This is a genomic window from Stutzerimonas sp. CXK-1 (genome assembly GCF_057738225.1).
In genome coordinates, this window is the sequence record NZ_CM173217.1 from 1 (window position 1) to 222,221 (window position 222,221).

Below are 222,221 nucleotides of genomic sequence, written 5' to 3' on the forward strand. Positions count from 1 at the left end.
GTGTCGGTAGAACTATGGCAGCAATGTGTCGAGCTTTTGCGCGATGAGCTGCCTGCTCAGCAGTTCAATACCTGGATACGTCCGCTGCAGGTCGAAGCTCAGGGCGACGAGTTGCGCGTCTATGCGCCCAATCGTTTCGTGCTCGACTGGGTTAACGAGAAGTATCTGACGCGGCTGCTCGAGCTGCTTGGCGAGCGCGCCACCGGCATCGTTCCACAGCTTTCCCTTCTGATTGGCAGCAAGCGCACTTCGTCCTCGGCGCTGCCTTCGGCGTCCGCTGCGCGGGCGCAACAGACGGTGGCGACGGCCAGCGAGCCCAGCCAGCCAGTGCGCGTGCAGGCCGAACAGGTAAAAGTCAGCCAGGCGCCCGCAGTCGAGCCGGCTCCGGTCGCGACGGAGCGAACGGTTCAAGTCGAAGGCGGGTTGAAACACACCAGTTATCTCAATCGGACCTTTACCTTCGAGAATTTCGTAGAAGGCAAATCCAACCAGCTCGCGCGCGCCGCAGCCTGGCAGGTCGCCGACAACCCGAAGCATGGCTACAACCCACTCTTCCTTTATGGTGGCGTCGGTCTCGGCAAGACGCACCTGATGCATGCCGTAGGCAACCATCTGCTGAAGAAGAATCCCAACGCGAAGGTGGTCTATCTACATTCGGAGCGTTTCGTCGCGGATATGGTCAAGGCGTTGCAGCTCAATGCGATCAACGAGTTCAAGCGTTTCTATCGGTCGGTTGACGCATTGTTGATCGACGATATCCAGTTCTTTGCCAAGAAGGAACGCTCCCAGGAAGAGTTCTTCCATACCTTCAATGCCCTGCTAGAAGGTGGCCAGCAGGTGATTCTCACCAGCGACCGCTATCCAAAGGAAATCGACGGTCTGGAGGAACGTCTGAAGTCTCGCTTCGGCTGGGGACTGACCGTAGCCGTCGAACCGCCGGAGCTGGAGACACGAGTTGCGATCCTGATGAAGAAAGCCGACCAGGCAAAGGTCGAGCTGCCACACGATGCGGCCTTCTTCATTGCGCAGCGGATACGCTCGAACGTGCGCGAACTCGAGGGCGCTTTGAAACGGGTCATCGCGCATGCGCATTTCATGGGCCGTGACATCACTATCGAACTGATCCGCGAGTCGCTCAAGGATCTACTGGCGTTGCAGGACAAGCTGGTCAGCGTCGACAATATCCAGCGCACGGTGGCCGAGTACTACAAGATCAAGATTTCCGATTTGCTGTCCAAGCGTCGTTCGCGTTCGGTTGCCCGTCCGCGGCAGGTGGCCATGGCCATGGCCAAGGAACTGACCAATCACAGCCTGCCAGAGATCGGCGACGCGTTCGGTGGGCGGGATCACACCACCGTTTTGCATGCCTGTCGTAAAATCGCCGAACTTCGGGAAATAGATGCCGATATTCGGGAAGATTACAAGAATTTGCTGCGTACATTGACCACCTGACATCACCAGGCAAGGGATCAGACCTCATGCATTTCACCATTTCGCGCGAAGCCCTGTTGAAACCTCTGCAGCTGGTCGCTGGCGTCGTCGAACGCCGTCAGACGCTGCCGGTGCTTTCCAATGTCCTGCTGGTGGTCGAGGGACAGCAACTGTCGCTTACCGGGACAGACCTGGAAGTCGAACTGGTCGGACGCGTCGCGCTCGAAGATGCAGCCGAGCCAGGGGATATTACGGTTCCGGCCCGCAAACTCATGGATATCTGCAAGAGCCTGCCTGCTGACGCACTGATCGACGTACGCCTGGACGAACAAAAGGCACTGATCAAGTCGGGGCGCAGCCGTTTCACCCTTTCCACCCTGCCGGCGTCGGATTTCCCCACCGTCGAAGAAGGCCCCGGGTCGCTGAATTTCAGCGTGGAGCAGGGCAAGTTGCGCCGGCTGATCGAGCGCAGTGGTTTCGCCATGGCTCAGCAGGATGTGCGCTATTACCTCAACGGCATGCTGATCGAGGTGTCGAATGGCATGCTTCGCGCGGTTGCCACCGATGGTCATCGCCTGGCGATGTGTTCCATGCAAGCGGGTATCGAGCAGGCCGATCGCCACCAGGTGATCGTGCCGCGCAAGGGCATTCTGGAGTTGGCGCGTTTGCTGACCGATCAGGATGCGCAGGTCAACGTGGTGCTCGGTCAGCACCATATCCGTGCCACCACTGGCGAGTTCACCTTTACCTCCAAGCTTGTCGACGGCAAGTTTCCAGATTACGAGCGCGTGCTGCCGCGCGGTGGCGACAAGCTGGTGATTGGTGAACGGCAGACCCTGCGCGAGGCGTTCAGCCGCACGGCCATCCTCTCCAACGAAAAGTACCGCGGCATTCGCCTGCAACTCGAGAGTGGCCTGCTGAAGATTCAGGCGAATAACCCGGAGCAGGAAGAGGCTGAAGAGGAAGTGGTGGTCGATTACTCCGGCGCGGCACTCGAGATCGGCTTCAACGTCAGCTACTTGCTGGATGTGCTCGGGGTGATGACCGCCGACCAGGTCCGGATGACGCTGTCGGATTCCAACAGCAGTGCGCTGGTGCAAGAGGCAGACAACGATGACTCGGCTTATGTCGTCATGCCCATGCGTCTGTAACTGCTTCGCTGAATGTCGCTAAGTCGTATTGCCGTCACCGGTGTGCGCAATCTGCAACCGGTGACGCTGTTTCCCTCCCCTCGCATCAACCTTCTCTTCGGCGAAAACGGCAGCGGCAAGACCAGCCTCCTCGAGGCGGTGCACTTGCTCGGCCTGGGTCGATCCTTTCGTAGCCAGAAGCTGGCGCCGGTCATTACGCATGAATCCGACAGCTGCACCGTTTTCGGCGAGATTCGCCGCGGCGATGGTGGCGTACGGTCGGTCGGTGTGTCCCGTGAGCGCTCGGGTGGCGAGGCGAGAATCCGCATTGACGGCGAAAACGTCCGCAGCGCCGCGGAGCTGGCCGCTGAGTTGCCGCTCCAGCTGATCAATCCTGATAGTTTCCGGCTTCTGGAGGGTGCCCCCAAGCTGCGGCGCCAGTTTCTCGACTGGGGCGTGTTCCACGTGGAACCTCGCTTCATCAAAGCCTGGCAGCGGCTACAGCAGGCGCTCCGGCAACGAAACTCCTGGCTGCGGCATGGTACACTTGACGGTGCTTTGCGCGCCGCGTGGGACCACGAGTTGGTCGCGGCCAGCGAAGAGATTGACGAGTATCGCCGCAGTTATATTCAAGCGCTGAAACCGGTTTTCGAAGAGGTCTTGGCCCAGCTGATTCGCTTGGACTCCCTCCAGTTGAGCTACTACCGGGGGTGGGACAAGGACAGGTCGCTTGCCCAGGTTCTCGACGGCTCGTTCGAACGCGATCGGCTACTGGGGCATACGCAGTCGGGCCCGCAAAGAGCTGACTTGCGTATTCGTATCGCCGGGCATAACGCGGTTGAGGTCCTTTCGCGCGGTCAGCAGAAGCTGGTGGTCGCTGCCTTGCGCATAGCGCAGGGACGGCTTCTCGATGAGGCCAAGCGAAGTCAGTGCGTCTATCTGGTGGACGACCTGCCTTCGGAGCTCGACGAGCATCATCGGCGAGCGCTATGCCAGTTGCTCGAGCAACTGGAATGTCAGGTTTTCATTACCTGCGTCGATTCAACGGTATTGCAAGCAGTCTGGCGTGAGCAGACGCCAGTCTCAATGTTTCACGTGGAACATGGGGAGATTGCCCCAGCCACGGACCCCTCGGGAGTGAAGGCATGAGCGAAAACCACGCGTACGATTCGTCCAGCATCAAGGTGCTCAAGGGACTGGATGCCGTGCGTAAGCGTCCTGGCATGTATATCGGCGACACCGATGACGGTACTGGTCTGCACCACATGGTCTTCGAGGTGGTCGACAATTCGATCGACGAAGCGCTGGCGGGGTATTGCAGCGAGATCTCCATCACCATTCATGCAGACGAATCGATCACGGTGCGCGACAACGGCCGCGGAATTCCGGTGGATATCCACAAGGAAGAAGGCGTTTCCGCTGCCGAAGTGATCATGACTGTGCTGCATGCCGGCGGCAAATTCGATGACAACTCCTACAAGGTTTCCGGAGGCTTGCACGGCGTAGGCGTCTCGGTAGTCAATGCCCTTTCCGAGGAGCTGATCCTGACCATCCGTCGTGAAGGCAAGGTTTGGGAACAGATCTATCGTCATGGCGTACCCCAGGCTCCGCTGACAGCCATGGGCGAGACCGAGGGCACCGGTACCGAGATCCATTTCAAGCCCTCGGCGGAAACCTTCAAGAATATTCATTTCAGCTGGGACATTCTTGCCAAGCGGCTGCGCGAGCTGTCTTTCCTCAATTCCGGGGTCGGCATCCTGCTGCGTGATGAGCGTACGGCCAAGGAAGAGCTGTTCAAGTACGAAGGTGGCCTCAGCGCGTTCGTCTCCTACCTGAACACCAACAAGTCGGCGATCAACCAGGTCTTCCACTTCAACGTCCAGCGTGAAGAGGATGGGGTCGGCGTCGAAATCGCGCTGCAGTGGAATGACAGCTTCAACGAGAACATCCTCTGCTTCACCAACAATATTCCGCAGCGCGACGGTGGTACCCACCTGGCGGGGTTCCGCTCGGCGCTGACCCGCAACCTGAACAACTACATCGAGCAGGAGGGCCTGGCCAAGAAGCACAAGGTCGCTACCACCGGTGACGATGCGCGTGAGGGCCTGACGGCGATCATTTCGGTGAAGGTGCCGGATCCCAAGTTCAGTTCGCAGACAAAGGACAAGCTGGTATCCAGTGAAGTCAAAACCGCCGTCGAGCAGGAAATGGGCAAGCATTTCGCCGATTTCCTGCTGGAGCATCCGAACGAAGCGAAGGCCGTGGTCGGCAAGATGATCGACGCCGCGCGTGCTCGTGAAGCCGCTCGAAAGGCGCGCGAGATGACGCGTCGCAAGGGGGCGCTGGATATCGCCGGCCTGCCGGGCAAGCTGGCCGACTGCCAGGAAAAGGACCCTGCCCTTTCCGAACTTTACATCGTGGAGGGCGATTCGGCGGGTGGCTCGGCCAAGCAGGGCCGCAACCGCAAGACGCAGGCGATCCTTCCGCTCAAGGGCAAGATTCTCAACGTCGAGAAGGCACGCTTCGACAAGATGCTCTCCTCCGCCGAGGTCGGCACGCTGATCACCGCGCTGGGCTGCGGCATCGGGCGTGAAGAGTACAACATCGACAAGCTGCGTTATCACAACATCATCATCATGACCGACGCCGACGTCGACGGCTCTCACATCCGTACACTGTTGCTGACGTTCTTCTTCCGTCAGCTGCCCGAGCTGATCGAGCGTGGCTACATTTATATCGCCCAACCGCCGCTGTACAAGGTCAAGCGTGGCAAGCACGAGCAATACATCAAGGACGACGAGGCGATGGAGGAATACCTCACCCAGTCGGCCCTGGAAGATGCGAGCGTGCACGTCAACGAGGATGCGCCGGGCCTCTCTGGCGAAGCGCTGGAGCGCCTGGTGCAGGAATACCGCAACGTGATGAAGACGCTCAAGCGTCTCTCCCGGATCTACCCGCAGGAGCTGACCGAGCACTTCATCTATCTGCCGCGTGTCACGGCAGAACAACTCGCCGACCAGGGGGCAATGCAGCGCTGGCTGGAAGGCTATGCCTTGAAACTCAAGGACATCGAGCGATCCGGGCTGACCTACCAAGCGCGCCTGCACGAGGACAAGGAACGCCACCTGTGGCTGCCTGAGGTCGAGATCACCTCGCACGGCCTGTCGAGCTTCGTCACCTTCAATCGGGACTTCTTTGCGAGTAATGACTACCGCTCGATGACTACGCTTGGAGAAAAGCTCAACAGCCTCCTGGAGGATGGAGCCTATGTTCAGCGTGGCGAGCGCAAGAAGCCCGTTGCGTCGTTCAAGGAGGCGCTCGACTGGCTGATGAACGAAGGCACCCGCCGTCATAGCGTTCAGCGCTACAAGGGACTCGGCGAGATGAATCCGGATCAGCTCTGGGAAACCACGATGGACCCGGCAGTGCGCCGCATGCTGAAGGTGACCATCGAGGACGCGATTGCGGCAGACCAGATCTTCAATACGCTGATGGGAGACGCGGTCGAGCCACGTCGCGACTTCATCGAGTCCAATGCGCTGGCGGTCTCGAATCTGGACTTCTGATCCGTCCGTGACGCGCTGCTCAGCGGTCTAAAGACACCCTGCCATGGCAGGGTGTCTTTGTTTATAGGTCCGCTCAATCGAGGCGAATGCCTCAATCAATTTCCGCTGAGCCTGGGCGGCGGGTAATTTGATCCCCAACGATTACAGGCCGCTCGGCCAGGCACATCTGACAGGGGAAACCGCATGCTCGATAGCAATCTCAAGACCCAACTGAAGGCCTACCTGGAAAAGGTCACCCAGCCGTTCGAGATCGTCGCTTCGCTGGACGACAGCGCCAAGTCCGAGGAAATGCTCGCGCTGCTGAACGACATCAACGGCCTGAGCGACAAGATCAGCCTGAACACCGCCGGCAACGATGCGCGCCGGCCATCGTTTGCCCTGGTGCGCCACGATCGCGAGATCGACCTGCGTTTCGCCGGCCTGCCCATGGGCCATGAGTTCACCTCGCTGGTGCTCGCGCTGCTGCAGGTTGGCGGCCACCCGTCGAAGCTGGCACCAGAGCTGATCGAGCAGATCCAGGCGCTCGAGGGCGAATACCGCTTCGAGACCTACTTCTCGCTGTCCTGCCAGAACTGCCCGGACGTGGTCCAGGCGCTGAACCTGATGGCGGTGCTCAACCCCAACATCCACCACGTGGCCATCGACGGCGCGCTGTTCCAGGACGAGGTCGAAGCGCGGCAGATCATGTCGGTGCCGAGCCTCTACCTCAACGGCGAACCCTTCGGCCAGGGCCGCATGGGCGTCGAGGAGATCCTCGCCAAGCTCGACACCGGCGCCGGTGCGCGTGATGCCGAGAAGCTCAAGGCCAAGAGTGCCTTCGACGTGCTCGTCATCGGTGGTGGCCCGGCCGGCGCTGCGGCGGCGATCTACGCCGCGCGCAAGGGCATCCGCACCGGCGTCGCCGCCGAGCGCTTCGGCGGCCAGGTGCTGGACACCATGGCCATCGAGAACTTCATCTCGGTGAAGGAAACCGAAGGCCCGAAACTGGCCCGCGCGCTCGAAGAACACGTGCGCGAGTACGAGGTCGACGTGATGAACCTGCAGCGTGCCAGCCAGTTGGTCCCGGCGGGCGACGACGGCCTGCACACCGTGCGGTTCGACAACGGCGGCGAGCTCAAGGCCAAGACCCTGATCCTCGCCACCGGGGCGCGCTGGCGCGAGATGAACGTGCCCGGCGAGCAGGAATACCGTGGCCGCGGCGTCGCCTACTGCCCGCACTGCGATGGCCCGCTGTTCAAGGGCAAGCGCGTGGCGGTGATCGGCGGCGGCAACTCTGGCGTCGAGGCGGCGATCGACCTGGCTGGCATCGTCGCCCACGTCACCCTGCTGGAGTTCGGCGAGAGCCTGCGGGCCGACGCGGTGCTGCAGCGCAAGCTGCAGAGCCTGCCGAACGTGACCATCCTGACCATGGCGCAGACCACCGAGGTCAAGGGCGACGGGCAGAAGGTCACCGGGCTGGTCTACAAGGACCGCCACAGCGACGAGGTCCACGACCTCGAGCTCGAAGGCATCTTCGTGCAGATCGGCCTGCTGCCCAACAGCGACTGGCTCAAGGGCACGGTCAACCTGTCGCGCTTCGGCGAGATCGAGGTCGACGCCAAGGGCCAGACCAACATCCCCGGCGTGTTCGCCGCCGGTGACGTGACCACGGTGCCCTACAAGCAGATCGTCATCGCCCTCGGCGAAGGCGCCAAGGCCTCGCTGTCGGCCTTCGACCACCTGATCCGCAGCAGTGCCCCGGTGATCTGAGGCGCGAAAGCGGCATGAAAAAGGGAGCGGACCGCAAGGCTGCTCCCTTTTTTGCCTGACCAGCTGACGCGCCGATGGCTCAGCTGACGCTGCTGTGTACCACGCAGCGGTTACGGCCCTCATGCTTGGCTTGGTACAGCGCCTCGTCGGCCCGCTTGAGCAGCCGCTCGTAGTCGGGATGGCCGTCATGCACGGCCATGCCAATACTCACGGTTACCTGCAGTTCACCCCCCTTCTGCAGGCGTAGCGTTTCGCTGGCGATGCGCTTGCGCAGCTTCTCGGCGATCTGCAGCGCCTTGCTGGCATCGATATCCACCAGCACCATGAGGAACTCTTCACCGCCGAGACGGAATGCGTAGTCGCCGCCACGCGAGTTGCTCGCCAGCAGTGTGGCGACCTGCTGCAGGACCTGGTCGCCGCCATCGTGCCCATAGCGGTCGTTGACCTGCTTGAAGTGGTCGACGTCGATCACCAGCACACCGAAGGTGCTGCCGGACTGGCGGCTGTAGAGCACCTCCTTCGACAGCACGACCGGCAGAAACTTGCGGTTGAGCAGACGGGTGAGCACGTCTCGCCCGGCCTCCAGATCGTTGGCCTGCTCGAACAGGCTGTCGAGCAGGAACTTGATCGCGCGGGTCTGTTCGCGGACCTGGTGCAACAGGCCGAGATCACCGCGCTCGGCACTCGGCGGCGCTTCGCAGAGTTCGCCGAGCGTCCGGTCGATGCTGTCGATGTAGCCGAGGATGCTGGCGCTTTCCGGTGACCCCTGGAAGGCATGCGATGCCTTGTGGCGGAACCACAGGCCGAATTCGGAGCTGGCCAGCTGCGGCAGGCCGGTCGCGGTATTGCCGATCGCGAAGTCGAACATCAGCTGGTTTTCCCAGTCCAGCAGCGCGGCGCGCTGGCGCTCTTTTTCCGCGCCGATGTTCTGCGACACGGAGAACAGCCGGTACGCCTCCTCCGCGCGGGAATTGCGATCGTGCGACTGGGAAAAGGCAAAGCACATGATCTCGATTGCCAGATCGATGATGTCATCGCCCAGACGGGCCGCCTGGCGTCGCAGCGGCTCGTCGAGGCCCTGCTCTTCCAGCAGCTCGCGCAGGCGGTGCTTGAGCGCGCGTGCACCGCGCAGCACCAGGCTGACCGGAATCTCGATACGTGCATGGATCTCGCCAACCTTGCGCTGTTGCTCGATCACTTCGATGAAGCGGGGCTCGTCCGGCGCGCGGAACACGTTGCAGACCCAGCGCTGCATCGAGGCGCTCAGCCGCGTCTTGACCTGGTCATGGCTGAGAAACATGGCCGATTGCGGGTCGGCGAGCATCTGCGCATAGAAGTAGCGCGCCAGCTCGGCGCTCTCCTGCTCGGCCAGCTGGCGGAGCGCATCGGCAGCAGCAGGCGCATAGGCAGCGGTCAGCCGCTGCCACTCGCCGGCCAGTTCTTCATTGGTGATATGCATTGCAGGGCCTTGGGAGACGGCGCGCGGCGGTCAGTGATGAAAGCGGGGACGAGCCTCTAGCTCGGTTACCTGGGCGTTGATCCAGTCTTCGGCGCGCTGGTTGAGTTCGGCGATCGCGCGTGGGCCCTCGCCCTCGGCGTGCATCGCCGGGCCGATGACGACCTCGATGGTGCCTGGGTGCTTGTGCCAGCCGCTGCGAGGCCAGAAAACGCCGGCATTATGCGCGATGGGCAGTACTGGCAGGCCGGCATTGACTGCCAGGGCGGTGCCTCCGCGCGAAAACTTCCCAGGTTGCCCGACCGGGACGCGGGTGCCCTCAGGAAAGATCAGCACCCAGATGCCCTGCTCCAACCGCTCCTGGCCTTGCTTGGCCACCTGGCGCAGAGCGGCCTTGGGGTTGTCGCGATCGATGGCGATGGGCTTGAGCAGCATCATCGCCCAACCAAAGAACGGCACGCGCAGCAGCTCGCGCTTGAGGACCTGGGTCAAGGGTTCGAAGTAGGCCGAGAGAAAGAAGGTCTCCCAGGTGCTTTGATGCTTTGCCAGGATCACGCAAGGGCGTTGCGGGACGTGCTCCGCGCCGCGCACCTCATAGCGGATGTCGAGGAGCGTGCGCGCGAGCCAGACGGCGCAGCGACACCAGGTGCGTACCACGAAACGATAGCGCCCACGGAACGACATCAGCGGCGCACACACCACGCTGATCAGGCACCAGACGAAGGCGCTCAATGCCAGCAGCGTGTAGAACAGGACGATGCGAAAGGGATACAGGGCGCTCATCGAGAGGTTCCGAGCAGATGGTCGACGACGGCGGCCAGGTCATCGAAGACCTGGGTGCCCGGCGGCAGCGAGCCTTGCAGCGTACGCAGGCCCTTTCCGGTCCGGACCAGATAGGGCGTACCGCCCAGCACCAGGCCGGCATGCAGGTCGCGGTGGCTGTCGCCGACCACCGGCACGCCGACCAGGTCAGTCAGGCCGTAATGTTCGGCGATGCGCCGAAACAACCCCGGCAGCGGCTTACGGCAATCGCAGCCATCGTCGGGGCCGTGCGGGCAATGCACGATGAGATCGATGCGTCCGCCCGCCTCCATCGCCAGCTGCTGCATCTTCAGGTGCATGTCGCCCAGCGTGCTGAGATCGAACTTGCCCCGGGCGACGCCCGACTGGTTGGTGGCCACTGCCACCGTCCAGCCGGCCTTGCACAGGCGGGCGATCGCCTCCAGCGAGCCCGGAATCGGCACCCACTCGTCCGGGGACTTCACGTAATCGTCGGAGTCTTCGTTGATGACTCCGTCGCGATCCAGGACGATCAGCTTCATCGGCTTAGCCAAGTGCGGAAATATCGGCGACACCAAGGAACAGTCCTCTCAGCCGGGCCAGCAGGGCATAACGATTGGCGCGCACCGAGGCATCCTCGGCATTCACCAGCACCGCCTCGAAGAAGGCATCCACCGGGCCGCGCAGGTGCGCCAGGCGCTCCAGCGCCTCGCGGTACTGGCGTGCTGCGGCCAGCGGCTGGACCGCCTGCTCGGCCTGCTGCAGCGCCGAATACAGCGAGAACTCGGTGGCATTGTCGAACCAGCGTGGCTCGACCGCGTCGGGCAGCTTCGCCTCGAACTTGCCGAGCAGGTTCGAGACCCGCTTGTTCGCCGCGGCCAGCGCCTCGGCTTCCGGCAATGTGCGGAAGGCCTGAACGGCCTGTACGCGCTGGTCGAAGTCCAGGGCCGAACCCGGTTGTACGGCACGTACCGAGAGGTAGGTGGCGACGTCGACGCCTTCATCCTCGTAACGCGCCCGCAGACGGTCGAAGATGAACTCCAGCACCTGGTCGGCGAGCCCGGCGCTCTTCACCTGCGTACCGAACTGGCCGATGGCGAAATTCACCGCCTCGACCAGGTTCAGGTCCAGACGCTTCTCGATGAGGATGCGCAGCACGCCGAGGGCGGCACGACGCAGGGCGTAGGGGTCCTTGGAGCCGGTCGGCAGCATGCCGATGCCGAAGATGCCGACCAGGGTGTCGAGCTTGTCCGCCACGGCCACGGCCGCACCAGTGAGTGTGCTCGGCAGCTCGCCGCCGGCACCGCGTGGCATGTATTGCTCGTTCAGCGCCAGGGCGACGTCTTCCGGCTCGCCCTCGTTGAGCGCGTAGTAGTAGCCGGCGATGCCTTGCATTTCGGGGAATTCGCCGACCATCTCGGTCGCCAGATCAGCCTTGCTCAGCAGGCCGGCGCGCATGGCGCGCGCCTTGTCGCCACCCGTGCGTTCGGCAATCAGCCCGGCCAGGCGCGAGACGCGCTCGGCCTTGTCATACACGCTGCCGAGCTGGGCCTGGAACACCACATTCTTCAGGCGTTCGTTGAAGCGTTCCAGTGGCTGCTTCTTGTCCTGCTTGAAGAAGAACTCGGCGTCGGTCAGGCGCGGACGCACGACCTTCTCGTTGCCGGATACGATCTGTGCCGGGTCCTTGGATTCGATGTTGGCCACGGTGATGAAGCGCGGTAGCAACTTGCCGTTGGCATCCAGCAGGCAGAAGTACTTCTGGTTGTCCTGCATGGTCGAGATCAGCGCTTCCTGCGGCACTTCGAGGAAGCGTTCCTCGAACGAGCAGACCAGCGGCACCGGCCACTCGACCAGCGCGGTCACTTCATCGAGCAGCGCCGGCGGCACGATGGCCGTGCCGTTCTGCTCGCCAGCCAGCTGCTCGACGCGCTTGGCGATCAGCTCGCGGCGCTCGGCGAAGTCGGCGATCACATGGGCGCCACGCAGGTCTTCCAGGTAGCTGGACGGCTTGGAAATGTGCACCTGGCCTGGGCTATGGAAGCGGTGGCCGCGCGATTCGCGACCGGCGCGCTGGGCAAGGATCTCACAATCGATCACCTGCTCACCGAACAGCATCACCAACCACTGGGTCGGGCGGACGAACTCTTCCTTGCGTGCAGCCCAGCGCATGCGCTTGGGGATCGGCAGATCGTTCAGCGAGGCCTCGACGATGCCTGGCAGCAACTGGGCGGCCGGCTGGCCCTCGATGGTGCGGCTGAACTTGAGTTTCGGCCCGCTGCGATCGATCTCGGCCAGGTCCACGCCACACTTGCGGGCGAAACCCAGGGCGGCCTGGGTCGGCTCGCCATCGGCGTCGAAGGCGGCCTGCAGCGGCGGGCCGTCGAGGTTGATGCTGCGATCGGGCTGCTGAGTCGCCAGTTGCTCGACCAGCACCGCCAGGCGGCGCGGCGCGGCGTAGGCCTGGGCCTTGGCAAAGCTCAGGCCGGCGTCCTTCAGGCCCTTCTCGATACCGGCGCAGAAGGCTTCGGCCAGCTTGGCTAGTGCCTTCGGTGGCAGTTCTTCGGTACCCAGTTCGACGAGGAAATCCAGTGCACTCATTCTGCAGCCTCCAGCTTGGCCAGCACTTCGTCACGCAGTTCGGGGGTGGCCATGGGGAAGCCGAGTTTGGCCCGGGCCAGCAGGTAGCTCTGGGCGATCGAACGCGCCAGGCTGCGCACGCGCAGGATGTACTGCTGGCGCGCGGTGACCGAAATGGCGCGACGGGCATCGAGCAGGTTGAAGGTGTGCGAGGCCTTGACCACCATCTCGTAGGCCGGCAGCGGCAGCTCGGCGGCCATCAGCCGGTTGGCTTCGCTCTCGTAGAAGTCGAAGAGTTCGAACAGCTTCGGCACGTTGGCGTGCTCGAAGTTGTAGGTCGACTGCTCCACCTCGTTCTGGTGGAACACGTCGCCATAGGTCACGGTGCCGAACGGGCCGTCGGCCCAGATCAGGTCGTACACCGAGTCGACGCCTTGCAGGTACATGGCCAGGCGCTCGAGACCGTAGGTGATCTCGCCGGTGACCGGGTAGCACTCGACGCCGCCGACCTGCTGGAAGTAGGTGAACTGGGTGACTTCCATGCCGTTGAGCCACACCTCCCAGCCCAGACCCCAGGCGCCGAGGGTCGGCGATTCCCAGTTGTCCTCGACGAAACGTACGTCGTGTACCGCGGTGTCGACGCCGATGCGGCGCAGCGACTCGAGGTACAGGTCCTGGATGTTCTCCGGGTTGGGCTTCAACACCACCTGGAACTGGTAGTAGTGCTGCAGGCGGTTGGGGTTCTCGCCGTAGCGGCCGTCGGCCGGGCGGCGCGAAGGCTGGACGTAGGCGGCGTTCCAGGTCTCGGGACCGATGGCGCGCAGGAAGGTGGCGGTATGGAACGTACCGGCGCCCATTTCCATGTCATAGGGCTGCAGGACCACGCAACCCTGCTCGGCCCAGTAGCTTTGCAGGGCGAGGATCAGGTCTTGGAAGGTGCGCACGGCTGGCGTAGTCTGGCTCAAAATTTCACCTGTGCTGGGCTTCGACAGAAAGCCTCGAAGTATACCCGCGGCCTCCCCTTGGTTGCGATTGTTTCGGCCCCGGCCCGGCAGCCGTTTTTCCGATGCGAGGAACCCAGCATGCCCCGATGCGCCTGGTGCGGCGACGACCCGCTGTATGTGCGTTATCACGACGAGGAATGGGGCGTGCCGACGCGCGACCCGCAGCTGCTTTTCGAATTTCTCCTGCTCGAGGCCTTCCAGGCGGGGCTCTCGTGGATCACCGTGCTGCGCAAGCGTGAACGCTATCGGCAGGTACTGTTCGGCTTCGATGCCGAGCGGCTGGCGATCATGAGCGACGGCGAGATCGACGAGCGGATGCAGGACCCCGGCATCATCCGCAACCGCCGCAAGCTCGAGGCAGCGCGCGGTAATGCGCGTGCCTGGCTGGCTCTGGAAGACCCGGCGGGCTTCGTCTGGTCGTTTGTCGATGGTCGGCCGAAGGTCAACCGCTTCGAGCGCCTGGATCAGGTCCCGGCCGTGACCGACGAGGCGCAAGCCATGAGTCGGGCGCTCAAGCGCGCCGGTTTCAGCTTTGTCGGGCCGACCATCTGTTATGCCTACATGCAGGCCTGTGGCATGGTCCTCGATCATCTGGTCGACTGCGAGCGGCACGCCCAGTTGGCTGGCGAATATGCCGGCTGAAGGCGCTACGGGTAAACTGGCGCGTTTTCGAGGCTGGAGTTCGGCGTGGAAAAATTCAAAGGTGCTCTGGTGGTCGGCGTGCTGCGCCTGGTGGCAATGCTGCCCTGGCCGCTGGTGCAAGGGTTGGGGGCTGTGATCGGCTGGCTGATGTGGAAACTGCCCAACCGCTCGCGTGAGGTGGCGCGCACCAACCTCGCCAAGTGTTTTCCCGAGCATGACGCCGCGGCCATCGACCGCCTGCTCGGCAAGAGCCTCAACGGCATTGGCAAGACCTTTACCGAGAGTGCCTGCGCCTGGATCTGGCCGGCCGAAAAAACCCTGGGTCTGATCAAGCAGGTCGAGGGCCTGGAGGTGCTCGAGCGCGCCCTGGCCTCGGGCAAGGGCGTGGTCGGCATCACCAGCCATCTGGGCAACTGGGAGGTGCTGAACCACTTCTATTGCGCGCAGTGCAAGCCGATCATCTTCTACCGCCCGCCGAAGCTCAAAGCGGTCGACGATCTGCTGCAGCAGCAGCGCGTGCAGCTGGGCAATCGAGTCGCACCGTCGACCAAGGAAGGCATCCTCAGCGTGATCAAGGAAGTCCGCCGCGGCGGTGCGGTGGGCATTCCCGCCGACCCGGAGCCCAGCGAAGGCAGCGGCCTGTTCGTACCGTTCTTCGCGATCCAGGCACTGACCAGCAAGTTCGTCCCCGGCATGCTCGCCGGAGGCAAGGCCGAGGGCGTTTTCCTGCATGCCTTGCGCCTGGAGGACGGCTCGGGCTACAAGGTGGTTCTCGAGGCCGCGCCGGCCGAGATGTACAGCACCGACCCGGCGGTCGGGGTCGCTGCCATGAGCGCGATGATCGAGAAATACGTGCGCGCCTATCCGGCCCAGTACATGTGGACGATGAAACGCTTCAAGAAGCGTCCGCCGGGTGAGAAGCGCTGGTACTGAACCAAAGGCCATCGACAAGGACGTTCAGCATGCACAACCTGCGAAAGCATCCGCGTACCCCGCTCAAGTGCCGGATCCGTGTCCGCCATGAATCTTTCGGTGAGCTGATCGGCCACACCCGCGACCTGTCCGATGGGGGCGTCTACATTCGTCATCCGGATCTGGCTGCGCTCGAGCCAGGCGCGATTCTCATCGGGCAGGTACAGGATCTGCCGGTGCCGGCGCCTGAGTTGGAGATGGTCGTCACTCGGGTGGACGCCGAAGGCGCCGGGCTGCGTTTCGTCGAGGGCTGAGCCCCGTTCAGTCGGGCGTCAGGCGCCCGAGGCGCTTGAGGAACACCGCCATTTCCCGTTCGGCCTGCTTGTCGCCCTGCTCCGCCGCGGCTGCGATGCCCTGCTCCCAGGCATGGCGCGCGCCGGCGCTGTCACCGGCGGCCTGCATGGCCTTGCCCAGCAGTTTCCAGGCCGCCGAGTAGCGCGGGTTCATTTCCACGCAGCGGCGCAGATGCTCGACGGCCTTGGCTGGTTGCTCGGCGTCCAGATAGCCCTTGCCCAGGCCGAAGCGCAGCATGGGATTGTCGATGCCTTGGGCGAGCATTTTTTCCAACGATTCGAGCATGGCGCACCTGCGATTCGACCCCGGGGCCTTTACTGTAGTGAAAAGCGCCCGATCGGCAAGCACTCATGCGCGAGGCGCATGTACGCGTTCAGTGCGCCTCGTTGACCGCACTGAGAAATTCCCGGGTGCGCTCCTCCTGCGGATCGTTGAACAGGGCTTCTGGCGTGCCCTGTTCGTGGATGCGGCCCTGGTGGAAGAAGCACACCCTGTCGGCGAATTCGCGAGCGAAGCCCATCTGGTGGGTGACCATCAGCATGGTCAGATTGTGCGCTTCGCCGAGCCGCCGGATCACATTGAGCACTTCGCCGCAGAGCTCCGGGTCGAGGGCCGAGGTGACTTCGTCGAACAGCATCACCTGGGGACGCATCGCCAGTGCGCGGGCGATCGCCACACGCTGCTGCTGGCCGCCGGAGAGCTGCGACGGAAAGTGTTCCAGCTTGTCCTCCAGGCCGACCATGGCCAGCAACTCCACGGCGCGTTCACGAGCCTCGGCCTTCGACAGGCCGAGGACCTGAACCGGCGCCTCCATGACGTTGTGCAGTGCATCCATGTGCGGAAACAGGTTGAAGCTCTGGAACACCATGCCCACCTTGCCGCGCATGCGCCGCAGGTATCGACTGTTGGCGCGAACCAGCTCGCCGTTCGCGCCGGGCATGTGCGTCAGCGGCTCGCCATCGACTTCGATCACGCCGTCATCGATGTCCTCGAGCGTCATCAATACGCGTAGCAGGGTTGATTTGCCCGAACCGCTGGGACCGATGATGGCGACCTTCTCGCCCGCGGCGACTTCCAGATCAAGGTGGTCGAGCACGGTCAGCCCACCGTAGCGCTTGGTGACGCCGGCGAAGCGCACCATGGGTTGCGCCGCAGTATCGGCCGGTGCTTGTGGGGTGTCGTTCATCAGGCGAGCTCCATGCGTTTTTCCAGGCGGCGTACGAACCAGGCCAGACCCAGGCTGAGGATGAGAAAGAACACGCCGACCAGCGTGATCGGCTCCAGGTAGCGGAAGCTCTCCGAGCCGATGTTCTTGGCCCGCTGCATGATTTCCACCACCGTGATGGCCGACAGCACCGGTGTGTCCTTGAGGATCGAGATCAGGTAGTTGCCCAGCGCCGGCAGGACCGGGCGCAGCGCCTGCGGCAGGATGACGTCGCGATAGGCGGTCCACGGCGAGAGGTTGAGCGCCGTCACCGCTTCCCATTGCGCCCGCGGCACGGCATCGAGGCCGGCGCGGTATACCTCGGCGGTGTAGCAGGCATAGTGCAGCGCGATGCCGAGGATGCCGGCCTGCAGCGCCGACAGGTGCAGCCCGTAGTTCGGCAGTACGTAAAAGAGGAAGTACACCTGGATCAGCAGTGGTGTGCTGCGGATGAATTCGATCAGCCCGGTGACCGGCCAGGCCAGCCAGCGCTGCCGGCTGCGGCGGCCGAGCGCAAGGAACAGGCCAAGCACCACGGCGATGGCGAAGCCGCCGAGGGCGATGCCCAGCGTCGCGAGCGAGGCGTCGAGCAGGCGCGGCAGGATCCGCCAGGCAAAGCTCCAGTCGAAGAAGTTCATGCCAGGCCCCCGCGTGTCTGCCCGCGTGCCAGGCGCCGATACAGCAGGCGCATGCAGGCGTTGATCAGCTGTGCCAGAACGAAATAGATCACCAGCGCCAGGCCGAAGATTTCCAGGGTCATCAGCGTCGCCTGGTCGAGCTGGCGGGCGCGGAAGGCCAGATCGGACAGAGTGATCAGCGACACCAGGGAAGTGTTTTTCAGCAGCTCGATGAGCAGGTTGGTGCCCGGCGGAATCGCGGCCAGCAGCGCCTGCGGCAGGATGATCCGCCGAAAGCGCGTCGCCGGGGTCATGTTCAGCGCATGGCAGGCCTCGTGCTGCCCGGGGTTGACCGAACGGATTGCCCCACGCAGCACCTCGGCTCCGTACGCGCCGATGTTCAGGCCGAGGCCGACCACCGCGACGGTGAAGGCGCTCATCTCGATCTCGAAAGGCGGCATGGGCAGAACGAAGTACAGCCAGAACAGCTGCACGAGCAGGGACGAGCCGCGAAACACCTCGATATAGGCGATGGCCAGCCAGCGTAGCGGAGCAATGGGTGACAGGCGGCCAAAGGCGCCGATCAGCGCGCAGAAAATGGCCAGCAGCGAGCCCCAGAAGGTGACCTTTACGGTCACCCAGGCGCCCTGCAGGAGTAGCGGAAGCAAGTCGATCATGGCCGGTATCCGGTAGAGGCATCAGACGCACGACGCCCTTGGCCAGCGCACCTCGGCGTCGAGCGCCGCGGCGTCTGGCAAGGGCGTGATGAAGCGAGAGATCGGGAGGGCGGGACACTGGCCCCGCCTACCGTTACTGGGCGCAGAGTTCCTCGGCCGTCTTGTCCGGCAGGTTGGACCGGTCGAAGCCGAAGGGCTTGACGGTCGCCAGGTGCTCTTCGCTGCCCAGCCACTGCTTGAGTTCGGCATTGACGGCATCGCGCAGCGCCTTGTCCTTCGGCCGGAACGCCAGCGCGCCGTAGCCGGCCCGGGCCGGGTCATCCTTGAAGTCGTCGATGGCTTCAACCTGGTCGCCGGCCTTGTCGGCCAGGCCACGCATGGTCAGCTGCGTACCGATTGCCGCATCGGCGCGGCCGGTCCGCACGGCCTGCAACTGCGAGGTGGTGTCGGGTACCTGGAGGATCTGCGCGTCCTTGATGCCGGCCTCGCGCGCATAGCCCAGGTTCACCGTGCCCGACATGATGGCGATCTTGACGTCGGGGTTGTTGGCGATGTCTTCGTAGCTGTGCAGGTTCTTCGGGTTGCCTTCGGCCACCAGCAGGGTGTCGAGCAGACGATAGTGCGGGTCGGTGAAGATCACCTGCTTGCAACGTTCGGGTGTGATGTACATGCCGGCGGCGATCAGATCGAAGCGGCCGGCGCGCAGGCCCGGAATCAGCGAGCCCCATTCGGTCAGGACCGGCTTGATGGTTTCCACGCCCATGCGTTCGAAGATGTGCCGGACGATCTCCGGTGATTCACCGGTGACCTTGCCGTCCAGTGCGGTGTAGGCGAACGGGGTTTCATTGGCGTAACCGATGCGGACGGAACTGTCCTGCTTGATGTCTTCCAGGGTATCGGCCTGTGTCTGGCTGCCGACCAGGATGCCCGCCAGTGCGGTGCAACCGATCAGTAACCGGCGGGTGTTTGACGGGATGATGCTGATCCTCATGGGAAGTTCTCCTGTTCCTTGTGAGACCCGCGAACGGATCGTTTTTCGTAGGAGGCGCTGTCTTCGTCGGGCTTAGAAAAGACCTCACTGGGTCAGTAAAGGTGCCTTTTCAGGCACCGTCGATAGCTTTCGATAATCGCAAGAAGGCGGTGCTGGTTTGCGACGATCCGCCTGGAGGGTACAAAAAAGCGCTCCTGATGTGAAATCAGGAGGCCAATTGAGACGAATGGATTCGAATCAGCCAGATCGTTGAAGCGGCATCGAAGGCCAGTAATCGCCGGCGTCGATTGAAGGAATTAAACCTGGCCCATCAGCCGCATGCTATGGCAGCCAGCCGGGCGCCCGGCCCGCGGGGAGAACCCGGGCCGAGCAGCGCAGCGGTCGATCAGAAGAATGTAAGGCCGGCCTGGAACAGCCGTTCGACGTCGCGGATGTGGCGCTTGTCGGTGAGGAAGAGGATCACGTGGTCGCCGGACTCGATGAGGGTGTCATCGTGGGCGATCAGTACCTGCTCGTCGCGAATCACGGCGCCGATGGTGGTGCCCGGCGGCAGCGCGATCTTGCCGATGCGCCGGCCGACCACCTTGCTCGAACGCGCATCGCCGTGGGCCACCACCTCGATGGCCTCGGCGGCGCCGCGGCGCAGCGAGTGCGCGCTGACGATATCGCCGCGGCGGACGTGGGTCAGCAAGGTGCCGATGGTAGCCAGCTGCGGGCTGATCGCGATATCGATCTCGCCGCCCTGGATCAGGTCGACGTAGGCGGTGTTGTTGATGATGCACATCACCTTGCGCGCGCCCAGCCGCTTGGCCAGCAGCGACGACATGATGTTGGCTTCGTCGTCGTTGGTCAGCGCCAGGAACACGTCCGCTTCGTTGACGTTCTCTTCTTCGAGCAGGTCGCGATCCGACGCACTGCCCTGCAGGATGATGGTGCTGTCCAGAGTTTCCGAGAGGTAGCGGCAGCGCGCCGGATTCATCTCGATGATCTTCACCTGGTAGCGGCTCTCGATGGCCTCGGCCAGCCGCTCGCCGATGTGCCCGCCACCGGCGATGACGATGCGTTTGTAATTCTCGTCGAGCCGGCGCATCTCGCTCATCACGGCACGGATGTGCCCGCGCGCGGCAATGAAGAACACCTCGTCGTCGGCTTCGATGACGGTGTCGCCCTGCGGCAGGATCGGGTGGTTGCGTCGGAAGATGGCAGCCACCCGGGTGTCGACGTTGGGCATGTGGTGGCGCAGCTGGCGCAGCTCCTGGCCGACCAGCGGGCCGCCGTAATAGGCGCGCACCGCGACCAGCTGGGCCTTGCCTTCGGCGAAATCGATCACCTGCAGGGAGCCGGGATGCTCGATCAGGCGCTTGATGTAGTTGGTCACCACCTGCTCGGGGCTGATCAGCACGTCGACCGGGATGGATTCGTTCTGGAACAGCCCGGAATGCACGAGATAGGCCGATTCGCGCACGCGGGCGATCTTGGTCGGCGTGTGAAACAGGCTGTAGGCCACCTGGCAGGCGACCATGTTGGTTTCGTCGCTGTTGGTCACTGCCACCAGCATGTCGGCGTCGTCGGCGCCGGCCTGGCGCAGCACCGTGGGGAACGAGCCACGGCCCTGGATGGTGCGGATGTCCAGGCGGTCGCCCAGATCGCGCAGGCGGTCGCCGTCGGTATCGACCACGGTGATGTCGTTGGCTTCGCTGGCCAGGTGTTCGGCCAGGGTGCCGCCGACCTGCCCGGCACCGAGAATGATGATCTTCAAGACAGGACTCCCGAAACGGCTTGTTCGCCCGCCCCTGACTGCGGCCGGGCGCTGCGCGGCTGCGCGGCGATCTTGATCAGTTTGGCGTAGTAGAACCCATCGTGCCCGTCGGGCTGCGGCAGCAGCTGGCGGCCATGCGGCTGCGGTACGCCGAAGCCGGGCGGCAGGTCCAGCTCGCGGGCGCCGGGGGTGCGGGCAAGGAAATCGGCGATTACCTCGCGGTTTTCCTGCGGCATCACCGAGCAGGTGGCATACAGCAGCACGCCGCCAACGTCGAGCGTGGGCCAGAGCGCATCAAGCATCTCGCCCTGCAGGCGGGCCAGCGCGGGGATGTCTTCGGCCTTGCGTGTCAGCTTGATGTCCGGATGCCGACGAATCACGCCGGTCGCCGAACAGGGCGCGTCGAGCAGAATGCGCTGGAACGGCTGGCCGTCCCACCAGGCCGCCGTATCGCGCGCGTCGGCGGCCACCAGCTGGGCCTCGAGACGCAGACGCTGCAGGTTTTCGGCGACCCGCGCCAGGCGTCGGGGCTCGAGGTCCAGCGCGGTGAGTGCGGCCAGGCCCGGTTCGCGCTCGAGCAGGTGGCAGGTCTTGCCGCCCGGCGCGCAGCAGGCATCGAGCACGCGCTGGCCCGGAGCGAGGTCGAGCAGTCGTGCGGCCAGCTGCGCCGCTTCGTCCTGCACGCTGACGCGGCCTTCGGCGAAGCCGGGCAAGCGTTGCACGTCGAGAGCGCCCGCCAGGCGAACCCCGTCTTCGCTGAACGGGCAGGCAAAGGCTTCGATGCCAGCGGCCTGCAGCTCGGCAAGATAGCCGTCGCGGTCGGTCTGCCGACGGTTGACCCGCAGGGTCATCGGCGGGTGGGCATTGTTGGCCGCGCAGATGGCTTCCCACTGCTCGGGCCAGTTCGCCTTCAGGCTTTTCTGCAACCAGCGCGGATGCGCCAGGCGGATCACCGGGTCGCGCTCAAGCTCGCCGAGCAGCGTTTGCCCTTCACGCTGGGCACGGCGCAGCACGGCATTGAGCAGGCCCTTGGCCCAGGGCTTCTTCAACTTGTCGACGCAGCCTACCGTTTCGCCGATCGCCGCGTGCGGCGGGATGCGGGTGTGTAGCAGCTGGTAGAGGCCCACCAGCAACAGCGCCTCGACGTCGCGGTCGGCGACCTTGAACGGCTTCTGCAACAGCCGTTCGGCCAGGCCAGCCAGGCGCGGCTGCCAGCGTGCGGTGCCAAAGGCGAGCTCCTGGGTCAGGCCGCGATCGCGTGCATCGACCTTGTCGAGCACCTCCGGCAGGCTGCTGCCCAGCGAGGCCTTGCCGTTTAACACCGCAGCCAGTGCGCGAGCCGCTGCCAGGCGCGGATTCACTGGCCGAGCACCTGGCCGGGCGCGAACTGCTCGCGGCGGCTGTTGTACAGATCGGCAAAGTCCAGCGGCTTGCCACCGGGCAGTTGCAGGCGAGTCAGCTGCAGCGCGCCCGTGCCACAGGCAACGGTCAGGCCGTCCTTGCCAACCGCGAGGATACGGCCGGGCTCGCCCTGCCCCGGGACCAGCCGCGTGGCATGCACTTTCAACACGTCACCGGCCAGGCTGCTGTGGCAGATCGGCCAGGGATTGAACGCCCGGACCAGCCGCTCCAGCTCTGCGGCCGGGCGCTGCCAGTCGAGGCGCGCTTCGTCCTTGCTCAGCTTGTGTGCGTAGGTCGCGTGCGTATCGTCCTGCCGCTCGCCCGGCAGGGCGCCGGCCTGCAGCCGTGCGACCGCCTCGACGACGGCTTGCGCGCCGAGTGCGGCAAGTCGGTCGTGCAGGCTGCCCCCGGTATCGCTCGGGCCGATCGGCGTGCTGACCTTCAGCAGCATCGGGCCGGTGTCTAGCCCGGCCTCCATCTGCATCACGGTGACCCCGCTCTCGCTGTCGCCGGCCTCGATCGCGCGCTGGATCGGCGCCGCACCGCGCCAGCGCGGCAGCAGCGAGGCGTGGCTGTTGATGCAGCCCAACCGTGGCGTATCGAGCACGGCCTGCGGCAGGATCAGGCCATAGGCGACGACCACCATCAGATCCGGCTGCAGTGCAGCCAGTGCGTGCTGGGCCTCGGCATCGCGCAGGGTCGCTGGTTGCATCACGGGGAGGCCATGCTGCAGGGCCAACTGTTTGACGGGGCTGGGCATCAGCTTCTGGCCGCGCCCAGCCGGACGGTCCGGCTGGGTGTAGACGGCCACCACCTGATAACCGGCCTGCAGCAAGGCTTCGAGATGCTGGGCGGCGAATTCGGGAGTGCCGGCAAAGACGATACGCATGGGAAACTCGCTAAGAAAAAGGCTTGCCGGAGCAAGCCTTTCGGGGTTCGAGAATCAAGCCTGCTGACGGTGCAGCTTTTCCAGCTTTTTCTTGATCCGGTCGCGCTTGAGATTGGACAGGTAATCGACGAACAGCTTGCCGTTGAGATGATCGCATTCGTGCTGAATGCACACCGCCAGCAGCCCTTCGGCGATCAGCTCGTACGGCTGGCCGTCGCGATCGAGCGCCTTGACCTTGACCTTCTGCGGACGGTCGACGTTCTCGTAGAAGCCCGGCACCGAAAGGCAACCTTCCTGGTACTGGTCCATCTGGTCGGTCAGTGATTCGAACTCGGGGTTGATGAAGACCCGCGGCTCGCTTCTGTCCTCGGACAGGTCCATCACCACCACGCGCTTGTGCACATTGACCTGCGTCGCCGCCAGGCCGATGCCGGGGGCGTCGTACATGGTCTCGAACATGTCGTCGACCAGCTGGCGGATGGCGTCATCCACCACGTCCACCGGCTTGGCGATGGTACGCAGGCGCGGATCGGGAAACTCAAGGATGTTCAGAATGGCCATATGCGTTTGTGATGCACTTATGGAATAAAGTCAAAAGCCGCTGATAAGATGCCCGGCAGCTTTGAAACCGGCTACGCGCCGCGTTCTGCAAGGGTTTGCGGCGCTGGGGCGCCTCAGGCGAAGGCACATCATAAAGGGATTCACCATATGAGGAAATCACTACTCGCCCTGCTGCTGGTGGCCGCCAGCGGGTTCGCCCAGGCCGACGTCCAGCTCAAGGAAGGCTACCCGGAGCGTTACACGGTAGTGAAGGGCGATACCCTCTGGGACATCTCGGCGCGCTACCTGCGCGAGCCCTGGAAGTGGCCGGAGCTGTGGCACGCCAACCCGCAGATCGAAAATCCGCACCTGATCTATCCGGGCGACAGCCTGAGCCTGGTGTATATCGATGGCCAGCCGAAGCTGATGCTCAACCGCGGAGCCAGCCGCGGCACGATCAAACTGTCGCCGACCGTGCGTACCACGCCGATGGCCGAGGCGATCCCGACGATACCGCTGGAGCAGATCAACAGCTTTCTGCTGAGCAACCGCATCATCGACTCGCAGGCGCAGTTCGAGGCCGCGCCCTATATCGTCGCCGGCAATGCCGAGCGAGTGATCAGCGGCGCCGGCGATCGCATCTACGGCCGGGGCGATTTTTCCGCGAATATCCCGGTGTACGGGATTTTCCGTCAGGGCAAGCAATACACCGATCCGAAGACCGGCGAGTTCCTCGGCATCAATGCCGACGACGTCGGCACCGTCGAGGTCGTTCAGGTCGAGGGTGACATCGCCACGCTGCAGCTGACCCGTACCACGCAGGAAGCGCGCATCGGCGATCGGCTGTTCGCCAGCGAGGAGCGCGCGGTCAATTCGACCTTCATGCCCAGCGCGCCGAGCAGCGACATCGACGGCCTGATCATCGACGTCCCGCGCGGCGTGACGCAGATCGGCCAGCTGGATGTCGTAACGCTGAACAAGGGCATGCGCGACGGCCTCAAGGAAGGCAACGTGCTGGCCGTGTACAAGACCGGTGAGACGGTACGCGATCGGGTGACCGGCGAAAACGTCAAGGTGCCGGACGAGCGTGCCGGGCTGCTCATGGTGTTCCGTACCTACGACAAGCTCAGCTATGGCCTGGTACTGCAGGCCACCCGCTCACTGGCCGTGAACGACAAGCTGCGCAATCCCTGATCGATCCCCGAGCCCCGCTGATGCGGGGCTCGTACTTTAAAGGCCGGCAGGATGCCGGCCGAGGACAAGGACCGTCCCCCATGCCTCTCGTTTCCCCTGCCGAACTCGAGGCGCGTTTGCGCCTGCACCTGTTGCCCGATCTGGGCCCGCGACGATTGCGGCGCCTGCTCAGTGCCTTTCCCGATGCCTGTTCGGCGCTCAGCGCGCCGGCGGGTGCCTGGCGTGCCCTGGGTCTGCCGGCCAGTTGCGCCGAGCCCCGGCGCAGCGCCGAGATCCGCGAACGCGCCCGCGCTGCCCTCGCCTGGCTGGAGCAGCCGCAGCAGCAGCTGGTCGCCTGGGACGACCCCTGCTACCCCGCCCTGCTCGCCGAGCTGGCGGATGCGCCACCGCTGCTGTTCGTCGCCGGCGACCCGGGCCTGCTGGAAAGTCCGCAGCTGGCGATGGTCGGCAGCCGCCGGGCGTCGCGCCATGGTCTGGACAACGCCGCTGCCTTCGCCCGCAGCCTGGCCGGCGCGGGCTTCACCGTCACCAGCGGTCTTGCGCTGGGCATCGATGGAGCGGCCCATCAGGGCGCGCTCGATGTCGGCGGGCGAACGATCGCAGTGCTTGGCACCGGCCTGCAGCGACTCTATCCACAGCGACATGCGCGCCTGGCCGAAGCCATCGTGGCCGGCGGCGGCGCCCTGGTATCGGAGCTGCCACTCGACTGCGCACCGCAGGCAAGCAATTTCCCGCGTCGCAATCGGATCATCAGCGGCCTGTCGCTCGGCGTGCTGGTTGTCGAGGCCAGCCCCTCCAGCGGTTCGCTGATCACTGCGCGCTTGGCTGCCGAGCAGGGGCGCGAGGTCTATGCGATCCCCGGTTCGATCCACCACCCCGGTGCGCGTGGTTGCCATCAGCTGATCCGTGACGGCGCAACGCTGGTCGAAAGCGTGCAGGACGTCCTGCATGGACTACGCGGCTGGCAGCAGGTCACTGCACCGTCGGTTACCGATGGCGGCGCCGGCAGCAGTCATCCGCTGCTGCAGCAGTTGCTCGCCGGGGCGATGACCAGCGAGGAACTGGCGATAGCGCTGGGCCTGCCGCTGGGTGAGGTGCTGGCTCAACTGACGGAGCTGGAAATCGACGACCGCGTCGTCAGCGAGAATGGCCTCTGGTCGGCACGGCGGTGCTGAAGCTGCAGGCAGCACGGGGCTTGGCTAAACTGCTGCGATTTTTTTGCGAGCGGGGGCGGCAATGGTGGGCGATTGGCGGTTGCAGCAGGTGGCACACGTGGTCCGGCAGGGAGGCGTGATCGCCTATCCGACCGAAGCGGTGTGGGGGGTGGGCTGCGACCCATGGGACAGCGAGGCGGTCTACCACCTGCTGGATCTCAAGCAGCGCCCGGTGGAGAAAGGCCTGATCCTCGTCGCCGACTGCATGGAGCGCTTCGATTTCCTGCTGCAGGACCTGCCCGACGATTGGCTGCGACGTTTGGCCAACAGCTGGCCGGGGCCCAATACCTGGCTGGTGCCGCACCAGGACCGCTTGCCGCCGTGGATCACCGGCCGCCACGACAGCGTGGCGCTGCGGGTGACCGATCACCCGCTGGTGGCACGGCTGTGCGCGCTGACCGGGCCGCTGGTATCGACCTCGGCAAACCCGGCCGGCCGGCCCGCGGCCCGCAGCGCCTTGCGTGTGCGCCAGTACTTCGGCGACCGGCTGGACTACGTCTTTTGCGGCCCGCTCGGCGGCCGGCGCAACCCCAGCCTGATCCGCGATCTGCGCACCGGCACGGTGGTACGCCCCGGCTAGCGGTGCCCGTTCAAGGCAGCAGAATGGTCGAGCCGACCGTTGCCCGGCCGGCCAGTTGCCGTTGTGCTTCGGCGGCCTCGGCAAGCGGGTAGCGCTGGCCGATCTCGACGTGCAGGCGGCCGCTGGCAATCATCTCGAACAGCTCGTCGGCCATGGCCTGCAGGCGCTCGGGGGTGTCGGCGTAACCGGCCAGCGTCGGACGAGTGACATACAGCGACCCCTTCTGCGCGAGGATGCCAAGGTTGACGCCGCTGACCGCCCCCGACGCGTTGCCGAAGCTCACCAGCAACCCGCGCGGGGCGACGCAATCCAGCGAAATGTCCCAGGTGTCCTTGCCTACCGAGTCATAGACCACCGGGCACTTCTCGCCGTCGGTCAGTTCGAGCACGCGTTGCACCACGTCTTCCCGGCTGCGGTCGATGGTCGCCCAGGCCCCCAGTGACTTGGCCCGTTCGGCCTTTTCCGCGGAACCGACCACGCCGATCAGCCTGGCCCCCAGCGCCTTGGCCCATTGGCAGGCGATCGAGCCTACGCCGCCAGCGGCGGCATGGAACAGCAGCGTCTCGCCGGGCTGTACCACATGGGTCTGGCGCAACAGGTACTGGGTGGTCAGCCCCTTGAGCATCACTGCGGCGGCTTGCTCGAAGCTGATAGCGTCGGGTAGCCGGACCAGATGGCGGGCCGGCAGGCAATGATGCTCGCCGTAGGCGCCCAGCGGCCCGGTGGCATAGGCGACGCGGTCGCCGACGCGCAGGTGCTCGACGCCCGCGCCGACCGCTTCGATCACGCCGGCGCCCTCGGTGCCCAGCCCCGACGGCAAGGCGGGCGGGGCATAGAGCCCGGTGCGGAAATAGGTGTCGATGAAGTTCAGGCCAACGGCGTGGTTGCGGACCAGCACTTCGCCGGCGCCTGGCACGGCCGGGCTGGCCTCGACCAGCTGCAGGACTTCCGGCCCGCCATGCTGGCTGAATTGGATGCGCTTGCTCATATCGACTCCGACAGGTGGGTAAGCGGCTATCGAACCCGCCCCGGCCTGCTTTCGTCAATCGCCCGGATGCTATGCTTGCCGACCCGATTCGCTCCCGCACTGCCCTGCCTGGCCGTGCGGCCCAGGCATGGTGCTCTACCCGTGAACGAACAGATCGAAGCCGTCAAAGCCTATCTGCTGGACCTGCAGGACCGCATCTGCGCTGCGCTGGAAACCGAAGACGGCAGTGCCCGTTTCGCCGAGGACGCCTGGACACGCCCGGCCGGTGGCGGTGGGCGCACGCGGGTGATCGAGAACGGTGCGCTCATCGAGAAAGGCGGCGTCAACTTCTCTCACGTGTTTGGCGCCGGGCTGCCGCCTTCGGCCAGTGCGCACCGGCCGGAACTCGCCGGGCGCGGCTTTCAGGCGCTCGGTGTGTCGCTGGTGATCCATCCGGAAAATCCCTACGTGCCGACCTCGCACGCCAATGTGCGTTTCTTCATTGCGGAAAAGGATGGCGAAGCGCCCGTCTGGTGGTTCGGCGGTGGCTTCGATCTGACCCCTTACTACGGCAACGAAGAGGACTGCGTGCACTGGCATCGCGTCGCCCATGACGCCTGCGCGCCCTTCGGCGGCGACGTCTATCCGCGCTTCAAGCAATGGTGCGACCGCTACTTCTACCTCAAGCACCGTGCCGAGCCACGCGGCATCGGCGGCCTGTTCTTCGACGATCTGAACGAATGGGATTTCGACACCAGCTTCGCCTTCATGCGTGCCGTCGGCGACGCCTATCTGGAGGCCTACCTGCCGATCCTCCAGCGGCGCAAGCACCTGCCCTATGGTGAGCGCGAGCGCGAGTTCCAGCAGCTGCGCCGCGGCCGCTACGTCGAGTACAACCTGGTCTATGACCGCGGCACCCTGTTCGGCCTGCAATCGGGCGGGCGCACCGAATCCATCCTCATGTCGCTGCCGCCGGTGGTGCGCTGGGGCTACGACAAGCACCCCGAGCCGGGCACGCCCGAGGCGCGCTTGACCGAATACTTCCTTCAGGAGCGCGACTGGCTGCAGGAGCGGTAACGCCGGCGGGCTTGAATCGGGTGCAATCAAGAATGATTCTTGAGCTCGCTCAATTCTTTTTCATGTCGATGCTCAATACCATGCGCCCCATCGCCAACTGCGATGTGCCCGACTGCCGATGAAGCACCACCGATTCCCCGCCTGGCTGGCCAGTCTGGCCCTGCTGCTGCACCTGCTGAGCATGTCGCTCGCCGGTGCGTGGCCGGCCGACAGCGGCCGCCTGCTCGAGCACGGTGATCGCACGTCACTGGCACAAGGCGAGGCGCATCCAGGGCACGCGGCGCACGCCGCAGCGGGTAGCCACGAACAGCCGCACGCCGGCCACGGCGGAATGCCGCCCTGTTGCTGCACCGGTGCCATGGGCCTCGCCGCCCTGCCTGTGGCCTCGCCCCCCGTCCTGCCGGCTGCAGGGCGCACTTATGCGCGGGCCGAACGGCACAGTGCCTGGCCGTCGCCCCGCGAACGCTGGCCGGCGCTCAACCCGCGCGCCTCGCCGCTCGCCTGACGCCTGCCGGCGTCTTCCCTGCCTGCACACCCGAACGCCCACGCCGCCAGTCGATGGCGTGTGCGCCTGCCGACGGCTGCCTGCCGCGGCCTGCCTGTTGCACAAGGAAACTGCGAGATGTTCGACCACCCTGCGCCGCGCGCCGCGCTGCCCTGCCTGCTTGCCTGCGCCCTGCTCGGCGCCTACTCAACCTCGGCCTCGGCCGATACTGCCCTGTCGCTGGGCAGCAGTACCGTCATCGCCAACCCGTCCAGCGGCAGCCTGCCGACCAGCAGCGTGATCAGCTCGGTCGACCTGCTGGGCAGCGACATCCTCGAGCAGCAGCCGGTGCTCTACAGCTGGGAGCTGTTCCGCCGCGCGCCGGGGGTGATGCTCACCGAATTCGGCCAGGGCACCACCTCCGGCAAGCTGTCCTTTCGTGGCTTCAACGGCGAGGGCGAGGTCAACGCGGTCAAGCTGCTGATCGACGGCATTCCGAGCAACAGCAACGACGGCAACATGCCCTACCTGGACATGCTGTTCCCGCTGGAAATCGACGGCATCGAGGTGGTGCGCGGCACCAACGACCCGCGCTATGGCCTGTACAACATCGCCGGCAACGTCACTGTGCATTCGCGCACCGGCGGCGATTACGGCAAGGCGCGGCTGCGCTACGGCAGCTACGACACCCAGGAGCTGCAGGTGGCCAAGGGCATCGAGGGCAGCAACTGGACGCAGAACTACTTCATCGGCCAGCAGAAGAGCGGCGGCTATCGCGATCACGCCGATGCCGAGCGCACCAGCCTGTCCGGCAAGTGGTTCTACCAGCCGGACTCCGGCACCTGGCGCCTGGGCCTGATCGCCCGCCACTACGAGGCCGACGCCAACGAGCCGGGTTACCTGTCACGCGAGGATGCGCGCCACTCGCCGCACGAGTCCTACGCGCTGTCGTCCAGTGACATGGGCGAGCGGCGCATGAACCAGCTCAGCCTGCATCTGGACAGCCAGCTGGCCGCCGATCTGTCGTGGGCCACCAAGGTCTGGCTCAACACTCTGGACGACGATCGCTGGGTGCGCTTTTCCTTGGCCGCACCGCAACAGCGGCGCTTCACCGAAGAGAAGCACTACGGCGCACGCACTTCGCTGACCTACCGCCCGGACGTGTCCTGGCTATACGACCTGGCCCTCGAAGGTGGGCTCGACACCGAGCAGCAGCGCAACCGCAGCGAGCGCTACACCACCGTCGAGCGCCAGGTCGTGACCCAGACCCGCGACCAGCGCTTCGACTACGACAGCTACGGCGCCTACCTGCAGGCGGTGATCCAGCCGGTCGAGTCGCTGAAGATCATCCCGGCGTTTCGCGTCGATCGTATCGAGGGCGACTTCACCGACGAGCTGAGTGGCAGCGATTACGCCATCAACGACTACGGCAGCATCGAGCAGCCGAAGATCAGCCTGATCTACATCCCCGTCGAGCAGCTGAGCCTGTATGGCAACTGGGGGCGGACCTTCCAGATCGGCACCGGCGCAGCCGCCTACAAGGTGCCGCCATGCACCGCGGACTTGTCGCCGTCGATCAACGATGGCTGGGAGACCGGTATCAAGTTCAACCCCGTACCCTGGCTCGACGGCCGTATCGCCTATTGGGAGCAGGTGGCGTCCGACGAGGTCCGGCGCCGGCTCAACGATCCCAGTGGCGAGTCGGAAAACCTCGGCCAGACCCGTCGCTGGGGTTATGACGCCCAGCTCAATCTCTACCCCACTGCCGAGCTCAGCCTGTGGCTGGCGCATTCCTGGCAGTTCTCCGAGATCGAGAAAGCCGACCCGAGCCTGCCGGCCAGCCAGGGCCAGCAGATCGACCACGTGCCGCAGCGGCTGTACTCGGCCGGCAGCACCTACCAGGCGACGCCGGACCTGCAGCTCAGCGCCTGGCTCAACGGCCAGACCGATTACTACCTCGAGCGCGAGAACACCCAGGGCCGATACGGCGGCTACGTGCTGCTCAACCTGGGCGCCAGCTACCAGCTGACCGAGCAGCTGGCCGTCGACCTGCAGCTGAAGAATCTCACCGACCGCTACTACGAGTACGTCTGGTACGACGGTGCCGAGACCTTGCATGCGCCGGGTGATGGCCGCTCGCTGTATGCCGCCGTGACCCTGGACTTCTGACCGGCATGAAGCGCTATCTGTATCTCGCACACCGCTGGCTCGGCATCGCCCTGGGGCTATTCGTCCTGGCCTGGGTCGTCAGCGGCGTGGTGATGCTCTTCGTCGGCTATCCCAAGCTGACGCCGGCCGAGCACCTTTCACGCCTGCAGCCGCTAAGCGCCGATTGCTGCATCGCGCCGGATGCGGCGCTTGCCGCCAGTGGCGATCCGCGCACCCCGCTCAGCCTGCGCCTGACCGGTGCCGGTGGCTCGCCGCGCTACCTGCTGGACTACGGCGACGGGCCGCTGCTGGCGGTCGATGCACGCAGCGGCAAGCGTATCCCGCACATCGGCGCTGCCGAGGCCCTGGCCAGCGCGCGGCAGTTCGCCGGTGCCCAGGTGCGCTTGCTCGACCGCGTCGAGGAGGATGCCTGGACGCGCAATCATGCCCTGGCCCGCGAACGACCGCTGTATCGCTTGCAGGCCGACGATGGCGAAGGGCGTCTGCTCTATGTGTCCAGCCACACCGGGCTGGTGGTGCGCGACGCCACTGCCCATGAGCGGTCCTGGAACCTGCTTGGCGCCTGGCTGCACTGGCTCTACCCATTGCGTGAAGTCATGCCGAAGGCGCTCTGGTCGGTGGCATTGGTCTACGGTGCGTTGCTCGCCGCGGTGCTGGCGCTGCTGGGCATGCTGATCGGCCTGCTGCGCTGGCGCTTCACCGGGCGCTACCGCAACGGCTCGCACTCGCCCTACCCGGCCGGCGCCAGCCGCGTGCACCACGTCGGTGGCCTGCTGTGCGGCGTGGCGCTGCTGGTCTGGCTGGTCAGCGGCATGCTGTCGATGGAGCCCTGGGGACTGTTCGAGAAACGTTCGACCATCGACGCCGCCGCACTCAGAAGCGCTCCGCTGAACGCTGAGGCGGTTAAGACGGACCTTGTCGCCACGCTGGCCCGGTTGCGCGAGGCCGGTATCGCGCCGGTGGAACTGCAGTGGCAGGTGTTCGGCGATCAGCCCTACCTGCTCGGCATCGATGCCAGGGGCGAAACGCGCATCCTGCGCGCCAGCGGTTCCGCGCCGGCACAGCTGCGCCTGGAACGCGCGGTGCTGGAGCGCCAGGTCCGCCAGGCCTGGCCGGAGCAGCGGCTGCACTTCGATTGGCTGGAGCAGGAAGACTTCCACTACTACGCCCGCAACGAACCAAGCCTCTACAGCCATCTACCGCGACGGCTGCCGATGCTGCGGGTGAGTTTCGACGATCCGGCGTCGACCTGGCTGCATCTCGATCCCTACAGCGGCACCGTCATCGAACAGTTGGATCAACGCCGGCGTGCCGTTCGCTGGGTGTTCAAGCTGCTGCACAGCTGGGACTGGCTGCCCTTGCTGCAACGGCCGCTGCTGCGCGACGGCCTGCTGCTGGCCTTCAGTGCGGGTGCGCTGGTGATCAGCCTGAGCGGCGTGTTGCTGGGCTGGCGACGGTTAAGGCGCCGTCGCCAGCGGCTCGGCCGGTCAGGCGCGGCGGCCTGCCGGCGTGCGGCCGATGCCTGACGGTTGCACGACGCTGGCAGCCGCTGGCAAAAAACTGCAAGCTTCCGGCTTTTGCCTTCCAGCTGAGGACTCCCATGGACCGCTACGGTGTATTCGGCAACCCGATCGGCCACAGCAAGTCGCCGCAGATCCACCGTCTGTTCGCCGAGCAGACCGGCCAGGCGTTGACCTACGAGGCGGTGCTCGCGCCGTTGGACGGCTTCGCCGAAGCGGCCCGGGCGTTCTTCGTCGAAGGCCGCGGCGCCAATGTCACGGTGCCGTTCAAGGAGCAGGCCTGGCGCCTGGCCGACGATCTGACCGAGCGGGCTCGTTGCGCCGGCGCAGTGAATACCCTGAAGAAACTCGATGATGGTCGCCTGTTGGGCGACAACACCGACGGCATCGGCCTGGTCAACGACCTGACCGCCAATGCCGGCGTCGAACTCGAGGGCCGGCGCATCCTCCTGCTGGGTGCGGGCGGTGCGGTGCGCGGCGTGCTGGAGCCATTGCTGGCACAGCGCCCGGCGGCATTGGTGATCGCCAACCGCACGCCGGCGCGGGCACAGGTGCTGGCCACCGAGTTTGCCGCGCGCGGCCCGGTGTCGGCGGTGGCGTTCGCCGACTTGCAGGGGCCCTTCGATGTCATCGTCAACGGCACCTCGGCGAGCCTGGGTGGCGAGCTGCCGCCGCTGGCCGACGAGCTGGTCGAGGCGGGCCGGACGTTTTGCTACGACATGATGTACGGCGCCGAACCGACGCCCTTCTGCCGCTGGGCCAGCCGGCTCGGCGCGCGTTGCCGCGACGGCCTGGGCATGCTCGTCGAGCAGGCGGCTGCCGCCTTTTTCCTGTGGCGCGGCGTGCGGCCCGACACCGCGGCCGTGCAAGCCGAACTGCGGCGACAGCTGCAGGCGTCCTGAAGCGGTTCGCCTCAGAGACGGAAGTGGATGCGCTCGCGCAGATGACGCGGCTGCTCAAGTTCGTCGACGATGCCCGCGGCCAGCCGGCGCAGCGATTCATGTTGCGGCTCGCCGCTGGCGCGAGCCAGGTCTTCGATGCTCAGCCCCGGTTCGCTGTGCTCGGCATCGATCAGCGTCCAGCGCAGCGGCGTGGCGGTCAGCTGCTGCAAGCCGCGCTGCACCGACGGGTCCTGCTCGATCCGCGGGAAGTCGGCGACCAGCAGCAGCCGGTCGACGTTCACCCTTGGCAAGCCACTCAGCAAGGCGGCCAGCGCCTGCTCGAAGCCCTGCGGCGAGGCCGGGCTGCTCGGCAGCCGGTCGGCATTGAACAGGCAGAGCACCGCATCCATGCCGGCCACGCTCTCGCTCACGCTGATCGGGTCGTACAGATCCGCCGGCTTGGTGCGCAAGCCCGGGCGTGCGGTCAGCGAGTTAAGATCATCGAGCAGGGCAACCGCCTCGTGCTGTCGGCTGAGCAGCTCGACCAACAGGGCGCTGCCCAGGCTGCAATGCGCGCCATAGAGCGCGAACTTCAGGCGCGGCGTTTCGGCGTTGCGCATGGCTCAGCGCCGCGTGACCAGGTAACCGATCAGCGCGAAGGCGCCGGCCGCGAGCGCCGCAGTCGCCAACGGATGCTGGCGGGCGCATTCCTTGGCCATGCGCCCGGCGTCGTGGCTGCGGCGGGAGAGCTCGGCACAATGTTCGTCCCAGTGCGCGTCCTGCCAGAGCGCTTCGGCACGCGAGCGCAGGCTGCCGAGGCCGTGGCGCGATTCACGCGCGGCGTCGTGCTTGAGTTTGTCCAGGGCGCGGACCAGGTTGTCGATCTCGTGCTGGATGTCTTCGCGGGTGGTCGGTGTATGGCTGAAGCGGGACATGGCGGGTACCTCCCCTGATAAACCTGTCTGTTGGACTGCTGCGGTCGTTGAAGGTGCAATCGCGGTGCTGCGACCACGGGCCGCCGTTGCGCCAGACGGTCGTTCGCTTCGGCAGGCCTCTTCTACACTCTAGTAGGCCGGCGGCGCGTCGCCGACGCCGTGAGCGTTTTGCCGCGTGTGAGCGACGCCAAGTCGGACGGGCTTTTCCGTATACTGCGGCGCCGCGCTTCAGGCGCCGCCCCACTCCCCTCTCTCTTGCCCAAATCGGTGAATGCAGTGAAGTTTCGCCACACAATGTTCGGCCTGTTGCTGGCCTGCAGCAGCATGGTGCTGGCCCCCGCCAGCTTCGCGGCGCCCAAGGCCGCGGCCACCCAGGAACTGGCTTCGGGCAGCGCACTGCTGGTCGACCTGAAGACGAACGAAGTGCTCTATTCGAGCAACCCCGGCCTGGTCGTGCCGATTGCCTCGGTGACCAAGCTGATGACCGCCATGGTGGTGCTCGACGCCAAGCTGCCGCTCGACGAAGTGTTGCCGATCACCATCCGCGAAGTACCGGAGATGCGCGGCGTGTTCTCGCGCGTGCGCATCGGCAGCGAGGTCAGCCGGCGCGAGATGCTGCTGATGACGCTGATGTCCTCGGAGAACCGCGCCGCGGCCAGCCTGGCGCACCACTACCCCGGTGGCTACAGCGCCTTCATCCAGGCAATGAACGCCAAGGCGCGTGCGCTGGGCATGCGCGACACCCGCTACGTCGAGCCGACCGGCCTGTCGGAGCAGAACGTGTCGAGCGCCAACGACCTGGTCAAGCTGCTGCGCGCGAGCCAGAACTACCCGTTGCTGAGCCAGTTCAGCTCGACCCGCGAGAAGACCGTGGCCTTCCGCAAGCCCAGCTACACCCTGGGCTTTCGCAACACCAATGCCCTGGTGCGCAAGCCCAACTGGGACATCCAACTGACCAAGACCGGCTTCACCAACGCCGCCGGCCATTGTCTGGTGATGCGCACCCGCATGAACGGCCGGCCGGTGGCCTTCGTGGTGCTCGATGCGTTCGGCAAGTACACCCACATGGCCGATGCCAATCGCCTGAAGAAGTGGATCGAGACCGGCACCATCACCCCCGTGCCAGCCGCGGCACTGGCCTACAAGCAGCAGAAGATGGCGCAGCGCCAGGGCCTGTTGCAGGCGGCGCAGTAAGCGTTACATCGGCAGTGCTCGCCGCCGTGTGGCCGCGAGCACTGCCAACGCTTGACGAGTGGGGATAGGCTTGATGGCGAAGCGGGCAGCCTGTGCGGCTGCCCTCGGTCGTCCGGCTCGCCGGTGTTCCTGCCGGCGCCAGCGCTACCGGCCGGTCAGGCGAGTGCTGCTCAGATGCCGCCGAGCCGTTGCACGGTAAGGAAGAACACCAGCAGCACACTGTTGATCGCCCAGGCGGCGGTCAGCAGCCGGGCCATGTCGCCGTAGAGCCTGTTGCGCACGTTATCGGCGCACAGCCAGATCTCCCCGATGATCCACGCCGTGTAGCCGAGGATCAGGCCGAACATCATCAGGTTGGTACTCAGCGAAGCGCCGTTGAAGTAACCGAACAGGGCCATGCCCCAGAGCACCTGGCTGGGGATCACCCCGTAGAGCCAGAACACCACGCCCAGCGGGCGCTTGATCATCATGAAAGCCAGCGGAGAAGACGATTTCATGGCTGCGATCCTCCTTGGGAAAGCCGGGCGCCGCGACTGCGAGCGGCTGTTGCAGCGGGCCGGCGGCCCGGTGCGCTTGCCTTCAATCTAGTCCTCGCCAGGGTGCGGCGCAATGTCGCGCCGGACGAACGTGTGCAAATGTTTCAGCCGCACGAGCCGAGTCCGCACGCGCCGCGCCCGGCGAACCCGCCTGGATCAGCCGGCCAGCACCGAGTCCACCAGCGCCTTGGCCTCGGCCTGGATGCGCGCAAGATGCGCCTCGCCCTCGAAGCTCTCGGCGTAGATCTTGTAGACGTCCTCGGTGCCGGACGGCCGCGCGGCGAACCAGCCGTTCGCCGTTTCCACCTTCAGCCCGCCAATGGCCGCGCCGTTACCCGGTGCCTCGGTGAGGATGCGCGTGATCGGCTGGCCGGCCAGCTCCTTGGCACTGACCTGCGATGCGGAGAGCTTGCCCAGGCGTGCCTTTTGCTCGCGATTGGCCGCGGCGTCGATGCGCTGGTACACCGGCGCGCCGAAGCGGTCGGTCAGCGCCTGGTAGCGTTCGCTCGGGTCCTTGCCGGTGACTGCGGAGATCTCCGCCGCCAGCAGGCCGAGGATCAGCCCGTCCTTGTCGGTGGACCAGGCGCCGCCCCTCTTGTCGAGGAACGAAGCGCCGGCCGACTCCTCACCGCCGAAGCCCAAGCTGCCATCCATCAGGCCGTCGACGAACCACTTGAAGCCCACCGGTACCTCCACCAGACGGCGGTCGATGCCGGCGGCAACACGGTCGATCATCGACGAAGACACCAGCGTCTTGCCGATGCCGGCCTCGGCGCTCCAGCCCGGGCGATGGGTGAACAGGTATTCGATGGCCACCGCCAGGTAGTGGTTGGGGTTCATCAGCCCGCCGGAGCGGGTGACGATGCCGTGACGGTCGTGGTCGGTGTCGCAGGCGAAGGCCACGTCGAAGCGGTCCTTGTTCTCGATCAGCCCGGCCATGGCGTGCGGCGAGCTGCAGTCCATGCGGATCTTGCCGTCCCAGTCCAGGCGCATGAAGCGGAAGGTCGGGTCGACCACCGTGGACAGTACCTCCAGCGGAAGGCCGAAGCGCTCGGCGATGCGCGGCCAGTAATGCACACCGGCGCCGCCCAGCGGGTCGACGGCGAACTTCAGGCCCGAGCCGCGGATGGCGTCGAGGTCGATCACCCGCTCGAGCCCGCCGACATAGGCGTCGATGAAATCGAAGCGCTGGGTGGTGGCCGCCTTGAGCGCCTGACGGTAATCCATGCGCTTGACGTCATCGAGACCGGCGACCAGCAGCGCATTGGCGCGCTCCTGAATCCACTTGGTCACGCCGGTGTCGGCCGGGCCGCCATTGGTGGGGTTGTACTTGAAGCCGCCATCGCCCGGCGGGTTGTGCGACGGCGTGATGACGATGCCGTCGGCCAGCCCGCTCGTGCGGCCGCGGTTGTAGCTGAGGATCGCGTTGGAGATCGCGGGGGTCGGCGTGTAGCCCGGCTCGCCGTTGGTTTCCGGGCAACCGGCGTCGATGCGCGTGTCGATGCCGTTGGCCGCCAGCACTTCCAGCGCCGAGACGAACGCCGGCTCGGACAGCGCATGGGTGTCCATGCCCATGAACAGCGGGCCGTCGATGCCTTCCTGGCGGCGGTAATCGCAGATCGCCTGGGTGGTGGCGAGGATGTGCCACTCGTTGAAGCTGCCCTTGAGCGAGGACCCGCGGTGCCCGGAGGTGCCGAACGACACCTGCTGCGCCGGGTCGGCCGGGTCCGGCCGGTCGCTGTAGTAGCGCGCCACCAGGCGCGGCAGGTGGGTCAGGCTGTGCGGGTCGGGCAGGCGTCCGGCGTTGGGGGCGAGGCTCATGGGGCGGTCCTTTCTCGAAGTGACGATGCGCCGGCCCTCCGGGCCGGTTGCGGTGCGAATGAAACGCCAGTCGGCGTCGTTTATCCAGAGCTAAGACCGCGGCGATCGTCGCGGTTCCCCAGCCGCCCTGCCCAGCGCGGTGGGCAGCCTGTGCCTACGCCCGTCGTGTGGCCGGAACCTGGCCCGCCGCCCCCTGCTCTGCTGCTTGAGCACCCCGCTCATGCCAACCGGAGAGCAGCCATGAACGTTGAACAACGCATCCGCCAGCGCGCCTACGAAATCTGGGAGTCCGAAGGCCGCCCCGAGGGCCAGGAAGCCGACCACTGGCAACGCGCCCGCGACGAGATCGAGCCCTTCTACAAGGAAGGCAACGCCGAGGCCGGCAGCATCGAAAGCAGCGTCGCCATTCCCATGCCGCGTTCGGGCGATGGCGAGCGATAGCTAGCGCGCCGGGCCGCCCAGGCGTTCGCCGAGGTAGTCGAGAAAGCAGGTGATGCGCGAGGCCAGCGCGGTGTTGCGGTAGTACACCGCGTTGATCGGCTGGCGCACGTCGACGCGCTGCGCGGCGAGCACCTCCACCAGGTCGCCGCGCGCGCGATCACCGCCGGTCATGAAATCCGACAGGCAGGCCAGCCCTTCGCCGGCCAGCGCCAGCGCGCGCACGGTATCGCCGCTGGAGGCCCGTAGCGACGGGGTGATCCGCCAGCTTTCGCCCTGTGCGTGCCGCAGTGGCCAGTCGTTGAGGCTGTCCGGCTCGGTGAAGCCGATCAGGCTGTGCGCGGCGAGCGCCTCGGCCTGCTGCGGCGTGCCATGCCGGGCCAGGTAGGCCGGGCTGGCCAGCACACGGCGCAGGGTGTGGCACAGCGGCCGCGCATGCAGGCTGGAATCCGGCAGCGGGCCGAGGCGAATGGCCAGGTCGGTGCGGCGCTCCAGCAGGTCGATGATGCGGTCGTCGCTGTACAGCTCCAGCTCGATCTGTGGATAGCGCGCACGGAAATCGCCGATCAGCGGCACGATCACGTGCAGCATGAAGGGCGCGGCGGTATTGACCCGCAACCGCCCGGCCGGCGCCTGGCGCCGCAGCGCCATCTGCTCCTCGGCCTGCTCGACGCTGGCGAGGATACGGCGCGCCTGGGCGAGAAACACCTCGCCCTCCTCGGTCAGCTCCAGGCGCCGCGTGGTGCGCCGCAGCAGGGTCACCGCGAGCTTGTCTTCCAGGCGGCTCAAGGCGCGGCTGATACCGGATGCGGTCTGTTGCAATTGCTCGGCCGCGGCGCTGAACGAGCCGCTGTCGACCACGCTGACAAAGGCCTGCATTTCCTCGAGGCTGGTCTTCATTGTTGAGCCCCAGTCAAAAGTGTTTGGCGGATTGGCCGGTTTTTCCGCAGGAGTGTGGCTTCGATACTGCGCGCCTTCAACAGACCCGGAGCCAATCATGCCCCTTGCCCTGCTTGCGCTGACGCTCAGCGCGTTCGCCATCGGCACCACGGAATTCGTCATCGTCGGCCTGCTACCCACCATCGCCAGCGACCTCGGCGTCGCCCTGCCCTCGGCCGGCCTGCTGGTCAGCCTCTATGCGCTCGGCGTGGCGGTCGGCGCGCCGCTGCTCACCGCGCTGACCGGCCGCCTGCCGCGCAAGGCGCTACTGCTCGGCCTGATGCTGCTGTTCACCGCCGGCAACCTCTTGGCCTGGCAGGCACCAGGCTACGAATCGCTGGTGCTGGCGCGCATCGTGACCGGCCTCGCCCATGGCGTGTTCTTCTCCATCGGCTCGACCATCGCCACCAACCTGGTACCGAAGGAAAAGGCCGCCAGCGCCATCGCCACCATGTTCACCGGCCTCACCGTGGCCCTGGTCACCGGCGTGCCGCTGGGCACCTTCATCGGCCAGCACTTCGGCTGGCGCGAGACCTTTCTGGCGGTGTCCGCCCTCGGTGTGCTGGCCTTTGTCGGCAGCCTGCTGTTCGTGCCGCGCGGCATTCGGCACAGCCCGCCGGCATCGCTGTTGACCCAGCTTGGCGTGCTCCGCCAGCCGCGCCTGCTGCTGGTGTACGCGATGACCGCCCTCGGCTACGGCGGCAGCTTCACTGCCTTTACCTTTCTCGCCCCGATCCTGCAGGACCTCAGCGGCTTCAGCGCCAACGCGGTGAGCCTGGTGTTGCTGGTCTATGGCGTATCGGTGGCGGCCGGCAACATCTGGGGCGGCAAACTGGCCGACCGCCGCGGGCCGATCGGCGCGCTGAAGCTGATCTTCGCCCTGCTCGCCGCCGTTCTGCTGGTGCTGACCTTCACTGCCGGCAACCCCTGGCTGGCCCTGGCGACCGTACTGCTCTGGGGCGCCGTCGCCTTCGGCAACGTGCCGGGGCTGCAGCTCTACGTCGTGCGGCAGGCCGAGCGCTACAGCCCGCAGGCGGTGGATGTCGCCTCGGGCCTGAACATCGCCGCGTTCAACCTCGGCATTGCCGGCGGCGCCTGGCTGGGCGGGCATATCGTCGCCGGGCTCGGCCTGATCCACACCGCCTGGATCGGTGCGCTGGTGGTGCTGCTGGCACTCGCATTGACCGCCTGGGCCGGTCGCCTCGACCGGCATGGCCCTGCCGAAGCGGCGCCGGACGGCGCCTGGGCCGGCTGATCGGCCACCTTTTCGCCAAGCAGATGACAGGCGAGTAGCGCATCGGCGGCCTACTCGCCCGCGCCCGGCACCTTCACCCCGGCCAGCGCGGAGCGCCCGCCACCGGCGGCCGCGGAGATGACGCTGAAACTGCCATCGGTCTCCAGCACTACGGCCTCGATGCCCTCCAGCGACGCCGAGCCGCTGGCGCGCACCGCCGCACGTACCTCCGCCTCGGCCACCCGCGCCTTGCGCAACGCCTCGCCGAGAAAGCGGCCCCGGTAGAACAGCAGCGCCGGCTCGCCGGTGACCAGCTTGCGCACCCAGGCCACCCGCACGCTGGACCAGGTCACCGCGTACTGCAACGCGATCAGCAACGCCAGCGCCAGCACGCCCTGCGCCAGCGACACCTCGCGGCTCAGCAGAATGGTCGCAAAGGTCGACCCCAGCGCCACGGTGACGACCAGATCGAAGGCATTCATCTTCGACAACGTCCGCCGCCCCGAAACGCGCAACAACAGCACCAGGCTGACATAGGCCAGCACGCCCACTACCAGCGTGCGGATCAGCGTCGTTGCGTTACTGAAAAACATGCCTTCCACAACTGCCTCCCGAACCTGACCCCTGCAGGGGTGGACCGGATTGGCCGGCGTAAATTGCAGAAAACGTAGGCGGCGGGCGGGAGGCCGCGAGCAGAACGGGGATTAATCCATCGCCTGCTTTACCCGTATGGACGCAGTGGCTAATGTGCCATCACGCTAACTCTGCCAGTGTTCTAACTCAAAAACTATATAGGGGTGAATCTTTGGGTAATTCCAAAATTATAGGAGGGGCTGGTGAACATTATGTCGCTTATGCTCTATCCTGCTTCGGTTATATTCCTGCATTGGTTCGTGAAGGCTCTCCGACTATCGATCTGTTAGTTTCTAATTTGATCGGAAGTAGAACTTTAGCTATACAAGTTAAAACGACTGCATATGCAAAACGCACCCGCGGTCGGGGAAATAATAAGAAACCATACGAGCTACAGTTTCCTCTGGGACATGGATCAATAGAAAAGGCAGTTCCTGAGCTAATATTTTGTTTCGTTGATTTGAATACTCTAGACCCAGAGACGAAGCCGGATGTCTATGTGATACCTGCTTCGGTGTTTATAAAGCACTACGAAGGGAAGGACATAAAGCAGCACAAGTGGCTGCGGTTGCATTGGCCCATTGAGCGAATGGAAAAATTTAAAAACAATTGGGAACCTATCCATGAAGGACTTAAAACAGGCAGAAATGAAACGTCCCAAGACGCTTAGCCGCTCTCTGCACGTTAAGCCGGATCAAGTTTCGCGGCCGAAATAATGTATTTAGCCGTTAGGAGGCATCATGAATGCAAAAGAATTTGCGCAGGCGGCCCATCCGCACAGTTGGTTGCTGGTTGCAGACAATCTCTATGAGCAGTCGATTGTGCTTCATGAGCGGCTCAATTGCGGAGCGACGACCCAGCTAGATCGTAACCAATCGATCATTGGTGCATGGCCAAACAGTAGTCGTTCTACGTTTCTTCTCGCAGGTTTCGCTCTAGAAAACGCGGTCAAGGCCTTTTTAGTTTATGAGCACCCTCAATGGGTTTCTAACGGTGTGCTGGCTCGTCCACTTCGCTCTCACGCTCTTGTCGCCTTGGCACAAAAATCCTCTCTAATTCCTTGGCCGAAACGTGGTGCTACCGTCCTGTCCCGGTTCGAGCAGGGCTTAGAGTCATGGGCCCGATACCCTTGCGCGATTGAAGGCGCCGGAACCGAAGTTGAGCAGAACCTATCGCCCGTCTTATGGACAAATTACTTAGCGCTCATGCATGCCTATGGAAAGGGCCTGATGGCCTTACTGCAACGAGGCTGGGACGGGCCACATGGGGTTAACGGGTATTTTGAGTTCCAAGGTACTTACTTAGGGGCACAGCCTAAAGAGTCGTTGTGCAGCGGTTCGGCGAGCGAAAAGAGCAAAAAAAGGACAGATTTACTTATTTCGTAGACTTGTGCAGGTTGTCTGTCTCCTATTTTCTTAAGTAAGAGTTAAAAACATGAGTGTGTTTGAGAGTTTCAGATTGTTAAAGGTGGATATGATAGAAAATGGCTGGGTTATAGAGGCCTTCCCTTTCAATTACAAAAGCTGCGATTACATTGTGTTGGCCAAGTTATATGAGTGTGGAGAGAAAAAGCCGAAATACGCTCTGATGAAAGTGGAGATATTGAAAAGTGAAGATATTAATGCGCGGCTGTTTTCCCCTGTAAACGCAAATGGGTTCCTTATCGAAGCTAAATTCTTAAGAGAGTTCTTCAATATAGAGTATGGGGAAAACCTTGGAGATCTATTGAGTCAGTTTAATGAGTTTTTCGCCAAATTTATACCAACTCAAGTAGATTTAGTTAAATCGCCCCAGATTAAGGACGCAATGGTTATATCTCTATCTAAGAGTGATAGTCAAGATCCTAATAAACGCTACTGTTATGGTGTTAGAAGAAATCCAGAAGGGGAAAAAAGAACTCCATTTAACGACAATAAAACTAGATTGCTAAGGCCTGCTTTATACTCGGAGTTCAGAAGTGATCAGTCGATAAGCTTTTGCTATTCAACCGATATTAATGACCAAAAATCTGATGCAGTGATAATTTCAAATTTTTCTAACAAATAAAATTGGGTAGCTTAAAAACGCTCAGCGAAAGGGGACATATTTTATTTTCGTGGCTAGCTTCAAAAGATTCTTGGCTTTTTCGACATATATTTTCCATTTGTTACCGCTAGGTAAGAACCCATGCAACTAACAACCCTCCTCGTCCCAACCTACACCCAAATGCTCAAAACCCTCTCCGGCTGGCTGAAGAAGGCGCAGGCCCAGCTGCCGGAAGCGGAGGCGCAGGCGTTGTTATCCGCGCGGCTGGCGCCGGATATGTTTCCGCTGTCGACCCAGGTGCGCTTTGCCTGTGTGCAGGCGCGTGAAGCCGTGTGCCGACTGAGAGGCGAGGCGTTCCAGGCCGCGATCAACGAGCTGCTGGACGAGGGGCGGCAGGCGGGGGAGCGGCCGGGCACGCTGGCCGATGCTTATGCCCGGATCGATGAGACGGTGGCGTTGCTCGACGATCTTGCCGCCGATGCGCTGGATGTGAATGCGGGCAAGCCGATCGCCCACGAGCTGGCCAACGGGATGATTTTCGACCTGACCGCGGAGCAATACGCGCGTGACTGGACGCTGGCGCAGTTCTATTTCCACGTGATGACGGCTTATTCGATCTTGCGTAACCAGGGGATCGAGCTGGGCAAGGCCGACTACGTGGCGCACATGCTGCCCTATCTGCGCCCGGAAACGATTCCAAAGGGTTGACCAGCCGCGCCCTCAACCAGGGCGCCGATGGCGTCCCGAAACGGCCCCTCTATTCAGGCGGGCCGGCCCGCAGGAGAGCCCCGCACGAGTGCCCGTCACCTCGTACCCGCCGCGCCGAACGCCTCCCCCTCACCCCGGTCGGACTCTAGACAGCCACCGGAGATACCTGCATGAGCACTTCCAGCAATGTGTTACTGGCCGCCCTGGCCATTGGCGCGGTGACGGGTATGCGCAGCCTGCTGGCGCCGACCCTGGTCAGCCGGGCGTTGAGCGAGCGCGACGATCTGCACGGGGCGGGCGAGGCGGCGCGGCTGCTGACGTCCGACGCGGCGCAGACAGTGTTGCCGGTATTGGCGGCCGGCGAGCTGGCCGGTGACAAGCTGCCCTTCGCGCCGGATCGCACCATCGCGCCGTCGCTGCTGTTTCGCGCGCTGTCCGCCGGGGTAAGTGCCGCTGCGCTGGCCGGCGTGCGGCGTGAGCCGGCGCTGTTGCCGGCCTTGCTGGGGGCCGCAGCGGCGCTGGTGTCGTCGCGGGTCGGGCTGCGTTTGCGCAAGCCCCATCAGCCCCGGCCTGTGGCAAATGCCGCGCTTGGCATGGTCGAGGATGGGCTGGCGTTCGGCCTCGGCCGGGCAGCGTTGCGCCAGGGCTTGCAGCGGCCCGGGCGGTAGGCGAAAAGGCCCCGCGCCGGGCCACCAGAAGCAAAGGCCGAGTGGTGGAAAAGGCTGCGCCGTTTTCCACCCTACGGCTGGGCCTGCTTAGCTGGGCCGCTGGATCACGCAGACGCGGTCACTGCACAGCCCGGACTCACGCGTCGCCACGCCGGGCGCGACCTCGGTGGGGTTGGCACCGTGGCCGGTGGTGCCGGCGCCGGTCGGCGAGGTGGTGGCGGTGGTGGGCGGGTAGTCGGTGCCGGCGCGCTTGCCGGCGCTGCCGATGCCGTGGCTGCCGCTGACGGCATCGCCCTGGCGTGACGTGTGGCTGCCTGCGCCGAGCGGTTCGTGCTCGCCGTGACGGCTACCGGCCATGGCGCCAGCGGCCGCGGTGTGGCGGCCGCTGAAGTGCTTGTCCAGATGGCTGTCGCCGCCCGTCGCACCGGCATAGGGGCTGCTCGGGCCGGGGTAACCGTCGGCGACGCGGGCGCTGCCGCGTTCGTTGATGTCGATGGCGCCGTTGTATTCCAAGGCGTCACGCGCCTTGGCCAGCTGGTCGTCGTCGACCACATCCACCGCGATCACCAGCGCGCCGCGGCGCACTGCCTCGGGGTAGGCGGTCGCGTAGCGCCGGTGTTCCTCGTGCGGTTCGTGGCCGAACAGCGATTTGAAGAAATGCGCGACCTTGGATTCATGCTCGTGGCGGTCAGGCGTGGCGTCGTTCGTGGAGTAGGGCGCGTCGTAGGCGTGAATCTCGGCGCTCTCGGCGCCCACCGCATGGATCTGCTCGCGCGGGATGCCGCGCGACATCAGGTCGCCACGGGTGCGATTGGCATCGGTCAGCGTGGCGAACGCTGCTACCAGTGTGTGTTTCATGGCTCACCTCACGTTGTGCTGAACAACCGGGTCCTGAGCGCTGGTCGCGGCGTGGCGCCTGGCGAAGCGGGCCTCGCGGGCTTGGCAGCGCTCATATCAGGTTGGTTAAGCGGTGGCGGTGAGAGTTCAGCAGGCGGGATCGGCGGTCGGCATGCAGGGCGGGCGAGGGCGACGCGCCGAGCGGCGGAACGGCTGGGTTCCGCCGCTGCTGGCCGCTCAGTCGAGATCGGCGGCGCTGTGGCGCTCGGGCGCCTGCTCGGATTCGTCGCCCCAGCTGCGGTTGACCTTGCGCCCGCGGATGACCGCCGGGCGCTCGGCGATCTCCCTCGCCCAGCGCTGCACGTGCCGGTACTCCTGCACCGAGAGGAATTCGCCGGCGCCGTACAGCTCACCCAGCGCCAGCACGCCGTACCAGGGCCAGATCGCCATGTCGGCGATGCTGTAGTCGTCACCGGCGACGTAGCGGTGCTCGGCCAGCTGGCGGTCGAGCACGTCGAGCTGGCGCTTGGCTTCCATCGCGTAGCGGTTGATCGGGTATTCGTATTTCTCCGGCGCATAGGCGTAGAAGTGGCCGAAGCCGCCGCCGAGAAAGGGCGCCGAGCCCATCTGCCAGAACAGCCAATTCAGCGTCTCGGTGCGTGCGCGCAGTTCCCTGGGCAGGAAGGCGCCGAACTTCTCCGCGAGATACAGCAGGATCGAGCCCGACTCGAACACCCGCAGCGGCCCGCCTTCGGCGCTGTGATCGACCAGCGCGGGGATCTTGGAGTTCGGGTTGACCTCGACGAAGCCGCTGCCGAACTGGTCGCCATCGCCGATGCGGATCGGCCAGGCGTCGTACTCCGCGCCGGCATGGCCGCTGGCGAGCAGTTCCTCGAGCATGATGTTGACCTTCACGCCGTTGGGCGTGGCCAGCGAATAGAGCTGCAGCGGGTGCTTGCCCACCGGCAGCGCCTTCTCCTCGCGCGCGCCGGCGGTGGGCGCATTGATACTGGCGAACTTGCCGCCGGAGGGGGCGTCGTGGGTCCAGACCTTGGGCGGTACGTAGGCGGTATCGGGCATGTCGATCTCCTCGAGCGGGAACGGGGGGTGCAGGGCATGCTACGCGCTCGGCGGGCGCGCTCGAAATCGAGCCGGTCGATATTGGTCATCGATGGCTGAGGGTTGGTTCTGCGTGGTAGTTCTTTGAGATGCACCAGAAGATCTTTTTTCCCGATCGGTAAAAATTCGGTGCACCGGCCAGCGGCAGGGAGTATTTTCCCTATTGGGAAAAAATCGGAACTGAGCTGTTTCCGAAGGACAAATTGTACGGAACGGGAAAATGGCTGAACCGACCGCATTTGTTTCGATGGCCGAGCTGGGCAAGCTGATCCAGCGCACTCGCAAGGGTCAGGGGCTGCGTCTGGTGGACGCTGCCGGCCTGTGTGGCGTGAGCGTGCGCTTTCTGAGCGAGCTGGAAAATGGCCGCGAGAGCTGTTCGTTCGGACGGGTGCTGAACGTGTGCCATACGCTGGGCATCGAGCTGCTGGCGGCTAGACGTGACGGGGGCGACCTGTGAGCGGACGGCTCGGCGTCTACCGGGGTGATTGCCGTATCGGTGAGCTTTGGCTGGGTGACGAATACGTCGTTCAGCAGTGCCGCCGCTACCGCAAGTTGTAGTGGCTAGGGTCCTGCCCTCGGGAATGTGCCTCGCAGCCTGCGATGTATCGATCAGCGGTACTGCCAACAAGCGCTGCCGACCATCCGGCATGGAGCGCTCGCGTTAGACTCCTTCCTACTGTCCCTTCGACGCGGGGCCAACCCTGATACAGGACGTCACGATGCTTCTCGGCAAACGCGATCAGACCCGTATGGAGCGGCAACTTTCCAGCTGCCTGACCCAGGCCTGCGAAGCGGGCAAGGCGGAAATCGTCGGCTTCAGCTGGCTCACTCATGAGGTCGATTACGCGCGCTTCCCCGAGAGCCTGCAGGTCACCTGGGTATTCGCCGCGGAGGCGCAGCGGGCGCTGGCGATTGGTACAGGGCAGGGCGCACGCATGCAGGCGCTGACCCGAGCGGCGCTCGCTGAGGCGGGTATCGACATGGATGCCCTGATCGCACCGGTGCGTTTCGACAGCGAGGAAGCCTGCAAGCGCAACGATGGCGGTGACTGGCAGCGTCGCCTGGCCCGCAACGCCACGACACGGCACTGACCGTGGGCAAGGACGTCGAGAATCCGTGCATTTCCGTCTGCAAGCTCACGGACGAGGTGTGTACCAGCTGTGGTCGCACCAAGGACGAGATCCGCAAATGGAAACGCATGAAGCGTCCAGACAAGAAGGCCACGGTAGAGCGCGCGGCGCAGCGGTTGAAAGCCCTGAAAAAGAAGAAAAAGAAGTGATGGCTGAGCGATGGGACGCCTCCGCTGCCGGTGGCGACGTGGTGATAGCCGCGCATCTGCAGCGCAGGCGCTGATCCCGCGTCGTGCGCCTGAGGTTGCAGAGGTGACGCAATCAATCCACCACGAACAGCTTTGCCCCCACTTGGGTAGATGAACGATGCGGCTCGGCGCCGTCGGCGACCTGGTAGCTCATGCCCGGCGTAAGGATGAAGCGGCGCCCATCAGGAAGCTCGGTGTGCAGTTCGCCTTCCAGGCACAGCAGGATATGGCCCTTGCTGCACCAGTGGTCGGCCAGATAACCCGGGGTGTACTCGACCGTGCGCACGCGGATGGGGCCGAACTGGCGGGTGCGCCAGTAAGCGCTGCCGGTTTCGCCGGGGTGTACGCTGGGTTCGATGGTGGCCCAGTCAGTAGTGCCGAAGGGGAGGTCGTTGATGTCCATGTCTGATGCCTGTAGGCAATGAGTGAGTGGTCTTGCAGAAACGCAGTGGTGATAGATGCGGCGCCGTGGTGGCTTGAAGCCCACCGGATAGGCCATTCCTGAGGCAACGAACGCCCGGTACACGAATGAAAAAGCCGCTGCCCTCTCACGGGGGGCAGCGGCTTTTCGGTTACGGCGCTAAAGCCTCAGCCACGGGCGCCGTGCACGCCAGCGCTGATCTCGCGGCACAGGCCAAGCACGCCTTCTACCGCAGCCTCCGGGCTCTTGGCTCCGGCGATCTGGTCGATCAGTGCCGAGCCCACCACCACGCCTTCGGTGAGCCGGGCGATAGCCGCGGCCTGTTCCGGCGTGCGGATGCCGAAGCCTACGCACACCGGCAGATCGGTGTGGCGCTTCAGGCGTGCCACGGCTTCCTCGACGTGTTCCAGGGTGGCGGAACCTGCACCGGTCACGCCGGCCACCGAGACGTAGTAGACGAAGCCGGAGCTGCCGTTGAGCACGGTGGGCAGGCGCTGGTCGTCGGTGGTCGGGGTGGTCAGGCGGATGAAGTCGATGCCGGCGGCCTGGGCCGGGTCACAGAGCTCGTCGTTATGCTCCGGCGGCAGGTCGACGACGATCAGGCCATCGACTCCGGCCTCTTTCGCATCGCTGACGAAGCGCTCCACGCCATAGGCGAAGATCGGGTTGTAGTAGCCCATCAGCACCAGCGGCGTGGTCTGGTTGGTCTCGCGGAAGTCGCGGACCATCTGCAGCGTCTTCGGCAGGTTCTGCTTGCCGGCCAGGGCGCGGATGTTGGCCAGCTGGATCGCCGGGCCGTCGGCCATCGGGTCGGTGAACGGCATGCCCAGCTCGATGACATCGGCGCCGGCGTCCGGCAGGCCCTTGAGGATCGCCAGCGAGGTGGCGTAGTCCGGGTCGCCGGCGGTGACAAAGGTCACCAGCGCGGCGCGGTTCTGTTCGTTCAGCTCGGCAAAGCGGCTCTGCAGGCGGCTCATGCGTGCGTCTCCTGTTCGCTCATGTGGTGCATCACGGTCTGCATGTCCTTGTCGCCGCGGCCGGAGAGGTTGACCACCATCAGGTGTTCCCTGGGAAGCCTGGCCGCACGCTTGAAGGCCTCGGCCAGGGCGTGGGCCGATTCCAGCGCCGGGATGATGCCTTCCAGGCGGCAGCAGTCGTGAAAGGCCTGCAGCGCCTCATGGTCGGTGCAGGGCACGTATTCGACGCGCTTGATCTCGTGCAACCAGGCGTGCTCGGGGCCGACGCCCGGGTAGTCGAGGCCGGCGGAAATCGAATGCGCGTCGGTGATCTGGCCGTCGGCGTCCTGCAAGAGGAAGGTGCGGTTGCCGTGCAGCACGCCCGGGGCGCCGCCGGCCATGCTCGCGGCGTGCTTGCCGGTGTCGATGCCGTGGCCGGCCGCTTCGACGCCGACGATCTGCACGCTCTCGTCATCGAGGAAGGGGTGGAACAGGCCGATGGCGTTGGAGCCGCCGCCGATGCAGGCGACCAGCGAGTCGGGCAGGCGGCCTTCCTTCTGCATGATCTGCTCGCGCACTTCGTTGCCGATCACCGACTGGAAGTCGCGCACCATGGCCGGGTAGGGGTGTGGGCCGGCGGCGGTGCCGATCAGGTAGAAGGTGTTGTCGACGTTGGTCACCCAGTCGCGCAGCGCCTCGTTCATGGCGTCCTTGAGGGTGCCGGTGCCGGCGGTGACCGGGATCACCGTGGCGCCGAGCAGGCGCATGCGGAAGACGTTGGCCTGCTGGCGATCGATGTCGGTGGTGCCCATGTAGACCACGCACTGCATGCCGAAGCGTGCCGCCACGGTGGCGGTGGCCACGCCGTGCATGCCGGCGCCGGTCTCGGCGATGATGCGCTGCTTGCCCATGCGCTTGGCCAGCAGGATCTGGCCGATGCAGTTGTTGATCTTGTGCGCGCCGGTGTGGTTCAGGTCTTCGCGCTTCAAGTAGATCTTCGCGCCGCCGAAGTGCTCGGAGAGGCGCTCGGCGTAGTACAGCGGGCTGGCGCGGCCGATGTAGTCGCGCTGGAAGTAGGCCAGCTCCTCGAGAAAGGCCGGATCGTTCTTGGCCTTCTCGTATTCGGCGGCCAGCTCGTTGATCAGCGGCATCAGGGTTTCGGCGACGAACTGGCCGCCGAAGCGGCCGAACAGCCCGCGGTTGTCCGGGCCGGTGCGGTATGAGGTCATGCGAGGCTCCTTGGAGGGTGCCGACACGCAGTCGGGGTGAGCGTAGGGTGGATAACGGCGCAGCCTTGTCCACGCGATCGATACGCCAGCGGGGAAAGTCGCTTCGCGAGTTTTCCACCCTACGGCAATCATTGGGGGCGAGCTTACGGCTGCCGGCGCCCGGATAAAAGCGATAAGATCGCGCGGACCTGTCAGGAAAACTCACAGTTATGAGCCGCGATCTTCCACCGCTCAACGCCCTGCGTGCCTTCGAGGCAGCTGCCCGCCTGGGCAGTTTCAGCGAAGCGGCACGTGAGCTGCACGTCACCCACGGGGCGATCAGCCGCCAGCTGAAGCAGCTCGAGGAGGCCCTCGGTCTGGCTCTGTTCGTCAAGGAAGGGCGCGGCGTAAAACTCACCGATGCCGGCCAACGTCTGGGCGAGGCCGCCAGCGAGGCCTTCGAGCGGCTGCGCAGCGCCTGCGCCGAGCTGCAACGGCACACGGCCGAGGCGCCGTTCGTGCTCGGTTGCCCCGGCAGCCTCCTGGCGCGCTGGTTCATCCCGCGGCTGGACCGCCTCAACCGCGACCTGCCGGAGCTGCGCCTGCAGCTGTCGGCCAGCGAGGGCGAGCTGGACCCGCGCAAGCCGGGGCTGGATGCGACGCTGTGGTATGCCGAGCCGCCGTGGCCGGCGGACATGCAGGTGTTCGAGCTGGCGGCCGAGCGCATTGGTCCGGTGCTCAGCCCGCATCACCCGCGTTGTGCCGAGCTGCGTGGCGCTCCAGCGGCGGCGCTGCTCGACGAGGCGCTGCTGCACACCGCCTCGCGCCCGCAGGCCTGGCCGACCTGGGCGGCCGGGCAGGGGCTGGCCGCTGGCGAGTTGCGCTACGGGCAGGGTTTCGAGCACCTGTACTTTCTGCTCGAGGCGGCGCTGGCCGGGCTCGGTATTGCCATCGCGCCGCAGCAGCTGGTCGCCGATGACCTCGCCGCCGGGCGCCTGCTGGCGCCCTGGGGTTTCGTCGAGACACGGGCGCAGCTGGCGTTGTGGGTGCCGCGACGCCGGCTCGACCGGCGTGCCGAACGCCTGGCCGAGTGGCTGGCCGGGGCACTGGCCTGATGGCGCGCCGTCAGGGCGCCAGGGCGCCGTTGCGCTCCAGCCGGTAGCTGCTGATTGCCTCGTAGACGGCCTTGCGCAAGCGGTTGATCCCGCCGATCGGGCGATGCTCGGGCAGCGCGTGCCACGGGTTGAAGGCCAGGTTGTCGCAGGCGAGGTTCTGCTCGGGGCTGTCGAAGTCCTGTGCCGGCAAGCGAATGTCGGCCACGGTCTCGAAAGGTGCGATCGCCTCGTCCCACTCGATGCTGGTGTCTTCGATCGGCATGTAGTGCTGCGGATTCTGGCGTTGCACCTGCAGGACGAAGCAGGCCGGCGCCCGGTCGAGCGAGAGCTGCTGGTAGAGCGCACTGCGCAGGAAGTTCGGCAGGTCGCGGTTCTGCTCCGGCAGCCGATAGTCGGGGCAACGCTCGGGCGTCGGGATCACCCGGTACTTGATGTTGTGCGGGCCGAGCTTGTACGGCGCGACCGAGCTGTAGGTGGTCGCGACCGGGCTCTGCGGCGCCGGCGCCAGCGTCTGCAGGGCGATCAGCAGGTGGCGCAGCTCCCATTGGCGCGGGTCCCAGCCGGGAAAGAAGGCCAGCACCTTCTGGCCCCGCGCCTGTGCGGCGAAGTTGCTGCGGTACTCGGCGACATCGCGGACAAAGAACACCGGATGGTTGAACATCACGAAGTCCTGCTCGCGGGCGTGGCGCGGGTTGCCGGTGAGCTTTTGCCCCGGTACGTCGAGCAGCTTGATCGCCATCCCGCGGGCGTCGCGGATGCGGTCGAACTGCGGATAGGCGTTGCCGTTGGACAGCCGCACCCAGGCCTGCCAGGTCTTGCCCGGCTCGCTGAACACACCCTGGCGCAGCGCCGGTTGCAGATCGGCGCGTACGCTGACCTCGGCACGCACGCAGCCGTGCGCCTTGGCATGCGCATCGCGCAGGACGCGGGTGTTGTCGCGGTGCTGTTCGACCACGGCGATGGCGTCCTCGATGATCGCCTGGGTATCGGCCGCTTCAGTCGGCGCGATGACCTCTTCGCTGGAGACGGGGCCACGATGGGTGAGGTGAAAGTGCAGGGCGGCAATGGCCCAGCCGGCCAGGCCGAGCACCGTCAGGGCGAGAAGCAGGCGCCCGAGCAGCCTGCCGAGCCAGAGCCAGAATCGCTTCAACATGGGAGCTTCCTCGTGCAGGGGGTCATGGGCAGGCCGGGCCGGGGTTGTAGGGCTGTGGCGGGATATCGGTCAGCCGCGCTTCGAAGGCCGGGTCGCCGAGCACCTTGAGGTACTCGACCAGCGCCCAGCGTTCGTGCGGCGCCAGGGCGCGGCCGATCACGCCGTTGCCGCGGCAACCGGCGCGGAACTCGTGGCCGCGGTTGCCGTTGCCGGTGATCGCGGTATCCAGCAGGAAGCCGCCGGCAAAGCGCTCGGTACGAATACCCACATGGCGCGGGTCGTATTCACGGCTGCCGACCCAGAACTGCTTCTGCCGTTCGGCGACCGGCGAGAGCAGCTGGAACAGGTTCGGCACCGAGCCGTTGTGCAGGAACGGCGGCGTCGCCCAGATGCCGTCCAGCGGGCGTGCCTTGTAGCCGCGCAGCTCCTGCACCCCGATCGGCAGGCCGAAGCCGTCGTATCTGGCGCGCTCCGGCGCTGCGATGCCCGCCTCGCGGTAGGCGCGTTCCTCGACGTAGGCAGTGATGTAGGCCAGGCCCTTGGCGCTGGACAGGCTGGCGAGATCGAGCGGGCCGGATGACGCGCCATACAGCTGCACATCCAGGCGATCCAGCTCATCCTGGGTCCAGCCCAGGCGGGTCAGGTCGAAGCGGTGGTCGGCAATATTGTCGGCTGTGGTCGGATCGGTACCGACGAAGGAGGTGGGGACCACCTTCATGCGCCACTCGGGGTCGCGTTCGGCAGCGAAACGCTTGTCGACCGGCTTGGGCCGGGCGTCGTGGCAATGCGCGCAGTTTTCCTTGTACAGCGCGCGGCCGAGGCTGGCCTGCTCCAGGTCGACCGGGCCGAGCACCGCCTCCGGCCAGCGCGGCGGCGCCAGCTGCATCAGCGTGGTTTCCAGCCGGTGCAGGTCGCGCACCCGCACCCCGGAGGCATAGCGCTCGGCCTCGGCGATCGGCGCGCCGTTGGCCTGCAGCAGCTGCAGCGGCGCGCCCACCCCCAGCGCCTCGCCGATGTTGCGTGCCATCGGCTGCATGGCCGAGCCGTTCCACTGCACCCAGTCGAACTTCCAGATATCCCACAGGTGCGGGTAGCTCACCGGCGCGTTGGCCACGCGGTAATTCGCCGGATCGATGGCATCGCCGAACACGCCGTTGGCGATGCGACCGAACGCATCGGTACGGCCAAAGCCTTCTTCGGTGGGGTAGAGCCCGCGGTGCCAGTCGTTGTAGGCGGTGCCGAGCAGGCGATCGAGCACCTGCTTGAAGTCGCGGCGCAGCAAGTCGCGCTCCTGCTCGTAGCGCTCGCCGAGCACCTCGCGGGCGAAGCGGCGGAACTTGAACGGGTTGTAGTAGGTGAAGGCCATGCTCATGCCCAGCGCCTGGCCGAACGAGCCGCCGCGCAGGGTGGGTACGGTCGAGGCCAGCGAATGCATGGCGGCACCGCCGTCGATGCGCAGCGCCTGGCCTTCGTAGCGCAGCTCGCCGGTGTGGCAGGCCGCGCAGGTCACGTCGAGGTAGCTGCGCCCGCCGTCGTCCTCGTGGCGGGCGAAACCGACCGGCAGGTTGCCGGGGTTCGCCGCACTTGGCGCCTGCGCCGGGTCGACCAGAAAGCCGAAGCGGGCCAGGTATTCGGGGGCGGCGAAGCGATCGCTGCTGAACGGCAGCTCCAGCGCAGTGAACCAGTCGTACTGCAGGCCTTTCACCTGGGTGCCCTGCGGCGTGTAGTAGTAGCGCTGGCGGTCCGCGTCGCTCCACTGCTCGAGATAGTGCAGGGCTTGCGGCGGCTGATACTGCGGCAGGTTGGGATAGGCGATGAAGTAGAGCCCGACGCCGACCGCAAGCACGGCCAGCGACAGCAGCCCGAGCAGGGCACGTCGCAGCAATCGCATCTGTACATCCTTGTAGCGCTATGGCGGGTGCGGCTTTATCGCAGGCTCGGCGGATAATGGCAAACGGCCAGGGGCTGAGCGTGTCGGCGTGTTCTGTCTCCGGAGATCGGTTCCGGCAGTAATAGGGCGGGGTCGCGCGGGGGATTCGGAGCGGAGGGGCCGGTGGGCGGTGCGCTCCGTGCACCAGGCCGGGGTGCTCGCGTACGAGCGTGGCGGGGGCTTAGCTGGCCAGCGCGGCGGGCGTGGTCTTCGGCGCCGCTGCCGGTTCGGCATAACCCTGCGGGTTGCGGCTCTGCCAGCGCCAGGCGTCGGCGAGCATGGTCATCAGGTCGCGCTCGGCACGCCAGCCGAGCTCCACGGCGGCCTTGGTCGGGTCCGACCAGCACTGGGCGATGTCGCCGGCGCGGCGTGGCTTGATGACGTGCGGCAGCGGGCGACCGATGACCTCTTCGAGCGCACCGATCATCTCTTTCACCGAGTAACCCTTGCCGGTGCCGAGGTTCCACACCGAGACGCCATTGACCTGCTCGAGCCGTTGCAGCGCCTTGAGGTGGCCCTGCACCAGGTCGACCACGTGAATGTAGTCGCGGATGCCGGTGCCGTCCGGGGTCGGGTAGTCATCGCCGTAGACGCTCAGTTCGCGGCGCCGGCCGATGGCCACCTGCAGCATGTAGGGCAGGAGGTTGTTCGGCGTGCCGTTGGGGTCCTCGCCGATCAGCCCGGATTCATGGGCGCCGATCGGGTTGAAATAGCGCAGCAGGCCGATCGACCAGCGCGGGTCGGAATTGGCCAGGCCGCGTAACACGTTCTCGGCCATCAGCTTGGACTGGCCATAGGGGTTGGTCGGCTGGCCGGTCGGGCAGTGCTCGGTGATCGGCATCACCGCGCTCTCGCCGTAGACGGTCGCCGAAGAGCTGAATACCAGGCGGAAGATGCCGGCCTCGGCCATCGCCTGGCACAGCGCGATGCTGCCGCTGACGTTCGTCTCGTAGTAGCGCAGCGGTTCGCGCACGCTTTCGCCGACGGCCTTGAGCCCGGCGAAATGCATCACCGCGGTCACCGGATAGGCGGCGAACAGCGCGTTGAGCAGCGGCCGATTGCGCACGTCGCCCTTGACGAACTGCAGCTTGCGCCCGGCGAGCTGCTCGACCCGGTCCAGCGCCCGGCGCGAGCTGTTGCACAGGTTGTCGAGCACCAGCACCTCGTGGCCTGCCTGGAGCAGCTCCAGGCATGCATGAGAGCCGATGTAACCCGCTCCTCCCGTCACCAGAATCATCTGTCTACCTCCACATGGAAAATTCTGCGGTCACACCCGCGAGCCTGCGGCTGCCGGCTGGCGTCGCATCGAGGTCCGTAATTGGGGTCGGCGGTGCGGAACAGGACGCCAAAAGCGAGCTGCGTGCGAGGTTCCGACGCCGGGCATAACCAGGTGATCTCGCTGATAGGGACGAAGAAGTTGCAGCCAAGTTCCGGCGCCGCTGCGCTGTCCCGACGGTGGGTTCGGTCGGATGGCTGGTCGGGAACCCAATCGATTGGCCGCCGTCAATAGCCCGCGGGCAGCTGCCGACGAAACGTTCGAACCGGACGGCGCGCCCGCCCTTTCAAGGCCCGGAGCGGAGTTCCCGGGCGTTGTTCAGGCATCGTGCGGGCAGGATCGCCACGAGCACTGCCCTATCGAACGAGGTGTTAGATGAGTTGGGCCGGCCCCTTCCAGTACGACATCGGCAAATCCCGCAACGCCCAGCACACGCCGGCCGAAGTGGTCTTCGACGAGCAGGTGCCGACGCTGCTGTGCCTGTCGCACCTGCGCTGGAGCTTCGTCTACCAGCGCCCGCAACATCTGATGTCGCGTTTCGCCCGCGATTTCAACGTGCTGTTCTGCGAGGAACCGATTGCCACCGAGGACGACCAGCCGTGGCTGGAAGTCCGCCCCGAAGAGAACGGCGTGCAGGTGCTGATCCCGCGGCTGCCGCACGGCTGCGCCGGCGAGGCAGCCGACCGCGTGCAGCGCGAGCTGCTCGACGGCTACCTGGCCAAGCTTGGCGTCGACGACCTGCTGCTGTGGTACTACACGCCGATGAGCCTGGCGTTTTCCGACCACCTCGAGCCGCGCGTGACCATCTACGACTGCATGGACGAGCTCTCGGCCTTTCGCGGTGCGCCGCCTGAGCTGATCGAGCGCGAACGCGAGCTGCTCAAGCGCGCCGACCTGGTGTTCACCGGCGGCTACAGCATCTGGGAAGCCAAGCGCGAGTTGCATGACGACGCGCATCCCTTCCCCAGCAGCGTCGATGTCGAGCACTTCGCCGCCGCGCGGCGGCCGCAGCACGACCCGGACGACCAGGCCGAGATTCCGCGCCCGCGCCTGGGCTTCTACGGCGTGATCGACGAGCGCCTGGACCTAGAACTGGTGGAGCAGGTCGCGCGGCTCAAGCCCGACTGGCAGCTGGTGCTGATCGGCCCGGTGGTGAAGATCGACCCGGCCGAGCTGCCGCGGCGCGACAACATCCACTACCTGGGCGGCAAGACCTACGACGAGCTGCCGCAGTACCTCTCCGGCTGGGACGTGGCGATCATGCCGTTCGCGCTGAACGAGTCGACGCGTTTCATCAGCCCGACCAAGACGCCCGAATACCTGGCCGGCGGCCGCCCGGTGGTATCGACGCCGATCACCGACGTGGTGCGCACCTACGGCGACACCGGCATCGTGCGCATCGCCGACGGCGCCGAGGCCTTCATTGCCGCCTGCGAGGCGGCGCTGAAGGATGCCGAGGACCGCGACCGCCTGCTGGCCCGCGCCGACGAGATCCTCGGCGACATGTCCTGGGACCACACCTGGAGCCTGATGAAGGAGAAGATCCAATGCGTGATATGAACCCGCAAGACAGCAATCCCGAACGTCTCGGCGGGGGCTCCGGTGATGTGCCGGGCGTACGCCAGCGTGGTTTCGACTACCTCATCGTCGGCGCCGGTTTCGCCGGCAGCGTGCTCGCCGAGCGCCTGGCCGCCGGGCTCAACAAGCGCGTGCTGGTGGTCGACCGGCGCCCGCACATCGGCGGCAACGCCTATGACCATCACGACGAATCCGGCGTGCTGATCCACCGCTACGGCCCGCACATCTTCCACACCAATTCGCAGCGCATCGTCGACTACCTGTCGCGCTTCACCGAGTGGCGCCCCTACGAGCACCGCGTGCTGGCGCAGGTGGACGGCCAGCAGGTGCCGATTCCGATCAACCGCACCACGCTGAACAAGCTCTACGGCCTGAACCTGGAAACCGACGAGCAGGCCGCCGAGTACCTGGCCAGCCGCGCCGAGCCGGTGGCCGACATCCAGACCAGCGAAGACGTGGTGATCAACGGCATCGGCCGCGAGCTGTACGAGAAGTTCTTCCGCGGCTACACGCGCAAGCAGTGGGCGCTGGACCCCTCGCAGCTGGACAAGTCGGTGACCTCGCGGGTGCCGACGCGCACCAACACCGACGACCGCTACTTCACCGACAGCTTCCAGCAGATGCCCAGGCACGGCTACACGAAGATGTTCGAGAAGATGCTCGCCCACCCGAACATCAAGGTCATGCTCAACACCGATTACCGGGAGATTCGCGACGAGGTCGAGTACGACCACCTGGTGTACTGCGGGCCGATCGACGAGTACTTCGACTACCGCTTCGGCAAGCTGCCGTACCGCTCGCTGCGCTTCGAGCACAAGCAGCTCGAGCAGGAGCAGTTCCAGCCGGTCGGCACGGTCAACTACCCGAGCGAGGACGTACCCTACACGCGCATCAGCGAGTACAAGCACCTCACCGGGCAGGTCCACCCGAAGACCAGCGTCACCTACGAATACCCCTCCGCCGAGGGCGACCCCTACTACCCGATCCCGCGCCCGGAAAACGCCGAGCTGTACAAGCGCTACCAGCAGCTCGCCGAGCAGACGCCGGGCGTGACCTTCATCGGTCGCCTGGGTACCTACAAGTACTACAACATGGATCAGGTGGTCGGCCAGGCGCTGGCGGCGTACAAACGCATCGAGGAAGCCGAGCGTGGCCAGGCCACCGGCGAGCGCGACGCGCCTGCGCGCAGCCTCGCCGAACAGGCCGGCTGAGCCCGGCGCGAGGGCTGCCGCACAAGCGGCAGCGTTGAATTGAAAGGCAGGCAGCCGCAATCGCAGCGGAAGGCGCGGTGCGGTTCGCCGTGCCTGTTAGCAGAGGTTCGCGATGTATCGACCGACCCTGTTCGATAGCTTCTTTCTCGGCGGCTTCGAGTGCTCCACGCACCGCCGCCACGACGGCCGCCGGCTCGACCTGCTGGCCGCCACCGGCCATGATCGGCTGGTTGCCGAGGACTACCGCGCCTTGCAGCGCCACGGCATCCGCAGTGCCCGCGACGGCCTGCGCTGGCACCTGATCGAGCGTCAGCCGGGCCGCTACGACTGGTCCAGCTTCCTGCCGATGCTCGAGGCCGCGCGCGACAGCGGCACCCAGGTGATCTGGGACCTGTGCCACTACGGCTGGCCCGACGACATCGACATCTGGCGCCCTGAGTTCGTCGAGCGTTTCGCCCGCTTTGCCGGCGAGGTGGCGCGGCTGGTGCGCGAGCACAGCGACGCGGTGCCGTTCTACTCGCCGGTCAACGAGATCTCCTTCTGGGCCTGGGCCGGTGGCGACCATGAGCGCTTCAACCCGCTGGGCCAGGGCCGTGGCGCCGAACTCAAGCACCAGCTGATCCGTGCCAGTATCGCGGCCATCGAGGCGATCCGCGCGGTCGAGCCGCGGGCGCGCTTCGTCCAGGTCGACCCGGCGATCCACATTAGTGCGCAGGTGCTGCGCCCGGCCGCCCAGCGCGAGGCGGAAAACGCCCGTCAGGCGCAGTTCGAAGCCTGGGACATGCTCTGCGGCAAGGCCTGGCCGGGCCTGGGTGGCAAGCCGGAGTACCTCGATATCGTCGGGGTGAACTACTACTCGGACAACCAGTGGTACCTGGGTGGCGACACCATCGTTCGCGGCCACCCGGACTACCGCCCGTTCCGCGGCATCCTCAAGGAGATCCACCGCCGTTACGGGCGGCCGATCCTGGTTGCCGAAACCGGCGCCGAAGGCGACCTGCGCGGCGACTGGCTGCGCTACGTCAGCGAGCAGGTCGGCCTGGCGCTGCAGCAGGGCGTGGCGGTGGAGGGCATCTGCCTGTACCCGGTGCTCGACTACCCCGGCTGGGACGACGACCGCCACTGCCCGACCGGCCTGTTCGGCTTCCCCGACGCCCGTGGCGAGCGCCCCGAGCATGCCGGCCTGGCCGACGAGCTGCGCCTGCAACAGACCCGCTTCGCCTCGGTCCAAGCGCATCATGAGCCCGCTGTGACACCCGCATGAACAAGCCCGTTGCGGTCCCGCCTGCCCCCACGGTCCTGCCCAGCCGGCCGCTGGCCTTTCTCTGGCATTACATCTGCCAGCGGCCCTGGCATTTCGGCGGGCTGGCAACGCTGGTGATCAGCGCGGCGATCTGCGCGGTGGCGGTGCAGTACGGCATGAAGCTCTTGGTCGATGCCATGGCCGAGGGCAGCGACCAGCGCGCCACGGCAGACGTCTGGTCGCCGCTGTGGCTGTTCCTCGGCCTGATCGTGGTGGAAAACGTGTTCTGGCGCCTCGGCGGCTGGCTCGGCTGCCGCACCGTGGTGGCCAGCTGCGTGGACATCCGCGTCGACCTGTTCCGCTACCTCACCGGCCACCCGATGCGCTACTTCAACGAGCATTTCGCCGGCTCGCTGGGCAACCGCATCTCCGCCGTCGGCCAGGCGGCGGGCACCATCTATGGCGGCCTGGCGTGGAAGATCGTGCCGCCGATCGTCGACTTCATCGGCGCGGTGGTGGTGCTGCTCACCGTCGACTGGCGCATGGCTGCGGCGCTGGTGGTGTTCGTCATCGTGGTGGCGCTGCTGATCACCGGCTTCGGCATCCGCGGGCGCAGCAAGCACCAGCGCTTCGCCGCGCAGGCGGCGCGGGTCGGCGGCGAGCTGGTCGATGCGGTGTCCAACGTCTGGACCATCAAGGCCTTTTCCGCCCGCGACCGCGAGGCCGAGCGCCTGGCCCAGGAGATCGGCAGCGAGGCGCGCGCCCAGCGACGCAGCTGGATGTACCTGGAAAAGGCCCGCGTACTGCACGACATCTGCCTGTCGCTGATGGCCGGCGGCATGCTGGTATGGGCGATCCGCAGCTGGCTGGGCGGCAGCGTCAGCGCCGGCGACGTGGTGCTGGTCAGCGCGCTGACCTTTCGCATCCTGCATGGCTCGCGCGACCTGGCGCTGGCGCTGGTCGACACCACCCAGCAGGTCGGTGCGATCGCCGACACCCTGCGCATCATCAACCAGCCGCACGGCCTGGCAGACCCTGAGCCGAGGCTGACCCTCGAGGCCGGCGACATCGACTTCGAGCATGTGCGCTTCGGCTACCCGGAGCGGCCAGCGATCTTCGAGGACTTCAACCTGCACATCCCGGCCGGGCAGGCGGTGGGCATCGTCGGCGCCTCGGGCGCGGGCAAGTCGACCCTGCTCGCCCTGCTGCAGCGGCTGGACGACGTGCATGGCGGGCAGATCCTCATCGACGGCCAGGACGTGCGCCATGTCAGCCAGGACAGCCTGCGCGAGAAGATCGCCGTGGTGCCGCAGGAGACCGCGCTGTTCAACCGCAGCATCCTCGAGAACATCCGCTACGGCCGCCCCGCGGCGAGCGACGAGGAAGTCTACGAGGCGGCCCGGCATGCCTTCTGCGACGGCTTCATCCGCGAGTTGCCCGAGGGCTATCGCACGCTCGTCGGCGAGCGCGGAGTGATGCTTTCCGGCGGCCAGCGCCAGCGCCTGGGGATCGCCCGTGCCTTCCTCAAGGATGCGCCGATCCTGATTCTCGACGAAGCCACCTCGGCACTCGACACGCAGTCCGAGGCGGAGATCCAGGACGCCCTGAACCAGCTCATCCAGGGCCGCACGGTGGTCGCCGTGGCGCACCGGCTGTCGACCCTGGCGGGGTTCGACCGCATCGTCGTGCTGCGCGAGGGGCACATCGTCGAGGACGGCCCGCCGCACGAGCTGCGCCGCCGCGGTGGCGAGTTCGAGGCGCTCTGGCGCATGCAGGCCGAAGGCTTCAGCCGCGAGCCCGGCGCGGTCACGTGAAGCGCGCCGCGGTGGACTCCAGCAGCATCCGCTCGCTGGGCTACGCTGAAGACGAGCAGGCACTGGAAGTCGAGTTCCACAACGGCAGCCTGTACCGCTACGAGCGGGTTCCGCCCGAAGCGGTGCAGGCCCTGCTGGCGGCCGACTCGCTGGGCCGGCATTTCAACCAGGTGTTCAAGCCCTGTCAGTTTCCCTACCGGCGCCTGCGCTGAGGCCGTTGCGCCTGGCGCTTTGAACTAAGCCGGCACTGCCAGCCTCAGAAAGCAGACAGGACGAATCTTCGAGCGGAGGCTCGCCAGACCAGAAGGGGTTATCTATGTCGGATCATCACACTTATAAGAAGATCGAGATCGTCGGCTCCTCGCGCACCAGCGTCGACGATGCCATTCAGAATGCCGTCGCCGAAGCGAGCAAGACGCTGGAAAACGTCGAGTGGTTCGAGGTCGGCGAAATCCGCGGCCATGTCGAGAACGGCAAGGTCGCGCATTTCCAGGTCACCATGAAGGTCGGCTTCCGCCTGCGCGACAGCTGATCCCCCGACGGCTGGGGCGCGCCCGCGCCCTGGCGTCGCCCCGCCGCAGACTCCGCTGGCCTTTCCCGGCCGCGCCAATCGACATCCCCGCCCCGCTGACACGCGCGCCGCTCTGCGCTGCGGCTCGGCTGGGGTTTTCCGTCGTGCATTTGCGCCATCGAGGCCGACCGGCGGCGGGTGCCTGGGCATTAATACAGTTGCGAATCATTATTGCTAAATATAGCATTTTGCAATTGCGCCCAATCGCACCCGTCTTCCGGTCCTCCACAGGTCTTCTTCGATGCGCCGATATCCGAACAAACCCGGTCACTTCTACGCCCTGCTGCCCCTCTGCCTCGCCATTGGCAGCACGGCTTACGCTGAAACCCCGACGGACCGGGATGCCGCTGCCGACCCCAAGGCGCAGGCCGAGCAACCGCTGGCGCTGCCGGCAACCGAGATCGTCGCCAGCGCCGATGCCTCGGCCGACGGCCTGACCCAGCCCTACGCAGGTGAGCAGGTTGCCCGTGGCGGCCGGGTCGGCATCCTCGGCAACCGCGACTACATGGAAACGCCGTTCACCTCGACGTCCTACACCTCGCAGCTGATCCAGGACCAGCAGGCGCGCAGCGTGTCCGACGTGCTGCAGAACGATCCTTCGGTGCGCGTCGCCCGCGGCTTCGGCAACTTCCAGGAGCTGTACGTGGTCCGCGGCTTCCCGCTGTTCTCCGACGACATTTCCTACAACGGCCTCTATGGCCTGCTGCCACGCCAGTATGTGGCCGCCGAATTCATCGAGCGCGTGGAAGTGTTCCGCGGCGCCAACACCTTCCTCAACGGCGCGGCGCCGGGCGGCAGCGGCATTGGCGGGGCGATCAACATCCTGCCCAAGCGCGCGCCGAACGAGCCGCTGACGCGTCTGACCCTCGGCGCCGAGAGCGGCGGCCAGGCGATGACCCATGCCGATATCGCCCGCCGCTTCGGCGAAGAGCAACGCTTCGGCGTACGCCTGAACGCGGCCAAGCGCGCCGGCGAGACCACGGTCGAAGACGAGGATCGCACCCTCGACATGTTCGCCCTCGGCCTCGACTACCAGGGCGACAACCTCCGCCTCTCGGGCGACATCGGCCACCAGTACCACTTCATCGACCAGCCGCGGCCGAGCGTGACCCCCAGCGGCGGCCTTCCCAGCGCGCCGGATGCCGACGACAACTTTGCCCAGCCCTGGACCTACTCGAAGGAGAAACAGACCTTTGGCACCTTCCGCGCCGAATACGATTTCTCCGACGCCGTGACCGGCTGGCTCGCAGCCGGCGTGCGCGAAGGCGAGGAGAAGAACCGCTTGGCCAATCCCAACGTTGACGGCTCGGGTGCGACCACGGCCTATCGCTTCGACAACGTGCGCGAGGAAGAGATATTCACCAGCGAAGTGGGCCTGCGCGGCCTTTTGAAGACCGGCCCGGTGTCGCACCAGTGGGTCGTTTCGGCAGCGATGTTCAGCGCTGAAGATCGTAATGCCTGGGCTGCAAGCGATTGGAATAACCCGTTCACCGGTGACTTGAACTCGCCTACCAACACGGCCATGCCACCAGTAGATCTCGTCGATCCAATCAAAACAGCTGGATCAATGTCGAACCCGAAGGTCACGGCTCGCACCAACACTCAGAGCCTGGCTATCGCCGATACCCTGGGCTTCATGGATGACCGCCTGCTGATCACCCTCGGTGCGCGCCGCCAGGGCATCGAGAGCAAAGGTTACGATTACGACACAGGCGAGCGAGCCTCCGCCTACAACCGCTATGAGACCACCCCGGTCGCTGGCGTGGTTTACCAGCTGAGCGACGAGCTTTCGGTCTATGCCAACTACATCGAAGGCTTGGTCAAGGGTGATATCGCACCCTCCACAATCTGGATTGATAACGCCAACCGAAGCGTCAGCAATGGCGGCCAAGCACTCGCTCCCTATGTCTCCAAGCAGGCCGAAGTCGGGCTCAAATATGACGGCGGCAATGTAGGCGGCAGCCTCGCTGTGTTCCAGACGAAACGCCCCTTTTCCACCTTTGAGTACGATGTCGCCAGCAATGCCCTTGAAGGCACCTACGCGGAGAATGGCGAGCAACGCAACCGCGGCATCGAACTGTCGATGTTCGGTGAACCGCTATACGGCGTACGCCTGCTCGGCGGCCTGACCCTGCTCGACGCAGAAATGACCAGCACCCGCCGTGGGCTTAACGACGGCAATCGCGTGATAGGGGTACCACGTACCCAGGCCAACCTTGGCACCGAATGGGATGTGCCAAATCTACAGAACCTGACACTGACGGCCCGAGCGCTCTATACCGGCAAGCAGTACGCCGATGCGGCTAACGAGCTGGAAGTCCCCTCCTGGACTCGTTTTGACCTCGGTGCCCGTTACCGCATGGTCGTTGACGATCGCGATGTCACACTGCGTGCCAACCTTGAGAACGTCACCGGCCGCGACTATTGGGCCTCAGCCGGTGGCTACCCCGACAACGGCTACCTGGTCCTCGGCGCCCCGCGTACGCTCACGGTCAGCGCCACGGTCGACTTCTGATGCAGGCAGTCACCCTGCGGCGCTGGGGCTGGGTCCACAAGTGGTCCAGCCTCGTCTCTACGCTGTTCATCCTGTTGCTGTGTCTGACCGGCCTGCCGCTGATCTTCTCCCACGAGATCGAGCACCTCACCGGCAGCGAGATCGAAGCGCCGGCGATGCCCGAGGGCACGCCGCGCGCTGCGCTCGACCGGGTCGCCGCCGAAGCGGTGAAGGCCTATCCGGGGCTGGTGCCGCTGTACCTGTTCGCCGAGGAAGACGCGCCGGACGTCTGGTACGTCAAGCTCGACACGCGGGTCGACACCGATGAAAGCGCCTCGACGCTGATCCTTTCCGACGCGCGCACGGCCGAGGTGCTCGGCGCGCCGAACTTCGACGAAGGCTTCATGAGCGTGATGTACCGCCTGCACGTGGACCTCTACGCGGGGCTCGCCGGCAAGCTGTTTCTCGGTTTCATGGGCCTGCTGCTGATGGTGGCGATCGTCTCCGGCGTGGTGCTCTACGCGCCCTTCATGCGCAAGCTGCGCTTTGCCGAGGTGCGCCGCGAGCGTGCGCCGCGCACGCGCTGGCTGGACCTGCACAACCTGCTCGGCATCGTCACCCTGGTCTGGGCGCTGGCGGTGGGCTTCACCGGGGTGATCAACACCTGGGCGGAGCTGATCTTCCAGGCCTGGCAGGCCGAGCAGGTCGCCGCACTGCAAGCCGGTGAGACACGCGTGCTGCTCGCGGCGGACGCCAGCGAGGCGCTGGCCGCCGATGGCTCGCTGCAGATCGCGGTCGAGCGTGCGCTGGCCGCCGCACCCGGTATGGCGATCTCGATGATCGCCTATCCCGGCACGCTGCGCGCCACGCCGGAGCATGTCGCGGTGATCCTGCGCGGCGACACGCCGCTGACCTCGCGCCTGACCCAGGCGCTGCTGGTCGACCCGGCCAGTGGCGAGGTGCTCGAAGCGGGCCCCCGGCCCTGGTACGTCACCGCGCTGCAACTGTCCGAGCCGCTGCATTTCGGCGATTACGCCGGCCTGCCGCTGAAGGTCCTCTGGGCGCTGCTGGACATCCTCACCCTCGTCGTCCTGGGCAGCGGGCTGTACCTGTGGCTCAAGCGCGGTGCGACGGCGGAGGTGCGGGCATGATGCGCATCTGGCTTTGGCCGGTGGCGATTGCCCTGGCCTCGGCGCTCGGGCTGATCGCCGGACTGGTGTCCGAAGGCGCCGGCGACTGGCTGAGCTGGCTGGCCCTCGGCCTGCCGACGGCGCTCGGCCTGCAGGGCCTGTGGCGCGGCCGCGGCCAGCGCTCCGCGTCGCTCAGTCGGCCAGTGCCTCGGCGAGCTGGTCGAGGCTGAACGGCTTGGGCAGCGAGCGTGCCGGCAGTCGCGTCTCGATGCGGCCTTCGCCGGAGACGAAGATCAGCCGCAGCCAGGGCTGAACCTGCAGGGCCTGCACGGCGAAATCGAGGCCCGAGCGCCCGGGCAGGTTGACGTCCAGCAGGAGTAGGTCGAAGCGCTGCTCGCCCAGGGCCAGCTCGGCCTGCTCGGCATCGGCATAACCCCGGACCCGATAGCCCAGTTCCTCGACCATCTCGCCGGTCAGCGCGAGCAGTGCCGGTTGATCCTCGACCACCATCACCAGCGGCGCTTCGCCCGGCCGGGCCTCGGTTTCGCGCGTGGCCAGCAGCTGGCGGACCTTGCGCGCCAGGTCCTCCTGGCGATACGGCTTGCTCAGCAGCTCCACGCCGGCGTCCAGGCGCCCGCCATGCACGATGGCGTTGCGCGTGTAGCCACTGGTGAAGAGCACCGCGATGCCGGGCTGCAGCAGGCGCGCCTGGCGGGCCAGCTCCGGGCTGCTGACCGGCCCCGGCATCACCACGTCGGTGAACAGCAGGTCGATCGCCAGGCCGCTGCCGAGAATGCCCAGGGCCGCCTGCGCATCGTTGGCCCTGAGCACCTGATAGCCCAGCCCCTCGAGCAGTTCGACCACCGTGGCCTGCACCGGCAGGTCGTCCTCGACCACCAGGATGGTCTCGCTGCCGCCGACGACCGGGCCGGCGGCCGGTTGCACGGCGAGCACTTCCGGCTGCTCGGTGCGCGGCAGGTAGAGCTTGACCGTGGTGCCGCTGCCCGGCTCGCTGTACAGGCGGATGTGCCCGCCGCTCTGCTTGGCGAAACCGTAGGCCATGCTCAGCCCCAGCCCAGTGCCGCGCCCTTCCGGCTTGGTGGTGAAGAAGGGCTCGAAGGCCTGCTCGACGACTTCGGCGGGCATGCCGACGCCAGTGTCGGACACCGCCAGCAGCACGTACTGGCCGGGCGTCACGTCGCTCTGGGTGCTGGCATAGAGTTCGTCGAGCATGGCATTGCCGAGCTCCAGGGTCAGCCGGCCGCCTTCGGGCATGGCGTCACGGGCGTTGATCGCCAGGTTCAGCACCACCTGCTCGAGCTGGTGGGCGTCGACCATGGTGGTCCAGAGCCCGCCGGCCACCACCGTCTCGATCTCGATGCGCTCGCCGAGCGCCTGGCGCAGCAACTCGTCGAGCTCGCGCAGCAGACGCGCCAGGTTGGTCGGTTGCGGGCGCAGCGGCTGGCGGCGGGCGAAGGCGAGCAGCTGCCGGGCGAGCTTGGCCCCGCGCTCGACCGCCGAGCTGGCGGCGTCGACCCGCTTGGCCGCCGGGCGGTTGTCCTGCAGCAGCGGCTGCAGCAGTTGCAGGTTGCCGGCGATCACCTGCAGCACGTTGTTGAAGTCGTGCGCCACGCCGCCGGTGAGCTTGCCGATCGCCTCGAGCTTCTGCGACTGGTACAGCGCCTGGCGGCTGACCTCCAGCTCGCGGGTGCGCTCCTCGACCAGCTCCAACAGGTGCTCGCGCGAGCGCTGGAGTTCTTCCTGCGCCAGCACCTGGGCGGTGACGTCATGGCCCTGACAGAAGATGCCGCTGACCTGGTCGTCCTCGGTCAGCACCGGCTGGAAGACGAAATCGACGAAGCGGCGCTCGGCCTTGCCGCCGCCCTCGGGGCGCACGCGCACCGCGAGATTGCGCCCGACATAGGGCCGGCCGGTGACGTAGACCTGCTGCAGGAGGTCGGCGACGGCGCGGCTTTCGAGCTGCGGAAAGGCCTTGAAGGCCGGGCTGCCGATCACCTCGCGCGTGCCGACCAGCTCATGGAACGCGCGATTGGCGATCTGCAGGACGTGTTCGGGGCCCTGGGTGATGGCGATGAAGCCCGGCGCCTGATCGAACAGGCGCTGCAGGTGCCGGCGCTCCTCGGTCAGTACCCGGCCCTGGCGTTCGCTGGCGCGCCGCTCGGCGACCAGCGCGGAGACGTCGCGCAGGCTCAACGCCGCGCCGACCACGTCGCCCTGCGGTGCGGTGACGGCCGCGACCACGGCTTCCAGCGTGCGGCCAGTGGCCGGGTCGTTGAACTGCAGGGTGCGCGTCGTGCCGCTCTGCAGCGTGCTGGCCAGCGCACCACCGAGCGCCGGCGTCCAGAACGGCAGGCTGGCTGCGTTGCGCCCGAGCGTCTGCACGCGGGTCTGGCCGAACAGCTCGACGGCGCCGGCGCTCCAGTAGAGCACCGCGTGCTGGCTGTCGAGGCCGACGATGGCATCGCGCGCGGCGTCGATGAAATGGTGCAGATACAGGTCGGCCTCGGCCGGCGAGCGCTTGCCGGCTGCCTGCGCGGCGTCCATGTGGGCGTTGGCGCGCGCCAGGGTGGTACGCAGGCGGGCACGGCGGCGCACGTCCGCCAGGGTCTGGTCGAGCACCCGGGGCAGCTGAGCGCTCTCGACGATCGACCAGTGCGGCCCGAGCAGTGGCGCCGGGCCGAGCTCGCGGCGCAGCGTACTCGCCTCGGCATCGGTGCTGAGGAACAGCAGCTGGCTGCGTTTCCAGCGCATGCGCAGCTGCCGGGCCAGGCTGACCGGGCGCAGCAGGCCCGGCGCCAGCATGACCAGCGCCGGCTCCGGCGCGTCGCCTGGCAGCTCACCGGCCGGGTCGAGCAGGCGCAGCTGGCAGTGGCGCTCGGCGGCCAGCGCGGCGACCCGCTGGTGCAGTGCGAGGTCGCCGTCGTCGAGCAGCGCCAGGCAATCGAGCTGCAGCTCGGGGTTCATAGCAGCGGCAGGCCGAGCAGACTGCGCCCGGTCCAGAGCTTGAGCAGGTCGGTGGTCGGCGTCATCACGTGCGCCGCACGCGCGTCGCGCAGCAGACGCGCCACGCGGCTGTTCGCCCGGTAGGCGGCGCCACCGCACAGGGTCATCGCTTCGTTGGTCAGGCGCACGGCGGTCTCCGCTGCGTCGGCTTTCGCCGCGAGAATGAAGGGCAGCGCCTCGGGATGAGCGCCGTCGCCGCGCCGTGCCGCCTCGCGCACCAGCGCCCGGCTCTTGACCAGCGCCGTCCAGAGTTCGCCGTAGCGTACCTGCAGCGCCTCCACGTCGAGCAACGCCTCGCCGGAATGGCTGTAGCGCCGCTGGCGCAGGTGCAGCTCGGCTTCGTCCAGCGCGGCCTGTGCGACGCCCAGGTAGGTGCCGGCCATGGCGATGAGAAAGAACGGTGCGACCACCTCGAACACGTACCAGACCTGATCGCCCGGCTCGCCGAGCAGGTTCTGCGCCGGCACCCGGACCTGTTCCAGGCGCAGCGGCCGCGAGGAGTTGCCGCGCATGCCGAAGCCGTCCCAGGCATCCAGCCAGTGCATGCCGGGGCTGTCGCGGTCGACCATCAGGCAGCTGAAGTCGCCGGCCTCGCCGCCGGCGGCGACGGTGGAAACCACGTAGGAATCGGCGTGGCCGCCACTGGTGACGAACTGCTTGGTGCCGTCGACGACAAAGCTGTCCGCCTCGGCGCGCAGGCGCGTTTCCGGCAGGTAGAAGTGCGCACCGGTGCCCTGTTCGGACAGCGCCAGCGTCGTGATATGGCGCCCGGCGGCGATGTCGCGCAGGTAGTGCTCGCGCTGATGCTCGGTGGCCTTGGCGGCGATCACCGCGGTGGCCACGCAATGCATGCCGAAGCACAGCGCCGAGGACGGGCAGGCGCGGCCGATCGTTTCGGTGATCACGCACAGGCCGAGCAGGCCCTGGCCCAGCCCGCCGAGTTCGCCGGGCACCTGCAGGCCGAGCAGTCCGGCCTCGGCCAGCGCCTGCATGGCATGCGCCGGCCAGCGGCACTCGGCGTCGACCTCGGCGGCCCGCGGTGCGATCCGGCTTTCGGCCAGGCTGGTGGCGATTTTCTGCAGCTCGGCAAGCTGCACGGGAAGCAAATGATCCATGGTCTCGGTAATTCCTGGGGGCAGCGCCGGCGTCCACCCGGCTGAACATAGACATGACTCCGCCAGGGGCGGTTCTACGGCAGCGCGATACCGACTCGACGGAGCATCGAGCCATGACGGCGGTCATAGTCGCATGACTTCGACCCAGCCGCACAAGCAGCCCCCGCGGTTTCTCCGGCGTGCCCGTGCGGGCCTTGCGCTGGCGCTCGGCCTGCTGCTGGCGGCGCCAGTACAGGCAGCGAGCGGCGACATGCATCTTCTGATCGGCAGCTACACCCACGACAGCTCCAGCCCCGGTGTGCTGCGCCTGCGCTTCGACCCGGCCAGCGGGCAGATCGCCGAGCGGCCGCTGCAGACGCTGGCCAGCGACAATCCCTCCTGGCTGCTGCTCGACCGGCGCCGCGGACGGCTCTACGCGACAAACGAGAACGCCCCCGGGCACGCCGACCCGGTGGGCCGGGTCAGCGCCTGGCGGCTCGACGACGAGGGCCGCTTCCAGCCGCTCGGCCGCACGCCGAGCCTGGGTGACGAGCCGACCCATGCCAGCCTGAGCCCGGACGGGCGCTACCTGTTCGTCAGCAACTACGGCTCGCGCGCCAACCCGGGCGGCCAGCTGGCGGTCATGCCGCTGGGCGAAGCGGGCGAACCGCTGCCGGTGACCCAGCTCGCCAGGCACCAGCCCAGCGGTGCGCTCCCACGCCAACAGGGCGCACATGTGCACCAGGCGCTGTTCGCCCCGGACGGCAAGCGGCTGTGGGTCAGCGACCTGGGCGCCGACCAGCTGGTCGCCTACCGCTACGACCCGGCCCAGCGCGAGCGGCCGCTCAGCCTGGACGAGGCGGCCAGCCTGACGCTGCCGCCCGGCAGCGGCCCGCGTCACCTGGCCTTCTCGGCCGACGGCCGGCGCGCCTGGCTGACCCTCGAGCTCAGTGCGCAGGTGGCGCAGCTGGCTGTGCATGACGGCCGCCTGCAGCTGCGCGAGCTGATCGACCTCGCCGAGCCGGGCGCCGCCAACCGGCACTCGCCGGGCGCGATACGGCCTTCGAGCGATGGGCGCTTTCTCTATGTCACCGATCGCGGCGAGGCCAACCGCATCCTGGTCTATGCGATTGCCGCCGACGGCCGGCTGCAGCTGCTGCAAAAGCGCGACAGCGAAGGGCGCGAGCCGCGCGAACTGGCGATCGCCCCGGACGGCCGCTTCCTGCTGGTGGCCAATCAGTTCGGCGACAGCCTGGTGGTGTTCCGCCGCGATCCGGCCAGCGGCCTGCTCGGCGAGACCGTGCAACGGCTTCGGCTGGCGCGGCCCTCGGCGATCGAGTTCTTCGCACCGTAGCGGCAAACCGGCCCGCGCGTACCGTAACGCCTGCGCTCAGGACAGCAGGCTGACGACCGTGAAGCGGCTCAGCGTGGCCTGGGCGGCGACGGTCTGAGTGACGGCGGCGTAGCTCGACGGGCTGCGCTGCATCAGGTTGAACACCGAGCGCGAGAAGTCCAGCGCCCACTGTTTCTCGTCGCGGTCGGCCTGGCGGGCGAGAAATTCACGGATCTCCTTCTGCCGCTGGCCGAGCTGGTCGCGCAGGCTGGCGATACGGTCGAGGGCGGCGACCACCTTGTCCAGCACCTGGCGCAGCTCGTTGAACGAATCGAGTGCGGGCGCGGCCGGCAGCTCCAGCAGTTGCTCCTGATGGCTGTCGACGCGCTGGAAACGCTCGCCGGCGAACAGCTTGCCCTCGCCACGCACCGCCAGCTCGCCCTTGAGCGCGTCCCACAGGCTCTCGCGCGCGGAGAAACGCAGCTGGCCGTCGTCGTCGAGCTCGGCACGGATACCTGCCTGGCCGAGGCTGGCGTTGAAGCGGCGCAGGATCTGCTCGTCGCTCATGGCCTCGTCGAGCACCACCGCGACCGGCTCGGCCAGCTGCCGGCCGGCGCGAAAGACCAGCGTCTCGGCACCCGACTCGCGGATCGCCTCCGGCGAACTCAGGCCGGCAAGGGTGAAGCGGCTGCGCACCGGCTCGTTCAGGCGCAGGCGGAAGTCGGCGTCCAGCGCCTCGGCCGAGCGTTCGCGGCGTTGCCCCAGCAGCGTACCGACCGCTTCCAGTTGCTCGCCGATGGCCTCGGCACCGCTGCCGGGGCTGGCTGCGCCAAGTTCGCGGCCGAGGCTCAGCTTCAGTTGCGAGAGCCGGCCATGCAGGTCGGCCAGGTAGTTCTCGGCCGATTGCATCGACGACAGCTGCTGGTTGAGCTGCAGGCTGAAGCTGGTGCTCTTGCGCGCGCGTGCCTCGGCCGTGGCGGTGTCCAGCTCGCGGCGCTGCGGCTGGCGGGCACGGCGCTCGGTGGCAAGCGGCTGGCGCCGCTCCTGCGGGTCGATCGCGCCGATGGCGGGTAACTGCTTGTCGATCTTCATGGCGGCCTCCGGTCAGAGCAGGCCGAACAGCGACAGGCCGTTGATCTTCAGGTAGGTCTTCTGGGTGGCCTGCAGCGACAGCTGGTAGTTGTTCAGGTCGATGCTGGCGCCGGCGTAGTCGAGCGTCGACAGCTCGCCTTCGATCTTCTGGTTCACCAGCGAGACGTCTTCGTTGCTGCCGATCAGCAGGGTAAGGGTGTTCTGCCGGCCACCGAGGTCGGTCACCGCGCCGAGCAATTCGCCGTGGGTCAGGTCTAGGGCGTCCATGGTGGCGCTGATCTGGCTGCGCACCGCCGGGTCGCCGGCATCGAGCGCCGGGTCTTCGAGCATCGCGACCAGCTCATGCAGGCGGTTGAGCATGTCGACCCCGCCGCCAAAGATCTCGGCAGCGGTGACGTTCTCTTCGACCAGCACGCCGTTGGCCACTGCGGCCTGCCGATGCCCGGCGTTGCCGCTGAGCTGGTAGCTGTCGCTGGCGGCGTCGAAGGTCACCGCCGGGCGGTCGCTGAGGGTGCCGGCGAACAGGTAGCGGCCTTCCTCGTCGCGCACGTTGGCGAAGCTGAGAATGGTGCCTTCGAGCGTCTTCAGCTCGTTGGCGATGGCCGCCAGGTCTTCGCTGGTATTGCTGCCGTTGGCGGCCCAGAGCAGCAGGTCGCGTACGCTGAGCATCGAGTCGGAGGCGGCCTTGAGGTTGCTCTCCTGCTTGGACAGGTTGCCGGAGACGTTGGCGATGTTGGTGCGGTACTGCGTCAGGGTCGCTTCCTCGCGCTCGATGCGCAGCACGCGCACGGCGGAGATGGGGTCGTCGGAGGGCCGCAGCATGCGCTTGCCGGTGGCCATCTGCTGCATCAGCTTGCCGAGCTTCTCGGAGCTGATGTTCAGCGAGCCGTGCATCGTCGCGGTGATCTGGGCGTTGGAGATACGCATCGTCGGGAATCCTTCGGCTGGCTCAGAACATCGCCAGCACGGCGTTGAACAGTTCGTTGGAGGTGCCGATGACCTTCATGTTGGCCTGGTAGGCCTGCTGGTAGGCCATCAGGTTGACGGCTTCCTCGTCGAGGTTCACCGCACTGACGCTGTCGCGCTGCGCCTGGGCCTGTTCGGCGACCACCGTGGTGGCGGCCAGGTCGGCCTGGTTCTGGCGGCTGGCGCTGGCAACGCGGCCGACCAGCCCGGCGTAGGCGTCGTTGAGCGGCACCAGCTCGCCGGCCACGTTGATCTTCGCCGCCTTGGTCTCGAGCAGGGCGAGCAGCACCTGGTTGTCGCCGACCACCGGCACCGGCTGGCCGTTGGCATCCAGGCCCGGCGCCTGCGCGGAAAAGGCCAGCTCGCGGGTCGACAGGTCGTTGACGGTGAGCAGCGCGCTGGTGCTGCTGGCGTCGTAGCTGAACAGCGGCTGGCCGGGGTTGCCGTCCAGGTCGTAGCCGGTGGCCAGGGTGTCATTGACCAGTTGGGCCAGGGCGCCGGCCATGTCGTGCAGGTCGGCCTGGGCCGGGCGCAGCGCACCGTATTCCATGTCATAGAGACCGCCGAGCGAGCCGCCGAGGCCCTCCTGTACCAAGGGGAAGCTGGTCTTGGCGAAGACCAGGCTGAGCTGTTGCTCGCCGGCCAGGTTCTCGCCGACCTTCAGCGTGCCGGCGGTGCTGCCGGCGACCAGCGGCTGGCCGTTGGCCAGGGCCACGGTCAGGCTGCCGTCGGCAGCGCTCTGCACGCGGATGCCGACGAACTGGCTGAGATCCTTGACCAGGTTGTCGCGGTAGTCGTGCAGGGTCGCGGTGTCGCGGCCGGAGGATTCCATCTCGAGGATCTGCTGGTTCAGGTCGGCGATGTTGCGCGCCAGGCCGTTGATCTCCTCGACCATCGACACGCGCTGGCCTTCGAGGGCCTCGAGCTGGATGCCGATGTTGCCATTCAGGCCGTTGAAGCGTTGCGCCAGCTGCTTGGCCTCGCCGAGGATCTGCTGGCGCAGGGCGATCGACTCGGGCGTCGAGCTGGCCTCGCTGAGCGCGGCGTAGAAGTTGTCCAGGCCGACGCTGATGCTCGAGCCTTCGCTGTCGACCAGCCCTTCGAGGGCGCCGAGGTATTGCTGCGTGGTGCCGTAGTACTGCTTTTCGGTGGTCGCGCGCCACAGCTGCTGGTTCTGGAAGTCGCTGGCCAGCCGGCGGATGCTGGTCACCTGCACGCCGCCACCGATGCCGGTGGGCGTCTGCCCGCCGAGTGCGTGCTGCTCGGGCGCCAGGCGGCTGAAGCCCGGCGTGTTGACGTTGGCGATGTTCTGCCCGGTCGCGGTGAGGGCGATCTGCGAGGCGCGTACGCCGCTGTAGCCAATCTGACTCAGGATGCTCACGACTGGGGTTCCTTCGATTCGATGCGGATCGGTTGCGCGAAGGCCACCGACAGGTGGCCGCCGACGGCACGTTGCCTATGCAAGGCGACCGGCGCGCCGGCGCGCTTAAGCGTCTCGCCGCCCTGCTGCGCCTGGCTGGCCGGCAGGGCCTGCAGGTCGCGCAGGATGTTGCGCGTGTAGTTGCGCGTCTCGGCATAGGGGATGCGCTCGACCCAGGCGGCGGTGCCGATCGCACCGTTGCGCGGGTCGCCGATCTGCACCAGCCACTCGTCGACCTTGCCGGGGCCGGCGTTGTAGGCGGCCAGGGCCAGCGCCTGGTGGCCGTCGTAGCGCGCCAGCATCTTCTCCAGGTAGGCCGAGCCGAGGCGCTTGTTGTACGCGGCGTCCTCGGTCAGGCGTGCCTCGCTGAACGGCAGGCCGAGCTCGCCGGCCATGTCGCGCGCGGTGTCGGGCATCAGCTGCATCAGGCCGCAGGCGCCCTTGGCCGAGACTGCGGCGAGGTTGCCGCTCGATTCGTGGCGGATGACGCTGTCGACCAGCGTCTGGAAGCCGGCCTTGCCGCTGGCCCAGGCCTCGTCGAGCGCCTCGAGGCCGCGCTGCCAGGTGCCGCGCAGGGCGTGCAGGCCGCCGCCGGCGCTCGGCAGGCCGGCCAGCGCCGCGTTCGGGAGCGCTGTCGGCTGAGTCGTGCCGGCCTCGCCGGAGAGCTGCGCGACGAGCAGGTCGCTGATGCCGGTCTGGCGCTTGGTGGCCAGCGAGTCGGCCAGCGCCTCGTCATACAGGTCGCGCATGGTGTCCAGCTCGCGGCTGCGCAGCGGGTTGCCGGCGGCCAGTACGTCGCCGGCCTTGCGCATCTGCTTGAGGATCTGCTGCAGGAACATGGCCTCGAACTGTTCGCAGACCGCCTCGAGCTGCTGGCGCCGCGCCGCGCTCGGGCCTTCGTTGCGCCCGCGCAGGCTGGCCAGGTGCTGGGGTAGGGAAACGATGCTCATGCTGCAGGAACCTATTCAAATCTGCTGCGCTTCGGGCCCGCTTCGTTGAAAGCAGGCTGGGGCGCCAGCCCGGTCAAAATGCTCATTTACAAACGTAAACTGCGCTTGTTCGCCTGTTTTCGCCTCGCCGGCCTCCAGCGCGCGAGACGTGAACAGGCGCTTGACTACATCACGATCAGTTCGGCATTCAGCGCGCCGGCGCGCTCGAGCGACTGCAGGATGCTCATCACGTCATCGGGCGTCGCGCCGAGGCTGTTGATGGTGTTGATGATGCTTTCCAGGCTGGCGCCCTCGGGCCACTCGAACATCGCCTTGCGGTCCTGCTCGACGGCCACGTCGGACTGCGGCACCACCGCGGTCTGGCCGCCGGAGAAGGCATTCGGCTGGCTGACCTGCGGCCGCTCGCTGATGGTCACGGTGAGGCTGCCGTGGGCCACCGCCGCCGCCTTCACGCGTACCCCTTCGCCGACCACCACCGTGCCGGTGCGGCTGTTGAACACCACCTTCGGCCGCTCGCGGCCCTGTTCCACGTCCAGCCGTTCGAGCATGGCCATGAAGCTCATGCGCTGGTTGCTCGAGACCGGTGCGCGCAGGCTGATCTTGGTGGCGTTCAGCGCCGTGGCGGTGCCCTTGCCGAAGCGCTCGTCGACGGCATCGACGATATGGCTGACGGTCTGGAAGCTCGGGTCGCGCAGGTTCAGCACGACGTCCGGGCGTGCCGCGAAGTCGGTGGGGATCGCCCGCTCGACGGTCGCGCCGTTGGGGATCAGCCCGCTGTTGGAGGTATTGATGGCGACCTTCGAGCCGCTGGCGCCCTCGGCGTTGACGCCGCCGACCACCAGCGCGCCCTGGGCCAGCGCGTAGACCTCGCCGTCGACGCCCTGCAGCGGCGTCATCAGCAGCTGGCCGCCGCGCAGGCTCTTGGCATCGCCGAGCGAGGACACGGTGACGTCGACCGTCTGCCCGGGGCCATAGGACGGCGGCACCGTGGCGGTGATGGTCACCGCGGCGACGTTCTTCAGCTTGGGATCGACGTTGGCCGGCAGGTTGATGCCGAACTGCTTGATCATGTTCGCCACCGAGTGGCTGGTGAACTTCACCTGGTTCTTGTCGCCGGTGCCGTCCAGGCCCACGACCAGGCCGTAGCCGATCAGCTGGTTGCCGCGCACGCCCTCGATGTCCACCAGGTCCATCAGCGGTACGGCTGCGGCCGACAGGTGCCAGAGCAGGGCTAGGGCGGCGAGGGTTGCCTTCAGATGCATGGGCGGACCTCAGAGGGGAAACAGCGGATGGCTGAAGAAGCGCGTCAGCCAGCCGGCGGTGTTGCTGTCGTTGAGCACGCCGCGCCCGGCGTAGGAGATCCGCGCGTCGGCGATGTTCTGCGACGACACCTGGTTGAAGCGATTGATGTCGTCCATGCGCACCAGGCCGGTCAGGCGGATGTATTCGTCGCCCTGGTTCAGGCGCAGCTTCTTCTCGCCCTTGACCAGCAGCGTGCCGTTGGGCAGCACGCGGTGCACGGTGACCGCGATCGAGCCGCGCAGGGTGTTCTGCTGCGAACTCTTGGCCGAGCCGCTGAACTCGCGCTCGCCGGAGGCCGAGGTCTCGACGTCCGGGTAGCGCTTGCCGAGCACGGTGGGCACGCCGATGCCGATGCTCGATTCCTTGCCGAAGCTGGTGCCGGCGCTCTTGCTCGACTGGGTCGACTCGTCGAGCACGATGGTGAGGATGTCGCCGACCCGGAGCGCGCGCTTGTCCTGCAGCAGCGAGCCGGCGTGGCCGGCACGGAACAGCCCGCCGCTGGTGGTCGGCGGCAGGCTGTAATCCAGCTCCAGGGGTTCGTACTCGCTGGAATCCTCGTCGGGGCGCAGCTCGTCGAAGCTGGCGCAGCCGCCGAGCAGCAAGGCGGCGAGCAGCAGGGCGATCGGCTTCATCGGCATCACACGGTCTGGTTGAGGAACTGCTGCATGCCGCTGGCGGCATCCATGACCTTGGCGTTGGCCTCGTAGGCGCGCTGGATGGCGATCATGTTCACCATCGCCTCGACCACCTGCACGTTGGAGCCTTCGAGCACGCCCTGCTTGAGCTGGCCGAGGCCTTCCTCGCCGGCCACGCCCTCGACCGGCTCGCCGCTGGCGACGCTCTCGCGGTAGAGGTTGCCGCCGAGCGCTTCCAGGCCGCCGGGGTTGGTGAAGTTGACCAGGGTGATCTGGCCGAGCTCCGAGGGCAGGGTGTCGCCCGGCAGGATCGCGGTGACGATGCCGTCGGCGCCGACGGTAAAGCCGGTGCTGCCCTCGGGCACTTCGATCGCCGGAGTCAGCGGCAGGCCCTGGGCGTTGACCATCATGCCCTCGGCGTTGAGCTGGAACTGGCCGTTCTCGGTATAGAGGATGTCGCCGTTGGGCGCCTCGACCTGGAAGAAGCCGCGGCCGACGATCGCCAGATCCATCGGCTGGCCGGTGGTCTGCATGCTGCCTTCGGTGAACACCTTCTGCGTGCCGGCCAGGCGCACGCCGCTGCCGAGCTGGATGCCCGAGGGCACGGTGTTGATCTCGTCGGCCTGGGCGCCGGGCTGTTTCTCGATGGTATAGAACAGGTCCTCGAAGACCGCGCGGTCGCTCTTGAAACCGTTGGTGTTGACGTTGGCCAGGTTGTTGGCGACGGTCGACATGGCCTTGTCCTGGGCGGCCAGGCCGGTCTTGCTGACCCAAAGTGCGGAATTCATGCGTTATCTCCCGATCAGCTGCCGCGGATCATCCGGTTGCCCGCCTCGGAGAGGTCCTCGGCGGCTTTCATCATCTTCACCTGGGTTTCGAACAGGCGGTTCAGGCTCATGGTCGAGGCCAGCTCGTCGATCGCCGAGACGTTGCTTGACTCGAGAAAGCCGCTGGCCAGGCGCACCTCCTCGCTCGGCGCGGCCGGCTGGCCGTCGCGCGTGACCAGCAGGCCCGCCTGGTTCTTCGTGAGGTTCGCCGCCGGCACGTCGACCAGGCGGATGCGGTCGACCTCGGCCATCACCCAGTCGCCCGGGGCCATGATCGACACGGTGCCGTCGTTGCCGATCTCCAGCTTGTCGTGCTCGGGCAGCACGATCGGGCCGCCCTCGCCGAGCACCGCACGACCGTTGAGCGTCAGCCGCCCCTCGGCGTCGATCTGCAGGCTGCCCTGGCGGGTATAGGCCTCGCCGGCGCCGTCCTCGACGACGATCAGGCCGCTGCCCTTGACGGCGAAGTCCAGCTCGCGGCCGGTGGCCACCAGCGCGCCGCCGGCCAGGCTGACGCCGTTGTTCTCGACCACGGCCATGTGCCGGCTGTCATAGCCGTAGCCCTCGACCGCGACGGCTTCGGCGCGCTCGAGGTCGGCGCGAAAGCCGGGGGTGTTGACGTTGGCCAGGTTATTGGCACGCACCTGCAGCGCCATCATGGTGCGGCTGGCGGCGGTCATTGCGGTATAGCCCAGACGGTCCATGCGCTAGCCTCAGATCGCGGCGAACAGGGCCTGGGTCAGTTCCTTGTTCGTGGAAATGACCTGGGTGTTCGCCTGGTAATTGCGCTGGCCTTCCATCAGCCCGACGAGCTGCTGGGTGAGGTCGACGTTGGAGCTCTCCAGCGCGCCGGAGGCCAGGGTGCCGAACTGGCCGACGCCCGGTGCGCCGAGCAGCGCGGCGCCGGAGGCGGCCGTCTCGCTCCAGGCGGTGCCGCTGATGTTCTTCAGCCCCTCGGCGTTGACGAAGCTGGCTAGCACCACCTGGCCCTGGAGCATGCGCTCGCCGTTGGAGTAGTTGGCGTAGACGCGGCCGTCCTTTTCCACGCTCATGCCGGTCTGCTCGCCGGCGGCGTAGCCGGTGGCACGGTTGCTCGTCACGCTGAAGGCCGAGCCGTACTGGCTGCTGCCGGTGTAGTCCAGGGCGATGGCCAGCGGGGCGACGCCGCCTGTGAGCGTGGCGTTGAGGGTGATCGGCGCCAGCGGGCCGGCCAGGTTGCCGGCGGCGTCGAAGCTCAGCGCCTGCGGCCCGCCGGCGAGGGCGGCGCCGTCGATGTAATAGTGCGCATCCCAGCTGTTGTCGGCGGTCTTGACGAAGTACTGGGTCAGGGTGTGTTCCTTGCCCTGGGAGTCGAACAGCTTGGTGGTGTAGGTCGAGTTGTAGCTGTCGGCGACCTGCGGGTCGAAGGCGACGGCCGGCACCTCGGCGTCGGCGTCGAGGTTGGCGACAAAGCTCAGGGCATCGCTGGCGCGCGCCGGAATGCCGCCCGAGCGCAGCTGCAGGTCGCCGACGGTGCCGGTCTGCAGCACGCCGTTGGCGTCGGCCGGGTAGCCCTGCAGGCGCCCGCCGAGGCTGTTGGTGATGAAGCTGTCCTTGTCGGTGCCGAAGATGCCGGCGCGGGTGTAGGCGACGTCGCCATTGCCGGCGCGGGTGACGAAGAAGCCGCCGCCGGAGATCGCCAGGTCGAGGGTGCGGTTGGTGGTGGTCAGGGCGCCGCCCTGGCTGATGCTCTGGGTGTGCCCGGTGACTTCCACGCCCATCGCCTGGCTTTCGGCATAGAGGCTGCCGAAGTCGGTGCGCGAGGACTTGAAGCCGACGGTGCCGGCGTTGGCGATGTTGTTGCCGATGGTGCTGAGTTGGTCGTTGACGGCGGACAGGCCGGTCAGGGCGATATTGAAGCTCATGGGCTGCTCTCGATGCTGTCTTTGGGGTTCGCGGGCGTGGACGCGGCTCAGCCGCCGAGCAGCCCGGCGTCAGCCTGGGCGAACTCGAGAATGTTGTAGAAGGGCACCTGGCCGACGCCCTGCACCTGCAGGACCGGGCCTTCGGCGCTGACCCGCACGTTGTCGACGCGGCCGTTGATCTCGGCCTGCGGGTACTCGCCGGCGTTGGTTTCCAGGCTGATCGCATACCGTCCGGCCGGCAGGCCCAGGCGCTGCGGATCGAGGCTGAAGGGCACCCGCCCGGCGCCGTGCGCGCCGAGCTCGACGGCGGTCTTGTTGCCGTTCGAGTCGGTCAGGATCAGGGTGCTGCGGCCGGCCGGGTGTTCGAGCTGGAACTGGCCCTCGATCGGCTGGCCGTCGAGCTCCAGCGCCTCGGCGGCGACGCTGACCTGCTGGCCGACCAGGCCGGCGGCGGTGAGCGTCTGCAGGTTGTCGAGCAGCACCAGGTTGTTCTGCGTCAGCGCGGTCATGTTCTCCATGCTCTTGACCTGCGCCATCGCCGAGTACTGGTTGAGAAACTCGGTGCTGTCGACCGGCTTGGTCGGATCCTGGTTCTTGATCTGCGCGACCATCAGGCTGATGAAGTTGTTTTCCATCGTCGCCGCTTCGCCGACGTTCACCGCGCGCTTGATCGCGTCGAGCGAATTGCCTTCGAGGCTGCTGTCGAGCACCGAATTGACCGAACTCATCAGGCTTCTCCCAGGCGCAGCAGGCTCTGCTGCATGCTTTTCACGCGGTTGAGCACCTCGACGCCGGTCTCGAAGCTGCGCGTGGCCGACATCATGTCGGTCATCTCTTCGATCTCGTTGATGTCGGGGTAGTAGACGTAACCCTCGGCATCGGCCAGCGGGTTGCCCGGCTCGTAGCGGCGCTTGGGCTCGGCACCCGAGGCGACCACGTCGAGCACCTGCACGTGGGCACCGCCGAGGCCGACGCCCCGGGTCAGCGAGTCGTTCTCGTAGACCGCGGCGAACATCGGCTTGCGCGCCTGGTAGACGTCGGCCGGGTCGGCGGCCGCCGAGTCGGTGTTGGCCAGGTTGCTGGCCACGGTGTTCAGGCGCACGGTCTGCGCGTTCATCGCCGAGCCGGCGATGCGATAGATGGAGTCGAACGACATCAGCGGCCCTCGATGGCCTGCTTCAGGCCACGGAATTTCATGGTCAGGAAGGTCAGGCTGGTCTGGAAATCCATGGCGTTGCGCGAGAACTGCGCCTGTTCCACCGCCAGCTCGACGGTGTTGCCATCCTGCGAGGCCTGGGACGGCACGCGGTAGAGTGCGCGCGGATCGCTGCCGGCGAGCGTCAAGCGCGACTCGCTGCGCTCCAGGCGGCGCATCTCCTGGGCGAAGTCGATATCGCGCGCCTGGAAGCCGGGCGTGTCCTCGTTGGCCAGATTCGCCGCGAGGATCTCGCTGCGCTGCATGCGCAGCTCGAGGGCGCGTTCGTGAACGCCCAGGGCATCGTCAATCCGAATACTCATCTGCTACCTCGTACGAACGGGCAGGCCGTTGGCCCGCATTTTGTTGCGGACTCGATTGCAGAAAGCGTGCCGGCTTGTCTGTAACGCTCAACTCATTGAAATAGAAGGTATTTATGCTGTTGCTGGTCGATCGGGTCGTCACCTCGCTTCCGCCTTGCACAGGGCGGATCAGAGCAGGCGGAAGGATCGTTTCCGCCCTCGTGCTGCTCGGGCTGTGCTTCGCGTCGGCGGATGAAGCGTCTGCCGCGCCGGTGGCCGCACAGCAGATCGAACAGGCGGTGGGTGCGTTCTTCGCAGAGGGGCTCGGGCGCGAGGCCGCGCGGCGTGGCTGGCGCGGCATGCGCATTACCCGCGACACCGAACTGCCTGCCGCGGCCTCGCGGCTGCCGGCCTGTGCCGCGGTCCTGCAGGTGCGTGCGGTGGGCGCGGCCGCCTCGTTACTCGAGCGCCAGCGCCTGCGCCTGCGCTGCCCGGGCGAGGGCGGCTGGGTGCTGGAACTCGACAGCCAGGCGAACGTCTCGCTGCCGGCGGCGCATGCGGCCGGGCTGATCGAGCGTGGCCAGACCCTCGCAGCCGCGGACCTGAGCTTTGAGCGCATCAACGTCGCCAAGGCGCAGCGTGGCTACTACAACCAGCCCGCCGAGGTCATCGGCCAGGCCGCCAAGCGGCGCCTGCGCGCCGGCCAGCTGATTACCCCGGCGCTGTTGACCGCACCTCTGGCGGTGCGGCGTGGCGAAGCGGTGAAGATCATCGCCAGCCGGGACGGCATCGAGGCCAGCACCGGCGGCGAGGCCCTGAGCGATGGCCAGGCCGGCGAGGTGATTCGCGTGCGCAACGTACGCAGCGGCAAGGTGATCGACGCCAAGGTGCTGGAAAGCGGCGTGGTGGCGAGCATCTTCTGAGCCGCGGGCAGGGCAGAAGAGGGGGTTGGCAGGGCGTTTCGAATTTCTTTGACGTCAGGATTTAAGCGCTGCCTCGGCGGCGCCGCCTTACCCCTTCAGCAGGCAGTCAAGCCAGCTCCTACAGCCCACTTAGCACGAAGGAATTCATCATGGCCCTGTCCATCCACACGAACTACTCCTCGCTGGTCACCCAGACCAACCTGAGCAAGACCAACAACGCGCTGGGCACCAACCAGCAGCGCCTGGGCACCGGCCTGCGCATCAACAGCGCCGCCGACGACGCCGCCGGCCTGCAGATCGCCACCCGCCTGAATGCCCAGAGCCGCGGCATGGCCGTAGCCATGCGCAACACCAACGACGCCGTGTCCCTGCTGCAGACCGCCGAAGGCGCGTTCAGCGAGATGACCGATATCGTTCAACGCATGAAGGACTTGGCTACCCAAGCCGCCAACGGAACCAATGGAGCGGATGATCTCAAGGCGCTGCAGTTGGAATACGACGAGCTGGGAAAAGAGCTTGGTAACATCGTTAAGAACACTAAGTACGCTGGTGAAGAACTGTTCCAGAGAACTACAGGAAAACTTTCTGCCGGCGGTGTCGACTTTCAGATCGGTGCAAGCCAAGCGGAGAAACTCACGTTTAATGTCAGCACTAACCTCAATGCGTTGACAGCAGACGCAACAGGCTTTGGTACTGTCTCAGCTACGTATAAAGATGTCATGGCTGCAACACCTACAAACACAGTTGTTGGTACGGAGCTAACTGGGGCCGGCTCGGCTAATACAACAATTGATGCACTATCGGGTGTGCTGGATGATATTGGCACCGTGCGAGCTGCCTTCGGCGCCAACATCAACCGACTGAACCATACTGCTAACAACTTGGCAAACATGAAAGACAACACCGAGATGGCGAAGGGTCGCATCATGGATGCCGATTTTGCTTCGGAAAGCGCCAGCATGACGAAGAACAGCATGTTGTTGCAGTCCGGGATCTCCATGTTGAAGCAGGCTGGCCAGATGCCGGGCATGGTTATGGGTCTATTGGGCTAATCCCTGATTTCCGTATTACTTTCCTAGATAGCCAAGGAGTTTATAGATGGCCCTTTCGATTCATACCAACTATTCGTCTCTGGTCACCCAGACCAACCTGAGCAAGACCAACAACGCGCTGGGCACCAACCAGCAGCGCCTGGGTACCGGCTTGCGCATCAACAGCGCTGCCGACGACGCCGCCGGGCTGCAGATCGCCACCCGCCTGAACGCCCAGAGCCGAGGCATGGCCGTAGCCATGCGCAACACCAACGACGCTGTTTCCCTGCTGCAGACCGCCGAGGGGGCGTTCAGCGAAATGACCGATATCGTTCAGCGCATGAAAGATCTGGCCACTCAGGCGGCGAACGGTACGAACGGTGACGACGATTTGATGGCGCTTGAGGCGGAATACACCGAGCTTGGCGCAGAATTGAAAAACATCTTCACTAACACCAAGTATGCTGGTGAGACGATGTTTGCTAGTGCGACCGACGTTGCAACCATCACCGATAACACGAAACTAGACGGGTCTCTCGGCAATACGGCCGGTATTAAATTTCAGATTGGCGCCAGCAGTGCCGAAACACTAGAAATCAAACTCGCACCAGCCCTCTATGACCTGCATACAGCTTTGACGAAAGTGTCTGATGACTTTGCTGGTACAACCAAGGCCACAGCATCAGCAGGGAACATCGCTTTTCAAGATACGGCAACCGGAGCGGTAACCAACAAAACCGCAGATCTTATTACAGATCTCACCAGTGCCCTAGATGAGATAGGAACTGTACGTGCCACTTTGGGTGCCAACATCAACCGCCTGAACCACACCAACAACAACCTGGCCAACATGAAGGACAACACCGAGATGGCCAAGGGTCGCATCATGGATGCCGACTTCGCCTCGGAAAGCGCCAGCATGACCAAGAACAGCATGCTGCTGCAGTCCGGCATCTCCATGCTCAAGCAAGCCGGCCAGATGCCGAGCATGGTCATGGGCCTGCTGGGCTAAGCCAGACCGGCGTGACGAAAAACCCCGACACTGTCGGGGTTTTTTTTTGCCTGTCGCAAGTGCGGCAAAGGCACGAAAAAGCGCACAACATGCAGGGTTTTATGCGGCTGGATGTCGCACCTTGCGCGCATACGCCCGTGGCAACTGGTCGCCCGACCGTGATTGTCACCAAAGGTTCCCTTGCGCATTCAAAAAAGTGACGCCAAGATACCGCCGATTACGTCACACCCCTGATTTGATCCAACTCCCATCTTCGCCCGATACCATGAGTACGTCCTTGACCCCTCCGGCCACCGATGTTCCTGCCTGCGTGCTGCTCGTTACCGGGCGGGCGGAGTGTCGTGCGCGCTTCGAACAAGGTGCCTTTCAGTTGGTGCTGTGCCGCGACGGCGAGGAGGAAAGGGTCGATCTGGGCTTCTCCGGCAGCCGCGTGCTCGAGCGCCTGCTGAGCTCGCCCGGCCAGGTGGTCTCGCGCGACGAACTGCTGCAATACGCCTGGCAGGATCGGGTGGTCAGCCAGGGCAGCCTGAACCAGCAGATCTACACACTGCGGCAGATCCTGTTCGACAGCGCGAACCAGATCATCCAGACGCTGCCGCGGCGCGGCTACCTGTTCAACCCCGGCTTCGTGGTCGACTTCGTCAGCCCGGCGCCGACGCCCGAGGCGCTGCCGGCGGACAGCCCGCCTGCCACGCCAGCGTTACCCGAGCCTGCGAGCGAGCTGCTGCTTCCGGCCGACTCGCTTGCCGCACATGCGGCGCGGCAGCCGCTGCGGGCCCGCTTCGGCGCGCGCAGCCTGCTCGCCGGCAGCGCCGCGGCGATCCTGCTTGCCGCGACCACGCTCGGGCTGCGCTACTGGGGCGGCTCCAGCGAGCCTTTCAGCCAGACCGTCGGCTTTGGTGCGCTGCAGGTGCTCTACATCGAGAAAACCGAGCGGCAACTGGAGCGCCTGAAACAGGAAACCAGCCGGCTGGTCACCAGCTTCGCCGGCATGACCCGCGCGCCGGCCCGGCTGATCGTGCACAGCTCGCCCGGCTTCTACGAGATTCGCTGCCTGCACGACGACGGCCAGATCAACTGGCTCAAGGTCCACCGGACGCAAGTCAACGCCATACCCAACGCCCAGCTGCAAGGATGCCTGCAATGACCGGATCGATCGAAAAGGGCGCCGCCGCCGCGCGCCTGCTGCGTGTGATGGTGCCCGCGGCGCTTGGCCTCTGGGTGTTCGTCGCAGCCGGTACCACCAGCAACTTCTCGGCGCACCTCGAAGGCCGCTACAGCTCGTCGGGCGAAGTGCTGCTCAGCGACGGCAGCGTGTTGCCGGTGCATCAGAGCCTGGCCTTTCACGGCGGGCGCTTCTATGCCCTGACGCGCAATGCGCCGGCGGTGGTGGAGGCCTCCGGGCGGGTGGAAACCGACCTGCTGGGCACGACCCGGCTGGTGGTCGAGGAGGGTGCGATCAGCGGGCTGGACGCGGCCGGCCAGCTGGACAACGAGCTGGTGTTCAACCTGTTCTACGGCAAGCACAAGGGCGCGCGCATCACCCTCGAAAGGGTCGGTGCCTGCCTGTACGGCGTCGAGACCCAGCAGGTCTACTGCGCCGAGGACCAGGCCGCACGCCTGTAAGCGCCGCTCAGCTACCGCCGCGGTACTGCGCGCCCTGCGCCGAGACGCGCACCTGCTGATAGCTGTCGCCGAACAGCTCGCGATACAGCGCCTCGGCCGAATCGGTCAGCAAGAGGATCTCCACCCGGCGATTGGCGCCGTTCTCCGGCTCCTGTGGCCTGAGCGGCATGACGTCGGCCTGCGCGGTGACCTGCAGCACGGCGGCGGCGGGCAGGCCCGAGGCAACCAGCACGTTGCGCGCGCGCAGGGCGCGGTCGCCCGACAGGTTCCAGTTGTCGTAACCAGCGGCGCCGCGGTAAGGGGTGGCGTCGGTGTGGCCGCTGATGATCAGCTTGTTCTCGACCCTGGCCAGTACCCCGGCGAGCTTGCCCAGCAGGGTGCCGAAGTGCGGGTCGAGTACCGCGCTGCCGCGGGCGAACATGAAGCGCTGCTGGTCGTCCTTGATGAGAATGCGCAGGCCCTGCGGCACTACCTCCACTTCCAGGTTGGCCAGCGCGTCGACTTCCCTGGCGACGTCCTTCATCAGCGCGGCGAGCGCCTGCAGTTCGGCGGTCGAACCGTAGCGACGGCTGCCGTCCTCTGCGTCCTCGGCCTCGGCCTGTTCGCGTGCAGGCGATGGCTCGCTCTGCGCCTGGCGGATCGGTACGCCCTCGAGTTCCAGCGGCGAGGTGCTGGTGCCGTCGAACACCCCGGCGCCGCCGTCGACCAGCGGGTTGCTCTCCTGGTCGCCGAACGAGGGCTGGCTGAGTTCCATGCGTGGCTGGACGATCCACAGCACCATGAACAGCGCCATCATCGCCAGGGTGAAGTCGGCGAAGGCGACCTTCCAGGCGCCACCATGCTCTTCGTCGTGGCCCTTCTTGCCACGTCGCTTGACGATGACCTCGTGTCCTTCGCCCTTGCCTTTGCCCTTGCCGCGCATGCTCATGCCGCGTCCCTTTCTTCCTCGTACTGGTTGACCCAGACCTCGAGTTGACGGAAGGCCGGCTTGACGTCCTGCTCGATCAGCTTGCGACCGGCGTCCACCGCCAGCAGCGTCGGCTTGCCAGCCAGGTGCGCGACCAGCGTGGTGCGCACGCATTCGAGCGCCGAGAGTTCGGTCTTGATGCGCTGGCTCATGGCATTGGAGAGCGGCTCGGCCAGGCAGTAACAGAAGAAGATGCCGAGAAAGGTGCCGACCAGCGCGGCGGCGACATGCGCGCCGACTTCGGCGATCGAGCCGCCGATGCTGCCCATGGTGATGATGATGCCCATGATCGCGGCGAGGATGCCGAAGCCGGGCATCGCCTCACCGACCTTGTGCAGCGAGCGCGCCGGCTGCAGCAGGGCATGCTCCATGGCCTCGAGCTCCTGCTCGAGGAAGCCTTCGAGTTCGTGCGCGCTGATCTTGCCCATCGCCATCAGGCGGAAGTTGTCGGCGATGAAAGCCATCAGGTTGCGCTCCTTGAGGATCAGCGGGTAGCGCGCGAACAGGTCGCTTTCCTCGGGCTCCTCGATGTGCGCGTCGAGCACTTTCAGGCCGCCGACATCGACCATCTCCAGCAGCTCGTAGAGCAGCATCAGCAACTGGCGCTGGAATTCCTCGCCCCGGCGCTGGTAGACGAACACCCCGCGGATCTGCGAGAGCATCTCGACCAGCACTTCCTTGGGGTTGCCCACCACCAGGCTGCCGATCGCCGCGCCGAGGATGATGACCACCTCGGCCGGCTGCCAGAGCACGCGCATGTCGCCGTTGGCCATGGCGTAGCCGCCCAGCACGCAGGCCACGATGATGAGGGCACCCAATACTTTCTGCATGACTACTGACTTCTCTCGGTTAGGAAGCGACAGCACTTGCCGATCGCCTGCTTGCTCAACTGACAGACCCGGGCGTCGCTGACTTCCAGCACCAGGGCGATTTCCTTCAGGCTCAGCTCGTGCTGGTAATACAGCGTCAGCACCAGCCGCTCGCGTTCGTCCAGCCGTGCCAGCGCCTGCTGCAGCAGGCGTTCGCGGATCAGCCGTTCCTCCAGCCGCTCGGCGCTGTCCTGCGGCTCCAGGCCGCTGTGCAGCAGCTCGTCGAGGCTCTCGATGGCTTCCGAGGAATCGGCGCGCAGGAAGTCCTGATAGTCCTGCTCGTTCAGCCCGGTGGCCTGGCGGATTTCCTCGTCGCTGGGCTCGCGGCCGAGCCCGCGGGCCAGTGCGCGGATCGCATCGCGCACCTTGTGCACCTGTTGGCGCACCTGGCGCGGGCGCCAGTCCTGGCGGCGCAGCTCGTCGAGAATCGCCCCGCGGATGCGCAGCGCGGCGAACCGCGAAAACGCCTCGTCCGGCTCGCCGTAGCGGCGCAGGCATTCGAGCAGGCCGATCATGCCGATCTGCTCCATGTCCTCGCGATCGAGCACCTGGTTGGCCTGCAGCGACAGCTGCCGGACGATGCGCTTGACCAGCGGCAGGTACTGCATCATCCAGCGCTGCTCGGCACCGGGCGCGAACACGGCGGGGCCGCTGGCGGCGCTGCCGTAGAGGTCGAGGGCGCAGGAAAGGCTCATGGCGCCGGCCTTACTGGACGATCAGCTTGTTGACCAGCACATGCTCGAAGGGCACTGCGGCCTGCTGGCTGGCGAAGTCGTCGAACAGCGCCTTTTCCAGGCGGCTCTGCAACTCGGCGATCTTCAGCGTGCGCAACTCGTCGAAGCGGTAGCCCGACAGGTAGCTGACCACCGAGTTGCGTACCAGCGGCTCGACCTGCTCGAAGTTGCGTGGCTCCTCGGCCAGGCGCGCCTGCAGGGCCAGGTCGAGCACGAAGTAGTGCTCGCGGTTGTCGCCGCGCACGCTGACGATCACCTTCGGCACGGCGAAGAACTCGTACTCCACCGTCTCGGCCACTTCCGGCTCGCTGCTGCTCGCCTCGCCCTGCAGGCCCGGCTTGAGCAGCCAGTAGGCCGCGCCCACGCCACCGGCAACGGTGACGATGTTGAGCAGCAGCATCAGCAGAACCACACGGGACGTCGACATAACTCACTCACACTCGCTTGGATGAATCGGGTTCAGACGGTTACCAGCACATCGCGCGGGCGTTGTCCCGGCGTCGCCTGTTCGGTCTGTTCATGGGGGTTGGCCGCCGCCGCGACCTGCTCTTGCGCCAGCGGCTGGCGGCGCGGCTGGCCCTGGCCCTGGCCGCCGTCGGCGCCGACCTGCACCTGCACCTGCACGAAGTGCTGGCCAACCAGCTCCTGGCGCAGGCGCTCGCTGGTCTGTTGCAGCAGGCGCGCGACGTCGGCGTTGGCGGCGCTCAGCTGGACGTGCAGGCGGCCCGATTCATGGCTGAGCAGAATCTCCAGGCTGCCGAGTTCCGGCGGGTCGAGGCGAATGGTGGCGTTCTGGCTGCGCTGGCTCAGCTGCAGCTCGACCTGCTCGCGCAGGGCCTGCAACATCTGCTCGCCCCACTTGGCTTCGGGGGCATGCAGCTTCAGCGTGCGCTCGGCGGGGCTGGTCGGCGCCGCTGCCTGGCGCTCGCCGACCGCCACATCGGGGGTGGCGTCTTCGCGCTCGCCGAGCGCGGCGAGCAGGCTGTCGGGCAGTTCGCGCAGCGCCTCGGGCGTGGCCGCCGCGGGCGGAACGGCAGTGGCGGTCGCGGCCGGCAGCGACTGTGTGGCCCGGCCGTCCGCAAGGGTGGCGACAGGCGCAGGGATCGGCTGCGCGGGGATGCGCCCGGGCGGCGCGCTGCTGCTCAGCCCGGCATTGGCGACCAGGCGCGCGGCGCCGCTGGCGGTCGCCAGGGCGGGCGCCGTTGCCGGCGTCACCTGCTGCGGATCACGCGCCTGCACGAGGGTCTGCTGCTGGCCGAGCATGCCGAGCAGCCACTGCTCGGCGCTGAGTTCGGGGTGTTGCTCCTGGGGCTCGGCGTTCATTTGCGCCCGGTGCGCTGCGCGGCCCTCGACTGCCGGCGACTCCTCGACAGGGAGCGCCGCTGGCGGCTCGATCGCGCTGTCGGCGATGGCCAGCAGCTGGCCGCTGAAATCACGGCTGGGCAATGGCGCGCCGGCGGGGTTCAGCGCGCGGGGCGCAGGCAGCGGGGCGCCGCCGAGCGCGTTGGCGCCTGGCGTGCTGTCGATGGGCTGGGCGAGGCCGCGAAGGCTTGGGGTCATGCCCGTGCTCCGGCCTGGAACAGCTCGATCCGCCCATAGGCGGCGCGTCCTTCGGCGTTGTCCAGGTGATCGAGCAGCAGCTGGCGCAGGCGCTCGCATTCGGCCGCGCAGGCCTGCCGCGCCTCGTCGTGCAATGCCTTGAGCCGTGCGCGCGCCTGCCCGGTGGCGGCATCGGGTGCCGCGGGCAGGCCCTGCAGGGCTTCGCGGATGGCCTGGTCGGTGTCGTGCACCGCCTGCCAGTCGCGTGCAGCGAGCGCCGCAGCCAGCGCCGCGTGCAGGGCGTCGAGCGCCGCTGCCTCACTTGCGGGCTGCACTGACGCCCTCCCAGCCTTCGCGCAGCGTGGTGAGCAGGTGCACGACCTCGTCGAGGCCTTCGAGCGACAGGCTGACGCTGACGTCCGACAGCCGATAGATGCAGTACTCGTAGAGTCGCGACAGGCTCTGCACCACCTCGCCGCCGCCTTCCTCGTCGAGGGCGCCGTCCAGGCCGTTGAGGATGTTCATGCACTTTTCCAGCGAAGCACCCTTCTGCTGGTAGCGCTTGTGCTCGATATGCCCGCGGGCGCGGGCCAGCTCGTCGAGCAGGCCGTCCATCAGGACCAGTACCAGTTCGTAGGGCGAGGCCGAGGCGGCGCGGGCTTCGAGGTCGACCGCGCGGTAGCTGTCGTAGCAGTCGTGGGGCTGGTAGGTCATCCGAACATTCCCGAGGTCTGCTCCATGCTCTGCATGGTCTGCATCATGTTGGTGTACTGCTTGAGGTAGCGCATGTAGTAGTTGTCGTAGCGGGTCTGCAGGCTCTCGAACTGCTCGTCGATGCGGCGCAGATTGAGGTCCAGGGTATCCAGGCGGTTCTTCAGCACGCCGTTGGCGCTGCTGGTGTAGGTGGCGACGGTCTTGTCGAGGCTGTCGATCAGCTGGTCCTTGCCGGTGAACAGCGCCTCGAAGGCGTCCGGGTTGGCCGCTACGGCCTTCTCGAAACGCCCCGCGTCGAGGGTCAGCTTGCCGTTGCGGTCGGCGCTGATGCCGAAGTCGATAAGGCTGACGCCGCCGAAGGGTGTGCGCAGCAGACCGTTCAGCCGGCTCTCGATGGCGCGCACGCTGGAGTCGCCGGCCAGGGTGCCGCGGCTGGCGGTTTCGCTGCCGCTGGCGGTGAGCGTGTCGATGCTGCCCATCAGCGTATTGAAGGCGTCGATGAAGGACTTGGCCTGCGCCTGGGTGGCGCTCTTGTCCTGCGCGACGGTGAGCGTGAGCGGGGCGTCGCCGGCGCTGTGCACCTTGCTGACGGTGAGGCTAACCCCCTCGATGAGGTTGTCGAAGCTGTTGCTGGCGCTGGTCATTTCGATACCGCCACTGCCAAAGCTGCCACCCAGGCGGATGCGGGCGTCGGCCGGCTGCGACAGTTCGACGGTGCTCGCGGCGGCATTGCCGGTCAGCGAATAGGTGAAGCCGTTGGCCGCGCCGCTGTCTTCGCTGGTCAGCACCAGGTTCACCGCGCCGTTGCTGCGTACCAGGGTGGCCTGCACGCCGACGCCGGCGTCGTTGATCGCCTTGGCCGCGTCATCGAGCGTGGCGTAGCCGGACAGGTCGAAGCTCTGCCCCGCCAGGCTCAGGCTGCCGCTCAGGCTGCCATCGGCCAAGCCCTGCACGGCGACCTGCTGCTTGCTGGCCAGCTGCTCGACATACATCTGGTAGCTGCCCGGTTGCGCGCTAGTGCCAACCGTGGCGCTGGCATAGCCTTCGGCGATGAAGCTGGCGCTGTTGACCAGCATCGACGAGCTGCTCGAGCCGAGCTTGGTCAGCGTCGACTTGAAGGTGGTCATGGCGCTGCGCAGCGAGCTCAGGGCCGTGCGCTGGGCCTGATAGTTCGACTCGTTGCGGTTGAGCCGGTCCAGCGAAGACTGCACTTCGAAGGTCGCCAGCTGCGTCGCCATCTGCTGAATGTAATCCGAATCTATCGCCATACCGATCCCCTTCCTGCGCTCTCTAGAGCAAGTCCGATGCCAAGTGGCAAATCATTGATTTATCAGCGTTTTCCCCTGCATGCCGGAGAAGAAGCGCTTCCGCACGGCGCTCGCTGGAGGAAACGGGGAAATACCGTTTCCGCCTGATCGGCGGCGTGTTCTCCAGGGTTAAAGGCGACGAATCAGGGGGCGGTACTTAAGGCGTCGCGCAAAAAAGGCGCGCAAAGCTGGTGGCAGGCGAGGGGGCGGGCGCCCGTGGGCTCTGTCTGGCGGCTGTGGCCGGCGGCGCGTGCTAGTAGGCGTGCGGCTGGTAGACCCGGGCGTCGCGCTGGTCGCCGAGCAGCTGCTGCAACAGGTCATGGTGCATGGCGAGCAGTTTGCCGTTGCGCTCGTTGAGCTGCTGGCAATGCCGCGCGAGGCTGCCGAGCTGTTGCCAGCCCGCCTGCAGCTCGGCGCGCTGGTCGGCCGGGTAGCTGGCCAGCAGGCGCTGCATGCCATCGCCGTCGCCGCTCAGGCGAAAGGCGCCAAGCACCTTGGCGCGGCGTCGCGCGCGCACTTCGAGCGCCTCGACGTGGCGGGTGATCTGCAGGTTCAGGCGGTCGATCTCCGCGCTGTCGCGTTCCAGCAGAAAGGTGTACAGCGCCTGCATCAGGTCGCGCAGGGCGAGGTATTGCTCGCAATCCTGCCGGATGTCGTCGGCGACGACCGCCAGCAACCTGTCACGCTGGTTCACGCATCGGTTCCGCGGTGGTAGGAGAGCATGCTCGCCGCCAGCGCCGCCGGGTCGCTGTCGAGTTCACCCTGGGCCAGGGCCTGCTTGAGCGCGGCGACGCGGTCCAGGTCGACCTCGGGCATGGCGCGCAAGGCTTCGTGCATCTGCTCCAGCGGCAGGCTGTCGGCGCTGCGCGCCGTGCTCGCCGGGGTCGCCGGGCGCGGGTTCGGCTGGCGTGCGGCGGTGGTTTCGGTGGGGCTTAAGGCAGGCTTGAAGTGCCGGCTGATTTCCATGATCGGTTTCCAACGAAGTGGTTACAGCCTATGAGCGACCGCGCCTGGCGGAAACTTTAGCGCGCCGTGGAAAAAATCCGCCGGACGGGGCGGCGGGCCTCAACCGGCCTGCTGGCGCAGGTGGCTCTGCGCGGCCAGGCCGTCCTGGATCTTCTGTTCCTGGCGGGCCAGCAGCTGTTGCCACTGCGCCAGCTTGGCGTCGATGACGTTCTCGACCACCTTCTCGCTGCGCATCGCCTGCAGCAATTCGCGGCGGATGCGCTCCAGGGTCTGCTCGGCGACCTCCAGCTCGCGGCGCTGCAGCTCGACCATCTTGTACAGCGTGGCCTTGTAGCGCTGCTGGTTGTCGCGCTGCAGTGGCGTGCTCATCGGCACGCTGAAGCCGCACAGGCGCGACAGCCCGGTGATGTTGTTGCGGTAACGCTGGCAGAGGTTCTGCTGGTACTGCACGCGGCCGAGCATCTGCTGCACGCGGCTGCCACGCAGGTCGGCCAGACGCTTGAGGGTCTCGATCTGCTGCTTCATGCGGACTTCCTCAGCACGGCCTGCAGGGTGGCGATGCTGGTCTCCAGCTCCGCCGCTTCGCCAACCTCCTGGCGCAGGAAACGCTCGATAGCGGCGGCCAGCTGTACGGCGCGGTCGGTGCGCGCGTCGGCGCCGGGCGTGTAGCCGCCCAGCGGGATGAGCTCGCGGATCTTCTCGTAGGTGCTGTAGAGCTCCTTGAGCTGGCGTGCCGCGCCCAGGTGCGCGGGCTGGCCGACCTGGCTCATGCAGCGGCTGACCGAGGCGCAGACGTCGATCGCCGGGTAGTGCCCGGCTTCGGCCAGGCGCCGGGCGAGGACGATGTGGCCGTCGAGAATCGCCCGTGCGCAGTCGACGATGGGGTCCTGCTGGTCGTCGCCCTCGGCGAGCACGGTGTAGATCGCGCTGAGGCTGCCCCGGTCGCTTTCGCCGTTGCCGGCGCTTTCCACCAGCTCCGGCAGCATGCCGAACACCGACGGCGGGTAGCCCTTGGTCGCCGGCGGCTCGCCGAGGGCCAGGGCGATCTCGCGCTGGGCCATGGCGTAGCGGGTCAGCGAATCGACCAAGAGCAGCACGTCATGGTCCTGGTCGCGGAAGTAGGCGGCGATGCTGTGGCACAGCTCGGTGGCCTTCAGCCGCATCAGCGGCGACTCGTTGGCCGGGGCGACCACCACCACAGCCTTTTTCAGGCCTTCCTCGCCCAGCGAGTGCAGGAGGAATTCCTGCACCTCGCGGCCGCGTTCGCCGATCAGCCCGACCACCACCACATCGGCCTTGGTCTGTCGGGTGATCATGCCCAGCAGCACGCTCTTGCCGACGCCGGAGCCGGCGAACAGGCCGACACGCTGGCCCTTGCCGAGCGTCAGGGTGGCGTTGATCGCGCGCACGCCGACATCCAGCGGCTCGGCCACCGGGCGGCGGCGGAGCGGGTTGACCATCGGCAGCTCGACCGGCAGCGGGTCGCGCCCACCGAGCCTGCCGCGCTCGTCCAGCGGCTCGCCGAGGCCATTGAGCACGCGGCCGAGCCAGGATTCGTCGATATGCAGCTTGGCGTCATCCGGCGCCGGGAATACCCGCGAGCCGGCGGTCAGGCCGACCGGCTTCTTGAACGGCATCAGGTAGGTGATGTCGCGGTTGAAGCCGACCACCTGCGCCTCGAGCATGCTGCCGTCGCCCTGTTCGACGAAGCAGCGCTGGCCGGTCATGCGCTGGCAGCCGAGCGCTTCGAGCAGCATGCCGGAGACGCGCACCAGCCGGCCGCTGACCTTGGCCAGCTGCACCGCGTCGAGCGAGCGCAGCGCTTCGTCGAGGCGAAAGCTCTCGCGCAGCGACATCTCAGCCCTCGGCCCGGATGTGTTCGGCCAGCGCATCCATGCAGGAGTCCAGGCGTTGCTGGCAGCCGATGTCGGCCTCGGCCTGGGCGGTCAGCACGCGGCATTCGCCGAGCGCCAGCTTGTCGTCGGCGACCAGGCGCCAGGCGGCGGCGCGTTCGGGCGCCAGTTCGCGGATGCGCGCGCATTCCTCCGGGTTGAGGTGCAGGCGCACGTCCTGCTGATCGTCGGGCATGGCCGCCAGCGCCTCCTCGGCCAGCGACAGCAGCTGGGTGGGGTGCAGGGTCAGCTCGCAGCGAATCACCTGGCGGGAAACCTTCTGCACCAGCTCCAGCAGCTCCTCGCGACGGGCCTGATCGAAGGCGCGGCGGAATGCGGCGAATTCCTCGATCATCCGCTCCAGCGGCCGCCCGGCCTCGTCGAAGGCCTCGCGGCCCTTGGCCCGGCCTTCCTCGCGACCGATGGCGCGACCGTCCTCGACGCCGCGGGCGAAGCCCTCGCGATGACCGGCCTCGCGGCCCTGTTCGAGCCCTTCGCGGTAGCCCTTGTCGAGGCCTTCCTGGAAGCCGTCGGCCACCGCGCGCTGCAGCGCCGCGGCATCGACCGGGCCGGAGCCCGTTTCGGCCGGCGGGCGTACCCGGGGCGGGAAGCGAAACGCTCGCCACGGCCGGCCGTCGGCCTTGATCACCTTGACCGTCATCTCATTCCACCGTCTGTTCGCGGAACAGCTGCACCTGCAGCTCGCCGTCGGCGCTCATTTCGCGCACCACGGCCATGATGTCCTTGCGCACCTGCTCGACGCGCGACAGCGGCACCGGCCCCTGGCGGCGGCTGATCGACTCCATCTGCTGGGCCTGGCGCTTGGGCAGCGCGCCCTGGATGGCCTTGACCAGCTCCGGCTCGGCGCCCTTGAGCGCGACCACCCATTCCTCCAGCGGAATGGCCTCGAGCAGTGCCTGCAGCACGTCCTGGTTCTGCTTGGAGAGGATGAAGAAGTCGTACATCTCGTCCTCGATGCGCTCGACCAGCGTCTCGTCATGCGCGCGCAGCAGCTCGAACATCTGGTCGCGGTTGCCCTTGAAGCGATTCATGATGTCGGCCGCCTGCTTCACGCCGCGCACCTGCGAGCCCTGGGTGCTGAGCACCTTCAGGCTGCGGTCGATGAGCTGCTCGAGCTCGGCGATGACGTCGCTGTTGACCTCGCTGAGGTTGGCGATGCGGAACAGCAGCTCGTCCTGGCGCTCGGCCGGCATGCACTCGAGCACTTCGGTGGCCATGCCCGGCGGCAGGAAGGCCAGGAACACCGCCTGCATCTGCGCGTGTTCCTTGGCGATCAGCGCGGCGAACTGGCGCGGGTCGAGCCATTCGAGCTTGGCCATCTTGGCGCGGATTTCCTCGCCATAGATCGAGTCGAGCAGCGAACGGGTGATCTCGCCGCCGAGCGCGCGTGACAGCATGCCGGCCAGGTAGCCGCGGCTGGCGCCCTTGATGCTGCTCTGCTCCTTGTAGTCGTCGAAGAAGCGGCCGATGACCTCCGAGACCATCGGCTGCTTGACGTTGGACAGCCGCGCCATCGCCTGGCTGATGGCGATGATTTCCTCGCGCGAGAAGTTGCGCAGGATGCCGGCGGAGATCTCGTCGCCCATGCTCAGCATGAGGATGGCCGCCTGCTCCAGCGAGCTGACCGAACGCAGCTGCGCGTGCGGCTTGATGTCCTTGCCACCGTTAGCCGGCGGGGTTGAGGTCTCTTTCATTGCGGCCTATCCAATGCTTGATGACTTCCGAAACCCGCTCCGGGTCGTTCTTGGCGAGCATCTGCAGGTGCTCGATCTGCATCTCCAGGCCCGAGCCGGGCGCCGGCAGGCGGATCTCCGAGAGCGGGTTGAGCTCGCCGAAAATGGTCGCCGTGCCGCCCTCCAGGCGTGGCCCGGCCAGCGCCGGGCGCGCATCGCCGGCCAGGGCGGGCATCGCTGTCGGCGCCGCCAGTGTCGCCTCGGCCGCCGCATTCGGCGCAGGCTCGCCCTCGCGCCGGGTCAGGCTGCGGATCGCCGGGCGCACCACCAGCAGCAACAGCAGCAGGGCGACCAGGCCGGCGACGGCGATCTTGGCCAGCGCATGCACCTGGGGATTTTCCCACCAGGCCAGCGCCTGCCCGGCATCGCTCACCGCGGCGAAGGGCAGCACGCTGAGCGTGAGCAGGTCGCCGCGGCCGGCGTTGAAGCCCACCGCGCTCTTGACCATCGCCTCCAGCTCGGCGCGCGCCGCATCGCTCCAGCCGCCCTCCGGTGCAGCCTCGGCGTTGAGCACCACGGCCACGCTCTGCTGGCGCAGGGCGAAGCCGGCGTGCTTGACGTGCACCACGCTCTGGTCGTAATCGAGCTGGCGGGTCGATTCCTCGCGCAGCGAGGTCATGCCCTTGTTCTCGGTCGATGGCTGCTGCGCCTGCTCGCCCTCGGCCGCTGGCGGCACCGGCTTGTTGCTCAGCGAGCCGGGCACGCCGAGCGCCAGCTGGTCCAGCGCGCTCTCGTTGCTGAGCACCTCGCGGCGCAGGCGCGGCGTATCGCCGTAGGACTGGAAGGTCTCTTCCTTCTGGCTGAAGTCGATGTCGGCGGCGACGCTGATGCGGAAGTTGCCCGCCCCCAGCACCGGCGCCAGGACCTGCTCGATGTTGCCCGCGGCCTTCTGCTGGTAGTCCTCGACGGCCTGCCAGTTCTGCGCCGGCGCGCCGCTGACGTTCAGCCCGCGCGAGAGCAGCGCGCCGTACTGGTCGACCACGCTGACATCCTCGGCCTTGAGGTTCGGCACGCTGCCGGCGACCAGGTTGACGATCGCCGCGACCTGCTCGGCCTTCAGCGCCTGCCCCGGCTCGAGCTGCAGCATCACCGAGGCCTTGCCCGGCGCCCGGCGGCTGATCACGAAGGAGCTGTTTTCCTCCTGCGCCAGATGCACGCGGGCGTGCTGCACGCCCTTGAGCGCCATCACCGTGCGTGCCAGTTCGCCTTCCAGGCTGCGCTTCAAGCGCACGTCCTGCACGAACTGGCTGGTGCCCAGCGGCTCTTCCTTGTCGAACAGTTCATAGCCGGTCGGCAGGCTGACCTTCACCCCACGCGCGGCGAGCAGCATGCGCGCCTGGGCCAGCTGGTCCTCGCGCACCAGCACCTGGCCGCTCTGCGGATGCACCCGGTAGGCCAGCGCCTCGCCGTCGAGCACCTGCATCACCTCGGCGGCGGGAAAGGCTTCGCCGGCGCCATACAACGGGCGGTAGGAGGCATTGTCGCGCCACAGGTAGAAGACCACGGCGACAGCCGCGGCGGCGGCGAGCACGGCCATGCCGGCCAGCGTCACCCGTGGGTCGAGCTGCAGGCCGCCGGCGGGCAGGCGGCCCTTGATCTTGTCCAGCACGGCACGGCTCCCGGTCAAAGCGGCATTCTCATGACGTCATCGAACGCCGTGGTCAGCTTGTTGCGCACCTGCAGCAGGGCCGAGAACGACACGCTGGCCTTCTGGCTGTCGAGCATCGCGCCGACCAGATCGTCGCTCTCGCCGCGCTCGACCGCGGCCACCGCCGCACCGGCCTGGTGCTGCTGGGCATCGACGTTGCGCAGCGCCGCCTCGAAGGTCGCGCCCAGGCCGCTGGGTGGCGTCTGCGAGGCGCGCACCGTTTCGCTACCGGCCGCCTGCGCCAGCTGCTGCATCTGGCTCAGCAGCTGCTGCTGGACCTGCGTGATTGAAGTCATCGGTTGGTCTCCCCGGTCATCAGAAATTCAGCTCGATGCCCTGCTCGCGCATGGCATTGAGGCGATAGCGCAGGGCGCGCGAGGTCATCCCCAGGCTCGCCGCGGCCTTGGCCTTGTGGCCGTCGAAGCGGCGAATGGTGTCGATCACGTGCTGGTACTCGGCCCACTTGCCGCTGGCCTTCAGCGCCGCCTTGCCACCTTCGGCCGCCCCGGTCAGCTGGCGCTCCAGACGCGGCTCGACCGGGCCGGCGGCAGGTGCCAGGCCGAGATCGTGCGGCTGGATGAACAGGCCGTTGCGCAGCACCAGGGCGCGCTGGATGGTGTTCTCCAGTTCCCGCGCGTTGCCTGGCCAGTCGTGCTGCAGCAGGGCGCGGCAGGCGTCCTCGGTGAGCAGGTCGTCGCGCGCGTCCTGCGGCGCATAGCGGCGGATGAAGCGGCGCGCCAGTGGCAGCACGTCTTCCTTGCGCTCGCGCAGCGGGCTGATGTGCAGCGGCAGGACGTCGAGGCGGAACATCAGATCGGCACGGAAGCGCCCCTCGGCGACCTCCTGCTGCAGGTCGCGGTTGGTCGCGGCGATGATGCGCACGTCGAGGGCGATCTCGCGCCGCCCGCCGAGGCGCTCCACGCGCTGCTCCTGTAGCACGCGCAGCAGCTTGGCCTGCAGGCCCAGCGGCAGCTCGCCGATCTCGTCGAGCAGCAGGGTGCCGCCATTGGCCAGCTCGAACTTGCCCGGCTGCGCGCTGACCGCGCCGGTAAAGGCACCTTTCTCGTGACCGAACAGAATCGACTCGAGCATCTGCTCGGGAATCGCCGCGCAGTTCACCGCAATGAACGGTGCCTCGCTGCTGGCCGAGAAATCGTGGATGTAGCGTGCCATCAGCTCCTTGCCGGTGCCGGTCTCGCCAGTGATCAGCACCGGGGCGCGGCTGCCCGACACGCGCTGGGCCATCGCCAGCAGCCGGCGCCCGGCGCGCGAACCGGAAACAAAGCTCTCCTGCGCGGCGGCAGCGCAGGCCTGGCGCCGCAGCAGGGCGCCGAGCTGGCTCTCGCTGAACGGTGACAGCAGGTAGTCGACGCAACCGAGCTCCAGCAGCGTGGCGGCCTTTTCCTGGTCGGCGTACTCGACCACCGGCACGACGCTGATCTCGCCGGCGCGGCGCACCAGGCCATCGACCTTGGCATAGAGCGAAGCACTCGACAGGCCGCCGATGAACACGAAGACCAGTTCGATATCGCCCAGCCCGGTCTGCGCAAGTTGTTCGAAAGTTTCGCAGCCGCGAACTTCGCAATGCTCTTTCAACAATTGTTGATGAAGAAAACGGCAGCCGTGCTCGGCACTCTTGCCGATCACCATCACCTTCTTTCGTGCGGCCGATTGCTCGTAACGCTCGTCGTAGGAGTAGTTCATTGCCTGGCTACCACTGTTCACGTTTGCATACCGAGTGGGGGATTGCGCGGCCCGGTCAGGCGCACCATCGAAGTTTGAAAAAATATTTAAGCGATACGGAACTCTGGCCGTCTTTCCTGTCGAACAGGACGCACTCAGTGCTGGCGAGCCGGATAATTCCAATTCGGTGCGCGCACGTTAACGGGTGTCCCTGCCCTGCCGGCAATCAGTTGTGCTGAATTCTGCTCAGCCGCCTCACTGCGCCCTCAAAAAAGCTCATTTGATATCTCTTGATTTAACCCGCAACCGCGCTACGCCTAGACTCGCCGGCGTCTGGAGCAATGCGTGGAGGCGTTCGGCATTCCCCTCTCCGGGCGCTGCGAAAACGCACCATGTGCCATGCCCGGTGCGGCATGGGCCGGTCCCACGGAATCAGGAAAAGAACTTCACAACATGTCTGGCCAATCAAAAGTCCACCATGGCGTGCCGCCCCAGAGCCTGACCGTTTTGAAGCCGCACAAACTGGGCCGGCATCATCATCGTGTTCCGCAATTGATCAAGGAAACCACGCACAAGAATCCGCGCTTGATCGGCGATTACTTTCTGCGTCATTATCGAATCAATATTGAACTGGCCGATCTTCTGGTCGGTGAACTGGGCCAGCGAACGCCCGACTGCATTTATCGCTGCGCCCTGGGCAAAGTTGGTTTTACCATCGACCGTGAACTGCTGACCGAAGCCCTGGAATGTTATTACGGCGGCATTTCGGCGCCGCGTCAGGAAACCCCGCCGATCAGCAGTTCCGAACAGCGCATGCGCGACCGGCTGGGCCACGACGTCGCCGATATCTTCTTTCGCTCGTTGCTCGGCGGAGAGAGCTTCGGCGCGCTGGAGCGGTACCAGAACGATTACGAAGAGCGCGTCTGGGAATACGTCGCCGAGTACCAGTACCTGAGCCACCTGAGCGGTCGGCGTTCGTCGATCTTCATTTTTCTCGATGCGCAGCTGGTGGACGAACTCACCGATCGCCTCGCCGGGCCGAGCACGCCGCGGCTCGGCGGCAATCCGCTGGATCAGGTCAAGCACCTGCCGGTGCGCCTGGACTGCGTCATCGCGGCGACCCAGATGCCGCTGGCGCAGGCACTGGAGCTGGCACCCGGCGACGTGCTGCTGCTGCGCCCGCTGGATCGCTACGAGGTGCGCATCAACGGCGAGAAGCTCTACCGCGGCGCCATCTTCGAGGAAGACGGCGCCCTGTTCCTCACTTCACTGGAAAGCGTGAACGCCCAATGAACGGTCAACTGTCGGACAACGAATTCGAGAACCTGCTGAACGAGGGCGACCTGAGCCTGGAAGCCGCCGAAGAGCCGGCAGTCGAGGCACCCGCGCAGCCGGCGCGCCCGGACCTGAGCTTCTTCGGCAAGATTCCGGTGAATGTCACCCTGGAGGTGGCCTCGGCGGAGATCTCGCTCAAGGAGCTGATGGAAGTCGATACCAGCAGCGTCATCGTGCTCGACAAGCTCGCCGGCGAACCGCTGGACGTGAAGGTCAACGGCACCCCGTTCGCCAAGGCCGAGGTGGTGGTGATGAACGGCAACTACGGGCTGCGCATCCTCGAGCTGTCCGGCGCCGGCCTCGAATCGCTCGCGTCCTGACCATGCCCTCGCTGCTGCGCGCGCTCGGCACGCTGCTCCTGGCGCTGCTCCCGCTGACCGCTCACGGGGCGGGTGGCGAGATCACCCTGTTCAGCCTGAACGACACCGAGACCGGCCAGGACTTCTCGGTGAAGGTGCAGATCCTCATCCTCATGACCTTGCTGGGCTTTCTCCCGGCGATGCTGATGATGATGACCTGCTTTACCCGCTTCATCATCGTGCTGGCCATCCTGCGCCAGGCCATCGGCCTGCAGCAGAGCCCGCCGAACCAGGTGCTGATCGGCATCGCGCTGATCGTCACCCTGCTGGTGATGCGCCCGGTCTGGCAGGAAATCCACGCCCAGGCCTATACGCCGTTCCAGCACGACGAACTGACCCTCGAGCAGGCACTCGACTCGGCCAAGGGCACGCTGTCGGGCTTCATGCTGGCGCAGACCAACCAGACCTCGCTGCAGACCATGGTCTCGCTGGCCGGCGAGGAACTGCCCGAAGACCTCGCCGAGCTGGACTTCTCGCTGCTGCTGCCGGCGTTCGTGCTGAGTGAGCTGAAGACTGCGTTTCAGCTGGGGTTCATGATCTTCCTACCGTTTCTGGTGATCGACCTGGTGGTCGCCAGCGTGCTGATGGCGATGGGCATGATGATGCTCTCGCCGATGATGATTTCGCTGCCGTTCAAGCTAATGGTGTTCGTGCTGGTCGATGGCTGGGCGCTGTTGATGGGGACGCTGACCACCAGCGTTCAGCCGTTCTAGGTGATGGGAATGTTGGCACCCGCCTGGCCCGCGCCCACCTGCGTAGGGTGGAAAACCGCGAAGCGTTTTCCACCTTGTTTGGTTTCGTCACGTGTTTCGGTGCATGACGCGGCGCTTTCCTCGGCCCAACCGACAGGTTGCGCCTCTCACGGCGCGTCACTTTTTCTTGTCTGGCCAAGAAAAAGTAACCAAAAAGAAGGCCACCCCTGCATCCGGGTCTGGCCGCTGTGCGACCAGACTTCCCTCACTCCGGCGTTGCTCCGAGGGCACGTCACGAAGGGACGTCCCTGTCCCTTCGTGACTCGCTCGGCGTCCATGCCTCGCGTCCCCCTGCGCAACGCCTGCGTTCGGCCTCCTGAAGGGGATTCCGGTCCGAGTTGGCTGAAGGAGCAGCGGCTGGCTTCGCTTTGCTCTTCCATGCACGCCCCAACAGGCGACATCACCCTTCCCCTTGCAGACGGCCGAGTGGAGCCAGCGCGCAGGGGGACGAGCGGCATGGATGCCGCGAGAGGACTAGGCGTCCCCGCGATAAAGGGCCAGGGATGGCCCTTGTACGCCGGCCCCCGGAGTGTTGGCGGAAGGAGGGAAGTCCGGAAGCGAAGCTCCCGGACCCGGATGAAGGGGCGCGCTTTCTTTTGCTTACTTTTCTTTGCGCCGGGCGGCGATCCGCGTGCAAAGAAAAGTGAGGCGCCGTACAAGGCGCAACCGGTAGCCCCCGCCGGGGAAAGCGCAACGCCAGACACGAGCGTGCGCGCCTCCATTGGTGGAAAACGCTTTGCGGTTTTCCACCCTACGTTTCTGCCTGTCCAGGCACAAAAAAGTGAAACGCCGTGCGAGGCGCAACCAGTAGCCCGTGCGAAGGAAAGCGCCGCGCCGGACATAAACCTACACGCCACCGGTGGTGGAAAACGCTGCGCGGTTTTCCACCCTACGCAAGCGAGTGCGGACCAAACGCCCACCGCCAAGGTGCCCCGATGCTGACCCCCGACACCGCCGTCCACCTCGTCTCCAACGCCATCCACGTGATCGTGCTGGTGGTCTGCGTGCTGGTCGTGCCGAGCCTGCTCGGTGGCCTGCTGATCAGCATTTTCCAGGCCGCCACGCAGATCAACGAACAGATGCTGAGCTTTCTGCCGCGCCTGCTGATCACCCTCGGCATGCTGATCTTCGCCGGGCACTGGATCCTCGGCACGCTCAGCGATCTGTTCGTCGAGACCTTCCGCCAGGCCGGGCGGCTGGTGGGCTGAGATGGCCGGCGAGCCGTTGATCAACCTCGGCCAGACGCTGCAGGGCCTGCAGGCGTACTGGTGGCCGTTCTGCCGGATCATGGCGGTGTTCGGCCTGGCGCCGCTGTTCAGCCACAAGGCGATTTCGGTGCGCGTGCGCGTGTTGCTGGCGCTGGCCTTGACCCTGGCGCTTGGCGCGGCGCTGCCGGCGCCACCGCGGCTCGACCCGCTGTCGATGGCGGGCCTGCTGGTGGCGTTCGAGCAGGTTGCCATGGGCCTGCTGCTGGGGCTGGCGCTGCTGTTGGTGTTCACCGTGTTCACCCTGATCGGCGATGTGGTATCGACCCAGCTCGGCCTGTCGATGGCGGTACTCAATGACCCGATGAACGGGGTGTCGTCCTCGTCGATCATCTACCAGCTGTATTTCATCCTGCTGGCGCTGCTGTTCTTCGCCATCGACGGCCACCTGGTCACGGTGAGCATCCTCTACCAGAGTTTCGTCTACTGGCCGGTCGGCAGCGGCGTGCACTGGCAGGGCCTGCAGACGATCGCCTGGTCGCTCGGCTGGGTGCTCTCGGCGGCTCTGCTGATCGCCCTGCCGCTGGTGTTCTGCATGACGTTGGTGCAGTTCTGCTTTGGCCTGCTCAACCGTATCTCGCCGGCGATGAACCTGTTCTCGCTCGGCTTTCCGATGGCCATTCTGGCCGGCCTGACGCTGATCTACCTGACCCTGCCAAACCTCGCCGAGGCCTATCTGCACCTGACCCGCGAGCTGCTCGACAAGCTCGGCGTGCTGCTACGGAGCGGCGGGCATGTCTGAGCAGAACAGCACCCAGGACAAGACCGAGGAGGCGTCCGAGCAGAAGCTGCGCAAGAGCCGCGAGCAGGGCCAGGTCGCGCGCTCCAAGGACGTCGCCACCACGGTGTCGCTGCTCGCCACGCTGCTCGCGCTGAAGTTCGCCGTCGGCCTGTTCATGGACGGCATCGAACAGAGCTTTCGCCTGAGCCTGGCCAGCGAGCAGCGTGGCCCGCTCGGCGAGCGTGACCTGGCATTGCTGCTCCAGCACAACCTGTTGCTGTTCGTCTGGGTGCTGCTGCCGCTGCTGGTCACGCCGCTGCTGGTGGTGGCCTTCGGCCTGGTGCCCGGCGGCTGGGTGTTCGCGGCAAAGAACTTCAGCCCCAACTTCGGCAAGCTCAACCCGCTGGCCGGCCTCAAGCGCATGGTCGGTGCGCAGAACTGGAGCGAACTGGCCAAGTCGCTGCTGAAGATCGCCACGCTGCTCGGCGTGGCGCTGTGTCAGCTGCATTTCGCTGCGCCGCGGCTGATCGCCCTGCAGCGCAGCGACATCAGCACGGCCATCGGCGGGGCCTTCTCGCTGACCTTCGACCTGGCCGTCAGCCTGCTGCTGGTGTTCCTGCTGTTCTCGCTGATCGACATCCCGCTGCAGCGCTTCTTCTTTCTCAAGAAGATGCGCATGACCAAGCAGGAGCGCAAGGAAGAGCACAAGAACCAGGAAGGCCGCCCGGAAGTGAAGGCGCGCATCCGCCAGTTGCAGCGCCAGCTCGCCCAGCGCCAGGTGGCCAAGGTGATCAAGGATGCCGATGTGGTGATCGTCAATCCGACGCACTACGCCGTGGCGCTGCGTTACGACCGCAAGAAGGCCGAGGCGCCCTTCGTCATCGCCCGCGGCGTCGACGAGATGGCCCTGTACATCCGCAAGCTGGCCCAGGGCCAGGGGCTGGAAGTGCTCGAGGTGCCGCCGCTGGCGCGTGCCGTGTACTTCAGCACCCAGGTCAATCAGCAGATCCCGGCGCCGCTCTACACCGCGGTGGCGCACGTGCTGACCTACATCCTCCAGCTCAAGGCCTGGCGTGAAGGCCGCCGCCGCGCACGCCCGGAGCTGGCGCGCAACCTCGACATTCCCGAAGCCCTGTTCAACCGAGCCTGACCATGAACCTGATGCAGCAACTCTCGTCCACCCTGCGCAGCGGCCGCATCGGCATCCCGGTGCTGATCCTGTCGATCCTGGCGATGATCATCCTGCCGCTGCCGCCGCAGCTGCTGGACATCCTGTTCACCTTCAACATCGCCATGGCGGTGCTGGTGCTGCTGGTCAGCCTGTCGTCGAAGAGCCCGCTGGACTTCTCGCTGTTCCCCACGGTGATCCTCATCACCACGCTGATGCGGCTGTGCCTGAACGTCGCCTCGACCCGCGTGGTGCTGCTCGAGGGCCACAGCGGCAGCGGCGCGGCAGGCAAGGTGATCGAGGCCTTCGGCGAGGTGGTGATCGGCGGCAACTTCATCGTCGGCCTGGTGGTGTTCGTGATCCTGATGATCATCAACTTCATCGTCATCACCAAGGGCGGCGAGCGCATCTCGGAAGTCACCGCGCGCTTCACCCTCGACGCCCTGCCGGGCAAGCAGATGGCGATCGACGCCGACCTCAACGCCGGCCTGGTGACTCAGGAGCAGGCCAAGGCGCGGCGCCAGGAAGTGGCCAAGGAGGCCGACTTCTACGGCGCCATGGACGGCGCCTCGAAGTTCGTCCGCGGCGATGCCATCGCCGGCATCCTGATCCTCTTCATCAACCTGTTCGGCGGCTTTGCCATCGGTGTCTTCGTGCATGGCCTGGACGCCGGCGACGCCTTTCGCCAGTACGCCCTGCTGACCATCGGCGACGGCCTGGTGGCGCAGATTCCGGCGCTGCTGCTGGCCACCGCGGCGGCGATCATCGTCACCCGCATCAACGAATCGAGCGACATCACCAGCCAGGTGCGCCGCCAGCTGCTGGCCAACCCCTCGACGCTCTACACCGTGGCCGGCGTGCTGTTCATCATCGGCCTGGTGCCGGGCATGCCGCACCTGGCGTTCATCGGCTTCGCCGCGCTGGTGGCCTTTGTCGGCTGGCGCGTCTCGCGCGACGCGCCGCCCGCCGAGGCGGCCGACCTCAGCGAGATCCAGGCGCTCGGCCAGGCGATGGACAAGGAGCGTGCGCAGGCCCTGGCCTGGAACGACATTCCGCTGGTCGAGCGGCTCTCGGTGTCGCTCGGCTACAAGCTCGTCGGGCTGGTCAACGAAGCGTCCGGCGCGCCGCTGACCGCCCGCGTGCGTGGCGTGCGCCAGACGCTTTCCGAGCACCTGGGCTTTCTTCTGCCGGAGGTGCAGATCCGCGACAGCCTGCGGCTTAAGGCCTCGCAGTACGACATCTACATCAACGGCGAGAAGATCGACGGCGCCGAGCTGCACGCCGACCGGCTGATGGCGATTCCCTCGCCGGAGTTGTACGGCGAGATCGACGGCATTCTCGGCACCGACCCGGCCTACCGCATGCAGGTGGTGTGGATCCAGCCGGGCGACAAGTCGCGCGCGCTGAACCTCGGCTACCAGGTGATCGACTGCGCCAGCGTCATCGCCACGCACCTGAACAAGGTGATCCGCGAACACCTGCCGGACCTGTTCAAGCATGACGACGTCGAGCACCTGATGCAGCGCCTGGCGCTGCAGGCGCCGCGGCTGGCCGACAGCCTCAAGGGCGCGCTGAGCCACACCCAGCAGCTGCGCGTGTACCGCCAGCTGCTGCAGGAAGAGGTGCCGCTGCGCGACATCGAGACCATCGCCAGTACCCTGCTCGAGTGCAGCGAGAGCACCAAGGACCCGGTGCTGCTGGCCGCCGACGTGCGCTTCGCGCTGCGTCGCAGCATTGTCGCCATGGTCGCCGGCGACCGCCGCGAGCTGGGCGTGTTCGTGCTGGAGAACGCACTGGAGAACACCCTGCTAAATGCCCTGGCGATCGCCCAGCAGGCCGGCCCGGTGAGCCTGGACAACATCCCGGTGGAGCCGAGCCTGCTCAACCAGCTGCAGAACAGCATGCCGGTGGTGAAGGAAAAGCTGCGCAAGGAAGGCCAGCCGCCGATCCTCACCGTGATGCCGCAGCTGCGCCCGCTGCTGGCGCGCTACGCACGGGTGTTCAGCCCGGGCCTGCACGTCCTGTCGCAGAACGAGATCCCCGACCGGGTCGGAGTGAACATCCTCGGTACGCTGGGCTGAGGCGGCTCAGCCGCGCGTCCGTCGCGGCGACTGGGCGGCGACCAGTTCGGTGAACGCCGGCGCCGGCTGCTCGAGCGAGAAGCCCATCTCGAACAGGCCGCGGCGCAGGCTGCGCTTGGCCCACTGGCAGACCATGGTCACCTCGATCTCGCGGACCCGGCCGTTGTGCTGCGGCACATGCAGCACCATCTCGTAGCGCCGGCCAACCTCCAGCGCGGCGCCGGCGATCAGGCGCAGGCCGCCCAGCGAGATGTCGCCGGTATCGCCAAGCGGCGTACCCTGCAGGCGGTCGGTGACCTTGATGCGTGAATCGGGGCGGAAGCTGATACGGCTGTGCTGGCGCATGTCCCTGTGCTCTGTCTGGTTGCCCTGGCGGCGCCGGCTGGTACGGCGCACGGTTTCTTACCGACAGAAGGCGACCGCCCTCCCTGGCGGCTTAAGCCGGCTCAGCGCTCGGGTGTGCCCGGACGGCGCTCCTGGTGCAGCGCTTCCTCGTCGCTGACCTCGTCGGCCATTCCCGGCGGCACGTTGTAGGCGCCGCCCGGCACGTCGTATTCGGTACCACCGGAGACCTCGCCGTTGGTGATGCTGGTTTCCGGGTCCTGCTCGCTGGGGCCCGGCGTCTGGTTGATCGATTCGATGCTCTCTCGCCCGCGCTCGCTGACGAAGATCGTTCGTTCGCTGACCATCATGATGTGCCATCTCCTCGCTGTGCGCCGGCGACCTGCCGGCCCGAGTGTTTAGGCGGACGGCGCATGCCGAAGTTGCACGCCATCCGGCGGCTGACGTGAACCAAACCGCCAGCCCCCGGCCAAAACCTGAACAAGAGTCCGGTCGATACGCACATGCAACTGACTTCTACCTGCCTGCCCGGCGCTGTCTCGCCAGCGCCTTCCAGCCCCGCGACAGAGTCCAGGGCGCTGTACTTCGCGCTGCTCGAAAGCGAGGCGGAGGAACCTGCGCGCGCGGCGGCTGCCGCTTATCTGGAAAGCCGTCTCGAAGCGGCGGCCGGGTTGCCTTGCGACCTGCCGGAATCGCTCGCCGAGCTGGATGCCTGGCTCGAAGCGCACACGGCCGAGGTCGGCCGTCGCTACCGCAGCTACCTCGATGAACGGCGCGCCGGCGCGCCACGGCGCTATTTCGGCGGCAAGGCCCACGCGCTGCATTTCCTGCGCGGCGTGGCGCCGACCAAGCTGGTCGATGGCGCCTGGCTGTACGGGCTGCTGCAGCGCTGGGACGATCCGCGCTTCACCCTGCTGATCCAGACCTACCTCGAAGAACTGGGCGAGGGCCAGCCGGACAAGAACCACGTGGTGCTCTACCGCAAGCTGCTGGCGAGCCAGGGCTGCGACGACTGGCAGAGCCTCGACGACGAGCACTTCGTCCAGGGCGCGATCCAGCTGGCGCTGGGCTGCAACGCCGAGCGCTTCCTGCCCGAGGTGATCGGCTTCAACCTGGGCTACGAGCAGCTGCCGCTGCACCTGTTGATCACCAGTTACGAGCTGACCGAGCTGAGCATCGACCCCTACTACTTCACCCTGCACGTCACCGTCGACAACGCCGACAACGGCCATGCGCGCAAGGCGCTCGAAGGGCTGCGCGCGGCGCTGCCGCAGGTCGGCGACCGCGACGCGTTCATGCGGCGCGTGCGCAATGGCTACCGCCTCAACGAGCTGGGGGCCAGCACGCTGTCGGTGATCGACGGCTTCGATATCGAGCAGGAAGTCCAGCGGGTGCTGGAAAAGAAGGCGGCGGTCGGCCAGTTCGTGCACTCGGATTACTGCCGCTTCGACGGGCGCACGGTCAACCAGTGGCTGGCCGAGCCCGGGGCGGTCGGCGATTTTCTCGCCACGCTGGAGCGACGCGGCTGGATCCGCCGCCATCAGGACCCGCAGGACAGCCGCTTCTGGCAGCTGATCGCCGGTGAGCAGGCGCCGATGTTCGGTGTTTTCAGCCAGCATGAGCAGCAGCTGATCCATGACTGGATCGCCGGGGGCTCGCTCGCGCAGGCGCCGGCGGCGCCCGGCCAGCGGCCGGCCCAGCGCCAGGCCCTTTTCAACAGCCGGCGCCGGGTAGCTGCCGAGCGGCCGGCCGGGCCGGTCGCGGCGCGGCCCGAGGGCGGCGACTTCGATGCCGAAGCCGAGCTGCTCGAGCAACAACTGGCACAGCTGCCCAGCCGCGAGGCGCGCCTGCGCCACCTGCTGCCATTGCTCGCGCCGACCCGTCATCACCATACCGCGGGCCTTCTGGCCACGCGGCTGTTCAGCGGGCTGTTCAACTGACATCGCAGGGAAACCAGATGACCACGCACACGGCGCAGGAACGCGCATTGCTCGCCCTGGCCCGTTCGCTCGACGAGCGCGGCTATCACTTCATCACCCCGACGCCGCTGACCCACGCCCGGGTCAACGAGCGCCCGGAAAACCGCATGGCCGAGGACCTGGCCGGGGTGTTCGGCTGGAACCGGCCGTTTCACGCCGACCTGCTGCCGCCGGCGCTGTTCAGCCTGATGGACCAGGCGGAGCTGCTCGAACCCAGCGGCTCGGGCTGGCGCAGCCGGCTGCGCTTCTCGCGTCTGGACGGCCAGCTGTTCGCGCATTCGGCATTTCCCACCGAGGCCGCCGACGCGGTGTTCTTCGGCCCGGATACCTATCGCTTCGCCAACGCTATCCGCTGCCACCTGGACAACCACCGCGGTGAGATCCGCCGTGCGGTGGATATCGGTTGCGGATCGGGCGCCGGTGCCGTGCTGGTCGCGCTGGCACGGCCGCAGGCCGAGGTGCTGGCGGTGGACATCAATCCGGCGGCGCTGCGCCTGACCCGGCTGAATGCCGCCCTGGCCGGCGCCGAAAACCTCCAGGCGCTGCACAGCGACCTGCTCGGCGAGACGGTGGGCGCCTTCGACCTGATCCTGGCCAACCCGCCTTACCTGGTCGATCCCGGCGAGCGCACCTATCGCCACGGCGGCGGCCCGCTCGGCGCAGGGCTGTCGTTGGCGATCGTCGATGCGGCGCTGGCGCGCCTGGCGCCGGGCGGCACCCTGCTGCTGTACACCGGCGTGGCGATGCTCGATAACGCCGACCCCTTCCTCGCCGCGGTGCGCGAGCGCCTCGAGGGTCGCGATTTCAGCTGGCGCTACCGGGAAATGGACCCGGACGTGTTCGGTGAGGAACTGCTGGAGGGCGCCTACACGGCTTGCGATCGCATCGCTGCAGTCGTGCTGGAGGTCACCCGCCCGCTGGCCGATGGATAGGTCCACGGGCCTCAACCCCCTCGCCTGACCCCACCACCGCCCGCGTGGATGGCTTCGGCCATCCACCCAGCGGTTGGCAGGTGGCGTAGGGTGATAACGCCGCAGGCTTATCCACGTGTCCCTGCCCGGCACACATCACCACCGCCCGCGTGGATGGCTTCGGCCATCCACCCTACGGTTGGCAGGCGGCGTAGGGTGGATAACGCCGCCAGGCTTATCCACGCGTACCGACCCAGCACCAGCGCCCAGGGCCTGCCCTCGCACCGGGTGGATGGCTTCGGCCATCCACCCTGCGGTTGGCAGGTGGCGTAGGGTGGATAACGCCGCAGGCTTATCCACGCGTACCGATCCGGCACACAGCGCCCGGGCCAGCCCTCGCACCGCGTGGATGGCTTCGGCCATCCACCCTGCGGTTGGCACGCGGCGTAGGGTGGATAACGCCGCCAGGCTTATCCACGCGTCCCTGCCCGGCACACAGCGCCCAGGGGCGGCCCTCGCAACGCGTGGATGGCTTCGGCCATCCACCCTACGGTTGGCAGGCGGCGTAGGGTGGATAACGCCGCCAGGCTTATCCACGCGTACCGACCCAGCACCAGCGCCCAGGGCCGGCCCTCGCACCGCGTGGATGGCTTCGGCCATCCACCCTACGGTCTGCAGGTGGCGTAGGGTGGATAACGCCGCAGGCTTATCCACGCGGCCTGGCACAGCAGTCGCGTCAGACCGGCAGCAGCACCAGGCAGAGCGAGAGGGTGACCAGCGAGCCGAGCGTCGAATACAGGACCACGCGAGACACCCGTGAACCCTCGCGGCCGTACAGTTCGGCGAGCATGTAGGGCCCGGTACCGGTGGGCAGCGCGCTGAGCAGCAGCGCGGAGTGGACCCAGACCGGCTCCAGCTCGAACACCTCGGCCGCCAGATACCAGGTCAGCAGCGGCTGGACCAGCAGCTTCAGCGCGACCAGCGGCCAGACGCCGGTCACCTCGCCGCGTGCCGGCTGGGTGTGGGCAAGGAACAGCCCCAGGGAAACCAGCGCACAGGGCGCCGCCGCAGCGCCGAGCAGGTCGAGCAGGGTGCGCAGGCCGGCCGGCAGTTCGAGCCCGCCGGCCGCCCAGGCGATGCCCAGCAGCGGGGCGATCACCAGAGGGTTGCGCAGCAGCGCCGAGCTGACCTTGCGCAGCGTCGCGCCCAGGCCCTGGCCGGCATGCAGGCCGGTCTCGACGCAGGCCAGGGCAATGGCGAAGAGCACGCAGACGACCACCAGCGTGGCGACCAGCGCCGGTTGCAGCGCGGCCTCGCCGAGGATCAGCAGGCACAGCGGAAAGCCGATGTAGCCGGTATTGGCATAGGCCGCGCCAAGGGCGTCGAGGCTGGCGTCGACCAGCGGTTGTTGCTGCAGGCGGCGGTAGAGCAGGGTGAAGGCGAACACGCCAAGGCAGCCTGCGCTGAAGGCGGCGACGAAACCTGGCTGCCAGACCGCGGCCCAGTGCGAAGTGGCGGTGATCTTGAACAGCAGCGCCGGCAGGCCGAGCCAGACCACGAAACGGTTGAGTTCGGAGGCGGCGGTCGGCCCCAGGCGGCCACTGCGTCGGCACAGGTAGCCGAGCAGGATCATGGCGAAGACGGGCAGAACGACGTTGACGACCGAGGACATGAGGACTCATCTGCAGGCTTTGTCAGCGAACGCCGGACAAAGCGGCGGAACGGGCCGGCCACTCGGGCCGGCCGGCCACCTTAGCAAAGTTCGCCTGCCGGGCGAGTGCCGGCTTCGCTCAGCGGCCCGGGCCGATCAGCTCGGGCAGGCGCTCGGCGAGCCGCTCGACTTTCAGCGGGGCGCGAATGAAGCCGCGCTGGCGACCATCCGGGCCGATGATGACCAGGTTGCCGCTGTGGTCGACGGTGTAGTTCTCGCGGGTGGTGTCGCCGGGAATGTAGGGAATGCCGACGCCGTTGGCGAGCGTCTGGATGTCGTCCGGCGCGCCGGTCAGGCCGAGGAAGTTGGCGTTGAAATAGTCGAGGTACTGCTTGAGCTGCGCCGGCGTGTCGCGCGCCGGATCGACGCTGACCAGTACCATGCGCAGCGCTTCGCGGGTCGGCTCGGGCAACTGGCCGCGCAGCTGGCGCAACTCGGCGAGCGTCGCCGGGCAGATGTCCGGGCAATAGGTGTAGCCGAAGAACAGCAGCGTCCAGCCGCCCTCGAAGCGATCGACCGCCACCTGCTCGCCGTCCTGGCTGGTCAGGGTCACCGCCGGCACCTCGCGCGGCGTCGGCAGCAACACGATGCCGGCGTCGAGCAGCGCCGCCGGGTCGGCCTGACGTTCGCTGTTGAGCACCTTCGACACCGTCAGCCCGACGACCAGCGCGACCAGCGCGACGAGGATGAAGACGGTTTTCTGGATGCGGGTCATCGATGCTCCTGCGATGGCTAGACGTTGAGCAGCAGATAATGGTCGACGAGCAGGGCGATGAACAGCGCGAACAGGTACCAGATGCTGAATTTGAAGGTGCGAATCGCCGCATGTGGCCGGCTGTCGCGGTACAGCGCGATCGCCCAGTAGAGAAAGCGCGCACCGAGCACGGCGGCGGCCGCCAGGTACAGCGGGCCGCTCATGTGGATGACGTAGGGCATGAAGCTGACCGCCAGCAGCACCGCCGTGTAGAGCAGGATGTGCACCTTGGTGTAGTGCACGCCATGGGTCACCGGCAGCATCGGAATGTTGACCTTGGCGTACTCGGCCTTGCGGTGGATGGCCAGCGCCCAGAAGTGCGGCGGCGTCCAGGCGAAGATGATCAGCACCAGCAGCAGCGGTTCGGCACTGATCTGCCCGGTCACCGCGACCCAGCCGAGCAGCGGCGGCGCGGCGCCGGCCAGCCCGCCGATGACGATGTTCTGCGGCGTCGCGCGCTTGAGAAAGCCGGTATAGATCACCGCGTAGCCGATCAGCGAGGCCAGCGTCAGCCAGGCGGCGAGGGCGTTGGTAAAGGTCAGCAGCAGGGCTAGCCCGCTGACGCCGAGAACGAAGGCGAAGGTCAGTGCCGCCGCCGGCGAGACCCGGCCTTCGGCCAGTGGCCGCTTGTGCGTGCGGGCCATCACCGAATCGATCTGCCGGTCCACCACATGGTTCACCGCCGCCGCGCCGCCGGCACACAGGGCGATACCGAGGTTGCCGAACAGCAGCACCGTCCAGGGCACCCCGGCGCGGGTGGCGAGAAACATGCCGACCAGCGAGGTGATCAGCATCAGCACCACCACCTTCGGCTTGGTCAGCTCCAGGTAGTCGCGCCAGCCGGCCTGGCCGCGGCGAACGCTGAGTAGAGTGGCCATGGAGGTCTCCTTCTGATCAGGCACCGGGCAGCTCGAGCCGGCCGGTGCGGGGTGGGAGCGGGGAGTCGCTGGCACTCGCCGGCTGGAGCAGGCGAGCCGGGCGCAGCCGGTAGTTGATCGTTACCAGCACCAGCAGCAGCAGCGCGCCGCCGCCGTTGTGCGCCACGGCCACGGCCAGCGGCAGGCTCAGCAGGACATTGGCGATGCCGAGGCCGAGCTGCAGCGTCAGCGCACCGAGCAGGAGGGCCGCCAGCCGGCCGAAGCCGTGTCGGTAGAGCTGCCAGGCCAGCGCCAGCAGTGCCAGCGCCACCGTCAGCGCGCCGAGCCGATGGCCGACATGAATGGCGGTGCGCGCCTCGCCGTAGAGCAGGCCACCGAGGTAGTTGGGGCCGATCTCGTGGTGGGTCAGGTCATAGGCGCGGGCAAAATCCATCGCAGGCCACCACTGGCCATGGCAGGTGGGAAAATCGATGCAGGCCACCGCTGCGTAGTTGCTGCTGACCCAGCCCCCCAGGGCGATCTGTAGAACCACCAGAGCCAGCGCGGCGCCGGCAAACGCGCGCAGCCGTGCCGGCACGCCAGCCAGCGCCGGCCAGCGGTCGGCCAGGCGCAGGCACAGCAGCAACAACAGGCTCAGCGTGGTGAACCCCCCCAGCAGATGCGCCGTGACCACCTGCGGCCAGAGCTGCAGGGTCACCGTCCACATGCCGAACAGCGCCTGGGCGATGACCACGGCGAGCAGCACCAGCGGCAGCTTCAGCGGTTGGCCCGGTTGCCCGCGGCGGCGCAGCGCCTGCAGCGCCAGGGCGAGAATCAGCAGGCCCAGCCCGCCGGCGAAATAGCGGTGGACCATCTCGTTCCAGCCTTTCTCGACCTCCAGCGGCGCCGCCGGGAAGCGCTCGGCGGCCAGCGCCTGTTGCGCCTCGCTCATCGGCACCGCGAGAAAGCCGTAACAGCCCGGCCAGTCCGGGCAGCCGAGCCCGGCGTGGGTCAGCCGGGTATAGGCGCCCAGCAGCACCACGACCCCGGCCAGCAGGGTGGCGAGCAGCGCGAGGCGGAATCCGGGGCGGGCCATCGATTGCTCCTTGTGTTGGGCACGTCTGTTGTGGGACTTCAGCGAAACGCCTGAGTGCCACGCTCAGCCGATCTGCGACGACTTGAGCAGGTGTCGCAGGTCCTCGAGGATCGCCTTGCCGTTGGCCTCGCTGCCGTAGCGCAGGACCAGGTTGCCGTGCGGGTCGACGATCCAGAGCTGGGCACCGGCAGGCAGCTCGCCGTTGCTGCGGTAAGTGGCCGGGTCCAGCGGATAGCGGGCGAGTTGCGGATATTCGGCGCGCAGCTGGGCCTCGTAGGCGGCATCCAGGCTGCCGGCGCTGGCCAGCGCATGGCCGGCACGCGTGGCATCGCGCGCCAGGCCGATGTGGATCTGCCGGGCCAGGTAGACCAGCCGCCGGCAGCTTTGCGCGCAGCCATCGGGGGCCGTCACCAGGAGCTCCCAGCGATGCGTGGCGGCCGCACTGACCCCAAGGGCCGCACGATCACGGCCGTCGGCGACAAGCACGCCGTCATAGTTGCGGCTGTCCGGCACCCAGAAGCCGAAGCGGTACATCGCCGAGGCCAGCAGCATCGGCAGCAGCACGATGGCCAGGATCAGCAGCAGTTGCAGACGGCCGCGACCGCGGCGCGGGGCTTCGGCTGGAAAGGAGGCGAGCCTGTTCATGCGGGACTCCTGCGTGCCTGATGCACGCCGAAATAGATGAAGAGTGCGAGCAGCGCGGCGGCCAGGGCGAACCACTGCACCGCATAGCCCAGGTGCTGTTGCGGACTCATGCTGGTCACCGGCCAGTCCGCGCGATAGGCCGCCGGGCCGGGTTCCAGGCGCAGTTCGCGGTCGACGCCCTGACGCTCCAGCAGCGCCCAGAGTTCGTCGGGCGCGACATGGTTGATCAGCCGTGGCCAGCCTTCGGACATCCAGCGATTGAGGATGAACGGTTCGCGCGAGGGCGCGTACACCCAGGCGGCCAGCTTCAGTGGCTGCTCCGGGGTATCGAATTGCGGGGGCACGCGGCGGTCCGGCCAGGGGATCCAGCCGCGGTTGAGCAGCACCCAGCGCCCGCTCGGCTCGTCGAAGAAGGGCTGCAGCAGCTCGACGCCGACCTGGCCGTCGCGGGTACGGTTGTCGAGCAGAAAGCTGTGCTCGGCGTCGAAGCGGCCCTGCAGCCAGACCCGGCTGTAGGCCGGGTCGTCGAGCAGGTCGATGCGCTCGACGGCGACCGGCGCGGCTTGCTGGCGGGCGGCCTGACGCTCGAGCAGCTCGCGCTTCTGTTCGCTGCGCTCGAGCTGCCAGAAGCCCAGCCAGACCAGCGTCGGCAGCAGCGCGAGCACCAGCAGGCTCGGTAGCAGGCCGGGGCGGAAGCGGCTCATGGCCTGCTCCGCCGGCTGTGGATTCGGCTGGCTATACTGCACCCCCATCACCCCTGTCGTGGATCGGCTCATGCTCAAGGCGGCGATCGTTCTGTCGTTAGTAGCCACAGTGGTCAGCTTGTTCAGCGGCCTGTTCTTTCTTGTTCGCGACGAGGGCCGCTCCTCGCGGGTGCTCGTCTCCCTCACCGTGCGCGTGGCGCTCAGCGCCGTGACCCTCGCGCTGATCGCCTGGGGCTTCTGGTCCGGCCAGCTGACGCCGGGGTTCGGCTGACCGCCTCAGAGCACGTAGACGAAGACGAACAGCCCGATCCACACCACATCGACGAAGTGCCAGTACCAGGCGCCCGCCTCGAAGCCGAAGTGGTGCTCGGCATCGAAGTGCCCGCGCAGGATGCGGATGAACATCACCGTGAGAATGATCGTGCCCATGGTCACGTGGGCGCCGTGAAACCCGGTGAGCATGAAGAAGGTTGCGCCGTAGATGCCCGAGCCGAGCGTCAGGCCGAGCTCGTTGTAGGCGTGCACGTATTCCTCGGCCTGCAGGGTGAGGAAGGCGGCACCGAGCAGGATGGTCACGCCCAGGCCGAGCTTCAGCTTGCTGCGGTCACCCTTGCGCAGCGCATGGTGCGCCCAGGTCAGGGTGAAGCTGGAGCTGACCAGCAGGATGGTGTTGACCAGCGGCAGGCCCCAGGGGCTGATGGTGCCTTCGGGCGCCGGGTAGAGCTTCGGGTCCGGGTTGTTCAGCAGCGGCCAGCTGTATTCGAAATTCGGCCAGAGCATCGCGCTGACGCCCTTGTCGCCCTCGCCGTCCAGCCAGGGGCCGACCCAGTAGCGGATGTAGAACAGCGCGCCGAAGAAGGCGAGAAAGAACATCACCTCCGAGAAGATGAACCAGCTCATGCCCCAGCGGAACGAGCGGTCCATCTGGGCGCTGTAGAGCCCGGCGCGGCTTTCCTTCACCACCGAGCCGAACCAGCCGAACATCATGTAGGCAATCAGCAGGGCGCCGACGAAAAAGATCAGCGGCCCGCTGGATTCGGCGCGTTCGGCCTTGAGGTCGTTGAACCAGGTGCCGAGGCCGAAGAAGGTCACCAGCAAGGCTACGGTGGCGATGATCGGCCACTTGCTCTGGGCCGGGACGTAGTACTGCTCGTGCGTGCTCTGGTGGCTCATTGCAGACGCTCCTTGGCTGAAGTCGCGTCGTGGACGGCGACCGGAGGCTGGCGGGAGGTGATGTCGAACAGCGTGTAGGCGAGGGTCAGGTGGCGGATGTCGGCCGGCAGGTCGCGATCGACGATGAAGCGCACCGGCATCTCGATGCGCTCGCCGGGCTGCAGTACCTGCTGGGTGAAGCAGAAGCACTCGGTCTTGTGAAAGTAGGCCGCGGCCCGCGACGGCGACACGCTGGGGATCGCCTGCGCGGTCATCGGCTTGTCGGTCGGGTTGTAGGCGATGAAGCGCATCTCGCGGTTGGCGCCGGGGTTCACCTCGAGCTGGTCGGCCAGCGGCTGGAACTCCCAGACCATTCCGGCGGCATTGGTGGCGAGGAACTGCACGCGCACCTGGCGCGCCTCGTCGGCCATCTGCGCGCCGCTGTAGGCGCCGGCGGTCTTGCCGTTGATGCCGAACGCCTTGCACATCACGTCGTAGATCGGCACCAGGGCGAAGCCAAAGGCGAACATCACCGCCACCAGCAGCAGTAGCCGGCGGACCAGGCGGGCGGTGGGCATTTCAGCGCTCATGGGCGCGGCCTCGGCAGGCGCCGGGAGCGCGGCGCGCCGGCGCTGTTGTGGTGGCCTGCCCAGCCCGCGCCGCCGGGAGCGCCCGGTAGCGCAGCCTTCATGCCGTTCATGGCGTCAGCTCCCCGCCGGTGCCCTTGCGGTGTTCATGCACCTCGTTGAGGTCCGGCGGCGTCTGGAAGGTGTGATAGGGCGCCGGTGAGGGCACGCTCCATTCCAGCCCCTCGGCACCGTCCCAGGGCTTGGCCGGCGCCGGGACGCCGCCGCGGATGCACTTGATGACGATGAACAGAAACAACAGCTGCGTGGCGCCGAACAGGAAGGCGCCGATACTCGAGATCATGTTGAAGTTGGCGAACATCATGTTGTAGTCCGGGATGCGCCGCGGCATGCCGGCCAGGCCGACGAAGTGCATCGGGAAGAACGCCATGTTCATGCCGATGAAGCTCAGCCAGAAATGCAGCCTGGCCAGGGTCTCGTCGTACATGTGCCCGGTCCACTTCGGCAGCCAGAAGTAGGCCGAGGCGAAGATGCCGAAGATCGCCCCCGGCACCAGCACGTAGTGGAAGTGGGCCACCACGAAGTAGGTGTCGTGGTACTGGAAGTCGGCCGGGGCGATCGCCAGCATCAGCCCGGAAAAGCCGCCGATGGTGAACAGGATGACAAAGGCCACGGCGAACAGCATCGGCGCCTCGAAGGTCAGCGAGCCGCGCCACATGGTCGACACCCAGTTGAACACCTTCACCCCGGTCGGCACGGCGATGAGCATGGTCGCGTACATGAAGAACAGCTCGCCGGTCACCGGGATGCCGACGGTGAACATGTGGTGCGACCAGACGATGAAGGAGAGAAAGGCGATGGCGCCGGTGGCGTAGACCATCGAGGTGTAGCCGAACAGCGGTTTGCGGCTGAACGCCGGGATGATCGAGCTGACCGCGCCGAACGCCGGCAGGATCATGATGTACACCTCGGGGTGGCCGAAGAACCAGAACACGTGCTGGAACAGCACCGGGTCGCCACCGCCGGCGGCGCTGAAGAAGCTGGTGCCGAAGTGGATGTCCATCAGCATCATGGTCACCACGCCGGCCAGTACCGGCATCACCGCGATGAGCAGGAAGGCGGTGATCAGCCAGGTCCAGACGAACAGCGGCATCTTCATCAGCGTCATGCCGGGTGCGCGCAGGTTGAGCACGGTGGCGATGACGTTGATCGCGCCCATGATCGAGCTGATGCCCATCAGGTGGATGGCGAAGATGAAAAAGGTCACCGATTCCGGCGCGTAGGTCGTCGACAGCGGCGCGTAGAAGGTCCAGCCGAAGTTCGGCCCGCCGCCCTCCATGAACAGCGTGCTGACCAGCAGGCCGAAGGCCGCCGGCAGCAGCCAGAAGCTGAAGTTGTTCATCCGCGGCAGGGCCATGTCCGGCGCGCCGATCATCAGCGGGATCATCCAGTTGGCCAGGCCGACGAACGCCGGCATCACCGCGCCGAAGACCATGATCAGGCCGTGCATGGTGGTCATCTGATTGAAGAATTCCGGCTGCACGATCTGCAGGCCCGGCTGGAACAGCTCGGCGCGAATCACCATGGCCATCGAGCCGCCGAGCAGAAAGGCGCAGAAGCTGAACCACAGGTACATCGAGCCGATGTCCTTGTGGTTGGTGGTCAGCAGCCAGCGCGAGAGCCCCTTGGCCGGGCCGTGGTGGTGGTCATGCGCGGCATGCCCATGATCGTCGATCACTGCACTCATCAGCCTGTCCTCTTACTGGGTGGCTTCTTCGGCCTGTTTGAAATCGAGCACGTCTTTCGGCGTGACCATGTCGCCCTTGTCGTTGCCCCACGAGTTGCGCTCGTAGGTGATGACCGCGGCGATATCGACCTCCGACAGCTGCTTGCCGAAGGCGGCCATGGCGGTGCCGGGCTTGCCGTTGAAGACGATGTTCAGGTGCCCCTCGGGCTCGCCGGTGGCGATGGCCGAGCCCTTGAGCGCCGGGAACATCGGCGGCAGGCCCTCGCCGGTGGGCTGGTGGCAGCTGGCGCAGTTGGCCTGGTAGACCTTTTCGCCACGGGCGACGAGTTCTTCGAGGGTCCACTCCTTGCTGGTCAGCTCGGCGAGCTTGGCGGCCTCGGCCTTCTTCTCGCCGAGCCAGGCGGCGTAGTCCTCCTGCGACTTGACCTCGACCACCACTGGCATGAAACCGTGGTCCTTGCCGCACAGCTCGGTGCACTGGCCGCGGAACAGGCCCGGTTGCTCGACGCGGGTCCAGGATTCGTTGACGAAGCCGGGGATGGCGTCCTTCTTCACCGCCAGTTCCGGCACCCACCAGGAATGGATGACGTCGGCGGCGGTGATCAGGAAGCGCACCTTGGCACCGGCCGGAATGACCAGCGGCTGGTCGACTTCCAGCAGGTAGTGCTCGCCCTTGGGCGCCTGGTTGTTGATCTGCTCGCGCGGGGTGGTGAGGTTGCTGAAGAACTCGACGTCTTCGCCCAGATACTTGTAGTGCCACTTCCACTGGTAGCCGGTGATCTGGATATCGACGTCCGACTCGCTGGCATCGTAGATGTGCAGCAGCGTGCGCGTGGCCGGCACCGCCATGCCGATCAGGATCAGCAGCGGAATGACCGTCCAGAGCACTTCGACGCGGGTGTTCTCGTGGAAATTGGCCGCCTGCTGACGGCGCGAGCGGCGGTGGGCGATCATCGACCAGATCATCACGCCGAACACCAGCACGCCGATGACGACGCAGATCCAGAAGATGGTCATGTGCAGGTCGAACACCGAGCGACTGACGTCGGTGGCACCCGAGCGCATGTTCACGTCCCAGGCGGCACGGGCCTGAGCGACGGTCGCTAGCAGCCCAAGCCCCATCCAAGCGCGTGGATGTCGAGACATTGCGGGTTCCCCTTATGATTCTTGTTCTGGGCCAACCGCTCGGTTACGTCGCTTGCCTGACGGCATGTCTCGGGGCGTCTTGCCCGCGAAGCCGGTGGGTGTTGCTTCGGAACCGTCACCAACCTGGTCGCTGCACTACGAGATCGGTGCAAGGCACAGGAGCCTTGTCGATCTGCTACCGGCGAACCCGGTCGGCGTTTGCACGCACGGTCGGATTGCTCAATCAGGTACGCCTGACTCGGAGTATAGACAGCGATCCGGTGTAGGCAATTCAGGCGCCAGAGCGCTCTACCTCGGCCTTCTGCGGGTCGTCGTTCTTTTTCACGCCACGAATGTTCATCGCCGCCAGACAGACCTGCAGGGTGATCAGCGCCCAGGCTTCGGCATACCAGCCCCAGATCACCCAGAGCAGGTTGCTCAGCAGAAAACAGCAGAAACCGACGAAGCGCCGGCCCGGTCGCAACGAACCGATCAGCCAGGCAGCCGTCACCGTCACCACCATCGCCGGCCATTGCAGCAGGTCGATCCAGTCCACATTGCCTCCAGGCTCGGGGTTCAGGAATTGGTGCCGTGGCGAGTGCAGATAGTTCCTCGCTGGCGCCACGAGCGGACCGGCGATCTCCGCGGGCACCATCTAGGGGAGCCTCCGTGCACAAGCTGATGTAACAGGCTCGGTCCGCCAGCGCCTTCGGTGGATAAGCGGAGCGTTATCCACCCTACGGTTATCCGCGCGTAGGGTGGAAAACCGCACAGCGTTTTCCACGCGTCTGCCGGCGCCAGCACGCGGACCGGCGCTCTCGGCGGGCACCATCTAGGGGAGCCTCCGTGCACAAGCTGATGTGACAGGCTCGATCCGCCAGCGCCTTCGGTGGATAAGCAGAGCGTTATCCACCCTACGGTTACCGTGCGTAGCGTGGAAAACCGCACAGCGTTTTCCACGCGTCTGCCGACGCCAGCACGCGGACCGGCGATCTCGGCGGGCATCATCGAGGGAAGCCTGCGTGCGCAAGCCGATGTGCCAAGTTCGCCCCGCCAGCGCCTTCGGTGGATAAGCAGAGCGTTATCCACCCTACGGTTACCGTGAGTAGGGTGGAAAACCGCACAGCGTTTTCCACGCGTCTGCCGGCGCCAGCACGCGGACCGGCGATCTTCCCGGGCATCATCGAAGGGAAGCCTGCGTGCGCATGCCGATGTAACAGGCTCGATCCGCCAGCGCCTTCGGTGGATAAGCGGAGCGTTATCCACCCTACGGTTATCCGTGCGTAGGGTGGAAAACCGCGCAGCGTTTTCCACGCGTCGGATGGCACCCGCACGCGGCGCTCGTTGGGCGGAGCCTCAGAGCAGGTTCATCTGCCGCCCCGGCGGGGCGAAGCGGCTGCAATCGAGACCCTGGTTCTGTTCGCGGCGGTGGAAGCCCAGGCGCTTGCTGGCCAGGCGGAAGCGCTGGGCGAGCAGCTCGGCGAACTGGCCTTCGCCGCGCATGCGGCTGCCGAAGCGGCTGTCGTAGGCCTTGCCGCCGCGCGACTGGCGCACCAGGCTCATGACGTGCTCGGCGCGCTGCGGGAAGTGTTCGCCGAGCCACTGCTCGAACAGCGGCGCCACCTCGTGTGGCAGGCGCAGCAGCACGTAGCCGGCCGAGCCCGCCCCGGCGTCGCGTGCCGCCTCGAGCAGGCGCTCGAGCTCCATGTCGTTGATCACCGGGATCATCGGCGCGCACATCACGCTGACCGGCACGCCGGCCTCGTGCAGGGTGCGCAGGGTCCGCAGGCGTGCGGTCGGCGCTGCGGCGCGCGGCTCCATGATGCGCTTGAGTTCGTCGTCCAGCGTGGTGAGGCTGACCGATACGCTCACCAGGCGTTGCTCGGCCAGCGGTACCAGCAGATCGAGGTCGCGCAGCACCAGCGAGCCCTTGGTGATGATGTGCACCGGGTGGCGGAAGCGCAGCAGCACCTCCAGCGCCTGGCGCGTCAGCCGTTGCTCGCGTTCCAGCGGCTGGTAGGCATCGGTATTGACGCCCAGGGCGATCGGCTGGGGTACATAGCCCGGCTTGCTCAGTTCGGCCTCCAGGCGTTCGGCCAGGTTGGTCTTGGCGATCAGCCGGGTTTCGAAATCGATCCCCGGCGAGAGGTCCCAGTAGGCGTGGCTGGGCCGCGCAAAGCAGTAAATGCAGCCATGTTCGCAGCCGCGGTAGGGGTTGACCGAGCGATCGAAGCCGACGTCCGGCGACTGGTTGCGGGTGAGTACGCTTTTCGCCGTCTCTCGGCGCACTTCGGTCGCCCGTGTCGGTGGGACCTCCTGTTCCCAGCCGTCGTCGAAGGCCTCGCTGCGCGTCGGTGCGAAGCGATTGTCCGGATTGATCGCAGTGCCGCGACCGCGGATGCGCGTGAGGGGAACGGTCATGTTCGCTCCGTCTGATACTGTTCATGCATACAGTAATGGGTGAGGCACCGCCTGGCCAGCCGCGAGCCTGGATCGGCGACGAGAGGGGACGACCGTCCGTCGGCCTGGCGAACCTTTTTGCCGTTGAGGTGGACAAAGGGGCTGATCGGGGTCGGGCGGCCAGAGGCTTGCTGTGCCGGCCCGGTGAAGCGTGCGCTGGCGACCAGACAGGGAGGACCGGAGCCTGCTCCGACCCGGCAGTAGTGCCCAGCGATGTTCATGCGCTTGCCTCGCGAACTGCCGTCCGGATTCAGGAGCCGACCATGCACACCACCCGTTCCTTTCACACCCGGGAAAACAATTTCGATTTCCTGCGCTTCTTCGCGGCGGCGCTGGTGCTCTTCGCGCACAGCTACCCCCTGGTGGGGCGTCGCGGGGATGAGCCACTGACGCTGCTGACCGGCTACGAGAAGGGCGGCTCCATTGCCGTCGGCATCTTCTTCGTCATGAGCGGTTACCTGATCACCTCGTCCTGGCTGGCCAGCAGCAGCCCGAAGAGCTTTCTGGTCAAGCGTGCGCTGCGGATCTTTCCGGCGCTCATCGTCGCGGTGCTGTTCTCGGCGTTCATCATCGGCCCGCTGGTATCGCAGGCGAGCGTGGCCCAGTACCTGGCCGCCGATGGCACCTGGACCTACCTGCAGAACATCCTGCTGGTCACGCGCTACGAACTGCCGGGCGTGTTCACCGAGAACGTCTATCCGTCGGTGGTCAACGGCTCGCTGTGGACGCTGCCGCTGGAAGTGCTGATGTACATCGGCGTGATGATCCTGGGGCTGACCGGCTTCCTCAAACGCCGGCTGATCTTCCTGCCGATTGCCGTGCTCGCGGTCGGGCACTTCTGGCTGGTCGGCCGGCTCGGCATCGACTCGTACTTCATCCGCAATATCTTCAAGCTCGGCCTGCTGTACTACAGCGGCGCGGCGATCTTCCTCTATCGCGACGACATCCCCTGGCGCGGCTGGATCGCCGGCGTGCTGACCGTGGCGCTGGTCGGCACCTTCCGCACGGACGTCGGCCCGCTGGTGTACTTCGTCGCCCTGCCGTACCTGGTGATCTACCTGGCCTACGCGCCGTTACCCTGGGTCTCGCGCTTCGGCAAGTACGGCGATGTGTCCTACGGGCTGTATATCTATGCGTTCCCGTTCCAGCAGCTGACGGTCTACCTGTTCGGGCCGCAGATCGGCGTGCTGGGGCTGACGCTGATCGCCTTCGTGCCGACGCTGATCCTCGCGGCGCTGTCGTGGCACCTGATCGAGGCGCCGGCGATGAAGATGAAGCGGCTGTTCGCCTCGCCGGCCCAGCCGGGACGGGCGACGCCGAAGGTTGAGGGTTGATTGGGTGATGCGAGGACGGCTCACCGGGCCTTCTGCTGTCGACGGCTGAGCGTTGCTGGCCCGCTTAGGGCTGCTTCCACGGATCGGGGCACATACCGAGCGGCCTGATGCCGTGGCTTGCTCCCGCGGCCGAATCTGCCGGCCGGGCCTGTGATAGCGCGGCGTCACCTCGAGACATATGCCGAGACCTCTCCTCAAACAAGGTGGAAAACGCTGCGCGGTTTTCCACCCTACGGTTCTCACCGTCCTGAAAGGGGCGTTTGGGGCGGCCTGGCCGGCCAAGAACGGGGTCGCCTAGGGAGTCCCATCGTGACTCGGTCGGGGGCCGAAACCCGAGGCATCAGCACAGGCGGCAATCGCCCTCAAGGCCAGCCAGAACGAAGTGGTGGCACCTCTCGTTCGTTCATCCCGCAGAAAACGAAAAACCCGCCAAATGGCGGGCTTTTCGTCTCAGCCGAGACGTATCACTCCGGCTTCTTCAACTTCGGATTGGGAAAGAACTGCACCGACTGCACCTGCGGGTTGGCCGGCTTGGGCTGGACCTTGTTGACCCGCGTGCCGAGTTCCAGGGGTACCGATTGCCCCTGGGCATTGAGCGTGTCGGCGTAGCCGCAGACCACGCATTCGCGGTGCGGCACACCATCGACGTCCCACATTTTCACGCTGTCCGGCTCGCTGCACGCCGGGCACACGGCGCCGGCGATGAAGCGCTTGGTCGGTTGTTCGGTTGCCTGGTTCATCATGCGGCCTCCTCCTGACTCAGCCCGAGGTGGCGCAGCAGGGCGTCGATGGACGGCTCGCGGCCTCGGAAATCGACGAACAGTACCATCGGCTCCTGGGAGCCGCCACGGGCGAGAATCGCCTCGCGGAAGGCCCGTCCGGTCTCGGCATTGAACACCCCTTCCTCCTCGAAACGCGAGAAGGCGTCCGACGAAAGGACCTCGGCCCACTTGTAGCTGTAGTAACCGGCCGCGTAACCGCCGGAGAAGATGTGCGCAAAGCTGTTGGGAAAGCGGTTTTCCCTGGGTGGGCGCAGCACCGAGACCTCGTCGCGGATCGCTTCGAGCACCTCGAGCACGCTGCGGCCGTCGCCGTGGGTGGCATGCAGTTCGAAATCGAACAGCGAGAACTCCAGCTGCCGCACCATCATCATTCCGGACTGGAAGTTCTTCGCCGCGAGCATGCGCTCGAGTTTTTCCTGCGGCAGCGGCTCGCCGGTCTGGTAGTGGCCGGAAATCAGCGCCAGGCCCTCGGGCTCCCAGCACCAGTTCTCCATGAACTGGCTGGGCAGCTCGACCGCGTCCCAGGCCACACCGTTGATGCCCGAGGCACCGGCGTGCTCGACGCGGGTCAGCAGGTGGTGCAGGCCGTGGCCGAACTCGTGGAACAGCGTGGTGACCTCGTCGTGGGTCAACAGCGCCGGACGCTCGCCCACCGGCGGGGTGAAGTTGCACACCAGGTTGGCGACCGGGCTGATCAGCCGGCCTTCGGCATCACGGCGCTTGTCGCGCGCGCCGTCCATCCACGCGCCGCCACGCTTGTTGGCCCGGGCATAGAGGTCGAAGAAGAAGCGGCCGACGTGCTCGCCGTGCTCGCGAATCTCGAACAGGCGCACCTCCGGATGCCAGGCGTCGAAGTCTTCCAGCTCGACGATCTCGATGCCGTACAGGCGCTGGACCACGGCGAACAGGCCGGCGAGCACCTTGTCGATCGGGAAATACGCGCGCAGCTCTTCCTGGTTCAGGCTGTAGCGGCTCTGGCGCAGCTTTTCGGCGTAGTAGCCGGTGTCCCAGCTCTTGAGCTCGTCCAGGCCCTGCTCGGCGGCAAAGGCGCGCAGTTCGGCCAGATCCTTCTCGGCGAACGGCTTGCTGCGTACCGCCAGGTCGCGCAGGAAGCCGAGCACCTGCTCGGGCGATTCGGCCATTTTCGTTGCCAGCGACAGTTCGGCGTAGCTGGCGTAGCCGAGCAACTTTGCCAGCTCCTGACGCAGGTCGAGGATCTCTTGCATCACCGGGCCGTTGTCGAACTGCCCGGCGTTCGGCCCCTGATCCGAGGCGCGCGTCGAGTAGGCGGTGTAGACCTCCTGGCGCAGGGCGCGGTCGTCGGCGTAGGTCATTACCGCGTAGTAGCTGGGGAATTCCAGGGTGATCAGCCAGCCGTCCAGGCCCTTGGCCTCGGCAGCCTGTTTCATCTGCCCCTTGGCCGAGTCCGGTAGGCCGGCCAGCGCGGCCTCGTCGGTGAGATGCTTGGTCCAGGCCTGGGTGGCGTCGAGCAGCTGGTTGGAGAAGCGGCTGCCGAGCTCGGCGAGCTTCATCTGGATCGCCCCGAAGCGCTGCTGCTCGACCGGCGGCAGGTCGATGCCCGACAGGCGGAAGTCGCGCAGCGAATGCTCGAGGATGGTCTTCTGCGCGACCTCGAAGCCGGCCGCGGCGGGCCCTTCGGCGAGCGCCTTGTAGGCTTCGAAGAGGGCGCGGTTCTGGCCCAGCTCGGTGTAGTAGGCCGACAGCTTCGGCAGGCACGCCTCGTAGGCGCTGCGCAGTTCCGGGCTGTTGCACACGGCATTGAGGTGGCTGACCGGGCTCCAGGCGCGGCCAAGACGGGCGTTCATCTCGTCCAGGCCGACCACCAGGGTCTGCCAGTCGAGGCGCTCGGCGGGGCGGCTGAGCAGTTCCTCGATGGCCACCCGGTTGTCACCGAGGATGCTGTCGATGGCCGGCTCCACATGCTCGGGGCGAATCTCGGAGTACGGCGGAAGATCGAAATCCTGTAGCAGGGGATTGTTGGCGCTCACGGGCGGGCCTCTTGCAATGAATCACGCGGTGCATGGTAACAGCACAAGAGACCGTGCCGCGGGGTCAGGGTGCCGGCGCCGCCATCGGCGCGCTGTCGTCGCGCTCGGCGTAGCGCTGGGCCATCACCGCGCAGACCATCAGCTGGATCTGGTGGAAGATCATCAGCGGCAGGATCAGCGGGCCGATCGCCGCACCGGTGAACAGGACCTGGGCCATCGGTACCCCGGTGGCGAGGCTTTTCTTCGAGCCGGCGAAGACGATGGTGATGCGGTCTTCGAGGTTGAAGCCCAGGCGCCGGGCGATGAAGCTGGTCAGCCACAGGACCAGCGCCAGCAGCGCGCAGCAGACCAGCGTCAGGGCGATCAGGCGCATCGGCGGGATGACGTTCCACAGGCCGCTGACCACCGCGTCGCTGAAGGCGGTGTAGACCACCAGCAGGATCGAGCCCTGGTCGACGTTCTTCAGCCAGTTCTTGTTGCGCGTGATCCAGGCGCCGATCACGGGCCGCGCCACGTGGCCGACGGCGAACGGCACCAGCAGCTGCATGACGATCTTGCCGATGGCATCGAGCGTCGAGCCGCTCTCGCCTTCGACGCCCATCAGCAGCATCACCAGCAACGGCGTGAGGAAAATGCCGAGCAGGCTGGAGGCGGCGGCGCTGCAGATCGCCGCGGGAATATTGCCGCGCGCCAGCGAGGTAAAGGCAATCGCCGACTGCACCGTGGCCGGCAGGGCGCAGAGGTAGAGCATGCCCAGGTAGAGCTCGGTGCCGATCAGCGGGGTGAGCACTGGCTTGAGCGCCAGGCCCAGCAGCGGAAAGAGCACGAAGGTGCAGGCGAACACCGTTAGGTGCAGGCGCCAGTGGCCGGCGCCGGAAAAGATCGCCTCGCGCGAGAGCTTGGCCCCGTGCATGAAAAACAGCAGGCCGATGGCCAGGTCCGTGAGCACGCCGAAGAAGCGGGCGCCATCGCCGTGGGCCGGCAGGAACGTGGCGGCTGCGACCACTGCCAGCAGCGTCAGGGTGAAGCGATCGAACAACAGGCGAAGAACGGACATACGGATACCAGCGCTTGCGGAACAGGAGTGGGCGACGTTAGCGTGCCGTTCCAGGGTCAGCTAACGTCAAACCGCCAACAAATGTCGCCTATCGGACAGCAAGGGGCCGCCGAGGCCCGTCTCAAAAAGCTCGAGCGCCTGCCGCGCCCGGTCTACGGCCAGCTCGACGCGCCGCCGAACACCGCGCTCGGCTATCGCCACAGCCACCCGTGGATCCAGCTCTCGCACGCGGTCAAGGGGGTGCTCGAGGTACGTACCGCGCAGGGCCGCTTCATCGCGCCGCCGCTGCGGGCGGTGTGGGTTCCGGCCGGCCTCGAGCATCAGGTTTTTTGTGCACCGAATACCTGCATTCGCAGCCTCTACATCGACGTCGCGGCGGTCGGGCCGACGCCGGGGCGCTGCCGCGTGCTGCAGGTCAGCCCGTTGTTGCGCGAGCTGATTCGTGCCTTTGGCGAGCTGCCGGAGGCCTACGACGAGGCCGGCGCCGACGGTCGTCTGGTGCAGGTGCTGCTCGACCAGCTCGGCGCTGCGCCGGAAGTTCCGCTGGTGCTGCCGCTGCCGGCCGATGCGCGCCTGCGCCGGCTGTGCCAGAACCTGCAGCGTCACCCCGATTCACGCCGCGGGCTGGGTGACTGGAGCGCGCGGCTGGGGTTGTCCGAGCGCACGCTCAGTCGCCTGTTCGTCCGCGAAACCGGGCTGACCTTTCGCGCCTGGCGTCAGCGCCTGCGCCTGCTCGGTGCGCTGCCGGCGCTCGAGCGCGGCGAGCGGGTCACCGATGTGGCGCTGGCCGCCGGCTACGACTCGCTGTCGGCGTTCATCGCCGCCTTCAGCGAGCAGTTCGGCGCCACGCCCGGCGAATTCTTCCGCCTGGCGCGACGGGGCGAACAGGGCCGCGGTTGACGCCCCGGGCGGCGAGCGCCGAAGCTGTCCGGCCCTTTTCAGCGGAGCCGCCCATGTCCATTCGCAGTTTCCAGCAGCACACCCCGAAGCTCGGCGCGCGGGTGTTCGTCGACCCTACTGCCGTGGTGCTCGGTGATGTCGAGATCGGCGAAGACAGCTCGGTCTGGCCGCTGACGGTGATCCGCGGCGACATGCACCGCATCCGTATCGGCGCGCGCTCGAGCATTCAGGACGGCAGCGTGCTGCACATCACCCACGCCGGGCCGTACAACCCGGACGGCTTTCCGCTGACGATCGGCGACGAGGTCACCGTCGGGCACAAGGTCACCCTGCACGGCTGCACGCTGGGCAGCCGCATCCTGGTCGGCATGGGCTCGATCGTGATGGACGGCGCCGTGGTCGAGGACGAGGTGATCATCGCTGCCGGCAGCCTGGTGCCGCCAGGCAAGCGCCTGGAGAGCGGCTATCTCTACGTCGGCAGCCCGGTGAAGCAGGCGCGCCCGCTGACCGACAAGGAGCGCAGCTTCTTCGCCTACACCGCCGGCAACTACGTCAGGCTCAAGGACGGGCACCTGGCCGAACAGGGCTGAGCATCAGCGCAGCTCGGCGAGGATCTCGAAGGCGCGGTGGCGGTCGGCGGTCTCGTAGAGGTCGCAGGTGAATATCAGCTCGTCGGCGCCGGTCTGCTCGAGCAGCACCTCCAGGCGCGCGCGGACCTTTTCCGCTCCGCCGATCAGCGCCAGGCCGAGGAAGTCGCCCACTGCCTGCTGCTCGTGCGGCAGCCACAGCCCCTGCATGCTCTCCACCGGCGGGCGCAGCACCAGGCTCTGCCCGCGGATCAGCGCGAGGATGCGCTGGTAGACGCTTGTGGCCAGGTACTCGGCGCGCTCGTCGCTGTCGGCGGCGATCAGCGGTACGCCGAGCATCACGTAGGGTTTGTCGAGCACCGCCGAGGGCTGGAAATTATCGCGGTACAGGCGCACCGCCTGGTGCATGTAGCGCGGTGCGAAATGCGAGGCGAAGGCATAGGGCAGGCCCTTGGCGGCCGCCAGCTGGGCGCTGAACAGGCTCGAGCCGAGCAGCCAGATCGGCACGTGGCTATCGACGCCGGGCATGGCGATCACCCGCTGGTTCGGCTGGCGCGGGCCCAGCAGCGCCTGCAGTTCCTCGACGTCGGCGGGGAAGTCGTCCGGGCCGCCGAGGCGATCCCGCCGCAGTGCCCGCGCGGTGAACTGATCGGCCCCCGGGGCGCGGCCCAGGCCCAGATCGATCCGCCCGGGATAGAGCGCCTCGAGCGTGCCGAACTGCTCGGCGATCACCAGCGGCGCGTGGTTGGGCAGCATCACGCCGCCGGCGCCGAGGCGGATGCGCTGGGTATGCGCGGCCAGGTAGCCGAGCAGCACGGCGGTCGCCGCACTGGCGATGCCGTCCATGTTGTGGTGCTCGGCGACCCAGAAGCGGGTAAAACCCAGCTGTTCGACGTGCCGGGCCAGTGCCAGGGCGTTGTGCAGCGCCTGGGCCGGCGTGCCGTCGTCGCGTATGGGGGCCAGGTCGAGTGCGGAAAAGGCGGTGTTCTTGATGCGGGACATCCTCTACCTCTCACAGGGGCGATGCGCGCCAACGGGCGCCGCACCGCCCGTTAAAATGCGGGCCGGGGCTAGTGGCAGTGGCGGAAATCGGCTTCGGCGAGCACCTTGCCGGTCGCGTCGTACAGCCAGCCCTGCGGGGTGAAACCCAGCGAGCGCGCCTGCAGCCGGTAGCGCTGGCCAGCCTCGAAGTGCTCGTAGCGTACCCACAGGGTGCAGCGAATGGTCTGCATGTCGCTGTCCAGGCCCCAGCCGCCACCGCCTCCTGTGACTTCGAAGTCGTAGCGTGCCTCGAGTTCATGCGCACCCGGCGGCACCTGGAAATAGCGACCGTCGGGCGTGCGCTTACCGTCCAGCCGGTCGGACATGAAGATATCGGTGACCTGGCCCTGCAGGTCGACCCAGGCCATGCCCGGATCGGGTTGTGGCAGCGGGCCGGCGCAGCCGGTCAGCGAAAGGACGGTGCAGGCGGCAAGAGTGGCGAGTGGCGAACGCATGGCGATGACCCTGACGAGCACGGCGCAGCGCGCCGGAAGTCATCCAAGCCTGGGCCAGTGGCGGGGCTTTTTCAACGCTCGGCGAAGTTGCCGCAGCCCTGTTCCTCGGCGCGGGTCAACTCGTAGCGGTGTACGTCCTGCAGCTTGACCGTCGGCCGAAAACCATAGGCGCCCCCGGCCAGGCGGTAACGGCTGCCCGCGGCGAAGCGGTCGTATTGCACGCGCACCCGGCAGTCGCGTTCGAGCGGCGGGCTGCCGCGACCGACGTCGGCGCCGCTGACCTCGAAGCGGTAGCGCACATCGAGGGTGTGGCTGCCGGGGCTGATCTGGAAGTAGCGGCCGTCGTCCAGTTCACGGCCGTCGACTGCCAGCGCCTGCATGTCGGCTGCCGGGTCCAGCTCGATCCAGGCCTGGCTGGGGTCGTGGCGAGGCATCCAGAGCGAACAGCCGCCGAGCAGCGAGAGGGCGACGAAGGTGAGGACGATACGCATCGAGGGCTCCAGGAGCGGCTTGCAGGAATGCTGCGGTGTGGATTTCGCCGCGGCGTCTTTGTAGGGTGCGCGGACCGCACCTGCCGACGCTGCGCCTCCCGCCAAAGGCTGCCCGATGACAAAGCCCAACGCCGCCCCCATCGACCTCCGCCGCCGGCTCTGGGTTCCCGTATTGCTTGCCGTCTGTCTGAGCGGCTGCAGCTACTACACGCAACTGGCCCAGGGCCACCTCGCGTTGCTGCGTCAGCGCGAGCCGGTCGCCGCGGTGCTCGCCGACGAGACGCGCAGCCCCACGCTGCGCCGGCGCCTGGCGCAGACCCAGCAAGCGCGCGATTTCGCCAGCGCGGTGCTGCAATTGCCGGACAACGGCAGCTATCGCAGCTATGCCGAGATCGGCCGGCCGTTCGTGGTGTGGAACCTGTTCGCCACCGAGCGCTACTCGGTGGAACCGCTGCAGCACTGCTTTCCCGTCGCCGGCTGCGTGGCCTATCGCGGCTATTACCGTGAGGCGGCGGCGCGTGCCGCGGCGGCCCGGTTGCGGCTCGAGGGCAAGGACGTGCAGGTCGCCGGCGTCGACGCCTACTCCACGCTCGGCTGGTTCGATGATCCGCTGCTCAGCGCCATGCTCCGCCGCGACGACGAGCAGCTGGCCGGGCTGATCTTCCATGAGCTGGCTCATCAGCAGGTCTACGTGCCGGGCGATACCGCATTCAACGAGTCGTACGCCAGCTTTGTCGAGCGCGAGGGGCTGCGCCAGTGGCAGCGCAGCCGCGGCCTCCTCGCGCCTGACGCCCGCCGCCAGGCGCGCTACCGCGAGCTGGTACAGCTGCTGCTGGCGACCCGCGAACGGCTGCGTGAAGGGTACGCGCGCAACCTGCCAGAGGCGGAACTCGCGGCCTTGAAGCAGGCCGAGTTCAGCCGCCTGCGGCGCGATTACCGGGCCTTGCGCGACCAGCATTGGGGCGGTGACCGGCGCTTCGACCGCTTCTTCGAGCAGCCGCTGAACAACGCCAGCCTGGTGCCGTTCGGGCTCTACGACGGCTGGGTGCCGGCGTTTGCCGCGCTGTATCGGCAACGCGACGGTGACTGGGCGGCCTTCCACCGGGCGGCGGCCGAACTCGCCCGGCTGCCGGCCGCTGAACGCAACCGGCGCCTGGCGCGCCTCGCCGAAGCGCAAGCGCAGCGCTGAATCCGCCTCCGACGCGGATTTGCATCGATCTTCGGGGAAAACCGCGGCGCATGTCCGCCAGACGGTACGAACGTTCGTCGGTCAACGGGGAATTGTCCGCGCGCCCGGCCGGTCACCTCTTGCAGGCCGCCATTGCCGCGGCGCTCACCAGCCTGACGACCCGAATCCGACAACGGAGGCTCCATGGAGACCATTTCCGGAATTCTCGACAACAAAGGCACGCCCCTGGAGAAGCAGAAATTCACATGGAAGGAAATGGCCGGGCAGCCCATCAGCAAACTCGATGACGACGCCTTCACCCGGGTGCGCATCATCCTCATGAACGGCGTGGAAACCGACGCGCTGCGTCTCAAGCACGGCATCGCCCGCTTCAACAAGGAGCTGCGCCTGCCACTGGCCGAGATCCGCCGCGTCGAGCAACACCAGGCGACCATGGTCAACTGGCTGATCGGCGCCGATCACTCGCCGCTGGAAACCACCGTGGCCTACGAGCAGGTCGCCATCGAGGTCACTGCCGCGGTGGCGCAGAACGAGCCCGACCCCTACCAGGCACAGACCTATCGCTACGGGCTGCTCGAGGATTTCGACCACCTGTACCGCTACGCGGCGATGCTCGATCGCCTGGAGGGCAAGGATGCCAACAACATCCTGCAGGGCTATACCGACATCGTGCCTGGCCGGCCCACCTCCGAGCATCACCGGCACCCGGAGAACGACATCCGGGACAACTACGAAAAGAACAGCGCGGCGCTGATCACCAAGATCCACGCGGCGCTGATCACCGGTGCCGAATACCAGACCCACGACTACTACCAGAACATCGGCCCGCTGTTCGCCGACCCGCTGGCGCGCCAGCTGTATGCCGAGATCGCCTCGGTCGAGGAGCAGCACGTGACCCAGTACGGTTCGCTGTCGGACCCCAGCGAGAGCCATATCGAGAAGTGGCTGGTCCACGAGGCGATGGAGGTCTACATGTACGCCAGCTGCGCCGAGCAGGAGACCAACCCGCGGATCAAGGCGATCTGGGAGCGCTTCCTCGACTACGAGCTGGGCCACCTCAACGTCGCCTGCGAGTGGTTCAAGAAGCTTGAAGGCCGCGACCCGGCGGAGGTCCTCGCCGGCCCGCTGCCGAAGATGGTCGAGTTCAAGAGCCAGCGCGACTTCGTGCGCAAGGTCCTGGCTGCCGAGGTCAACCTGCGCAGCTACGGCATCGAATACGTCGACAAGAGCAAGGAGCCGCAGTCCTCGCTCGATTACCGCAACCAGCTCAATTCGCAGGGTATCGCCGCGGACATCGTCTCGGCGGGTTACCAGTGGGCGCCCGGTGGCGAACTGATGCCCAAGGCTTCCTGAGCGAGGAGATCGACATGGCAACTGCAGCAAAAGTAGGTACCAATTTCACCGGCGTGCAGATGTCCCCGAAGGACACCAAGCGCCTGCTCGAAGCGGTCAACGAGATCCACCCGGATGTACCCGGCGACGAGACCGGCATGCTCATGGAGCGCGCCGAGCGCAGCGCCGAGGCCGGGCGCATCGGCTCGGTGCCGGTACCCGGCTCGGCCAAGGGCATGCTCAAGACCGGCTTCGACATGATGAAGGGCAAGAGCCCGGAAGTGTTCCTCGACAAGCTCGGCGAGCGCCTGGCCTACGAGCGCAACGGCGTGCGCCTGTACGAGGCGATGATCGCCAAGGCCAAGGCGCTGCATACGCCGGACGCAGGGCTGATCGACACCCTCACGCATATCCGCGACGAAGAGCACGAGCACATGATGCTGGTGCACCAGGCGATCGAATCACTGGGCGCCGACCCGACCGCGCAGACGCCCTGCGCCGATGTCGTCGGGGCCATGGCGCTGGGCATCGTCAACGTGCTGACCGATCCGCGGACCAACGTCGACCAGTGCTTCAACGCGTTGCTGACGGTGGAGCTGGCCGACAATGCCGCCTGGGAACTGCTGATCGAGCTGGCGCAGGCCGCCGGCCACCCGAACATCGCCGATAGCTTCGTCAAGGCGAAGACGCAGGAGGATGATCATGTGGTGAAGATCAAGACGCTGATGCGCCGCGATCTGGTGATGCAGACCAAGTGACGCCCGATGAGCCGTCTGGGAGGCGCCTGCGGGCGCCTTCTTTATTTGCCCGGGCGGTTGGCTTCGAGTCGCGCGCGTTTCCCGCGAACGTCCGCCCGGGCGCCCGGCGGGGCCGGAAGCTAGCGCCGGCAAGCTGCAGCGCCGGAGCTGCGCTTGGCGTATCCGGTAGGAGCAGGGCTCCCTGGCGGCTGCGCGGCAGGGCCGGATTGAGGCAGCGAACCGGAGCCTGCTTCTATCGATCCTGCGCTCCGGCGACTGGACAGCGCGAGTCATCCGCCTGGGCGAAGCCAGCATCCAGCATGCGTAGCGGCCCGCCTCTGGTGCATTTTGCATGCAGCGGGCACCGCGGCCTGGCAAACCACCGAGCCACAAAAAAGGGCGCCCGCAGGCGCCCAATGCACGCATCCCCTCGCGTCTAGTGCAGCACCGGCGGGAAACCGTTCGGCTCGGCACGCGCCGAGGTCAGCTCCGCTTCGGCCTTGCCGCGCATGGCGGCCGGCGGCGCGGGAAAGCCGCTGCGGTCGCTGTAATCCCATTCGATGGTCGGCTCGCGCTCGGCGTCCAGGCCCTTGGCGCAGCTGACGTCCAGCGCGGTGATGCCGGCCACGGCGCCGGCGGCGAGTGCCGCGCTGGCCGGTTGGTCACCGCGCTCGATACTCCAGCCGAGCCCGGCCAGATCGAGCGCATCGCCGCCAATGCGGCCATAGATCCACGGCCGCGGGTCATCGCTGAGGAGGATGCCAACCCCGGTGGCGATCTCGCGGATGCCGCAGGCGCGCACCACCGTCTCGCTCCCCGGCATGCCGATGAAGCGCGACACCTGCCGCGGTGCCAGCAGCTGGACGACGCCCAGGCCGATGCTGAACCAGCCCAGCCCGCGCGCCAGCGAGCGCGCCGAGTGGTTGGGCCGGGTGACTTGTCGTGGAATGCTCATAAGGACTCCTCGCTCGATAGGAAGACCCGGCCGACCCCCGCCACGGGGATCGGTGCCGTCAGGGTTTCAGGACCACCTTGATGCAGCCGTCATGCTTGTCGCGGAAGGTCTTGTACATGTCCGGACCCTGCTCGAGGCTGACGCTGTGGGTGATGACGAAACTCGGATCGATCTGCCCCTCCTGGATGCGCTTGAGGAGGTCGTCGGTCCAGCGGTTGACGTGGGTTTGGCCCATGCGGAAGGTCAGGCCCTTGTTCATCGCCGCGCCGAACGGGATCTTGTCGATCAGCCCGCCGTAGACGCCGGGAATCGAAATGATTCCGGCCGGGCGGCAGACGTAGATCATCTCGCGCAGCACGTGCGGGCGGTCGCTCTCCATCATCAGCGCCTGCTTGGCGCGGTCGTACATCGAGTCGATCGAGCGCGCCGCGTGCGCCTCCATGCCGACCGAGTCGATGCATTTTTCCGGGCCCTTGCCGCGGGTCAGTTCGGCGAGGCGCTCGAGGACGCTCTCCTCGTCGAAGTTGATGGTGATGGCGCCGCCGGCGCGCGCCATCGACAGCCGCTCGGGCACGTTGTCGATGCAGATGACTTGCTCGGCGCCCATCATCACGGCGCTGCGGATGGCGAACTGGCCGACCGGCCCTGCGCCCCACACCGCGACGGTATCGGTGGGTTGGATGTCGCACTGCGCCGCGGCCTGCCAGCCGGTGGGCAGGATGTCGCCGAGAAACAGCACCTGTTCGTCGGTCAGCCCGTCGGGCACCACCACCGGGCCGACATCGGCATAGGGCACGCGCACGTATTCAGCCTGGCCGCCCGGGTAGCCGCCGGTCAGGTGGGTGTAGCCGTAGAGCCCGGCCGTGGTGTGGCCGAAGACCTTGTCGGCGATGTCCTTGTTGCGGTTGGTGCGCTCGCACACCGAGAAATTGCCGCGTCGGCATTGGTCGCATTCGCCGCAGACGATGGTGAAAGGCACCACCACGCGGTCGCCGACCTTGAGTTTCTTGTTGTCCTTGCCGACCTCCATCACCTCGCCCATGAACTCGTGGCCCATGATGTCGCCGTGCTTCATGCCGGGCATGAAGCCGTCGTACAGGTGCAGGTCGGAGCCGCAAATGGCGCACGAGCTGACCTTGATGATGGCGTCGCGGGCGTCTTCGATGGTCGGATCGGGAACGTGGTTGTCGCAGCGGATGTCGTGCTTGCCGTGCCAGCGGAGCGCTCTCATCGGGGGTATCTCCTGGTCGGGTGTCTGTACCTGCCGCCGGGTCTCGCTCCCTGTCGCCTGGTGCGCTGCTGGCGCTGATTCTTCCTCTGCGTGCCGTGCGGCGTTTGCCTGTCAGATTTTTAGTGCGCCGCCCGCCAGCAGAAGTTGCCGCCGCCCTGACCGACGGAGATCAGGGCGCGAGCGCGCCGCCCAGCAGGGCGCTACCGAGCAGCGCGAGAAGCGCGCCGCAGAGCCGGTCGAGCGTGCGCACCCGGCGGCGCAGCCCGTTGCGCCAGCGCGGCCGGTACAGCAGGCGCACCAGGGACAGGTCCCAGAGCAGCACCACGGCGCCCATCCACAGCATCGCCAGGGCCAGCCCCCAGGCTGGCGTGGCGGCGTCGCGCAGCACACCGAAGAGCCCGGCGTAGAACAGCGGCAGCTTGGGGTTCAGGCTGCTGGCGAGCAGGCCCTGGAGGAGCCCGGCCAGCGCGCGGCCGCTCGCCTGCGCATCGCCCTCCGGCAGGCTCAGTTCGCGGCGCGCCAGCACGGCGGTTGCGCCGAGCCAGAGAAAGTAGCCGCCGCCCAGCAGCTGCAGCAGTCGGGTGAATGTGCTGCCGGCCTCGGGCAGCAGCGCGAGGGCGCCGAGCACCAGGAGCATCGAAGCGAGGTTGGCCAGGGCGATGCCGCAGGCGCAGCCGTCGGCCTGGCGGCGGCCGTGGCGCAGGGCCGTGCGGATCAACAGAAAGAAATCCGGCCCGGGCGAGAGCAGCGCCGCGAAGTGGGTGCCGGCAACGAGCAGGAACAGGGACATGATCACCTCCGGTCAGGAGCGATCAGTCTGTTCGGTGCCGGCGCGCGGGTATTGGAGGAAAGTCAGGTGCGTGCGGCCAGGCGGAAGCGACCTGGCGAGACGCCGGTGAAGCGGCGAAAGGTGGCGCTGAAGTGAGCCTGGTCGTAGAAGCCGAGGTCCAGCGCCACCCCAGCCAGCGGCTGGCCGTCGAGCAGGCGGCGCTTGGCCTCGCGCACCCGGCGCTGCAGCTGCCAGGTGTGCGGCGGCACGCCGTACTGCCGGCGAAACGCCTCGATCAGGTGGCGAGGGTGCCGCTGCAGCTCGGCGGCCAGGGCCTGCAGGCTGATCGACTCGTGGTAATGCGCATCCAGGTAATCGCGCAGCGCGGCGACGACCTGGTTGTCCCGGCATGCGGCGGCAAGCTCGGGCAGGCCGCCGTGGCGGGTGAAGACCAGCTGCAGCAGGGCCACCAGGCGGGATTCCAGGCCCAGCGCGTCGTTGCCGAGGAAGTCTTCGGCCAGCGCCGCCAGCCCGGCGGCGACGCGCCCGTCATCGGCCGGGTTGAGCTGGCGAAAGCCGCGCGGCAGCCGCTTGCGGCCGAGCAGTGCGGGCAGGCGCGATTCCTCGACGTAGAGCATGCGATAGATCAGCCGTGGGGATTCGGCGTGCCCGGTATGCGGCTCCTGGGGGTTCATCAGCGACAGCGTGCCGGCCGGCAGCGCATGCCGTTCGCCACGGCATCGATAGCCGCCGACGCCGCGCACGATGGCGCCGATGGCAAAGGCGTCGTGGCTGTGGCGGCCGAACGGCTGGCCGGAAAAGTCGGCATGAAACAGCTCGACGCCCGGCAGCCAGGCGCGAGCCAGCAGGCGGTTGCCGTCAGTCACGCCGCGGCCCGACCGAGGCGTAGCCCTGGCGGTAGCTGGGGTACTTCGGCTGCCAGCCCAGCGCCCGTGCCCGCGCGTTGCTGCAGCGCTTGCTGCCGGCGCGACGACTCATGCGCTGGTCGGCCCAATGGCTTACGCCCATGCGCTCGCGCAGCCAATCGACCACCTCGTGCAACGGCGCCGGTTCGTCGTCGACCCCCAGGTAGCAGGGCGCCAGCGCGGTGCCGGCGGCATCGGCCAGCAGCAGATGCGCGAGCAGGCCGGCGGCATCGTCGCGGTGCAGCCGGTTGCTGTACTGCGGCGGCTCGCGGTCGACCTGCAGGCCGGCGCGGATCTGGTTCTGCAACCAGGGCCGTGCCGGATCGTAGAGCCCGGCCAGGCGCACCACGGTGCCCGGCAGCCCGGCGCCGAGGGCCAGGCGTTCGGCCTCGAGCATCACCTGGCCGGTGTAGCCGGTCGGCTCGGTGGCCGACTCCTCGTCGACCCATTCACCGGCGCTCTGCCCGTAGACCCCGGTGCTGGAAACGAACAGCAGCCGCCGCGGCCGCTGGCCGCGTGCGTCCAGCCAGCCGAGCACGTGGCGCAGGCCGTCGACATAGGCCTGGCGATAGCCGGCCTCGTCGTGCTGGTTGGCCGAGGCGGCGTAGACCAGGTAGTCCAGCTCGCCGTTGGGCCAGGCACGTGGGCAGGCCTCGCTGTTGAGGTCGCCCTTGATCGGCAGGATCGGCACCGGCAGATCCGCCGCCTGCCGTCTGAGCCCGTAGACCCGCCAGCCCGCCGCGCTCAGGCGCATGCCCAGCCGACATCCCAGATCGCCGCAGCCGGCGATCAAAACGGAGCAACGCTTACCCATGGTCCTACGCTCCCTGTTGCTTGCTACCTGCGAGCCCGATTGAAAGTGTAATGCCGCGCGCCGGTTTCGTATGGCACGAAGATTCCGTGCAGCTGGCGTGCCAGTTGGTTCGCTGCAAAGCAAAGGCTATGCTTGGCGGCAACCTGATGGACGTTGACTATGACCCTGACCGAACTGCGCTATATCGTCACCCTTGCCCAGGAACAGCATTTCGGCCGCGCCGCCGAGCGCTGCCATGTCAGCCAGCCGACACTGTCGGTGGGCGTGAAGAAGCTCGAGGACGAGCTCGGCGTGCTGATCTTCGAGCGCACCAAGAGTGCCGTGCGCCTGACGCCGGTGGGCGAGGGCATCGTGACCCAGGCGCAGAAGGTGCTCGAGCAGGCGCAGAGCATCCGCGAGCTGGCGCAGGTCGGCAAGAACCAGCTGGCCGCGCCGCTCAAGGTCGGCGCCATCTACACCGTCGGTCCCTACATGTTCCCGCACCTGATCCCGCAGTTGCACCGCGTGGCGCCGGACATGCCGCTGTACATCGAAGAGAACTTCACCCACATCCTGCGCGACAAGCTGCGTACCGGCGAGCTCGACGCGATCATCATCGCGCTGCCGTTCCAGGAAGCCGACGTGCTGACCAAGCCGCTCTACGACGAGCCGTTCTACGTACTGATGCCGGCCGACCATCCGTGGACGGCAAAAAAGACCATCGACGCCGAGATGCTCAACGACAAGAGCCTGCTGCTGCTCGGCGAGGGCCACTGCTTCCGCGATCAGGTGCTCGAAGCCTGCCCGACCACACGCAAGGGCGAGGCGGCCAGCCACACCACGGTCGAATCCAGTTCGCTGGAGACCATCCGCCACATGGTCGCTTCCGGGCTCGGCGTGTCGATCCTGCCGCTGTCGGCGGTCGAGAGCCATCACTACGCGCCCGGGGTGCTGGAGGTGCGGCCGATGACGCCGCCGGCGCCGTTCCGCACCGTCGCCATCGCCTGGCGCGCCAGCTTCCCGCGGCCCAAGGCGATCGAGGTGCTCGCCGACTCCATCCGCCTGTGCTCGGTCGCCAAGCCGCCCGTGATCAACGCCTGAGCCGATGAGCGAACTGGCGGCGGTGCCGGTCACCGCGCTCAAGGGTGTCGGCGCGGCGCTGGCCGAGAAACTCGCGCGGGTCGGCCTGGAAACCCTGCAGGACCTGCTGTTCCATCTACCGCTGCGCTACCAGGATCGCACCCGCGTGGTGCCGATCGGCTCGCTGCGCCCGGGGCAGGACGCGGTGATCGAAGGCATCGTCGCCGGCGCCGACATCGTCATGGGCCGCCGGCGCAGCCTGCTGGTGCGCCTGCAGGATGGCAGCGGCACGCTGAGCCTGCGCTTCTATCACTTCAGCAACGCGCAGAAGGAAGCCATGAAGCGCGGCACCCAGCTGCGCTGCTATGGCGAGGCGCGCCCCGGGGCCTCGGGGCTGGAGATCTATCACCCCGAGTACCGCGCGCTGACGAACGATCCGGCGCCGGTCGAGCAGACCCTGACGCCGATCTACCCGACCACCGAGGGCCTGACCCAGCAGCGTTTGCGCCAGCTCACCGGGCAGGCGCTGGCGCGACTCGGCCCGCACAGCCTGCCTGACTGGCTGCCGGCCGAGCTGGCGCGTGAACACCGCCTCGGCGCGCTCGACGAGGCGATTCGCTACCTGCACCGACCGCCGCCGGACGCCGACCTCGAGGAACTCGCCGAGGGCCGTCACTGGGCGCAGCACCGGCTGGCCTTCGAGGAGCTGCTGACCCATCAGCTGTCGTTGCAGCGCCTGCGCGAGCGGGTGCGCGCCCAGCAGGCACCAGCGCTGCCACCGGCGAAAGCCTTGCCGCAGCGCTTTCTCGCCAACCTTGGTTTCGCCCCCACCGGCGCGCAGCAGCGCGTCGGCGCCGAGATCGCCTACGACCTGGCGCACGACGAGCCAATGCTGCGCCTGGTGCAGGGCGACGTCGGCGCCGGCAAGACGGTGGTCGCCGCGCTGGCTGCGTTGCAGGCGCTGGAAGCCGGCTATCAGGTGGCGTTGATGGCGCCGACCGAAATCCTCGCCGAGCAGCACTTTCTCAACTTCAGCCGCTGGCTCGAGCCGCTCGGCATCGAGGTCGCCTGGCTGGCCGGCAAGCTCAAGGGCAAGGCCCGCGCCACGGCGCTCGAGCAGATCGCCGGCGGCTGCCCAATGGTGGTCGGCACCCATGCGCTATTCCAGGACGAGGTGGTCTTCAAGCGCCTGGCCCTGGTGATCATCGACGAGCAGCACCGCTTCGGCGTGCAGCAGCGCCTGGCCCTGCGCCAGAAGGGCATCGACGGCCGGCTCTGCCCGCACCAGCTGATCATGACCGCGACGCCCATTCCTCGCACCCTGGCGATGAGCGCCTATGCCGATCTCGATACCTCGATCCTCGACGAGCTGCCGCCCGGGCGGACCCCGGTCAATACCCTGGTGATCGCCGACAGTCGCCGGCTGGAAGTCATCGAGCGGGTGCGCGCCGCCTGCCGCGAGGGCCGTCAGGCCTACTGGGTCTGCACGTTGATCGAGGAGTCCGAGGAGCTCACCTGCCAGGCCGCGCAGACCACCTTCGAGGAACTCTCGGCCGCGCTCGGCGAGCTGGCCGTCGGATTGATCCACGGCCGCATGAAGCCGGCCGAGAAGGCCGCGGTGATGGAGCGGTTCAAGGCCGGCGAACTGCAGCTACTGGTCGCTACCACGGTGATCGAGGTCGGCGTCGACGTGCCCAACGCCAGCCTGATGATCATCGAGAATCCCGAGCGCCTCGGCCTGGCCCAGCTGCACCAGCTGCGCGGACGGGTCGGGCGTGGCAGCGCGGCGAGCCACTGCGTGCTGCTCTACCACGCTCCGCTGTCGCAGATGGGCCGCGAGCGCCTGGCGATCATGCGCGAGACCACCGATGGCTTCATCATCGCCGAAAAGGACCTGGAGCTGCGTGGCCCCGGCGAGATGCTCGGCACCCGCCAGACCGGTCTGTTGCAGTTCAAGGTCGCCGACCTGATGCGCGACGCCGACCTGCTGCCGGCCGTGCGCGACGCGGCGCAGACCTTGCTGGCGCGCTGGCCGCAGCATGTCAGCCCGTTGCTCGAGCGCTGGCTGCGTCATGGCCAGGAGTACGGCCAGGTCTGACAAACCATCCGTCGGAACGAGGTTCCGCCAGGTGCGTTTGGCTATACTGCGGGCATTCTCTCGACGGACCCCTCTATGAACGCAGCTGTTTCGAACGAGTCCCCCGCCGAACTGTCCGCCTCCATTCGCAAGCTTCTCGACGACCTCGGTCTGGCCTATCGGCTGCACACCGAGCGCAGCGGGTTCGCCGCGCTGCGCCGCGTGCAGGCCGTGCTGCTCGAAGATGCCATCGGCTCGATGCTGGTGCTGTTTCCACAGGATCACCTGCTCGATCTGGCGCGCCTGACCGAGCTGACCGGCCGGCAGCTGGTGGCGGTCAAGCCCGAACGCCTGGCGCGCCTGCTCGGCAAGCACGAGCTGAGCAGTGCGCCGGCGCTGCCGCCGCTGACCGGCTCGCCGTGTCTGTATGAACAGCGCCTGCTGGAGCAGCCGCGGCTGCTTCTGGAAACCGGCCAGCCCGGTTTCTGGCTGGAAGTGGAGAACGACGCCTTCCGCCGGCTGGTCGACCGCTGCAGTGCCGGCAGCTTCAGCGTGGCGCTGCAGCAGATTCGCCCGAATCTCGATCGCCCGGATGACGACCGCGCCGAGATCACCCAGGCCGTGCAGAGCTTTACCGCCCGGCGCATCCAGCAGCGCCTGGAGCAGACCATCGAGATCCCGCCGCTGCCGCATACCGCGCAGCGCATCATCAAGCTGCGGGTGATGCCCGAGGCCACGGTGGACGACATCACCGGCGTGGTCGAGACCGACCCGGCGCTGGCGGCGCAGGTGATCAGCTGGGCGGCGTCGCCCTACTACGCGGCGCCCGGGAAGATCCGCTCGGTCGAGGACGCCATCGTGCGCGTGCTCGGCTTCGACCTGGTGATCAACCTGGCGCTGGGCCTGGCCCTGGGCAAGACGCTGAGCCTGCCCAAGGACCATCCGCAGCAGGCCACGCCCTACTGGCACCAGGCGATCTACACCGCCGCGGTGATCGAGGGGCTGACCCGGCTGATTCCGCGCGAACGGCGCCCCGAACCCGGCCTGAGCTACCTGTCGGGGCTGCTGCACAACTTCGGTTATCTGGTGCTGGCGCATGTATTTCCGCCGCATTTCTCGCTGCTGTGCCGGCACCTGGAAGTCAACCCGCACCTGCACCATTCGCTCGTCGAGCACCACCTGCTGGGCATTACCCGCGAGCAGATCGGCGCCTGGCTGATGCGCTACTGGGGAATGCCGGTGGAACTGGCCAACGCCTTGCGCTTCCAGGCCGACCCGAACTACCAGGGCAAGGATTTCGCCTATGCCAACCTGGTCTGCCTGGCGGTGCGCCTGCTGCGCAACCGCGGGATTGGCGAGGGGCCGCAGGAGCCGATTCCGCAGGGCCTGTTCGAACGCCTGGAAATCCGTCCGGACAAGGCCGAGGAAGCGGTGACCCGGGTACTCAACGCCGAGGCAGCCCTGCGCGCCCTGGCCCGGCAATTCCCCCACTGAGCCGGGCGGCTCCCGCCCGGGAGCCGTCTGCCACCCGCGCCGTGAGCGGAGCTAGCGCAGCAGCGTGACGAAGCGCTCGGCCGGCACTGGCGCGCTGATCAGGTAGCCCTGCATCTCGTCGCAGCGCTGGGCGCGAATGAACGCCAGCTGCGCCTCGGTTTCCACGCCCTCGGCGACCACCTTCAGTTCCAGGCTGTGAACCATGGCGATGATGGCCCGAACGATGGCGGCGTCTTCGCTGGAATGTTCCAGCTCGGCGACGAACGAGCGGTCGACCTTCACATAGTCCACCGGGAAGCGCTTGAGGTAGCTGAGCGACGAATAGCCGGTTCCGAAGTCGTCGATGGCCATCTTCACCCCCAGCGCGCGCAGCTGGCGGCAGATGCCGATGGCGCCGTCGACATCGTCAAGCAGCTGACTTTCGGTCAGCTCCAGTTCCAGCCGCTCGGCCGGCAGGCCGGTCTCTTCGAGCACCTGACGCACCAGCGTGATGAAGTTGCCCTGGCGCAGCTGCTTGACCGAGAGGTTCACCGATACGCGGATGTCCGCCACGCCCTGCAGGCGCCACTGCGCGGCCTGCCGACAGGCCTCGCGCAGGACGAATTCGCCCAGCGGGATGATCAGGCCGGTCTCCTCGGCCAGCGAGATGAACTGCCCGGGCGGCACCAGGCCCTGTTCAGGGTGGCGCCAGCGCACCAGGGCCTCGGCGGCATCGATGCGGTCGTTCGTCAGGTTCAGGCGCGGCTGGTAGAACACCTCCAGCTGCTGCTCGACCAGCGCCTTGCGCAGCTGGTTCTCCAGGCGCAGCAATTCCAGACTGCTGTCCTGCTGGCGCTCGGTGAAGAACTGCAGGGTATTGCCGCCCAGGTGCTTGGCCTGCTGCATGGCCATGTTCGCCTGGCGCAGCAGGCTGGCCGGCTCGCGGGCGTTCTCAGGCATCAGGCTGATGCCGACCGAGGCGCTGAGCACCAGCTCCTGGCCGTCGATGATGGTCGGTTTGCGGATACGCGCCAGCAGGCGGCTGCCCAGGTAGGCGAGGTTCGACAGGCTGCCGTAGGACTCGATCAGCACGACGAATTCATCGCCGGACAGGCGGGCAATGGTGTCGGCGTCGGAAAAGGTCTGAGCCAGGCGGCGCGACATTTCGCGCAGCAGCGAGTCGGCGGCCTCGTGGCCAAGGCTGTCGTTGAGAATCTTGAAGCGGTCCAGGTCGACGAACAGCACCGCAAGATGGCGGCCGGTCTGGCGGGCGCGCTGGCAGGCCTCGTGCAGGCGCTCCTTGAGCAGGCTGCGATTGGCCAGGCCGGTCAGATCGTCGTACAGCGTCAGGTAGCGCAGGCGCTCCTCGGCCTGCCGGCGCATGGTCAGGTCGGAAAGGAAGCCGACCACATGGCTGACCTCGCCACCGGCCCCATGCACGCGGCGCAACTGCACCCAGAGCGGGTAGGTCTCGCCGTTCTTGCGCGCTTCGGTCAGCTCGCCCCGCCACTGGTCGTCGCGCTCCAGCGACTCGCGCATCAGGCTGTACTGGCGTTGCGATTCCACCGAGCTGGCCAGCAGCGCCACGCTGCGGCCGAGCAGTTCGTCGCGGGTGAAGCCGGAGAGTTCGCAGCAGGCATCGTTGATCGCCAGGATGCGGTAGCGCGCATCCATGATCACCATGCCCTCGGCGGCAGCCTCGAACACGGTGGCCGCCAGGCGCTGCTGTTCGGCCTGCTGGTGCAGCGCACTGATGTCCCGCCGGGTGCCGATCATGCGCAGGGCGCGGCCGTTGTCGGCGCGCTGGATGACCCGGCCGCGGTCCTCGATCCACAGGCATTCGCCATCATGGGTGATGGCGCGGTACTCGACCACGTACTGCTCGGTCTCGCCCTTCAGGTGCGCGATGAGCGTGGCGCGCACCCGGGGCAGGTCGTCCGGGTGGATGTCCGGCAGCGGCTCGTCGTGGGCGCGCTGGTCGTCGCGGGCGAACACCACTTCCAGGCGGGTATGCAGCACCTTGGCATGCGCCAGGTCCCAGTCCCACAAGCCGAGTTCGCTGGCGTCGAGCGCCAGGTTCAGGCGCGCCTCGCTCTCGCGCAGCTCGTCCGCCACCTCGGCCAGTTCACGGGTGCGCTGGGCGACACGCTGTTCGAGTTCATCGTAGGCCTGGCGCAGCTGGCGTTCGGCGTTGCGGCGTTGCTCGACTTCGCGGGCAAGCTCGGCGTTGAGTTGTTCGGCGCGCTGCGCGGCACTGCCCAGGCGCTCGATGAGGATCAGCTTCTGCAGGCGCTGCTGCAGGCTGTCGCCGATCAGGCGGCTTATCTGCCAGGCGGTCAGGCTGAGCGCGGCGAGGACGATGATGGCCAGCACGCCCCAGCCGCGTTGCAGCACTTCGTCGCTGAACAGCAGGAACAGCCCGGACGGCAGCAGGCAGGGCACGGCGAAGCTGAGGAAGGCCGGCAGGCTGACGCCATAGGCGACGCTGGTGGACACCACCACCGAGCCGATCAGCCCGTACAGCGTGGCTTGCTGGAGAAAGGCCTCGCTGGGCACCAGGGCGATGATGGCGTAGGCCAGGCTGACGGCCGAAACCGCACTGCCGAGCAAGAAGCGCCAGTACCAGCCGGGCTCGCGCTGCCGGTCGGCGCCTGCCTGGTCGAAGGCAGAGGCCTGCTGTAGCCAGACCAGCGCGAGGCTGACCATCCATAGCGCCCAGACGCCGAGCCGGCCGGTGCCGGCGTCCGGCCAGAGCAGCAGCACGCAGGCCAGGCTGGTCAGCAACAGCAGCAGATTGGGAATGCGCGAGCCGCGGTAGAGCAGACGAACGCGCTCGACATCGTGACTGCCCGGCTCCGCCTCCGTGCGTTCGGGGCTGGCAGGCAGTCGAGAAGCCTTGTAGGCGGCGCGAGCGGAATCGGTCATCGGTTGTTCTTGTACTACTTGTCCGAAGCGGTCGAGGTGCGATTGCTCGCCGATAATGGCACGTTGATAGCGAGAGTCATACCCTCTTGATCGGCCGGTTCCTGCCTTCGCTGGAGCGCGCTCCGACCGACGGCAGGTCCCGGCGTGCCTGCCGTGCCGCTCGGCGGGCCGGCAGGCGAGCGCGGCGCGGGCATTTCCCATAGAATGCCGTGATGCACGACGATATCTCCCACCTGCTCAACTCCCTCAACGATGCCCAGCGCCAGGCCGTAGCCGCGCCCCTGGGACGCCAACTGGTCCTTGCCGGCGCCGGCTCGGGCAAGACCCGGGTGCTGGTGCACCGCATCGCCTGGCTGAACCAGGTCGAGCGCGCCTCGCTGTACTCGATCCTGGCGGTGACGTTCACCAACAAGGCCGCCGCCGAGATGCGCCAGCGCATCGAGCAGCTGCTGCACGTCAACCCGCAAGGCATGTGGGTCGGCACCTTCCACGGCCTGGCCCACCGCCTGCTGCGCGCGCACTGGCGCGAGGCCAAACTGGCCGAGAACTTCCAGATCCTCGATTCCGACGACCAGCAGCGCCTGGTCAAGCGGGTGATCCGCGAGCTGGGGCTGGATGAGCAGCGCTGGCCGGCGCGCCAGGCGCAGTGGTGGATCAACGCGCAGAAGGACGAGGGCCTGCGCCCGCAGAACATCCAGGCCGGTGGCGATCTGTTCCTCGCCACCCAGCTGAAGATCTACCAGGCCTACGAAGAGGCCTGCGCACGTGCCGGGGTGATCGATTTCTCCGAGCTGCTGCTGCGCGCGCTGGACCTGTGGCGCGATCATCCGGGCCTGCTCGAGCACTATCAGCGGCGCTTCCGGCACATCCTCGTCGACGAGTTCCAGGACACCAACGCCGTGCAGTACGCCTGGCTGCGGCTGCTGGCCAAGGGCGGCGAAAGCCTGATGGTGGTCGGCGACGACGACCAGTCGATCTACGGCTGGCGCGGTGCGCGGATCGAAAACCTGCAGCAGTTCGGCGACGACTTCCAGGATGCCGAGATCATTCGCCTGGAGCAGAACTACCGCTCCACCGCCTGCATCCTCAAGGCGGCCAACGCGCTGATCGCCAACAACCAGGGGCGCATGGGCAAGGAGCTGTGGACCTCCGGTTGCGAGGGCGAGCCGATCAGCCTGTACGCCGCGTTCAACGAGCATGACGAGGCGCGCTATGTGGTCGAGAGCATCGAGAAGGCCATCCGCGACGGCATGAGCCGCAGCGAGATCGCCATTCTCTACCGCTCCAACGCGCAATCGCGGGTGCTCGAGGAAGCGCTGCTGCGCGAGAAGATTCCCTACCGCATCTACGGTGGCCAGCGCTTCTTCGAGCGCGCCGAGATCAAGAACGCCATGGCCTACCTGCGCCTGATCCAGACCCGCGACAACGACGCGGCGCTGGAACGGGTGATCAACCTGCCCGCGCGCGGCATTGGCGAGAAGACCGTCGACAGCCTGCGCCAGCTGGCGCGCGAGCAGGGCCTGTCATTGTGGGCGGCGCTGCATCAGGCGGTCGGCACCAAGGCGGTCTCCGGGCGCGCGGCGAGTGCGCTGAACGCCTTTGTCGAGCTGATCGACAGCCTGGCGCTGAAGGTCGAGAAGCTGCCCCTGCACAGCATGGCCCAAGCGGTGATCGAGGATTCCGGACTGCTCGCCTATCACCGCGACGAAAAGGGCGACAAGGCCCAGGCGCGGGTGGAAAACCTCGAGGAGCTGGTGTCCGCCGCGCGCGCCTTCGACAGCTACAACGAGGAGGATGACAGCGTGCAGTCGCCGCTGGCGGCCTTCCTCGACCACGCCTCGCTGGAGGCCGGCGAGCAGCAGGCCGGCGAGCACGAGGACAGCGTGCAGCTGATGACGCTGCACAGCGCCAAGGGCCTGGAGTTTCCGCTGGTGTTCCTGGTCGGCATGGAAGAGGGGCTGTTCCCGCACAAGATGAGCCTGGAGGAGTCCGGCCGTCTGGAAGAGGAGCGCCGCCTGGCCTATGTCGGCATCACCCGTGCCATGCAGCAACTGGTGATCACCTACGCCGAGACCCGTCGTCTGCACGGCAGCGAGACCTACAACAAGGTCTCGCGCTTCGTGCGGGAGATCCCGCCGGCGCTGATTCAGGAAGTGCGGCTGAACAACACGGTCAGTCGCACCTTTGCCGGGCGCAGCATGAGCGGCGCCTCGCTGTTCGCTGGCGCCGGCGTGCCGGAAACCCCCTTTGCTCTCGGCCAGCGCGTGCGCCATTCGCTGTTCGGCGAAGGCACCATCCTCAACTTCGAAGGCGCCGGCGCCCAGGCCCGGGTGCAGGTGAACTTCGAGAGCGAAGGCAGCAAGTGGCTGATGCTCAGCTACGCCAAGCTCGAAGCCCTCTGATCGATCATTTCAACGAGCCCCATCGAGGACCCGGAGACCCATGAAACGCCGCTATCTGCTCGGTGCCGCCACCGCCCTGTTCGCCTTGCTCGGGCTCGCCGGCTGCAACGACGACCAGCCCGCGCCCGAACGCGCCGGTGCCACCAGCGAACCTGCCAAGACCTATCAATGGAAGATGGTCACCGCCTGGCCGAAGAACTACCCGGGGCTGGGCACTTCGGCCGAGCGCCTGGCCGAGCGGGTCGACACCATGAGTGGCGGCCGGCTGAAGATCAAGGTCTATGCCGCCGGTGAGCTGGTCCCGGCCCTGGAAGTGTTCGACTCGGTCTCGCGCGGCACTGCCGAGCTGGGCCATGGTGCGGCCTATTACTGGAAGGGCAAGGTGCCCACCGCGCAGTTCTTCACCTCGGTGCCCTTCGGCCTGTCGACCAACGAAATGAATGCCTGGCTCAGCCGTGGCCAGGGCCAGCAGTTCTGGGAGGAAGCCTACGCACCCTTCGGCGTCAAGCCGATGGTGGTGGGCAACACCGGCATGCAGATGGGCGGCTGGTACAACAAGGAAATCAACAGTCTGGACGACCTCAAGGGCTTGAAGATCCGCATGCCCGGCTTGGGTGGCGAGGTTCTCTCGCGCCTGGGGGCGACCACGGTGAATCTGCCTGGCGGCGAAGTGTTCACCGCGCTGCAGACCGGTGCCATCGACGCTACCGACTGGGTCAGCCCCTACAACGACCTGGCTTTCGGCTTGCACAAGGCCGCCAGGTACTACTACTACCCGGGCTGGCAGGAGCCGCAGGCAGTGCTCGAGCTGCTGGTCAACCAGAAGGCCTTCGACAGCCTGCCTGCCGACCTGCAGGCGATCCTCACCGAGGCGACCCGTGCCGCCAGCCGCGAAATGCTCGACGACTACGTCTACAACAATGCGCTGGCCCTCGATCAGCTCAAGCAGCAGGGCGTGGAGCTCAAACGCTTCCCGGACGAAGTGCTGGCCGCGCTGCGCGAGCAGTCCGAGCAGGTGCTCGGCGAACTCGCGGCGCAGAGCGAGCTCAACGGCCGTATCTGGGCCTCGATGAAGGCCTTCCAGGCGCAGGTGGAGCCGATGCACGCGCTCTCCGAAAAGGAACTCTACAACTGGCGCTGACGTCATCCGAACACTGCGGGCAAAAGCCGGAAACACTCTGCAGCTGGCCGATGCCCGGGGTGAGATGCAACATGACGCGCGTATCCAACCGACAAGCGGGAACACTCAATGCAACGTGTGCTTAGCGTATTCATGGCGCTGTGTATCAGCCTGACCTTTGCCTTCGATGCCAGCGCGGCCAAGCGCTTCGGCGGTGGCAAGAGCTTTGGCGCGGCACCGAGTCACCAGACCCGTCAAGCGCCCCAGCAGCGCAACGACGCAACCCTTCAGCAGCAGGCCGGTCGTCAACAGCCGGCAGCGAGTGGCGCTTCGCGCTGGCTCGGCCCGCTGGCCGGTATCGCCGCCGGTGGTCTGCTGGCCTCGATGTTCATGGGTGACGGCTTCGAAGGCCTGCAATTTCTCGACATCCTGATCTTCGGCCTGCTGGCCTTCGTGCTGTTCCGCTTCCTCGCCGCGCGGCGCCGCCAGCAGCCGGCCATGGCCGCGCCGGGCCATGCGCCGATGCAGCGCGAGATGCCGCAGCAGCCGTCGATCTTCGGCGGCAGCGCCGCCCCGGCGGCGCCGGTGATCAACGCGCCGGCCTGGTTCAACGAGCAGAGCTTCCTGGCCGCGGCGCGCGAGCACTTCCTGGCGCTGCAGCAGCACTGGGATGCCAACGAGATGGACAAGATCGCCGAGTTCGTCACCCCTCAGCTGCTGGCGTTTCTCAAGCAGGAGCGCGCCGAGATCGGTGACGCCTACCAGTCGACCTACATCGATGACCTGCAGATCGGCCTCGACGGCGTCGACGATACGCCCGACAAGACGGTGGCGACCCTGACCTTCAGCGGCGTGGCCAAGACCTCCCGCTTCGACCAGGGCGAAGCCTTCAGCGAGAGCTGGCGCATGGAGCGCGAGCAGGGCGAGAACCAGCCCTGGCTGGTCGCCGGTATTCGCCAGAACGCCTGAGCATAAGGTGTCGAGAAAAGCCCGGGCTGGTCCCGGGCTTTTCTTTGGCCGCTGTTTTTGCCAGCGCAACGCCAGCGGGGGAGCTGGACGCTCGTGCCGGTAGGCGCGGTGCTCCGTACAACGATTGCGAGTGCGCGCGCGGCAAGCCAGGGGCCGCTGCCGTCGTCGCGCTTGCCTGCTGCTGGTGGAAGGGGCTGCCGCTGGTCGGATCTTTTCCCGCAGCGCCCGGGCGAGGTCGTTTGCACGCCGGCTCTTCCCTGCGTGGCGTCTGGCACGTCTCGCCCCAGAGGCGCTCCGAGAAAGGCAATTAGCCAAAGGTCGAGCCGCGATTAATCCCCCGCTCATCTGGCGCTTGGCTAAGCTGAAGAACGAGGCGCCGGCAATGTACTGGCGCTCTGCCTGTTGAGGAGAACCACGATGGACATGAACCGTCGACAGTTCTTCAAGGTCTGTGGCGTGGGCCTTGGAGCGTCGAGCATGGCTGCGTTGGGCATGGCGCCACCTGTGGCGTACGCCGAGTCGATCCGGCATTTCAAACTGACCAACACACGCGAAACCCGTAACACCTGCCCCTACTGCTCCGTTGGCTGCGGGCTGATCCTGTACAGCCAGGGCAGCGGCGGCAAGAACGTCGCGCAGGAAATCATCCACATCGAGGGCGACGCCGACCACCCGGTCAATCGCGGCACGCTCTGCCCGAAGGGTGCCGGTCTGCTGGATTTCGTCCACAGCCCGAACCGGCTGCAGTACCCGCAGGTACGCGAAGCCGGCAGCAACGAGTGGAAGCGCCTCGACTGGGATGAAGCCCTCGATCGCATCGCCCGGCTGATGAAGGACGACCGCGACGCCAACTTCGTCGAGAAGAACGAGCAGGGGCAGATCGTCAATCGCTGGCTCAGCACCGGATTTCTCGCCGCCTCGGCATCCTCCAACGAGGCCGGCTACATCACTCACAAGGTAGTGCGTTCGCTCGGCATCCTGGCATTCGACAACCAGGCGCGCGTCTGACACGGCCCGACGGTGGCAAGTCTTGCCCCGACGTTTGGCCGCGGCGCCATGACCAACCACTGGTCCGACATCAAGAACGCGGACCTGGTACTGATCATGGGCGGCAACGCCGCCGAAGCCCACCCGTGCGGCTTCAAATGGGTGACCGAAGCGAAGGCCCATAACAAGGCCCGGCTGGTCGTGGTTGACCCGCGCTTTACCCGTTCGGCCTCGGTGGCCGACCTGTATGCGCCGATCCGTACCGGAACCGATATCGCCTTCCTTGGCGGGCTGATCAATTACCTGCTGGAAAACGACAAGATCCAGCATGAGTACGTGCGCAACTACACGGACGTCTCCTTCCTCGTCAAGGAAGGCTTCGGCTTCGAGAACGGCCTGTTCAATGGCTACGACGCCGACAAGCGCGCCTACACCGACAAGGGCACCTGGGGTTACGAGCTCGACGAGCAGGGCTATGCCAAGGTCGACCCGACCCTGCAGCACCCGCGCTGCGTCTACCAGCTGCTGAAAAAGCACTACAGCCGCTACACGCCGGACGTGGTCAGCAATATCTGCGGTACGCCGCAGGCAGCGATGCTCAAGGTCTGGGAAACCATTGCCGAGACCTCCGCGCCAGGCAAGGCCATGACCATCATGTATGCGCTCGGCTGGACGCAGCACTCGGTCGGCTCGCAGATGATCCGCACCGGCGCCATGGTGCAGCTGCTGCTCGGCAACATCGGCATGCCCGGCGGCGGGATGAACGCCCTGCGCGGTCACTCCAACATCCAGGGCCTGACCGATCTGGGGCTGCTGTCGAACCTGCTGCCCGGCTACCTCACCGTGCCGATGGAAGGCGAGCAGGACTACGCGGCCTACATCGCCAAGCGCACGGCCAAGCCGATCCGCCCGGGTCAGCTGTCGTACTGGCAGAACTACGAGAAGTTCCACGTCAGCCTGATGAAGGCCTGGTACGGCAAGAACGCCACGGCCGAGAACGACTGGGGCTTCCACTGGCTGCCGAAGCTGGATATCCCCGGCTACGACGTGCTCAAGTACTTCGACATGATGTATCAGGGCCAGGTCAACGGGTACTTCTGCCAGGGCTTCAACCCGATCGCGTCGTTCCCCAACAAGGCCAAGGTCAGCGCGGCGCTGGCGAAGCTAAAATACCTGGTGGTGATGGATCCGCTGGCCACCGAGACCAGCGAGTTCTGGCGCAACGCCGGCGAATACAACGACGTCGACACGGCGAGCATCCAGACCACCGTGTTCCGCCTGCCGACCACCTGCTTCGCCGAGGAAGACGGCTCGCTGGTCAACAGCGGTCGCTGGCTGCAGTGGCACTGGAAGGCCGCCGAGCCGCCGGGGCTGGCGCGCACCGACGTGGCGATCATGGGTGGGCTGTTCCATCGCCTGCGCAACCTGTACCGGGAGGAGGGCGGCGCCAATGCCGACGCCTTGCTCAACATCGACTGGTCGTACATGCGCCCGGACGAGCCGAGCCCCGAGGAGATTGCGCGTGAGTTCAGCGGCAAGGCCCTGGCCGATGTGACCGACCCGGCGACCGGGGCGGTGCTGGCCAAGGCCGGCGAGCAGCTCGCCGGATTCGCCCAGCTGCGTGCCGACGGCAGTACGGCCAGCGGCTGCTGGATCTTCTGCGGCGCCTGGACCCAGGCCGGCAACCAGATGGCGCGGCGCGACAATGCCGACCCCTACGGCATGGGGCAGACCCTTGGCTGGGCCTGGTCCTGGCCGGCCAACCGGCGGATTCTCTACAACCGCGCTTCGGCCGACGTCTCCGGCCAGCCGTGGGACGCAGAGAAGAAGCGTCTGGTCTGGTGGAACGGCAAGGCCTGGACCGGTACCGACGTGCCGGACTTCAAGGTCGACTCGCCGCCGGAGGCGGGCATGAACCCGTTCATCATGAATCCCGAAGGGGTGGCGCGGCTGTTCGCCGTCGACAAGATGAACGAGGGGCCGTTCCCCGAGCACTACGAGCCGTTCGAGACGCCGATCGGGCGCAACCCGATGCATCCGGACAACCCCAAGGCGGTCAGCAACCCGGCAGCGCGCGTGTTCAAGAACGACATGGAGCTGTTCGGCACGGCGGAGGAGTTCCCCTATGCGGCGACCACCTACCGCCTGACGGAGCACTTCCACTTCTGGACCAAGCATTGCCGGCTCAACGCCATCACCCAGCCCGAGCAGTTCGTCGAGATTGGCGAGGTGCTGGCCAACGAGCTCGGCATCAAGGCCGGCGAGCGGGTCAAGGTGTCGTCCAACCGCGGCTACATCAAGGCGGTGGCGGTGGTGACCAAGCGCATCAAGCCACTGACGGTCGACGGCAAGACCGTGCATCAGGTCGGCATTCCGCTGCACTGGGGCTTCTCAGGCGTGGCGCGCAACGGCTACCTGACCAACACCTTGACGCCCTTCGTCGGTGACGCGAACACCCAGACGCCGGAGTTCAAGTCGTTCCTGGTCAACGTGGAGAAGGCATGATGGCTACTCAAGACGTGATTGCCCGCTCCGCCACGACCACGGAGCGGCCGTCGATCCGCGAGATCGGCGAGGTCGCCAAGCTGATCGACACGTCCAAGTGCATCGGCTGCAAGGCCTGCCAGGTGGCGTGCTCGGAATGGAACGACCTGCGTGACGAGGTCGGCACCAGCCATGGCACCTACGACAACCCGATCGACCTCACCGCCGAATCCTGGACGGTGATGAAGTTCGCCGAGTACGAGAACCCGCAGAGCGGCAACCTCGAGTGGCTGATCCGCAAGGACGGCTGCATGCACTGCGCCGAGCCGGGCTGCCTGAAGGCGTGCCCGAGCCCGGGGGCGATCGTGAAGTACGCCAACGGCATCGTCGACTTCAACCAGGACAAGTGCATCGGCTGCGGCTACTGCATCACCGGCTGCCCGTTCGATGTGCCGCGCCTGTCGGAAAAGGACAAGAAGGCCTACAAGTGCACCCTGTGCTCGGATCGCGTTTCGGTCGGCCTGGAGCCGGCGTGCGTGAAGACCTGTCCCACCGGGGCCATCGTCTTTGGCAGCAAGGACGACATGAAGGAGCACGCCGCCGGGCGCATCGCCGACCTCAGGGAGCGTGGCTTCGACAAGGCCGGGCTGTACGACCCCGATGGCGTGGGCGGCACCCACGTGATGTACGTGCTGCACCATGCCGACCAGCCGACGCTGTACAGCGAGCTGCCGAACGAGCCGACCATCAGCCCGCTGGTGGGGCTGTGGAAAGGCGTGGCCAAGCCGCTCGCGCTGCTCGGCATGGGCGCCGCGGTGCTGGCCGGCTTCTTCCACTACACGCGGGTCGGTCCGGTGCGCGTGGAGGAAGACGAGGCCGACGCCTCGGGCGAAACGGGGGTGCATCAGGTCGATCCGGCCGTGCACGTGGTCGATCCGAAGGAGCCGAGAGCCTGACGGCAGCGGCCCCCGCGGGGGGGCCGCCGTTGCGGGTAATCGCCTGCTCAAGGAGCCAACGATGAAACACGACATCGAACGCTACACCCCGTCCCAGCGGTCCAATCACTGGGCGGTCGCCATCCTCTTCGTGCTCGCCGCACTGTCGGGGCTGGCGCTGTTCCACCCGGCGCTGTTCGGCCTTTCCGGGCTGTTTGGCGGCGGCACCTGGACGCGCATCCTGCACCCGTTCATCGGGGTGGCGATGTTCGTCTTCTTTCTGGTGCTGGCAATCCGCTTCGCCGGGCACAACCGCATCGAAGCACGAGACCGCCAGTGGCTCAGGCAGATAAACGACGTGGTGCACAACCGCGAAGAAAAACTGCCGCCGGTCGGGCGCTACAACGCCGGACAGAAGCTGCTGTACTGGACGCTGGTGCTGAGCATGCTGGTGCTGCTGTTCAGCGGCATCGTCATCTGGCGCGAGTACTTCAGCAGTTTCTTCGGCATCACCACGCTGCGTCTGGCTGCCGTGCTGCATGCACTGGCCGCCTTCGTGCTGATCGTCTCGATCATCGTGCACATCTACGCGGCGATCTGGATCAAGGGCTCGATGGGCGCGATGCTCTACGGTACGGTCAGCCGCGCCTGGGCACGCAAGCATCATCCGCTCTGGGCCAAGGAGGTCGAGCGCAAGTAAGGCCTTTGCCGTCACGGAGCCCCCAGGGGGAATCTTCGTGGCGGCCCGCTCTCAAAGCTCAACGACGGCGCCGAGCCCGGCGCCGTCTCACCCGATCAAGGAGTCCTGCGTGTCAGGCACCATTCTCGAGCCGGGGCAGATCGAAGCTGCCGCCAGCAAACCGCCATTCTTCAACCTGCCTCCCCGTGAACTCTTCGTGCTGCGTGCCGAGCGTCTCGAGCGCCTCGCCGATGGCCATCCGATGGGCGACTACCTGCGCCTGCTCGCCGGCGTCTGCCGGGCGCAGCAGCAGGTGCTGGACAATCCGCCGGCGCTACCGGCCGCGGATCCCCATCGCACCCGTGAGTGCCTGGCCCACGGCATGCCGCCGCTGGCGACCGACACTCTGGTGCGTGAAGGTGGCTGGCTGCCTGTCCTCGACGCCTGGCTCGCGGCTTACGAGGTGCCGGCCAACCCCGCGGTCGAGGCGGCCATCGAGCAGCTGCGCACGGCCGACGCCGGCCAACGCATCGCCTGGGCCACCACCCTGCTCAGCGGCCAATACGACGCCCTGCCGGCAGCGCTGGTGCCCTTCCTGGGCGCGGCGCTGCAGGCGGCCTGGACGCAGCTGGCGCTGGAGCTGGACTTCAGCACGCTGCGCGAGCGTGAGGACCAGGCGCATTGCCCCTGCTGCGGCGCCCCGGCGATGGCCGGCGTGATCCGCCACCGGGGGCAGATGAACGGCCTGCGCTACCTGGTCTGCTCGCTGTGCGCTGGCGAGTGGCATTACGTGCGACTCAAGTGCAGCCACTGCCAGAGCACCAAGAAGCTCGACTACCTGCACTTCGAGGGCTCGCCGCAGGGCATCAAGGCCGAGGTCTGCCCCGGCTGCGACAGCTACCTCAAACTACTCTACCTGGAGCTGGCGCCCGACGGCGAGACGCTATCGGCCGACCTCGCCACCCTCGACCTGGATCTGCTGCTCGCCGAACAGGGCCACCAGCGCCGGGCACCCAACCTGCTGCTGGCACCGGGAGGCGAGGGGTGAACAGCGGACGCCTGCCCTCGGTAGACAAACTGCTGCGTGCCGAGGCCTGCCAGCCGCTGCAGCAGCGCTACGGGCGCCAGGCGCTGCTCGCCACGCTGCGCGATTTGCTCGACGAGCTGCGCGAGCCGGCGCTGAGCGGCCAGCTTGCGCCGCTGGAGCTGTCCGAAGCGGTGCTCGCCGGGCGCGCCGGCGAACGCCTGGCCAGCCAGCACAAGAGCCGCGTGCGCCGGGTGTTCAACCTCACCGGCACGGTGCTGCACACCAACCTCGGTCGCGCCCTGTTGCCGGATGAAGCCATCGAGGCAATCACCCTTGCCGCGCGCTACCCGCTCAACCTGGAATTCGACCTCGCCACCGGCAAGCGCGGCGACCGCGACGAGCTCATCGAAGGGCTGATCCGCGAGCTGACCGGCGCCGAGGCGGTCACCGTGGTCAACAACAACGCCGCCGCCGTGCTCTTGGCCTTGAACAGCCTGGGTGCGCGCAAGGAAGGCATCATCTCCCGCGGTGAGCTGATCGAGATCGGCGGCGCCTTCCGCATCCCCGACATCATGGCCCGCGCCGGCGTGAAGCTGCATGAAGTCGGCACCACCAACCGCACCCACGCACGCGACTACGAGGCGGCGATCAACCCGCGCTCGGGCCTGTTGATGCGCGTGCACACCAGCAACTACAGCGTGCAGGGCTTCACCGCCAGCGTCGCCACCGCCGAACTGGCGCGCATCGCCCATGCCCACGACCTGCCGCTGCTGGAGGATCTGGGCAGCGGCAGCCTGCTCGACCTCTCGCGCTGGGGCCTGCCGAAAGAGCCCACCGTGCAGGAAGCGCTACGCGATGGTGCCGACATCGTTACCTTCAGCGGCGACAAGCTGCTCGGCGGCCCGCAGGCCGGGCTGATCGTCGGCAGCAAGGCACTGATCCAGAAGATCAAGAAGAACCCGCTCAAGCGCGCCCTGCGCGTCGACAAGCTGACCCTCGCCGCGCTGGAAGCGGTGCTCAACCTCTATCGCGACCCCGACCGCCTGGCCGAACGCCTCACCAGCCTGCGCCTGCTCAGCCGCCCGCAGGCGGAGATCCGCAGCCAGGCCGAACGCCTCGCCCCGGCGCTGGCCGGCGTGCTCGGCGAGCGCTGGCACGTCGCAGTAACCGATGCCCTGGGCATGATCGGCAGCGGCGCACAGCCGGTGGCACGCCTGCCCAGCGCCGCGCTGTGCATCCGCCCGCAGCAGTCCAGGCGCCTGCGTGGCCGCAGCCTGCGCCAGCTGGAAGACGCCCTGCGCGGTCTGCCGCTCCCGGTGCTCGGTCGGATCGACGACGACGCCCTCTGGCTCGACCTGCGCCAGCTCGACGACGAGCCGGGCTTCGTCGAACAGCTACCGCTGCTGCGTGAGGCGCTGGCGTGATCGTCGGCACCGCCGGCCATATCGACCATGGCAAGACCGCACTGCTCAAGGCGCTGACCGGCCAGCAGGGCGACCGCCGCCGCGAGGAGCGCGAGCGCGGCATCACCATCGACCTCGGCTACGCCTATGCCGACCTGGGTGAAGGCGCACTTACCGGCTTCATCGACGTGCCCGGCCACGAGCGCTTCATCCACAACATGCTGGCCGGTGCCAGCGGCATCGACTGCGTGCTGCTGGTGGTCGCCGCCGACGACGGCGTGATGCCGCAGACGCGCGAGCACCTGGCGATCGTCGAACTGCTCGGCATCCGCCGTGCGCTGGTGGCGATCAGCAAGATCGACCGCGTCGAGGCGTCGCGCATTGCGTACGTCCGGCAACAGATCGAAGGCCTGCTGGCCACCGGGCCCCTGGCCGGGGCTCCGGTCTTCGCCGTCTCCAGCCTGACCGGTGAAGGTGTCGAGGCCCTGCGTGCGGCGCTGGTCGCCGAGGCGGGCAGGGCGGCCGCGCGGCGCGACGACGGCCACTTCCGCCTGGCCATCGACCGCGCCTTCAGCGTCACCGGCGCGGGTGTGGTGGTCACCGGCACCGCCTTCGCCGGGCGCGTTCAGGTCGGCGACGAGCTGCTGCTCAGCCCCAGCGGGCGCAGCGTGCGGGTGCGCGGCCTGCACGCGCAGAACCGCGAGGCCGGCGAGGCCCATGCCGGTCAGCGCGTGGCACTGAACCTGGCCGGCGAGCGGCTGAACGTCGAGCAGATTCGCCGGGGCGACTGGCTGCTGCAGCCGCGGCTGCACGCGCCGACCCAGCGCATCGAAGTCGAATTCAGCCTGCTTGCCGGTGAAGCGCACGAACTGCGTCACTGGACCCCGGTGCATGTGCACCTCGGCGCCCAGGACGTCACCGGCCGCGTCGCCCTGCTGGCCGGCGAGCAGCTGGCACCGGGCGCCACGGCCTTCGTGCAGTTGCAGCTCAACGCGCCGGTGCATGCGGTGCATGGTGATCGCATCGTGCTGCGCGACCAGTCCGCGCAGCGCACGCTTGGCGGCGGGCGCGTGCTCGATCCCTTCGCGCCGCCGCGCAACCGCCGCCGCGAGGCACGCCTGGCGCAGCTCGAGGCGCTCGCCGCCGAGCAGCTGGAACAGGCGTTGCCGGCCCTGCTGGCGCAGAGCCTCAACGGCCTCGACCCGGCGGCGCTGGAGCGCCAGTTCAACCGGCCAAGCGCGGGCTGGCAATTGCCGCAGACGGCCCTGCCGGTCGCAACGCGCGGCGGAACCCGGTTATTCCACGCACCCCGCTGGCAGGCGCTTGGCGAGGAACTGGTGGCCGCCCTCGGGCGCTTCCACGAGGCGCAGCCGGACGAACTCGGCCCGGACCGCGACCGCCTGCGCCGCTACGCCTTCGCCGCGCTCGAGCGACCGGTGTTCATCGCCCTGCTGGAGCAGGCGCTGGCCGCCGGTCGGGTGGCCGCCAGCGGCCCCTGGCTGCACCTGCCCGATCACCAGGTGCGCCTGAGCGAGCCCGAAGAAGCGCTGCGCGCGCGGCTCTGGCCGCAGCTGGAAGCCGGGCGCTTCGACCCGCCCTGGGTACGCGACCTGGCCCGCGAGCTTGGCGTGGAGGAAGCGCAGATGCGCCTGCTGCTGCGCAAGCTGGCGCGCCTTGGCCAGCTGCAGCAGGTGGTGAAGGACCTGTTCTACCCCGAGCACACGCTGCGCGAGCTGGCCGCTACGGTGCTCGAACTGGAGGCGCAGCAGGGGGTGATCCGCGCCGCCGCCTTTCGTGACCGCATCGGCCTGGGCCGCAAGCGCAGCATCCAGTTGCTCGAACACTTCGACCGCATCGGCCTGACCCGGCGCTTCGGCAACGAGCGCAAGGTTCGCCGCGACAGCGCACTGGCCTTGCAGGCCAACTAGCCCGCTCCGTTTCCCGTTACCGCTGAGCCATCATGAAGCAGCGATGCACCTCTGTGGTGCGCTCGCTGTGTCTGCCGGCGGCTAAAAGGGGCCGCGCCGAACGCCTGCGGGCCGGGCGCCATGCGGCTTTGCGGCGAGTGCGCGGGAACTGGCACCGGCATTGCAACGCTCCGGGTGCAGGGAGCTGCTGCTCACGGATGAGCCAGATTGCTCAAAAATGGCCGACTAGGGTTCCGGCTCGCCTGGCGAGTGACTGGTCCGAGAGTTGGCGACCTCCAGCGAGGTTACACGGCGGGATAAAAGCCCGGGAGAACTGCGTGCAAGCACCCGCAGCTCCTACCGCCCTGTCTCGAAAAACTGGAGGGAGTCCTACATGAACCAGACCTGCCATCCGGCATTGCGCCCCGCCGCGCCCAGCGGCCCGGACGACACCGCGGTTCGTCTCTCCCTCAGCCGAGGGAACACACCATGCGCCTGATCAACCGCCATCCCGGCCGCCCGGGCTGGATGATGCTGGCCATCCTGCCGTTCGCCCTGCTGCTGATGCTCTACCTGGGCAGTTCCGCGCAGCGTCTGGCCGAGAACCCGCGCGACAAGCTCCTGCCGAGCATGCAGCAGATGGCCGATGCGGTAGAGCGCATGGCCTTCACCCCGGACAAGCGCAGCGGCGACTACCTGCTCTGGCGGGACACGCTCGCCAGCCTCAAGCGCCTGGGCATGGGCCTGGGCATTGCCGCACTGGCCGGGCTTTGCCTGGGCGTGCTGGCCGGCACGCTACCGTTGTTCGGTGCCGCCCTGTCACCGCTGCTGACGGTGCTCTCGATGGTGCCGCCGCTGGCGATCCTGCCGATCCTGTTCATCGTCTTTGGCCTGGACGAGCTGTCGAAGGTGATGCTGATTGTCATCGGCATCACCCCGGTGCTGGCGCGCGACCTCGAGCAGCAGGCCCGCCAGCTGCCGGCCGAGTTGTTGATCAAGGCGCAGACCCTCGGCGCCAACACCTGGACGCTGATCCTGCGGGTGGTGCTGCCACAGCTGATGCCGCGCCTGCTCATCGCGCTGCGCCTGGTGCTCGGCTCGGCCTGGCTGTTTCTCATTGCTGCCGAAGCCATCGCCAGCACCGACGGCCTCGGCTACCGCATCTTCCTCGTGCGTCGCTACCTGTCGATGGACGTCATCCTGCCCTACGTCGCCTGGATCACGCTGCTCGCCTGGGCGATGGACTACGCCCTGCGCCGCCTGACCCGGACGCTGTTTCCCTGGTACGAAGGAGCCAAGGCATGAGCCGTAACGAAAGCGGAACCGTCGCGAGCGGGTCCTTGGCAAGGCGCCCGGAGCAAGGCGACCGGAGTGGACACGCAGTCGATGAGTACCGCGCTACGCAGCCCGCGGCCCGCCTAGCAGGCGATTCCAAGCCCTTCATTGCGGTAAGGAATGTCTGGCAGCAATACGGTGACCAGGTCGTGCTGGAGCGCCTGGACCTGAGCGTTGCCGAAGGCGAGTTCTGCACCCTGGTCGGCGCCTCCGGCTGCGGCAAGTCCACCTTCCTGCGCCTGCTGCTGGGCCAGGAGCGCCCCAGCCGTGGCGAGATCCTGCTGGACGGCGCGCCGATCGCCCACGAACCGGATGCCAGCCGCGGCGTGGTGTTCCAGCGCTACTCGGTGTTCCCGCACCTGACTGTGCTGGACAACGTCGCCCTCGGCCTGGAGCTGCCCAACGCCCCGCTGCTCGGCCGCCTGCTGGGTGGCGCCAAGCGCCGGGCGCGTGACGAGGCGGCGGCGATGCTGGAGAAGGTCGGCCTCGGCCATGCGCTGGCCAAATACCCGGCGCAGCTCTCCGGCGGCATGCAGCAGCGCCTGGCGATCGCCCAGGCGCTGGTGATGAAGCCGCGCGTGCTGCTGCTCGACGAACCCTTCGGCGCGCTCGACCCGGGCATCCGCAAGGACATGCATGCCCTCCTGCTGGAGCTGTGGAACGAGACCCGGCTGACCGTGTTCATGGTCACCCACGACCTCGCCGAAGGCTTCACGCTCGGCACCCGCATCCTGGTGTTCGACAAGCCCCGCCTCGACCCCCATGCCCCCGGTGCCTATGGCGCCCGGGTGACCTACGACATCCCGCTCAATGAAGACCGCCGCGCCGCGCGCGCCGCCGTCGAGACGCTGCCGAGCCATGTTGCCGGCAGCCTGCAACCCGCCCTGCAAGGAGCCTGATCCATGAGTGCCTGCCTCAGCCTGCGCCCGACCCTCTACGAGGAAACCGTCCCCGGTGGCGGCCATACCTCCTTCGTGCTCAAGCGCGGCCAGCTCTTGCGCCTGACCGACCTCGAAGGCGGTGCCAACGTCAGCGTCATGCTGCTCAACGCCCATGAGAAGAGCGAACGTCTCAACCTGCCGGACACCCTCAAGGGCCAGCACACCGCCAAACTGACCGCCGGCCACTGCCTGTACTCGGACATGGGGCGGGTACTGGCCGCCATCACGGCCGATACCTGCGGCTGGCACGACAGCTTTGGCGGCGTGCTCAACGCCGAGGAAGTCGCCGAGAAGTACGGCGAAGGGCGTTACCAGGAACTGCGCAATGCCTTCTTTCGCAACGGCGTGGACAACCTGCTCGTCGAGATGGGCAAGTGGGACCTCAACCTGCAGGACCTGTTGATGGTGCTCAACCTGTTCAGCCGGGTGGACGTCACCGCCGACGGCGCCTTCGCGTTCCAGCCGGGCAACAGCCAGGCCGGCGACTACGTCGAGCTGTACGCGCCGATGGACACCCTGGTGATCCTCTCCGCCCTGCAGCACCCGATGGACCCGAACCCGGTGTACGCGCCCAAGCCGGTCCAGCTCACCTGGCACCAGGTGGCGAGCGACGGCATCAGCGTGCTCTGCCGCACCTCGCGCCCGGAAAACGGCCGTGCCTTCCACAACACCGAACGGCTTTATCTGGCATGAGCGGTTCATCCCTGAACCGCTCATGCGACGCCCGTCGCGGCACGTGTCCGCGACAGGCTCCCGCCGAATCGCACGCGATTCGCGGGCAGCACATCCTGTACTGCCGGGCTGCTGGCGCAGCAGCCTGAAGGAGACCGACCATGACGCTTACCGAAAGCAGCCTGCACCCCGAAACCGCCGCCTTCCGCCACGTGATCCCGGCCGGCGAGCCGTACCTGTTCGAAGTAGAGGCCGGGCAGACCCTGCGCCTGCTCGATCTCGAAGGCAACCAGGCCGTGGACACCCTGTTCTTCAGCGCCAGGAACCCGCGCGAGCGCTATGACCCGCAGCGCACCCTGCGCCGGCAGAACCGCGTCTACCTGACCACCGGCACGGTGCTCTATTCGAACCTGGGCAACCCGCTGCTGACCATCGTCGCCGACACCTGCGGCCGCCACGACACCCTCGGCGGGGCCTGCGCGCAGGAGAGCAACGTGGTGCGCTACGCCCTGGACAAGCGCTACATGCACAGCTGCCGCGACAACTTCCTGCGCGCCAGCCTGCACGACGGGCGCCTGACCAAGCGCGACATCGGCGCCAACATCAACTTCTTCATGAACGTGCCGGTCACGCCCGAAGGCGGCCTGACCTTTGCCGACGGCATCTCCGCGCCCGGCAAGTACGTGGAGCTGAGGGCCGAGCAGGACGTGATCGTGCTGATCTCCAACTGCCCGCAGCTGAACAACCCCTGCAACGGCTGGAACCCGACGCCCGCCGAGGTGCTGGTATGGGCCTGATGCCGCTGCTTCGCCGCTACCTGCTGCCGCTGCTGCAGGCGCGTGCCGGGCTGTACGCCGGTTGGGCTTCAGCCCACCGCAGGCCATGCAAGCGCGCGCTGGTGCGCTAAAGCGGATTGCCGCGCGGCCCCAAATGCGCATTTCAACCTCCGGACGGCCGGGGGTACTGAACGAATAAAGGCGGGACGGCCCGCCCAGCCCTCCGAGGGTTAATGAATGTTCGACAAACTCCTGATCGCCAACCGCGGGGCCATCGCCTGCCGCATTCTGCGTACGCTGCGTGCCCTGGACGTGAAAGGCGTGGCCGTCTACTCCGAGGCCGACGCCGCCAGCCTGCACCTGCAGCAGGCCGACGAAGCCCACAGCCTGGGCGACGGCCCGGCCGCCAGCACCTACCTGATGGTCGACAAGATCCTCGGCATTGCCCGGCAGACCGGCGCCAAGGCGATCCACCCCGGCTATGGCTTTCTCTCCGAGAACGCCGCCTTTGCCGAAGCCTGCGAAGCCGCCGGCATCGCCTTCGTCGGCCCGACGCCCGAGCAACTGCGGGTGTTCGGCTTGAAGCACACCGCCCGCGCCCTGGCCAAGCAGCACGGCGTACCGATGCTCGAAGGCACCGAGCTGCTCGACAGCCTCGCCGATGCCCTCGGCGCAGCCGAGCAGGTGGGCTACCCGGTGATGCTGAAAAGCACTGCTGGCGGCGGCGGCATCGGCATGCGCGTGTGCCGCAATGCCGGGGAGCTGTCCGAGGCCTTCGAGGCGGTCAAGCGCCTGGGGCAGAACAACTTCAGCGATTCGGGCGTGTTCATCGAGAAATACATCGAGCGCGCCCGCCACCTGGAGGTGCAGGTGTTCGGCGACGGCCAGGGTGAGGTGATTGCCCTCGGCGTGCGCGACTGCTCGGTGCAGCGGCGCAACCAGAAGGTGCTGGAGGAAACCCCGGCGCCAGACCTGCCGGCGGGCATGGCCGAGGAACTCTGCGCGGCGGCGATCACCCTGGCCAGGGCGGTGAGCTACCGCAGCGCTGGTACCGTCGAGTTCGTCTACGACGCCGAAGCCCAGCGCTTCTACTTCCTCGAAGTGAACACCCGTCTGCAGGTGGAGCACGGCGTCACCGAGCAGGTCTGGGGCGTCGACCTGGTGCGCTGGATGATCGAACTGGCCGCCGGCGAGCTGCCGCCGCTGGCCGAGCTGGTGAATAGTCTCAAGCCGAACGGCCACGCCATCCAGGCGCGCCTGTACGCCGAGGACCCGGGCCGCGACTTCCAGCCGAGCCCCGGCCTGCTCACCGCCGTGGACTTCCCGTCGGCGGACGGCCAGCACCTGCGCATCGACACCTGGGTCGAGGCCGGCTGCGAGATCCCGCCCTATTTCGACCCGATGATTGCCAAGCTCATCAGCTGGGCGCCGAGCCGCGAAGAAGCCCGCATCGCACTGGACGCCGCCCTCGGTGGCACCACGCTTTACGGCGTGGAGACCAACCGCGATTACCTGCGGCAGATCCTCGCCGATGCGCCCTTCGCCAGCGGCAACGCCTGGACCCGCTGCCTGGAAGGCCTCGCCTACCGCGCGACCACCTTCGAGGTGATCACTGCCGGCACCCAGACCACCGTGCAGGACTTCCCCGGCCGGCTCGGCTACTGGGCTGTGGGCGTGCCGCCGTCGGGCCCGATGGACAGCCGCGCGCTGCGCCTGGGCAATGCCCTGCTCGGTAATCCGGCGGATGCGGCGGGCCTGGAAATCACCATGAGCGGGCCGATCCTGCGCTTCAACACCGACGCCGTGGTGGCGGTGACCGGCGCGCAGATTCCAGTGAAGCTGGATGACGTCGAACAGCCGATGGGCACCGCCATCCTGGTCAAGGCCGGCAGCACCCTGGCCATCGGCACGCTCTTCGGATCAGGTGCGAGGGCCTACCTGACCGTACGCGGCGGGCTGCAGGTGCCGGACTACCTGGGCAGCAAGAGCACCTTCACCCTCGGCCAGTTCGGCGGCCACGCCGGCCGCGCGCTGCGTGCCGGCGATGTACTGCATCTGGCACCGCTGACCGACTCGTCTGCTGGCGCCACGCTGGCCGCCGAGCTGTGCCGCGAGCTGCCAGCGGTGCGCGAGGTCCGGGTGATCTACGGCCCGCACGGCGCGCCGGAATACTTCACCGAAGGCTACATCGCGCGTTTCTTCGCCACCGATTGGGAAGTGCACTTCAACTCCAGCCGCACCGGCGTGCGCCTGATCGGCCCCAAACCCGAGTGGGTCCGCGAGAGCGGCGGCGAGGCCGGCCTGCATCCGTCGAACATCCACGACAACCCTTACGCCATCGGCGCGGTGGACTTCACCGGCGACATGCCGGTGATCCTCGGCCCGGACGGCCCGAGCCTGGGCGGCTTCGTCTGCCCGGTCACGGTCATCGAGGCCGACCTGTGGCAGCTCGGCCAGCTCAAGGCCGGCGACAAGGTGCGCTTCGTGCCGGTGGATGTGGCCACGGCGCGGGCCTTGGCGAAGGCGTTGGCCGAGGAATGCACCGATCCTGCTTTTGGTAGGAGCGAGCTTGCTCGCGAACCTGACACGCTCGGAGCTGGATCCTTCGCGAGCAAGCTCGCTCCTACGACCATGAGCTCGTCGTTCACCTCCCCCATCGTCCTCGACCTCGGCCAGGACGACACCCGCCTGGTCGCGCGCCTGTCCGGCGACACCCACCTGCTGCTGGAAATCGGCCAGCCGGAGCTGGACCTCATCCTACGTTTCCGTGGCCATGCGCTGATGCAGGCGCTCGAAGCCAAGGCGCTCGATGGCGTCATCGACCTCACCCCCGGCATCCGCTCGCTGCAGGTGCACTACCAGCCGGAAACCCTGGCGCTGGACGACCTCCTGGAAATCGTCGCCGGGCTGTGGGACGCCGTCTGCGCCGCGCAGGACCTGAAGGTGCCCTCGCGCATCGTCCACCTGCCGCTGTCCTGGGACGACCCGGCCTGCCAGCTGGCCATCGAGAAATACATGACCACGGTACGCAAGGACGCGCCCTGGTGCCCGAGCAACCTGGAATTCATCCGCCGCATCAACGACCTGCCGAATCTCGAGGCGGTGTTCCAGACCGTGTTCGACGCCAGCTACCTGGTGATGGGCCTGGGCGACGTCTACCTCGGCGCGCCGGTGGCCACCCCGCTGGACCCGCGCCACCGGCTGGTCACCACCAAGTACAACCCGGCGCGCACCTGGACCGCGGAGAACTCGGTGGGCATCGGCGGCGCCTACATGTGCATCTACGGCATGGAGGGCCCGGGCGGCTACCAGTTCGTCGGCCGCACCCTGCAGATGTGGAACCGCTACCGCGCGGTCGAGGCGTTCGGCGGCCTGCCGTGGCTGCTGCGCTTCTTCGACCAGATCCGCTTCTACCCGGTGTCGGCGGAGGAGCTGTTGAGGATCCGCCGCGACTTCCCGCTGGGCCGCTACCCGCTGAAGATCGAGCACACCGAGCTGCGCCTGTCCGACTACCAGGACTTTCTTGCCGCCGAGGCCGACAGCATCGACGCCTTCCGCCGCCAGCAGCGCGGCGCCTTCGACGCCGAGCGCCAGCGCTGGATCGAATCGGGCCAGGCGCACTTCGAGAGCGAGGAAGTCGCCGCCGACCTCGGCGAGGACGCCCCGCTCGGCGCCGGCCAGCACGGCATCGAAAGCCACGTTGCCGGCAACCTCTGGCAGGTGTCGGTGGCGGAGGGCACGCGGGTCGAGGCCGGCGACGTGCTGGTGATCCTTGAGAGCATGAAGATGGAAATTCCGCTCACCGCGCCGGTCGCCGGCGTGGTCAAGGAAGTCCGCGCCCAGCCCGGCTCGCCGGTGCGCGCAGGCCAGCGGGTGGTGGTGATCGAGGAGGCGTGAGGCCCCTCGGCACCCGAAGCAACCGTAGGGTGGATCGCGCTTTATCGATCCACCAACCGGCCCAGCGGGCCGGCAACGAACTTGGGCCCACCGGACCGACCCGAACAACGCGCGTGGAAAAGGCTGCGCCGTTTTCCACCCTACGAAGGAACCGAGCATGAACGACGACACATTCGACCTGCGCCTCGACACGCTGCGCACGGCCTATGAAGCGGGCGCCACCACCCCGCGCCAGCTGATCGCCGCCCTGCGTGACAAGGCCGCCGCGCTCAACGGCGAATTCAACGCCTTCATCCACCTGCTGGACGCCGCCGAGCTCGAACCCTACCTGGCCGCGCTCGACGGCAAGACGCCCGCCGAGCTGCCGCTCTACGGCGTGCCCTTCGCCATCAAGGACAACATCGACCTGGCCGGCATCCCGACCACCGCCGCCTGCCCGGCCTTCGCCTACACCCCCGAGACCAGCGCGACGATCATCGAGCAGCTGATCGCCCTCGGCGCGGTGCCGCTGGGCAAGACCAACCTCGACCAGTTCGCCACTGGCCTCAACGGCACCCGCTCGCCCTACGGCGAATGCCGCAACTCGGTACACCCGGACTACCCCTCCGGCGGCTCCAGCGCCGGTTCGGCGTTGGCCGTGGCGCTGGGGCTGGCAAGCTTCGCCCTCGGCACCGACACCGCCGGCTCCGGCCGGGTCCCGGCGGCGCTGAACAATCTGGTGGGATTGAAAGCCAGCAAGGGCCTGATCTCCACCGCCGGCGTCGTCCCCGCCTGCCGTACCCTGGACTGCGTGACCTTTTTCACCGCCACGGCGGCCGAAGCCAGCCGGCTGCTGGCGCTCACCGCCAGGCTCGACCCCCGCGACGAGTACAGCCGCGCCAACCCGCTGTGGAACGACGGCTCGGCGTTCGGCCAGGTGCAGGCCTTCCGCTTCGGCGTGCCGAAAAACCCCGAGTTTCTCGGCTGCCCGGAAAGCCCGGCGCTGTTCGCCGCCACCATTGAGCATCTCCAATCCCTCGGCGGCGAGCCGGTGGAGATCGACTTCGCGCCGTTCCTCGAAGCCGCGCGCCTGCTCTATGAAGGCCCCTGGGTGGCCGAGCGCTACAGCGTGGCCGGCGCGCTGATCGAGCAGCAGCCCGATGCCGTACTGCCGGTGATCAGGGCGGTACTGGAAAAGGCCCCGGGCACCACCGCCGTGCAGCTGTTCCAGGCGCAATACCGCCTGCAGCAGCTCAAGGCGATCTGCGACCGGATCATGGCCGAGGTCGACTGCGTGCCGACGCCCGCCTACCCGCGCCCGGTGACCCTGGCCGAGCTGCACGCCGAGCCGGTCAAGCGCAATTCGGACCTGGGCTACTACACCAACTTCATGAACATGCTCGACTACGCCGCCGTCGCGGTGCCGGCCGGCACCATGGGCAACGGCCTGCCCTGGGGCGTGACCCTGTTCGGCCGGGTGTTCACCGACCAGTACCTGCTGAGCCTGGCCGCCGCCCTGCAGCGCCAGACCGGCCTCGCGCTGGTCGGCGGCAACGCAATCACCGCCCCCGCGCCGCAGAACCCGGCGCGCAACGACAGGGCCAGGGTGGTGGTCTGCGGCGCGCACCTGGACGGCCTGCCGCTCAACTGGCAGCTGCGCCAGCGCGGCGGCCGGCTGCTGGAGGCGACCGAAAGCGCCCCGGCCTACAAGCTCTATGCCCTGGCCGGCGGGCCGGTATTGCGCCCGGGCATGGTCCGGGTCAGCGAAGGCGGTGCGGCGATCGGCGTGGAAGTCTGGGAAATCCCCAGCGCCGAGCTGGGCTCGTTCCTCACCGGCATCCCGGCGCCGCTCGGCCTGGGCAAGGTCGAGCTGGCCGACGGGCGCTGGGAGACCGGCTTTATCTGCGAGGGCTACGGCCTGGAGGGCGCCGAGGACATCACCCGCTTCGGCGGCTGGCGGGCGTGGCTGGCGCAGCGGAGGTGAGACAGCCAGAGACCTCGCCCGCACCCCGCTCACTGTGAGGGCGCGAGGTGCAGGCGCGGGACTGTCGACCGGCATGCGGTTCGGATGCGCCCCGCGCAGCCTTCGATGGTGCCGGCGGCTCTAGGGGCGAACCGCTCAGGCGGCCAGGTCGGAACCGGCCGCGTCCGTTCTCACGCTAGTTTTCGTCGCTGCGGCGGCGCCTCGGCAAGGCCTGGTCCGGCGCTGGCCCGGCCTCTCGCAGCACCACCTGATGGACAGCCGGGCCTGGCAGCGCGATTCCCGCAGCGCGCAAAGCGTCGATCAGGTTCGCCCTGACCCGGGATGCGGTGAGCATGAAGTCCGATCTGCGCGAGTCGCACCAGAACTGCACCTGGAAGGCGAGTTCACTCTGGCCCATTTCGCGGATGGCCACCGAGGGCTGCGGTTCGGCGATGACGCCTTCGGCACGCAGGGTGGCCTCCTCGAGTACACGCAGCACCTTCTGCAGCTCGACGTCGTAGCCGAGGTAGCAGACCACCTGGCCACGACGCACGGGCGCAGCGGTGTTGTTGGTGACCCGTGAAGTGAAGGTGTCGGCATTCGGCACCAGTACCCGGCGGCCATCGTAGGTGCGAATCTGCGTGGCGCGCAGTTCGATGCGTTCGACGGTGCCTTCGGTCTCGCCAATGACGATCTGGTCACCGAGCTGGAAGGGCCGCAGGGTGAGGATCAGCAAGCCGCTGACGAAGTTGGACAGGATGTCCTTCAGGGCGAAGCCCAATGCCAGGCTGGTCAGCCCAAGCCCGGTGGCCAGGGCGCCGGGTTCGAGGCCAAAGGCGGTGGCAGCGACGATCAGGCCCAGCAGCCAGACGGTGTAGTAGCTGACCTGCTTGATCAGATTCTCCACCGTCCGATCGTGAATCAAGCGGCGGGAGATCATCCGGACCACTGCGCGCACGCCTGCGGCCAACGCCCAGAACACGCCGATCACCAGCAGCGCCGCCAAGGCGCGCGGCACGATGCTGATGGCCGCTTCGAGCAACCTGGCGAAGGCGGTATCGACACTGGCGCGCACGTCGGTCACGAAGCGTGCCCGCTCGGAGGTGCGTCGTGTGCTGGCCTGCGCCAGCGCAGTTTCGAGAATCGACGCCCACTCGCGCGCCTGCGCGTCCAGGGCCATGCCGTTGGCTTCGGCATCTTCCCTGGTGACCTGCATCAGCACGCGACCGGCCATGGTGATCTGGCGCGACGCGGCGTTTTCCCCAGCCGCAGCGATGCGCGCTCTACTGATGCCCTGCGGCGTTTCCAGCACGGTCAGCAGTTGCCGCTCGATCTGCCGGGCCCGCAGGCGCGCCTCCAGGGTTTCGGTTCCGCCAAGGCGAAACAGCGCGCGGCCGTCGAGCCGCACGGTCGCCAGGCCATCGTCCACCTGTGCGGCGGCGGGAAATGTCTGAAAAAGGGTGAGCAGTGACAGCAGCAGGGCCAGCGGCCAATGCATCGGTCGAGTCACGGGAGGGCGGGGGCGGGGAGCGCGTTCCCCTGGGCCGATCGACGCGCTGTCCACGACCCAGGGGGCAACTGCAGGCGCGTCAGAAGACCAGCGCGAACAGGCCGATGACCACGATCAGGCCGATCAGAAAGATGATGCCGATGGTGCTGCCGAGGAACTTCAACATGGTGGCTCTCCTGTGGAGGGGGTCTATCTGTTCCGACTCGGCACCTCCTGTCATCGTTCACCCGCGCGGACGGGTGATCGCTCCCGTCGCCTCGCCGGAACATCCCTGCGCCTGCGCTTCTCCGATGAGGAAGCGGCCGACATCCTGTCGGCTCGACGTTCGCGAGGAGGCTTGCATGCGAATTTCTCTGCCCCGGATCGGGCTCGGCGGCGCGCCGCTGGGCAACATGTTCCACCCACTCAGCGAGGCCACCGCCGATGCCACGCTGCAGGCCGCGTGGGATGCCGGCTTTCGCTATTACGACGTGTCGCCGCACTACGGCGCCGGGCTGGCCGAACAGCGCTTCGGCCGCCTGCTGTCAGGCAAGCCGCGTGACGAGTTCGTGCTCAGCACCAAGGTCGGCCGGCTGCTGCAGCCGGCCAGCGCGCCGGAGAACGCCAAACCGTTCCCCGATGAGCTGCCCAACAAGCGGGTGCCGGACTATTCGGCCGACGGTGCGCGTCGCTCCATCGAAGACAGCCTGGAACGCCTGGGCGTCGATCGGCTGGACGTGGTGTTCATCCACGACGTATCGGAAGACCAGTGGGGCCCGCAGTGGCGCGACTACTTCCAGCAGGCGATGAGCGGCGCCGCCAAGGCCCTGACCGAGATGCGCGAGCAGGGCCTGATCCGCGGTTGGGGCCTGGGCGTGAACCTCGTCGAGCCCTGCCGCATGGCGCTGGAGCAGGCCGACCCCGACGTCTTCCTGCTGGCCGGGCGCTATTCGCTGCTCGATCACCGCGAGGCGCTGGAGACCCTGTTTCCGCGCTGCCTTGAGCGTGGCGTTGGCATCGTCGTCGGCGGGCCGTTCAACTCCGGCGTGCTGGCCGGCGGCGATCACTTCGAGTACGACCGCATCCCGGACGAGATCCGCGACCGCAAGGCGCGCCTCGACCAGGTCGCGCAGCGCTTCGGCGTCGACCTGCGCGCGGCGGCGATCCACTTCTGCCTCGCGCATCCGGCGGTGCTCTCGACCATTCCGGGTACCGCCAACCCGGCGCGCCCGGCGCAGTACATGGGCTACTACCAGGCTCGCGTGCCGGCCGAGTTCTGGCAGGCGCTCAAGCACGAAGGGCTGCTCGGCGAGGACGTGCCGGTACCGGCCTGACGGCGCACCGGCCCCGCAGGCCGGCCGAAACGGGGCATTTTTTCCTGCCGGGCTCCCCATTGGGGCGTCGCCCGGCAGCCCTGGCCAGCTGTCGACGTGCCGGCTTCGGCCGGCAACCTCTTGAATATCCGCGGCTTTCTCTCGTTTCAGGGCAACTGGCACGCAAGCTGCTCTGTCCCCTGTGAACGGGATGAGTCGCGCGCTCGCGCCGCTTGTAACGGCACACACTGGAGAAACACCCAGGCGAACTAGGGTTCCGGTCTGCAGGACGCAGGCGCTGGTCCGAGAGTTCTCCGGCCCGAAGGATGCGGGCTACACGGCGGGATAAAAGCCCGGGAGACGCGATGTCATCCCGTGCCTGTCATTCCACCGTGAGGAGTCACGTCCATGTCAGCTTCCGCGTTTCGCTCGTTGCGCAAGGCCCTGCTCGGCGCCACCCTGGCCGCCAGCACCCTGCTTGCCCCACTGGCCGGCCAGGCGGCCGAATCGATGAAGATCGGCACCGTGGTCTGGGCCGGCTACGGGCCGTTCTACGTCGCCGACAAGAAGGGCCTGTTCGAGCCGCATGGCCTGGACGTCGAACTGCAGTTCTTCAACGATCCGGCGCTGATTCCCACGGCGCTGGCCAGCCGCGCCCTCGACGGCGGCATGCTGACCTACGACCAGGTGGTCGCCTCGGTCGCCAAGGGGCTCAAGCACCGGGTGGTGATGCCCATCGACTTCTCCAACGGCGGCGATGCCATCGTCGCCGAGGCCTCGGTTGGCTCGGTCGCCGATTTCAAGGGCAGGAAGGTCGGCTTCAACCCGCTGTCGCCCTCGGAGTTCCTGCTGGCCTACGCGCTGCAGCAGAACGGCATGAGCGACAAGGACATCGTCCCGGTGAACATGACCCCGGAGGGCATTCCCGGCGCCATGGCCTCGGGCAGCCTGCCGGTAGGCGTGACCTACGAGCCGAACGTGTCGCAGATCCTCGGCATGGGCGACGGTAGCAAGTTCAAGGTGGTGTTCTCGTCGAAGGACGCCCCCGGCCTCATCACCGACGTGCTGGTGTTCGACGAGGCGATGATCGCCAAGAAGCCGGAGGCCATAAAGGCGCTGATCGAGGGCTACCTCGACGGCCTGGCCTACATGCGCGAGCACCCCGAGGAATCGGCGCAGATCATTGGCCAGGTGCTTGGCGTCAGCGCCGCCGAAGCGCAGGCGCAGATGGCCGGCGCACACAACCTCAGCCTCGAGGAAATGCCGGCCAGCTTCGCACCCTCGCAGGCCACCAGCTCGTTCCACGGCAGCGGCGCAATCATCGCCAAGCTGCTGAAGGCCAACGGCCAGATCCCGGCCATTCCGGATTTCACCCAGACCTACGACGCCCGTTTCGTCGAAGCGCTCGTCCAGTGAACCCTGACCGGGCCGGCTGCGGTCGGCCCCTGCGGAGCCCGTCATGACCACTACCGCCAAGCCCAAGTCGCTGTTCCGCTACGCCGACGGCCGGCTGCCCAATACCCTGGCCATCGGCTACACGCTGTTCGGCTATGTCGGCGGCATCGCCCTGTTGTTCGCCGGGAGTGCCTGGCTGAACGCGCTCGGCACCCTGCTGCTGGCGCACGCGATGATCATCGCCGCCTACCTGATCCACGAGTTCGCCCATGGCACCATCTTCAGCGTGCCGCGCCACAACGTCTGGGCCGGCAACCTGTGCAGCTGGATGGCCGGCAGCTGCTATGCCGAGTTCCAGGACCTGCGCAAGAAACACATGCGCCATCACGTCGACCGCGCCGACGTCATCACCTTCGACAGCAAGGCCTTCCTGCTGGCCTGCCCGGGCTGGGTCCGGCGCCTGGTGCTGGCGCTGGAATGGGCCTACATCCCGGCGGTCGAGCTGATCATGCACGGCTACGTCATCGCCTTACCGTTCATCACCGGCAACGACAAGCATCGCGCCCGTCGTCGGCAGGTGGCGCTGACCCTGGCGGTGCGCGGCCTGCTGTTCACCGTCATGGGTCTGGTCTCGTTGAAGGCGCTCGCGCTGTACCTGCTCGCCTGGCTGATCATGCTCAGCGTGCTGCGCTTCGCCGATGCCTACCAGCACACCTACGATGCCTTCGCCGTGCTGGAGGAGGGCGCCGTGCCCGACGACAAGCCGCGCGACCGCCGCTATGAACAGCAGAACACCTTCAGCAACGTCGTTTCGCTGCGCTGGCCGGCGCTGAATCTGCTGCTGCTCAACTTCAGCTACCACAACGCCCATCACGAAAAGCCGGTGGCGCCCTGGTACCGCCTGCCGCGGCTGCACGAGGAGCTCTACGGCAGCGCTTATGCCCAGGTCATCCCGATGCGCCAGCTACTCGGGCCGTTCCACCGCCACCGCCTCAAGCGCGTGCTCAGCGATGACTACGGTGTGGTCGGCGAAGGCCCCGGCAAGGCCGAGGGTTTCTACGGCGCCGTGGGCGTCTCCTTTCTGACGGCGGTGTGAAATGAATGCGCTCGATTACCGCGGTCGCACGCTGGTGCTGACCGGCGCGGCCGGTGGCATCGGCCAGGGCCTGGCGCAGGCTTTCGCCGAGGCCGGGGCGCGGCTGGAGCTGATCGATCGTGACGGCGCCGCGCTCGACCGCCTCTGTGCCGTCCTGCCGGAGGGCGTCCAGGCGCGCGCCGTGGTGCTCGACCTGGGCGATCTGGCCGCCGTGCAGGCCTACGCCGACGATCTGGCGGCGCAGGAGCTGACGGTCGATGTGCTGATCAACAACGCCGGCGTGGAGTATCCGACCCCGCTGGGCGAGGCGAGCACGCAGGCCGACCGCCGCTGGGCCGAGCTGCTGGACAACAACGTGGCCTCCATGCAGCGCCTGACCCGTGCCTTGCTGCCGCGCCTGGCCGCTGGCGCCAGCGTGATCAACCAGGCGTCGATCTGGGGGCTGAAGGGCGTGCCGGGCTTTTCCGCCTATGTCGCCAGCAAGCACGCGGTGATCGGCCTGACCCGGGCGCTGGCCTGGGAACTCGGCGCGCGGCGCATTCGCGTCAACGCCGTATGCCCCGGCTGGATCGCTACCGAGGCGGCGATGCGTTCGCTGCGCAGCATGGCCGCCGAGCACGGCCGCAGCGAGGCCGCCGAACTGCAGGTGATCCTGGCCGCGCAGGCGATCCCCGAACTGCTGCGACCGGCCGATCTGGCCGGGACCTTTCTGTTTCTCGGCTCGCCGCTGGCCGCTGCCCTGACCGGGCAGGCGCTGTCGGTCAGCCACGGCGAGGTGATGCACTGATGGACATCCAGCTCAGCGGCCAGACGGCCCTGGTCACCGGCGCGGCGACCGGCATCGGGCGTGCCACCGCGCTGGCCCTGGCGGCGGCCGGCGCAACGGTATGGGCCAACCATCTCGGCCAGCACAGCGCGGCCTGCGAGCTGCAGGCCCACGGCATACGCCCGGTCGAGGCCGATGTCAGCGACCCACAGGCGGTTGCCGCCCTGTTCGAGGCGATCGCCGCCGAAGGGCCGCTGGACCTGCTGGTGAACAACGCCGGGGTGATCCTCGAGAAAGCCTTTCTCGACACCGACGAGGACGACTGGGCGCGGGTGCTCGGCGTCGACCTGACGGCGGTCTATCGCTGCTGCCGGCATGCGCTGCCCGGCATGCGCGAGCGCCGTCGCGGGGCCATCGTCAACGTCGCCTCGGACCTCGCTTTTCTCGGGCGCGAGCACTACGCCGCCTACTGCACGGCCAAGGCCGGGGTGCTGGGGCTCACCCGTTCGCTGGCGCGCGAGTTCGCCGCCGACGGCATCCGTGTCAACGCGGTCGCCCCCGGGCCGATCGCCACGGCGATGGTCAGCGCCGAGCACATGAGCGACGAGTGGATGGCCAAGGAGCTGGCCATTCCCATGGCGCGCCTGGGCACGCCGGAGGAGGTGGCCGCGGCCATTGTCTTCCTGCTGTCACCGCAGGCGAGCTATTTCACCGGACAGACGCTCGGGCCCAACGGTGGCTCCTGGATGGGCGCATGAGCCGGTTGCTGCCCCAGGCGATGCTGATCGGTGGCGCGGTCATGTGGGGGCTGGGCTGGTTGCCGCTGCAGTATTTCGCCGCGCGCGGCCTGGCCGGCATGCCACTGGTACTGCTGACCTACGCGCTGCTCAGCCTGCTGGCCCTGCCGGTGCTCTGGCGGCAGCGCCGGCGCTGGGCCACGCAGCCTCGGCAGCTGCTCGTCATCGGCCTGTGCGGCGGCTGGGCAACGGCGGCGCTGATCACGGCACTGGGCGAGGGGCATGTGGTGCGGGTGATGCTGCTGTTCTACCTGGCGCCGGTGTGGGCGATGCTCGGCGGCTGGCTGCTGCTTGGCGAGCGCCTGAGCCTGGCGCGGGTGTTCGCCCTGGGCCTGGCCCTGCTGGGGATCGCCGTCACCCTGGGCGTGAGTCGCGAAACGCTGCGCCCGCTGCAGCCGAACGACTGGCTGGCTCTCTCGGCCGGGCTGGCCTTCAGCCTCAACAACCTGGCGACCCGCGCCGCCGATCGGGTGCCGCTGGCGAGCAAGGCGCTGGTCAGCTTCGTCGGCAGTGCGCTGCTCGGTGCGCTGTTCTGCCTGTTCGGCGAACAGGCCCTGCCGGCGGTCGACTTCACCCTCGCCTGGCAGGTCGGCCTGCTCGCCCTTGGCTGGATCCTCAGCATGTCCGCCGTGCAGTACGGGCTGACCCATCTGGAAGCCGGGCGTGCCGCGCTGCTGGTGGTGTTCGAGTTGATCGCCGCGGTGCTCTCGGCGGCCTGGCTCGGCCAGCAGGGCATCGCCACTCACGAATGGCTCGGCGCCGCGCTGGTGACCGCTGCTGCCCTGATCGCCGGCTGGCCCGAGCGGCCGGCACTACCCGTTGCAAGGAGTCCGCTGACATGAACCCCGTCCATATGGATCAACTGAGCTGGGTCGACTACGAGCGCCGCGTGCGCGACGGCGCCGTGCTGTTCCTGCCCTGCGGCGCCACCGAGCAGCACGGCCCGCACCTGCCGTTGGGTACCGATGCGCTGCTGGCGAGCGCGATCAGCGCCGAGGTGGCCGCGCGCGTCGGCGGGCTGGTCGCGCCGGCGCTTTCCTACGGCTACAAGTCGCAGCCCAGGTGCGGCGGCGGGCAGCACTTCTGCGGCACCACCAGCCTCGACGGCGCCACCCTCAGCGCGCTGGTTCGCGATGCGGTGCGCGAGTTTCACCGGCACGGCGTGCGGCGGCTGGTGCTGGTGCTCGGTCATTACGAGAACACCTGGTTCGTCGCCGAAGGCATCCAGCTGGCGCTGCGCGATCTCGGCCCGGGCGCCGGGCTCGAGGTGATGCGCCTGGAACACTGGGATTTCTGCCGCGAACAGACGCTGGGCGAGATCTTTCCCGACGGCTTTCCCGGCTTTGCCCTGGAGCACGCGGCGGTGATCGAGACCTCGCTGATGCTGCACTTCCACCCGCAGCTGGTGGCGCTGGAGAAGATTCCGGACGACGGCCCGGCCGACTTCCCGCCGTACGACATGTATCCGACACGCACCGCCTGGGTGCCACCCTCCGGCGTGCTGTCCTCGGCCCGGGGCTCGAGCGCCGCCAAGGGCGAGCGCATGGCCGCCGACATCGTCGCGGGCATCGCCGCGGCGGTGTGCCACGAATTCCAGCTGGAGCAGCCGTGATGCTCGATCTACGCCGCACGGCGCTGCTGGTCATCGACATGCAGCGCGACTTCTGCGCCCCCGGCGGCTATGCCGACCAGGCAGGGTTGAACATCGACCGCCTGCGCGCGCCGATCCCGGTGATCGCCCGCCTGTTGGCGCACGCGCGGGCGCTCGGGTTGCTGGTGGTGCATACCCGCGAAGGCCATCGCCCGGACCTGACCGACCTGCCGGCGGCCAAGCGCCACCGTGCCGAGGCCACCGGTGCGCCGATCGGCTCGCCCGGCCCGCTTGGCCGGCTGCTGGTGCGCGGCGAATACGGCCATGACCTGGTCGACGAACTGCAGCCGTTGGCCGGCGAGCCGGTGATCGACAAGCCCGGCTACAGCGCCTTCGCCCATACCGATCTCGACCTGCTGCTGCGCAAGCGTGGCATCGAGACGCTGATCCTCACGGGCGTGACCACCGAAGTCTGCGTGGCCTCGACACTGCGCCAGGCCATCGACCTGGGCTTCGACTGCCTGACCATCAGCGACGCCTGCGCCAGTACCGAGCCGACGCTGCATCGCGCCGCCCTGGCGATGATCGAGGTCGAGGGCGGCATCTTCGGCCGGGTCGCCGACAGCACGGCGCTGCTCGAATGGTTGCGGGGTGCCGCATGAGCGCCGCCATCCACAACGTAGCGACCCCGGCGTCGCCCGGGCCCGCCGGTGCCGTGCCGGAGGCCTATCTGGGTGTCTGGCAGCGTCGCCTGCTGACCACCCGCGCGGGGCTGCGCGACGAGACCAGCGAAGTGTTCTGGTTGCAGGCCGCTTGCCTGCATGCCGACCTGCGCCTGCCGCAGCCGGGGGTGCGCGCCGCCTCGCTGGAAACCGCCAGCCATGCCGAACAGCTGGCGCTGGCCGACCAGGCCGGCTTTGCCGGGCTCACCGAGGTGCGCGGCGACCGCTGCCAGTGGCACCGGCTGATCGACTTCCAGCCCGGCGGCGGGCCGGCGGACATCGGCCGCATGCGCTTCGAGCAGCCCGAGCGCCTGCTCGAGGACGGGCTCGACGGTAGCTATCACGAAGTCTGGCAGCGGCTGCCGGAGTCCCGCGGGCACAACTGGGGCCTCTGGCTGCAGGCCGCGACGGGCGGGCGGCAGGGCTGCCTGCTGGTCGCTGGCGACTACTTCCTGTTTGCCGCCGAGCGGGCCTGCGCGCTGCCCGACGGCGGCAGCCTGCGCCAGCGATTGGCCGAGGTCGGTCCGGCGCAACGTCCGGCATTGCTCGGCTTCGAGCTCTCGTTCGGTCGCCAGCGCGGCGGCGCCACGCCCTGGCGCATCAGCCATTCGACGCTGCCGGGGCGAGCCGGCCAGGCGCTGCTGCCGGCCGACTGCCCCTACGTGTCGGCCGCCGCGCTGCCGGCCTCGGCCCTGCTCGCGCTGGGCCAGCACTGCCCGGCCGGTGGCTGGGTCGCGCTGGCGCCACCCCCTTTGCCCGCTTCGCAGGAGAACCACCCATGACTGCGCAACTCAGCCTGACTCATCCGGACCTGGCATCAAGCCCTGCGCCGCGCGACCCGCCGGCGGCGATAGCCACCGCGCCGGCGCCGCGCCGCGCACGCCTGTGGACGCTGCGCGGCGAGCTGCCGCGCCGTACGGTCTGGGCGCTGGCGGCGACCGGCCTGGCCACGCCCTTCCTGCTCTGGTGGGCCTGGACCGCGCTCGGCCTGGCCGATCCGCTGTTCATGCCGAGCCCCGGTGCGGTGTTCGAGCGCATCCTGCGCTGGTGGCGCGAGGAGGGCCTGCTCGGCGATATCGGCATCAGTGTCTGGCGCGTCATGGCCGGGTTTGCCGCCTCGGCGCTGGTGGCCCTGCCGCTGGGGCTGTACATCGGCACCTATCGCCCGGTGCAGGCGCTGCTCGAGCCGCTGACCGACTTCATCCGCTACATGCCGGCGGTGGCCTTTATCCCGCTGGTGATGCTCTGGGTCGGCATCGACGAGGGTTCGAAGGTGCTCATCATCTTCATCGGCACCTTTTTCCAGATGGTGCTGATGGTCGCCGAGGACGTGCGCCGGGTGCCGATGGCGCAGATCGAGGCGGCGCAGACGATGGGCGCGACCCGTGCCGAGATCGTCAAGCTGGTGATCCTGCCGTCGGCGCGCCCGGCGCTGCTCGATACCCTGCGCGTCACCTGCGGCTGGGCCTGGACCTACCTGGTGGTGGCCGAGCTGGTGGCCGCCAACTCGGGCCTGGGGTACGCGATTCTCAAGGCGCAGCGCTACATGCACACCGACAAGATCTTCGCCGGGATCCTGTTGATCGGCCTGATCGGCCTGCTCACCGACCAGGCCTTCCGCTGGCTGTCGCGCCGCGCCTTTCCCTGGAGGAAACAAGCATGACCCCACCGAAGATCGCCATCCGCCAGGTCGGCAAGACCTTTGTCAGCGAGGGCCGCGAGGTCGAGGCGCTGCAGTCGGTCAGCCTCGACGTGCAGCCCAACGAGTTCATCACCTTTGTCGGCGCCTCGGGCTGCGGCAAGTCCACGCTGCTGCGCATCGTCGCCGGGCTGGAGGCACAGAGCCGTGGGCAGATCCTGCTCGACGGCCGGCCGGTGGACGGCCCGGGCGTGGACCGGGCGATGGTCTTTCAGCACTACAGCCTCTACCCCTGGCTGACGGTGATGAAGAACATCAAGTTCTGCCGGCAGCTGAAGGTCATCGCCGACCAGGTGCGCGGCGATGCCGACATCGAGACCGCCAGCGGCCGCGCCGACGCGCTGCTCGCACTGATGGGCCTGACCAGCTTTGCCGACGCCTACCCCAGCCAGCTCTCCGGTGGCATGCAGCAGCGTGTCGCCATCGCCCGCGCACTGATGCCCAAGCCGGCCACCTTGCTGATGGACGAACCCTTCGGCGCGCTCGATGCGCAGACCCGCGAGGTGATGCACGACCTCATCCGGCATGTGCACAAGTTGGAAAAGACCACCATCCTGTTCGTCACCCACGACGTCGAGGAGGCGATCTACCTCGGCACGCGTGTGGTGCTGATGGCGCCGCGCCCGGGGCGCATCGACTCGATCTACGAGGTGCCGCTGCCGGCGGTGCGCGACCAGGACATGAAGCTCGCGCCGGCCTTCACCGAGCTCAAGCGCGAGATTCTCGGGCGCATCCGCGAAACCTCCGGCATGCAGACCGACCTCGAGCAGCTGGCCCGGCTCACCGCCGTGGCCCACTAGACCCGCCGCGCCGGCCGGCTCAGCGCAGCAGCTCGGCCATGCCGGCGAACACCTGGGCCATCGCCGCCGGGTTGCGCCCCGGGCCGCCGGCGCAGTGGCCCCAGTCCGACTCCAGTACGCGCAGCTCGGCGCCGGGGATCAGCCCGGCCTCATGGCGGGCGTCGTCCGCGGTGAAGTACAGGTCGCTGCTACCCGGCATCAGTAGCGTGCGCGCGCGGACCCGGCCGAGCGCCTCGGCGAGGCTCGCGACGGCAAAGTCGCGGGCCGGGTCCGCGCTTTGCCAGGTATCGAGCACGCAGAGCAGGTCGTTGGCGTCCTGCGCCAGGTGATCGGCTTCCCACCAGGCGAGCAGTGCTTCGAGCGAATCGAAGCCAAGCCCGCGCCAGCCTTCGCGGCGGTAGAACGCCTGTGAATAGGCCCAGCCGGCGTAGACCCGGCCAAAGGCGCGCAGCCCGCGCTGCGGCGCCGCCTGGTAGTGGCCGTCGTGCCAGGCGGCATCGGCGCACAGCGCCGCCTTCACGCCGTCGAGAAACACCCGGTTGTGCGGCCAGCAGCGCGCCGTGCAGCAGAACGGCAGGATCGCGCGCACCCGCTCGGGGTAGGCCATCGCCCAGTACAGGGCCTGCATGCCGCCCATCGACCAACCGGTGACCAGGCGCAGCGTCCAGTCCGCGCCGAACAGCGCATCGAGCAGCCGCTTCTGGGCCCGCACGTTGTCCAGCAGGCCGATGCGCGGGAAGTCGGCGCCACGCTGCGTGGCATGTGCCTGGCTCGGCGAGCTGGACCAGCCGGCGCCGAACAGGTTGGTCAGCACCACGCAGTGCTCGCCATCGGCCAGCGGACTGCCTGCACCGATCAGGGGCAGGCTGCCCCAATGTGTTCCACCGTAGTAGCTCGGGACCAGCACCAGGTTGTCCCGCGCGGCGTTCGGCTGGCCGACTAGTTGATAGCAGAGCCGCGCCTGTCGCAGGGTCGCGCCGCTTTCCAGGGCCAGTTCGCCGAGTTCCAGGAAGTTTTTTTCTCTATGTATTTCAATCATTTGGCCATCTCCATCCGGGGCTGCGCACAGCGCTGCTGCGCCGCCGCTCTGCCTTTTCTATACACGCTGGCATGTATATTGGATGAAGGATTCGTGCCACGGCCGAGAGGCTGGCCCGAATTCAGCTAGGAGCGCCACATGACCACCTTCCCGCAATCGATCGTCGACGAACTCAAACAGCAGCTGCAGGCCAAGGGCGTGAAGTACGCCATGGCCAGCTACGTGGATATCCACGGCGTCATCAAGGGCAAGTTCGTGCCCCTGCCGCACCTGGGGCAGATGCTCAAGGGGTCGGAGCTCTACACCGGGGCTGCACTCGACGGTGTGCCGCAGGACATCAGCGACAACGAGGTCGCCGCCATGCCCGACCCGGCGAGCGCCACCCAGTGCAGCTGGAACCGCGAGCTGGCCTGGTTCGCCAGCGACCTGTACCTCGACGGCCAGCCCTTCGAGGCGTGTTCGCGCAATATCCTCAAGCGCCAGACCGAGGCCGCCGCCGCGCTCGGCTACCGCTTCAACCTCGGCATCGAGACCGAGTTCTTTCTCCTCAAGGACACGCCCGAGGGTGGCTTCGCACCGTTGTCGGCGCGCGACACCGCGGCCAAGCCCTGCTACGACCCGCGCGGGCTGATGGACAACCTGCCGATCATCGACGAGCTGGTCGAAGCGATGAACGAGATGGGCTGGGGCGTCTATTCCTTCGACCACGAGGACGCCAACGGACAGTTCGAGACCGATTTCAAATATGCCGACGCGCTGACCATGGCCGATCGCTTCGTGTTCTTCCGCCTGATGGCCGGGGAGATCGCCCGCAAGCACGGCGCCTTCGCCAGCTTCATGCCCAAGCCCTCGGCCAACCGCACCGGCTCGGGCGCGCACTACAACATGTCGCTGGCCGACCTCGGCAGCGGCCAGAACCTCTTCGAGGTCGCAGGCGAGGACCCGCACGGCTGCGGCGTCACGCCGCTGGCGTATCACTTCATCGCCGGGGTGCTCAAGCATGCCAAGGCGATCTGCGCGGTGATCGCGCCGACCGTCAACAGCTACAAGCGCCTGGTGCGCAAAGGCGCCATGTCCGGCTCGACCTGGGCTCCGGTGTTCTGCTGCTACGGCAACAACAACCGCACCAACATGCTGCGCATCCCCTCGCAGGGCGGGCGGGTGGAATGCCGCGCGGCGGACATCGCCTGCAACCCCTATCTGGGCGCCGCGATGATCCTCGCCGCAGGCCTGGAAGGCATTCGCGAGCGGCTCGACCCTGGCCTGCCGCACCGCGAGAACATGTACCACTACAGCGAAAAGGAGGTCCGCGAGCTGGGCATCGAGACCCTGCCGCGCACCCTCGACGAAGCCATCGACGCCTTCGAGGCCGACCCGCTGTCGCGGCAGGTGTTCGGCGACGCCCTGTTCGAAACCTTCGTGCAGTTCAAGCGTGACGAGTGGAGCGCCTACCACACGCACGTCTCCGACTGGGAAATCCAGCGTTATCTGAAGTTCTTCTAAGGAGCGACACCATGCAGATCACGATGCTCAAAGGCTGGCTGTGCGCCGGCGCCCTGGCACTGGCCAGCCTCTCGCCGCTGGCACAGGCCGAGAAGAAGGACAGCTTCGACCTCGCCTGGACCATCTACGCCGGCTGGATGCCGTGGCAGTACGCCGACGAGTCGGGAATCATGAAGAAGTGGGCCGACAAGTACGGCATCACCGTGAACATCACCCAGGTCAACGACTACGTCGAATCGATCAACCAGTACACCGCCGGCCAGTTCGACGGCGTGGTCGCCACCAGCATGGATGCCCTGTCGATCCCCGCCGCCGGCGGGCTCGACACCACCGCGCTGATCGTCGGCGACTACTCCAACGGCAACGACGGCATGGTGATGAAGGGCAGCAGCGACCTGAAGACGCTCAAGGGCCAGCCGGTGCATCTGGTCGAGCTGTCGGTCTCGCACTACCTGCTGGCGCACGCGCTGGAAAGCGTCGGCCTCTCCGAACGCGACGTGCAGGTGGTCAACACCTCCGACGCCGACCTGGTCGCCGCCTTCGGCACGCCCGATGTGCGCAACGTGGTGACCTGGAACCCGCTGCTCGCCGAGGTGCAGGCCATGCCCGACGCTCATCGGGTGTTCGACTCCAGCCGGATACCCGGCCACATCAAGGACCTGACCATCGTCAACAGCCAGACCCTGGCCGACAACCCGGCGCTGGGCAAGGCCCTGGTCGGCGCCTGGTACGAGGTGATGGCGATTCTCGAGAGTGACAGTGAAGAAGGCGCCAAGGCCCGTGCCGCGCTGGGCCGCGCCTCGGGCACCGACCAGGCCGGCTACGAGGCGCAGCTCGAGGGCATGAAGATGTTCTGGAAACCGGCCGACTCGCTGGCCTTCATCACCAGCGACGAGGCTCGCCAGGCGATGGACAGCGTGCGCCGCTTCTCCTTCGATCACGGCCTGCTCGGCGAAGGCGCCGACTCGGTGGACTTCGTCGGCATCGCCATGCCCGGCGATCAGGTGCTGGGCGACGCCGGCAACATCAAGCTGCGCTTCGACACCCGCTACATGCAGATGGCCGCCGACGGCTCGCTGTAAACGGCTGCGCGGGGCCGGCGCGCCGGCACCCGCTGCAACCCGGCGTCACCCGGTCGGCTCCCCGAGCGGCCGGCTGCGCTACCATCGCCTCCCTCGCAACCGACCGACATCGCCATGCGCCGCACCAAAGAAGACGCCGAACAGACTCGCCTGAAGGTCATCGAAGCCGCGCTTGAGCTGTTCAGCCGCAACGGCTACTCCAACACCACCCTGGCGATGATCGCCGAAGCCGCCGGCTTCAGCCGCGGCCCCATCTACTGGCACTTCAAGAACAAGGACGAACTCTACGAAGCCGTGCTGACCTACTCCCAGCAACCGCTGGAGCAACTGGTCGAACGCACTCGCGCGCTGGCCGGCGAACCGCTGCTCGCGCTCGCCCACTTCGTCGAGCACTGGTTTCGCCTGCTGCTGGAAAATCGTTGGCACCGGCAGTCGTTCGAGATCCTGCTGAACAAGACCGAACTCACCGCCCAGCTCGCCGGCACGCTGCAGCGCGAACGCCAGCTGACCCGGCAGATGACCCGCCTGTTAGGCGACCTGATCGAACAGGCCCAGCGCGCGCGGCTGATCCCCGCCACGCAGGACCCGACCTCGCTCGGCCTGCTGCTCTATTCCTCGCTGATGGGCATCACCCATACCTGGCTGTTCTCGCCGCGGCTGTTCTCCCTCAAGGACCGCGCACCGCACTTCAGCGCCGCGCTGCTGGCCCTGCTGCACACCGCCCCAGGCACGCCCGCGACCTGACCCACCGCCCCTGTCGCCCGCGCCGCCGCCCGTGCTAGCCTTCGGCTCCACGCGTGTGCCACAGCGCATCGACACTCCCGCGTCTGATCCTCAGCTGACGCAGGAAAATCCCTTGTAAATCAAAGAGGAAGGCAATCGCACCCGGTGGTGCGGCCGGGCTTCAAATCCTGTTTTTAACATGGTCAATGATGGGTAACGTTGACCATTACTGATCAGAATCGGAAGAGGTCTGTGCCTTGGTGGCCTTTGACGGCGATTTACGGCATATATTTTCGACACATTTTCGACACATTCTCAGATAAGCAGAAATCCATCCTGCGCCGTGCTTTCGCATGCAGTGATGAGGAAAAGGAAAATCTATGGATTTAGCAGCTTTTGAGAGAAACATTCTTGCCACAGGCTTCGAGCTTGAGTTCAAAGTCGGCTGCCTACTGAAGGATAAAGGCTGGTCTTTTATCAGCAACCGCTATTATGTCGATGACGTTGAACAGTCCGTCAGAGAAATAGACCTTCTAGCTTATAAGTATTCAAAATTAGAAGATGTAGATGTTTTTACGGCGCTATTGATCAGCTGCAAAAAGGCCGATGGTCGCGCATGGGCATTACTAACACGTGATATTAACTTAAAAGACCCCAATACGAACTGGTTTCCTTACCACGGCTACAGCAACCATGTAGGCATCCAGTATCAAACCGCCCTTCCTGAATGGGAAGATAGATATAAAGAAAAATGCCAAAAGCATGGGTCCAAAATTATAACTACTCCCGGAGTTGAAATCTTTGCATTCCAAGAAATGGATAGCAAGAATGGGAAAGCTCAAAACGATAAGGCGATATTCTCCTCGATCAGCTCGTTAATGAAAGCCCAAGCATACGAGCTGAATTTCTTACCTAAGCGCCTCGATGATAAAAAGAAGACGGTTTACAACCTGAATTTAATCTCGGTTCTTGCGGGAGATTTAATTAAGATACATTTTTCACCCAACGTGCCGCCTGCAGCGGAGCGAATTCAATCCGAGACTTATGTATCAAAGTACATCCTAAATAATCAGCAGACAACATGCAGAATACGCTTCGTTACCGAGCCTGCACTGCCTGAGCTTCTAGATCATTACAGTTCACTTCACGAGATTAACTGTAATATTTTTACTCAGGAGCTGAATGACTTTTACAGCGACGCTATAAAAATAGGAAAGAAAAACACTCTCTTAAAAGATGATTTTCGGTCCGAGGTTTATCAGAAGCTCAATAGATTACTTTTTGCTAACCAGCTCCCAGAGCTTGACAGAGACGACTTGGACGCTTGGAGCGGTGGCAAGATCGTTTATATCGAAGTTGGCGATGACGAAGAAGTCGTCGATTTTTTAAATGAATACGCTCCTGCGAAAGAAATAGCAAAAGCAGCCTTAATGAAGACATATAAGTACAGCGGGGAATTCACTTTTACCGTATCGATACCGTTCTAAGAAAACTTGCCATGCTGGGAGTTTTGCAGTTCTGCCTACATTTTTTTCGATAATCAAATTTTGTCAGGGTCGAGAAGCTCTATTTGTGAACAACGGATATTCGTCTTCTCGTTTCGCAGCTGTGCTATCTGCTTTCGGAGTTGTTCGCCCTGCCTGCAATCCTTCTCGGTAGTGAATATGTATGACTCTCTGAGTGGCGGTTGTGCTGTATCCGGTGGATTGATAAGTGTCGCTGTAAGTATCCATGCCAGCATTCTCTATATCTCCGCTCTCAAGTTCACCACTAGTTTCTGATGTTCAGATTAACGCTCGCCTTGCAGTTCCTGCGCTGAATGCTTCCTTCCCCGCCAGGGCAGAAGTCGCTGAGCCGCGACTCTTTGCCTACAACCACAATTTCTTTTGGTCGGGACGGAATCGTTGCGGTTAGCTCGGGAATAACGCGTGTAGCGGGAACGATATTGGTTGCGCCCTGGGGAACGTAGTTTTTGTCGTTGAATACGGTTTGCTTGGGCGGTGGTTCTGCCGTACCGGCTTGGGGCTGGGGTGTTTGCGGCTGAGGCGTTTCACCTTTCGCGGCCACTTCCTCTACTACCCTGTCCCAATCCTTGGTCGCTACCGGCTCAGCTCGCGTGATTTCGGCGACAGGGGCTGGCTTAGGCTGGATGCGCTTATCGGCGATGCCCTGGGCGGTGCCTTTGAGGAATGCCGAACTCACTACCTGTAGCGCGGCCAGCATGATCGCGGTGCCGATCAGCCCTGGTATCAGCCATGCTACGGCTCCCTTGCGCGGGCGTCTTCTGATGTAGTCCGGGGCGTCGTTCCATTCAGCCTTCATATCTCCCTCTCCCTGTCCTTCGGGCGTACCAGCGCCTAGTCACTTCCTTGGTGATCGCTATCCCGCGTCTTGACTGGTCAAGTTTCGGTTGGCCTCGTCATAGTCGGGGCTTGTCTGCCCGCACTCAGGGGCGACTTTTCCGCTCGCCAGCCAAAGCGCGTAGTGAGGAAAAACCCGCACAAGCACGTCCAGCTCTTCGCTGCTGACGCGAACAGTCTTGTGTCTGATGTTCTTCCATCGGCTGTAGTTGATTTCGGAGGCGCGGACTAACTCATCCAGCCCTGCCTTATAAATCAAAGCTATCGCCCTATCTTGTATTAATTCCATATCGATCTAACAGGCTTCGAGTTTAACAATTGAACTCTAGCGGGCAGGTAGCTATATTGTCTCTACGGTTTAACTATTAGACACAACAGTTAAACCAGCGTATGCCAACAATGACCAACATAGTGCAACAAAGGCTAAGGACATGGAAGGAAACCTACCGCCGATAGACCTGCTCAACGCGCCCCCGGTCATGCCGTGGCGCCAGTTCGCGGACTGGATTCGCATGGGCGATGAACACGACGTGGTGTGGGGCTGGATTCGCAACGGCTACATCCCGTCGCACAAGGTCGGCAAGTACGTGATGGTCAACGTGGCGTTGCTGGTTAAGCAGCTCATGGAAAAGGAGTGGGACGAATGATCCGCACCGCTCACGGAAAGCCAGGGGATGGGATGACCTATGTCGAAGCCGACCAGCTATCAACGCCTTCCGCACGCCCAGGACTGCGACTGCTCTGTCTGCTGGTCCAGACGCGAAATGGCGAACCCCGTTCCCTCCCCGTCCACACGCTGCGCCCAATGCCGCCCCGCCTCTGCGCGGCCGATTCGCACGCTGCAAATGGGCTGCGTCGGTGGAATCTGGAAGCCTCTGCTCTCGGAGTGGACAGTGGAACCGGCCTTTATCTGCGAGAAGCACACGCCACCCGACCGCCCCGCGAAGTGGTGGAGCGTTGCTTACCAAGATTCAACCTCGGCGCCGAGCGAGCAATTCCCGTTCTAGCCGAAACCGCGACCGAAGCCGAGCAGGTCCAGGGCCGCGCTCCCGGCTCGTCGGATCACGCTTCACCGATCCGGCGAACGGAAGCACGGGCGCAGCGCACCCTTGACCCTGCACGAACAGAAACAGCCTCCGCTCGTGAGTGTGGGGCAGCTTCACCGCCCCGCGCTCCCGAGCCCTCGGCGGCAAGAGTGGGATGACAAGGGCAAAGCCCTTGGTGTTAACCAACTAGAGAACACGCACAACGCGACGTTTTAACCAGTAGGCCAAGTAACAGATCACCTCGGTGAACTTGCGAGTTCACCGGCTCGGGATCGCTCGGCCTGCAGAAAGCAAAGCCGCGCAATAAAGCGCAATTAACGAGAGGAAACACAACATGGCACGTTCAATCATGGAAGTTGCATTTATCAGCGCTGAGAAAGTCGAGTTCGACAACGTCAAGCTGGTGAAGCTGTTCGTTGGCGATGAGCCCGACGGCAAGCGCGACCTGGGCATCTCCATCCTGTCGATGAGCGTGGCCGAAGAAAGCCTCGACGAAGTGTGGGCCGCTTGCGAAGGCCTCGACGTGTTGGAGCCGATCCGCGTAACCACCGAGATCGAACGCGGCTCGAAGAACGCCGGCAAGTTCATCGTGCTCCACGTCGAGCCGGTCAAGGCCGCCAGCGCGCCGGCCCCCAAGCCGGCCCAGCCAGCCCCGCAAACCGCTAAGCCATCCGGCACTCAGCCGGAAACGGCCAAAGCCAACTAACCGGGAGGGGCGGCCATGCTGATCGGTGACCGGGTGTTCTGCGACTGCTGCGGCAATGACATGGGCAAGCTCATGAGCCTGCCCGCGCCACAAAGCGACCTGCTGCCCGACCTCAGCCTGCCGCCGCACTTCGCCGTCTGCCCCGACTGCGAACCCTCCGAACAACCCGCCGACCTTGAGGCCGGCGAATGACTTACGCGCTCACCTGCGACGGCACCGTCTCGGTCGATGCAGGCGGGGCGCCCCTGTGTTCCGGGGGCTGGGTCTTGGTCCAGCTTCCAGAACAGTTCGACCCCAGCCAGCTGGACCCCGCCGTATTGGCCCAGGTGTTCGGGATCGGATTCACCCTCGTAACCACTGTGCTGTTGATCGGCATCGGCTGTAAGGCCGTTCTCGACTTCCTCAAGCACGCCTGAAACCTGCAAAGGAGCCTCACCATGAAAAACCTCAAACGTGTGTCCCGCGATCTGGCCCTGGCCATTCCTTTCGCTGCAGCGGCTTCGGCCTCCTACGCCGAGGGCTGGGACTACAGCGCCCTGACCAACGGCGTGGACTTCTCGACGATCGCCGGTGGCGTCCTCGCCGTCGCGGCCCTGCTGGCAGCGGTATACGCCGGCATCAAAGGTGCCCGCGTCGTCCTCGGCTTCCTGCGTTCGTAACGCTCAACCGCAACCCAGGCCGGCCTAGCGCCGGCCTTTCTCTTGGCGAGGTACACATGCAAGCGCTCTGGGAATTCGCCTTCTTCTGCATCGGAGCCGCCTGCGCTTACGCGATTTTTTCGAGGTGGTAGGGATGAAAGCGGCTCGCCTGATGCTGCCGGTGTTCGTGGTGTTGTTTTGCTTTACGGGGCCGGCAAGCGCCTCAACGGTGTCCCACTGGATATCCACCCTGAAGCCAGGCGCACAATTCGCCTCTGCCGCTCAGGCCTGTGCAGCTGCGCACTCCTTTCCCTATTCCTACCTCAAAGGTGTGGCTCCGTTCGATGATATGGAGTGCTGGGGTTCCTATCAGGAATCCTCAGGTGGCGCGCCGCAGGGGCGGGTCAAGAAAGTCGTGGTCGACTGTCCATTCGGCGATACAAACGGTCAATGCAATACCTCCTGCCCCAGCCCCAAGACCATGATTGGTGGGCAGTGTGTGGATCCGCCAAACCAATGCGAAACCACCAACGGCCAGACCGTCAGCCACGAACACCTGATGAAGTCCGCTGTTGGCCAGCCGACCATCGACCCTCCGGGGTCTGTCTGCGGTAACGGCTGCCAGTACGCCTTCACCTATACGCCGGCTTCCAACGTCTACGTCTACAGCAGCGGCAATCCGCCAGGGGTGTTCGGCATCTACTCCTATACCGGCAACGGGATCGAGTGCACCGAGAACACCCTGCAAACGCCCGGCAATCCGTCCGAGGGCGAAACCCAGGATCCAGACGATACGCCGCCACCCGAAGAAGGCGACAAATGCCCGGCCGGCTACATCTACAACGGCACCTTTTGTTCGCCGGAGAACCCGCCAGAAGAGCCGGACCCGACCGATCCCACCGATCCGACCGACCCAGAGAACCCGACCGACCCTGACGACGGCTCGGGCGGTGGCGGTGGCGGCGGCGGTGATGACGGCGGCAGCGGTGACGGAGGTGACGACGGCTCGGACGACGGCACCGGAGACGGCGAAGGCGACGGTTCGGGTGGTGGTACGGGCGGTTCGGGTGACGGCTCTGGCGAAGGCGACGGCGAGGAAGGCGAAGAAGACAGCGGTTCGGGGCCTGGCTTCTGCGATGGCGATGACTGCTCGTTCGTTGCGCCGACCTATTTCGACGGGGCCGAGACGGTGCCGGGCTTCGAAGAGTCGCTGGCCCATGTGTTCGATGGCATCCGCAGTTCACCGCTGGGCAGCGCCGTCGGCGCGATCTCCTTTCCGTCCGGCTCCGGCGTCTGCCCCTCGGGCACGGTGATGCTCTTCGGCCGCCCGATCACCTTCGATGGCCACTGCACCCTGTGGGGTGAAATCTCCGGAATCTTCTCCGCGCTCATGCTGGCCGTCTGGTGCCTGCTGGGCGTTCGTATCGTCCTGTCCTCCTGAGGTGCCGCCATGCTTGAGAAGCTAGGTCGTTTCGTTGATTGGGTCTGGGCGTTCCCCGGCAAGCTGCTGCAATGGCTGCAGGACGCCTTCGACTCGGTTATCGACTTCATCGAAACCCTGCCGCAGTGGATCTTTCACCAACTGTCCGAAGGCATCGTCTCGTTCTTCAACGCCATCCCGGTGCCGGATTTCTTCCACCAGGCCGGCAACGCCATGCAGTCGATTCCGCCGGAGGTGCTGTTTTTCGCCTCCATGTTCCGGCTCGACTTCGGCGTGACCACGGTGCTGCTGGCCTCGCTGATCCGCTTCGTCATCCGCCGCCTGCCGATCATCGGGTGACCCATGGCGATCGACGCATATACCGGCATGCCCGGCCACGGCAAGAGCTACGGAGTCGTTGAGCACGTCATCATCCCCAGCCTGAAACAGGGCCGGCATGTGGTGACCAATATCCCGCTGGAGGTGGACGCGCTGCTGGCCGACTTCGGCGGGACCATCGCGCAACTGCCTGCGGACTGGTTCGAGCGCGAGGATCTGGCCGAGCTCGCGCCCAATGGCTGCGTACTGGTCCTGGATGAACTCTGGCGGCGCTGGCCGAAAGGGCAGAAGACCAACGCCGCGTTGCTCACCGACAAGGCCCTGCTGGCCGAACACCGTCACCGCGTCGATCAGAAGGGCCAATCGATGCGCGTGGTGCTGGTGACGCAGGACCTCGAGCAGATCGCCTCCTGGGTCACGCTGCTGGTCGAAACCACTTACCGCATCGTCAAGAAGTCGAAGAAGTACTACCGGGTCGATATCTACCGGGGTGCCGCCAAGGGCCAGCGCCCGCCCAAGTCGGCCTTGCTGCGGCAGACCGCCGGCACCTTCAAGCCGGCCGTGTGGTGCTACTACCACTCGGCCACGCAGTCGGCCACGGGCGATGTGGGCGACGAGTCCAAGGCCGATGGCCGCGCCTCGCTGCTGCGCTCCTGGGGCCTGTGGGGGTTGATCGGCATTGTGGTCGTCGGCGGCGTCGTGGGCATCGCTGGCGTGCGCGCGTTCTTCAGCTCGCCGATGGTGCCAGCGCCCGAGCCCAAGGCCGCCCCGACGACTCCTGCCGCACCGCCACCGGCCCCGTCACGTGCCAACCGAGCGGCCGCCACCGTTTACGCCAAGCCCGAAGGGCCGGTGATGTCGCTCACCTGGCGCGTCGGCGGCTACGTCATGGCCCCGACCGGCTCCTGGCGACCGCCCAGCGACCCGCCGCCCGCCGATGCCGGCGTTTACTGGCGCAAGGAAGGCAACGCCCGGCCGGTCAGCCGCACCGCCCGGGTGGTGCTCGTTTCGACCAGCGGGCTGACCCGCATCGTGCCCCTGGGCGAATGCCGCTTCTTCACCGGGCAGATGGACATGTACTGCGACATCGAGGGCGAGCGCATCACGCCCTGGACGGGCCGTGGAGCGGTGACCAGCGTGATTGATCCGGTGGCGTCGGTGAGTACGGCGGTGCGCGCCTCTGACTCCGGCGCGCGTCAGCGTAGCGCAACGGGCGCCGGAGCCAGCGCGGCGCCGCCGCCCTGACGTCCCTGTAACACGTCAGATAAGCACGGCTGAAAACGTCCATTAGAGGACATTGTTGGAGATTTGAAGATGAGCGTTAAAGACTTGGCCAGACTGGATCGTCAAACCGCCGTTCCGTCGAAAGACGGCAGGCTTTTTCTTGATCCGCATACGGCGCGCCTGACCGATCTTTCGGGAGTGCGCCTGCTGCGCTGCGGCGTGGATACGGTGCGCCAGTTGTATCGCGGGCTGATCCGTCCCGAGATCATGGCGCTGTTCGAGAAACCGGGCGCGATGGTCGATTTCGCCGGTAGCGTGTGGCATTCCGGTCGGGTCGGCCGTGACTCCGGTTACCAGTACAAGCTGCAGAACGCCGACCTCGGCTTCGTCCTGCTCATCAAGAACTTCAACGCCAAGCTCGAGAACATCGGGCCGCACCTGAAAATCGAAGTTTCGCCGCATGCCATCGACGCGCTGTCGCCGGAGCGCCTGCAAGAGCGCATGGATTTCTACGCCTCGGCCGTGATGACACACGTCGAGCGCAACCAGTGCGCCGTCCATCTGGCCCTGGATCTCCAGGGCTGGGAACCGCCAGCTGATCTCGTCGCACGCCTGCATTGCCGGGCCCGCACGCACCGGGATATCTCCGGCATCAAGGAGATCCAGTGGGCAACCAAGTCCAGCGTCTACGGGCGGGGCGAAACATCCATGTTCGGCTCCGCTGGTGGCGTCCAGCTGTGTATCTACAACAAGACGGAGCAGGCCAGGGCGACGGACAAGCTCGACTTCTGGGAAAGCGTCTGGCGGCGTCGTGACAGCTTCGAAGCCTACGACCCCGACAACTACGACCCCGAGCAAAGCGTGTGGCGTATTGAGCTGCGCTATCACCACTCGGTTGTTCAGCAGTTCGCCAGTGGCTCGATTGACGTGAAGACCGGGGAAGCGATCGGCACCGACTCGTTCGCCGCGTTCTCGGCGCATCTGGACGGCCTGTGGCGCTATGGGCTGGGCCAGTTCAAGTTGATCGCGCGCCCCGGCTATTACGAACCGATCTGGACGCTGATTCGGGATGACGTGCGGGTCGATGTGCCGGTCGATTCCCTGGTCGATGAAACCGAATACAAGCGGTACTACAAGACCAGCCGGGGTTTCAGCGGCAAGAACGTGGAACTCTTCCTGGGAAACTTCGTAAGCCTGCTGGCAAGGGAGCGGGTGGGCGCTAAGAAAGCATTCGAAACCCTGCAGCAATGGGATTGCTGGCCGGTCATCCGCGATCACTACGCCGCCAAGGATATGACCGAACGCGAGCTGTACAAGCACATCAAGGCGCTACTGCAGGAACGGCACGTTCGCTGGGGGCGGGCGGTCTGAATGGCGATCCAGCAACAGCCGGACGGGCGCTGGAAGGTCGATGTCGAGCCCATCAAGGGCAAGCGCTTTCGCAAGACGTTCAAGACCAAGGGTGAGGCTCAGCGCTTCGAAGCGACCTGCCGCTCACAGACCATTCAGAAGCCGGATTGGGCACCCAAGCCCAAGGATCGACGGCGGCTGGCGGAACTGGTGGACTGCTGGGCCCGGCTGCACGGCCAGTCGCTCTCCGACTACGAAGGTCGGCGCGTCATCATGGATCGCATGATCGAGCGTCTGCGCAACCCCGTGGCCGTGACATTCAGCGCGACCCAGTTCGGCGAGTACCGGGCCAAGCGGCTTGCCGCCGGTATCAGCCCCAAGACGCTGAACAACGAACTCTCCTACCTGCGTGCCATGTTCAACGAGCTGCACCGGCTCGGTGAGATCGACTTCCCGAACCCGCTTTCTCCGGTGCGGGCCATCCGCATCCAGGAACGAGAACTCTCGTACCTGAACAACCAGCAGATCGACCGGCTGTTCCAGGTGCTACGCAGCATGCCCCATCCTCACGTCGAGCTGGTGGCCACGATCTGCCTGGTGACTGGCTGCCGCTGGGGTGAGGCACAAGGGCTGACGCTGAGCCGGGTCGGGGAGGGCATGCTGCAGTTCGTGAACACCAAGGGCAAACGTCGCCGCGTGGTGCCCATCGACCCCAAGCTGGCTGAGCGCATACGCAAACACCTCCAACTGCACGGCGCATTCAGCAACTGCCGTGACCGCTTCGACAACGCGGTGACGCGCGCAAAGCTCGATCTGCCGGCCGGACAAAAGTCGCACGTCCTGCGGCACACCTTCGCCTCCCACTTCATTGCGAACGGTGGCAATATCCTGACCCTGCAGAAGATCCTGGGCCATACGTCGCTGGCGATGACCATGCGGTATGCGCACCTGTCACCTGATCATCTGCAGGACGTGTTAGCGTTCGGTCCTGCTAGGGATTTTCGACACTTTTTCGACACTCCCGCGTCTGATCCTCAGCTGACGCAGAAAAATTCCTTGTAAATCAAAGAGGAAGGCAATCGCACCCGGTGGTGCGGCCGGGCTTCAAACCCGGTTGGGGACGGCAGCCGTTCCCGGGTGAGTTCGACTCTCACTGCCTTCCGCCAATTCTCGCTCTGAAAGCCCCGAACTACGCGGCCTCCAGCTACTCGACCGGAGCGGCATCGGCTTGGGTGTCGAAGAAGTGTCGAAAACCCCGAATCGGCCCGAGGGTGATCACATCTTTGAGGAAGTCCGGCGCGAGGTGTGCGTAGCGCATCGTCATGTTCAGCGAGGCGTGGCCGAGGACTTTTTGCAGGGTGAGGATGTTGCCGCCGTTCATCATGAAGTGAGAGGCGAACGTGTGTCGCAGGACGTGCGTCTTCTGGCCGACCGGTAGCTTCAGGCCGGACATTTTCACCGCGTAGTCGAAGCTGTCGCGGCAGTTGGTGAACAGGCCGTGTTCCTGGAAGTGCTGATGGATGCGGTCATGCAATGCCTGATCGATCGGCACCGAGCGTCGGCGCTTGCCCTTGGTGTTCACGAACAGCACGTGCCCATCCCTCACCCGTTCCGGTCGGAGCGCTTGTGCTTCGCCCCAGCGGCAGCCCGTAGCGAGGCAGACAGTGGCGACCATGTACGTGTGAGGCGTGCGGCAGTGTTCCTGGATGGCGCGAAACAGCCGGTCGATATGGGCATCATTCAGGTACGTCAGTTCGCGTTCCTGGAGCTTGAGCGGCTTTACCGAGGCCAGCGGGTTTTCGTAGTCGATCTCACCCAACTGGCGGAGCATGTTGAACACAGCGCACAGGTGCCCGAACTGGGTGTTCACCGTCTTGCCGCTGATGCCGCAGGCGAGTCGTGCAGCGCGATAGGCCGTATAGGTTGCGCCGGTCAGCTGGCTCGCAATCGGGTTGCCCATTTCGCGGGCCATGCGTCGCAGAACCAACTCGGTGCGGTCTACGTCGCTCAGTGCGTGACCGTGTAGCAAACGCCAGCGGTCAATCAGTTCCAGCAACCTCCGGCGATCCTTGGGCTTGGGCGTCCAGTCGGGCTTGTCGATCACCTTGGCACGACAGGTCGCCTCGAACCGCTGGGCCTCGCCCTTGGTCTTGAACGTCTTGCGGAAGCGCTTGCCCTTGATCGGCTCTACATCGACTTTCCAGCGGCCATCGTCGGTTTGCTGGATCGCCATCAGATCGCACGCCCCCACCTCACATGCCGCTCCTGCAGCAGGTTCTTTATGTGCTTGTACAGGTCCCGCTCGGTCATTTCCTTGGCGGCGTAGTGATCTCGGATGACCGGCCAGCAATCCCATTGCTTCAAGGTCTCGAATGCTTTCTTAGCGCCCACTCGCTCCCTTGCCAGCAGGCTTACGAAGTTTCCCAGGAAGAGTTCCACGTTCTTGCCCGAGAAGCCCCGGCTTGTCTTGTGATAACGCTTGTACTCGGTTTCATCGACCAGGGAATCGACCGGCACATCGATCCGCACGTCATCGCGGATCAGCGTCCAGATCGGCTCGAAGTAGCCCGGCCGGGCGAGCAGCTTGAATTGGCTGAGGCCGTAGCGCCACAGGCCGTCCAGATGCGCCGAGAAGCCTGCGAACGAGTCGGTGCCGATCGCTTCCCCGGTCTTCACGTCGATCGAGCCACTGGCGAACTGCTGAACGATCGAGTGGTGATAGCGCAGTTCGACGCGCCACACGTCCTGGGCCGGGTTGTAGTTGTCGGGGTCGTTCGCGTCGAAGGAGTCGCCGCGCCGCCAGATGCTTTCCCAGAAGTCGAGCTTGTCCGTTGCGCGCGCCTGCTCGGTCTTGTTGTAGATACACAGCTGGACGCCACCGGCCGAGCCGAACATCGAGGTCTCCCCGCGCCCGTAGACGCTGGACTTGGTGGCCCACTCGATCTGCTTGATGCCGGTGATATCCCGGTGCGTGCGTGCCCGGCAGTGCAGGCGTGCGACGAGATCGGCTGGCGGTACCCAGCCCTGGAGATCCAGGGCCAGATGGACGGCGCACTGGTTGCGCTCGACGTGCGTCATCACGGCGGCGGCGTAGTAGTCCATCCGCTCCTGCAGCCGCTCGGGCGACAGCGCGTCGATGGTGTGCGGCGAGACTTCGATTTTCAGGTGCGGCCCGATGTTCTCGAGCTTGGCGTTGAAGTTCTTGATGAGCAGGACGAAGCCGAGGTCGGCGTTCTGCAGCTTGTACTGGTAGCCCGAGTCGCGGCCAACGCGGCCGGAGTGCCACACGCTACCGGCGAACTCGACCATCGCGCCCGGCTTCTCGAACAGGGCCATGATCTCGGGGCGGATCAGCCCGCGATACAACTGGCGCACCGTATCCACGCCGCAGCGCAGCAGGCGCACCCTGGACAGATCGACCATGCGCGCCGTGGTCGGGTCGATGAACAGGCGCCCGTGGCGGTCTTCGCGGGCGAGCATATCGAGGCGGAGGTAATCCTTTGGCTTGGTCATGTTTGTTTACTTCCTAATGCGAATTAATGCGGGACTCGAACCGGGTTTATCTGACGTGTTACAGGGACGTCAGCGCGCGCGGCGGCGCACGGACACGCTTGCTACGCTCGCGTGTCTCTGTGCCGTCGCGCGCGCAGTCCTCTTCCATCAACACGCAGCTGATCAGGCGCGGTTCGCTCGGCAGGTGGTTCGCTACCCAGCCACTCCACAGCGCGGCGAGTACCAGGGCGAACAGGAACGCGAGAAACGCCGGGAGCGTGTCCGGCGTGGGCGGCAGGAAGGCGAGGCCGGCGCGCTCAGGCGCAGGCGTGGCCGCGGGGCGTGTGCGGCGCGCGGGGAAGAACACCAAGGGCGCTGCCCTTGTCATCCCGCTCTTGCCGCCGAGGGCTCGGGAGCGCGGGGCGGTAAAGCTGCCCCACACTCCCTGCGTCAGGCTGGTCATGATCGTGCAGGGTCAAGGGTGCGCTGCGCCCGTGCTTCCGTTCGACGGAACGTGACCGTTCCGACGAGCCGGGAGCGCGGCCCCTGACCTCGACGCATAGGGTCGGGTCATGCGGTCCAGTACGTTGCCGGAACCGTGCCGGTCGCGGTGCCGCATCGCCCGAATGGTGAGAATGTCCACGAAGGGGATTTCGTTCGGTGTGCGCCCGTCGCTGGTGAAGCTCATGGTCATGAAGTACGGGTAATCCCAGACGCCTTCCTTCTCCAGCACCACGCCGACGATATGCACGCAGCACCAGTAGGGCGGTTCGCCTTCGTCCATGTGCAGTTCCATCAGCACGGACTCGCCGACATAGCTCATGGCGGTTTCAGCATCCAGGGTGACGGGCTTACGCATGGCGGCGGCCTCCTTCCAGTTGCGCGGCGACGGCGGCGGGCAGCTCGCTCCAGGGCGTGGCCGGCTCAGGCAAGGCGATGTGGCCCAGTACGTTGCCGGTCGCAGCGCGGTCGCGTTGGCGCATCGGCCGCAGGGTGCGGATGCTGTCGAAGTAGATCTCGGCCGGGAAGTCGAGACTGTCAGCGAACGGCATCGTCAGGAAGTAGCCGTGTTCGTACACGCCCGGCATCGGCAGCACCACGCCCACGATGTGGTAGCAGCGCCACAGCGTTTCGCGGTCGTCGTCCCAGGCCAGTTCGACCAATACCGTCTCACCGACATAGCTCAGCGCCTTGGCGGCATCCTGCAGGGGCTTAGACATGGCTGTAGTCCCCCGCTTGAAACTCGGTTTTGCCCTTGAGCAGGTCTTCGCGCAGGCGGGCCAGGTTGACCATGCGGAAGTCGGCCAACCGCATGCTCGGGATGGCGCCGGAGTCCGCCCAGTTGATGGCCTCCTCTACGGTGACACCGCTCATTTCGGCGAAGGTCTTGATGCTGCAGAGGTCGAGGCTGTCGTCTGCCTTGCTCATAGCGTCCACTCCTGTTCGAGAAGCTGCTGATGCAGCAGGGCCACGTTGACCATCGTGCGCTTGCCGACCTTGCGCGAAGGCAGGTAGCCACGCTCCAGCCAGGTGCGCACGACGATGGGTTCGTCACCCATGCCGATCCACTCGGCGAACTTCGGCCACGGCATCAGGGGCGGGGCGCCGTGCAGCTTTTGCGGGTCAAAACCTTCCGTATCCATCCGCTTTACTCCACTATGTTCGGCATTAATCGAACGGGCTTGTTCGTACTATGTACCACCAGTGAGTAGATAGTACCATCGCCATCTCGTTTGTAAACAGTACCAACGAAGAAAATTGCCGAACGACGTGAGCATTACTGATAGAGCGGTGCTATTGATTGACCTCGCAGGACTAGACGCCTTTGCGCCGGTGCGCTCGAAGGAGTACTACCGCTGGTCAAACATCAAACGGGGAAAAGCGAGGTTGGGTGCGGAGGAAATCGAGCAGCTAAACGCGATGTTTCCTCGCTACAGATGGTGGCTGGCGACCGGAGAGGTCATGCCTGAGTCTGGACAAACCAGCCCGGCCTACGACGAGGCCAACCGAAACTTGAGCCAACCCAGCGCGGAATAGCAATCACACGGAAAGTAGCTAGGCGATGGTATGCCCGAGCGCAGGGAGCAAGAGGAAGGTAGCAGCACTCAGGCCGGACTAGCTCTGCGGCCTAACGTGCATCTAGTAAATCAACTGAATCGGCCGAGGCAAAATCGATTTCGCAAATTTAACTATTTCCTACAAGCCTGACTTGTGACATACCTCTTCCTCAAATTTATAAGCTCTTGATTTCTTCTAATAAGTTCCAGGCGAATGTCATCCCAGCTCGTGAGAATCAAAACCTCATTTATCTTTTCTTCGCCTCGAAACTCATACGCATATAAACCGACAGGCTCTTTTTCATAAAGGACCATATAGTCTCTTATGGCTTTATCAAATTGCCGCCTGGATGAATCTGCTATTCCCTCAATTTTATCCCTGGCTTTTTTATGAACCCTGCTGATTGCCTCAATGTAGACCCTGACAGCAGCCATAAGGTTAACCTCATCAGGCATCTCGTTCAGAACTAATTTTTTAAAGTTACCGTCTTGGGAAAGTAGCTTTTTTTGTGATGCAAAATATAAATAATACTCTAGGGAAACCCTGAAGAAGACTTCCCGTTTCTGATGAAATACGCCACTCCCGTTGCCCGAGTTTTCCGATGAAGCAGATGACCTTCGCCGACGCCGAGTACGCCGGCAAGCGCAAGCAGACCCGCAAGGAGTTGTTCCTGATCGAGATGGATCAGGTGGTGCCGTGGAAGGGCTTGATCGCCCTGATCGAGCCGCATTACCCGAAGGGCGAAGGCGGTCGTCCGGCATACCCGTTGATGGCGATGCTGCGCGTGCATCTGCTGCAGAACTGGTTCGGCTACAGCGATCCGGCGATGGAGGAAGCGCTCTATGAGACCACGATCTTGCGCCAGTTCGCCGGCCTGAGCCTGGAGCGTATTCCCGACGAAACCACCATCCTCAACTTCCGCCGCCTGCTGGAGAAGCATGAGTTGGCGGCGGGGATTCTGGCGGTGATCAATGGCTACCTGGGTGACCGGGGCCTGTCGCTGCGCCAGGGCACCATCGTCGATGCCACGCTGATCCATGCGCCGAGTTCGACCAAGAACCAGGACGGCAAGCGCGACCCGGAAATGCACCAGACCAAGAAGGGCAACCAGTATTACTTCGGCGCGAAAGCCCACATCGGTGCCGACGAAGACTCGGGCCTGGTGCACAGCGTGGTGGTGACCGCCGCCAATGTCGCGGACATCACCCAGGTCGACAAACTGCTGCACGGCGAGGAAAACGTGGTGTGCGCGGACGCTGGCTACACCGGAGTCGAAAAGCGCCCTGAACATGAAGGCCGCCCAGTCATCTGGCAGATCGCGGCTCGGCGCAGCACCTACAAGAAGCATGGCAAGCACAGTGCCTTGTACAAAGCGATCCGCAAGGTCGAGAAAGCCAAGGCTCAGGTGCGGGCGAAAGTTGAGCATCCATTCCGAGTGATCAAGCGGCAGTTTGGCTACACCAAGGTGCGCTTCCGTGGATTGGCCAAGAATGCTGCGCAAATGATGACGCTGTTTGCCCTGTCGAATCTGTGGATGGCCCGCCGACATTTGCTGTCGACCACAGGAGAGGTGCGTCTGTGATGCGGGAAATGGCCGCCGCGAGGTCCTCGCCGCAGCTGAAAGCACCGAAATGAGCGAGTGTCCGCTCAATTTTGATCGGCTCGCCTCTTTCAAAATCGGCGGTGGCTGAAGTCAGCCAGAAATGCATGGCTATTTCAGACCATCCCTAGCAGCGCATCTTCTCGATCTATCCTTTTACTGCCACTGCTCACCTTGTGTACGGGAATTCCGCTGTGTTGAACGTAATTTCTTAAGGCCTCCATAAAGCGATATTCGAAAAGTTCATCATATTCAGTACTGAAAAAATCCTTAAGTTCTAGTTTAAGATTTTTTTCTAGCGGAAAGCACGCGCATATGTGCCCGATTAGTTGGTCGGTGTACAAGCGAACAGCAGTTAACAAGTTGACGAGACGAGTATTCAAGCTCATTCGAACGTCGAAGAAATCTTTATACCCCCTCTGATTTCTAACCATGTTGGAAACTGATGTGTTTGCAGCTTCCTGCTCCAATTCTAGATAGTTACTAATAATAATTTCGTACTTTTCCTCTATCGCTAAGGCATGAGTTAGAACTGGGCGTGCGGCTTTAAGCAATTCAAACCTAGCCTGATCAATTTCCATTTTTGGATATTGCCCCAGTGCCGCGATTTTCAGGAAGTATTGCTGGCTCATTCTGATGAGGTCCGTGGGTAGTTAAGAGCTGGCTGCTACAGGCTTAGGGAGTGTCGAAAAACTGTCGAAATCACTGCCGACCAGAGCGGAGTATTGCAGCCAAGCTAGGTCTACAGGCCCAGCAAAGCCGAAGACAGCCGATCACTGCAAGCCAAAAAAACGAGTTCGACTCTCACTGCCTTCCGCCAACTTCCCTACTTCCACTGCAACGCCTGTACCTCGCCGCGTGCCGGGTCGAAGTTGTCCAGGCGCATGCGTTCGGCGATGGCGGCCAGGGCGGGTTCGCCGGTGAGGAAGCGTTCGCGGGTTTCGGGCCAGTCGTCTGGCTGCAGGCGCACCATCCAGCCGCTTTCGTAAGGGTCGCGGTTGATCAGGTTGGGGCGCTTTTCCAGGGCCTCGTTCACGGCCAGCAGCTCGCCGGCCAGGGGGCTGCGGGCGGAGGAGGCGGCCTTGGCGAATTCCACCACGCCGAAACTGCGGCCCGCCTCGATGCGTGCGCCGATGCGCTTGGGGGTGAAGGCGAAGATTTCACCGTACAGCGCGCAGCCGTAGGCGGTGAGGCCGAGGGTCACGCTGCCGTCGGCTTCCTCGCGCAGCCAAAGCGCGTGTTCGGGGGCGTAGAGCAGGCTGTCGGGGAAGGGCAGGCCGTGGAGATTCATAGGGTCAGCACCCGGTCGTATTCGAGGATCATCTGCGCCAGCTCGCCGCCGCTGGAGATGTCGTCGAGTTCGTCGATCAGCGCCTCCGCGACGATCACCACGCCTGGCTGGCGACACATCAGCAGGCGCGCACCGGCGCTTTTCGCCTGGCCGATGAAGTGCCGCAGCGGCTCGCCCCCTTCGATTGCGCGCAGCCTGTCGGCCACCTCGCGGCGAGCCAGTTGAGTGGCTTCGCCGGTGAGAAACAGCGTGACTTCGGCGTCCATGCAGGCGAGCAGGGTGGCGATGTGGAAGGGCGCCGCGCAGCGCGCCGGGGTGCTCGGCCCGCTGGCGACCAGGATCAGCACGCGTTGCGTCGCTTGGGCCATGGCAGGTTCTCCGCAGATCTCGTCGTTGGGCTCGATAGGGCGGGGCTATCGGTTCCATAGCCTACAATTTTTCAAAGTTGGTCTAGGGTTTTCTTTCATGGACCGAATGGAGAACGACGCATGCTGGCTTCAATGCTCCCCGCCCTGCGCGAACTCGGCCTGCCGCTGCGCCTGCGCCTGTGGGACGGCACCGAGATGGACATCACCGCGCAGCCATTGGTGACGCTCGAGATCCGCGACCCTGCCCTCGTGCAGCAGCTGGCGCGCCCGAGCCTGGATCTGCTCGGCACGGCCTTTGTGGAAGGGCGGATCGACCTGCTCGGGCCGATGGGCGAGGTGATCCGCATCGGTGACGAGATCACTCGCGCGCTCGGCGACGACAACTTCCCGCTGCCGCTGCGCCAGGCGCACGACAAGGACACCGACGCGCAGGCCATCTCCTATCACTACGACCTGTCCAATGCCTTCTATCAGTTGTGGCTCGACCGCGACATGGTCTACTCCTGCGCCTACTTCGAGACCGGCACCGAGGACCTCGACACCGCGCAACAGGCCAAGCTGCGCCATCTGTGCCGCAAGCTGCGGCTCAAGCCCGGCGAGCGGCTGCTGGACGTCGGCTGCGGCTGGGGCGGGTTGGCGCGTTTTGCCGCGAGAGAATTCGGTGTCGAGGTGTTCGGCATCACCCTGAGCCGCGAGCAGCTGCAGCTGGCGCGCGAGCGGGTCGTGGCCGAAGGGCTGCAGGATCGGGTGACGCTGGAGTTGATGGATTACCGCGACCTGCCGGGTGACGGTCGCTTCGACAAGGTGGTCAGCGTCGGCATGTTCGAGCACGTCGGCCACGCCAACCTGCCGTTGTATTGCCAGAAGCTCTACGACGTGGTGCGCCCGGGTGGCCTGGTGATGAACCACGGGATCACCGCGCGGCATACCGATGGCCGGCCGGTCGGCCATGGCGCCGGCGAATTCATCGACCGCTACGTGTTCCCGCACGGCGAGCTGCCGCATGTGGCCGGCATCACCGGCTGGATCAGCGATGCCGGGCTGGAGGTGGTCGACGTGGAGAGCCTGCGCCTGCACTACGCGCGCACGCTGGAGTTCTGGAGCCAGCGCCTGGAGGACCGCCTGGACGAGGCCGCCCGGCTGGTGCCCGAGCGGGCGCTGCGGATCTGGCGCGTCTACCTGGCCGGGTGCGCCTACGGCTTCCGCCGCAACTGGATCAACCTGCACCAGATCCTGGCGAGCAAGCCGCTGGCCGACGGCTCGCATGAACTGCCCTGGAGCCGCGCCGACCTCTATCGCTGAACCGGGGCCGCGGCGGCGGCCCGTCGGCCCTCAGCGCAGTAGGAGCAGTGGCGTGGTGCTGGTGCGCAGCAGGCTGCTGGTGGTGCTGCCGACGAAGAACTGGCGGATGCGCGAGTGACCGTAGGCGCCCATCACCAGCAGGTCGAGGCCGTGTTCGGCCTGGTAGGCATGCAGTTCGGGCTCGACCTCGCCGGGGCGAATCGCCGCCTGCACGGCGAACCCGGCCGCCTCCAGGCTGGCGCGAGCGGCCTCCAGCGCGGCACGGGCATCGCCGCTATCGGCGCCGACCATCACCAGATGCAGTGGTAGGCCCTTGAACAGCGGGCTGTCGACGAGCATCTCGACACCCTTGCGTGCGGTGTCGCTGGCGTCGAAGGCGAACAGCACCGAGCGCGGCGCCTCGAACTGCGGCGGCACCACCAGGATCGGCCGGTGCAGGATGCGGATGACGCTTTCGAGCTGGCTGCCGACCTGCTGCTCCGGCGCGCTTTCGCCCTGGCGGCCGATGACCAGCAGGCGGGTTTCTGGCTCCAGTTCGCGCAGGCTTTGCGGCAGGTCGCCGTGACGCTGGCGCAGCTCGGCGGTCTCGACGCCGGCGGCGCTGACGCGCTCCTTCGCCGCTTCGAGCATCAGCCGGCCCTGCTCGAGCGCCAGGCGGTTGCGCTGTTCGTCGAGCGTGGCCAGCTCATGCAGCAGGAACTCGCGGCTGCCGAGGCCGATGATGCCGCTGAGGTCGGCGGCGGCGGTCGGGTATTCGCGCTGGTCGAGCACGTGCAGCAGGGTCAGCGGCGCGCCGAGGCGCCGGCTGGCCCAGGCCGCGCAATCGCAGACCGCGGCGGAGACGGCCGAGCCGTCGATGCAAGCCATCACGTGGGTCATTCTCGCTCTCCTGCTCAGTGACTCATCAACTGGTCGGCCGTGGCGGCGTCGGTCTTATCGTGCACGCCGAAACGGTCGACGATGGTGGCGCTGGCCTCGTTCAGCCCGAGCACCCGGACCTCGGTGCCCTCGCGGCGGAACTTGAGCACTACCTTGTCCAGCGCGGCGACTGCGGTGATGTCCCAGAAATGCGCCCGCGACAGGTCGATGGTGACCTGCTCGATCGCCTCGCGGAAATCGAACGCCGAGGTGAACTTGTCCGATGAGCTGAAGAATACCTGGCCGGTCACCTTGTAAGTGCGATGCTGGCCGCCGCCGTCGAGTTCCGAACCGATGTGCAGGTAATGGCCGACCTTGTTGGCAAAGAACAGCGCGGCGAGCAGCACGCCGGCCAGCACGCCAAAGGCGAGGTTGTGGGTGAACACCACCACGATCACCGTGGCGAGCATGACGATGTTGGTCGACAGCGGGTAGCGCCTGAGATTACGCAGCGAGTCCCAGCTGAAGGTGCCGATCGAGACCATGATCATCACCGCCACCAGTGCGGCCATGGGGATCTGCCCGACCCAGTCGCTGAGAAACACCACCATCAGCAGCAGGACGACGCCGGCGACCAGCGTTGACAGGCGGGTGCGGCCGCCGGATTTCACGTTGATCACCGACTGGCCGATCATCGCGCAGCCGGCCATGCCGCCGAACAGCCCGGCGACGATGTTGGCCACGCCCTGGCCCTTGCACTCGCGGTTCTTGTCGCTGCCGGTGTCGGTCAGCTCGTCGACGATGGTCGCGGTCATCAGCGACTCGAGCAGGCCGACCACCGCCAGCGCGGCCGAGTAGGGCAGGATGATCGCCAGCGTCTCCAGGGTCAGCGGGACCTCGGGCCAGAGGAACACCGGCAGGGTGTCGGGCAGTTCGCCCATGTCGCCGACGGTGCGGATGTCCAGGCCGAAATACACCGCGACCGCGGTCATCGAGAGGATGCACACCAGCGGCGAAGGGATCACCTTGCCCAGCTTCGGCACGTGGGGGAACAGGTAGATGATGCCCAGGCCCGCCGCGGTCATCGCATAGACGTGCCAGGTCACGCCGGTGAGTTCCGGCAGCTGCGCCATGAAGATCAGGATCGCCAGCGCATTGACGAAGCCGGTGACCACCGAGCGCGAAACGAAGCGCATCAGCGAGCCCAGCCGCAGGTAGCCCGCGACGATCTGCAACAGGCCGCACAGCAGCGTGGCCGCCAGCAGATATTGCAGGCCGTGCTCGCGCACCAGGGTGACCATCAGCAGCGCCATGGCGCCGGTCGCGGCGGAAATCATGCCTGGCCGGCCACCCACGAAGGCGATCACCACGGCGATGCAGAAGGAGGCGTAGAGGCCGACCCGCGGGTCGACGCCGGCGATGATGGAAAAGGCGATCGCTTCGGGAATCAGCGCCAGGGCGACGACTAGGCCGGACAGCAGGTCGCCGCGCAGGTTGGAAAGCCAGTTGTGTTTGATCGTGTGCAGCATCGTTATATCCAGGCAATGGCACGTGCAGACCCGAGGTGGCCGGCAGCGATACAAGGCGAGTTTTCAGGCTGAGGCTTGAACTGTCCAACGGCGGTGCGCGGACAGCGGCGAACGACTGGCCCCTGACGGGCAGCCGCAAGATGACGCGGGGGGCGGAGCGCTATGGCGGACCAGGCAGCCAGGTCATGGGCAATACGGGCTCGTTGCCGAGCGATTCGCCGGGGCGGATCGCGTTCGGGGGGCGACAGTCTAGCCGCCGGCCCCTGCTTTGACGATCCTTGCCGCTAGGTCCAGAGCTCGTCGAGGTTGCCGAAGCCCCAGGCCGCCGGGTCTTCGCGGGCGACGATGCGGTCGTCGCAACGCGCATCGGACAGGTCCAGCTCCTGCTGGGGAATCGCCGCTCGGGTGCGGCTGCTGTAGAACAGCTTCAGCCGCGGGGCAGTCAGTTGCTGCGGATTCTGCTCGATGACCACGCCCAGCCGCCCGGATTGCAGGCGCACCAGAGTCCCGAGCGGATAGATGCCGACGGCGCGCACGAAGGCATGCAGCAGTTGCGTGTCGAAGTGGCCCTGCCATTGCGCCATCTTCGCCAGCGAGCCCGAGGCGTCCCAGGCCGTCTTGTAGGGGCGGTTCGAGGTGATGGCGTCGTAGACATCGCAGATCGCACCCATGCGCGCCAGCAGGCTGATCTGCTCGCCCGCCAGTCGGTGCGGGTAGCCGGTGCCGTCGACCTTCTCGTGGTGATGCAGGCAGACATCGAGTACCGCCTCGGACACCGATGGACTGCGCGTTCAGCAAAATGGCATGCCCGCGCTCGGGATGGCTGCGCATGATGGCGAATTCGTCGTCATCCAGCTTGCCGGGCTTGTTCAGTACTTCCAGCGGCATGGCCATCTTGCCGATGTCATGCAACAGCCCGGCCATGCCCGCCTCGCGAACCTGATCCGCGGCCATGCCGAGCTGGCGGGCGAGCGCCACCATCAGCGCGCAGACCGCCACCGAATGCATGTAGGTGTACTCGTCCTTGGTCTTGAGCCGCGCCAGCCCGAGCAAGGCCGAGCCGTTGCGCGCCAGCGACGCGGAGATCTCCTCGACCAGCGGCAGACACTGGGCAGGGTCGACCGCCTTGCCCAGCCGCGCCTCGTTGAACAGGCCGGTCATCTGCTGCTTGGAGCGCTTGAGCAGCCGGCTGGCACGCTGCAGCTCCTCGCGCAGGTCGCTCGACGGGGCGGGGGTTGTGGGTGCGGCAGCCGCCTGCGGGGGCGGCGTCGGCGCATCGGCCGGGCGCGCAGGCTGTTCTGCTGCCGTGGTCGGGGCCTGCACGTCCAGGCCTTTCTGCACGTCGATCCACAGCGCCTTGATGCCACTGGCGCGCAGTGTCTGCAGGTCGGCGGGATCGGTCAGCAGAAACTTGGTTCGCCAGAACGGGTGGTTGAACCAGTTGCCGTCCAGCGCATGGATGTACATGCCGGCACGCAGCTGGCTAATGGCGATTTTCTTGAGCAAAGCGGGACCTCGCTTGATCGTGCTGGTCAGCGGTCCCTGCTTGTCCGACAGTCGCTCCATGATGCAAGTGATATCACAATGACATTACTGCCATGGGTCAAGACTTTTCCGCTTCGCCCAGGCAGCACCGGCCTGCGCGGGCCACGGCTTTCGCTTACCATCCTCGCGTCTTGATCCTTTACCTTGAGCCTGCGCTTTTTGCCCATGTCCAGCCGCCTGCGCTTCATCCTGATCGTCGCATCGATCCTGCTTGGCCTGGCGCTCAGCCTGTTCTGGGCCGGGCGCATCGCCGAGCAGCGCGTCTGGGCCGAGCGCAGCCAGGAGGCGCGTGGCCAGCTCGATCTCTATGCCCAGGCGATCCACACCCAGGTCGAACGCTTTCGCTCGGTGCCGGCCTTGCTGGCGCTCGACAGCGACATCCGGCGCCTGCTCGAGGCTCCCGACGACCGCCAGCTGCGCAAGGTGCTGAACCTGCGCCTGGAGCAGCAGAACCAGGCGGCCGGCTCCTCGGTGCTCTACCTGCTGAACCGTTACGGCGAAACCATCGCGGCGAGCAACTGGCGTGACTGGTCGAGCTTTGTCGGCAACAACTATGCCTTTCGCCCCTATTTCAGCGATGCCGTGGCCCACGACAGCGGGCGCTACTTCGCCGTCGGCGTGACCACCGGCATTCCCGGCTATTTTCTTTCCCACGCGGTGCATGGCGAGAACGGCGAGATACTCGGCGTACTGGTGGTCAAGCTCGAACTCGAGGACATGCAGCGCGAATGGGCCGGGCAGTCGGGCATCCTGCTGATTGCCGATTCGCTGGACATCGTCATCCTGACCAACCGGCCGGCCTGGCGCTTTCGGCATTTGCGTCCGCTCGACGAAGCGGTGCGCGAACGTCTGGTCGCGGCGCGGCGCTACGCCGAGCAGACCCTGCAGCCGCTGCCGAGCTCGCGCATCGAGCGCCTCGGCGAAGGCGCCGAGCGGCGGCGTGTGGAAGGCCCCGACGGCAGCCGCGACTACCTCTGGCAGAGCCTCGACCTGCCCAAGGAGGACTGGACCCTGCACCTGCTGCTCGAACCGCAGGCGGTGAGCGAAACCGTGCGCAGCTATCGCCTGGCCGCCGCCGGGGTGTGGATGACCCTGGCCTTTCTGCTGCTCTACCTGGCGCAGCGGCGCAAGACGCGGCGTGTCGAGCAGCGCAGCCGCAACGAGCTGGAGCGGCTGGTCGAGGAGCGCACCGGCGAGCTGCGCACCGCCCAGGACGAACTGGTGCATGCCGCGCGCATGGCTGCGCTGGGGCAGATGTCCGCGGCGCTGGCACACGAGATCAATCAGCCGCTGACCGCCTTGCGCATGCAGCTCGGCAGCCTGCGCCTGCTGCTCGACAATGGCCGCGAACAGGAGGTGCGCGACGGTCTCGGCCAGGTCGAGGGGCTGCTCGAGCGCATGGCGGCGCTGACCGGCCATCTCAAGACCTTCGCGCGCAAGAGCCCGGCCGGGCTGGCGCAGCGTCTGGTGCTGCACGAGGTGCTCGAACAGGCGCTGCAACTGCTCGGCCCGCGCCTGCGCAGCGAGGCGGTGCAGGTGCATTGCCAGGTGCCGGCCGAGGCCTGCATCAGCGGGGATGCGATCCGCCTGGAGCAGGTGCTGATCAACCTCCTGAACAATGCGCTGGACGCCATGCGCGACAGTGAGCGGCGCGTGCTCGGCATCGATTGCCGGCGCGACGGCGACAGCTGGCGGCTGGCGGTCAGCGACAGCGGTGGCGGTATCGCCGAAGCGGACCTGGACAAGGTCTTCGAACCGTTCTACACCACCAAGCCGGTCGGCCAGGGCCTCGGCCTCGGGCTCGCGGTGTCCTACGGCATCGTCCGCGACTTGGGCGGCAGTCTCGAGGCGCACAATGGCGAACAGGGCGCGGTATTCGAGGTCAGGCTGCCGGCGGTCGAGCCGACCGCGGCGCAGCAGCGGCAGGAGAGCGAGAGATGAGCGGGCAGGTGTTTTTCATCGACGACGAAGCGGCGATACGCCAGGCGGTGCAGCAGTGGCTGGAGCTGTCCGGCTTCCAGGTGCGCACCTTCGCCCGCGCGCGCGAGGCCCTGGCATTGCTCGACCGGGGCTTTGCCGGCGTGCTGGTCAGCGATGTGCGCATGCCCGATCTCGATGGCCTCGGCCTGCTCGAGCAGGTCGTGGCGCTCGACGCGGAGCTGCCGGTGATCATGGTTACCGGGCACGGCGACGTGCCGATGGCGGTGCAGGCGCTGCGCCAGGGCGCCTACGACTTCATCGAGAAGCCGTTCATCCCCGAGCGTCTGCTCGACTCGGTGCGCCGCGCGATGGACAAGCGCCGGCTGGTCTGCGAGAACCGCCAGCTGCGCGAGCAATACGCGCGCAAGGGGCGTATCGAGTCGCAGCTGCTCGGCGTGTCGCGGGCAATGGAGGCACTGCGCCGGCAGGTGCTGGACCTGGCCGGCACCGACGTCAATGTGCTGATTCGCGGCGAAACCGGCAGCGGCAAGGAGCAGGTCGCCCGTTGCCTGCACGACTTCAGTCGCCGCGCCGAGCGCGCCTACGTCGCGCTCAACTGCGCGGCCATCCCGGAAACCATCTTCGAGAGCGAGCTGTTCGGCCACGAGAGTGGCGCCTTCACCGGCGCCCAGGGCCGGCGTATCGGCCGCATCGAGCATGCCCATGGCGGCACCCTGTTTCTCGACGAGATCGAGAGCATGCCGCTGGCGCAGCAGGTCAAGCTGCTGCGCGTGCTGCAGGAGCACACGCTCGAGCGCCTGGGCTCGAACCGCAGCATCGAAGTCGACCTGCGGGTGATCAGTGCGGCCAAGCCGGACCTGCTCGAGGAGGTGCGCGCCGGGCGCTTTCGTGAGGACCTCCTGTACCGCCTGAACGTGGCCGAGCTGCGCATACCGCCGCTGCGCGAGCGGCGCGAGGATATCCCGCTGCTGTTCGAACATTTCGCCCGCCAGGCCGCCGAACGCAACGGCCGCGAACCGCCGAGCCTGGCGCCCGCCGAGCTGGCACGGCTGTTGGCGCACGACTGGCCGGGCAACGTCCGCGAGCTGATCAACGCCGCAGAACGCCACGCCCTGGACCTCGGCGCGCCGGTGCCGGCGGCCGCGGCGGCGGTGGCGACCGGGCAATCACTGGCCGAACAGCTGGAGGCCTTCGAGGCGCAGTGCCTGCACAACGCGCTGCAACAGTGCCGCGGCAATATCGGCGAGGTGATGAGCCTGCTGCAGCTGCCGCGGCGCACGCTCAACGAAAAGATGCAGCGCCACGGCCTGAGCCGCGGCGATTACCTGCCGGCCGGCGCCGGCGAAGGCTGATCACGGCGCGCAACGTGCTGGCGTTGCGCCTAAGCTGAGCGAGACCTGGCCAAGGAGTGCGAGCATGCGAGCGATGCAACTGGAGCGGATCGGCCAACCCCTGGCGCTGCGCGAGGTGCCCCTGCCACAGCCCGGCGCGGGCGAGGTGCGGGTGAAGGTCAGCGCCTGCGGCGTCTGCCGCACCGACCTGCACGTGGTCGACGGCGAACTCCCGGCTGCGCCGCTGCCGATCATTCCCGGGCACGAGGTGGTCGGGCGAATCGATGCGCTGGGCCCGGGAGTGACTGACCTGACGCTCGGCCAGCGGGTGGGCGTGCCCTGGCTCGGGCATACCTGCGGACATTGCAGCCACTGCCAGCATGCCGAAGAGAATCTCTGCGAGGCGCCACAGTTCACCGGTTACACCCGCCCCGGTGGCTACGCCGAATACGTGGTGGCCGATGCCCGCTTTACCTTTGCGCTGGGCGAGGACGGCGACGATGTCGCCACCGCGCCGCTGCTCTGCGCCGGGTTGATCGGCTGGCGCTCGCTGGTCAAGGCCGGCGACGGCAGGCGGCTGGGGCTCTACGGTTTCGGTGCGGCGGCGCACATCGTGCTGCAGGTCGCGCGCTGGCAGGGGCGCGAAGTCTATGCCTTCAGCCGGCCGGGCGACCTCGCCGCCCAGGCCTTCGCCCGCTCGCTCGGTGCCGCCTGGGCCGGCGACTCGGGCATGCCGCCACCCGTGCCGCTGGACGCCGCGATCATCTACGCGCCGGCCGGCGAGCTGGTGCCGATCGCGCTGCGCGCGGTACGCAAGGGTGGCCGGGTGGTCTGCGCCGGGATCCACATGAGCGACATCCCGAGCTTCCCTTACGACATCCTCTGGCACGAGCGCGAGCTGCTCTCGGTCGCCAACCTCACCCGTCAGGATGGCCTGGACTTCTTTCCCATCGCCGCGCAGGTCGGCATTCGCACCGAGACCCATGCCTATCCGCTGGAGCAGGCCAACCAGGCGCTGGACGATCTGCGTCACGGCCGCTTTCAGGGCGCCGCCGTGCTGGTGCCCTGACGCTCGCCGGCCAGACGGCAAAAAGCAAAAAGGCCCCAGGATCGCTCCTGGGGCCTTTTCATCTGTCTGGCGCATCCGGCGGGATTCGAACCCACGACCCCTGCCTTCGGAGGGCAGTACTCTATCCAGCTGAGCTACGGATGCGTTGCGGGGCGCAATCATACGCATCTCGCCTGCGGGCGTCCATGCCGGCGGGCGGTCCGCTTTGGCGTTCGAAATACCCGGCTACAGATCGCCGGGCTGCCGCCAGCGGGCCGGCCTGCTAGGCTCGGGGGCTCGTTCCAGAGCGGTTGCGGTTAAGGAGAGGCAATGAGCGAAACGATCCGGCTGTGGGATCTGCCCCTGCGTGCGTTCCACTGGTTATTCGCCACGGCGGTGACGGCGGCGATCGTCACCGGTTGGCTCGGCGGCGGTCTGATGGTCTGGCATGGCCGGCTCGGCCTGCTGGTGCTGGGCCTGCTGGTGTTCCGGCTGGTCTGGGGGCTGTGCGGTTCGACCTACGCGCGCTGGTCGCGCATCTTCGCGGCGGCGTTTGGCATTCGTGCCTATCTTCGCGGCAGTTGGCAGGAGGCGGGGCACAACCCGCTGGGCTCGCTGTCCGTGCTGGCGATGCTGTTGCTGGTGGGCTTCCAGGTGGGCAGCGGATTGGTGGCGACCGATGACATCGCCTTTCAGGGGCCGCTGAATGCGCTGGTCGGTGCGGCAAGCGCGGACCTCTTCAGCGGCCTGCATCGCCAGGCCAAGTGGCTGCTGCTGGCGCTGATCGGCCTGCACCTGCTGGCGATCCTCTATTACACGCTGGTGCGCCGGTTGCCGCTGGTGGGCGCGATGCTCAACGGGCGCGGGCGCCGCGAGCACCCGGCGCAGCGCGATGCCGAGGGCGGCTCCTGGATCGCGGCCATTGCCGCCGTGCTACTGGCGGTGGCCGTGGTCTGGACGGTGCAGTCCGCCGCCGGCTGGATGGCGCCGCCACCGGCGGCGCCTGCGCCCGCGCTGGACTGGTAGGGGCGGGGTCAGTCGGCGCGGAACTTGTCGTGGCACGACTTGCAGGACGCGCCGACATCGCCGAAGGCCTTCTTGATCGCAGCCTGGTCGCCGCTCTTGGCGACGCTGGCCAGCTGGTTGGCCGCGGTGTTGAACTGCTTGCCGATGCGCCCGGCTTCGTCGAGGTTCTGGAAGAACTCCGGCTTCAGGCGGGTCTTGTCGCCCAGCTGCTCGGTGGTGGTGTCGGGGCTGAACAGCGAGCCCATGCCCGAGTTGGCGATGGCGGCGATGACATCGGCGGCCGCCGCGACCTTGGCCTGGTCGAACGGCTCCTTGCCGTCGATGACCTGGGCCTTGATCTTGCCCATGTTCCAGGACATGAACTGGTAGCCCGCCTGGCGGGTTTCGACCATCTCTTCCGGCTTCATCTGCGCCTGGACGGCGGTGCTTGCCAGCAGCGCTGCGGCAGCGCCCAACATCAGTGCTTTCACGTTCACTCCTCAGGTTCCGGTGGTTGGCGGCCAAGACCGCCGGGAGGCCAGACTATACCGCTGCGATTGCCGGCTTAGAGCGGTTTGTGACATGCCGTAACAGAGCCGTGCAAATCAGCCCGGGCTATGGCGTGACCATGTCCTGCCCGATGAACTTGCCGCTCGGCCGACAGCGGTCCTAGCATGGTCCGTTCCTGGCTGGCTGGAACCGGGGGCTGCCCGGGCGGCTCAGATGAACGCCGCACAAGCCGAGGCTCATTTTCAAGCGGGCCGCTGATGCCGCCCATAAGGAGACTGCCATGCAACTCAACGATCCCTCGCTGTTTCGCCAGCAGGCCTATATCGACGGCACCTGGCAGGATGCCGACGGCGGCCAGACCATCGAGGTGAACAACCCGGCCAGCAACGAGATCCTTGGCAGCGTGCCGAAGATGGGCGCGGCCGAGACCCGTCGTGCCATCGAGGCGGCCGAGCGTGCGCTGCCGGCCTGGCGCGATCTGACCGCCAAGCAGCGCTCGCAGACGCTGCGCCGCTGGTTCGAGCTGATCATGCAGAACCAGGACGACCTGGCTCGCCTGATGACGCTCGAGCAGGGCAAGCCGCTGGCCGAATCCAAGGGTGAAATCGCCTACGCGGCGTCCTTCATCGAGTGGTTCGCCGAAGAGGCCAAGCGGGTGTACGGCGACACCATCCCCGGGCACCAGGCCGACAAGCGCATCATCGTGATCAAGCAGCCGATCGGCGTGACTGCGGCAATTACGCCGTGGAACTTTCCCGCGGCGATGATCACCCGCAAGGCCGGCCCGGCGCTGGCGGCCGGTTGCACCATGGTGCTCAAGCCGGCTTCGCAGACACCGTTCTCCGCGCTGGCGCTGGCCGCACTGGCCGAGCGTGCCGGGATTCCCAGGGGCGTGTTCAGTGTCGTCACCGGCTCGGCCGGTGATATCGGTGACGAACTCACGCGCAACCCGACGGTACGCAAGATCTCCTTCACCGGCTCCACCGAAGTGGGCGCCAAGCTGATGGCCCAGTGCGCGCCCGGCATCAAGAAGGTGTCCCTGGAGCTGGGCGGTAACGCGCCTTTCATCGTCTTCGACGACGCCGACCTCGACGAGGCGGTCAAGGGCGCGATGCAGTCCAAGTACCGCAACGCCGGGCAGACCTGCGTGTGCGTCAACCGCATCTACGTGCAGGACGGCGTGTACGAGGCCTTCGCCGAAAAATTCCAGGTGGCGGTGGCCAAGCTCCGGGTCGGCGATGGCCTGGCCGAGGGTACCGATGTCGGCCCGCTGATCGACGCCAAGGCTGCCGCCAAGGTGCGCGAGCACATCGAGGACGCAGTTGGTCGTGGCGCCCGAGTGCTCACCGGCGGCAAGGCGCACGACAACGGTGGCAGCTACTTCGAGCCGACGCTGATGGTCGATGTGCCGCACGATGCCAAGGTGGCCAAGGAGGAAACCTTCGGCCCGCTGGCGCCGCTGTTCCGCTTCAAGGACGAGGCCGAGGCGATCGCCCTTGCCAACGACACCGAGTTCGGCCTGGCGGCGTATTTCTACGCCCGCGATCTGGGCCGCGTGTTCCGCGTCGCCGAGGCGTTGGAATCGGGGATGGTCGGCGTGAACACCGGGTTGATCTCCACCGAAGTGGCACCGTTCGGTGGCGTGAAGTCCTCCGGCCTGGGGCGCGAGGGCTCCAAGTACGGCATCGAGGACTACCTCGAGATCAAATACCTCTGCCTCGGCCTCTGAGGCACGTCGTCGCAGCCGGCCCTTCTTGATCCGGAGGGCTGGCTGTCTTCCGGCTGCTTGAACACAATGACCCGATGGGCTGTGTCGTGGTTGCCGCCTGCTGCGTCAGACCGGCATCGCGAACCGCCCCGTTCGTCCCGTCTGCCGAGTTCGAGCCTTGCCCGCGTCTTCTCATCTCTCCTTTGTCCTGATCGCTTACAGCGAGCCCTGGCGCGCCGACCAGCTGTGCCGGCTGGTCAACGAGCTGCGCCCGGGCATGCAGGTGGCGCTGTTCAGTGACGGCCGCTCGGCGCTGGCGGCCTGCCGGCGGCAGCTGCCGAACCTGATGATCGTCGACGGTGAGCTGGAGGGCCTCGACGGCTTCGCCCTGCTGCGCGAGCTGCGCCGACACGGGCCGAGCCAGCGCCTGCCCTGCATCCTCATCAGCGAACGCACCGATGCGGTGAGCGTGCGCGCTGCGTTGCCGCTGTCGCCGGCCGCCTATCTCGGCAAGCCCTATGACCTGGCTGCGCTGCGGCTGCGGCTCGATCGGCTGTTGCCGCGCTCGGCCGGTGGCATCGGGCGCGTGCAGCCGGCCGACGACAGCCTCGACGGCTTTCTCGAGCGCATGCGTGAGAACAACCGCGGTGCGCCGCTGACCGAGGCGGCCCACGCCTCGATCGCCAGCCTGCTCGGCGGGCAGAGCGAGCTGGCCGAAGAGCACGCCGTGCTGCGCTGCGATCCGCAGGTAACCGCGCGGGTCATCAGTTTTGCCAACAGTCACGGCCCGCAGCAGGACGAGCCCAGCCAGACCCTGACCGAGGCCATCGAGCGCCTCGGGCGCCACCGCAGCCAGGAGCTGCTCGGCCAGCTGGCGATCCAGCACAACGCCCGGCTGAGCGACCCGCACCTGAGCGACCATGGGGCCAGGGTCGCCGCGCAGGCGCTGCTGGCGGCCGAACTGGCAGCCTGGCTGGCGCGCCGCCTGCAGCTCGATGCGCGGCTGTGCTACACCGCCGGCCTGCTGCAGAACATCGGTGAACTGGCGGTGCTGCGCTCCGCGCAGGACTGGCTCGACGGCGGTGGCGAGCTGGACGAAACCGAACTGCAACGCCAGCTGGCCACCCGCGCCGCCGGCTACGGCTCGGCGTTGCGCACGCGCTGGGGCCTGCCGCTCGGCCTGCGCCAGCTGATCGGCGCCTACTACACGCTGGGGGCCGGTGTGCTCAGCCGTGAGGCGCTGGTGCTCAATCTCGTGCGGCAACTGCTGGAGCTGCCCGCCGAGACGCCAGCGATCAGCCTGGCCGACTGTCGCGCGGCGCGCCTGCTACGCCTCGATCCGGCTGTACTCGAGCAGGCTCCGCGTAGCGCCTGACCAGCCAACGATCGGCGCGGTATGCACCGCCCACTGCTATCACTACAAGGCATGACGACCCATCAACGGGAGCGGGTCGACAGCGTCCGTACGCTTATCTATTCTGCAGTGCGAAATAAGATTCCGTAATTTCAACAACAAGCGGAGGATTGCATGGCAGAGTTCGTGCGACTGCAACGACACGGCGCGATCGCCCTGATCATCGTCGATAACCCTCCCGTGAATGCGCTCAGCCAGCCGGTGCGCCAAGGCCTGCAGCAGGCCTTCCAGGCGGCCGACGCCGATCCGGCGGTGCAGGCCGTGGCGCTGGTCTGCGAGGGCAATACCTTCATCGCCGGCGCGGACATCAAGGAATTCGGCAAACCGCCGCAGGCGCCGAGCCTACCGGACGTCATCGACAGCATCGAGAACAGCCGCAAGCCGAGCGTCGCGGTCATTCACGGCAGCGCCTTGGGTGGTGGTCTGGAAGTCGCGCTGGGTTGTCACTACCGCGTTGCGCGCAAAGACGCCAAGGTCGGCCTGCCCGAAGTGAAGCTCGGCCTGCTGCCCGGTGCCGGCGGCACCCAGCGCCTGCCGCGCCTGGCGGGCGTGGCCAAGGCGCTGGACATGATCGTCAGCGGTCAGCCGATCGGCGCCGCGGAGGCCCTCGAGCACCACATCGTCGACGAGCTGTTCGAGGGCGATCTGGTCGAAGCGGGCCTGGCCTATGCGCAGCGCCTGATCGACGAGGGGCGCGGCCCGCGCCGGACCGGCGAGCAGAGCGCAGGGCTGGAAGGCGCCGACAATGCCGAGCTGATCGCCGCCAAGCACGCCGAGGTGGCCAAGCGCATGCGCGGGCTGTTCTCGCCACTGCGCTGCATCGCCGCAGTCGAGGCGGCGACGAAGTTGCCGCTGGCCGAGGGCCTCAAGCGCGAGCGCGAGCTGTTCGCCGAATGCCTGCAGTCGCCGCAGCGCGCCGCGCTGGTGCACAGCTTTTTCGCCGAGCGCCAGGCCGGCAAGATCGCCGACCTGCCGGCCGACGTGAAGCCGCGCGCAGTCAAGTCGGCCGCGGTGATCGGTGGCGGCACCATGGGCGTCGGTATCGCCCTGTGCTTCGCCAATGCCGGTATCCCGGTCAAGCTGCTGGAAATCAACGAAGAAGCGCTCGGCCGCGCGCTGCAGCGCGCCCGCGACACCTATGGCGCCAGCGTCAAGCGTGGCAGCCTGACCGAGGAGGCAATGGAGCAGCGCCTCAAGCGGGTCGAGGGCGTCACCGACTATGCCGCCCTGGCGGACGTCGACCTGGTGATCGAGGCGGTGTTCGAGGAGATGGACGTCAAGCGCCAGGTCTTCGAGCGGCTCGATGCGGTCTGCAAGCCGGGCGCCATCCTCGCCAGCAATACCTCGTCGCTGGACCTGAACCAGATCGCCGCATTTACCCGGCGCCCCGAGGACGTGGTGGGCCTGCATTTCTTCAGTCCGGCCAACGTCATGCGCCTGCTCGAAGTGGTACGCGGCGCGAAGACCAGCGACGAGGTGCTGGCCACCGCGATGGCTGTCGGCAAGCAGCTGAAAAAGGTCTCGGTGGTGGTCGGCGTGTGCGACGGCTTCGTCGGCAACCGCATGATCTTCCAGTACGGCCGCGAAGCGGAGTTCCTGCTGGAGGAGGGGGCTACGCCGCAGCAGGTCGATGGCGCCTTGCGCAATTTCGGCATGGCCATGGGGCCGTTCGCCATGCGCGACCTCTCGGGGCTCGACATCGGTCAGGCGATCCGCAAGCGCCAGCGCGCCGAGCTGCCGGCCGACCGCGACTTCCCCACGGTGTCGGACA

The 222,221-nt window shown here is 66.6% G+C and carries 217 protein-coding genes, 2 tRNA genes, 1 pseudogene and 2 riboswitches (1 of these 222 running past the window's edge); of the genes and pseudogenes, 113 read left to right on the plus strand and 107 right to left on the minus strand.

Annotation, left to right across the window (positions count from 1 at the left end):
• From dnaA to ahpF, 5 genes are all read left to right on the plus strand, one after another.
• Positions 1-1,452, plus strand: coding sequence for a chromosomal replication initiator protein DnaA (gene dnaA, locus AC0KXH_RS00005; protein ID WP_061338170.1), 1,452 nt, complete (start codon positions 1-3; stop codon positions 1,450-1,452).
• A 26-nt stretch (positions 1,453-1,478) separates the two neighbouring features.
• On the plus strand, positions 1,479-2,582 hold the full coding sequence (dnaN, locus tag AC0KXH_RS00010) for a DNA polymerase III subunit beta (RefSeq protein ID WP_488223913.1): 1,104 nt from the start codon (positions 1,479-1,481) through the stop codon (positions 2,580-2,582).
• Positions 2,583-2,594: 12 nt separating this feature from the next.
• Positions 2,595-3,710 carry a DNA replication/repair protein RecF gene (gene recF / locus AC0KXH_RS00015; protein WP_488223914.1) on the plus strand — a complete coding sequence of 372 codons (1,116 nt, stop codon included), beginning with the start codon at positions 2,595-2,597 and terminating at the stop codon, positions 3,708-3,710.
• Positions 3,707-6,127: a DNA topoisomerase (ATP-hydrolyzing) subunit B gene (gyrB, locus tag AC0KXH_RS00020; protein ID WP_061338167.1), complete on the plus strand. Its 2,421-nt coding sequence runs from the start codon at positions 3,707-3,709 to the stop codon at positions 6,125-6,127. Before recF ends, gyrB begins: the two co-directional genes overlap by 4 nt.
• Before the next feature lie 183 nt (positions 6,128-6,310).
• A complete protein-coding gene (ahpF, locus tag AC0KXH_RS00025) occupies positions 6,311-7,876 on the plus strand; it encodes an alkyl hydroperoxide reductase subunit F (RefSeq protein WP_488223915.1) in 1,566 nt (521 codons plus the stop codon).
• Between the two features lie 79 nt (positions 7,877-7,955).
• Here ahpF and AC0KXH_RS00030 read toward each other — a convergent pair whose 3' ends face one another.
• Genes AC0KXH_RS00030 through glyQ form a run of 5 tightly spaced genes read right to left on the minus strand, consistent with a single transcriptional unit; the run spans position 7,956 to position 13,657 of the window.
• On the minus strand, positions 7,956-9,335 hold the full coding sequence (locus tag AC0KXH_RS00030; RefSeq protein ID WP_488223916.1) for a diguanylate cyclase: 1,380 nt from the start codon (positions 9,333-9,335) through the stop codon (positions 7,956-7,958).
• A 30-nt stretch (positions 9,336-9,365) separates the two neighbouring features.
• Positions 9,366-10,115 (minus strand): lysophospholipid acyltransferase family protein, encoded by a 750-nt coding sequence (locus AC0KXH_RS00035; protein WP_488223917.1) that lies wholly within the window; start codon positions 10,113-10,115, stop codon positions 9,366-9,368.
• On the minus strand, positions 10,112-10,654 hold the full coding sequence (gene gmhB / locus AC0KXH_RS00040; RefSeq protein ID WP_237146245.1) for a D-glycero-beta-D-manno-heptose 1,7-bisphosphate 7-phosphatase: 543 nt from the start codon (positions 10,652-10,654) through the stop codon (positions 10,112-10,114). Before gmhB ends, AC0KXH_RS00035 begins: the two co-directional genes overlap by 4 nt.
• A gap of 4 nt (positions 10,655-10,658) precedes the next feature.
• Positions 10,659-12,713 (minus strand): glycine--tRNA ligase subunit beta, encoded by a 2,055-nt coding sequence (gene glyS / locus AC0KXH_RS00045; RefSeq protein ID WP_488223918.1) that lies wholly within the window; start codon positions 12,711-12,713, stop codon positions 10,659-10,661.
• Positions 12,710-13,657: a glycine--tRNA ligase subunit alpha gene (glyQ, locus tag AC0KXH_RS00050; protein ID WP_041110365.1), complete on the minus strand. Its 948-nt coding sequence runs from the start codon at positions 13,655-13,657 to the stop codon at positions 12,710-12,712. The genes glyS and glyQ overlap by 4 nt, the downstream gene beginning before the upstream one ends.
• 117 nt (positions 13,658-13,774) lie before the next feature.
• Here glyQ and AC0KXH_RS00055 point away from each other — a divergent pair, with 117 nt between their 5' ends.
• From AC0KXH_RS00055 to AC0KXH_RS00065, 3 genes are read left to right on the plus strand one after another with little or no spacing between them, the layout of a single operon-like run.
• On the plus strand, positions 13,775-14,338 hold the full coding sequence (locus AC0KXH_RS00055) for a DNA-3-methyladenine glycosylase I (RefSeq protein ID WP_041110366.1): 564 nt from the start codon (positions 13,775-13,777) through the stop codon (positions 14,336-14,338).
• 45 nt (positions 14,339-14,383) lie between these two features.
• Positions 14,384-15,271, plus strand: a complete 888-nt coding sequence (locus AC0KXH_RS00060) for a lysophospholipid acyltransferase (RefSeq protein ID WP_061337740.1) — start codon at positions 14,384-14,386, stop codon at positions 15,269-15,271.
• Between the two features lie 29 nt (positions 15,272-15,300).
• Entirely contained in the window at positions 15,301-15,564 is a 264-nt protein-coding gene (locus tag AC0KXH_RS00065) for a PilZ domain-containing protein (RefSeq protein WP_041110369.1), read from the plus strand.
• Between the two features lie 7 nt (positions 15,565-15,571).
• Here the strand turns inward: AC0KXH_RS00065 and AC0KXH_RS00070 are convergent, their stop codons facing one another.
• From AC0KXH_RS00070 to def, 9 genes are all read right to left on the minus strand, one after another.
• Positions 15,572-15,889 (minus strand): tetratricopeptide repeat protein, encoded by a 318-nt coding sequence (locus AC0KXH_RS00070; protein WP_041110371.1) that lies wholly within the window; start codon positions 15,887-15,889, stop codon positions 15,572-15,574.
• 88 nt (positions 15,890-15,977) lie between these two features.
• Positions 15,978-16,790: an ectoine/hydroxyectoine ABC transporter ATP-binding protein EhuA gene (gene ehuA / locus AC0KXH_RS00075; RefSeq protein ID WP_305851484.1), complete on the minus strand. Its 813-nt coding sequence runs from the start codon at positions 16,788-16,790 to the stop codon at positions 15,978-15,980.
• A complete protein-coding gene (ehuD, locus tag AC0KXH_RS00080; protein ID WP_061340220.1) occupies positions 16,790-17,446 on the minus strand; it encodes an ectoine/hydroxyectoine ABC transporter permease subunit EhuD in 657 nt (218 codons plus the stop codon). The genes ehuA and ehuD overlap by 1 nt, the downstream gene beginning before the upstream one ends.
• Positions 17,443-18,102, minus strand: coding sequence for an ectoine/hydroxyectoine ABC transporter permease subunit EhuC (gene ehuC / locus AC0KXH_RS00085; RefSeq protein WP_043217696.1), 660 nt, complete (start codon positions 18,100-18,102; stop codon positions 17,443-17,445). The genes ehuD and ehuC overlap by 4 nt, the downstream gene beginning before the upstream one ends.
• A gap of 133 nt (positions 18,103-18,235) precedes the next feature.
• Positions 18,236-19,093: an ectoine/hydroxyectoine ABC transporter substrate-binding protein EhuB gene (ehuB, locus tag AC0KXH_RS00090; protein WP_200627159.1), complete on the minus strand. Its 858-nt coding sequence runs from the start codon at positions 19,091-19,093 to the stop codon at positions 18,236-18,238.
• Between the two features lie 385 nt (positions 19,094-19,478).
• Positions 19,479-20,852: a Trk system potassium transporter TrkA gene (gene trkA / locus AC0KXH_RS00095; protein WP_041110380.1), complete on the minus strand. Its 1,374-nt coding sequence runs from the start codon at positions 20,850-20,852 to the stop codon at positions 19,479-19,481.
• Positions 20,849-22,213, minus strand: coding sequence for a 16S rRNA (cytosine(967)-C(5))-methyltransferase RsmB (rsmB, locus tag AC0KXH_RS00100; RefSeq protein ID WP_488223919.1), 1,365 nt, complete (start codon positions 22,211-22,213; stop codon positions 20,849-20,851). Before rsmB ends, trkA begins: the two co-directional genes overlap by 4 nt.
• Positions 22,210-23,142 (minus strand): methionyl-tRNA formyltransferase, encoded by a 933-nt coding sequence (gene fmt, locus AC0KXH_RS00105; RefSeq protein ID WP_488223920.1) that lies wholly within the window; start codon positions 23,140-23,142, stop codon positions 22,210-22,212. The genes rsmB and fmt overlap by 4 nt, the downstream gene beginning before the upstream one ends.
• A gap of 54 nt (positions 23,143-23,196) precedes the next feature.
• Complete coding sequence (gene def, locus AC0KXH_RS00110) at positions 23,197-23,703, minus strand: peptide deformylase (RefSeq protein ID WP_041110386.1); 507 nt, start codon at positions 23,701-23,703, stop codon at positions 23,197-23,199.
• Positions 23,704-23,850: 147 nt separating this feature from the next.
• Between def and AC0KXH_RS00115 the strand changes: the two genes are divergently transcribed.
• The 3 genes from AC0KXH_RS00115 to tsaC all read left to right on the plus strand — a co-directional run bounded on the left by AC0KXH_RS00115 (position 23,851) and on the right by tsaC (position 26,670).
• Positions 23,851-24,876, plus strand: a complete 1,026-nt coding sequence (locus AC0KXH_RS00115) for a LysM peptidoglycan-binding domain-containing protein (protein WP_041110388.1) — start codon at positions 23,851-23,853, stop codon at positions 24,874-24,876.
• An 80-nt stretch (positions 24,877-24,956) separates the two neighbouring features.
• The gene (gene dprA, locus AC0KXH_RS00120; RefSeq protein ID WP_488223921.1) at positions 24,957-26,051 is read left to right on the plus strand and encodes a DNA-processing protein DprA; all 1,095 of its coding nucleotides are present in this window, start codon (positions 24,957-24,959) and stop codon (positions 26,049-26,051) included.
• 61 nt (positions 26,052-26,112) lie between these two features.
• Positions 26,113-26,670, plus strand: coding sequence for an L-threonylcarbamoyladenylate synthase type 1 TsaC (gene tsaC, locus AC0KXH_RS00125; RefSeq protein WP_041110392.1), 558 nt, complete (start codon positions 26,113-26,115; stop codon positions 26,668-26,670).
• A 10-nt stretch (positions 26,671-26,680) separates the two neighbouring features.
• Here the strand turns inward: tsaC and AC0KXH_RS00130 are convergent, their stop codons facing one another.
• Entirely contained in the window at positions 26,681-27,658 is a 978-nt protein-coding gene (locus AC0KXH_RS00130) for an NADPH:quinone reductase (RefSeq protein ID WP_488223922.1), read from the minus strand.
• Between the two features lie 141 nt (positions 27,659-27,799).
• Between AC0KXH_RS00130 and hemF the strand changes: the two genes are divergently transcribed.
• The 5 genes from hemF (at position 27,800) to aroE (ending at position 33,789) form a co-directional block, all read left to right on the plus strand.
• The gene (gene hemF / locus AC0KXH_RS00135) at positions 27,800-28,714 is read left to right on the plus strand and encodes an oxygen-dependent coproporphyrinogen oxidase (RefSeq protein WP_041110396.1); all 915 of its coding nucleotides are present in this window, start codon (positions 27,800-27,802) and stop codon (positions 28,712-28,714) included.
• Between the two features lie 118 nt (positions 28,715-28,832).
• Complete coding sequence (locus tag AC0KXH_RS00140) at positions 28,833-29,219, plus strand: DUF2946 family protein (RefSeq protein WP_061340212.1); 387 nt, start codon at positions 28,833-28,835, stop codon at positions 29,217-29,219.
• 117 nt (positions 29,220-29,336) lie between these two features.
• Entirely contained in the window at positions 29,337-31,367 is a 2,031-nt protein-coding gene (locus tag AC0KXH_RS00145) for a TonB-dependent receptor (protein WP_488223923.1), read from the plus strand.
• 5 nt (positions 31,368-31,372) lie between these two features.
• On the plus strand, positions 31,373-32,893 hold the full coding sequence (locus tag AC0KXH_RS00150; protein WP_488223924.1) for a PepSY domain-containing protein: 1,521 nt from the start codon (positions 31,373-31,375) through the stop codon (positions 32,891-32,893).
• A 74-nt stretch (positions 32,894-32,967) separates the two neighbouring features.
• On the plus strand, positions 32,968-33,789 hold the full coding sequence (gene aroE, locus AC0KXH_RS00155) for a shikimate dehydrogenase (RefSeq protein ID WP_488223925.1): 822 nt from the start codon (positions 32,968-32,970) through the stop codon (positions 33,787-33,789).
• Between the two features lie 11 nt (positions 33,790-33,800).
• On the opposite strand, the gene AC0KXH_RS00160 is transcribed toward aroE, so the two are convergent.
• Both AC0KXH_RS00160 and AC0KXH_RS00165 read right to left on the minus strand, forming a co-directional pair.
• Positions 33,801-34,388 carry an NAD(P)-dependent oxidoreductase gene (locus AC0KXH_RS00160; protein WP_200627174.1) on the minus strand — a complete coding sequence of 196 codons (588 nt, stop codon included), beginning with the start codon at positions 34,386-34,388 and terminating at the stop codon, positions 33,801-33,803.
• 3 nt (positions 34,389-34,391) lie between these two features.
• Positions 34,392-34,703 (minus strand): glycine zipper domain-containing protein, encoded by a 312-nt coding sequence (locus AC0KXH_RS00165; protein WP_041110406.1) that lies wholly within the window; start codon positions 34,701-34,703, stop codon positions 34,392-34,394.
• Positions 34,704-35,027: 324 nt separating this feature from the next.
• Between AC0KXH_RS00165 and pbpG the strand changes: the two genes are divergently transcribed.
• Complete coding sequence (gene pbpG / locus AC0KXH_RS00170; protein ID WP_234458546.1) at positions 35,028-35,897, plus strand: D-alanyl-D-alanine endopeptidase; 870 nt, start codon at positions 35,028-35,030, stop codon at positions 35,895-35,897.
• 170 nt (positions 35,898-36,067) lie between these two features.
• Here the strand turns inward: pbpG and AC0KXH_RS00175 are convergent, their stop codons facing one another.
• Positions 36,068-36,394 (minus strand): hypothetical protein, encoded by a 327-nt coding sequence (locus tag AC0KXH_RS00175; protein ID WP_041110408.1) that lies wholly within the window; start codon positions 36,392-36,394, stop codon positions 36,068-36,070.
• 195 nt (positions 36,395-36,589) lie between these two features.
• Positions 36,590-38,254, minus strand: coding sequence for a phosphoglucomutase (alpha-D-glucose-1,6-bisphosphate-dependent) (gene pgm, locus AC0KXH_RS00180; RefSeq protein ID WP_488223926.1), 1,665 nt, complete (start codon positions 38,252-38,254; stop codon positions 36,590-36,592).
• Positions 38,255-38,494: 240 nt separating this feature from the next.
• Here pgm and AC0KXH_RS00185 point away from each other — a divergent pair, with 240 nt between their 5' ends.
• The gene (locus AC0KXH_RS00185) at positions 38,495-38,695 is read left to right on the plus strand and encodes a DUF2934 domain-containing protein (protein WP_488223927.1); all 201 of its coding nucleotides are present in this window, start codon (positions 38,495-38,497) and stop codon (positions 38,693-38,695) included.
• Here the strand turns inward: AC0KXH_RS00185 and AC0KXH_RS00190 are convergent, their stop codons facing one another.
• Positions 38,696-39,592, minus strand: a complete 897-nt coding sequence (locus AC0KXH_RS00190; protein ID WP_488223928.1) for a LysR substrate-binding domain-containing protein — start codon at positions 39,590-39,592, stop codon at positions 38,696-38,698.
• Positions 39,593-39,689: 97 nt separating this feature from the next.
• On the opposite strand from AC0KXH_RS00190, the gene AC0KXH_RS00195 reads away from it, so the two are divergent.
• The gene (locus tag AC0KXH_RS00195; RefSeq protein ID WP_061340205.1) at positions 39,690-40,886 is read left to right on the plus strand and encodes an MFS transporter; all 1,197 of its coding nucleotides are present in this window, start codon (positions 39,690-39,692) and stop codon (positions 40,884-40,886) included.
• Between the two features lie 50 nt (positions 40,887-40,936).
• On the opposite strand, the gene AC0KXH_RS00200 is transcribed toward AC0KXH_RS00195, so the two are convergent.
• Positions 40,937-41,467, minus strand: coding sequence for a DUF421 domain-containing protein (locus AC0KXH_RS00200; protein ID WP_488223929.1), 531 nt, complete (start codon positions 41,465-41,467; stop codon positions 40,937-40,939).
• Positions 41,468-41,670: 203 nt separating this feature from the next.
• Between AC0KXH_RS00200 and AC0KXH_RS00205 the strand changes: the two genes are divergently transcribed.
• From AC0KXH_RS00205 to AC0KXH_RS00225, 5 genes are all read left to right on the plus strand, one after another.
• Positions 41,671-42,168: a hypothetical protein gene (locus AC0KXH_RS00205; protein ID WP_488223930.1), complete on the plus strand. Its 498-nt coding sequence runs from the start codon at positions 41,671-41,673 to the stop codon at positions 42,166-42,168.
• 70 nt (positions 42,169-42,238) lie between these two features.
• Entirely contained in the window at positions 42,239-42,883 is a 645-nt protein-coding gene (locus AC0KXH_RS00210; protein ID WP_488223931.1) for a hypothetical protein, read from the plus strand.
• Positions 42,884-42,932: 49 nt separating this feature from the next.
• Entirely contained in the window at positions 42,933-43,544 is a 612-nt protein-coding gene (locus AC0KXH_RS00215) for a DUF6037 family protein (protein ID WP_488223932.1), read from the plus strand.
• A gap of 120 nt (positions 43,545-43,664) precedes the next feature.
• Positions 43,665-44,231, plus strand: coding sequence for a DUF1993 domain-containing protein (locus AC0KXH_RS00220; protein WP_488223933.1), 567 nt, complete (start codon positions 43,665-43,667; stop codon positions 44,229-44,231).
• Between the two features lie 170 nt (positions 44,232-44,401).
• Entirely contained in the window at positions 44,402-44,899 is a 498-nt protein-coding gene (locus AC0KXH_RS00225; protein ID WP_488223934.1) for a DUF4126 family protein, read from the plus strand.
• An 87-nt stretch (positions 44,900-44,986) separates the two neighbouring features.
• On the opposite strand, the gene AC0KXH_RS00230 is transcribed toward AC0KXH_RS00225, so the two are convergent.
• The gene (locus tag AC0KXH_RS00230) at positions 44,987-45,757 is read right to left on the minus strand and encodes a hypothetical protein (RefSeq protein WP_488223935.1); all 771 of its coding nucleotides are present in this window, start codon (positions 45,755-45,757) and stop codon (positions 44,987-44,989) included.
• A gap of 216 nt (positions 45,758-45,973) precedes the next feature.
• On the minus strand, positions 45,974-46,816 hold the full coding sequence (gene yghU / locus AC0KXH_RS00235) for a glutathione-dependent disulfide-bond oxidoreductase (RefSeq protein WP_488223936.1): 843 nt from the start codon (positions 46,814-46,816) through the stop codon (positions 45,974-45,976).
• Positions 46,817-47,075: 259 nt separating this feature from the next.
• On the opposite strand from yghU, the gene AC0KXH_RS00240 reads away from it, so the two are divergent.
• From AC0KXH_RS00240 to AC0KXH_RS00250, 3 genes are all read left to right on the plus strand, one after another.
• The gene (locus tag AC0KXH_RS00240) at positions 47,076-47,312 is read left to right on the plus strand and encodes a helix-turn-helix domain-containing protein (RefSeq protein ID WP_224109194.1); all 237 of its coding nucleotides are present in this window, start codon (positions 47,076-47,078) and stop codon (positions 47,310-47,312) included.
• A 262-nt stretch (positions 47,313-47,574) separates the two neighbouring features.
• On the plus strand, positions 47,575-47,946 hold the full coding sequence (locus AC0KXH_RS00245; protein ID WP_488223937.1) for a hypothetical protein: 372 nt from the start codon (positions 47,575-47,577) through the stop codon (positions 47,944-47,946).
• Positions 47,947-47,948: 2 nt separating this feature from the next.
• Positions 47,949-48,134: a DUF1289 domain-containing protein gene (locus AC0KXH_RS00250; RefSeq protein ID WP_061337774.1), complete on the plus strand. Its 186-nt coding sequence runs from the start codon at positions 47,949-47,951 to the stop codon at positions 48,132-48,134.
• Between the two features lie 112 nt (positions 48,135-48,246).
• Here AC0KXH_RS00250 and AC0KXH_RS00255 read toward each other — a convergent pair whose 3' ends face one another.
• From AC0KXH_RS00255 to trpB, 3 genes are all read right to left on the minus strand, one after another.
• Entirely contained in the window at positions 48,247-48,576 is a 330-nt protein-coding gene (locus AC0KXH_RS00255) for a DHCW motif cupin fold protein (protein ID WP_061337776.1), read from the minus strand.
• Between the two features lie 185 nt (positions 48,577-48,761).
• Complete coding sequence (gene trpA, locus AC0KXH_RS00260) at positions 48,762-49,571, minus strand: tryptophan synthase subunit alpha (protein ID WP_488223938.1); 810 nt, start codon at positions 49,569-49,571, stop codon at positions 48,762-48,764.
• Positions 49,568-50,779, minus strand: coding sequence for a tryptophan synthase subunit beta (trpB, locus tag AC0KXH_RS00265; protein WP_312381906.1), 1,212 nt, complete (start codon positions 50,777-50,779; stop codon positions 49,568-49,570). The genes trpA and trpB overlap by 4 nt, the downstream gene beginning before the upstream one ends.
• A gap of 209 nt (positions 50,780-50,988) precedes the next feature.
• On the opposite strand from trpB, the gene AC0KXH_RS00270 reads away from it, so the two are divergent.
• Positions 50,989-51,873: a LysR family transcriptional regulator gene (locus AC0KXH_RS00270; RefSeq protein WP_488223939.1), complete on the plus strand. Its 885-nt coding sequence runs from the start codon at positions 50,989-50,991 to the stop codon at positions 51,871-51,873.
• 10 nt (positions 51,874-51,883) lie between these two features.
• Here the strand turns inward: AC0KXH_RS00270 and AC0KXH_RS00275 are convergent, their stop codons facing one another.
• The 3 genes from AC0KXH_RS00275 to galE all read right to left on the minus strand — a co-directional run bounded on the left by AC0KXH_RS00275 (position 51,884) and on the right by galE (position 56,193).
• A complete protein-coding gene (locus AC0KXH_RS00275) occupies positions 51,884-53,026 on the minus strand; it encodes a catalase family protein (RefSeq protein WP_488223940.1) in 1,143 nt (380 codons plus the stop codon).
• A 22-nt stretch (positions 53,027-53,048) separates the two neighbouring features.
• Positions 53,049-54,917, minus strand: a complete 1,869-nt coding sequence (locus tag AC0KXH_RS00280; RefSeq protein WP_488223941.1) for a di-heme-cytochrome C peroxidase — start codon at positions 54,915-54,917, stop codon at positions 53,049-53,051.
• 220 nt (positions 54,918-55,137) lie between these two features.
• Positions 55,138-56,193 (minus strand): UDP-glucose 4-epimerase GalE, encoded by a 1,056-nt coding sequence (gene galE, locus AC0KXH_RS00285; protein ID WP_041110437.1) that lies wholly within the window; start codon positions 56,191-56,193, stop codon positions 55,138-55,140.
• Positions 56,194-56,607: 414 nt separating this feature from the next.
• On the opposite strand from galE, the gene AC0KXH_RS00290 reads away from it, so the two are divergent.
• The 9 genes from AC0KXH_RS00290 (at position 56,608) to AC0KXH_RS00330 (ending at position 66,503) form a co-directional block, all read left to right on the plus strand.
• Positions 56,608-57,792, plus strand: coding sequence for a glycosyltransferase family 1 protein (locus AC0KXH_RS00290; RefSeq protein WP_488223942.1), 1,185 nt, complete (start codon positions 56,608-56,610; stop codon positions 57,790-57,792).
• Positions 57,780-59,021: a UDP-galactopyranose mutase gene (glf, locus tag AC0KXH_RS00295; RefSeq protein WP_061340190.1), complete on the plus strand. Its 1,242-nt coding sequence runs from the start codon at positions 57,780-57,782 to the stop codon at positions 59,019-59,021. Before AC0KXH_RS00290 ends, glf begins: the two co-directional genes overlap by 13 nt.
• Before the next feature lie 112 nt (positions 59,022-59,133).
• Complete coding sequence (locus AC0KXH_RS00300; protein ID WP_488223943.1) at positions 59,134-60,285, plus strand: glycoside hydrolase family 1 protein; 1,152 nt, start codon at positions 59,134-59,136, stop codon at positions 60,283-60,285.
• Positions 60,282-62,078, plus strand: coding sequence for an ABC transporter ATP-binding protein (locus AC0KXH_RS00305; protein ID WP_213151902.1), 1,797 nt, complete (start codon positions 60,282-60,284; stop codon positions 62,076-62,078). Before AC0KXH_RS00300 ends, AC0KXH_RS00305 begins: the two co-directional genes overlap by 4 nt.
• On the plus strand, positions 62,075-62,290 hold the full coding sequence (locus AC0KXH_RS00310) for a KTSC domain-containing protein (RefSeq protein WP_041110447.1): 216 nt from the start codon (positions 62,075-62,077) through the stop codon (positions 62,288-62,290). Before AC0KXH_RS00305 ends, AC0KXH_RS00310 begins: the two co-directional genes overlap by 4 nt.
• Before the next feature lie 104 nt (positions 62,291-62,394).
• Positions 62,395-62,610: a dodecin gene (locus AC0KXH_RS00315; protein ID WP_041110449.1), complete on the plus strand. Its 216-nt coding sequence runs from the start codon at positions 62,395-62,397 to the stop codon at positions 62,608-62,610.
• A 280-nt stretch (positions 62,611-62,890) separates the two neighbouring features.
• On the plus strand, positions 62,891-65,164 hold the full coding sequence (locus tag AC0KXH_RS00320; protein WP_488223944.1) for a TonB-dependent receptor: 2,274 nt from the start codon (positions 62,891-62,893) through the stop codon (positions 65,162-65,164).
• Positions 65,164-66,294 carry a PepSY-associated TM helix domain-containing protein gene (locus AC0KXH_RS00325; RefSeq protein ID WP_488223945.1) on the plus strand — a complete coding sequence of 377 codons (1,131 nt, stop codon included), beginning with the start codon at positions 65,164-65,166 and terminating at the stop codon, positions 66,292-66,294. Before AC0KXH_RS00320 ends, AC0KXH_RS00325 begins: the two co-directional genes overlap by 1 nt.
• Complete coding sequence (locus AC0KXH_RS00330; RefSeq protein WP_165562364.1) at positions 66,291-66,503, plus strand: hypothetical protein; 213 nt, start codon at positions 66,291-66,293, stop codon at positions 66,501-66,503. The genes AC0KXH_RS00325 and AC0KXH_RS00330 overlap by 4 nt, the downstream gene beginning before the upstream one ends.
• Here the strand turns inward: AC0KXH_RS00330 and AC0KXH_RS00335 are convergent.
• Both AC0KXH_RS00335 and AC0KXH_RS00340 read right to left on the minus strand, forming a co-directional pair.
• The gene (locus tag AC0KXH_RS00335; RefSeq protein WP_061340185.1) at positions 66,466-69,258 is read right to left on the minus strand and encodes a response regulator; all 2,793 of its coding nucleotides are present in this window, start codon (positions 69,256-69,258) and stop codon (positions 66,466-66,468) included. The two genes, AC0KXH_RS00330 and AC0KXH_RS00335, sit on opposite strands and share 38 nt — an antisense overlap.
• Positions 69,255-70,412 (minus strand): acyl-CoA dehydrogenase family protein, encoded by a 1,158-nt coding sequence (locus tag AC0KXH_RS00340; RefSeq protein ID WP_041109173.1) that lies wholly within the window; start codon positions 70,410-70,412, stop codon positions 69,255-69,257. The genes AC0KXH_RS00335 and AC0KXH_RS00340 overlap by 4 nt, the downstream gene beginning before the upstream one ends.
• 133 nt (positions 70,413-70,545) lie before the next feature.
• Between AC0KXH_RS00340 and AC0KXH_RS00345 the strand changes: the two genes are divergently transcribed.
• Entirely contained in the window at positions 70,546-71,745 is a 1,200-nt protein-coding gene (locus AC0KXH_RS00345) for a lactonase family protein (protein WP_488223946.1), read from the plus strand.
• A 36-nt stretch (positions 71,746-71,781) separates the two neighbouring features.
• Here AC0KXH_RS00345 and AC0KXH_RS00350 read toward each other — a convergent pair whose 3' ends face one another.
• From AC0KXH_RS00350 to flgB, 12 genes are all read right to left on the minus strand, one after another.
• Positions 71,782-72,816 (minus strand): hypothetical protein, encoded by a 1,035-nt coding sequence (locus AC0KXH_RS00350; protein WP_488223947.1) that lies wholly within the window; start codon positions 72,814-72,816, stop codon positions 71,782-71,784.
• A 12-nt stretch (positions 72,817-72,828) separates the two neighbouring features.
• Positions 72,829-73,743: a flagellar hook-associated protein FlgL gene (gene flgL / locus AC0KXH_RS00355; protein ID WP_488223948.1), complete on the minus strand. Its 915-nt coding sequence runs from the start codon at positions 73,741-73,743 to the stop codon at positions 72,829-72,831.
• A 22-nt stretch (positions 73,744-73,765) separates the two neighbouring features.
• Complete coding sequence (flgK, locus tag AC0KXH_RS00360) at positions 73,766-75,163, minus strand: flagellar hook-associated protein FlgK (RefSeq protein WP_213151907.1); 1,398 nt, start codon at positions 75,161-75,163, stop codon at positions 73,766-73,768.
• Positions 75,160-76,152: a lytic transglycosylase domain-containing protein gene (locus tag AC0KXH_RS00365; RefSeq protein WP_488223949.1), complete on the minus strand. Its 993-nt coding sequence runs from the start codon at positions 76,150-76,152 to the stop codon at positions 75,160-75,162. Before AC0KXH_RS00365 ends, flgK begins: the two co-directional genes overlap by 4 nt.
• Before the next feature lie 164 nt (positions 76,153-76,316).
• A complete protein-coding gene (locus tag AC0KXH_RS00370; protein ID WP_488223950.1) occupies positions 76,317-77,414 on the minus strand; it encodes a flagellar basal body P-ring protein FlgI in 1,098 nt (365 codons plus the stop codon).
• Positions 77,415-77,423: 9 nt separating this feature from the next.
• Positions 77,424-78,092 (minus strand): flagellar basal body L-ring protein FlgH, encoded by a 669-nt coding sequence (flgH, locus tag AC0KXH_RS00375; protein ID WP_061340178.1) that lies wholly within the window; start codon positions 78,090-78,092, stop codon positions 77,424-77,426.
• Positions 78,092-78,877, minus strand: coding sequence for a flagellar basal-body rod protein FlgG (gene flgG, locus AC0KXH_RS00380; protein ID WP_488223951.1), 786 nt, complete (start codon positions 78,875-78,877; stop codon positions 78,092-78,094). The genes flgH and flgG overlap by 1 nt, the downstream gene beginning before the upstream one ends.
• Before the next feature lie 14 nt (positions 78,878-78,891).
• A complete protein-coding gene (locus AC0KXH_RS00385) occupies positions 78,892-79,620 on the minus strand; it encodes a flagellar basal body rod protein FlgF (RefSeq protein ID WP_395764202.1) in 729 nt (242 codons plus the stop codon).
• A 9-nt stretch (positions 79,621-79,629) separates the two neighbouring features.
• Complete coding sequence (gene flgE / locus AC0KXH_RS00390) at positions 79,630-80,820, minus strand: flagellar hook protein FlgE (protein WP_488223952.1); 1,191 nt, start codon at positions 80,818-80,820, stop codon at positions 79,630-79,632.
• A 47-nt stretch (positions 80,821-80,867) separates the two neighbouring features.
• Positions 80,868-81,548, minus strand: a complete 681-nt coding sequence (locus tag AC0KXH_RS00395) for a flagellar hook capping FlgD N-terminal domain-containing protein (protein ID WP_488223953.1) — start codon at positions 81,546-81,548, stop codon at positions 80,868-80,870.
• Positions 81,548-81,976: a flagellar basal body rod protein FlgC gene (flgC, locus tag AC0KXH_RS00400; protein WP_061337826.1), complete on the minus strand. Its 429-nt coding sequence runs from the start codon at positions 81,974-81,976 to the stop codon at positions 81,548-81,550. Before flgC ends, AC0KXH_RS00395 begins: the two co-directional genes overlap by 1 nt.
• Complete coding sequence (gene flgB / locus AC0KXH_RS00405) at positions 81,976-82,338, minus strand: flagellar basal body rod protein FlgB (RefSeq protein ID WP_061337828.1); 363 nt, start codon at positions 82,336-82,338, stop codon at positions 81,976-81,978. Before flgB ends, flgC begins: the two co-directional genes overlap by 1 nt.
• A gap of 200 nt (positions 82,339-82,538) precedes the next feature.
• Here flgB and flgA point away from each other — a divergent pair, with 200 nt between their 5' ends.
• From flgA to AC0KXH_RS00430, 5 genes are all read left to right on the plus strand, one after another.
• Positions 82,539-83,240 (plus strand): flagellar basal body P-ring formation chaperone FlgA, encoded by a 702-nt coding sequence (gene flgA / locus AC0KXH_RS00410; RefSeq protein ID WP_061340174.1) that lies wholly within the window; start codon positions 82,539-82,541, stop codon positions 83,238-83,240.
• Between the two features lie 149 nt (positions 83,241-83,389).
• The gene (gene lafA / locus AC0KXH_RS00415; RefSeq protein WP_488223954.1) at positions 83,390-84,292 is read left to right on the plus strand and encodes a lateral flagellin LafA; all 903 of its coding nucleotides are present in this window, start codon (positions 83,390-83,392) and stop codon (positions 84,290-84,292) included.
• Between the two features lie 46 nt (positions 84,293-84,338).
• Positions 84,339-85,283, plus strand: a complete 945-nt coding sequence (locus AC0KXH_RS00420; protein ID WP_488223955.1) for a flagellin N-terminal helical domain-containing protein — start codon at positions 84,339-84,341, stop codon at positions 85,281-85,283.
• A 277-nt stretch (positions 85,284-85,560) separates the two neighbouring features.
• Positions 85,561-86,430 (plus strand): winged helix-turn-helix domain-containing protein, encoded by an 870-nt coding sequence (locus AC0KXH_RS00425; protein ID WP_488223956.1) that lies wholly within the window; start codon positions 85,561-85,563, stop codon positions 86,428-86,430.
• Positions 86,427-86,909, plus strand: a complete 483-nt coding sequence (locus AC0KXH_RS00430) for a hypothetical protein (protein ID WP_395764205.1) — start codon at positions 86,427-86,429, stop codon at positions 86,907-86,909. The genes AC0KXH_RS00425 and AC0KXH_RS00430 overlap by 4 nt, the downstream gene beginning before the upstream one ends.
• Positions 86,910-86,916: 7 nt before the next feature.
• Here the strand turns inward: AC0KXH_RS00430 and AC0KXH_RS00435 are convergent, their stop codons facing one another.
• The 17 genes from AC0KXH_RS00435 to AC0KXH_RS00515 all read right to left on the minus strand — a co-directional run bounded on the left by AC0KXH_RS00435 (position 86,917) and on the right by AC0KXH_RS00515 (position 101,003).
• Complete coding sequence (locus AC0KXH_RS00435; RefSeq protein ID WP_437270894.1) at positions 86,917-87,831, minus strand: OmpA family protein; 915 nt, start codon at positions 87,829-87,831, stop codon at positions 86,917-86,919.
• A gap of 2 nt (positions 87,832-87,833) precedes the next feature.
• Positions 87,834-88,706: a flagellar motor stator protein MotA gene (gene motA, locus AC0KXH_RS00440; protein ID WP_061337839.1), complete on the minus strand. Its 873-nt coding sequence runs from the start codon at positions 88,704-88,706 to the stop codon at positions 87,834-87,836.
• A 2-nt stretch (positions 88,707-88,708) separates the two neighbouring features.
• A complete protein-coding gene (locus AC0KXH_RS00445; RefSeq protein ID WP_061337841.1) occupies positions 88,709-89,440 on the minus strand; it encodes a FliA/WhiG family RNA polymerase sigma factor in 732 nt (243 codons plus the stop codon).
• A gap of 10 nt (positions 89,441-89,450) precedes the next feature.
• Entirely contained in the window at positions 89,451-89,906 is a 456-nt protein-coding gene (locus AC0KXH_RS00450) for a flagellar basal body-associated FliL family protein (RefSeq protein WP_200627230.1), read from the minus strand.
• A gap of 32 nt (positions 89,907-89,938) precedes the next feature.
• Positions 89,939-91,039 (minus strand): flagellar hook-length control protein FliK, encoded by a 1,101-nt coding sequence (locus AC0KXH_RS00455; protein WP_488223957.1) that lies wholly within the window; start codon positions 91,037-91,039, stop codon positions 89,939-89,941.
• The gene (locus AC0KXH_RS00460; RefSeq protein WP_395764207.1) at positions 91,036-91,353 is read right to left on the minus strand and encodes a hypothetical protein; all 318 of its coding nucleotides are present in this window, start codon (positions 91,351-91,353) and stop codon (positions 91,036-91,038) included. The genes AC0KXH_RS00455 and AC0KXH_RS00460 overlap by 4 nt, the downstream gene beginning before the upstream one ends.
• Positions 91,337-91,732 carry a flagellar export chaperone FliS gene (gene fliS, locus AC0KXH_RS00465; RefSeq protein WP_061337849.1) on the minus strand — a complete coding sequence of 132 codons (396 nt, stop codon included), beginning with the start codon at positions 91,730-91,732 and terminating at the stop codon, positions 91,337-91,339. The genes AC0KXH_RS00460 and fliS overlap by 17 nt, the downstream gene beginning before the upstream one ends.
• Positions 91,729-93,000, minus strand: a complete 1,272-nt coding sequence (fliD, locus tag AC0KXH_RS00470) for a flagellar filament capping protein FliD (protein WP_488223958.1) — start codon at positions 92,998-93,000, stop codon at positions 91,729-91,731. Before fliD ends, fliS begins: the two co-directional genes overlap by 4 nt.
• Positions 93,001-93,292: 292 nt before the next feature.
• The gene (gene flgN, locus AC0KXH_RS00475; protein WP_061337853.1) at positions 93,293-93,733 is read right to left on the minus strand and encodes a flagellar protein FlgN; all 441 of its coding nucleotides are present in this window, start codon (positions 93,731-93,733) and stop codon (positions 93,293-93,295) included.
• On the minus strand, positions 93,730-94,005 hold the full coding sequence (gene flgM / locus AC0KXH_RS00480) for a flagellar biosynthesis anti-sigma factor FlgM (protein WP_061340165.1): 276 nt from the start codon (positions 94,003-94,005) through the stop codon (positions 93,730-93,732). Before flgM ends, flgN begins: the two co-directional genes overlap by 4 nt.
• Before the next feature lie 99 nt (positions 94,006-94,104).
• On the minus strand, positions 94,105-94,530 hold the full coding sequence (locus tag AC0KXH_RS00485; RefSeq protein ID WP_488223959.1) for a flagellar FliJ family protein: 426 nt from the start codon (positions 94,528-94,530) through the stop codon (positions 94,105-94,107).
• Positions 94,527-95,861, minus strand: coding sequence for a flagellar protein export ATPase FliI (gene fliI, locus AC0KXH_RS00490; RefSeq protein ID WP_488223960.1), 1,335 nt, complete (start codon positions 95,859-95,861; stop codon positions 94,527-94,529). Before fliI ends, AC0KXH_RS00485 begins: the two co-directional genes overlap by 4 nt.
• Position 95,862: 1 nt before the next feature.
• On the minus strand, positions 95,863-96,558 hold the full coding sequence (gene fliH, locus AC0KXH_RS00495; RefSeq protein WP_488223961.1) for a flagellar assembly protein FliH: 696 nt from the start codon (positions 96,556-96,558) through the stop codon (positions 95,863-95,865).
• A gap of 1 nt (position 96,559) precedes the next feature.
• Positions 96,560-97,612: a FliG C-terminal domain-containing protein gene (locus tag AC0KXH_RS00500; RefSeq protein ID WP_061337863.1), complete on the minus strand. Its 1,053-nt coding sequence runs from the start codon at positions 97,610-97,612 to the stop codon at positions 96,560-96,562.
• Positions 97,584-99,260, minus strand: coding sequence for a flagellar basal-body MS-ring/collar protein FliF (gene fliF, locus AC0KXH_RS00505; protein ID WP_061337875.1), 1,677 nt, complete (start codon positions 99,258-99,260; stop codon positions 97,584-97,586). Before fliF ends, AC0KXH_RS00500 begins: the two co-directional genes overlap by 29 nt.
• 14 nt (positions 99,261-99,274) lie before the next feature.
• Positions 99,275-99,595 carry a flagellar hook-basal body complex protein FliE gene (gene fliE / locus AC0KXH_RS00510; RefSeq protein ID WP_488223962.1) on the minus strand — a complete coding sequence of 107 codons (321 nt, stop codon included), beginning with the start codon at positions 99,593-99,595 and terminating at the stop codon, positions 99,275-99,277.
• 19 nt (positions 99,596-99,614) lie between these two features.
• Positions 99,615-101,003, minus strand: a complete 1,389-nt coding sequence (locus tag AC0KXH_RS00515) for a sigma-54 interaction domain-containing protein (RefSeq protein ID WP_488223963.1) — start codon at positions 101,001-101,003, stop codon at positions 99,615-99,617.
• 432 nt (positions 101,004-101,435) lie between these two features.
• On the opposite strand from AC0KXH_RS00515, the gene AC0KXH_RS00520 reads away from it, so the two are divergent.
• From AC0KXH_RS00520 to AC0KXH_RS00550, 7 genes are all read left to right on the plus strand, one after another.
• Positions 101,436-102,275 (plus strand): FliM/FliN family flagellar motor switch protein, encoded by an 840-nt coding sequence (locus tag AC0KXH_RS00520; protein WP_488224630.1) that lies wholly within the window; start codon positions 101,436-101,438, stop codon positions 102,273-102,275.
• Positions 102,272-102,637 (plus strand): flagellar motor switch protein FliN, encoded by a 366-nt coding sequence (fliN, locus tag AC0KXH_RS00525; protein ID WP_061337871.1) that lies wholly within the window; start codon positions 102,272-102,274, stop codon positions 102,635-102,637. The genes AC0KXH_RS00520 and fliN overlap by 4 nt, the downstream gene beginning before the upstream one ends.
• 2 nt (positions 102,638-102,639) lie before the next feature.
• Positions 102,640-103,389 carry a flagellar type III secretion system pore protein FliP gene (gene fliP, locus AC0KXH_RS00530; protein WP_200627238.1) on the plus strand — a complete coding sequence of 250 codons (750 nt, stop codon included), beginning with the start codon at positions 102,640-102,642 and terminating at the stop codon, positions 103,387-103,389.
• A 974-nt stretch (positions 103,390-104,363) separates the two neighbouring features.
• Positions 104,364-104,636 (plus strand): flagellar biosynthetic protein FliQ, encoded by a 273-nt coding sequence (locus AC0KXH_RS00535; RefSeq protein ID WP_061338269.1) that lies wholly within the window; start codon positions 104,364-104,366, stop codon positions 104,634-104,636.
• A gap of 1 nt (position 104,637) precedes the next feature.
• On the plus strand, positions 104,638-105,435 hold the full coding sequence (gene fliR / locus AC0KXH_RS00540) for a flagellar biosynthetic protein FliR (protein WP_061338268.1): 798 nt from the start codon (positions 104,638-104,640) through the stop codon (positions 105,433-105,435).
• On the plus strand, positions 105,428-106,564 hold the full coding sequence (flhB, locus tag AC0KXH_RS00545) for a flagellar biosynthesis protein FlhB (RefSeq protein WP_488223964.1): 1,137 nt from the start codon (positions 105,428-105,430) through the stop codon (positions 106,562-106,564). The genes fliR and flhB overlap by 8 nt, the downstream gene beginning before the upstream one ends.
• A 2-nt stretch (positions 106,565-106,566) precedes the next feature.
• Positions 106,567-108,663, plus strand: coding sequence for a flagellar biosynthesis protein FlhA (locus AC0KXH_RS00550; protein ID WP_061338266.1), 2,097 nt, complete (start codon positions 106,567-106,569; stop codon positions 108,661-108,663).
• A gap of 6 nt (positions 108,664-108,669) precedes the next feature.
• Here AC0KXH_RS00550 and AC0KXH_RS00555 read toward each other — a convergent pair whose 3' ends face one another.
• Positions 108,670-109,008, minus strand: a complete 339-nt coding sequence (locus AC0KXH_RS00555; protein WP_312381795.1) for a PilZ domain-containing protein — start codon at positions 109,006-109,008, stop codon at positions 108,670-108,672.
• 101 nt (positions 109,009-109,109) lie between these two features.
• Complete coding sequence (locus tag AC0KXH_RS00560) at positions 109,110-109,355, minus strand: hypothetical protein (RefSeq protein ID WP_234458449.1); 246 nt, start codon at positions 109,353-109,355, stop codon at positions 109,110-109,112.
• Positions 109,356-109,508: 153 nt separating this feature from the next.
• Between AC0KXH_RS00560 and AC0KXH_RS00565 the strand changes: the two genes are divergently transcribed.
• Together AC0KXH_RS00565 and AC0KXH_RS00570 are read left to right on the plus strand one after the other, a co-directional pair.
• Positions 109,509-110,945 carry an iron-containing redox enzyme family protein gene (locus AC0KXH_RS00565; RefSeq protein ID WP_488223965.1) on the plus strand — a complete coding sequence of 479 codons (1,437 nt, stop codon included), beginning with the start codon at positions 109,509-109,511 and terminating at the stop codon, positions 110,943-110,945.
• A 17-nt stretch (positions 110,946-110,962) separates the two neighbouring features.
• Entirely contained in the window at positions 110,963-111,916 is a 954-nt protein-coding gene (locus AC0KXH_RS00570; protein ID WP_043217757.1) for a methyltransferase, read from the plus strand.
• Between the two features lie 715 nt (positions 111,917-112,631).
• On the opposite strand, the gene AC0KXH_RS00575 is transcribed toward AC0KXH_RS00570, so the two are convergent.
• The 6 genes from AC0KXH_RS00575 to AC0KXH_RS00600 form a co-directional block, all read right to left on the minus strand.
• Entirely contained in the window at positions 112,632-113,567 is a 936-nt protein-coding gene (locus AC0KXH_RS00575) for an AEC family transporter (protein WP_043217758.1), read from the minus strand.
• 118 nt (positions 113,568-113,685) lie between these two features.
• Entirely contained in the window at positions 113,686-114,321 is a 636-nt protein-coding gene (locus AC0KXH_RS00580) for an SCO family protein (protein ID WP_041109163.1), read from the minus strand.
• Positions 114,322-114,338: 17 nt separating this feature from the next.
• On the minus strand, positions 114,339-115,238 hold the full coding sequence (gene cyoE / locus AC0KXH_RS00585; protein WP_041109161.1) for a heme o synthase: 900 nt from the start codon (positions 115,236-115,238) through the stop codon (positions 114,339-114,341).
• 16 nt (positions 115,239-115,254) lie between these two features.
• The gene (locus tag AC0KXH_RS00590) at positions 115,255-116,313 is read right to left on the minus strand and encodes a COX15/CtaA family protein (protein ID WP_488223966.1); all 1,059 of its coding nucleotides are present in this window, start codon (positions 116,311-116,313) and stop codon (positions 115,255-115,257) included.
• A 63-nt stretch (positions 116,314-116,376) separates the two neighbouring features.
• Positions 116,377-116,958, minus strand: coding sequence for a hypothetical protein (locus AC0KXH_RS00595; RefSeq protein WP_428744611.1), 582 nt, complete (start codon positions 116,956-116,958; stop codon positions 116,377-116,379).
• Positions 116,955-117,662 (minus strand): SURF1 family protein, encoded by a 708-nt coding sequence (locus AC0KXH_RS00600; RefSeq protein WP_041109277.1) that lies wholly within the window; start codon positions 117,660-117,662, stop codon positions 116,955-116,957. The genes AC0KXH_RS00595 and AC0KXH_RS00600 overlap by 4 nt, the downstream gene beginning before the upstream one ends.
• A 70-nt stretch (positions 117,663-117,732) precedes the next feature.
• Between AC0KXH_RS00600 and AC0KXH_RS00605 the strand changes: the two genes are divergently transcribed.
• Positions 117,733-117,933: a twin transmembrane helix small protein gene (locus tag AC0KXH_RS00605; RefSeq protein ID WP_061340029.1), complete on the plus strand. Its 201-nt coding sequence runs from the start codon at positions 117,733-117,735 to the stop codon at positions 117,931-117,933.
• Between the two features lie 5 nt (positions 117,934-117,938).
• Here AC0KXH_RS00605 and AC0KXH_RS00610 read toward each other — a convergent pair whose 3' ends face one another.
• The 6 genes from AC0KXH_RS00610 to AC0KXH_RS00635 all read right to left on the minus strand — a co-directional run bounded on the left by AC0KXH_RS00610 (position 117,939) and on the right by AC0KXH_RS00635 (position 124,694).
• Positions 117,939-118,835, minus strand: coding sequence for a cytochrome c oxidase subunit 3 (locus AC0KXH_RS00610; protein WP_041109154.1), 897 nt, complete (start codon positions 118,833-118,835; stop codon positions 117,939-117,941).
• Positions 118,832-119,404, minus strand: a complete 573-nt coding sequence (locus tag AC0KXH_RS00615) for a cytochrome c oxidase assembly protein (RefSeq protein WP_041109153.1) — start codon at positions 119,402-119,404, stop codon at positions 118,832-118,834. Before AC0KXH_RS00615 ends, AC0KXH_RS00610 begins: the two co-directional genes overlap by 4 nt.
• A 106-nt stretch (positions 119,405-119,510) precedes the next feature.
• The gene (gene ctaD, locus AC0KXH_RS00620) at positions 119,511-121,148 is read right to left on the minus strand and encodes a cytochrome c oxidase subunit I (RefSeq protein WP_165562354.1); all 1,638 of its coding nucleotides are present in this window, start codon (positions 121,146-121,148) and stop codon (positions 119,511-119,513) included.
• A 12-nt stretch (positions 121,149-121,160) separates the two neighbouring features.
• Positions 121,161-122,294: a cytochrome c oxidase subunit II gene (gene coxB / locus AC0KXH_RS00625; protein ID WP_041109149.1), complete on the minus strand. Its 1,134-nt coding sequence runs from the start codon at positions 122,292-122,294 to the stop codon at positions 121,161-121,163.
• 271 nt (positions 122,295-122,565) lie between these two features.
• The gene (locus AC0KXH_RS00630) at positions 122,566-122,796 is read right to left on the minus strand and encodes a hypothetical protein (RefSeq protein ID WP_234458563.1); all 231 of its coding nucleotides are present in this window, start codon (positions 122,794-122,796) and stop codon (positions 122,566-122,568) included.
• An 833-nt stretch (positions 122,797-123,629) separates the two neighbouring features.
• Positions 123,630-124,694: a PA0069 family radical SAM protein gene (locus AC0KXH_RS00635; protein WP_041109147.1), complete on the minus strand. Its 1,065-nt coding sequence runs from the start codon at positions 124,692-124,694 to the stop codon at positions 123,630-123,632.
• Between the two features lie 302 nt (positions 124,695-124,996).
• Here AC0KXH_RS00635 and AC0KXH_RS00640 point away from each other — a divergent pair, with 302 nt between their 5' ends.
• Complete coding sequence (locus AC0KXH_RS00640) at positions 124,997-126,067, plus strand: acyltransferase family protein (protein ID WP_041109146.1); 1,071 nt, start codon at positions 124,997-124,999, stop codon at positions 126,065-126,067.
• Positions 126,068-126,531: 464 nt separating this feature from the next.
• Here the strand turns inward: AC0KXH_RS00640 and AC0KXH_RS00645 are convergent, their stop codons facing one another.
• The 3 genes from AC0KXH_RS00645 to AC0KXH_RS00655 all read right to left on the minus strand — a co-directional run bounded on the left by AC0KXH_RS00645 (position 126,532) and on the right by AC0KXH_RS00655 (position 129,915).
• Positions 126,532-126,807: a YheV family putative zinc ribbon protein gene (locus AC0KXH_RS00645; protein ID WP_102847933.1), complete on the minus strand. Its 276-nt coding sequence runs from the start codon at positions 126,805-126,807 to the stop codon at positions 126,532-126,534.
• Entirely contained in the window at positions 126,807-128,858 is a 2,052-nt protein-coding gene (prlC, locus tag AC0KXH_RS00650; RefSeq protein WP_488223967.1) for an oligopeptidase A, read from the minus strand. Before prlC ends, AC0KXH_RS00645 begins: the two co-directional genes overlap by 1 nt.
• Before the next feature lie 64 nt (positions 128,859-128,922).
• Entirely contained in the window at positions 128,923-129,915 is a 993-nt protein-coding gene (locus AC0KXH_RS00655; protein WP_061338254.1) for a bile acid:sodium symporter family protein, read from the minus strand.
• Positions 129,916-129,996: 81 nt separating this feature from the next.
• On the opposite strand from AC0KXH_RS00655, the gene AC0KXH_RS00660 reads away from it, so the two are divergent.
• Both AC0KXH_RS00660 and AC0KXH_RS00665 read left to right on the plus strand, forming a co-directional pair.
• Positions 129,997-130,815, plus strand: coding sequence for an AraC family transcriptional regulator (locus AC0KXH_RS00660; RefSeq protein ID WP_488223968.1), 819 nt, complete (start codon positions 129,997-129,999; stop codon positions 130,813-130,815).
• 53 nt (positions 130,816-130,868) lie between these two features.
• Positions 130,869-131,405, plus strand: a complete 537-nt coding sequence (locus tag AC0KXH_RS00665; RefSeq protein WP_061338253.1) for a gamma carbonic anhydrase family protein — start codon at positions 130,869-130,871, stop codon at positions 131,403-131,405.
• A 3-nt stretch (positions 131,406-131,408) separates the two neighbouring features.
• Here AC0KXH_RS00665 and AC0KXH_RS00670 read toward each other — a convergent pair whose 3' ends face one another.
• The 3 genes from AC0KXH_RS00670 to AC0KXH_RS00680 form a co-directional block, all read right to left on the minus strand.
• Positions 131,409-132,404, minus strand: a complete 996-nt coding sequence (locus AC0KXH_RS00670; protein ID WP_200290214.1) for an LLM class flavin-dependent oxidoreductase — start codon at positions 132,402-132,404, stop codon at positions 131,409-131,411.
• A gap of 68 nt (positions 132,405-132,472) precedes the next feature.
• On the minus strand, positions 132,473-132,898 hold the full coding sequence (locus AC0KXH_RS00675; RefSeq protein ID WP_041109274.1) for a PA0061/PA0062 family lipoprotein: 426 nt from the start codon (positions 132,896-132,898) through the stop codon (positions 132,473-132,475).
• Between the two features lie 71 nt (positions 132,899-132,969).
• Entirely contained in the window at positions 132,970-133,389 is a 420-nt protein-coding gene (locus AC0KXH_RS00680) for a PA0061/PA0062 family lipoprotein (RefSeq protein WP_404717956.1), read from the minus strand.
• A 115-nt stretch (positions 133,390-133,504) separates the two neighbouring features.
• On the opposite strand from AC0KXH_RS00680, the gene AC0KXH_RS00685 reads away from it, so the two are divergent.
• The 3 genes from AC0KXH_RS00685 to AC0KXH_RS00695 all read left to right on the plus strand — a co-directional run bounded on the left by AC0KXH_RS00685 (position 133,505) and on the right by AC0KXH_RS00695 (position 136,668).
• Positions 133,505-134,578: an aminopeptidase gene (locus AC0KXH_RS00685; RefSeq protein WP_488223969.1), complete on the plus strand. Its 1,074-nt coding sequence runs from the start codon at positions 133,505-133,507 to the stop codon at positions 134,576-134,578.
• 183 nt (positions 134,579-134,761) lie between these two features.
• Complete coding sequence (locus tag AC0KXH_RS00690; protein ID WP_488223970.1) at positions 134,762-135,931, plus strand: hypothetical protein; 1,170 nt, start codon at positions 134,762-134,764, stop codon at positions 135,929-135,931.
• A gap of 14 nt (positions 135,932-135,945) precedes the next feature.
• The gene (locus AC0KXH_RS00695) at positions 135,946-136,668 is read left to right on the plus strand and encodes a ferritin-like domain-containing protein (RefSeq protein ID WP_041109126.1); all 723 of its coding nucleotides are present in this window, start codon (positions 135,946-135,948) and stop codon (positions 136,666-136,668) included.
• 415 nt (positions 136,669-137,083) lie between these two features.
• Here the strand turns inward: AC0KXH_RS00695 and AC0KXH_RS00700 are convergent, their stop codons facing one another.
• The 5 genes from AC0KXH_RS00700 to AC0KXH_RS00720 all read right to left on the minus strand — a co-directional run bounded on the left by AC0KXH_RS00700 (position 137,084) and on the right by AC0KXH_RS00720 (position 141,342).
• A complete protein-coding gene (locus tag AC0KXH_RS00700; protein ID WP_061338250.1) occupies positions 137,084-137,602 on the minus strand; it encodes a hypothetical protein in 519 nt (172 codons plus the stop codon).
• Positions 137,603-137,660: 58 nt separating this feature from the next.
• On the minus strand, positions 137,661-138,833 hold the full coding sequence (locus tag AC0KXH_RS00705) for a zinc-dependent alcohol dehydrogenase (RefSeq protein WP_041109123.1): 1,173 nt from the start codon (positions 138,831-138,833) through the stop codon (positions 137,661-137,663).
• A gap of 169 nt (positions 138,834-139,002) precedes the next feature.
• Positions 139,003-139,626 (minus strand): LysE family translocator, encoded by a 624-nt coding sequence (locus AC0KXH_RS00710; protein ID WP_488224631.1) that lies wholly within the window; start codon positions 139,624-139,626, stop codon positions 139,003-139,005.
• Positions 139,627-139,685: 59 nt separating this feature from the next.
• On the minus strand, positions 139,686-140,489 hold the full coding sequence (locus AC0KXH_RS00715; RefSeq protein ID WP_488223971.1) for an AraC family transcriptional regulator: 804 nt from the start codon (positions 140,487-140,489) through the stop codon (positions 139,686-139,688).
• Positions 140,482-141,342, minus strand: coding sequence for an NAD-dependent epimerase/dehydratase family protein (locus AC0KXH_RS00720; protein ID WP_041109119.1), 861 nt, complete (start codon positions 141,340-141,342; stop codon positions 140,482-140,484). Before AC0KXH_RS00720 ends, AC0KXH_RS00715 begins: the two co-directional genes overlap by 8 nt.
• Positions 141,343-141,501: 159 nt before the next feature.
• On the opposite strand from AC0KXH_RS00720, the gene AC0KXH_RS00725 reads away from it, so the two are divergent.
• The 3 genes from AC0KXH_RS00725 (at position 141,502) to AC0KXH_RS00735 (ending at position 145,972) form a co-directional block, all read left to right on the plus strand.
• Positions 141,502-142,422, plus strand: coding sequence for a hydrogen peroxide-inducible genes activator (locus tag AC0KXH_RS00725; RefSeq protein ID WP_041109117.1), 921 nt, complete (start codon positions 141,502-141,504; stop codon positions 142,420-142,422).
• Positions 142,423-142,426: 4 nt separating this feature from the next.
• Positions 142,427-144,499, plus strand: coding sequence for an ATP-dependent DNA helicase RecG (gene recG / locus AC0KXH_RS00730; RefSeq protein ID WP_488223972.1), 2,073 nt, complete (start codon positions 142,427-142,429; stop codon positions 144,497-144,499).
• A gap of 75 nt (positions 144,500-144,574) precedes the next feature.
• Positions 144,575-145,972 carry an aminoacyl-tRNA deacylase and HDOD domain-containing protein gene (locus AC0KXH_RS00735; protein ID WP_488223973.1) on the plus strand — a complete coding sequence of 466 codons (1,398 nt, stop codon included), beginning with the start codon at positions 144,575-144,577 and terminating at the stop codon, positions 145,970-145,972.
• A 51-nt stretch (positions 145,973-146,023) separates the two neighbouring features.
• Here AC0KXH_RS00735 and AC0KXH_RS00740 read toward each other — a convergent pair whose 3' ends face one another.
• Complete coding sequence (locus AC0KXH_RS00740) at positions 146,024-148,876, minus strand: EAL domain-containing protein (RefSeq protein WP_488223974.1); 2,853 nt, start codon at positions 148,874-148,876, stop codon at positions 146,024-146,026.
• A 212-nt stretch (positions 148,877-149,088) separates the two neighbouring features.
• Between AC0KXH_RS00740 and uvrD the strand changes: the two genes are divergently transcribed.
• The 15 genes from uvrD to atzF all read left to right on the plus strand — a co-directional run bounded on the left by uvrD (position 149,089) and on the right by atzF (position 172,373).
• On the plus strand, positions 149,089-151,278 hold the full coding sequence (gene uvrD, locus AC0KXH_RS00745; protein ID WP_041109109.1) for a DNA helicase II: 2,190 nt from the start codon (positions 149,089-149,091) through the stop codon (positions 151,276-151,278).
• A 40-nt stretch (positions 151,279-151,318) separates the two neighbouring features.
• Entirely contained in the window at positions 151,319-152,419 is a 1,101-nt protein-coding gene (locus tag AC0KXH_RS00750) for a TRAP transporter substrate-binding protein (protein ID WP_061340376.1), read from the plus strand.
• Positions 152,420-152,527: 108 nt separating this feature from the next.
• On the plus strand, positions 152,528-153,367 hold the full coding sequence (locus tag AC0KXH_RS00755; RefSeq protein WP_043217798.1) for a Tim44 domain-containing protein: 840 nt from the start codon (positions 152,528-152,530) through the stop codon (positions 153,365-153,367).
• Positions 153,368-153,784: 417 nt separating this feature from the next.
• On the plus strand, positions 153,785-156,859 hold the full coding sequence (fdnG, locus tag AC0KXH_RS00760) for a formate dehydrogenase-N subunit alpha (RefSeq protein ID WP_488223975.1): 3,075 nt from the start codon (positions 153,785-153,787) through the stop codon (positions 156,857-156,859).
• Complete coding sequence (gene fdxH / locus AC0KXH_RS00765; protein ID WP_041109270.1) at positions 156,859-157,794, plus strand: formate dehydrogenase subunit beta; 936 nt, start codon at positions 156,859-156,861, stop codon at positions 157,792-157,794. The genes fdnG and fdxH overlap by 1 nt, the downstream gene beginning before the upstream one ends.
• A 61-nt stretch (positions 157,795-157,855) precedes the next feature.
• Complete coding sequence (locus AC0KXH_RS00770) at positions 157,856-158,473, plus strand: formate dehydrogenase subunit gamma (protein ID WP_041109100.1); 618 nt, start codon at positions 157,856-157,858, stop codon at positions 158,471-158,473.
• Between the two features lie 109 nt (positions 158,474-158,582).
• Positions 158,583-159,500 carry a formate dehydrogenase accessory protein FdhE gene (gene fdhE, locus AC0KXH_RS00775; RefSeq protein ID WP_312381779.1) on the plus strand — a complete coding sequence of 306 codons (918 nt, stop codon included), beginning with the start codon at positions 158,583-158,585 and terminating at the stop codon, positions 159,498-159,500.
• Positions 159,497-160,903, plus strand: coding sequence for an L-seryl-tRNA(Sec) selenium transferase (gene selA, locus AC0KXH_RS00780; RefSeq protein WP_312381778.1), 1,407 nt, complete (start codon positions 159,497-159,499; stop codon positions 160,901-160,903). The genes fdhE and selA overlap by 4 nt, the downstream gene beginning before the upstream one ends.
• The gene (gene selB, locus AC0KXH_RS00785; protein WP_488223976.1) at positions 160,900-162,810 is read left to right on the plus strand and encodes a selenocysteine-specific translation elongation factor; all 1,911 of its coding nucleotides are present in this window, start codon (positions 160,900-160,902) and stop codon (positions 162,808-162,810) included. Before selA ends, selB begins: the two co-directional genes overlap by 4 nt.
• Positions 162,811-163,024: 214 nt before the next feature.
• Positions 163,025-163,123: riboswitch (guanidine-I (ykkC/yxkD leader) on the plus strand.
• Positions 163,124-163,278: 155 nt separating this feature from the next.
• On the plus strand, positions 163,279-164,094 hold the full coding sequence (locus tag AC0KXH_RS00790; protein WP_488223977.1) for an ABC transporter permease: 816 nt from the start codon (positions 163,279-163,281) through the stop codon (positions 164,092-164,094).
• Complete coding sequence (locus AC0KXH_RS00795) at positions 164,091-165,023, plus strand: ABC transporter ATP-binding protein (RefSeq protein ID WP_488223978.1); 933 nt, start codon at positions 164,091-164,093, stop codon at positions 165,021-165,023. The genes AC0KXH_RS00790 and AC0KXH_RS00795 overlap by 4 nt, the downstream gene beginning before the upstream one ends.
• Positions 165,024-165,026: 3 nt before the next feature.
• A complete protein-coding gene (locus AC0KXH_RS00800; protein ID WP_488223979.1) occupies positions 165,027-165,758 on the plus strand; it encodes an urea amidolyase associated protein UAAP1 in 732 nt (243 codons plus the stop codon).
• 140 nt (positions 165,759-165,898) lie between these two features.
• Positions 165,899-166,534 (plus strand): urea amidolyase associated protein UAAP2, encoded by a 636-nt coding sequence (locus tag AC0KXH_RS00805; protein WP_041109091.1) that lies wholly within the window; start codon positions 165,899-165,901, stop codon positions 166,532-166,534.
• A 216-nt stretch (positions 166,535-166,750) separates the two neighbouring features.
• Positions 166,751-170,410 (plus strand): urea carboxylase, encoded by a 3,660-nt coding sequence (uca, locus tag AC0KXH_RS00810; RefSeq protein ID WP_488223980.1) that lies wholly within the window; start codon positions 166,751-166,753, stop codon positions 170,408-170,410.
• A gap of 157 nt (positions 170,411-170,567) precedes the next feature.
• On the plus strand, positions 170,568-172,373 hold the full coding sequence (gene atzF / locus AC0KXH_RS00815) for an allophanate hydrolase (protein ID WP_488223981.1): 1,806 nt from the start codon (positions 170,568-170,570) through the stop codon (positions 172,371-172,373).
• Between the two features lie 175 nt (positions 172,374-172,548).
• On the opposite strand, the gene AC0KXH_RS00820 is transcribed toward atzF, so the two are convergent.
• Together AC0KXH_RS00820 and AC0KXH_RS00825 are read right to left on the minus strand one after the other, a co-directional pair.
• Positions 172,549-173,850, minus strand: a complete 1,302-nt coding sequence (locus AC0KXH_RS00820; RefSeq protein WP_488223982.1) for a mechanosensitive ion channel family protein — start codon at positions 173,848-173,850, stop codon at positions 172,549-172,551.
• A 91-nt stretch (positions 173,851-173,941) separates the two neighbouring features.
• Positions 173,942-174,082, minus strand: a complete 141-nt coding sequence (locus AC0KXH_RS00825) for a small membrane protein YohP (RefSeq protein WP_212542403.1) — start codon at positions 174,080-174,082, stop codon at positions 173,942-173,944.
• A 121-nt stretch (positions 174,083-174,203) separates the two neighbouring features.
• On the opposite strand from AC0KXH_RS00825, the gene AC0KXH_RS00830 reads away from it, so the two are divergent.
• From AC0KXH_RS00830 to AC0KXH_RS00880, 11 genes are all read left to right on the plus strand, one after another.
• Entirely contained in the window at positions 174,204-175,175 is a 972-nt protein-coding gene (locus AC0KXH_RS00830) for an aldo/keto reductase (protein WP_488223983.1), read from the plus strand.
• Positions 175,176-175,412: 237 nt separating this feature from the next.
• Positions 175,413-175,516, plus strand: a riboswitch (guanidine-I (ykkC/yxkD leader).
• A 46-nt stretch (positions 175,517-175,562) separates the two neighbouring features.
• On the plus strand, positions 175,563-176,570 hold the full coding sequence (locus tag AC0KXH_RS00835; protein WP_061338232.1) for an ABC transporter substrate-binding protein: 1,008 nt from the start codon (positions 175,563-175,565) through the stop codon (positions 176,568-176,570).
• Positions 176,571-176,613: 43 nt separating this feature from the next.
• Positions 176,614-177,645, plus strand: coding sequence for a fatty acid desaturase family protein (locus AC0KXH_RS00840; protein ID WP_212542402.1), 1,032 nt, complete (start codon positions 176,614-176,616; stop codon positions 177,643-177,645).
• Between the two features lies 1 nt (position 177,646).
• Positions 177,647-178,432, plus strand: a complete 786-nt coding sequence (locus tag AC0KXH_RS00845) for an SDR family NAD(P)-dependent oxidoreductase (protein WP_488223984.1) — start codon at positions 177,647-177,649, stop codon at positions 178,430-178,432.
• Complete coding sequence (locus AC0KXH_RS00850; protein WP_488223985.1) at positions 178,432-179,169, plus strand: SDR family NAD(P)-dependent oxidoreductase; 738 nt, start codon at positions 178,432-178,434, stop codon at positions 179,167-179,169. The genes AC0KXH_RS00845 and AC0KXH_RS00850 overlap by 1 nt, the downstream gene beginning before the upstream one ends.
• Complete coding sequence (locus AC0KXH_RS00855) at positions 179,166-180,050, plus strand: DMT family transporter (protein WP_041109074.1); 885 nt, start codon at positions 179,166-179,168, stop codon at positions 180,048-180,050. Before AC0KXH_RS00850 ends, AC0KXH_RS00855 begins: the two co-directional genes overlap by 4 nt.
• Positions 180,047-180,820, plus strand: coding sequence for a creatininase (locus tag AC0KXH_RS00860; protein WP_043217820.1), 774 nt, complete (start codon positions 180,047-180,049; stop codon positions 180,818-180,820). The genes AC0KXH_RS00855 and AC0KXH_RS00860 overlap by 4 nt, the downstream gene beginning before the upstream one ends.
• Positions 180,820-181,461 (plus strand): cysteine hydrolase family protein, encoded by a 642-nt coding sequence (locus AC0KXH_RS00865; protein WP_041109071.1) that lies wholly within the window; start codon positions 180,820-180,822, stop codon positions 181,459-181,461. Before AC0KXH_RS00860 ends, AC0KXH_RS00865 begins: the two co-directional genes overlap by 1 nt.
• Positions 181,458-182,303 carry a hypothetical protein gene (locus tag AC0KXH_RS00870; protein ID WP_488223986.1) on the plus strand — a complete coding sequence of 282 codons (846 nt, stop codon included), beginning with the start codon at positions 181,458-181,460 and terminating at the stop codon, positions 182,301-182,303. The genes AC0KXH_RS00865 and AC0KXH_RS00870 overlap by 4 nt, the downstream gene beginning before the upstream one ends.
• Positions 182,300-183,184 carry an ABC transporter permease gene (locus AC0KXH_RS00875; RefSeq protein ID WP_200627283.1) on the plus strand — a complete coding sequence of 295 codons (885 nt, stop codon included), beginning with the start codon at positions 182,300-182,302 and terminating at the stop codon, positions 183,182-183,184. The genes AC0KXH_RS00870 and AC0KXH_RS00875 overlap by 4 nt, the downstream gene beginning before the upstream one ends.
• A complete protein-coding gene (locus AC0KXH_RS00880) occupies positions 183,181-184,020 on the plus strand; it encodes an ABC transporter ATP-binding protein (RefSeq protein WP_043217823.1) in 840 nt (279 codons plus the stop codon). The genes AC0KXH_RS00875 and AC0KXH_RS00880 overlap by 4 nt, the downstream gene beginning before the upstream one ends.
• A 19-nt stretch (positions 184,021-184,039) precedes the next feature.
• Here AC0KXH_RS00880 and AC0KXH_RS00885 read toward each other — a convergent pair whose 3' ends face one another.
• Positions 184,040-185,059: an alpha/beta fold hydrolase gene (locus AC0KXH_RS00885; RefSeq protein WP_488223987.1), complete on the minus strand. Its 1,020-nt coding sequence runs from the start codon at positions 185,057-185,059 to the stop codon at positions 184,040-184,042.
• Positions 185,060-185,197: 138 nt separating this feature from the next.
• Between AC0KXH_RS00885 and glnT the strand changes: the two genes are divergently transcribed.
• The 4 genes from glnT (at position 185,198) to AC0KXH_RS00905 (ending at position 189,854) form a co-directional block, all read left to right on the plus strand.
• On the plus strand, positions 185,198-186,562 hold the full coding sequence (gene glnT, locus AC0KXH_RS00890; protein ID WP_224109234.1) for a type III glutamate--ammonia ligase: 1,365 nt from the start codon (positions 185,198-185,200) through the stop codon (positions 186,560-186,562).
• Between the two features lie 11 nt (positions 186,563-186,573).
• Complete coding sequence (locus tag AC0KXH_RS00895; RefSeq protein ID WP_212542396.1) at positions 186,574-187,644, plus strand: putative urea ABC transporter substrate-binding protein; 1,071 nt, start codon at positions 186,574-186,576, stop codon at positions 187,642-187,644.
• 114 nt (positions 187,645-187,758) lie between these two features.
• Entirely contained in the window at positions 187,759-188,388 is a 630-nt protein-coding gene (locus tag AC0KXH_RS00900; protein ID WP_041109059.1) for a TetR family transcriptional regulator, read from the plus strand.
• 359 nt (positions 188,389-188,747) lie between these two features.
• Positions 188,748-189,854 (plus strand): hypothetical protein, encoded by a 1,107-nt coding sequence (locus tag AC0KXH_RS00905; protein ID WP_041771617.1) that lies wholly within the window; start codon positions 188,748-188,750, stop codon positions 189,852-189,854.
• Positions 189,855-190,137: 283 nt separating this feature from the next.
• Here the strand turns inward: AC0KXH_RS00905 and AC0KXH_RS00910 are convergent, their stop codons facing one another.
• Together AC0KXH_RS00910 and AC0KXH_RS00915 are read right to left on the minus strand one after the other, a co-directional pair.
• On the minus strand, positions 190,138-190,689 hold the full coding sequence (locus tag AC0KXH_RS00910) for a hypothetical protein (protein WP_488223988.1): 552 nt from the start codon (positions 190,687-190,689) through the stop codon (positions 190,138-190,140).
• Positions 190,690-190,746: 57 nt separating this feature from the next.
• The gene (locus AC0KXH_RS00915) at positions 190,747-191,016 is read right to left on the minus strand and encodes a hypothetical protein (protein WP_044313984.1); all 270 of its coding nucleotides are present in this window, start codon (positions 191,014-191,016) and stop codon (positions 190,747-190,749) included.
• Between the two features lie 142 nt (positions 191,017-191,158).
• On the opposite strand from AC0KXH_RS00915, the gene AC0KXH_RS00920 reads away from it, so the two are divergent.
• The 12 genes from AC0KXH_RS00920 (at position 191,159) to AC0KXH_RS00975 (ending at position 198,616) form a co-directional block, all read left to right on the plus strand.
• Entirely contained in the window at positions 191,159-191,374 is a 216-nt protein-coding gene (locus AC0KXH_RS00920) for a DNA-binding protein (RefSeq protein WP_125881902.1), read from the plus strand.
• A gap of 39 nt (positions 191,375-191,413) precedes the next feature.
• Positions 191,414-191,734, plus strand: a complete 321-nt coding sequence (gene pflM / locus AC0KXH_RS00925; protein WP_488223989.1) for a lysogeny maintenance protein PflM — start codon at positions 191,414-191,416, stop codon at positions 191,732-191,734.
• A gap of 373 nt (positions 191,735-192,107) precedes the next feature.
• Entirely contained in the window at positions 192,108-192,479 is a 372-nt protein-coding gene (locus AC0KXH_RS00930; RefSeq protein WP_488223990.1) for a hypothetical protein, read from the plus strand.
• Between the two features lie 15 nt (positions 192,480-192,494).
• Positions 192,495-192,671 (plus strand): hypothetical protein, encoded by a 177-nt coding sequence (locus AC0KXH_RS00935; protein WP_488223991.1) that lies wholly within the window; start codon positions 192,495-192,497, stop codon positions 192,669-192,671.
• Complete coding sequence (locus AC0KXH_RS00940; RefSeq protein WP_019406439.1) at positions 192,668-192,895, plus strand: hypothetical protein; 228 nt, start codon at positions 192,668-192,670, stop codon at positions 192,893-192,895. Before AC0KXH_RS00935 ends, AC0KXH_RS00940 begins: the two co-directional genes overlap by 4 nt.
• Positions 192,896-192,916: 21 nt before the next feature.
• Entirely contained in the window at positions 192,917-193,138 is a 222-nt protein-coding gene (locus AC0KXH_RS00945) for a hypothetical protein (RefSeq protein ID WP_313250205.1), read from the plus strand.
• A 151-nt stretch (positions 193,139-193,289) separates the two neighbouring features.
• Entirely contained in the window at positions 193,290-194,558 is a 1,269-nt protein-coding gene (locus AC0KXH_RS00950; protein WP_488223992.1) for a methyltransferase, read from the plus strand.
• Positions 194,559-194,567: 9 nt separating this feature from the next.
• Positions 194,568-194,897: a hypothetical protein gene (locus AC0KXH_RS00955; RefSeq protein ID WP_488223993.1), complete on the plus strand. Its 330-nt coding sequence runs from the start codon at positions 194,568-194,570 to the stop codon at positions 194,895-194,897.
• A 3-nt stretch (positions 194,898-194,900) separates the two neighbouring features.
• Positions 194,901-196,121 carry a zonular occludens toxin domain-containing protein gene (locus AC0KXH_RS00960; RefSeq protein ID WP_200661934.1) on the plus strand — a complete coding sequence of 407 codons (1,221 nt, stop codon included), beginning with the start codon at positions 194,901-194,903 and terminating at the stop codon, positions 196,119-196,121.
• A gap of 69 nt (positions 196,122-196,190) precedes the next feature.
• Positions 196,191-197,471, plus strand: a complete 1,281-nt coding sequence (locus AC0KXH_RS00965; RefSeq protein ID WP_488223994.1) for a hypothetical protein — start codon at positions 196,191-196,193, stop codon at positions 197,469-197,471.
• Positions 197,472-198,512 (plus strand): phage integrase, encoded by a 1,041-nt coding sequence (locus AC0KXH_RS00970; protein ID WP_488223995.1) that lies wholly within the window; start codon positions 197,472-197,474, stop codon positions 198,510-198,512.
• An 8-nt stretch (positions 198,513-198,520) separates the two neighbouring features.
• A tRNA-Sec gene (locus AC0KXH_RS00975) sits at positions 198,521-198,616 on the plus strand.
• A gap of 38 nt (positions 198,617-198,654) precedes the next feature.
• On the opposite strand, the gene AC0KXH_RS00980 is transcribed toward AC0KXH_RS00975, so the two are convergent.
• From AC0KXH_RS00980 to AC0KXH_RS01015, 8 genes are all read right to left on the minus strand, one after another.
• Complete coding sequence (locus AC0KXH_RS00980; RefSeq protein WP_061338094.1) at positions 198,655-199,683, minus strand: phage integrase; 1,029 nt, start codon at positions 199,681-199,683, stop codon at positions 198,655-198,657.
• Positions 199,683-200,963 carry a hypothetical protein gene (locus AC0KXH_RS00985; protein WP_488223996.1) on the minus strand — a complete coding sequence of 427 codons (1,281 nt, stop codon included), beginning with the start codon at positions 200,961-200,963 and terminating at the stop codon, positions 199,683-199,685. Before AC0KXH_RS00985 ends, AC0KXH_RS00980 begins: the two co-directional genes overlap by 1 nt.
• A 58-nt stretch (positions 200,964-201,021) precedes the next feature.
• Positions 201,022-201,330, minus strand: a complete 309-nt coding sequence (locus tag AC0KXH_RS00990) for a hypothetical protein (protein ID WP_488223997.1) — start codon at positions 201,328-201,330, stop codon at positions 201,022-201,024.
• Positions 201,331-201,417: 87 nt separating this feature from the next.
• Positions 201,418-201,801, minus strand: coding sequence for a hypothetical protein (locus tag AC0KXH_RS00995; protein ID WP_312381133.1), 384 nt, complete (start codon positions 201,799-201,801; stop codon positions 201,418-201,420).
• Entirely contained in the window at positions 201,794-202,162 is a 369-nt protein-coding gene (locus tag AC0KXH_RS01000) for a hypothetical protein (RefSeq protein ID WP_488223998.1), read from the minus strand. The genes AC0KXH_RS00995 and AC0KXH_RS01000 overlap by 8 nt, the downstream gene beginning before the upstream one ends.
• Positions 202,155-202,370 (minus strand): hypothetical protein, encoded by a 216-nt coding sequence (locus AC0KXH_RS01005; protein ID WP_061338089.1) that lies wholly within the window; start codon positions 202,368-202,370, stop codon positions 202,155-202,157. The genes AC0KXH_RS01000 and AC0KXH_RS01005 overlap by 8 nt, the downstream gene beginning before the upstream one ends.
• Positions 202,367-202,585 carry a DNA-binding protein gene (locus tag AC0KXH_RS01010; protein WP_200629034.1) on the minus strand — a complete coding sequence of 73 codons (219 nt, stop codon included), beginning with the start codon at positions 202,583-202,585 and terminating at the stop codon, positions 202,367-202,369. Before AC0KXH_RS01010 ends, AC0KXH_RS01005 begins: the two co-directional genes overlap by 4 nt.
• A gap of 546 nt (positions 202,586-203,131) precedes the next feature.
• Entirely contained in the window at positions 203,132-203,455 is a 324-nt protein-coding gene (locus tag AC0KXH_RS01015; RefSeq protein ID WP_488223999.1) for a hypothetical protein, read from the minus strand.
• A gap of 146 nt (positions 203,456-203,601) precedes the next feature.
• Between AC0KXH_RS01015 and AC0KXH_RS01020 the strand changes: the two genes are divergently transcribed.
• Positions 203,602-204,582 (plus strand): IS5 family transposase, encoded by a 981-nt coding sequence (locus tag AC0KXH_RS01020; protein WP_037045410.1) that lies wholly within the window; start codon positions 203,602-203,604, stop codon positions 204,580-204,582.
• Between the two features lie 134 nt (positions 204,583-204,716).
• On the opposite strand, the gene AC0KXH_RS01025 is transcribed toward AC0KXH_RS01020, so the two are convergent.
• The 3 genes from AC0KXH_RS01025 to AC0KXH_RS01035 form a co-directional block, all read right to left on the minus strand.
• Positions 204,717-205,232, minus strand: coding sequence for a hypothetical protein (locus AC0KXH_RS01025; protein ID WP_488224000.1), 516 nt, complete (start codon positions 205,230-205,232; stop codon positions 204,717-204,719).
• A 194-nt stretch (positions 205,233-205,426) separates the two neighbouring features.
• Positions 205,427-205,891: a glycine cleavage system protein H gene (locus AC0KXH_RS01030; RefSeq protein ID WP_041109057.1), complete on the minus strand. Its 465-nt coding sequence runs from the start codon at positions 205,889-205,891 to the stop codon at positions 205,427-205,429.
• Positions 205,888-206,259, minus strand: a complete 372-nt coding sequence (locus tag AC0KXH_RS01035; protein WP_041109055.1) for a DsrE family protein — start codon at positions 206,257-206,259, stop codon at positions 205,888-205,890. Before AC0KXH_RS01035 ends, AC0KXH_RS01030 begins: the two co-directional genes overlap by 4 nt.
• Positions 206,260-206,379: 120 nt before the next feature.
• Here AC0KXH_RS01035 and cfaB point away from each other — a divergent pair, with 120 nt between their 5' ends.
• Positions 206,380-207,561 (plus strand): C17 cyclopropane fatty acid synthase CfaB, encoded by a 1,182-nt coding sequence (gene cfaB, locus AC0KXH_RS01040; RefSeq protein WP_043217834.1) that lies wholly within the window; start codon positions 206,380-206,382, stop codon positions 207,559-207,561.
• 30 nt (positions 207,562-207,591) lie between these two features.
• On the opposite strand, the gene AC0KXH_RS01045 is transcribed toward cfaB, so the two are convergent.
• From AC0KXH_RS01045 to AC0KXH_RS01055, 3 genes and pseudogenes are all read right to left on the minus strand, one after another.
• On the minus strand, positions 207,592-208,440 hold the full coding sequence (locus AC0KXH_RS01045) for a universal stress protein (RefSeq protein ID WP_165562317.1): 849 nt from the start codon (positions 208,438-208,440) through the stop codon (positions 207,592-207,594).
• Positions 208,441-208,454: 14 nt separating this feature from the next.
• Complete coding sequence (locus AC0KXH_RS01050; RefSeq protein WP_041109049.1) at positions 208,455-209,948, minus strand: SulP family inorganic anion transporter; 1,494 nt, start codon at positions 209,946-209,948, stop codon at positions 208,455-208,457.
• Between the two features lie 284 nt (positions 209,949-210,232).
• Positions 210,233-211,454, minus strand: a pseudogene (locus tag AC0KXH_RS01055) (cyclic di-GMP phosphodiesterase).
• A 204-nt stretch (positions 211,455-211,658) separates the two neighbouring features.
• Between AC0KXH_RS01055 and AC0KXH_RS01060 the strand changes: the two are divergent.
• The 3 genes from AC0KXH_RS01060 to AC0KXH_RS01070 all read left to right on the plus strand — a co-directional run bounded on the left by AC0KXH_RS01060 (position 211,659) and on the right by AC0KXH_RS01070 (position 215,834).
• Complete coding sequence (locus tag AC0KXH_RS01060) at positions 211,659-213,434, plus strand: sensor histidine kinase (RefSeq protein WP_200627320.1); 1,776 nt, start codon at positions 211,659-211,661, stop codon at positions 213,432-213,434.
• On the plus strand, positions 213,431-214,786 hold the full coding sequence (locus AC0KXH_RS01065) for a sigma-54-dependent transcriptional regulator (protein WP_488224001.1): 1,356 nt from the start codon (positions 213,431-213,433) through the stop codon (positions 214,784-214,786). The genes AC0KXH_RS01060 and AC0KXH_RS01065 overlap by 4 nt, the downstream gene beginning before the upstream one ends.
• Positions 214,787-214,850: 64 nt before the next feature.
• Positions 214,851-215,834 (plus strand): zinc-dependent alcohol dehydrogenase family protein, encoded by a 984-nt coding sequence (locus AC0KXH_RS01070; protein ID WP_043217840.1) that lies wholly within the window; start codon positions 214,851-214,853, stop codon positions 215,832-215,834.
• 67 nt (positions 215,835-215,901) lie between these two features.
• Here AC0KXH_RS01070 and AC0KXH_RS01075 read toward each other — a convergent pair.
• Positions 215,902-215,978: transfer RNA gene (locus AC0KXH_RS01075), tRNA-Arg, on the minus strand.
• 165 nt (positions 215,979-216,143) lie between these two features.
• Between AC0KXH_RS01075 and AC0KXH_RS01080 the strand changes: the two genes are divergently transcribed.
• Positions 216,144-216,839, plus strand: a complete 696-nt coding sequence (locus AC0KXH_RS01080; RefSeq protein ID WP_213150445.1) for a cytochrome b/b6 domain-containing protein — start codon at positions 216,144-216,146, stop codon at positions 216,837-216,839.
• Positions 216,840-216,847: 8 nt separating this feature from the next.
• On the opposite strand, the gene AC0KXH_RS01085 is transcribed toward AC0KXH_RS01080, so the two are convergent.
• Complete coding sequence (locus AC0KXH_RS01085) at positions 216,848-217,297, minus strand: c-type cytochrome (RefSeq protein WP_041108917.1); 450 nt, start codon at positions 217,295-217,297, stop codon at positions 216,848-216,850.
• Between the two features lie 311 nt (positions 217,298-217,608).
• Here AC0KXH_RS01085 and gabD point away from each other — a divergent pair, with 311 nt between their 5' ends.
• The 3 genes from gabD to AC0KXH_RS01100 form a co-directional block, all read left to right on the plus strand.
• Entirely contained in the window at positions 217,609-219,057 is a 1,449-nt protein-coding gene (gene gabD, locus AC0KXH_RS01090; RefSeq protein ID WP_488224002.1) for an NADP-dependent succinate-semialdehyde dehydrogenase, read from the plus strand.
• A 157-nt stretch (positions 219,058-219,214) separates the two neighbouring features.
• Entirely contained in the window at positions 219,215-220,411 is a 1,197-nt protein-coding gene (locus AC0KXH_RS01095) for an HDOD domain-containing protein (RefSeq protein WP_488224003.1), read from the plus strand.
• 153 nt (positions 220,412-220,564) lie between these two features.
• Positions 220,565-222,221, plus strand: the 5' portion of a protein-coding gene (locus AC0KXH_RS01100; RefSeq protein ID WP_488224004.1) for a 3-hydroxyacyl-CoA dehydrogenase NAD-binding domain-containing protein. Its footprint extends 449 nt past the window's final position; the window shows 1,657 of its 2,106 coding nt (coding positions 1-1,657); its start codon is at positions 220,565-220,567; its stop codon lies off the right edge, out of view.

Excerpts from the sequence above, each read along its gene's own strand:
- dnaN (WP_488223913.1), top strand. The coding sequence starts at position 1,479 with ATGCATTTCACCATTTCGCGCGAAGCCCTGTTGAAACCTCTGCAGCTG.
- recF (WP_488223914.1), top strand. The coding sequence starts at position 2,595 with ATGTCGCTAAGTCGTATTGCCGTCACCGGTGTGCGCAATCTGCAACCG.
- gyrB (WP_061338167.1), top strand. The coding sequence starts at position 3,707 with ATGAGCGAAAACCACGCGTACGATTCGTCCAGCATCAAGGTGCTCAAG.
- ahpF (WP_488223915.1), top strand. The coding sequence starts at position 6,311 with ATGCTCGATAGCAATCTCAAGACCCAACTGAAGGCCTACCTGGAAAAG.
- AC0KXH_RS00030 (WP_488223916.1), bottom strand. The coding sequence starts at position 9,335 with ATGCATATCACCAATGAAGAACTGGCCGGCGAGTGGCAGCGGCTGACC.
- AC0KXH_RS00035 (WP_488223917.1), bottom strand. The coding sequence starts at position 10,115 with ATGAGCGCCCTGTATCCCTTTCGCATCGTCCTGTTCTACACGCTGCTG.
- gmhB (WP_237146245.1), bottom strand. The coding sequence starts at position 10,654 with ATGAAGCTGATCGTCCTGGATCGCGACGGAGTCATCAACGAAGACTCC.
- glyS (WP_488223918.1), bottom strand. The coding sequence starts at position 12,713 with ATGAGTGCACTGGATTTCCTCGTCGAACTGGGTACCGAAGAACTGCCA.
- AC0KXH_RS00055 (WP_041110366.1), top strand. The coding sequence starts at position 13,775 with ATGCCCCGATGCGCCTGGTGCGGCGACGACCCGCTGTATGTGCGTTAT.
- AC0KXH_RS00065 (WP_041110369.1), top strand. The coding sequence starts at position 15,301 with ATGCACAACCTGCGAAAGCATCCGCGTACCCCGCTCAAGTGCCGGATC.
- AC0KXH_RS00070 (WP_041110371.1), bottom strand. The coding sequence starts at position 15,889 with ATGCTCGAATCGTTGGAAAAAATGCTCGCCCAAGGCATCGACAATCCC.
- ehuA (WP_305851484.1), bottom strand. The coding sequence starts at position 16,790 with ATGAACGACACCCCACAAGCACCGGCCGATACTGCGGCGCAACCCATG.
- ehuD (WP_061340220.1), bottom strand. The coding sequence starts at position 17,446 with ATGAACTTCTTCGACTGGAGCTTTGCCTGGCGGATCCTGCCGCGCCTG.
- ehuC (WP_043217696.1), bottom strand. The coding sequence starts at position 18,102 with ATGATCGACTTGCTTCCGCTACTCCTGCAGGGCGCCTGGGTGACCGTA.
- ehuB (WP_200627159.1), bottom strand. The coding sequence starts at position 19,093 with ATGAGGATCAGCATCATCCCGTCAAACACCCGCCGGTTACTGATCGGT.
- fmt (WP_488223920.1), bottom strand. The coding sequence starts at position 23,142 with ATGCGTATCGTCTTTGCCGGCACTCCCGAATTCGCCGCCCAGCATCTC.
- def (WP_041110386.1), bottom strand. The coding sequence starts at position 23,703 with ATGGCCATTCTGAACATCCTTGAGTTTCCCGATCCGCGCCTGCGTACC.
- AC0KXH_RS00115 (WP_041110388.1), top strand. The coding sequence starts at position 23,851 with ATGAGGAAATCACTACTCGCCCTGCTGCTGGTGGCCGCCAGCGGGTTC.
- dprA (WP_488223921.1), top strand. The coding sequence starts at position 24,957 with ATGCCTCTCGTTTCCCCTGCCGAACTCGAGGCGCGTTTGCGCCTGCAC.
- tsaC (WP_041110392.1), top strand. The coding sequence starts at position 26,113 with ATGGTGGGCGATTGGCGGTTGCAGCAGGTGGCACACGTGGTCCGGCAG.
- AC0KXH_RS00130 (WP_488223922.1), bottom strand. The coding sequence starts at position 27,658 with ATGAGCAAGCGCATCCAATTCAGCCAGCATGGCGGGCCGGAAGTCCTG.
- AC0KXH_RS00140 (WP_061340212.1), top strand. The coding sequence starts at position 28,833 with ATGAAGCACCACCGATTCCCCGCCTGGCTGGCCAGTCTGGCCCTGCTG.
- AC0KXH_RS00145 (WP_488223923.1), top strand. The coding sequence starts at position 29,337 with ATGTTCGACCACCCTGCGCCGCGCGCCGCGCTGCCCTGCCTGCTTGCC.
- AC0KXH_RS00150 (WP_488223924.1), top strand. The coding sequence starts at position 31,373 with ATGAAGCGCTATCTGTATCTCGCACACCGCTGGCTCGGCATCGCCCTG.
- aroE (WP_488223925.1), top strand. The coding sequence starts at position 32,968 with ATGGACCGCTACGGTGTATTCGGCAACCCGATCGGCCACAGCAAGTCG.
- AC0KXH_RS00160 (WP_200627174.1), bottom strand. The coding sequence starts at position 34,388 with ATGCGCAACGCCGAAACGCCGCGCCTGAAGTTCGCGCTCTATGGCGCG.
- AC0KXH_RS00165 (WP_041110406.1), bottom strand. The coding sequence starts at position 34,703 with ATGTCCCGCTTCAGCCATACACCGACCACCCGCGAAGACATCCAGCAC.
- pbpG (WP_234458546.1), top strand. The coding sequence starts at position 35,028 with ATGGTGCTGGCCCCCGCCAGCTTCGCGGCGCCCAAGGCCGCGGCCACC.
- AC0KXH_RS00175 (WP_041110408.1), bottom strand. The coding sequence starts at position 36,394 with ATGAAATCGTCTTCTCCGCTGGCTTTCATGATGATCAAGCGCCCGCTG.
- pgm (WP_488223926.1), bottom strand. The coding sequence starts at position 38,254 with ATGAGCCTCGCCCCCAACGCCGGACGCCTGCCCGACCCGCACAGCCTG.
- AC0KXH_RS00185 (WP_488223927.1), top strand. The coding sequence starts at position 38,495 with ATGAACGTTGAACAACGCATCCGCCAGCGCGCCTACGAAATCTGGGAG.
- AC0KXH_RS00190 (WP_488223928.1), bottom strand. The coding sequence starts at position 39,592 with ATGAAGACCAGCCTCGAGGAAATGCAGGCCTTTGTCAGCGTGGTCGAC.
- AC0KXH_RS00195 (WP_061340205.1), top strand. The coding sequence starts at position 39,690 with ATGCCCCTTGCCCTGCTTGCGCTGACGCTCAGCGCGTTCGCCATCGGC.
- AC0KXH_RS00210 (WP_488223931.1), top strand. The coding sequence starts at position 42,239 with ATGAATGCAAAAGAATTTGCGCAGGCGGCCCATCCGCACAGTTGGTTG.
- AC0KXH_RS00215 (WP_488223932.1), top strand. The coding sequence starts at position 42,933 with ATGAGTGTGTTTGAGAGTTTCAGATTGTTAAAGGTGGATATGATAGAA.
- AC0KXH_RS00220 (WP_488223933.1), top strand. The coding sequence starts at position 43,665 with ATGCAACTAACAACCCTCCTCGTCCCAACCTACACCCAAATGCTCAAA.
- AC0KXH_RS00225 (WP_488223934.1), top strand. The coding sequence starts at position 44,402 with ATGAGCACTTCCAGCAATGTGTTACTGGCCGCCCTGGCCATTGGCGCG.
- AC0KXH_RS00230 (WP_488223935.1), bottom strand. The coding sequence starts at position 45,757 with ATGAAACACACACTGGTAGCAGCGTTCGCCACGCTGACCGATGCCAAT.
- yghU (WP_488223936.1), bottom strand. The coding sequence starts at position 46,816 with ATGCCCGATACCGCCTACGTACCGCCCAAGGTCTGGACCCACGACGCC.
- AC0KXH_RS00240 (WP_224109194.1), top strand. The coding sequence starts at position 47,076 with ATGGCTGAACCGACCGCATTTGTTTCGATGGCCGAGCTGGGCAAGCTG.
- AC0KXH_RS00245 (WP_488223937.1), top strand. The coding sequence starts at position 47,575 with ATGCTTCTCGGCAAACGCGATCAGACCCGTATGGAGCGGCAACTTTCC.
- AC0KXH_RS00255 (WP_061337776.1), bottom strand. The coding sequence starts at position 48,576 with ATGGACATCAACGACCTCCCCTTCGGCACTACTGACTGGGCCACCATC.
- trpA (WP_488223938.1), bottom strand. The coding sequence starts at position 49,571 with ATGAGCCGCCTGCAGAGCCGCTTTGCCGAGCTGAACGAACAGAACCGC.
- trpB (WP_312381906.1), bottom strand. The coding sequence starts at position 50,779 with ATGACCTCATACCGCACCGGCCCGGACAACCGCGGGCTGTTCGGCCGC.
- AC0KXH_RS00270 (WP_488223939.1), top strand. The coding sequence starts at position 50,989 with ATGAGCCGCGATCTTCCACCGCTCAACGCCCTGCGTGCCTTCGAGGCA.
- AC0KXH_RS00275 (WP_488223940.1), bottom strand. The coding sequence starts at position 53,026 with ATGTTGAAGCGATTCTGGCTCTGGCTCGGCAGGCTGCTCGGGCGCCTG.
- AC0KXH_RS00280 (WP_488223941.1), bottom strand. The coding sequence starts at position 54,917 with ATGCGATTGCTGCGACGTGCCCTGCTCGGGCTGCTGTCGCTGGCCGTG.
- galE (WP_041110437.1), bottom strand. The coding sequence starts at position 56,193 with ATGATTCTGGTGACGGGAGGAGCGGGTTACATCGGCTCTCATGCATGC.
- AC0KXH_RS00290 (WP_488223942.1), top strand. The coding sequence starts at position 56,608 with ATGAGTTGGGCCGGCCCCTTCCAGTACGACATCGGCAAATCCCGCAAC.
- glf (WP_061340190.1), top strand. The coding sequence starts at position 57,780 with ATGCGTGATATGAACCCGCAAGACAGCAATCCCGAACGTCTCGGCGGG.
- AC0KXH_RS00300 (WP_488223943.1), top strand. The coding sequence starts at position 59,134 with ATGTATCGACCGACCCTGTTCGATAGCTTCTTTCTCGGCGGCTTCGAG.
- AC0KXH_RS00305 (WP_213151902.1), top strand. The coding sequence starts at position 60,282 with ATGAACAAGCCCGTTGCGGTCCCGCCTGCCCCCACGGTCCTGCCCAGC.
- AC0KXH_RS00315 (WP_041110449.1), top strand. The coding sequence starts at position 62,395 with ATGTCGGATCATCACACTTATAAGAAGATCGAGATCGTCGGCTCCTCG.
- AC0KXH_RS00320 (WP_488223944.1), top strand. The coding sequence starts at position 62,891 with ATGCGCCGATATCCGAACAAACCCGGTCACTTCTACGCCCTGCTGCCC.
- AC0KXH_RS00325 (WP_488223945.1), top strand. The coding sequence starts at position 65,164 with ATGCAGGCAGTCACCCTGCGGCGCTGGGGCTGGGTCCACAAGTGGTCC.
- AC0KXH_RS00330 (WP_165562364.1), top strand. The coding sequence starts at position 66,291 with ATGATGCGCATCTGGCTTTGGCCGGTGGCGATTGCCCTGGCCTCGGCG.
- AC0KXH_RS00335 (WP_061340185.1), bottom strand. The coding sequence starts at position 69,258 with ATGAACCCCGAGCTGCAGCTCGATTGCCTGGCGCTGCTCGACGACGGC.
- AC0KXH_RS00340 (WP_041109173.1), bottom strand. The coding sequence starts at position 70,412 with ATGGATCATTTGCTTCCCGTGCAGCTTGCCGAGCTGCAGAAAATCGCC.
- AC0KXH_RS00345 (WP_488223946.1), top strand. The coding sequence starts at position 70,546 with ATGACTTCGACCCAGCCGCACAAGCAGCCCCCGCGGTTTCTCCGGCGT.
- AC0KXH_RS00350 (WP_488223947.1), bottom strand. The coding sequence starts at position 72,816 with ATGAAGATCGACAAGCAGTTACCCGCCATCGGCGCGATCGACCCGCAG.
- flgL (WP_488223948.1), bottom strand. The coding sequence starts at position 73,743 with ATGCGTATCTCCAACGCCCAGATCACCGCGACGATGCACGGCTCGCTG.
- AC0KXH_RS00365 (WP_488223949.1), bottom strand. The coding sequence starts at position 76,152 with ATGAGCATCGTTTCCCTACCCCAGCACCTGGCCAGCCTGCGCGGGCGC.
- AC0KXH_RS00370 (WP_488223950.1), bottom strand. The coding sequence starts at position 77,414 with ATGCATCTGAAGGCAACCCTCGCCGCCCTAGCCCTGCTCTGGCACCTG.
- flgH (WP_061340178.1), bottom strand. The coding sequence starts at position 78,092 with ATGCCGATGAAGCCGATCGCCCTGCTGCTCGCCGCCTTGCTGCTCGGC.
- flgG (WP_488223951.1), bottom strand. The coding sequence starts at position 78,877 with ATGAATTCCGCACTTTGGGTCAGCAAGACCGGCCTGGCCGCCCAGGAC.
- AC0KXH_RS00385 (WP_395764202.1), bottom strand. The coding sequence starts at position 79,620 with ATGGACCGTCTGGGCTATACCGCAATGACCGCCGCCAGCCGCACCATG.
- flgE (WP_488223952.1), bottom strand. The coding sequence starts at position 80,820 with ATGAGCTTCAATATCGCCCTGACCGGCCTGTCCGCCGTCAACGACCAA.
- AC0KXH_RS00395 (WP_488223953.1), bottom strand. The coding sequence starts at position 81,548 with ATGAGTTCGGTCAATTCGGTGCTCGACAGCAGCCTCGAAGGCAATTCG.
- flgC (WP_061337826.1), bottom strand. The coding sequence starts at position 81,976 with ATGTCGTTCGACTCCATCTATCGCATCGCCGGCTCGGCGATGAACGCG.
- flgB (WP_061337828.1), bottom strand. The coding sequence starts at position 82,338 with ATGAGTATTCGGATTGACGATGCCCTGGGCGTTCACGAACGCGCCCTC.
- lafA (WP_488223954.1), top strand. The coding sequence starts at position 83,390 with ATGGCCCTGTCCATCCACACGAACTACTCCTCGCTGGTCACCCAGACC.
- AC0KXH_RS00420 (WP_488223955.1), top strand. The coding sequence starts at position 84,339 with ATGGCCCTTTCGATTCATACCAACTATTCGTCTCTGGTCACCCAGACC.
- AC0KXH_RS00430 (WP_395764205.1), top strand. The coding sequence starts at position 86,427 with ATGACCGGATCGATCGAAAAGGGCGCCGCCGCCGCGCGCCTGCTGCGT.
- AC0KXH_RS00435 (WP_437270894.1), bottom strand. The coding sequence starts at position 87,831 with ATGCGCGGCAAGGGCAAAGGCAAGGGCGAAGGACACGAGGTCATCGTC.
- motA (WP_061337839.1), bottom strand. The coding sequence starts at position 88,706 with ATGCAGAAAGTATTGGGTGCCCTCATCATCGTGGCCTGCGTGCTGGGC.
- AC0KXH_RS00445 (WP_061337841.1), bottom strand. The coding sequence starts at position 89,440 with ATGAGCCTTTCCTGCGCCCTCGACCTCTACGGCAGCGCCGCCAGCGGC.
- AC0KXH_RS00450 (WP_200627230.1), bottom strand. The coding sequence starts at position 89,906 with ATGTCGACGTCCCGTGTGGTTCTGCTGATGCTGCTGCTCAACATCGTC.
- AC0KXH_RS00455 (WP_488223957.1), bottom strand. The coding sequence starts at position 91,039 with ATGACCCCAAGCCTTCGCGGCCTCGCCCAGCCCATCGACAGCACGCCA.
- fliS (WP_061337849.1), bottom strand. The coding sequence starts at position 91,732 with ATGACCTACCAGCCCCACGACTGCTACGACAGCTACCGCGCGGTCGAC.
- fliD (WP_488223958.1), bottom strand. The coding sequence starts at position 93,000 with ATGGCGATAGATTCGGATTACATTCAGCAGATGGCGACGCAGCTGGCG.
- flgM (WP_061340165.1), bottom strand. The coding sequence starts at position 94,005 with ATGGAAATCAGCCGGCACTTCAAGCCTGCCTTAAGCCCCACCGAAACC.
- AC0KXH_RS00485 (WP_488223959.1), bottom strand. The coding sequence starts at position 94,530 with ATGAAGCAGCAGATCGAGACCCTCAAGCGTCTGGCCGACCTGCGTGGC.
- fliI (WP_488223960.1), bottom strand. The coding sequence starts at position 95,861 with ATGTCGCTGCGCGAGAGCTTTCGCCTCGACGAAGCGCTGCGCTCGCTC.
- fliH (WP_488223961.1), bottom strand. The coding sequence starts at position 96,558 with ATGACGGTCAAGGTGATCAAGGCCGACGGCCGGCCGTGGCGAGCGTTT.
- AC0KXH_RS00500 (WP_061337863.1), bottom strand. The coding sequence starts at position 97,612 with ATGAAAGAGACCTCAACCCCGCCGGCTAACGGTGGCAAGGACATCAAG.
- fliE (WP_488223962.1), bottom strand. The coding sequence starts at position 99,595 with ATGACTTCAATCACGCAGGTCCAGCAGCAGCTGCTGAGCCAGATGCAG.
- AC0KXH_RS00515 (WP_488223963.1), bottom strand. The coding sequence starts at position 101,003 with ATGAACTACTCCTACGACGAGCGTTACGAGCAATCGGCCGCACGAAAG.
- AC0KXH_RS00520 (WP_488224630.1), top strand. The coding sequence starts at position 101,436 with ATGTCTGGCCAATCAAAAGTCCACCATGGCGTGCCGCCCCAGAGCCTG.
- fliN (WP_061337871.1), top strand. The coding sequence starts at position 102,272 with ATGAACGGTCAACTGTCGGACAACGAATTCGAGAACCTGCTGAACGAG.
- fliP (WP_200627238.1), top strand. The coding sequence starts at position 102,640 with ATGCCCTCGCTGCTGCGCGCGCTCGGCACGCTGCTCCTGGCGCTGCTC.
- AC0KXH_RS00535 (WP_061338269.1), top strand. The coding sequence starts at position 104,364 with ATGCTGACCCCCGACACCGCCGTCCACCTCGTCTCCAACGCCATCCAC.
- fliR (WP_061338268.1), top strand. The coding sequence starts at position 104,638 with ATGGCCGGCGAGCCGTTGATCAACCTCGGCCAGACGCTGCAGGGCCTG.
- flhB (WP_488223964.1), top strand. The coding sequence starts at position 105,428 with ATGTCTGAGCAGAACAGCACCCAGGACAAGACCGAGGAGGCGTCCGAG.
- AC0KXH_RS00550 (WP_061338266.1), top strand. The coding sequence starts at position 106,567 with ATGAACCTGATGCAGCAACTCTCGTCCACCCTGCGCAGCGGCCGCATC.
- AC0KXH_RS00555 (WP_312381795.1), bottom strand. The coding sequence starts at position 109,008 with ATGCGCCAGCACAGCCGTATCAGCTTCCGCCCCGATTCACGCATCAAG.
- AC0KXH_RS00560 (WP_234458449.1), bottom strand. The coding sequence starts at position 109,355 with ATGATGGTCAGCGAACGAACGATCTTCGTCAGCGAGCGCGGGCGAGAG.
- AC0KXH_RS00565 (WP_488223965.1), top strand. The coding sequence starts at position 109,509 with ATGCAACTGACTTCTACCTGCCTGCCCGGCGCTGTCTCGCCAGCGCCT.
- AC0KXH_RS00570 (WP_043217757.1), top strand. The coding sequence starts at position 110,963 with ATGACCACGCACACGGCGCAGGAACGCGCATTGCTCGCCCTGGCCCGT.
- AC0KXH_RS00575 (WP_043217758.1), bottom strand. The coding sequence starts at position 113,567 with ATGTCCTCGGTCGTCAACGTCGTTCTGCCCGTCTTCGCCATGATCCTG.
- AC0KXH_RS00580 (WP_041109163.1), bottom strand. The coding sequence starts at position 114,321 with ATGACCCGCATCCAGAAAACCGTCTTCATCCTCGTCGCGCTGGTCGCG.
- cyoE (WP_041109161.1), bottom strand. The coding sequence starts at position 115,238 with ATGGCCACTCTACTCAGCGTTCGCCGCGGCCAGGCCGGCTGGCGCGAC.
- AC0KXH_RS00590 (WP_488223966.1), bottom strand. The coding sequence starts at position 116,313 with ATGGCCCGCCCCGGATTCCGCCTCGCGCTGCTCGCCACCCTGCTGGCC.
- AC0KXH_RS00595 (WP_428744611.1), bottom strand. The coding sequence starts at position 116,958 with ATGAACAGGCTCGCCTCCTTTCCAGCCGAAGCCCCGCGCCGCGGTCGC.
- AC0KXH_RS00600 (WP_041109277.1), bottom strand. The coding sequence starts at position 117,662 with ATGAGCCGCTTCCGCCCCGGCCTGCTACCGAGCCTGCTGGTGCTCGCG.
- AC0KXH_RS00605 (WP_061340029.1), top strand. The coding sequence starts at position 117,733 with ATGCTCAAGGCGGCGATCGTTCTGTCGTTAGTAGCCACAGTGGTCAGC.
- AC0KXH_RS00610 (WP_041109154.1), bottom strand. The coding sequence starts at position 118,835 with ATGAGCCACCAGAGCACGCACGAGCAGTACTACGTCCCGGCCCAGAGC.
- AC0KXH_RS00615 (WP_041109153.1), bottom strand. The coding sequence starts at position 119,404 with ATGAGCGCTGAAATGCCCACCGCCCGCCTGGTCCGCCGGCTACTGCTG.
- ctaD (WP_165562354.1), bottom strand. The coding sequence starts at position 121,148 with ATGAGTGCAGTGATCGACGATCATGGGCATGCCGCGCATGACCACCAC.
- coxB (WP_041109149.1), bottom strand. The coding sequence starts at position 122,294 with ATGTCTCGACATCCACGCGCTTGGATGGGGCTTGGGCTGCTAGCGACC.
- AC0KXH_RS00630 (WP_234458563.1), bottom strand. The coding sequence starts at position 122,796 with ATGGTGGTGACGGTGACGGCTGCCTGGCTGATCGGTTCGTTGCGACCG.
- AC0KXH_RS00635 (WP_041109147.1), bottom strand. The coding sequence starts at position 124,694 with ATGACCGTTCCCCTCACGCGCATCCGCGGTCGCGGCACTGCGATCAAT.
- AC0KXH_RS00640 (WP_041109146.1), top strand. The coding sequence starts at position 124,997 with ATGCACACCACCCGTTCCTTTCACACCCGGGAAAACAATTTCGATTTC.
- AC0KXH_RS00645 (WP_102847933.1), bottom strand. The coding sequence starts at position 126,807 with ATGAACCAGGCAACCGAACAACCGACCAAGCGCTTCATCGCCGGCGCC.
- AC0KXH_RS00655 (WP_061338254.1), bottom strand. The coding sequence starts at position 129,915 with ATGTCCGTTCTTCGCCTGTTGTTCGATCGCTTCACCCTGACGCTGCTG.
- AC0KXH_RS00660 (WP_488223968.1), top strand. The coding sequence starts at position 129,997 with ATGTCGCCTATCGGACAGCAAGGGGCCGCCGAGGCCCGTCTCAAAAAG.
- AC0KXH_RS00665 (WP_061338253.1), top strand. The coding sequence starts at position 130,869 with ATGTCCATTCGCAGTTTCCAGCAGCACACCCCGAAGCTCGGCGCGCGG.
- AC0KXH_RS00670 (WP_200290214.1), bottom strand. The coding sequence starts at position 132,404 with ATGTCCCGCATCAAGAACACCGCCTTTTCCGCACTCGACCTGGCCCCC.
- AC0KXH_RS00675 (WP_041109274.1), bottom strand. The coding sequence starts at position 132,898 with ATGCGTTCGCCACTCGCCACTCTTGCCGCCTGCACCGTCCTTTCGCTG.
- AC0KXH_RS00680 (WP_404717956.1), bottom strand. The coding sequence starts at position 133,389 with ATGCGTATCGTCCTCACCTTCGTCGCCCTCTCGCTGCTCGGCGGCTGT.
- AC0KXH_RS00685 (WP_488223969.1), top strand. The coding sequence starts at position 133,505 with ATGACAAAGCCCAACGCCGCCCCCATCGACCTCCGCCGCCGGCTCTGG.
- AC0KXH_RS00690 (WP_488223970.1), top strand. The coding sequence starts at position 134,762 with ATGGAGACCATTTCCGGAATTCTCGACAACAAAGGCACGCCCCTGGAG.
- AC0KXH_RS00695 (WP_041109126.1), top strand. The coding sequence starts at position 135,946 with ATGGCAACTGCAGCAAAAGTAGGTACCAATTTCACCGGCGTGCAGATG.
- AC0KXH_RS00700 (WP_061338250.1), bottom strand. The coding sequence starts at position 137,602 with ATGAGCATTCCACGACAAGTCACCCGGCCCAACCACTCGGCGCGCTCG.
- AC0KXH_RS00705 (WP_041109123.1), bottom strand. The coding sequence starts at position 138,833 with ATGAGAGCGCTCCGCTGGCACGGCAAGCACGACATCCGCTGCGACAAC.
- AC0KXH_RS00720 (WP_041109119.1), bottom strand. The coding sequence starts at position 141,342 with ATGGGTAAGCGTTGCTCCGTTTTGATCGCCGGCTGCGGCGATCTGGGA.
- AC0KXH_RS00725 (WP_041109117.1), top strand. The coding sequence starts at position 141,502 with ATGACCCTGACCGAACTGCGCTATATCGTCACCCTTGCCCAGGAACAG.
- recG (WP_488223972.1), top strand. The coding sequence starts at position 142,427 with ATGAGCGAACTGGCGGCGGTGCCGGTCACCGCGCTCAAGGGTGTCGGC.
- AC0KXH_RS00735 (WP_488223973.1), top strand. The coding sequence starts at position 144,575 with ATGAACGCAGCTGTTTCGAACGAGTCCCCCGCCGAACTGTCCGCCTCC.
- AC0KXH_RS00740 (WP_488223974.1), bottom strand. The coding sequence starts at position 148,876 with ATGACCGATTCCGCTCGCGCCGCCTACAAGGCTTCTCGACTGCCTGCC.
- uvrD (WP_041109109.1), top strand. The coding sequence starts at position 149,089 with ATGCACGACGATATCTCCCACCTGCTCAACTCCCTCAACGATGCCCAG.
- AC0KXH_RS00750 (WP_061340376.1), top strand. The coding sequence starts at position 151,319 with ATGAAACGCCGCTATCTGCTCGGTGCCGCCACCGCCCTGTTCGCCTTG.
- AC0KXH_RS00755 (WP_043217798.1), top strand. The coding sequence starts at position 152,528 with ATGCAACGTGTGCTTAGCGTATTCATGGCGCTGTGTATCAGCCTGACC.
- fdxH (WP_041109270.1), top strand. The coding sequence starts at position 156,859 with ATGGCTACTCAAGACGTGATTGCCCGCTCCGCCACGACCACGGAGCGG.
- AC0KXH_RS00770 (WP_041109100.1), top strand. The coding sequence starts at position 157,856 with ATGAAACACGACATCGAACGCTACACCCCGTCCCAGCGGTCCAATCAC.
- AC0KXH_RS00790 (WP_488223977.1), top strand. The coding sequence starts at position 163,279 with ATGCGCCTGATCAACCGCCATCCCGGCCGCCCGGGCTGGATGATGCTG.
- AC0KXH_RS00795 (WP_488223978.1), top strand. The coding sequence starts at position 164,091 with ATGAGCCGTAACGAAAGCGGAACCGTCGCGAGCGGGTCCTTGGCAAGG.
- AC0KXH_RS00800 (WP_488223979.1), top strand. The coding sequence starts at position 165,027 with ATGAGTGCCTGCCTCAGCCTGCGCCCGACCCTCTACGAGGAAACCGTC.
- AC0KXH_RS00805 (WP_041109091.1), top strand. The coding sequence starts at position 165,899 with ATGACGCTTACCGAAAGCAGCCTGCACCCCGAAACCGCCGCCTTCCGC.
- uca (WP_488223980.1), top strand. The coding sequence starts at position 166,751 with ATGTTCGACAAACTCCTGATCGCCAACCGCGGGGCCATCGCCTGCCGC.
- atzF (WP_488223981.1), top strand. The coding sequence starts at position 170,568 with ATGAACGACGACACATTCGACCTGCGCCTCGACACGCTGCGCACGGCC.
- AC0KXH_RS00820 (WP_488223982.1), bottom strand. The coding sequence starts at position 173,850 with ATGCATTGGCCGCTGGCCCTGCTGCTGTCACTGCTCACCCTTTTTCAG.
- AC0KXH_RS00825 (WP_212542403.1), bottom strand. The coding sequence starts at position 174,082 with ATGACAGGAGGTGCCGAGTCGGAACAGATAGACCCCCTCCACAGGAGA.
- AC0KXH_RS00830 (WP_488223983.1), top strand. The coding sequence starts at position 174,204 with ATGCGAATTTCTCTGCCCCGGATCGGGCTCGGCGGCGCGCCGCTGGGC.
- AC0KXH_RS00835 (WP_061338232.1), top strand. The coding sequence starts at position 175,563 with ATGTCAGCTTCCGCGTTTCGCTCGTTGCGCAAGGCCCTGCTCGGCGCC.
- AC0KXH_RS00840 (WP_212542402.1), top strand. The coding sequence starts at position 176,614 with ATGACCACTACCGCCAAGCCCAAGTCGCTGTTCCGCTACGCCGACGGC.
- AC0KXH_RS00845 (WP_488223984.1), top strand. The coding sequence starts at position 177,647 with ATGAATGCGCTCGATTACCGCGGTCGCACGCTGGTGCTGACCGGCGCG.
- AC0KXH_RS00850 (WP_488223985.1), top strand. The coding sequence starts at position 178,432 with ATGGACATCCAGCTCAGCGGCCAGACGGCCCTGGTCACCGGCGCGGCG.
- AC0KXH_RS00855 (WP_041109074.1), top strand. The coding sequence starts at position 179,166 with ATGAGCCGGTTGCTGCCCCAGGCGATGCTGATCGGTGGCGCGGTCATG.
- AC0KXH_RS00860 (WP_043217820.1), top strand. The coding sequence starts at position 180,047 with ATGAACCCCGTCCATATGGATCAACTGAGCTGGGTCGACTACGAGCGC.
- AC0KXH_RS00865 (WP_041109071.1), top strand. The coding sequence starts at position 180,820 with ATGCTCGATCTACGCCGCACGGCGCTGCTGGTCATCGACATGCAGCGC.
- AC0KXH_RS00870 (WP_488223986.1), top strand. The coding sequence starts at position 181,458 with ATGAGCGCCGCCATCCACAACGTAGCGACCCCGGCGTCGCCCGGGCCC.
- AC0KXH_RS00875 (WP_200627283.1), top strand. The coding sequence starts at position 182,300 with ATGACTGCGCAACTCAGCCTGACTCATCCGGACCTGGCATCAAGCCCT.
- AC0KXH_RS00880 (WP_043217823.1), top strand. The coding sequence starts at position 183,181 with ATGACCCCACCGAAGATCGCCATCCGCCAGGTCGGCAAGACCTTTGTC.
- AC0KXH_RS00885 (WP_488223987.1), bottom strand. The coding sequence starts at position 185,059 with ATGATTGAAATACATAGAGAAAAAAACTTCCTGGAACTCGGCGAACTG.
- glnT (WP_224109234.1), top strand. The coding sequence starts at position 185,198 with ATGACCACCTTCCCGCAATCGATCGTCGACGAACTCAAACAGCAGCTG.
- AC0KXH_RS00895 (WP_212542396.1), top strand. The coding sequence starts at position 186,574 with ATGCAGATCACGATGCTCAAAGGCTGGCTGTGCGCCGGCGCCCTGGCA.
- AC0KXH_RS00900 (WP_041109059.1), top strand. The coding sequence starts at position 187,759 with ATGCGCCGCACCAAAGAAGACGCCGAACAGACTCGCCTGAAGGTCATC.
- AC0KXH_RS00905 (WP_041771617.1), top strand. The coding sequence starts at position 188,748 with ATGGATTTAGCAGCTTTTGAGAGAAACATTCTTGCCACAGGCTTCGAG.
- AC0KXH_RS00910 (WP_488223988.1), bottom strand. The coding sequence starts at position 190,689 with ATGAAGGCTGAATGGAACGACGCCCCGGACTACATCAGAAGACGCCCG.
- AC0KXH_RS00915 (WP_044313984.1), bottom strand. The coding sequence starts at position 191,016 with ATGGAATTAATACAAGATAGGGCGATAGCTTTGATTTATAAGGCAGGG.
- AC0KXH_RS00920 (WP_125881902.1), top strand. The coding sequence starts at position 191,159 with ATGGAAGGAAACCTACCGCCGATAGACCTGCTCAACGCGCCCCCGGTC.
- pflM (WP_488223989.1), top strand. The coding sequence starts at position 191,414 with ATGTCGAAGCCGACCAGCTATCAACGCCTTCCGCACGCCCAGGACTGC.
- AC0KXH_RS00930 (WP_488223990.1), top strand. The coding sequence starts at position 192,108 with ATGGCACGTTCAATCATGGAAGTTGCATTTATCAGCGCTGAGAAAGTC.
- AC0KXH_RS00935 (WP_488223991.1), top strand. The coding sequence starts at position 192,495 with ATGCTGATCGGTGACCGGGTGTTCTGCGACTGCTGCGGCAATGACATG.
- AC0KXH_RS00940 (WP_019406439.1), top strand. The coding sequence starts at position 192,668 with ATGACTTACGCGCTCACCTGCGACGGCACCGTCTCGGTCGATGCAGGC.
- AC0KXH_RS00945 (WP_313250205.1), top strand. The coding sequence starts at position 192,917 with ATGAAAAACCTCAAACGTGTGTCCCGCGATCTGGCCCTGGCCATTCCT.
- AC0KXH_RS00950 (WP_488223992.1), top strand. The coding sequence starts at position 193,290 with ATGCTGCCGGTGTTCGTGGTGTTGTTTTGCTTTACGGGGCCGGCAAGC.
- AC0KXH_RS00955 (WP_488223993.1), top strand. The coding sequence starts at position 194,568 with ATGCTTGAGAAGCTAGGTCGTTTCGTTGATTGGGTCTGGGCGTTCCCC.
- AC0KXH_RS00960 (WP_200661934.1), top strand. The coding sequence starts at position 194,901 with ATGGCGATCGACGCATATACCGGCATGCCCGGCCACGGCAAGAGCTAC.
- AC0KXH_RS00965 (WP_488223994.1), top strand. The coding sequence starts at position 196,191 with ATGAGCGTTAAAGACTTGGCCAGACTGGATCGTCAAACCGCCGTTCCG.
- AC0KXH_RS00970 (WP_488223995.1), top strand. The coding sequence starts at position 197,472 with ATGGCGATCCAGCAACAGCCGGACGGGCGCTGGAAGGTCGATGTCGAG.
- AC0KXH_RS00980 (WP_061338094.1), bottom strand. The coding sequence starts at position 199,683 with ATGGCGATCCAGCAAACCGACGATGGCCGCTGGAAAGTCGATGTAGAG.
- AC0KXH_RS00985 (WP_488223996.1), bottom strand. The coding sequence starts at position 200,963 with ATGACCAAGCCAAAGGATTACCTCCGCCTCGATATGCTCGCCCGCGAA.
- AC0KXH_RS00990 (WP_488223997.1), bottom strand. The coding sequence starts at position 201,330 with ATGACAAGGGCAGCGCCCTTGGTGTTCTTCCCCGCGCGCCGCACACGC.
- AC0KXH_RS00995 (WP_312381133.1), bottom strand. The coding sequence starts at position 201,801 with ATGCGTAAGCCCGTCACCCTGGATGCTGAAACCGCCATGAGCTATGTC.
- AC0KXH_RS01000 (WP_488223998.1), bottom strand. The coding sequence starts at position 202,162 with ATGTCTAAGCCCCTGCAGGATGCCGCCAAGGCGCTGAGCTATGTCGGT.
- AC0KXH_RS01005 (WP_061338089.1), bottom strand. The coding sequence starts at position 202,370 with ATGAGCAAGGCAGACGACAGCCTCGACCTCTGCAGCATCAAGACCTTC.
- AC0KXH_RS01010 (WP_200629034.1), bottom strand. The coding sequence starts at position 202,585 with ATGGATACGGAAGGTTTTGACCCGCAAAAGCTGCACGGCGCCCCGCCC.
- AC0KXH_RS01015 (WP_488223999.1), bottom strand. The coding sequence starts at position 203,455 with ATGCCTGATGAGGTTAACCTTATGGCTGCTGTCAGGGTCTACATTGAG.
- AC0KXH_RS01020 (WP_037045410.1), top strand. The coding sequence starts at position 203,602 with ATGAAGCAGATGACCTTCGCCGACGCCGAGTACGCCGGCAAGCGCAAG.
- AC0KXH_RS01025 (WP_488224000.1), bottom strand. The coding sequence starts at position 205,232 with ATGAGCCAGCAATACTTCCTGAAAATCGCGGCACTGGGGCAATATCCA.
- AC0KXH_RS01030 (WP_041109057.1), bottom strand. The coding sequence starts at position 205,891 with ATGAATCTCCACGGCCTGCCCTTCCCCGACAGCCTGCTCTACGCCCCC.
- AC0KXH_RS01035 (WP_041109055.1), bottom strand. The coding sequence starts at position 206,259 with ATGGCCCAAGCGACGCAACGCGTGCTGATCCTGGTCGCCAGCGGGCCG.
- cfaB (WP_043217834.1), top strand. The coding sequence starts at position 206,380 with ATGCTGGCTTCAATGCTCCCCGCCCTGCGCGAACTCGGCCTGCCGCTG.
- AC0KXH_RS01045 (WP_165562317.1), bottom strand. The coding sequence starts at position 208,440 with ATGACCCACGTGATGGCTTGCATCGACGGCTCGGCCGTCTCCGCCGCG.
- AC0KXH_RS01050 (WP_041109049.1), bottom strand. The coding sequence starts at position 209,948 with ATGCTGCACACGATCAAACACAACTGGCTTTCCAACCTGCGCGGCGAC.
- AC0KXH_RS01060 (WP_200627320.1), top strand. The coding sequence starts at position 211,659 with ATGTCCAGCCGCCTGCGCTTCATCCTGATCGTCGCATCGATCCTGCTT.
- AC0KXH_RS01065 (WP_488224001.1), top strand. The coding sequence starts at position 213,431 with ATGAGCGGGCAGGTGTTTTTCATCGACGACGAAGCGGCGATACGCCAG.
- AC0KXH_RS01070 (WP_043217840.1), top strand. The coding sequence starts at position 214,851 with ATGCGAGCGATGCAACTGGAGCGGATCGGCCAACCCCTGGCGCTGCGC.
- AC0KXH_RS01080 (WP_213150445.1), top strand. The coding sequence starts at position 216,144 with ATGAGCGAAACGATCCGGCTGTGGGATCTGCCCCTGCGTGCGTTCCAC.
- AC0KXH_RS01085 (WP_041108917.1), bottom strand. The coding sequence starts at position 217,297 with ATGTTGGGCGCTGCCGCAGCGCTGCTGGCAAGCACCGCCGTCCAGGCG.
- gabD (WP_488224002.1), top strand. The coding sequence starts at position 217,609 with ATGCAACTCAACGATCCCTCGCTGTTTCGCCAGCAGGCCTATATCGAC.